The organism is Pseudomonas sp. Gutcm_11s (assembly GCF_028649395.1).
GTDB lineage: Bacteria > Pseudomonadota > Gammaproteobacteria > Pseudomonadales > Pseudomonadaceae > Aquipseudomonas.
The window spans coordinates 118,231-282,751 of record NZ_JAQSUW010000011.1 but is presented as its reverse complement, the minus strand read 5'-3'; the positions used below and the strand labels follow the sequence as shown (position 1 = coordinate 282,751).

The 164,521-nt window shown below is 65.5% G+C and carries 148 protein-coding genes and 2 tRNA genes; 62 read left to right on the top strand and 88 right to left on the bottom strand.

The features are described from left to right. From PTT45_RS08135 to PTT45_RS08115, 5 genes are all read left to right on the top strand, one after another. The coding region (locus PTT45_RS08135; protein WP_273812586.1) for an alpha/beta hydrolase at positions 1-967 on the top strand (967 nt) is incomplete at its 5' end. A gap of 10 nt (positions 968-977) precedes the next feature. Continuing rightward, positions 978-1,541 carry an antibiotic biosynthesis monooxygenase gene (locus PTT45_RS08130; protein WP_273812584.1) on the top strand — a complete coding sequence of 188 codons (564 nt, stop codon included), beginning with the start codon at positions 978-980 and terminating at the stop codon, positions 1,539-1,541. Positions 1,542-1,675: 134 nt separating this feature from the next. After that, positions 1,676-3,514, top strand: coding sequence for an amidohydrolase (locus tag PTT45_RS08125; RefSeq protein ID WP_273812805.1), 1,839 nt, complete (start codon positions 1,676-1,678; stop codon positions 3,512-3,514). A 122-nt stretch (positions 3,515-3,636) separates the two neighbouring features. After that, positions 3,637-4,587 (top strand): GlxA family transcriptional regulator, encoded by a 951-nt coding sequence (locus PTT45_RS08120; protein ID WP_273812583.1) that lies wholly within the window; start codon positions 3,637-3,639, stop codon positions 4,585-4,587. Between the two features lie 145 nt (positions 4,588-4,732). After that, complete coding sequence (locus tag PTT45_RS08115) at positions 4,733-5,152, top strand: helix-turn-helix domain-containing protein (RefSeq protein ID WP_273812582.1); 420 nt, start codon at positions 4,733-4,735, stop codon at positions 5,150-5,152. Between the two features lie 3 nt (positions 5,153-5,155). On the opposite strand, the gene ycaC is transcribed toward PTT45_RS08115, so the two are convergent. After that, positions 5,156-5,779 carry an isochorismate family cysteine hydrolase YcaC gene (gene ycaC, locus PTT45_RS08110; RefSeq protein ID WP_043310293.1) on the bottom strand — a complete coding sequence of 208 codons (624 nt, stop codon included), beginning with the start codon at positions 5,777-5,779 and terminating at the stop codon, positions 5,156-5,158. Between the two features lie 29 nt (positions 5,780-5,808). Beyond that, positions 5,809-7,407, bottom strand: a complete 1,599-nt coding sequence (locus PTT45_RS08105) for an MFS transporter (RefSeq protein WP_443218161.1) — start codon at positions 7,405-7,407, stop codon at positions 5,809-5,811. 240 nt (positions 7,408-7,647) lie between these two features. Between PTT45_RS08105 and PTT45_RS08100 the strand changes: the two genes are divergently transcribed. Continuing rightward, a complete protein-coding gene (locus PTT45_RS08100) occupies positions 7,648-8,079 on the top strand; it encodes a DoxX family protein (RefSeq protein ID WP_273812579.1) in 432 nt (143 codons plus the stop codon). Between the two features lie 78 nt (positions 8,080-8,157). On the opposite strand, the gene PTT45_RS08095 is transcribed toward PTT45_RS08100, so the two are convergent. Continuing rightward, positions 8,158-9,066, bottom strand: a complete 909-nt coding sequence (locus PTT45_RS08095; protein WP_273812578.1) for a LysR family transcriptional regulator — start codon at positions 9,064-9,066, stop codon at positions 8,158-8,160. 187 nt (positions 9,067-9,253) lie between these two features. Here PTT45_RS08095 and PTT45_RS08090 point away from each other — a divergent pair, with 187 nt between their 5' ends. From PTT45_RS08090 to PTT45_RS08075, 4 genes are all read left to right on the top strand, one after another. After that, the gene (locus PTT45_RS08090; protein WP_273812576.1) at positions 9,254-10,234 is read left to right on the top strand and encodes a response regulator; all 981 of its coding nucleotides are present in this window, start codon (positions 9,254-9,256) and stop codon (positions 10,232-10,234) included. A 46-nt stretch (positions 10,235-10,280) separates the two neighbouring features. Continuing rightward, complete coding sequence (locus PTT45_RS08085) at positions 10,281-10,637, top strand: response regulator (protein ID WP_273812574.1); 357 nt, start codon at positions 10,281-10,283, stop codon at positions 10,635-10,637. Beyond that, positions 10,634-16,072, top strand: coding sequence for a trifunctional serine/threonine-protein kinase/ATP-binding protein/sensor histidine kinase (locus PTT45_RS08080; protein ID WP_273812573.1), 5,439 nt, complete (start codon positions 10,634-10,636; stop codon positions 16,070-16,072). Before PTT45_RS08085 ends, PTT45_RS08080 begins: the two co-directional genes overlap by 4 nt. 86 nt (positions 16,073-16,158) lie before the next feature. Continuing rightward, entirely contained in the window at positions 16,159-16,695 is a 537-nt protein-coding gene (locus PTT45_RS08075) for a helix-turn-helix domain-containing protein (protein ID WP_273812571.1), read from the top strand. 34 nt (positions 16,696-16,729) lie between these two features. Here the strand turns inward: PTT45_RS08075 and PTT45_RS08070 are convergent, their stop codons facing one another. Further along, positions 16,730-17,671: a class I SAM-dependent methyltransferase gene (locus tag PTT45_RS08070; RefSeq protein ID WP_273812569.1), complete on the bottom strand. Its 942-nt coding sequence runs from the start codon at positions 17,669-17,671 to the stop codon at positions 16,730-16,732. Between the two features lie 121 nt (positions 17,672-17,792). On the opposite strand from PTT45_RS08070, the gene PTT45_RS08065 reads away from it, so the two are divergent. Next, positions 17,793-19,595 (top strand): monovalent cation:proton antiporter-2 (CPA2) family protein, encoded by a 1,803-nt coding sequence (locus PTT45_RS08065; RefSeq protein WP_273812568.1) that lies wholly within the window; start codon positions 17,793-17,795, stop codon positions 19,593-19,595. 161 nt (positions 19,596-19,756) lie between these two features. Here PTT45_RS08065 and putP read toward each other — a convergent pair whose 3' ends face one another. From putP to PTT45_RS08030, 7 genes are all read right to left on the bottom strand, one after another. After that, positions 19,757-21,250, bottom strand: a complete 1,494-nt coding sequence (gene putP / locus PTT45_RS08060) for a sodium/proline symporter PutP (RefSeq protein WP_273812567.1) — start codon at positions 21,248-21,250, stop codon at positions 19,757-19,759. A 383-nt stretch (positions 21,251-21,633) separates the two neighbouring features. Further along, positions 21,634-23,595, bottom strand: a complete 1,962-nt coding sequence (locus PTT45_RS08055) for a CHASE3 domain-containing protein (RefSeq protein WP_273812566.1) — start codon at positions 23,593-23,595, stop codon at positions 21,634-21,636. A 106-nt stretch (positions 23,596-23,701) separates the two neighbouring features. Then, a complete protein-coding gene (locus tag PTT45_RS08050; protein ID WP_273812564.1) occupies positions 23,702-24,130 on the bottom strand; it encodes a group I truncated hemoglobin in 429 nt (142 codons plus the stop codon). 2 nt (positions 24,131-24,132) lie between these two features. Continuing rightward, on the bottom strand, positions 24,133-24,987 hold the full coding sequence (locus PTT45_RS08045) for a DUF3034 family protein (protein WP_273812563.1): 855 nt from the start codon (positions 24,985-24,987) through the stop codon (positions 24,133-24,135). A 2-nt stretch (positions 24,988-24,989) separates the two neighbouring features. Beyond that, positions 24,990-27,338, bottom strand: a complete 2,349-nt coding sequence (locus tag PTT45_RS08040) for a putative bifunctional diguanylate cyclase/phosphodiesterase (RefSeq protein WP_273812562.1) — start codon at positions 27,336-27,338, stop codon at positions 24,990-24,992. After that, positions 27,322-27,996 (bottom strand): methylamine utilization protein, encoded by a 675-nt coding sequence (locus PTT45_RS08035; protein ID WP_273812561.1) that lies wholly within the window; start codon positions 27,994-27,996, stop codon positions 27,322-27,324. Before PTT45_RS08035 ends, PTT45_RS08040 begins: the two co-directional genes overlap by 17 nt. Positions 27,997-28,081: 85 nt before the next feature. After that, positions 28,082-28,771 (bottom strand): NUDIX hydrolase, encoded by a 690-nt coding sequence (locus PTT45_RS08030; protein WP_273812560.1) that lies wholly within the window; start codon positions 28,769-28,771, stop codon positions 28,082-28,084. Positions 28,772-28,913: 142 nt separating this feature from the next. On the opposite strand from PTT45_RS08030, the gene PTT45_RS08025 reads away from it, so the two are divergent. From PTT45_RS08025 to nadE, 3 genes are read left to right on the top strand one after another with little or no spacing between them, the layout of a single operon-like run. Then, positions 28,914-29,549, top strand: coding sequence for a nicotinamidase (locus PTT45_RS08025; protein ID WP_273812559.1), 636 nt, complete (start codon positions 28,914-28,916; stop codon positions 29,547-29,549). Between the two features lies 1 nt (position 29,550). Further along, positions 29,551-30,744, top strand: coding sequence for a nicotinate phosphoribosyltransferase (gene pncB, locus PTT45_RS08020; RefSeq protein WP_273812558.1), 1,194 nt, complete (start codon positions 29,551-29,553; stop codon positions 30,742-30,744). A gap of 10 nt (positions 30,745-30,754) precedes the next feature. Further along, positions 30,755-31,582 (top strand): ammonia-dependent NAD(+) synthetase, encoded by an 828-nt coding sequence (gene nadE / locus PTT45_RS08015; RefSeq protein WP_273812557.1) that lies wholly within the window; start codon positions 30,755-30,757, stop codon positions 31,580-31,582. Between the two features lie 6 nt (positions 31,583-31,588). On the opposite strand, the gene PTT45_RS08010 is transcribed toward nadE, so the two are convergent. Continuing rightward, entirely contained in the window at positions 31,589-31,762 is a 174-nt protein-coding gene (locus PTT45_RS08010; RefSeq protein ID WP_273812555.1) for a hypothetical protein, read from the bottom strand. A gap of 191 nt (positions 31,763-31,953) precedes the next feature. On the opposite strand from PTT45_RS08010, the gene PTT45_RS08005 reads away from it, so the two are divergent. Continuing rightward, the gene (locus PTT45_RS08005) at positions 31,954-33,066 is read left to right on the top strand and encodes an AI-2E family transporter (RefSeq protein WP_273812554.1); all 1,113 of its coding nucleotides are present in this window, start codon (positions 31,954-31,956) and stop codon (positions 33,064-33,066) included. A gap of 71 nt (positions 33,067-33,137) precedes the next feature. Here PTT45_RS08005 and dcd read toward each other — a convergent pair whose 3' ends face one another. Further along, the gene (dcd, locus tag PTT45_RS08000; RefSeq protein ID WP_043310142.1) at positions 33,138-33,704 is read right to left on the bottom strand and encodes a dCTP deaminase; all 567 of its coding nucleotides are present in this window, start codon (positions 33,702-33,704) and stop codon (positions 33,138-33,140) included. A 146-nt stretch (positions 33,705-33,850) separates the two neighbouring features. On the opposite strand from dcd, the gene PTT45_RS07995 reads away from it, so the two are divergent. Continuing rightward, positions 33,851-34,339 (top strand): rod shape-determining protein, encoded by a 489-nt coding sequence (locus tag PTT45_RS07995; protein ID WP_273812553.1) that lies wholly within the window; start codon positions 33,851-33,853, stop codon positions 34,337-34,339. A gap of 4 nt (positions 34,340-34,343) precedes the next feature. On the opposite strand, the gene apbC is transcribed toward PTT45_RS07995, so the two are convergent. Continuing rightward, entirely contained in the window at positions 34,344-35,438 is a 1,095-nt protein-coding gene (apbC, locus tag PTT45_RS07990; RefSeq protein ID WP_273812552.1) for an iron-sulfur cluster carrier protein ApbC, read from the bottom strand. A gap of 133 nt (positions 35,439-35,571) precedes the next feature. On the opposite strand from apbC, the gene metG reads away from it, so the two are divergent. From metG to PTT45_RS07950, 8 genes are all read left to right on the top strand, one after another. Further along, positions 35,572-37,608 (top strand): methionine--tRNA ligase, encoded by a 2,037-nt coding sequence (gene metG, locus PTT45_RS07985; protein WP_273812551.1) that lies wholly within the window; start codon positions 35,572-35,574, stop codon positions 37,606-37,608. A gap of 54 nt (positions 37,609-37,662) precedes the next feature. Beyond that, on the top strand, positions 37,663-38,211 hold the full coding sequence (locus tag PTT45_RS07980; protein ID WP_273812549.1) for an Rnf-Nqr domain containing protein: 549 nt from the start codon (positions 37,663-37,665) through the stop codon (positions 38,209-38,211). Further along, the gene (locus PTT45_RS07975) at positions 38,208-39,347 is read left to right on the top strand and encodes an RnfABCDGE type electron transport complex subunit B (RefSeq protein ID WP_443218160.1); all 1,140 of its coding nucleotides are present in this window, start codon (positions 38,208-38,210) and stop codon (positions 39,345-39,347) included. Before PTT45_RS07980 ends, PTT45_RS07975 begins: the two co-directional genes overlap by 4 nt. Next, on the top strand, positions 39,328-40,332 hold the full coding sequence (locus PTT45_RS07970; RefSeq protein WP_273812548.1) for an RnfABCDGE type electron transport complex subunit D: 1,005 nt from the start codon (positions 39,328-39,330) through the stop codon (positions 40,330-40,332). Before PTT45_RS07975 ends, PTT45_RS07970 begins: the two co-directional genes overlap by 20 nt. After that, entirely contained in the window at positions 40,329-40,919 is a 591-nt protein-coding gene (locus PTT45_RS07965) for an RnfABCDGE type electron transport complex subunit G (RefSeq protein ID WP_273812546.1), read from the top strand. The genes PTT45_RS07970 and PTT45_RS07965 overlap by 4 nt, the downstream gene beginning before the upstream one ends. Next, entirely contained in the window at positions 40,916-41,470 is a 555-nt protein-coding gene (locus PTT45_RS07960) for an Rnf-Nqr domain containing protein (RefSeq protein ID WP_273812545.1), read from the top strand. Before PTT45_RS07965 ends, PTT45_RS07960 begins: the two co-directional genes overlap by 4 nt. Further along, entirely contained in the window at positions 41,467-42,105 is a 639-nt protein-coding gene (nth, locus tag PTT45_RS07955) for an endonuclease III (RefSeq protein ID WP_273812543.1), read from the top strand. The genes PTT45_RS07960 and nth overlap by 4 nt, the downstream gene beginning before the upstream one ends. A gap of 107 nt (positions 42,106-42,212) precedes the next feature. Continuing rightward, on the top strand, positions 42,213-42,395 hold the full coding sequence (locus PTT45_RS07950) for a PA3496 family putative envelope integrity protein (protein ID WP_273812542.1): 183 nt from the start codon (positions 42,213-42,215) through the stop codon (positions 42,393-42,395). Between the two features lie 41 nt (positions 42,396-42,436). Here the strand turns inward: PTT45_RS07950 and PTT45_RS07945 are convergent, their stop codons facing one another. The 4 genes from PTT45_RS07945 to PTT45_RS07930 form a co-directional block, all read right to left on the bottom strand. After that, complete coding sequence (locus PTT45_RS07945) at positions 42,437-43,513, bottom strand: GGDEF domain-containing protein (protein ID WP_273812541.1); 1,077 nt, start codon at positions 43,511-43,513, stop codon at positions 42,437-42,439. A 69-nt stretch (positions 43,514-43,582) separates the two neighbouring features. Then, positions 43,583-43,975, bottom strand: a complete 393-nt coding sequence (gene gloA, locus PTT45_RS07940; RefSeq protein ID WP_273812540.1) for a lactoylglutathione lyase — start codon at positions 43,973-43,975, stop codon at positions 43,583-43,585. 89 nt (positions 43,976-44,064) lie between these two features. Beyond that, positions 44,065-45,282 carry an argininosuccinate synthase gene (locus PTT45_RS07935; RefSeq protein ID WP_273812539.1) on the bottom strand — a complete coding sequence of 406 codons (1,218 nt, stop codon included), beginning with the start codon at positions 45,280-45,282 and terminating at the stop codon, positions 44,065-44,067. Between the two features lie 118 nt (positions 45,283-45,400). Beyond that, positions 45,401-46,381 carry a flagellar protein MotY gene (locus PTT45_RS07930; protein ID WP_443218159.1) on the bottom strand — a complete coding sequence of 327 codons (981 nt, stop codon included), beginning with the start codon at positions 46,379-46,381 and terminating at the stop codon, positions 45,401-45,403. 172 nt (positions 46,382-46,553) lie between these two features. Between PTT45_RS07930 and pyrC the strand changes: the two genes are divergently transcribed. The 3 genes from pyrC to PTT45_RS07915 all read left to right on the top strand — a co-directional run bounded on the left by pyrC (position 46,554) and on the right by PTT45_RS07915 (position 48,645). Continuing rightward, positions 46,554-47,600, top strand: a complete 1,047-nt coding sequence (pyrC, locus tag PTT45_RS07925; RefSeq protein WP_273812538.1) for a dihydroorotase — start codon at positions 46,554-46,556, stop codon at positions 47,598-47,600. Continuing rightward, positions 47,597-48,271 carry a ribonuclease T gene (gene rnt / locus PTT45_RS07920; RefSeq protein WP_273812537.1) on the top strand — a complete coding sequence of 225 codons (675 nt, stop codon included), beginning with the start codon at positions 47,597-47,599 and terminating at the stop codon, positions 48,269-48,271. The genes pyrC and rnt overlap by 4 nt, the downstream gene beginning before the upstream one ends. 155 nt (positions 48,272-48,426) lie before the next feature. Continuing rightward, positions 48,427-48,645: a bacterioferritin-associated ferredoxin gene (locus PTT45_RS07915; protein WP_273812536.1), complete on the top strand. Its 219-nt coding sequence runs from the start codon at positions 48,427-48,429 to the stop codon at positions 48,643-48,645. Between the two features lie 61 nt (positions 48,646-48,706). On the opposite strand, the gene PTT45_RS07910 is transcribed toward PTT45_RS07915, so the two are convergent. Next, the gene (locus PTT45_RS07910) at positions 48,707-49,315 is read right to left on the bottom strand and encodes a tRNA-(ms[2]io[6]A)-hydroxylase (protein WP_273812535.1); all 609 of its coding nucleotides are present in this window, start codon (positions 49,313-49,315) and stop codon (positions 48,707-48,709) included. 150 nt (positions 49,316-49,465) lie between these two features. Between PTT45_RS07910 and PTT45_RS07905 the strand changes: the two genes are divergently transcribed. Next, positions 49,466-50,329, top strand: coding sequence for a universal stress protein (locus PTT45_RS07905; protein ID WP_273812534.1), 864 nt, complete (start codon positions 49,466-49,468; stop codon positions 50,327-50,329). A gap of 58 nt (positions 50,330-50,387) precedes the next feature. On the opposite strand, the gene PTT45_RS07900 is transcribed toward PTT45_RS07905, so the two are convergent. After that, positions 50,388-50,864, bottom strand: a complete 477-nt coding sequence (locus tag PTT45_RS07900; protein ID WP_273812532.1) for a DUF1289 domain-containing protein — start codon at positions 50,862-50,864, stop codon at positions 50,388-50,390. Positions 50,865-51,321: 457 nt separating this feature from the next. Between PTT45_RS07900 and acnB the strand changes: the two genes are divergently transcribed. From acnB to alaC, 7 genes are all read left to right on the top strand, one after another. Then, positions 51,322-53,931, top strand: a complete 2,610-nt coding sequence (acnB, locus tag PTT45_RS07895; protein WP_273812799.1) for a bifunctional aconitate hydratase 2/2-methylisocitrate dehydratase — start codon at positions 51,322-51,324, stop codon at positions 53,929-53,931. Positions 53,932-54,053: 122 nt separating this feature from the next. Continuing rightward, positions 54,054-54,263: a YgdI/YgdR family lipoprotein gene (locus PTT45_RS07890; protein WP_273812531.1), complete on the top strand. Its 210-nt coding sequence runs from the start codon at positions 54,054-54,056 to the stop codon at positions 54,261-54,263. A 79-nt stretch (positions 54,264-54,342) separates the two neighbouring features. Then, positions 54,343-54,552, top strand: coding sequence for a YgdI/YgdR family lipoprotein (locus PTT45_RS07885; RefSeq protein WP_273812530.1), 210 nt, complete (start codon positions 54,343-54,345; stop codon positions 54,550-54,552). A gap of 156 nt (positions 54,553-54,708) precedes the next feature. Next, complete coding sequence (locus tag PTT45_RS07880; RefSeq protein ID WP_273812529.1) at positions 54,709-55,923, top strand: CmpA/NrtA family ABC transporter substrate-binding protein; 1,215 nt, start codon at positions 54,709-54,711, stop codon at positions 55,921-55,923. Between the two features lie 20 nt (positions 55,924-55,943). After that, positions 55,944-56,522 (top strand): ANTAR domain-containing response regulator, encoded by a 579-nt coding sequence (locus PTT45_RS07875; RefSeq protein WP_273812528.1) that lies wholly within the window; start codon positions 55,944-55,946, stop codon positions 56,520-56,522. 161 nt (positions 56,523-56,683) lie between these two features. Further along, the gene (locus PTT45_RS07870) at positions 56,684-58,033 is read left to right on the top strand and encodes a pyridoxal phosphate-dependent decarboxylase family protein (RefSeq protein ID WP_273812527.1); all 1,350 of its coding nucleotides are present in this window, start codon (positions 56,684-56,686) and stop codon (positions 58,031-58,033) included. Between the two features lie 131 nt (positions 58,034-58,164). Beyond that, on the top strand, positions 58,165-59,421 hold the full coding sequence (gene alaC, locus PTT45_RS07865; protein WP_043310174.1) for an alanine transaminase: 1,257 nt from the start codon (positions 58,165-58,167) through the stop codon (positions 59,419-59,421). Positions 59,422-59,473: 52 nt separating this feature from the next. On the opposite strand, the gene PTT45_RS07860 is transcribed toward alaC, so the two are convergent. After that, positions 59,474-59,863: a hypothetical protein gene (locus tag PTT45_RS07860; RefSeq protein WP_273812526.1), complete on the bottom strand. Its 390-nt coding sequence runs from the start codon at positions 59,861-59,863 to the stop codon at positions 59,474-59,476. A gap of 133 nt (positions 59,864-59,996) precedes the next feature. Here PTT45_RS07860 and PTT45_RS07855 point away from each other — a divergent pair, with 133 nt between their 5' ends. The 5 genes from PTT45_RS07855 to PTT45_RS07835 all read left to right on the top strand — a co-directional run bounded on the left by PTT45_RS07855 (position 59,997) and on the right by PTT45_RS07835 (position 64,099). Further along, positions 59,997-60,308: a transcriptional regulator gene (locus tag PTT45_RS07855; protein ID WP_273812525.1), complete on the top strand. Its 312-nt coding sequence runs from the start codon at positions 59,997-59,999 to the stop codon at positions 60,306-60,308. A gap of 362 nt (positions 60,309-60,670) precedes the next feature. Then, positions 60,671-61,954 carry a CmpA/NrtA family ABC transporter substrate-binding protein gene (locus PTT45_RS07850; RefSeq protein WP_273812524.1) on the top strand — a complete coding sequence of 428 codons (1,284 nt, stop codon included), beginning with the start codon at positions 60,671-60,673 and terminating at the stop codon, positions 61,952-61,954. Positions 61,955-61,967: 13 nt separating this feature from the next. Further along, a complete protein-coding gene (gene ntrB / locus PTT45_RS07845) occupies positions 61,968-62,810 on the top strand; it encodes a nitrate ABC transporter permease (protein ID WP_273812522.1) in 843 nt (280 codons plus the stop codon). Between the two features lie 10 nt (positions 62,811-62,820). Next, entirely contained in the window at positions 62,821-63,612 is a 792-nt protein-coding gene (locus PTT45_RS07840) for an ABC transporter ATP-binding protein (RefSeq protein ID WP_273812521.1), read from the top strand. A gap of 112 nt (positions 63,613-63,724) precedes the next feature. Continuing rightward, the gene (locus PTT45_RS07835) at positions 63,725-64,099 is read left to right on the top strand and encodes an MAPEG family protein (protein WP_273812520.1); all 375 of its coding nucleotides are present in this window, start codon (positions 63,725-63,727) and stop codon (positions 64,097-64,099) included. Here the strand turns inward: PTT45_RS07835 and PTT45_RS07830 are convergent. The 4 genes from PTT45_RS07830 to PTT45_RS07815 all read right to left on the bottom strand — a co-directional run bounded on the left by PTT45_RS07830 (position 64,071) and on the right by PTT45_RS07815 (position 67,596). Further along, positions 64,071-64,934 carry an alpha/beta fold hydrolase gene (locus tag PTT45_RS07830; protein WP_273812519.1) on the bottom strand — a complete coding sequence of 288 codons (864 nt, stop codon included), beginning with the start codon at positions 64,932-64,934 and terminating at the stop codon, positions 64,071-64,073. The genes PTT45_RS07835 and PTT45_RS07830 overlap by 29 nt on opposite strands. Positions 64,935-65,062: 128 nt before the next feature. Then, complete coding sequence (locus tag PTT45_RS07825; protein ID WP_273812518.1) at positions 65,063-65,254, bottom strand: hypothetical protein; 192 nt, start codon at positions 65,252-65,254, stop codon at positions 65,063-65,065. Positions 65,255-65,368: 114 nt separating this feature from the next. Further along, entirely contained in the window at positions 65,369-66,289 is a 921-nt protein-coding gene (locus PTT45_RS07820) for a response regulator (RefSeq protein ID WP_443218158.1), read from the bottom strand. A gap of 2 nt (positions 66,290-66,291) precedes the next feature. After that, positions 66,292-67,596 (bottom strand): ATP-binding protein, encoded by a 1,305-nt coding sequence (locus PTT45_RS07815; RefSeq protein WP_273812515.1) that lies wholly within the window; start codon positions 67,594-67,596, stop codon positions 66,292-66,294. Positions 67,597-67,774: 178 nt separating this feature from the next. Here PTT45_RS07815 and PTT45_RS07810 point away from each other — a divergent pair, with 178 nt between their 5' ends. Both PTT45_RS07810 and PTT45_RS07805 read left to right on the top strand, forming a co-directional pair. Continuing rightward, the gene (locus PTT45_RS07810; RefSeq protein WP_081963249.1) at positions 67,775-67,942 is read left to right on the top strand and encodes a DUF2897 family protein; all 168 of its coding nucleotides are present in this window, start codon (positions 67,775-67,777) and stop codon (positions 67,940-67,942) included. Between the two features lie 46 nt (positions 67,943-67,988). Then, positions 67,989-68,750: a CPBP family intramembrane glutamic endopeptidase gene (locus PTT45_RS07805; RefSeq protein ID WP_273812514.1), complete on the top strand. Its 762-nt coding sequence runs from the start codon at positions 67,989-67,991 to the stop codon at positions 68,748-68,750. Here the strand turns inward: PTT45_RS07805 and PTT45_RS07800 are convergent. The 3 genes from PTT45_RS07800 to PTT45_RS07790 form a co-directional block, all read right to left on the bottom strand. Then, entirely contained in the window at positions 68,701-69,522 is an 822-nt protein-coding gene (locus PTT45_RS07800; RefSeq protein ID WP_273812513.1) for an amino acid ABC transporter substrate-binding protein, read from the bottom strand. The two genes, PTT45_RS07805 and PTT45_RS07800, sit on opposite strands and share 50 nt — an antisense overlap. Before the next feature lie 77 nt (positions 69,523-69,599). Then, a complete protein-coding gene (locus PTT45_RS07795; RefSeq protein WP_337961736.1) occupies positions 69,600-70,403 on the bottom strand; it encodes a substrate-binding periplasmic protein in 804 nt (267 codons plus the stop codon). A 98-nt stretch (positions 70,404-70,501) separates the two neighbouring features. Further along, a complete protein-coding gene (locus tag PTT45_RS07790) occupies positions 70,502-71,125 on the bottom strand; it encodes a TetR/AcrR family transcriptional regulator (protein ID WP_273812796.1) in 624 nt (207 codons plus the stop codon). Positions 71,126-71,301: 176 nt separating this feature from the next. Between PTT45_RS07790 and PTT45_RS07785 the strand changes: the two genes are divergently transcribed. The 7 genes from PTT45_RS07785 (at position 71,302) to PTT45_RS07755 (ending at position 80,481) form a co-directional block, all read left to right on the top strand. Then, positions 71,302-73,089: an acyclic terpene utilization AtuA family protein gene (locus PTT45_RS07785; RefSeq protein WP_273812512.1), complete on the top strand. Its 1,788-nt coding sequence runs from the start codon at positions 71,302-71,304 to the stop codon at positions 73,087-73,089. Between the two features lie 14 nt (positions 73,090-73,103). Next, positions 73,104-73,976, top strand: a complete 873-nt coding sequence (locus tag PTT45_RS07780; RefSeq protein WP_273812511.1) for an SDR family oxidoreductase — start codon at positions 73,104-73,106, stop codon at positions 73,974-73,976. Positions 73,977-73,980: 4 nt separating this feature from the next. Then, positions 73,981-75,597, top strand: coding sequence for a geranyl-CoA carboxylase subunit beta (gene atuC, locus PTT45_RS07775; protein WP_273812509.1), 1,617 nt, complete (start codon positions 73,981-73,983; stop codon positions 75,595-75,597). Positions 75,598-75,617: 20 nt separating this feature from the next. After that, the gene (atuD, locus tag PTT45_RS07770; protein ID WP_273812508.1) at positions 75,618-76,778 is read left to right on the top strand and encodes a citronellyl-CoA dehydrogenase; all 1,161 of its coding nucleotides are present in this window, start codon (positions 75,618-75,620) and stop codon (positions 76,776-76,778) included. 10 nt (positions 76,779-76,788) lie between these two features. Further along, positions 76,789-77,586, top strand: coding sequence for an isohexenylglutaconyl-CoA hydratase (gene atuE, locus PTT45_RS07765; protein WP_273812506.1), 798 nt, complete (start codon positions 76,789-76,791; stop codon positions 77,584-77,586). A gap of 19 nt (positions 77,587-77,605) precedes the next feature. Beyond that, positions 77,606-79,594 carry a geranyl-CoA carboxylase subunit apha gene (gene atuF / locus PTT45_RS07760; RefSeq protein WP_273812505.1) on the top strand — a complete coding sequence of 663 codons (1,989 nt, stop codon included), beginning with the start codon at positions 77,606-77,608 and terminating at the stop codon, positions 79,592-79,594. Between the two features lie 68 nt (positions 79,595-79,662). Next, positions 79,663-80,481 carry an SDR family oxidoreductase gene (locus PTT45_RS07755; protein ID WP_273812504.1) on the top strand — a complete coding sequence of 273 codons (819 nt, stop codon included), beginning with the start codon at positions 79,663-79,665 and terminating at the stop codon, positions 80,479-80,481. A gap of 58 nt (positions 80,482-80,539) precedes the next feature. Here the strand turns inward: PTT45_RS07755 and PTT45_RS07750 are convergent, their stop codons facing one another. After that, complete coding sequence (locus tag PTT45_RS07750; protein ID WP_273812502.1) at positions 80,540-81,217, bottom strand: Fe2+-dependent dioxygenase; 678 nt, start codon at positions 81,215-81,217, stop codon at positions 80,540-80,542. A 270-nt stretch (positions 81,218-81,487) separates the two neighbouring features. Here PTT45_RS07750 and PTT45_RS07745 point away from each other — a divergent pair, with 270 nt between their 5' ends. Continuing rightward, on the top strand, positions 81,488-84,085 hold the full coding sequence (locus tag PTT45_RS07745) for an autotransporter domain-containing protein (RefSeq protein WP_273812501.1): 2,598 nt from the start codon (positions 81,488-81,490) through the stop codon (positions 84,083-84,085). 71 nt (positions 84,086-84,156) lie between these two features. Beyond that, positions 84,157-84,993, top strand: a complete 837-nt coding sequence (locus PTT45_RS07740) for an alpha/beta fold hydrolase (RefSeq protein ID WP_273812500.1) — start codon at positions 84,157-84,159, stop codon at positions 84,991-84,993. Here PTT45_RS07740 and PTT45_RS07735 read toward each other — a convergent pair. The 8 genes from PTT45_RS07735 to PTT45_RS07700 all read right to left on the bottom strand — a co-directional run bounded on the left by PTT45_RS07735 (position 84,990) and on the right by PTT45_RS07700 (position 92,564). Further along, positions 84,990-85,505 (bottom strand): hypothetical protein, encoded by a 516-nt coding sequence (locus PTT45_RS07735; protein WP_273812499.1) that lies wholly within the window; start codon positions 85,503-85,505, stop codon positions 84,990-84,992. The two genes, PTT45_RS07740 and PTT45_RS07735, sit on opposite strands and share 4 nt — an antisense overlap. A 139-nt stretch (positions 85,506-85,644) precedes the next feature. Beyond that, positions 85,645-86,550, bottom strand: a complete 906-nt coding sequence (locus PTT45_RS07730; RefSeq protein WP_273812498.1) for a hypothetical protein — start codon at positions 86,548-86,550, stop codon at positions 85,645-85,647. Beyond that, positions 86,547-87,131, bottom strand: a complete 585-nt coding sequence (locus tag PTT45_RS07725; protein ID WP_273812497.1) for an RNA polymerase sigma factor — start codon at positions 87,129-87,131, stop codon at positions 86,547-86,549. The genes PTT45_RS07730 and PTT45_RS07725 overlap by 4 nt, the downstream gene beginning before the upstream one ends. Continuing rightward, a complete protein-coding gene (locus PTT45_RS07720; protein WP_273812495.1) occupies positions 87,132-88,871 on the bottom strand; it encodes a vWA domain-containing protein in 1,740 nt (579 codons plus the stop codon). 64 nt (positions 88,872-88,935) lie between these two features. After that, positions 88,936-90,372, bottom strand: coding sequence for an aminotransferase-like domain-containing protein (locus tag PTT45_RS07715; RefSeq protein WP_273812494.1), 1,437 nt, complete (start codon positions 90,370-90,372; stop codon positions 88,936-88,938). Positions 90,373-90,568: 196 nt separating this feature from the next. Next, complete coding sequence (locus tag PTT45_RS07710) at positions 90,569-91,366, bottom strand: OmpA family protein (protein ID WP_443218164.1); 798 nt, start codon at positions 91,364-91,366, stop codon at positions 90,569-90,571. An 8-nt stretch (positions 91,367-91,374) separates the two neighbouring features. Beyond that, positions 91,375-91,725 (bottom strand): DUF4398 domain-containing protein, encoded by a 351-nt coding sequence (locus tag PTT45_RS07705; RefSeq protein WP_273812492.1) that lies wholly within the window; start codon positions 91,723-91,725, stop codon positions 91,375-91,377. Next, on the bottom strand, positions 91,722-92,564 hold the full coding sequence (locus tag PTT45_RS07700; protein ID WP_273812491.1) for a substrate-binding periplasmic protein: 843 nt from the start codon (positions 92,562-92,564) through the stop codon (positions 91,722-91,724). The genes PTT45_RS07705 and PTT45_RS07700 overlap by 4 nt, the downstream gene beginning before the upstream one ends. Positions 92,565-92,673: 109 nt before the next feature. Between PTT45_RS07700 and PTT45_RS07695 the strand changes: the two genes are divergently transcribed. After that, positions 92,674-93,597: an alpha/beta fold hydrolase gene (locus PTT45_RS07695; protein WP_273812490.1), complete on the top strand. Its 924-nt coding sequence runs from the start codon at positions 92,674-92,676 to the stop codon at positions 93,595-93,597. Positions 93,598-93,663: 66 nt separating this feature from the next. Here the strand turns inward: PTT45_RS07695 and PTT45_RS07690 are convergent, their stop codons facing one another. Then, positions 93,664-94,593 carry an electron transfer flavoprotein subunit alpha/FixB family protein gene (locus PTT45_RS07690; protein WP_273812488.1) on the bottom strand — a complete coding sequence of 310 codons (930 nt, stop codon included), beginning with the start codon at positions 94,591-94,593 and terminating at the stop codon, positions 93,664-93,666. After that, positions 94,594-95,343, bottom strand: a complete 750-nt coding sequence (locus PTT45_RS07685) for an electron transfer flavoprotein subunit beta/FixA family protein (RefSeq protein WP_043310197.1) — start codon at positions 95,341-95,343, stop codon at positions 94,594-94,596. A gap of 306 nt (positions 95,344-95,649) precedes the next feature. On the opposite strand from PTT45_RS07685, the gene PTT45_RS07680 reads away from it, so the two are divergent. Beyond that, positions 95,650-97,332 carry an electron transfer flavoprotein-ubiquinone oxidoreductase gene (locus PTT45_RS07680; RefSeq protein ID WP_273812487.1) on the top strand — a complete coding sequence of 561 codons (1,683 nt, stop codon included), beginning with the start codon at positions 95,650-95,652 and terminating at the stop codon, positions 97,330-97,332. 48 nt (positions 97,333-97,380) lie between these two features. Here PTT45_RS07680 and PTT45_RS07675 read toward each other — a convergent pair whose 3' ends face one another. The 11 genes from PTT45_RS07675 to PTT45_RS07625 all read right to left on the bottom strand — a co-directional run bounded on the left by PTT45_RS07675 (position 97,381) and on the right by PTT45_RS07625 (position 112,039). Continuing rightward, positions 97,381-97,878: a VOC family protein gene (locus tag PTT45_RS07675; RefSeq protein ID WP_273812485.1), complete on the bottom strand. Its 498-nt coding sequence runs from the start codon at positions 97,876-97,878 to the stop codon at positions 97,381-97,383. Between the two features lie 128 nt (positions 97,879-98,006). Next, positions 98,007-100,394: an efflux RND transporter permease subunit gene (locus tag PTT45_RS07670; protein WP_273812484.1), complete on the bottom strand. Its 2,388-nt coding sequence runs from the start codon at positions 100,392-100,394 to the stop codon at positions 98,007-98,009. Positions 100,395-100,412: 18 nt separating this feature from the next. Then, complete coding sequence (locus PTT45_RS07665) at positions 100,413-101,492, bottom strand: WD40/YVTN/BNR-like repeat-containing protein (RefSeq protein WP_443218157.1); 1,080 nt, start codon at positions 101,490-101,492, stop codon at positions 100,413-100,415. 323 nt (positions 101,493-101,815) lie between these two features. Then, positions 101,816-103,186: a DUF1329 domain-containing protein gene (locus tag PTT45_RS07660; RefSeq protein WP_273812483.1), complete on the bottom strand. Its 1,371-nt coding sequence runs from the start codon at positions 103,184-103,186 to the stop codon at positions 101,816-101,818. A gap of 56 nt (positions 103,187-103,242) precedes the next feature. Beyond that, the gene (locus PTT45_RS07655) at positions 103,243-105,174 is read right to left on the bottom strand and encodes a DUF1302 domain-containing protein (RefSeq protein WP_273812482.1); all 1,932 of its coding nucleotides are present in this window, start codon (positions 105,172-105,174) and stop codon (positions 103,243-103,245) included. Between the two features lie 330 nt (positions 105,175-105,504). Beyond that, the gene (gene pepN / locus PTT45_RS07650; RefSeq protein ID WP_273812480.1) at positions 105,505-108,162 is read right to left on the bottom strand and encodes an aminopeptidase N; all 2,658 of its coding nucleotides are present in this window, start codon (positions 108,160-108,162) and stop codon (positions 105,505-105,507) included. A 13-nt stretch (positions 108,163-108,175) separates the two neighbouring features. Then, complete coding sequence (locus PTT45_RS07645; protein ID WP_273812794.1) at positions 108,176-109,006, bottom strand: DUF2797 domain-containing protein; 831 nt, start codon at positions 109,004-109,006, stop codon at positions 108,176-108,178. Positions 109,007-109,014: 8 nt separating this feature from the next. Further along, entirely contained in the window at positions 109,015-109,278 is a 264-nt protein-coding gene (locus tag PTT45_RS07640) for a YeaC family protein (protein ID WP_273812479.1), read from the bottom strand. 40 nt (positions 109,279-109,318) lie between these two features. Further along, on the bottom strand, positions 109,319-110,179 hold the full coding sequence (locus PTT45_RS07635; RefSeq protein ID WP_273812478.1) for a rhomboid family intramembrane serine protease: 861 nt from the start codon (positions 110,177-110,179) through the stop codon (positions 109,319-109,321). Further along, complete coding sequence (locus PTT45_RS07630) at positions 110,176-111,150, bottom strand: metallophosphoesterase (RefSeq protein WP_273812477.1); 975 nt, start codon at positions 111,148-111,150, stop codon at positions 110,176-110,178. Before PTT45_RS07630 ends, PTT45_RS07635 begins: the two co-directional genes overlap by 4 nt. Position 111,151: 1 nt before the next feature. Further along, complete coding sequence (locus PTT45_RS07625; RefSeq protein ID WP_043310117.1) at positions 111,152-112,039, bottom strand: NAD(+) kinase; 888 nt, start codon at positions 112,037-112,039, stop codon at positions 111,152-111,154. Between the two features lie 84 nt (positions 112,040-112,123). Between PTT45_RS07625 and PTT45_RS07620 the strand changes: the two genes are divergently transcribed. Next, a complete protein-coding gene (locus PTT45_RS07620) occupies positions 112,124-113,050 on the top strand; it encodes a DUF1853 family protein (protein ID WP_273812476.1) in 927 nt (308 codons plus the stop codon). Here PTT45_RS07620 and PTT45_RS07615 read toward each other — a convergent pair. From PTT45_RS07615 to PTT45_RS07595, 5 genes are all read right to left on the bottom strand, one after another. After that, on the bottom strand, positions 113,047-114,156 hold the full coding sequence (locus PTT45_RS07615; protein ID WP_273812475.1) for a cyclic nucleotide-binding domain-containing protein: 1,110 nt from the start codon (positions 114,154-114,156) through the stop codon (positions 113,047-113,049). The two genes, PTT45_RS07620 and PTT45_RS07615, sit on opposite strands and share 4 nt — an antisense overlap. Positions 114,157-114,172: 16 nt before the next feature. Continuing rightward, complete coding sequence (locus PTT45_RS07610) at positions 114,173-115,135, bottom strand: 1-aminocyclopropane-1-carboxylate deaminase/D-cysteine desulfhydrase (protein WP_273812474.1); 963 nt, start codon at positions 115,133-115,135, stop codon at positions 114,173-114,175. Positions 115,136-115,190: 55 nt separating this feature from the next. Then, entirely contained in the window at positions 115,191-116,552 is a 1,362-nt protein-coding gene (locus PTT45_RS07605) for a chromosome partitioning protein ParA (RefSeq protein ID WP_273812473.1), read from the bottom strand. A gap of 209 nt (positions 116,553-116,761) precedes the next feature. Further along, positions 116,762-117,193: a nuclear transport factor 2 family protein gene (locus PTT45_RS07600; RefSeq protein ID WP_273812472.1), complete on the bottom strand. Its 432-nt coding sequence runs from the start codon at positions 117,191-117,193 to the stop codon at positions 116,762-116,764. Positions 117,194-117,257: 64 nt separating this feature from the next. Continuing rightward, positions 117,258-119,291 (bottom strand): oxidoreductase, encoded by a 2,034-nt coding sequence (locus PTT45_RS07595; RefSeq protein ID WP_273812471.1) that lies wholly within the window; start codon positions 119,289-119,291, stop codon positions 117,258-117,260. 202 nt (positions 119,292-119,493) lie between these two features. Between PTT45_RS07595 and PTT45_RS07590 the strand changes: the two genes are divergently transcribed. Beyond that, entirely contained in the window at positions 119,494-120,609 is a 1,116-nt protein-coding gene (locus PTT45_RS07590) for a carbon-nitrogen hydrolase family protein (protein WP_273812469.1), read from the top strand. Position 120,610: 1 nt separating this feature from the next. Then, positions 120,611-121,651, top strand: a complete 1,041-nt coding sequence (locus tag PTT45_RS07585) for an AraC family transcriptional regulator (protein WP_273812467.1) — start codon at positions 120,611-120,613, stop codon at positions 121,649-121,651. A 246-nt stretch (positions 121,652-121,897) separates the two neighbouring features. On the opposite strand, the gene PTT45_RS07580 is transcribed toward PTT45_RS07585, so the two are convergent. The 13 genes from PTT45_RS07580 to PTT45_RS07520 all read right to left on the bottom strand — a co-directional run bounded on the left by PTT45_RS07580 (position 121,898) and on the right by PTT45_RS07520 (position 135,335). Continuing rightward, positions 121,898-121,974, bottom strand: a tRNA-Asp gene (locus PTT45_RS07580). Positions 121,975-121,994: 20 nt separating this feature from the next. Beyond that, positions 121,995-122,070, bottom strand: a tRNA-Val gene (locus PTT45_RS07575). A gap of 147 nt (positions 122,071-122,217) precedes the next feature. Beyond that, positions 122,218-122,730, bottom strand: coding sequence for a type II secretion system protein M (locus PTT45_RS07570; protein ID WP_273812465.1), 513 nt, complete (start codon positions 122,728-122,730; stop codon positions 122,218-122,220). Further along, on the bottom strand, positions 122,727-123,872 hold the full coding sequence (gene gspL / locus PTT45_RS07565; protein WP_273812463.1) for a type II secretion system protein GspL: 1,146 nt from the start codon (positions 123,870-123,872) through the stop codon (positions 122,727-122,729). The genes PTT45_RS07570 and gspL overlap by 4 nt, the downstream gene beginning before the upstream one ends. Further along, the gene (gspK, locus tag PTT45_RS07560; RefSeq protein WP_273812460.1) at positions 123,869-124,822 is read right to left on the bottom strand and encodes a type II secretion system minor pseudopilin GspK; all 954 of its coding nucleotides are present in this window, start codon (positions 124,820-124,822) and stop codon (positions 123,869-123,871) included. Before gspK ends, gspL begins: the two co-directional genes overlap by 4 nt. After that, a complete protein-coding gene (gene gspJ / locus PTT45_RS07555; protein WP_273812459.1) occupies positions 124,819-125,520 on the bottom strand; it encodes a type II secretion system minor pseudopilin GspJ in 702 nt (233 codons plus the stop codon). The genes gspK and gspJ overlap by 4 nt, the downstream gene beginning before the upstream one ends. Further along, complete coding sequence (gene gspI, locus PTT45_RS07550) at positions 125,517-125,906, bottom strand: type II secretion system minor pseudopilin GspI (RefSeq protein ID WP_273812457.1); 390 nt, start codon at positions 125,904-125,906, stop codon at positions 125,517-125,519. Before gspI ends, gspJ begins: the two co-directional genes overlap by 4 nt. Next, complete coding sequence (gene gspH, locus PTT45_RS07545; protein WP_273812455.1) at positions 125,903-126,427, bottom strand: type II secretion system minor pseudopilin GspH; 525 nt, start codon at positions 126,425-126,427, stop codon at positions 125,903-125,905. Before gspH ends, gspI begins: the two co-directional genes overlap by 4 nt. Before the next feature lie 6 nt (positions 126,428-126,433). Further along, positions 126,434-126,859, bottom strand: coding sequence for a type II secretion system major pseudopilin GspG (gene gspG / locus PTT45_RS07540; protein WP_043308286.1), 426 nt, complete (start codon positions 126,857-126,859; stop codon positions 126,434-126,436). 5 nt (positions 126,860-126,864) lie between these two features. After that, positions 126,865-128,082, bottom strand: a complete 1,218-nt coding sequence (gene xcpS, locus PTT45_RS07535; protein ID WP_273812454.1) for a GspF family T2SS innner membrane protein variant XcpS — start codon at positions 128,080-128,082, stop codon at positions 126,865-126,867. Next, positions 128,082-129,593, bottom strand: a complete 1,512-nt coding sequence (gspE, locus tag PTT45_RS07530; protein ID WP_273812453.1) for a type II secretion system ATPase GspE — start codon at positions 129,591-129,593, stop codon at positions 128,082-128,084. Before gspE ends, xcpS begins: the two co-directional genes overlap by 1 nt. 224 nt (positions 129,594-129,817) lie before the next feature. Beyond that, on the bottom strand, positions 129,818-132,559 hold the full coding sequence (locus tag PTT45_RS07525) for a peroxidase family protein (protein WP_273812451.1): 2,742 nt from the start codon (positions 132,557-132,559) through the stop codon (positions 129,818-129,820). Between the two features lie 145 nt (positions 132,560-132,704). Continuing rightward, positions 132,705-135,335, bottom strand: coding sequence for a LuxR C-terminal-related transcriptional regulator (locus tag PTT45_RS07520; protein WP_273812450.1), 2,631 nt, complete (start codon positions 135,333-135,335; stop codon positions 132,705-132,707). A gap of 276 nt (positions 135,336-135,611) precedes the next feature. On the opposite strand from PTT45_RS07520, the gene PTT45_RS07515 reads away from it, so the two are divergent. Together PTT45_RS07515 and gspD are read left to right on the top strand one after the other, a co-directional pair. Further along, positions 135,612-136,271 carry a type II secretion system protein N gene (locus PTT45_RS07515; RefSeq protein ID WP_273812448.1) on the top strand — a complete coding sequence of 220 codons (660 nt, stop codon included), beginning with the start codon at positions 135,612-135,614 and terminating at the stop codon, positions 136,269-136,271. After that, the gene (gene gspD / locus PTT45_RS07510) at positions 136,268-138,226 is read left to right on the top strand and encodes a type II secretion system secretin GspD (protein ID WP_273812445.1); all 1,959 of its coding nucleotides are present in this window, start codon (positions 136,268-136,270) and stop codon (positions 138,224-138,226) included. Before PTT45_RS07515 ends, gspD begins: the two co-directional genes overlap by 4 nt. A 45-nt stretch (positions 138,227-138,271) precedes the next feature. On the opposite strand, the gene PTT45_RS07505 is transcribed toward gspD, so the two are convergent. From PTT45_RS07505 to leuC, 14 genes are all read right to left on the bottom strand, one after another. Next, positions 138,272-139,483: an O-succinylhomoserine sulfhydrylase gene (locus PTT45_RS07505; RefSeq protein ID WP_273812444.1), complete on the bottom strand. Its 1,212-nt coding sequence runs from the start codon at positions 139,481-139,483 to the stop codon at positions 138,272-138,274. Positions 139,484-139,497: 14 nt separating this feature from the next. Then, a complete protein-coding gene (purF, locus tag PTT45_RS07500) occupies positions 139,498-141,003 on the bottom strand; it encodes an amidophosphoribosyltransferase (protein ID WP_273812442.1) in 1,506 nt (501 codons plus the stop codon). 32 nt (positions 141,004-141,035) lie between these two features. Further along, positions 141,036-141,599 (bottom strand): CvpA family protein, encoded by a 564-nt coding sequence (locus tag PTT45_RS07495; RefSeq protein WP_273812439.1) that lies wholly within the window; start codon positions 141,597-141,599, stop codon positions 141,036-141,038. Positions 141,600-141,691: 92 nt separating this feature from the next. Next, the gene (locus tag PTT45_RS07490; RefSeq protein ID WP_273812437.1) at positions 141,692-142,294 is read right to left on the bottom strand and encodes an SPOR domain-containing protein; all 603 of its coding nucleotides are present in this window, start codon (positions 142,292-142,294) and stop codon (positions 141,692-141,694) included. Continuing rightward, positions 142,278-143,576 carry a bifunctional tetrahydrofolate synthase/dihydrofolate synthase gene (gene folC, locus PTT45_RS07485; protein WP_273812435.1) on the bottom strand — a complete coding sequence of 433 codons (1,299 nt, stop codon included), beginning with the start codon at positions 143,574-143,576 and terminating at the stop codon, positions 142,278-142,280. Before folC ends, PTT45_RS07490 begins: the two co-directional genes overlap by 17 nt. Beyond that, entirely contained in the window at positions 143,573-144,448 is an 876-nt protein-coding gene (gene accD, locus PTT45_RS07480) for an acetyl-CoA carboxylase, carboxyltransferase subunit beta (RefSeq protein ID WP_273812433.1), read from the bottom strand. Before accD ends, folC begins: the two co-directional genes overlap by 4 nt. A gap of 128 nt (positions 144,449-144,576) precedes the next feature. Next, positions 144,577-145,197, bottom strand: coding sequence for a phosphoribosylanthranilate isomerase (locus PTT45_RS07475; protein WP_273812431.1), 621 nt, complete (start codon positions 145,195-145,197; stop codon positions 144,577-144,579). Positions 145,198-145,253: 56 nt separating this feature from the next. Next, the gene (gene truA, locus PTT45_RS07470; protein WP_273812429.1) at positions 145,254-146,111 is read right to left on the bottom strand and encodes a tRNA pseudouridine(38-40) synthase TruA; all 858 of its coding nucleotides are present in this window, start codon (positions 146,109-146,111) and stop codon (positions 145,254-145,256) included. A gap of 3 nt (positions 146,112-146,114) precedes the next feature. Beyond that, positions 146,115-148,961, bottom strand: coding sequence for a FimV/HubP family polar landmark protein (locus tag PTT45_RS07465; protein ID WP_273812427.1), 2,847 nt, complete (start codon positions 148,959-148,961; stop codon positions 146,115-146,117). A 153-nt stretch (positions 148,962-149,114) separates the two neighbouring features. Further along, complete coding sequence (locus tag PTT45_RS07460; RefSeq protein WP_273812426.1) at positions 149,115-150,119, bottom strand: aspartate-semialdehyde dehydrogenase; 1,005 nt, start codon at positions 150,117-150,119, stop codon at positions 149,115-149,117. Between the two features lie 104 nt (positions 150,120-150,223). Beyond that, positions 150,224-151,336 carry an aspartate-semialdehyde dehydrogenase gene (gene asd, locus PTT45_RS07455; RefSeq protein ID WP_273812425.1) on the bottom strand — a complete coding sequence of 371 codons (1,113 nt, stop codon included), beginning with the start codon at positions 151,334-151,336 and terminating at the stop codon, positions 150,224-150,226. A gap of 57 nt (positions 151,337-151,393) precedes the next feature. Continuing rightward, on the bottom strand, positions 151,394-152,476 hold the full coding sequence (gene leuB, locus PTT45_RS07450) for a 3-isopropylmalate dehydrogenase (RefSeq protein ID WP_273812423.1): 1,083 nt from the start codon (positions 152,474-152,476) through the stop codon (positions 151,394-151,396). Positions 152,477-152,489: 13 nt separating this feature from the next. After that, positions 152,490-153,137 carry a 3-isopropylmalate dehydratase small subunit gene (leuD, locus tag PTT45_RS07445; protein WP_273812422.1) on the bottom strand — a complete coding sequence of 216 codons (648 nt, stop codon included), beginning with the start codon at positions 153,135-153,137 and terminating at the stop codon, positions 152,490-152,492. Between the two features lie 11 nt (positions 153,138-153,148). Beyond that, the gene (leuC, locus tag PTT45_RS07440) at positions 153,149-154,576 is read right to left on the bottom strand and encodes a 3-isopropylmalate dehydratase large subunit (RefSeq protein WP_273812421.1); all 1,428 of its coding nucleotides are present in this window, start codon (positions 154,574-154,576) and stop codon (positions 153,149-153,151) included. Positions 154,577-154,750: 174 nt separating this feature from the next. On the opposite strand from leuC, the gene PTT45_RS07435 reads away from it, so the two are divergent. Together PTT45_RS07435 and PTT45_RS07430 are read left to right on the top strand one after the other, a co-directional pair. Continuing rightward, positions 154,751-155,647: a LysR family transcriptional regulator gene (locus tag PTT45_RS07435; RefSeq protein WP_273812420.1), complete on the top strand. Its 897-nt coding sequence runs from the start codon at positions 154,751-154,753 to the stop codon at positions 155,645-155,647. A gap of 91 nt (positions 155,648-155,738) precedes the next feature. Beyond that, positions 155,739-158,657, top strand: a complete 2,919-nt coding sequence (locus PTT45_RS07430) for an EAL domain-containing protein (protein WP_443218163.1) — start codon at positions 155,739-155,741, stop codon at positions 158,655-158,657. 55 nt (positions 158,658-158,712) lie between these two features. Here the strand turns inward: PTT45_RS07430 and PTT45_RS07425 are convergent, their stop codons facing one another. Further along, entirely contained in the window at positions 158,713-159,162 is a 450-nt protein-coding gene (locus tag PTT45_RS07425; protein ID WP_273812418.1) for an Hsp20 family protein, read from the bottom strand. Between the two features lie 110 nt (positions 159,163-159,272). Between PTT45_RS07425 and PTT45_RS07420 the strand changes: the two genes are divergently transcribed. After that, positions 159,273-160,019, top strand: a complete 747-nt coding sequence (locus tag PTT45_RS07420; protein WP_273812416.1) for an SDR family oxidoreductase — start codon at positions 159,273-159,275, stop codon at positions 160,017-160,019. Positions 160,020-160,158: 139 nt separating this feature from the next. On the opposite strand, the gene PTT45_RS07415 is transcribed toward PTT45_RS07420, so the two are convergent. Next, positions 160,159-161,127 (bottom strand): tRNA dihydrouridine synthase, encoded by a 969-nt coding sequence (locus PTT45_RS07415; RefSeq protein WP_273812414.1) that lies wholly within the window; start codon positions 161,125-161,127, stop codon positions 160,159-160,161. 93 nt (positions 161,128-161,220) lie between these two features. On the opposite strand from PTT45_RS07415, the gene PTT45_RS07410 reads away from it, so the two are divergent. After that, positions 161,221-161,616, top strand: a complete 396-nt coding sequence (locus PTT45_RS07410) for a hypothetical protein (protein WP_273812413.1) — start codon at positions 161,221-161,223, stop codon at positions 161,614-161,616. On the opposite strand, the gene PTT45_RS07405 is transcribed toward PTT45_RS07410, so the two are convergent. The 4 genes from PTT45_RS07405 to PTT45_RS07390 all read right to left on the bottom strand — a co-directional run bounded on the left by PTT45_RS07405 (position 161,613) and on the right by PTT45_RS07390 (position 164,305). Further along, complete coding sequence (locus tag PTT45_RS07405; protein WP_273812411.1) at positions 161,613-162,062, bottom strand: acyl-CoA thioesterase; 450 nt, start codon at positions 162,060-162,062, stop codon at positions 161,613-161,615. The two genes, PTT45_RS07410 and PTT45_RS07405, sit on opposite strands and share 4 nt — an antisense overlap. Beyond that, on the bottom strand, positions 162,059-162,709 hold the full coding sequence (locus PTT45_RS07400) for a bifunctional 4-hydroxy-2-oxoglutarate aldolase/2-dehydro-3-deoxy-phosphogluconate aldolase (RefSeq protein WP_273812410.1): 651 nt from the start codon (positions 162,707-162,709) through the stop codon (positions 162,059-162,061). Before PTT45_RS07400 ends, PTT45_RS07405 begins: the two co-directional genes overlap by 4 nt. 151 nt (positions 162,710-162,860) lie before the next feature. Beyond that, on the bottom strand, positions 162,861-163,724 hold the full coding sequence (locus tag PTT45_RS07395; RefSeq protein WP_273812408.1) for an alpha/beta fold hydrolase: 864 nt from the start codon (positions 163,722-163,724) through the stop codon (positions 162,861-162,863). A 41-nt stretch (positions 163,725-163,765) separates the two neighbouring features. Continuing rightward, positions 163,766-164,305 (bottom strand): TetR/AcrR family transcriptional regulator, encoded by a 540-nt coding sequence (locus PTT45_RS07390; RefSeq protein WP_273812406.1) that lies wholly within the window; start codon positions 164,303-164,305, stop codon positions 163,766-163,768. Positions 164,306-164,521 lie beyond the last annotated feature (216 nt).

The window sequence follows — 164,521 nt, the reverse complement described above, 5'->3', positions numbered from 1 at the left end:
CCAAGCCTTCGCCGCCGGCAGCCCCGGCGTGGAACACAACACCCAGGCCTTCCTCCAGGCCCTGGAAGCCGGTGGCGGCAAGCCACTGGAAGCCCTCAGCCCGAAAGACGCCCGTGCCGTGCTGGTCGGCGCCCAGGCCTCGGTCAAGGTCGACCTGTCCGGCGTGAGCGTGTCGGAGAAGACCATCCAGGCTGGCGGCCAGTCGATCCCGCTGACCATCGTTCGCCCCGAAGGCGTGAAGGGTGAGCTGCCGGTATTCATGTTCTTCCACGGTGGCGGCTGGGTGCTCGGCGACTACCCGACCCATGCCCGTCTGATCCGCGACCTAGTGGTTAACTCCGGCGCGGTAGCCGTCTACGTCGGCTACACCCCGTCGCCGGAAGCCAAGTACCCGACCGCCATCGACCAGGCCTACGCCGCGACCAAGTGGGTCGGTGAGCATGGCAAGGACATCCAGGTCGACAGCTCGCGTCTGGCCGTGGCCGGCAACAGCGTCGGCGGCAACATGGCCGCAGTCGTTGCACTCAAGGCAAAAGAGGCTGGTGTACCGAAACTGCGCTTCCAGCTGCTGCTGTGGCCGGTGACCGATGCCAACCTGGAAACCGCGTCCTACAACCAGTTCGCCCAGGGCCACTTCCTAACCAAGCCGCTGATGAAGTGGTTCTGGGACAGCTACACCACCGACCCGAAGCAGCGTGCCGAACGCTTCGCCTCGCCACTGCAAGCCACGACCGAGCAGCTGAAAGGCCTGCCACCTACGCTGATCCAGACCGCCGAGTTCGACGTGCTGCGTGACGAGGGCGAGGCCTACGCGCGCAAGCTGGACGCCGCTGGCGTCACCGTCACCGCAGTGCGCTACAACGGCATGATCCACGACTACGGCCTGCTCAACCCGCTGGCCCATGTCCCCGCCGTGCAGGCCGCCATGCGCCAGGCCGGTGGCGAGCTCAAGCAGCACCTCGAATAGGAAGCACGACATGCCAGCGGAAAGCGTCGATGAAGTAGTCACCCTGCTGATCCGCCACCGCGTGCGCAGCGGCCAGCTCGATCCCTACGAGAGCTGGCTGCGGCGCATCGTCCAGGCGGCACAGGGCTACCCCGGACACCTGGGGGTCGACGTGATCCGCGGCAAGGAAGGCGAGCAGGCCCTGTTCACCAGCGTGCTGCGCTTCGCCGGCGCCGAGCGCCTGCAACACTGGCTCGGCTCCGACGAGCGCAAGCGCCTGATCGAGGAGGTCAGCCCGTTGCTGGCCGCCGACGAAGACCTGGCGCTGCACCCGGCCCGCGAGTTCTGGTTCGCCCCGGAACACGCACCGGCCCCACCGCCGCGCTGGAAACAGGCCTGCGTCACCTTCGCCGTGATCCTGCCGCTCAGCCTGCTGGTACCGCTACTGTGGCAACCGCTGTTCGCCGCCCTGCCCTGGCTCGGCGGCCACCTCGCCAGCAATGCGCTGATCACCCTGACCATCGTCCTGCTGGTGGTCTACCTGTTCATGCCCCGAGTCACCCTCTGGCTCGCCCCCTGGCTCAGCAAGCCCTGAATTCGGAGGCTCCCATGCCCAATGATCCAACCAACAACAGCCGACGCCGCTTCCTCGCGGCGTCCTCGGTCCTCGGCGCCGCCGGCGCGCTGTGGCCCGCCCTGCCGATCTTCGGCGCCGACAAAGGAGGCTCCATGCACCCCGACCTGATCCTGTACAACGGCCGCATCCACACCGTGGACCGGGAGAAGCCCAACGCCAGCGCCGTGGCCATCCACCAGGGCCGCTTCGTCGCCGTCGGCAGCGACGCAGAAGTCATGGCCCTGCGCGGCGGCAACAGCCGCGTGATCGACCTGCAGAAGCGCACGGTGATCCCGGGCCTCAACGACTCGCACCTGCACCTGATCCGTGGTGGCCTCAACTACAACCTGGAACTGCGCTGGGAAGGCGTGCCCTCGCTGGCCGATGCCCTGCGCATGCTCAAGGACCAGGCCGACCGTACCCCGACTCCGCAGTGGGTGCGGGTGGTCGGCGGCTGGAACGAATTCCAGTTCGCCGAGAAGCGCCTGCCGACCCTCGACGAGATCAACAAGGCCGCGCCGGACACCCCGGTGTTCCTCCTCCACCTGTACGACCGCGCCCTGCTCAACCGCGCTGCTCTGCGCGTAGTCGGCTACGACAAGAACACGCCCAACCCGCCTGGTGGCGAGATCGTCCGCGATGCCAACGGCGAACCCACCGGCATGCTGATCGCCCGGCCCAACGCGATGATCCTCTACGCCACCCTGGCCAAGGGGCCGAAGCTGCCGCTGGAGTATCAGGTCAACTCCACCCGCCAGTTCATGCGCGAGCTCAACCGCCTGGGAGTGACCAGCGCCATCGACGCCGGCGGCGGCTACCAGAACTACCCGGACGACTACCAGGTGATCGAGCAGCTGGCCAAGGACAAGCAGCTGACCGTGCGCATCGCCTACAACCTGTTCACCCAGAAGCCCAAGGAAGAGCTGGCCGACTTCCAGCACTGGAGCAAGATCGTCAAACCCGGCCAGGGCGACGACTTCCTGCGCCACAACGGCGCCGGCGAGATGCTGGTGTTCTCCGCCGCCGACTTCGAGGACTTCCTCGAACCGCGCCCGGACCTGCCCGGCACCATGGAAGCCGAACTGGAACCGGTGGTGCGCCACCTGGTGGAGCAGCGCTGGCCGTTCCGCCTGCACGCCACCTACGACGAATCCATCTCGCGCATGCTCGACGTGTTCGAGAAGGTCAACCGCGACATCCCGTTCAACGGCCTGCCCTGGTTCTTCGACCACGCCGAAACCATCACGCCGAAGAACATCGAGCGCGTGCGCGCACTGGGCGGCGGCATCGCCATCCAGCACCGCATGGCCTTCCAGGGTGAGTACTTCGTCGACCGCTACGGCGCCAAGGCCGCCGAGGCCACCCCGCCGATCCAGCGCATGCTGGCCGAGGGCGTGCCGGTGGGCGCCGGCACCGATGCCACCCGCGTGGCCAGCTACAACCCCTGGACCTCGCTATACTGGATGGTCAGCGGCAAGACCGTCGGCGGCCTGGAGCTGTATCCCCAGGGCCTGCCGCGTGAGACCGCGCTGCAACTGTTTACCCACGGCAGCGCCTGGTTCTCCAGCGAACAAGGCAAGAAGGGCCAGATCAAGGTCGGCCAGCTGGCGGACCTGACCGCTCTGTCGGCGGACTTCTTCAGCATCGAGGAAGAAGCCATCAAGTGGATCGAGTCGGTGCTGACCGTGGTCGGCGGCGAGGTGGTCTACTCGGCCGCCGAGTTCGACAAGCTCGGCCCGCCGCAACTGCCGGTGCTGCCCGACTGGTCGCCGGTGGCCAAGGTCCCCGGCCACTGGAAACCCGCCGCGCCACTGGTGGCCGCCGTGCACCAGTGCATCGGCAGCTGCGCCGTGCACGCCCACAGCCACGAACGGGCGCGCCAGTCGTCGGTGCCGATCAGCGACTTCCAGGGCTTCTGGGGGGCGTTCGGCTGCTCCTGCTTCGCCTTCTGATGCGCAGCCACCCACGCGCCGGCCACTGAGCCGGCGCGTGGGCTCTATCTCGCGGGTCCCCGGCGTTGGGAAGAATTGCTATTCTGTTCTTCTTCCCTTTCCTGAGCCGATGCGACCGCAGCATGAAGAACGTGGCGATCCTGCTGTTTCCCGAAGTACTGATGTTGGACGTGGCAGGACCTATCGAAGTGTTCTCCCTCGCCAATCGCTACCTGGCTCCCGCCGACCAGTACCGCATCTGCACCATCAGCAGCACCGAGCCCACGGTGCGCGCCTCCAACGGTCTGTGCATGCTGGCCGACCACGTACTGACCGATGCCCCCAGCCAATTCGACCTGCTGCTGATCCCCGGTGGCCCCGGCGCCTATAACGGTGAACACGCAGAACTGCTGCCCTGGCTGCGCGATGCCGTGGCCACCTCACGCCGCTATGGCTCGATCTGCACCGGCGCCTTCCTGCTCGGCGAGGCCGGCCTGCTCGACGGTCGCCAGGTGACCACCCACTGGAACTACACCGAGCGCCTGGCCAAGCGTTTTCCCAATGCCTGCGTCGGCACCGACCAGATCTACATCAGCGATGGCGACCTGATCACCTCGGGCGGCATCACCGCCGGCATCGACATGGCCCTGGCCATCCTCGCCGAGGACCACGGCAAGCAGGTGGCAGTCAGCGTGGCCAAGGTGTTGCTGGTGGCCACCAAGCGCCAGGGCGGGCAGGCCCAGTTCAGCCCAATGCTGGCCGAAGTGGCACGCGAGGAATCGCCGGTCAGCCGCGCCCAGCATTACGCCCTGGAGAATCTGGAAGAGGACCTCAACGTCGAGCGCCTGGCCGGCGTGGCCGGCATGAGTGCGCGAAATTTCACCCGCGTGTTCTCCCGCGAGACCCGTCTCACGCCCATGGAATTCGTGCAGGGCGCGCGCATCGACCGTGCCCGCAACCTGCTGGAGACCAGCGACCTGCCGCTGAAGACCGTGGCCTACCGCGCCGGCTTCCGCAGCGTGCGCTGCATGCGCGTGCGGTTCAATGATCGACTCGGTCTCACCCCCGCGCAGTACCGCCACCAGTTCGGCTGAAGCTGTCCGTTTCCGGCCCCGCGTTGGCGGTTCCGGCCCCCACCCTTCGCTACCCCACTGAGCGCGACGACGCGATGATTTCTCCCATGCTGCGCCAGGCTTCGCCCAGCGCGGCACGATCCTCTGCACCAGGGAGAACGCGCGCATGGGCATCCGCCAGACAGCACCGGAGTTCGGCAGTCCGCAACGCCAGGTAGTGAATATCGACCTGCGCCAACCACAGGGCGAGCGCCTGTCGGCCTGGCAGGAACGCCAGGCCAAGCAGCTGCTCGAAGCCAACCTGAACAGCGGCCTGAGCATCATGGAACTGGCTCGCGAGTGTGGCCTGTCGCGCTGCCATTTCTCCCGCGCCTTCCACGGCAGCACCGGCATGTCGCCACACCAGTGGCTGACCCGGCAGCGCCTGCAGCGTGCCCAGCAATTGCTGCTGGGCACGCGTTCGATTGCCGACATCGCCCAGGACTGCGGCTTCGCCGACCAGGCGCACCTGTCGCGCGTGTTCACCCGCCAGACCGGCATGCCGCCGAGCCTGTGGCGGCTCGAGCGGCTGCGCCGGGCCAGCTGATACTTACTTGCCGATCAGGGTGAAGTAGCTGGTCATCAGGTTGCGGTAGTTGGGGATGTGGTTGGACAGCAGGTTGCCCAGCCCTTCGATGTCGTTGCGCCAGTCGCGGTGCAGCTCGCACGCCACGCTGAACCAGTTCATCAGCTGCACGCCGGCGGCGTTCATGCGCGCCCAGGCAGCCTGCTGCACGGTCTTGTCGAAGGTGCCGGATGCGTCGGTGACGACGAACACGTCGAAGCCCTCGGCAATCGCCGACAGGGCCGGGAAGGCCACGCACACGTCAGTCACCACACCCGCGATGATCAGCTGCTTGCGGCCGGTCTTCTTGATCGCGGCGACGAAGTCCTCGTTGTCCCAGGCGTTGATCTGGCCAGGACGGGCAACGTACGGCGCATCCGGGAACAGTTCCTTGAGTTCCGGCACCAGCGGGCCGTTGGGGCCCTGCTCGAAGCTGGTGGTGAGGATGGTCGGCAGGTTGAAGAACTTGGCCACGGCGCCGAGGGCCAGGACGTTGTTCTTGAAGTCGCTGGGGGTGAAGTCCTGCACCAGGGAAATCAGGCCGGACTGATGGTCGACCAGCAGAACGACGGCGTCGTCCTTGTTCAGGCGCTTGTAGGGAACGGACATGGCTGACACTCCTTGCTTTCGGGTTGAATTCAGTGGCGTGGGGCGGCGAGCAGATGGCGGATGCGCACCGGCTCGCCGGGTTGCTGGTAGCGCCGCGCGGCGGCCTCGATGCGTTGTTCGGCGCGGGTAACGCGGCCGTGGTGGCGCAGGTGCTCGAGCCAGGATTCGTCGAAGAACAGCTCCTGCCACAGGCTGGGGTCCTCGCTGTCCTGCAGCAGCGCCCAGGAGAAGGCGCCGTTGCGCCGGCGCATGCGCCGCACGTCATGCATGGCCAGGCGGAAGGCGGCAGCATCCTCCGCGGCGATGCGGTACTCCACGGTGACCAGCACCGGGCCGCGCTCGCGATCCAGCGCCTCATCCAGGATCGGCGTCGGCCAGTGCAGCGACGGCGCCAGATCGTCGACCTGGGTCGCCGGCAGGCGGAACCACAGGCGCGTCAGCAGCCCCAGCACCAGCAGCGCGCCGCCACCAGCGAAGGCCCAGGCCAGGGAGAAATGGCTGGTCAGTGCGCCCCAGGCGATACCGCCAATAGCGGAGGCGCCGAAGAACACCAGGATGTAGACGGACAGCGCACGCGCTCGTACCCAGGCCGGCACCGAGGTCTGCGCCGCCAGCTGCAGGCTGGACAGCACGGCGATCCACGCCGCGCCGCTGAGCAGCATCAGCGGCGCCAGCCAAGCGAACTCACGCAACCAGGCAAGACCGAACAGCACCGCCGCGTAGGCCAGGCTGGCGGCCAGCACCAGAGCATCACCACCGAAACGCGCGCGCAGGCGCGGTAGCAGCATGGCACCGCCGATAGCGCCGAGGCCGACGCAGCCAAGCAGGATGCCGTAGTCCAGCGCGGTACCGCCCATCTCACGGCGCACCAGTACCGGTAGCAGCGCCATGCCGGCGCTGGCGCCGAGGAAGAACGCCACGGTGCGTACCAGTACCGCCTGTAGCGGCCGCGCGCTGCGGGCATAGCGGGCGCCGGCACGGATCGCGCCGAACAGCCGCTCGGCCGGCAGCACCGTCTCACTCGGCGCGCGCTTCCACAGCAGCAGCGCGCCGATCACCGCGAAGAACGACACGGCGTTCAGGGCGAAGGTCAGCCAGGGCCCGCTCAAGCTGACCAGGATGCCGGCCAGCGCCGGGCCGATGGCCCGCGCGACGTTGACGCCCAGGCTGGAGAGCGCGACCGCCGCCGGCAGCGCATCGCGCTCGACCACCTCGGGTGCAAGCGCCGACCAGGCCGGCATCATCAGCGCCGTGCCGATGCCCATGCCGAAGGTCAGCAGCAGGAGCAGAGTCACGTTCATCTGCCCGCCCAGGGTGAGCAAAGCCAGAGCCAGGGCGATGGCCGCCATCCACAATTGCACCGCCAGCAGATAGCGACGCTTGTCGACAATATCGGCCAGGGCACCCGCCGGCAGCGCCAGCATGAAGATCGGCAATGCGCCTGCCACCTGCACCATGGCCACCGCCAGCGGGCTGGCGGACAGCGAGGTCATCAACCAGCCGGCGCCGACCTCGTGCATCCAGGTGCCGATGTTGGAGGCGATGCTCGCCAGCCACAGCCAGCGAAACACTGTGCTGCGCAGCGGCGCCCAGGCCGACGCGGAGGCATTGTTCAGGGTCTTGTCCATGCGCCTCGCCCGGTGTGCTGGCGCGCGTCGCTGCTGCTCATGACGAACTCTCCAAGGGAATGTCGTCACTATCCGCAACCAGGCGCGTTCGGGCTTGCACCGATGTGCTTCTTTGCGCGTGCGGCTCAGGCTGCGCTGGGCGCCGGGTAGCGCCGGCCAGCCGCTACAGGCAGCACATGAGGCCAAGAAATGCCGCCGGCGGGCACCGATAGTGGCCGCTCATTCCCGCGGAGATTTCTCATGCCCAGCTTCCCACCGAGCCTCGCCCTGCCCGCCTCCCCGCCCTGGGGCCTGCTGCTGTTGCGCGTCGGCGCCGCGTTGCTGCTACTCCTGGTCCATGGCCTGCCCAAGGCGCTGGACTGGTCCGGCGAACTGCAGCGCATCGAGGACCCGTTCGGCCTGGGCGCAGCCCTGACCCTGAGTCTGGCGCTGTTCGCCGAGGTGCTCTGCCCGCTGCTGCTGATCCTCGGCATCTGGGCGCGCCTGGCCTGCCTGCCGGTGATGGCCGTGCTGCTGGTTTCGCTGGCGGTCGTGCACCCGGAATGGAGCCTGGAACAGGGCCAGTTCGCCTGGCTGCTACTGGTGCTGTATGCCGGCCTGGCGCTGAGCGGCCCCGGTCCACTGGTGGTGACTCGCCTGCTGCAGCGCAGCGCCGTGCACCAGGCGAGTTGACCTGGCCAGTCGCCTAGGCGGCGAGAGAAGAAGGGTGATCGGCGCGGGAATGCTTACCGCGCCAACCAATGCCAGGCTTCAGCCGCCGCTCGCCATGTGCTGGCGGATGCGTTCGCGCAACCAGCTCTCGGCCGGGTCGCTGTCGTAGGCGCCGCTCCAGACCATCGACAGCTCAGCGGGCTGCACTTCGAAGGGCGCCTCCTCGGCGCGCAGGCTGCCGTCGTCGGCGAGGGTGCAGGCGGCGTAGTCCGGCACCGTGGCGATCATCTCGGTGCCACGCAACAGCGCGCGCAGGCTGCCGAACTGCGGCACCGCCAGCACCACTCGGCGGCTGCGACCGACACGCGCCAGGTCGGCGTCGATGTTGCCGGACAGGTCGCCGGAGAACGACACCATCACATGAGGGCGCTCGCAGTATTCGTCCAGGGTCAGCGGGCCGGGGCGGTCGTCGCCACGCAGCACGCGCACGCCGATATCGCGCAGCTTGCGGCGCTTGGCGGTGGCCGGCAGGTCGGTGGTGTAGCTGACGCCCACCGATATCTCGCCGGAGGACAGCAGCCCCGGCATCAGCAGGAAGTTGGCGCGACGCACCACCACCACGATGTTCGGCGCCTCCTGCTGCAACGAGTTGAGCAGCGATGGGAACAGGCCGAATTCGGCATCGTCCGACAGCCCCAGGCGGAACACGTTGCAGCTGCTGGCCGGGTCGAAGGCCTTGGCCCGGCTGACCGCGGCGGAGATCACGTCCATCGCCGGACGCACCTCTTCGAAAATGTGCAGCGCCCGCGGCGTCGGCTCCATCTGCCGGCCGTTGCGAATCAGCAGCGGGTCGTCGAACAGGTCACGCAGCCGGCTGAGCGCGGCGCTGACGGTGGACTGGGTGATGAACAGCTTCTCGCCCACGCGGGTCAGGTTGCGCTCGATCATCAGCGCCTCGAACACCACCAGCAGGTTCATGTCGAGGTGACGCAGCTCGTTTCGGTTCATCGACCCTCATCCGGATATGCGGTTACTCCTGCTATTGGAGCACGCAGGCAAGGCACCGACTTGAACATTTGTGCGAATTCTCGCGATGACCAATATAGACTTGAGAAGCCGTTTCGCATCCTCTACGGTGAAACCATCCTGCCGTAAATAAAAAATAAAATTCACTTTGTAATCAAAGAGTAATGACATGATCCAGCTAGGCGAAGCATGGCTCTCGGTCGAGCGTCGGGAGGCCTTTCTACATGGTAGGCCGGTCCGTCTCGGCAGCCGCGCGTTCGCCATCCTGGAAGTGCTGCTTGCCGCGCCCAATCGCCTGGTGACCAAGGACGAGCTGATCACCGCCATCTGGCCCGACAGCGTGGTCGAAGAGAACAACCTGCAGGTGCAGATTTCCACCCTGCGCCGCCTTCTCGAGCTGGACCAGCAGCTGCTGGAAACCGTGCCGCGCCGCGGCTATCGGCTCAATCTCGGAGCCCGCTCCCAGCAGCCGGTTGCTGCCGCTCCCGTCCCGCAACCCGACGCCGACGAGGCCTGGAAGTCCCAGGCCCATGTCCACGTGGTGGACGACGAGCCGGCGGTCTGTGCGGCGCTGGTACGCCTGCTGCGCTCCATGGGCATCGCCGCCAGCGGCCACGACTCGGCGGCCGCGTTCCTCGCCGCCTGCTCCTTCGAACGCCCCGCCTGCCTGCTGCTCGACGTGCGCCTGAGCGACGGCAGCGGCTTCGACCTGCTCGACGAGCTGGCCCGTCGCCAGGCGCCCATGCCCATCGTATTCATGACCGGCTTCGGCACCATCGACATGTCGGTGCGCGCCATGAAGGCCGGCGCGGAAGGCTTCCTGACCAAGCCGGTGGATGAGCAGCAGTTGCTTACCGCCGTGCGCGAGGCGATGCAGCGCGCCCACAGCCGCTACGCCGAGAGCAGCCTGTGCCGCTCGCTGCAGGAGCGCTACCAGGCCCTGACCGAGCGCGAGCGGCAGATCTTCGCGCAGCTGCTGCGCGGGCACCTAAACAAGGAGATCGCCAGCGAGCTGGGCCTGCAGGAAGTGACGGTCAAGGTGCACAAAAAGCACATCATGACAAAACTGCGCACAAAGACACTGGTAGACCTGTTGATGGTAGGACGGGCGCTAGGCATGCTCCCGGAACTCCACGCCGAGCCGGCCTGAGCGATGCTCACCGGCGTCCCGCCCCTCAACTCTCCGCAGGCCGTACATGCAGGTCGTTTGCGTCATCGACGACGAGCTCTCCGTTCGCAAGGGCATCGCCAACCTGTTGCGGTCGGCGGGCTACCAGCCAGTGTGCTTCGAATCGGGGGAGAACTTCCTCGCGTCGCCCTGGCGCGTGCAGGCCGCCTGCGTGCTGCTCGACCTGCAGATGCTCGGACTGCAGGGGCCTGAGGTGCTGCGCGCACTGAATGGTGAGCGGCCGGTGATCAGCATGTCGGCCCATGCCAACGAACAGCAGGTCGCCGAGACGCTGGCCCTCGGCGCAATCCATTTCCTGGCCAAGCCCTTTACCGCCGAACAGCTGCTGCAAGCCATCGCCCTCAGCCTGGCAGAGCAGCCATGAACGCCCCGTCACCACTACTGGCAGGCAACCCGAGCTTCGACGAAGCCTGGCTCGAGATCGTCGAGTGGCGCGGCCTCGACCGTGCCGGCGAGCTGAGCCGCTGGCGCGTGCGCGACGCCCGTGCCGGCCGCCAGTGGCTGGTGGTCCGCGCCAGCCCGCGCGCCTCGCTGTGGGAACTGGCGCGCCTGGACCGCGAATACGCCCTCGGCCCCGGCCTCGCGCAGCCCTGGGCAGTGCCGCCCCTGGCGCGCCTGAGCACGGCCGAGGGGCCGTTGCTGGTACTCGACGAGGACGGCGGCCGCCCGCTCTCCGCCGTGGCCGCCATACCGCTTTCGGTAGAGCGCTTCCTGCAGCTGGCCATAGGCGCCAGCTCGGCGCTGGCGCAGATGCACCGGCACGGCATGCTGCACCGCGATATCCGCCCGGACAACCTGATCCTCGGCCGCGACGGCGTGGTACGCCTGACCGGCTTCGCCTTCACCGCCCGCGCCGATGGCTGCAGCGAGGGCACGCCACCGCTGCCCGATGCCAGCCTGGCCTACCTGCCGCCCGAACAGAGCGTGTCGCCGCGCGGCGATCTCTATGCCCTGGGTGTCAGCTTCTTCGAATTGCTCAGCGGCCGGCTGCCGTTCAGCGCTACCGACCCGGTGCGCTGGCTGCACCAGCACGTGGCCGTGCCGGCGCCCACCCTGAGCCAGCATCGCCCTGGCCTGCCGCCCGCCCTCGACGACCTGCTCGCCTGGCTGATGGCCAAGCAGCCAGGCCAGCGCCCCGACTCGGCCCAGCAACTGGAGGTCGAGCTGCGCCGCTGCCTGGACGAGTGGCGCGAGAACGGCAGCATCAGCCGCGTATCGCCCACAACGCCCGGCAACCGCGCCACCGATCTGGTCGGACGCACCGCGGAACTGGAAACCCTGCGCAGCGCCGTCGCCCGCCTGCGTCAGGGCCTGGGCGGCGCCGTACTGATCAGCGGCGAGGCAGGCATCGGCAAGACCTCGCTGGTGCGCCAGCTACGCCGTGAGCAGGACGCCGAGATGCTGCTGTTCGCCAACGGCAAGTGCGAGCTGTCGCGTCACCGCCTGCCCTATGCCGCCCTCTCCGCCGCCCTGTCCTCGCTGTTCGCCCGCCTGGCCGGCGAAACGCCGGATCAGGTGAGCCACTGGCGCCAGTTGCTGCGCGAGGCCGTCGGCCACAACGGCGACCTGCTGGCACGCCTGATTCCGGAGCTGGAGTGGCTGACCGGCGCGCTGCCCAGCAACCCCAACCCGCCACCGGTGAGCGAGGCCCGCCGCCACCTGCACGGCATGCTGCAGCGCCTGCTGGCGGTGCTGGCTGGGCAGGAACGGCCGCTGCTGCTGTTCCTCGACGACGTGCAGTGGCTCGACGAAGAAAGCGCCACCTTCCTCGTCGAGCTGCCGCCCTCCAGCTTCGATCATCTGCTGCTGATAGCCGCCTACCGCCCCGAGGACTCCCAGGCGCCCGGCAGCCTGACGGCGCTGCTCGAACAGTGCCGCAGCCTCGGCGCGCGCACTCGGGAAATCGCCCTGCAACCGCTGAGCCCGAGCGAAATCGGCGCCCTGTTGCAGGCGGAGCCGGACCTGCGGGACGACGAGCAGGCGCTGCTGGCCGAGCATCTGCAGCAACGCGGCAACGGTAACCCGCTGTACCTCACGCAACTCAGCGCCCTGCTGCGCGAGACCGCCAGTGGCGAGCGCGACAGCCAGTCGCTATCACTGCTGGACGACGTCACGACGCTGCTGCAGATGCGCCTGCAACGCCTGCCGCAGCGCACCCGCGAGGTGCTCGGCGCACTGGCGATACTCGGCAACCAGACGCCGCTGCCCAGCCTGGCGGCGGTCCATGCCTGCTCTCCACAACAGCTGCTGCAGCTGCTGCGCCCGGCGTTCAAGGCCGGCCTGGTGGTGGAGAACCACGAGGGCCTGAGCTTCAGCCACGACATCGTCTGGGAGTCGGCCAGGGCGGCAATCCCCGCGGCCGAGCATGGAACCATGGGCGTGGAATTCGCCAGCGCCCTTCTCGCTCTGCTGCCAGAGGAAGACGCAGAGGCGGAAGCCGTGTTCCGCGTCGCCACGCAGATGCTGCGCATCGGCGATGCGCCGCTGCAGCCCGAACAGCGCCAGGCCTTCATCGCGCTGCTGATGCGCGCCGCGCGCCTGGCCATGGCTGCCGCCGCAGCCGCCACCGCGCTCGACTATCTGCAGCATGCCCAGCACCTGCTGGCCGCGCAGAGCGGAGCCGATCCGGAGCTGGCCCGCGAACTGGCCCTGCTGATCGGCCAGGGGCTGATCCTCAACGCTGACTATGTCATGGCCGACCAGCATGCCAGCGCGCTGCTGGAGTGCACCGAGGCGCCGCTGCAACGCGCCGAGCTGTACCGCTTCAAATGCGAGATTCGCTCGCTGCGCGGCGACTATGCCGGCGCCGTCGCCACCGCCATTGCCGGCCTGAGCGAATTGGGCGTGAGCCTGCCGCTGGAAGCCGGCCAGGGCCATGCCGAACAGGCCTGGCTGGCCCTGCAGATCGCGCTCCACGGTCGCGCGCCGGAGGTCTTCGCCGAGCTGCCCGAGATCGCCAATCCGGATATCCAAGCGGTGATCGAACTGCTCTCCGCAGTGGTCATACCGGGCTCGTTCATCGCCCCCGACCTGATGCTGCTGAGCAGCTGCCGCATCGCCAGCCTGACCCTGCACCACGGCATGTGCACGGCCGCCGTACACGCACTGGCCTGGCTCGGCGTGGCCGCCGCCCACCACCTGGACCAGTACCAGCTCGGCTACCAGTACGCCGCCACGGCGCGGCGCCTGACCGAGCAACCGCGCCACACCGCCAGCCGGGTAGCAGTGCTGGTGGCGCTGGATCAGGTCAGCGTCTGGACCCGCCCGCTGCCCTTCGCCCTGGAGTGCGCCGAGTCGGCCTTCCGCGCCAGCCTGGCACAGGGTTCGCCGAGTTTCGCCTGCTACGCCAACAACCACATCGTTTCCGACCTGCTGGTGCTCGGCGCGCCCATCGAACGCATGCTGCGGCAGATCGACGCCGGCCTGGTGCTGGCCAGGAACCTGGAGTTCATCGACGCCCAGAGCATCCTCCACGCCCAGGCCCGCTACATTCGCCGCCTGGCTGGTGACAGCCCCGGCAGCATCCCGATCCCGCCCTTCGAGGAGCTGGCCGAGCGGGTGGCTCGTAGCAGCATGGGGCCGCTGCACTTCTGGTGGCAGCTGTTCGAGGGCCTGCTGCATTTCCTGGAGGGCGATTTCGAAGGCGCCGCCGCCCATCTCGATCAGGCCTGGACGCTGACCTGGGCGGTACCGGCGCATATCCACCTGATCGACCTGGCGCTGTTCAGCGTGCTCAACCGCGCCGCCCTGCAGACGGCCAGCGGCCGGCCGCAGGAATTCGACCTGCCGATGCAGCACCTGCGCCTGTGGGCCGAGCTCAACCCGCGCTACTTCTCCGACCGTCTGGCCCTGGCCGAGGCCGAGCTGCTGCGCCTGCAGGGCCGCAACCTGGAAGCGCTGCAGGGCTACGAGGAGGCCGTCGCCAAGGCCGAGCAATGCGGTGCCATCCACCTCAAAGGGCTGTCCCACGAGATGGCTGCGCGCGGCTACCAGAGCCTCGGCCTGCAGGTCGGCGCGCAGACCCACCTGCGCCAGGCCCGTGACGCCTGGCGCAGGTGGGGCGCGAAGACCCTGGCCCAGCAGCTGGAAACCGAGCACGCCTTCCTGCGCGAGCAACCGGCGCCGCGGGCCGGCACCCAGGCCCTGCAGGGCAACCAGCAGCTCGACCTGCTGTCGATCACCCGCGCCTGCCAGGCGCTGTCACGCGAAATCGAGCCGGACGCGCTGATCGAAACGCTGCTGGCCAACGCCGCCATGCACGCTGGCGCCACCTACACCGCCCTGCTGCTCAACGACGAAGGCGGCCTGCAGGTAGCCGCCACCGGCCTGGCCGGCAGCCGCGGCATCGACGTACGCCTGCGACCGCCTCCGAGCGCCGTCGCGGCTGCGCCGCTGAGCCTGGTCCGCCACGCCATGCGTCAGCGCGAACCTCTGCTGCTGAGCGGCACCGATGCCTATCGCCGCTTCGGCGAGGATGCCTACCTGGCGCGAGTCGAGAACGGCTCCCTGCTGTGCGTGCCGTTGCTCAAGCAGAACGAGGCGATAGGCGCGCTGTACCTGGAGAACTGCCTGACCCAGGGCGCCTTCGAGCCGGCGCGGGTCGACGTGCTGGAGCTGCTCGCCGCGCAGGCGGCGATTTCCCTGAGCACCGCCCGCCTGTATGGCGACCTGCTGGCGGAGAACCAGCGCCGGCGCGACAGCGAGGGCACCCTGCAGCGCACCCAGGCGCTACTCGCCATCGGCCAGGCGGTGAGCCACTACGGCACCTTCCTCTGGCGCCACCAGAGCGAGCGCTCGTTCTGGTCGCCGCAGCTGGTCGCCGAGCTGGGCCTGCCGGTGCCGGCGGACGATGAGCACCTGCGCGATGCGGCCATCCTGGTACATGCCGATGACCGGCCGCGCTTCGTGCGCACCCTGGACGAAGCGCTGCGCTACCAGCAGGCGTTCCGCCTGGAGTTCCGCACCGTAGCGCTGGACGGCACTTCCCGGCACCTCGAACTGGCGGGCGAGCCGGACGGCAGCGACACCTTCATCGGCGTGGTCTGCGACATCAGCCAGCGGCGCCAGGCGGAAGTCGCCCTGCGCGCCGCGCGTGCCGAGCTGGACCGCACCTCCCAGGCCACTATGCTCGGCGAGCTGGCTGCCTCCATCGCCCACGAGATCAACCAGCCGCTGGCCTCGATCCTGTCCAACGCCGGCGCCAGCCTGCGCTGGCTGGATCGCCCGCAGCCGTCCCTGGAAGACGCCCTGGAAGGCCTGCGCGACATCCTCGACGAGAGCCAGCGCGCCGCCGACATCGTCCGCGCCATGCGCACCCTGGCAAGGCGCAAGCCACTGGCGCGCAAGGCGCTGGACCTGGAGCCGGTGATCCGCCAGGTGCTGGAGATCACCCGCGCCGACCTGGAGGACAAGCACGTCGGCGTGACCCTGCAACTGGCGCCGGCGCTCCCGGTACTCGGCGACACCATCCAGCTGCAGCAGGTACTGCGCAACCTGATCAGCAACGCCGTGGAGGCCATGCTGGCGCTGCCGCCCAGCACCCGGCACCTGAGCATTCAGGCCCGGCTGATCGGCCAGGAAGTGCTGGTCACGGTCGAGGACAGCGGCCCAGGCGTGCCGGCGGAGAAACTCGGCAAGGTGTTCCAGGCCTTCTTCAGTACCAAGGCCACCGGCATGGGCATGGGCCTGGCCATCTGTGCCTCGATCATCTCCGCCCACAGCGGCGTGCTCGGCGCCACCCGCGGGCGCCACGACGAGAACCTGTTCTTCTTCACCCTGCCCGGCCACTCCGGCGGCTGAAAGGTTTCAGAACTTTTCAGGAGCGGCAAAGGACTCGCAGGCGGCCAGCGGCGCACTCTCTTCGCCACTGGAGAAGGAGGAACGCCATGCACGCTCTAGCCATTCCGGCTGCGGCCACCCTGGACACTCAGACCTACAACCTGATCGTCAGCCTGCAGGCCGCGCTGGAAGGCAGCGAACCACGCGAGCGCGACACCGTCTCCGAGGTCGGCCGGCAACTCTGCAGGCATCTGCTGGAACGCTACCAGCAACCGCAGGAGACCAGCCCCGAGCGCCTGTCGCTGGCGCCCTGGCAGGAGCGCAAGGCCAAGGAGATGCTCGCCCGCAGCCTCACGGCACGCCTGTTCATCGCCGACGTCGCCGAGCAGTGCGCCATGTCGCGCAGCCACTTCTCCCGCGCCTTCAAGAAGACCACCGGCATGTCGCCGCAGGAATGGTCGCTGGACCTGCGCGTGCGTCGGGCCAAGGAACTGCTGCGTGACCTGGCCATGCCCATCTCGGTGATCAGCCTGGAGTGCGGCTTCGCCGACCAGTCACACTTCAGCCGCATGTTCGGCAAGCTGGTCGGCACCACGCCCAAGCGCTGGCGCCAGCTCAATACCCGGCTGGCCGAGTCGGCCTGATTATCCCTAGGGATATGTCCCCAGGGGTAACGACCTAGAGCGGTGCGATGAACAGCAGGGTCTTGAGCCCGGCATCCGCATCGATATCGTCAAACTCCGGCGGATTGGCCAGGCGCTCGACGAAACGCAGGCTCGGCGCCTCGCGGGCCATCTCATCGAGCAGGAACGTCGGGGCGATGGATGGATCATTACAACAGGCCAGCACCTTGCCACCCGGCACCAGCAACTCGGGCAGGCGGCGGAGGATCTTGGCGTAGTCGCGCGTCAGCACGAAGCTGCCCTTCTGGAAGCTCGGCGGGTCGACGATGATCAGATCGTACGGCCCCTCGCGGCGCAGCTTGCCCCAGGAATTGAACAGGTCGTGGCCGAGAAAGCTCACCCGCGCCAGGTCATGGTCGTTCAGCCGGTGATTGTCGCGGCCACGGCTCAGGGCCGGGCGCGACATGTCCAGGTTGACCACCCGCTCGGCGCCGCCGGCGATGGCCGCGACGGAGAAACCGCAGGTGTAGGCGAACAGGTTGAGCACCCGCTGCCCTGCCGCCTGCCCGCGCACCCACTGGCGGCCCAGGCGCATGTCGAGGAACAGGCCGTTGTTCTGCTTGCGGCCGAAATCGAGCCGGTAGCGCAGGCCATCCTCCACGATGTCGCCGCCGTCGATGGGCTCGCCCAGCAGATACTCGGTGGAGCTGTCCGGCAGGTAGCGATGTTGCAGCAACAGGTGGCCGGCGCCACTGCTCGCCCAGACGGGTGACTCGGCCAGGGCCAGCAGCATCTGTCTGAGCTCGGCCAGCTCGCTCGCCCCAGGCTCGCGGAACAGCGAGACCAGCAGCACGCCCTGTAACCAGTCAGCGGTAACGTGCTCCAGACCCGGCCACTGCCGGCCGCGCCCATGGAACAGGCGGCGCGCCTCAGGCGGTAGATCGGCGAAGGCGGCGAGCAGTTGCTGCTGCAGGGTGGCGATGGCGGCGCTATTCATGGCGGGCAGAGATAAAAGAAAGGGACGGCATTCTAGGCCATAACACCATGGCTGCGACGCCACGCCCGACGCGAGCCCAGCGGCTAGCTGATAATCTCAGATGATTTGAAGGGAGATTTCCATGCCTAATGACGGCAGCCTGCTGCAGGGCGCAGTCGTATTCCTCTGCGCCGCCGTACTGGCAGTACCCCTGGCCAAGCGCCTGCAGCTGGGCGCCGTGCTCGGCTACCTGCTGGCGGGCGTGCTGATCGGCCCGTCGGTGCTCGGCCTGATCGGCAACCCCGAGAGCGTCAGCCACTTCTCCGAACTGGGCGTGGTCCTGCTGCTGTTCATCATCGGCCTGGAGCTGTCGCCCAAGCGCCTGTGGGTGATGCGCCAGGCGGTGTTCGGCGTGGGCCTGGCCCAGGTGCTGCTGACCGCCTTGGTGATCGGTACGGTGGCGCTGTTCGGCTTCCACCAGCCGCTGCCGGTGGCCATGGTGCTGGGCCTGGGCCTGGCGCTCTCCTCCACCGCCTTCGGCCTGCAGCTGCTGGCCGAACGCAAGGAACTGACCAGCCCGCACGGGCGCATGGCCTTCGCCATCCTGCTGTTCCAGGACATCGCCGCCATCCCGCTGATCGCCCTGGTGCCGATGCTCGGCGACGCCAGCCCGCATCCACTGCCGGGCAACGAGCTGCAGAGCCTGCTGGAGGTATTCGGCAGCATCGCCCTGGTGGTGCTCGGCGGACGCTATCTGCTGCGTCCGGTATTCCGCATCGTGTCCAGGAGTGGCAGCCACGAGGTCTCCACCGCCACTGCCCTGCTGGTGGTGATCGGCACCGCCTGGCTGATGGAACTGGCCGGCATCTCCATGGCCCTGGGCGCCTTCCTCGCCGGCATGCTGCTGGCCGACTCGGAATACCGCCACGAGCTGGAGTCGCAGATCGAGCCGTTCAAGGGCCTGCTGCTCGGGCTGTTCTTCATCAGCGTCGGCATGGCCGCCAACCTCCAGCTGCTGTGGCAGGAACCCTTGCTGGTGCTGGGCCTGACCCTGCTGCTGATCGGCCTCAAACTACCGGTGCTGCTGGCGGTCGGGCGCCTCGCCGGCGGCCTGTCGCGCAGCAGTGCGGTGCGCCTGGCGGTGTTGCTGGCGGCCGGCGGCGAGTTCGCCTTCGTGGTGTTCCGCATGGCGCGCAACGAGCAGCTGCTCGACGCGCATGTCCATGACCTGCTGGTGATCTCCATCACCCTGTCGATGGCCCTCACCCCGCTGCTGGTGATGCTCGCCGCCCACTGGTTCAAGAGTGCGCCGAGTGCACCGCGCGAGGTGCCGCCGGAGTTGGAGACGGTGGACAGCGATACCCCGCGCGTAGTGCTGGCCGGCATGGGCCGCATGGGCCAGGTGGTGGCCCGGGTACTGCGCGCCCAGCACGTGCCCTTCGTCGCCCTCGACAACTCGGTGGACGCGGTGGAGATGTCCCGCAGCCTGGGGCAGATGCCGATCTTCTACGGCAACCCGCTGCGCCCGGAGATCCTGCGCGCCGCCCAGGTAGACAAGGCCGAGTGGTTCATCGTCGCCACCGACGACCCGGAGACCAACATCAAGACCGCCGAACTGGTGCGCAAGCTCTACCCCCACGTGAAGGTCATCGCCCGTGCGCGCAACCGCCAGCACGTACACAAGCTGTGGGACCTCAACGCCATGGCCGTGCGCGAGACCTTCCACTCCAGCCTGGAGATGAGCCGCCAGGTACTGCGCGGCCTGGGCCTGAGCGAGGAACAGGCCGCCGCGCGCCTGCGCCGCTTCCAGCGCCACGACGAAGAGGTGCTGGAGGCGCAGCACAAGGTCTACGACAACCAGGCCGCCGTGCAGCAAACCGCTCGCCAGGCGCGCCTGGAGCTGGAGACCCTGTTCAACAGCGACGACGACCAGCGCGCCAACTGAGGCGCGCGACCTTTTCCGCAGGCATAAAAAAGGCCCACTGTCCGCAGACGTGGGCCAAAAAGCACTATCGGGTCGTAGGTGAACCCCGCAGGCAACCGATGAGGTGGCTACCGGGGGGAAACACGCGGCCGGACGACCAGCCGACCGCGGGTGGGTACTGCTTAGCGGACGTGAGCGTCCTGGTATTCCTTCTCGGCTTCGTCGAAGCGCTGCAGCATGCTGGCGGACGGAGCGTTGCCGATGCGGCTGAAGACCAGGATGGCGATGGTGCCCAGGATGAAGCCCGGGATGATTTCGTACAGACCCATGCCGATCCAGTTCTTCCAGATGATCACGGTAGCTGCACCGACCACCATGCCGGCCAGGGCGCCGTTACGGGTCATGCCTTTCCACATCAGGGACAGGATCACTACCGGACCGAAGGCAGCGCCGAAGCCAGCCCAGGCGTAGGACACCAGGCCCAGAACCTTGCTCTCCGGGTTCTGCGCGATGAGGATGGCGATCACCGAGATCAGCAGCACCATGAAGCGACCGACCCATACCAGCTCCTTCTGCGAAGCGCTCTTACGCAGGAAGGCCTTGTAGAAGTCTTCGGTCAGGGCACTGGAGCAGACCAGCAGCTGGCAGCTCAGGGTACTCATCACCGCCGCCAGGATGGCGGACAGAACCACACCGGCAACCCACGGGTTGAACAGGATCTTGGTCAGTTCGATGAACACGCGCTCGCCGTTCTCATGAACAGGGCCAGCCAGGTCCGGGTTGTTGTTGAAGTAGGCGATACCGAAGAAGCCCACGGCCACGGCGCCGCCGAGGCAGAGGATCATCCAGGCCATGCCGATGCGACGGGCAGCCGGGATCGACTTGACCGAGTCGGCAGCCATGAAGCGCACCAGGATGTGCGGCTGGCCGAAGTAGCCCAGGCCCCAGCCCAGCAGCGAGATGATCGCGATGAAGGACAGGTTGCGGAACATGTCGAAGTTCGCCGGGTTGGCTTGCTCGATGGTGGCCATGGCCGCATCGAAGTCGCCCAGGGCGAGAACCACGAACACCGGGGTGATCAGCAGGGCGAAGATCATCATGGTGGCCTGCACGGTGTCAGTCCAGCTCACGGCCAGGAAGCCACCGACGAACACGTAGGCGATGGTCGCCGCGGCGCCGACCCACAGGGCGGTGTCATAGGACAGACCGAAGGTGCTCTCGAACAGGCGGGCACCGGCCACCACGCCCGAGGCGCAGTAGATGGTGAAGAACACCAGGATCACCAGCGCCGAGAAGACACGCAGGACCTTGCTGTTGTCTTCGAAGCGGTTGGTGAAGAAGTCTGGCAGGGTCAGAGCGTTGCCGTTGTGCTCGGTCTGTACGCGCAGACGGCCAGCAACCAGCAGCCAGTTGAGCCAGGCGCCGATGATCAGGCCGATGGCGATCCAGCTTTCGGAAATGCCGGCGATGAAGATGGCGCCCGGCAGACCCATCAGCAGCCAGCCGCTCATGTCGGAGGCACCGGCGGACAGGGCGGTCACGAAACTACCGAGGCTGCGGCCGCCGAGGATGTAGTCGGAGAAATTCTTAGTAGCCAGGTAGGCAGCAAAGCCGATGGCGACCATCGCGGCGATGTACACCACGAAGGTGATCAGCATGGGGGTGCTAGCTGTCATGGGGGGATACCCTCTCGCTTGTTTTTATGCGCCGCGACGGGTCGTTCGCGGCAGGGTTGGCAAACGCGTCCGCTCGTGGCGGACATCCGGGCGCCCTGGTGGTTTGACCAGGGCACCATAAAGTGGACGCCCGCTGCCGGCGCCACATCACCGTTTCCCTCCCGGAAACGCCAACAGGGCACGCAATGCGCACCCTGTCAGGATGACGACCTCCGACAAGGGACGTGCCCATACCTTCGGTTTAGTCCATCGTTCCGGCGAAACAAGCGCAACGCGCAGGCGGTCGCCAGAACGGGATGCAGGACTCTAGTGACAGGGGCATGACGGGTTCTTGCAAAAAACTCCGGAGTTTTTGCGAAAAACTCCGGAGCACGACAGAAAACTCAGAGCTGGAAGCGGGTCAGCATGTCCTTCATCGTCTGCCCCAACTGGTGCAGCCCCTGGGCTGCCGACTCGGCCTGCTTGGAGCTGGACATGTTCTGTGCACTCGCCTCGCGAATGCTCTCCATGGCCTGCACCAGTTGATCCATGCCGGCCAGTTGCTGCTGGGCGGAAACGGCGATCTCGGCCACCGCCTGGGCACCCTCGTCGATGTTCAGCGACAACAGACGGATGGCCTCGCCGGCCAGCCCGGACTGCTTGACCCCCTCACTGACCGCCCGGCTGCCCTGCTCCGCCGCCAGCACGGTACTGCTGGTGGCGCGCTGGATCTCGCCGAGGATGCCGCGCACCTGCACGGTGGCCTGCTTGGACTGCTCGGCCAGGCTCTTCACCTCCTGCGCCACCACCGAGAAGCCCTTGCCCTGTTCGCCGGCCTTGGCCGCCTCGATGGAAGCATTGACCGCGAGCAGGTTGGACTGCTCGGCCAGATCGTTGACCGTGGCGATGATCTCGCCGATGGTCTGCACCTGCTCGGCCAGGTGGGTGATGTTCTCGCCGACCTGGTCCATTTGCTGGTGGATGCGGCGCATGCCTTCGACCACCTCGTCCACCGCGCGACGCCCGTCCTGGGATACCTGAATCGAACGCTGCGCGGTCTGCGATACCGATAGAGCGCGCTGACTGGAGAGCATCGCGGTCTGCTTGATCTCCTCCACCGTGGTGCTGGTCTCGCTGATGGCGGTGGCGGTTTCGGCCGTGCCGGCGGCGATCTGGTAGGCGCCGGCGGCAATCTCGCTGGCCGAATCGCTGAGCACGCCGATGCCGCCACGAATGTCACCGTTGATCTGGCGCAGGTCGACCAGCATCTGGGCGAAGGCGTTTCCGAGCAGGTCGTTATGCGACTGCGGCCTGACCTCGATGCTCAGGTTGCCGGCCGCGATCTGTCGCGCCGACTCGGCCATCTGCCGCAGAGCGTAGAGCATGCGCGAGAAGGCCTGGCCGAACTGATCGTCAGGCGACTGCGGCTGCACCTCGACGGCCAGGTTGCCGGCAGCGATCTGCCGCGCGGACTCGGCGACATGGCGCAGCGCCTGGATCATCGACGCGAAGGCCTGGCCGAACTGGTCATCCTGCGACTGCGGCTGCACCTCCACGCCCAGGTTGCCGGCGGCGATCTGTCGCGCCGACTCGGCGGTCTGGCGCAGCGACTGCAGCATGCGCACGATGGCCGCCTGCAGGGCGCCGACCTCGTCGGAGCGCGCGGGCAAGTTCAGGTCGACGGCCAGGTTGCCGGCGCTGACCTTGTCGGCCACCTCGCTGACGGCGCGCAGCGGCCGCGCGATGTGCTGGGTGAGGAACAGCGCCGCGGCCACCACGATCAGGGCCGACAGGGCCAGGCCGATCAGGATCGCCCGTTGCGTCTCCGCCGCGCTCTCGGTCGCGGCCTGGTCGCGCGCTGCCTGCAGGCTTTGCTCGTCGGCGACCATCTCGCCCACCAGGCTACGAATCTGGTCCATCAGCTGCTTGCCCTGGTCGGTCAGCACCTGCTGGCGGGCTACTTCCAGGCCCTGCTGGCGGCGCAGGTCGATGGTGCCGGCCAGCGACTGCAGGCGCCGCTCGATCAGCGGCCGCAGCTGCGCCAGGCGCCTTTGTTGTTCGGGATTGTCGATGGTCAGCTGGCGCAGGCTGCCCAGCTCGCCCTCGACGCGCGGCAGGGCCGCGGCATAGGGCTCCAGATACTGATCGCTACCGGTGATCAGGTAGCCGCGCTGGCCCGTTTCGGCATCCTTCACCAGCGACAGCAGGGTATTCAGCTGGGCGACCACCTCGTGGGTGTGCGCTACCCAACGGGCGGTCTCCTGCATGTGCAGGGTGTTGCGGTAGGAAATGCCGCCGATGACAACCAAGACCAGCAGAATCGCGCTGAAGCTGCCCCACAGCTTCGCGCCGATCGATAACCTCATGTCCCTGCCTCCCAGGCTCGTTATGACTCCCCGCCATCAGTGATAGCTCAGATTCGCCGATTTGGCCCAGGCCGAACCTGATGGCACCGCCGCAAACGCAGGTGCGCTAGCGCTCGATGATCTGCCCGCGCATCGGCGCCAGCCGGGCCAGCAGGCGGTTCTGCACCGGTACGGCGACGCCCTCCGCGTCCATCGCATCGATCAGGTCCTCGACCAGCGCATTGAAGTCGCCACGGTCGATGTTCAGCCCCTTGTGGCTCTCCTCCATGCTGTCGCCGGTGTACACGCAAGGCCCGCCCGCCTCGACGCAGATCTGCTCCACCAGCTTGTCGCGCAGGCGCTCGATGTCGATGTCGTCGAAGTGATGGGTGATGCGCGGATTGCGCGCGGCGTTGAGCAGCATGCCCTCGACGATGCGGGTGATGCCGGGTAGCTCACCGAGACCACGGTACAGGCTGTCATCTTTGGGCGGTGGCAGCGGAGCGCTGGCGCAGGCGGTGAGCAACAGGGCCAGCAGCAACGGCAGCAGGCGCATGGTCAGAAACTCCCTTGCAGGGACAGGTAGACGCCGTCCTGGTTGTCGAGGCCGGCGATCTCGCCGAGGCGGGCATAGGCCAGCACCACGGACAGGTGCTTGTTGGGAAAGTAGCCGATGAACAGGTCGGACCAGTCGTTCTCGCCGGCGAAGCTGAGATTGTCCGGTTTCTCGCGGTATTCCACGCCCACCGCCCAGCGGGGGTTGAGCAGCACGGCGACGGAGCCCTCCTTGAGCACCGAGTGCCTGTCGCGGCGGTCGCCGCCAAAGCCCAGCAAGCCCTGCTCGTTGGCCCGGCTGTAGCGCAGGTTGCCGTTGAGCAGCAGGTTGTAGCCGAAGGCGCCGCCGAGGAACAGGCGACTGGCCGCAAGGTAGGCTTCGGTGTCCTCGTCACGCTGCGCGCCGATCAGGCTCGGCACCAGGAAGTCTTTCTGCCGCTTGTATTCGAGGCCCAGGGAGACCTGCGGCAGGCGGTCGTAGATCAGGTCGCCGAACAGGCGCACCTTGAGCCCGACTATGTCCTGGCTGAGGCTTTTGTCCGGCAGGCTCAGGTCGCGGGCCAGGGTGCCCAGGTCGAAGCGCTGGCGGGCGTAGCTCAGCTCCACACGATTACCGTAGGACAGGGCCAGGCCGCCGACATCCAGGCGGTAGTCGCCGGTCTCCACCCGCGTCAGGAAGCTACTGCCGCCCCACTCGCCCTCCTCGCCGTAGCCGGCAATCACCGCCCAGGGCACGATGCCGCCGCCGGCCGCGCCGTCGATACTGGTGGCGCCACCGGTAGCCAGCAGGCGGCCCTGCTCGGCACAGGCGAGAGCGGGCAACAGGCCGCAGAGAAGAATGGTCAGGCGCTTGAGCATGCTCAGAATACCTTTGCCAGAGGAGAACCCTGCCACTGCCGCAGCCACTGCTCGAAAGCGGCGGCGGCCATCGGTTTGCCAATCAGGTAGCCCTGGGCAGTGTCGCAGCCCCAGCGCGCCAGCAACTCGAGCATCGGCGCATGCTCGATGCCCTCGGCCACCACCCGCAGGCCCAGGCTGTGGCTCATCTCGATGGTGGAGCGGACGATCACCGCGTCCTCGCTGTGCTCGTCCAGCTCGCGAATGAACGACTGGTCGATCTTCAATTCCTGCACCGGCATGCGCTTGAGTTGGGCCAGGGAAGAGTAGCCGGTGCCGAAGTCGTCCACCGACAGCTGGATACCCTGCTGACGCAGGCGCTGCAGTACCTCCAGGGCACGCTGCGGGTCCTGCATCATGGCGCTCTCGGTGATCTCGAACACCAGCTGTTCGGCCGCCACATGCCGTTCCCCCAGCTGCTGCCCGACCCGCTCGGCCAGCTGCAGATCGACCAGGTCCTCGGCCGAGATATTCAGCGAGATGTGCATGCGCAGGCCCTGCTCGTTCCATTCATGTAGCTGGCGCACCGCCTCGCCGATCACCCAGCTGGTGAGGAGCTGGATGCTGCCGGTGCGCTCGGCCAGGGGGATGAATTCGCCGGGCGAGACCATGCCGTACTGCGGGTGGCTCCAGCGCAGCAGGGCTTCGGCCTCCTGTACTCGGCGGCTGGCGATGTCCAGCTTGGGTTGGTAGTAGAGCAGCAGCTCGCCCTGTTCGGCGGCGTGGCGCAGATCGCGCACCAGGCTGATCTGCCGCTGGTGCGCGTCGTCACGACCCTGCTGGTAGACCTCCAGGCGCCCGGACTGCTGGGCGGCGTCCTGCATGGCGATGGCCGCGCGGCGCAGCAGGTCGTCGGGATTGTCGCCATGAGCTGGATAGCTGGCGATGCCGATGCTGCAGTCGAGGGCGATGTCCAGGTTGCCGACGCGCATCGGCTTGAGCAGCAACTGCTGCAGGCGGTCCGCGGCGGCGACGGCGCTGTCGCTGTCGCTGTTCTCCAGCATCAGCAGCAACTCGTCCGTCACCACCCGCGCCAGGCTGTCGCCGGGGCGCAGGATGGCCTGCAGGCGCCGGCTGAGCTGCTGCAGAGCCAGGTCGGCGCCGTCGATGCCGCAATTGGTGAGAATGGTGCGGTAGTTGACCACGCCCAGGTGCAGCAGGGCGACCGGTCGTTCCGCGCTGATCGCACTGCCCAGGCGCTCCAGGGCCAGGGTGCGGTTGGGCAGCCCGGTCAATGCGTCGTGCAGGGCGTTGTGGGCCAGCTGGCGTTCGCGCTCGGCAATGTCCTCCTGCATGCTGGTGAAGGCCTGGGCCAGGCTGCCCAGCTCGTCACGACGCTGCAGGATCACCGGCGTGCGGTAGTCGCCCTGGCCGATGCGCCGCGCCGCACGGGCGAGCACCTGGACCGGCTGGGCCAGGCTGCGCGCCAGCAACAGGGCGCCGAGCAGCGAGCCGAAGAAGGCGGCCAGGGCGATCAGCAGGATGTCGTGATCCAGCGGTGCGAAAGCCTTTTCCGCCTGATCCAGTGACTTGTGCAGCAGCGCCAGCACCTGGTAGTCGCCGGTATCGGCCAGGGTGTGCCACTCGCCCAGGTAGCGCAGGCCATCGGCCTCCAGCAGGCGACCACTGCCCTCCGGACTCAGTCGCAGTATTTCCTCGCGCACCCGCTCGTGCAGGCTCGCCGGCAGGGTGCTGATCCAGCCGCTGGTGGTGCCGCGCTCGATGGACACCAGGGTCAGCTCCAGGTGCGTCAGTTCGCGCAGCTCCTGGGCGAAGGCCTCGTCGATATGGAAACCCATCACCACCCGGGCGATCGGCAGCGGCGCACTGACGACGGAATCCACCAGCAGGTACAGCTCGCCATCCAGCGGCAGCAGCAGTACCCGCGCGCCCTGCCCGGCCGGACCTTGCAGGCGGCCAGCCAGGCGCCCGGCGGCAGCAGCGCCGATGCGATCGTCGCTGCTGCCCTGCAGGCTGCCATCCAGGCCGAATAGCAGTACGGCGTCGGCATTGATCCGCGCGCCGTGGTTGCTCAGGGCCGAGCCGATGGTCTCGCGGTCGCCGCTGGCCACGGCGTCCTTGAAGCCGAAATCCGCCGCCAGCACCTGCACAGCGTCGCGCAACTGCCGTCCACGCAGTTCGATGAGCTGCTCCAGCACCCGGCCACCGACCCCCAGTTCTTCGCGCAACTGGCTCTGCACGGCGGCGCCGGTAGCCGCCTTGACCGAGAAGTAGAGGGCACCGACCACCACCAGCAAGAGCAGGATCAAGACCCCGGCGATGCGCGACTGGAAGCTATGGCTGAACTTCACGCGTGGCCTTCCTGAAGGCTTCACCGAAGGCATCCGGCTTAGGTGACGTCGGCTCCGTCGGAGCGGCGCCTGCCACGGCCAGGGGGAAGCGCTGGCTCAGCCCCTTCTCCGGTACCTGCAGGCTGCCTGCGGCCTGCGGCAGCATCTCGGCCAGCTGCGGATGCCAGAGCGAAACCTGGTAGTCCCCCGCCGGCAGGTTGTCGATCACCAGCCGCCCCTGGGCATCGCTGACAGCGAACCAGGGATCATCGGTGACATAGATGTAGCCCACCATCCAGTCGTGGATATTGCAGCCGAGCACCACCACCCCCGGCTTGTCGAACAGCACCGGCTCGCTGGGCGTGCCCTTGTACAGGCGCAGCTCGAAGCGCTTGGCCGGCGAGAAGGAATAGACGTGGTGGCGGATGTTGTCGCTGTTGGGAAACTTCACTGCGGTGCCGCTGCGCACGGCGAGCACGGTGGGCATGAACTGCTTGTCGCGCTGGTCCATTATCGCCGGCTCGTTGTGCGCCGAGGCGCCCACGCCCTTGAGGCTGAGCACGGCGTTGGCCAACGGCTGTCCCTGGCCGTCCACCAGTTCGGCGGCAAGCCCGGAGGCGCCGACCGGCAAAGCGATGCAGCTCAGGAGCAGAGCCAGGGCGGAAAAGTGGCGCTTCATGGCGATGACTTCCACAGCCCGCCGGCGCGGGCGACTGTGCTTCGGGAGTTCTCGCAGCGTAGCCGACAGCCCGGCCAAGTTCACCTCAGGACAATACGCTGCGATCGAAAATAAACCCTCCGGCAGCCTGCGGCCGATGCTCCAGCAGGTTCTGCGGGCGGCCCATGCGCGGCTGGTTCTTCTCGCCGGTGTCCAGGATCCAGCCGTGCTGCTTCATCTTCTCCAGCCGCCCGCGCAGGGTGGTGTGCTGCACCGACTGGCCAAGGCTGGCCTGGAACGCGACCAGCGCCTCGGTGACGGTGAAGCGCGGCGCCAGCAGGTACAGCGGCAGCGAGGTATACACCGCCTTGCCGGCCAGGCGCTCGGTGGCCTGAGCCACCAGTTGCGCGTGGTCGAAGGCCAAGGACTGGTGCCCCGCCAGCACCTCGGCCAGGGCAATGAAGCGCAGATCATCGCCTTGCAGCTCGGTGTCCGGCGCCAGCAGCGCGAGATAGAAGGTCGACAGCGACCAGCCGCGCGGATCACGCAACGCGTTGCCAACCGTGGCCACCTGCTCCAGGTGGACCGGGGCAATCCGTGCTTTGTCCTGCAACGCACGCTCGGCGGCGGCGTCCAGGCTGGCATCGGCGCAGCGGCCGTTGACCAGCACGCCGGGCAGCGCCCATTCGCCGGCGCATGGCGCCTTGTCACGGCGGATCAACAACAGCTCCAGCCCCGCCTCGCCCAGGCGCAGCGCCACGATATCCACCCCGGCCAGCACTTCGGCGGAAGCCATGCCCTCTCCTTCGCAATCTTCAGACTTATTTCATCTTGACGAATAAATCCCGGAGTTTCACCCCGAAGAGAGAAAAATCACTTGCCAACTTATTTCATCAGATGGAATATGTAGCCATCTCCACGGCACGAGGAATGCCAAGATGAAAATCGCCAGCTTCGACGTCGACGCGCAAAAGGGCTTCACCCCCCTGTGCCCGAACGAGCTGCCGGTTCCCGGTGGCGATGCCATAGGCCCTGCCCTCAACCAGCTGGCCGAGCGCGCCAGCCTGCGCCTGGGCAGCAAGGACGCGCACAGCCCGCAGGCCGCCTGGGTGGCGCCGAGCCACGCGGAGATGCTCAAGCCGCTGCCGCTGGCCAATGCCGACCTGTCCTGGGTCAGCCACTGCGTGCCTGGCACGCCGGGCTTCGAGCTGCTCGACGAGCTGCCCGCCCCGCTGGACTACGACTACTTCGTGTGGAAAGGCGTGGAGCCGGACCTGCACCCCTACGGCGCCTGCTACCACGACCTGGCCGAGAGGCGCAGCACGGGCGCCATCGAGTTTCTCCGGCACAATGGTGTGAGTCGCGTACTGGTCGGCGGCCTGGCCCTGGACTACTGCGTGAAAACCACCGCCCTGCAACTGCGCCGCGCCGGCTTCGCCGTCGATGTGCTGCTGCCAGCCTGCCGGGCCATTGCCGAAGACACCGCCAACGCCGCCTGCGCCGAGATGCGCGCCGCCGGCATTGCCCTGCACACCAGCCTCGACGAACTGGATGCAGCGCTGGGAGACAACTGAGATGACCGAGAGCGTATTCGCCGAACGCATCGTGCAGAACCTGCTGGACACCGACTTCTACAAGCTGACGATGATGCAGGCGGTGCTGCACAACTACCCCAACGCCGAGGTGGAGTGGGAATTCCGCTGCCGCAACAGCGAAGACCTGACGCCCTACCTGGCCGAGATCCGCTACCAGATCGAGCGCCTGGCCGAGCTGGAGGCCACTGCTGACCAGCTGGCCTTCCTCGAACGCATCCCGTTCATGAAGGCCGACTTCATCCGCTTCCTCGGCCTGTTCCGCTTCAACCCGCGCCATGTGCAGGCCGGTATCGAAGACGGCCAGCTGTGCATCCGCCTGCGTGGCCCCTGGCTGCACGTGATCCTCTACGAGATTCCGCTGCTGGCGATCATCAGCGAGGTGCGCAACCGCTATCGCTACCGCGAGGTACTGCTGGAGCAAGCCGGCGAGCGTCTGTACGAGAAGTTCGACTGGCTCAAGCGCGAGGCTTCGGCCGATGAGCTGGACGGCTTCCAGGTCGCCGACTTCGGCACCCGCCGGCGCTTCTCCTACCGCGTGCAGGAGCAGATGGTACGGATCATGAAGCGCGACTTCCCCGGCCGTTTCGTCGGCACCAGCAACGTGCACCTGGCCCGTGAGCTGGACCTGCGGCCGCTCGGCACCATGGCCCACGAGTGGCTGATGGCACACCAGCAACTCGGCCCGCGCCTGATCGACAGCCAGAGTGCCGCCCTAGATTGCTGGGTGCGCGAGTACCGCGGCCTGCTCGGCATCGCCCTGACCGACTGCATCACCATGGATGCCTTCCTGCGCGACTTCGATCTGTACTTTGCCAAGCTGTTCGACGGCCTGCGCCACGACTCCGGTGATCCGCTGCAGTGGGCGGAAAAAGCCATCGCCCACTACGAGAAACTCGGCATCGACCCCATGAGCAAGACCCTGGTGTTCTCCGACGGCCTCGACTTCGAGAAGTCGCTGCAGCTCTACCGTGCACTTTCCGGCCGTATCCACGTAAGCTTCGGCGTCGGCACCAAGCTGACCTGCGACATCCCCGGCGTCGAACCGATGAACATCGTGATCAAGATGACCGCCTGCAACGGCCAGCCCGTTGCCAAGATTTCCGACACACCGGGCAAGACCCAGTGCCGCGACGAGAACTTCGTCAGCTACCTGAAACACGTTTTCCGCGTATGAGGACCCAGCCATGAGCAACCGCCAAGCCGAAATCGCCGCCGCCCTCGACGTGGTGCCGCCCTTTGCCGACGAGGCCTCCCTGATCGCCGAGATCGACAAGCGCAAGGCCTTCATCAAGCAGTGCCTGAAGAGCTCCGGCCTGAAAGTCCTGGTGCTGGGCATCAGCGGCGGCGTCGACTCCACCACCGCCGGGCGCCTGGCCCAGCTGTCGGTCGAGGAACTGCGCGCCGAGACCGGTGACGCCGCCTATCGCTTCATCGCCGTGCGCCTGCCGCATGACACCCAGCACGACGAGCACGATGCCCAGGACTCGCTGCGCTTCATCAGCGCCGACGAAAACGACACGGTCAACATCGCCGGCAGCGTGCGCGGCCTGGGTGAGCAGGTCGCTCACCTGCAGAAGCTGCCCGATGCCCGACGCGATTTCGTCAACGGCAACATCAAGGCGCGCATCCGCATGGTCGCCCAGTTCGCCATCGCCAACGCCAACAACGGCCTGGTGATCGGCACCGACCACGCCGCCGAGGCGGTGATGGGCTTCTTCACCAAGTTCGGTGACGGCGCCTGCGACCTGGCCCCGCTCTCCGGCCTGGTGAAGAACCAGGTCCGCGCCATTGCCAAGCATCTGGGTGCGCCGCTGCACCTGGTGCAGAAAACTCCGACCGCGGACCTGGAAGAGCTGCGCCCGGGCAAGCCGGACGAAGAGGCCCACGGCGTGACCTACGCCGAGATCGACGCCTTCCTGCACGGCCAGCAGGTCAGCGACGAGGCCTACGCCACCATCGTGCGCACCTACGACAACACCCGGCACAAGCGCGAACTGCCACTGGTGCCCTGAGGAGCGTCAGGACCCGGCGATGGGATCGGGCGGCGGCTGATCGGGAATGGTCGGCTCGCCCGGCGGCGGTGGCAGGTTCGGCTCATGAGGCAGGTCCGGCGTATCCGGGTCGGGCTGACCGGGAATGCCGCCGCCGTACGCCACAGAGCGCAGCCCTGCGGCAAACATGATTGAGTCCATGGTGAGATCCTCCGTGGCGAGCTCTGAAGGGTAGAGTCCGCCCCGGCGCAAGAATTCACATGATCTGCAAGAGGCAGTGAGCGGGCGCCCCAGCCTCGGCGAAACAGGCGTTGCAGAGGCGTTGCGGCAAACCCAGGCGGGGCGAACTAGGCTGACACGCGCAGCCCTCTGGTTCAGGAAAGGAACCCCTCATGTCCGATCTGCCGCCCATCGATCCACGCATCCCTCGCACCCTGCTCGATACGCTGATCCGCGCGGGACTCATCGCCACCCTGGTGGTGGCCTGCTACGAGATATTCCACCCCTTCCTCAGCCTGATGGCCTGGGCGACGATCCTCGCCGTCACCCTTTACCCGCTGCACGGAATGCTCAAGACCCGCGTCGGTGGCGGCGAAGGCCGCGCCGCCGCGCTGCTGGTAATCATCGCCATCGCCATCCTGCTGGTGCCGGCCTACCTGCTCGGCGCCTCGCTGACGGAGTCGGTGCAAAGCGTCATCGCGGTGGTCAAGGAAGAAGGCGTGCACCTCCCTGCTCCACCCGCCGCCATTGCCGACTGGCCACTGATCGGCAAGCCCTTGTACGCCTTCTGGGCGCAGACCGCCGCCGACCTCAGTAGCGCACTGCAGCAAGCGGCCCCACATATGAAGGGCGCGGCGCTGGGTCTGCTCAGCAAGCTGGCTGGTGCCGGCGTCGGCCTGCTGGTGTTCATCGGTGCGCTGATCATCGCAGGCGTCATCATGGCCTACGGTCAGACCGGCCACGCCAGCGCCCAGCGCATTGCCAATCGTGTGGTCGCCGAGGGCCACGGCCGCAACATGACCGCCCTGTGCACCGCCACCACCCGCGCAGTCGCCCAGGGCGTGATCGGCATCGCCTTCATCCAGATGCTGCTGATCGGTGCCGGCTTCATCGTCAAGGGCGTGCCCGGCGCGGGCCTGCTGGCCCTGGGTGTGCTGATCATCGGCATCATGCAGTTGCCGGCCACGCTGATCACCCTGCCGGTGATCGCCTATGTGTTCTTCGCCGAAGGCGCCAGCGTGACGGTGATCATCTTCGCCATCTACACCTTCGTCGCCGGTATGGCAGACAACGTGCTCAAGCCCATGCTGCTGGGCCGCGGTGTGGACGTGCCGATGCCAGTAGTGCTGATAGGTGCGCTGGGCGGCATGGTGGTGGGTGGCATCATCGGCCTGTTCATCGGCCCGGTGCTGCTGGCCGTCGGCTACAAGCTGTTCTGGCAATGGGTAGACCAGCAACCCGTACCGGTACAGTCCGGCACCGTGGAGGAGCCCGAGCAGCCCTAGTAGTTGCCTTGACAGAAAGCAACCCATACAAAAAAGCCGGGCATTGCCCGGCTTTTCGTTCCCTCAAAGCATCAGGCCTTGGGCAGGGTCACGCCAGTCTGGCCCTGGTACTTGCCACCGCGATCCCGGTACGACACCTCGCAGGCCTCGTCGGACTGCAGGAACAGCATCTGCGCCACGCCTTCGTGGGCGTAGATCTTCGCCGGCAGGTTGGTGGTGTTGGAGAACTCCAGGGTCACGTGGCCTTCCCACTCCGGCTCCAGCGGCGTGACGTTGACGATGATGCCGCAGCGCGCGTAGGTGCTCTTGCCCAGGCAGATGGTCAGCACGTCACGCGGAATGCGGAAGTACTCGACGGTACGGGCCAGGGCGAAGGAGTTCGGCGGGATAATGCAGACGTCGCTGTTGATGTCGACGAAGCTCTTCTCGTCGAAGTTCTTCGGGTCGACCACGGCCGAGTGGATGTTGGTGAACACCTTGAATTCGGCGGCACAGCGCACGTCGTAGCCATAGCTGGAAACGCCGTAGGAGATCACCTTGTTGTCGTCGGCACCACGGATCTGGCGCTCGACGAACGGCTCGATCATCCCGTGTTCCTGGGCCATGCGGCGAATCCACTTGTCCGATTTGATGCTCATGGCGGGCGTCCTGAAGCTGTTGGCTGAAAAATGATCGCGCATCTTACCGGGCGCCACGGCATCCGGCAAAGGGCCCCGGACGGGTCGACGGCAAGGCCCTCGGCCGCTAGGCTGGGCGCCTTTGTCCATCAGGAACGGATACCTGCATGCTCGACCAGTTCATTCCCTTGCTCTACCTCAAGCTCAGCTCGCAGCGCATCTGCGGCCTGCACCTGCCGTCCGGCAAGGTCTTCGACGAACCACCGGTGCTGGCACTGCAGACCATCAAGGGCAAGCGCGAGGCCATTGCCGTTGGCCACGCTGCAGCAAAGCTGCAGGGGCAACCACAGGTGGAGATACTCAACGGTTTCGACCACCCGCGTTCGCTGCTGGCCGATTTCGCCGTCGCCGAGAAGACCCTGCAGCTGCTCGTACGCCAGATTGCAGGGAAAACCTTCCTCAAGCCGGAAGTGGTGCTGCACCCTCTTGAGCACCTGGAGGGCGGGCTGACGCAGATGGAGCGGCGTGGTCTGTATGAGCTTTGCCGCGGCGCGGGCGCCAACAAGATCCATCTCTGGATCGGTCGCGAGCTGACCGCCGAGGAACTACGTTCCCGGCAGTTCCCCAGTGAAGGCGGCTCGCTGCTGACGCCCTGAGGCGTCAGTCGTCGCTGATCTCGATGGTCGGCATCGCCTGCGCACCCAGCCCTGACTGGGCGATGCGCGCGCCGACGCTACGGGCCATTTCTTGGTAGATCATGGCGATCTGGCTCTCGGTGTCGGCCACCACGGTCGGCTTGCCGCCATCAGCCTGCATGCGAATCGCCATGGACAGCGGCAGCGAGGCCAGCAGGTCGACGCCGTACTGGGCCGCCAGCTTCTCGCCGCCACCCTCGCCGAACAGGTGCTCGGCATGGCCGCAGTTGCTGCAGATATGCACGGCCATGTTCTCCACCACGCCCAGCACCGGGATGTTGACCTTGCGGAACATCTCCACGCCCTTTTTGGCATCCAGCAGGGCCAGGTCCTGCGGGGTGGTGACTACCACCGCGCCGGCCACCGGCACCTTCTGCGCCAGTGTCAGCTGGATGTCACCGGTGCCCGGCGGCATGTCGACGACCAGGTAGTCCAGGTCATCCCAGGCGGTCTGGGTCACCAGCTGTAGCAGCGCGCCGGAAACCATCGGCCCGCGCCATACCACTGGAGTGTTGTCGTCGGTGAGGAAGGCCATGGACATCACCTGCACGCCATGGGCCTGCAGCGGCACGAAGAACTTCTGGTCACGCACCTGCGGACGAGTGCCCTCCGGGATGCCGAACATGATGCCCTGGCTGGGCCCGTAGATATCGGCGTCGAGAATGCCGACACGCGCACCCTCGCGGGCCAGCGCCAACGCCAGGTTGGCCGCGGTAGTGGACTTGCCCACGCCGCCCTTGCCGGACGCCACGGCGATGATGTTCTTCACCCCGGCCAGTGCCGGAACCTGCTCCTGAGCCTTGTGCGCGGCGATGGCCACATCCACCTTTACCTGCGCGGACTCCACTCCATCCAGGCCTTCCAGTGCCATCTGCAGCATCTGCGCCCAGCCGTTCTTGAACAGGCCGGCGGGGTAACCCAGCTCCAGGCGCACGGCGACCTTGCCGCCCTGGATGTCGACTTCACGCAGGCAGCCGGCGCTGACCGGGTCCTGGTTCAGATGGGGGTCGGTGAACTGACGCAGGCGGGCTTCGACCGCTTCGCGGGTGACGGCGCTCATGGGGCAACTCCGAAAGGCAGAGCAAAACAGGCGGGCATATTACCCCAGGGTCGCGCCCCGCACGGATGAAAAAAAACCGCCGCGCCTATATAGTGGCCGACTTCCCTCGATTCACCTGTACGGCCTGCTCACCATGTCCGAAGCCCGCAAGATTCTCGTTACCAGCGCCCTGCCCTACGCCAACGGCTCGATCCACCTCGGCCACATGCTCGAGTATCTGCAGACCGACATGTGGGTGCGCTTCCAGAAACTGCGCGGCAACCAGGCCATCTACGTCTGCGCCGACGACGCCCACGGCTCGGCCATCATGCTGCGCGCCGAGAAGGAAGGCATCACGCCGGAACAGCTGATCGACAACGTCCGCGCCGAACACATGGCCGACTTCGCCGACTTCGGCGTGGACTTCGACAACTACCACTCGACCCACTCGGAAGAGAACCGCGAGCTGTCCGCCGCCATCTACCTGGCCCTGCGCGACAACGGCCACATCGCCACTCGCTCGGTGACCCAGTACTTCGACCCCGAGAAGGGCATGTTCCTCGCCGACCGCTTCATCAAGGGCACCTGCCCGAAATGCGCGGCCGAGGACCAGTACGGCGACAACTGCGAGAAATGCGGTGCCACCTACGAGCCGACCGAGCTGAAGAACCCGCGCTCGGCCATTTCTGGCGCCGTGCCGGTGCTCAAGGACTCCAAACACTTCTTCTTCAAGCTGCCCGACTTCGAGGCCATGCTAAAGACCTGGACCCGCAGCGGCACCCTGCAGGACGCCGTGGCCAACAAGATCGCCGAATGGCTCGATGGCGGCCTGCAGGAGTGGGACATCTCCCGCGACGCGCCGTACTTCGGCTTCGAGATTCCCGACGAGCCGGGCAAGTACTTCTACGTCTGGCTGGATGCGCCGATCGGCTACATGGCCAGCTTCAAGAACCTGTGCAGCAAGCGCCCGGAGCTGGACTTCGACGCCTTCTGGAACAAGGACTCGACCGCCGAGCTGTACCACTTCATCGGCAAGGACATCGTCAATTTCCACGCCCTGTTCTGGCCGGCGATGCTGGAAGGCGCCGGCTACCGCAAGCCGACCGGCGTCAACGTGCACGGCTACCTGACCGTCAACGGCCAGAAGATGTCCAAGTCGCGCGGCACCTTTATCAAGGCGCGCACTTACCTGGACCACCTGAACCCGGAATACCTGCGCTACTACTACGCCTCCAAGCTCAGCCGCGGCGTGGACGACCTCGACCTGAACCTCGAGGACTTCGTGCAGAAGGTCAACTCCGACCTGGTCGGCAAGGTGGTCAACATTGCCAGCCGCTGCGCCGGCTTCATCCACAAGGGCAACGCCGGCGTGCTGGTCAACGCCAACCCCGAGCCCGAGCTGTGGGCCGCCTTCCAGGCCGCCGCGCCGAGCATCGCCGAAGCCTACGAGGCCCGTGACTTCTCCCGCGCCATGCGCGAGATCATGGCCCTGGCCGACCGCGCCAACGCCTGGATCGCCGACAAGGCGCCGTGGGCACTGAACAAGGTCGAAGGCAAGCAGGCCGAGGTCCAGGACATCTGCGCCCTGGGCGTCAACCTGTTCCGCCAGCTGGTGATCCTGCTCAAGCCGGTGCTGCCGAAGCTGGCGGCCGACGCCGAGGCCTTCCTCAACGTCGCCCCGCTGACCTGGGACGACCTGGCCACTCCGCTGGCCGACCACCAGCTGAACCCGTTCAACCCGCTGCTGACCCGTATCGAACCCGCGAAGATCGAAGCCATGACCGAAGCCTCCAAGGAAGACCTCGCCGCCGAAGCCACCAAGCCTGCCGGCAATGGCGAGCTGACCAAGGACCCGCTGGCTGCCGAGATCAACTTCGACGCCTTCGCCGCTGTGGACCTGCGCATCGCCCTGATCGAGAAGTGCGAGTTCGTCGAGGGCGCCGACAAGCTGCTGCGCCTGTCGCTGGATATCGGCGACGAGAAGCGCAACGTGTTCTCCGGCATCAAGTCCGCCTACCCGGACCCGAGCAAGCTGGAAGGCCGCCTGACCCTGTACGTGGCCAACCTGGCCCCGCGCAAGATGAAGTTCGGCATCAGCGAAGGCATGGTTCTGGCCGCCGGCCCAGGTGGCGAGGAAATCTACCTGCTCAGCCCGGACAGCGGCGCCAAGCCAGGCCAGCGCGTCAAGTAAGGCTAGCCTTGTAACAGGCCCGCCACGCCAGTCGCGGGCCTGGAGCAGATACGCATGAGCGACTTCCTCTTCGCCCTGATCGGCGCCGCGCTGGTCAGCAACCTGATCCTCGGCCTGCCGCTGGCCGCCGACGCCCTGCGTAGCGCCCGCGTACAGGCGCTGGGGCCGGCCGGCGCATTACTGATCCTGCTCGCTGCGCCCAGCGCCTGGTTGCTGCAACAGGCTCTGCAGGCTGTCGACCTGACTTATCTCTCCCTGCTCGTCAGCCTGCCGCTGCTGGCAGCCCTGAGCTGGCTCAGTCTGGCTCTGCTGGCACGTCTGCGTCCCGCCCTGCCCCTGGACGGCTTGTGGGCCCTGCTGCTCGGCAATGGCCTCGGCGCCATGTTGCTGGCGCGCACGCTGGAGAACTTCTCCACTGCGCTGGCCCTCGGCATCGGCGGTGGCCTGGGCTTCTGGCTGGTACTGCAACTGATGAGCGACCTGCTCGAACGCATCGAGCAGTGCGATGTACCCGCAGCCTTCCGCGGCACGCCGATCCTGCTGATCGCCGCCGGCCTGATGAGCCTGGCCTTCCTCGGCTTCAGCGGCATGGGGGCAGCATGAGCAGCGCGCTGCGACGCATTGAGGCCATCGACGCCCTGCTGCCGCAGACCCAGTGCGGCAAGTGCGGCCATCCTGGCTGCAAGCCCTACGCCGCGGGCATCGCTAATGGTGAGGCGATCAACAAGTGTCCGCCGGGCGGCACCGCCACCATCCACGCCCTGGCGCGCCTGCTGGAAGTGCCGGAGCTGCCGCTGGAGCTGCCCGCCGTACCGCCGCAGATCGCGCTGATCCGCGAGGCCGAGTGCATCGGCTGCACCAAATGCATCCAGGCCTGCCCGGTGGACGCCATCGTCGGCGCGGCCAAGCTGATGCACACGGTGATCACCGCAGAATGCACCGGCTGCGAGCTGTGTGTGGCGCCCTGCCCGGTCGACTGCATCGACATCCTGCCGCTGGCAGGCAGAGAGGCCGATCAGCAGCGCGAGCGCGCCGACCAGTTCCGCAGCCGTCATGAGGCGCATCTCGCCCGCCTGGCGCGTGACGAAGCCAGGCGCAAGGCCGAGCGCGCCGCCCGTGCGCCTGCGGTGAGTGCGGCCACGCCGACAGCGCAACCGGCCGCGAGCAACGACGACAGCTACAAGCGCCTGAAGATCGAGGCGGCCATGGCCAAGGTGGTGCTGAGCAAGGCCGAGAAGCAGCTGGCCCAGCGCGGCAACCCTGAACTGCAGCGCCAGGTGGACGAATTGCGCCAGGCCGCCGAGCAGGCCCAGCGCGCGCTGGAAGCAGCCACGCCGCCGGCGCCAGCCGCTGCCACGCCCGGCATCGCCGCGCTCAAGCAGGCCAAGATCCAGTTCGCCCTGCGCCGCGCCGAGCTGGACAAGGCCACGCGCCAAGGCGCCGACGACAGCACACTACAGGCGTTGCGCGCCAATCTGGAGGCCGCCGCCCAGGCCCTGCATGCCGCCGAAGAAGCCAGCGGCAAGCCGCTGCCCGATCTGGTACGCACCGACAAGCACCAGGTCGACCCGCAGCTGCGCGAGCTGAAGACCGAGCATGCCTATGCCCGCGCCGAGCTGCTGCGCCTGGAGCGACGCCTGGCCGCCAATGCCGCTGCGGTGGATACCGACACCCTGCAGCAGGCCCGCCAGCGCCTGGCGCATGCCGAGCGACAGCTGCATGACTACCAGCAGCCCTGAGATCGCCTTCGACCCACGCCCGAGCATGCAGCGGGTGCTGCTCGCCTGCCTGCCCGGCGCCCTGGCCCTGCTCTGGTTCAACGGCTGGGGCCTGCTGATCCAGTTGCTGCTAGCCATCGCCACCTGCTGCGCCTGCGAGCTGCTGACCCGCCGCCTGCGCGGCCAGCCACTCACGCCGCAGCAGCACAGCCTGTTCGAGCAGCCGCTGCTGGCCGAAGGCAGCGGCCTGGTCAGCGCCCTGCTGCTAGCCCTGGCCCTGCCCGGCTACGCGCCTTGGTGGCTAACAGTGGCCAGCGCCGCCTTCGCCAGCCTGTTCGGCAAATCGTTGTTCGGCGGTTTCGGCAGCAACCCGTTCAACCCGGCCATGCTCGGCTACGCCTTTGCCCTGGTCGCCTTCCCGGCGCAGATGGTGCATTGGCCGGCACCTGGCGGCGGCCACGACCTGCTCGCCGGGCTGCAGCAGATCTTTGGCTTCGGCCCCGGCCTGCCGGATGGCTGGAGCCAGGCCACGGTGCTGGACAGCTTGCGCCACAACGACCGCCTGACCGTCGACGAGCTATTCGCCAGCCACCCGGCCTTCGGCGGTGTCGGCGGGCGTGGCGTGGAATGGGTCAACCTGACCTTCCTCGCCGGCGGCCTGTTCCTCCTGCAGCAGAAGGTGATCCGCTGGCAGGCGCCGGTCGGCATGCTCGGCGCCCTGTTCGTCGCCAGCCTGCTGTGCTGGAGCGGCTCGGGCTCCGACTCCAACGGCTCGCCGCTGCTGCACCTGTTCAGCGGTGCCACCATGCTCGGCGCCTTCTTCATCATCACCGAGCCGGTCAGCGGCCCGGATAGTCCGCGCGGGCGCCTGTACTTCGGTATCGGCGTCGGCCTGCTGACCTATGTCATCCGCACCTGGGGCGGCTACCCGGACGGCCTAGCCTTTGCCGTGCTGCTGATGAACCTCTGCGTCACCCGCCTGGATCGCCTGGGAGCACCGCGATGAAGCGCGCCGCCCCGCTCCTGCTGCTGATCGCCCTGCTCGGCGCCGGCCTGCTCGTCGTCTTCCAGCATTTCGCCGCGCCGCGCATCGAGCAACGGCGCGAGGCCGCCGCCGAACGCACCCTGCTCGACCTGCTGCCCGCCGGCAGCTACGACAATCGCCCGCTACGCAGCCCCATCGCGCTGCCCGCCGGCGGCCTGCTGGGCAATACCAACGCCGAACCGGGCTACCTGGCCAGCCTGAACGGCCGACCCAGCGCCGTGCTGCTGCCGGTCAGCGCCCGCGGCTACGAGGGACCGATCCGCCTGCTGGTGGCGATCAGCGCGGATGGCCACCTGCTCGCCAGCAAGGTGCTGCAACAGCAGGAGACGCCGGGCCTGGCCGATCTGCTGGCGCCGGAGCGGGCCCACTGGCTGGGCGGTTTCGCCGACAAGACGCTGGAGGCAAAATGGACGCTACGCGCAGATGGCGGCCAGGTCGACCAGATCGCCGGCGCTACCGTCACCTCGCGCGCAGTCACCGATGCCCTGCAGCGCGCCCTGCGCTTCTTCGATGCCAACCGCGAGCGACTACTGGAGGCGCAGCCATGAAGCGCTCTGTGCAGCTGCTCACCCTCGCGCCTTTACTGGGCTGCACCGATCTGCTGATCAAGGCTTTCGGCATCGGCCTGTGCGGCCTGCTGGTTCTGCTGTTCTGTGGCCTGCTGCTGCCCCCTCTGCGCGCGCGGCTGCAAGGCAATGGCCTGGTGCTGGCCGCTCTGCTGATTGGCGGCATCCTCGCCAGTGCCGCGGCGCTTGCGCTGCAGTTGCTCAGCGCCGAGCTGGCCGGCGCCCTGGAGCTGTTCCTGCCGCTGCTGATCCTGCCCTGCCTGGCGCTCGCCCTAGACGACCAGCACACGGCACTGGCCGGCCTCAGGCCCGGACTGAACTTCGCGCTGCTCGCCACGCTGCTCGGCGGCCTGCGCGAGCTGCTCGGCAATGGCAGCCTGTTCGCCCATGCCAACTGGCTACTGGGGTCCGCCGCCAGCGGCTGGCACTGGTCGAGCGGCATGTCGCTGCTGACGCACGCCGCCGGCGCCTTTATCCTGCTCGGCCTGTTGCTCGCCCTGCTCCGCCACTTCAACCAAGACGACGCCCGATGAACGCCGCCAAGCGCTTTGAGATCTTCCGCCGCCTGCACGAAGACAACCCCGAACCCAAGACCGAACTGGCCTACACCACGCCCTTCGAGCTGCTGATCGCGGTGATCCTCTCCGCCCAGGCCACCGACGTGGGCGTGAACAAGGCCACGGCCAAGCTGTACCCGGTGGCCAACACCCCGGAGGCCATCCATGCGCTGGGCGTCGAGGGTCTGAGCGAGTACATCAAGACCATCGGCCTGTACAACAGCAAGGCCAAGAACGTCATCGAGACCTGCCGCATCCTCGTCGAGAAACATGGCAGCCAGGTGCCGGACAACCGTGAAGACTTGGAAGCGCTGCCGGGCGTCGGCCGCAAGACCGCCAACGTGGTGCTCAACACCGCCTTCCGCCAGCCGGCCATGGCGGTGGACACGCATATCTTCCGCGTCAGCAACCGCACCGGCATCGCCCCGGGTAAGAACGTGCTGGAAGTGGAGAAGAAGCTGGTCAAGTTCGTGCCCAAGGAATTCCTCCTGGACGCGCACCACTGGCTGATCCTGCACGGCCGCTACGTCTGCCAGGCGCGCAAGCCGCGCTGCGGCGCCTGCCGCATCGAGGACCTGTGCGAGTACAAGGCCAAGACTTCCGACGATTGATTGGCCAATGAATCAGGCATGGACCTGATTGAAAAAATCTTTTTTACCAGCCCCGGACTTTGTCGCTATAAGGTGCGCCATCAGCCTCCGAACTCTGGAGTTGGCCCATGAGCACTGACAAAGAAGAACTCGAAGTCGAAGACGACTTCGCCGCCGAAGACAGCGACGACGCCGGCGAGCGCACGGTAGAGGTCGCCAAGACCAACCTGACCAAGCGCCGCATCATCGACAACATGCTCGCCGAGCGCCGCCTGCAGAAGCAGTTGAACGACTACGACTACGACTTCTGAAGGCCGGATAGAAGAAAGCCCCGCATCGCGGGGCTTTTTCGTTACTGATTGACTACCTGTTGGCGCTCGTGCCGCGTGCACTTGTTGGCATACATGGCGCTGTCTGCCTGTTGCAGCAGGGTATCCAGGCCGCTACCGCCACGCAGCCCCGACTCGGCGAGGCCGACACTCAGCGACAGCGGCCGGCCGGTGGTGCGGCGGAAGGTATCCAGCGCCCGATGCAGGCGCAGCAGTACCTCTTCACTGCTGGTGTAGTCGCTGGCCAGCACGACGAACTCGTCACCGCCCAGGCGCGCTACCACATCGGTGCTGCGGAACAATGAGCGCAGCAGCTGTGCGGCATCGATCAGCATGGCGTCGCCGGCAGCATGGCCGAAGCGGTCATTGGCCTGTTTCAGGTAATCCAGGTCGGCGTACAGCAGCAGGCAGCGCCCACCGCGCCGCCGTGCCGACTCCAGTTCGCGCTCGGCCAGCAGCAGGAAGCCACGCCGATTGCTCAGGCCGGTGAGTTCGTCGGTCAGCGACAGCTGGCGCACCTCCGCGGCCATACGCTCACGCTCGCGCATTTCGGCCTGCAGGCGCTGATTGACCTCGACCAGCTGCAGGGTGCGATCCGCCACCCGGCGCTCCAGCTCGGCATAGACCTGCACATTCTCCATGGCAATGGACGTGGAGTCGGCCAGTGCCTGCAGCAACATGACCTGCTGCTCACTGGCCTCGTGCGGGGTGGCCCAGTAGGTGCCAATCGCGCCGATCGGCTCCAGGGTGCGGATGGGCACCATGACCAGGCTCTTGACGAAGGTCGGCCGGTAGGCCGCGTGGGGAATGCGCGAGTCCGCGTAGATATCGGGAATCACGGTGGAACGGCGATTGAGCATGGCCCAGCCGCTGATGCAGGCGCTCAAAGGAAAGCGCTGCCCCTTCCACAAGGGCGAAATGGCGTCCTCGTCGCGATAGAAACATTGCTGCCCGTCGCGCAGAACGAAGGTGGCGCCATCGGCACCGGTCAGCTCGCGGGCCGCGCTGCGGACAATCTCCGCAACACGGTCCACATCCTTCGCCATCGACAGCTCCTGAACCACCCGAATCAGACGCAGCGCCTGCGGATCAGCCGTCATGGGACACCTCGATGGCCAGGCAAATGGCCATTAGCCCTGTAAGCATTCACCTACAAAGCACAACGGCTGTCAATCCTTTCGCGACGGCGACAGCAGCTCGATCTTGTAGCCGTCCGGATCCTCGACGAAGGCCAGGATGCTGGTGCCGTGCTTCATCGGGCCCGGCTCGCGGGTGATCTTGCCGCCACGGGAGCGGATGTCCTCGCAGGCCTTGTAGACGTCTTCCACTTCCAGGGCGATGTGACCGTAGGCGGTACCCAGCTCGTACTTGTCGACGCCCCAGTTGTAGGTCAGCTCGATCACGCTGTTCTCGGCCTCGTTGCCGTAGCCGACGAAGGCAAGGGTGAACTGACCGTCCGGGTATTCCTTGCGACGCAGCAGGGTCATGCCCAGCACTTCGGTGTAGAAGGCGATGGATTTATCCATGTCGCCGACGCGCAGCATGGTATGCAGCAGTCTCATCGGGGTTTCCTCATCGGTGCCCTTTTGCGGGCTTATAAAAACAGAACCCCGGCTCGTGGCCGGGGTTCGTCTGGCTCGGCGCTAGCTTATCAGAACAGCTTGCGGCCCTTGCCGGCGGCGATGCGCATGCGCAGGGCGTTGAGCTTGATGAAGCCCGCCGCGTCGGCCTGGTTGTAGGCGCCGCCGTCTTCCTCGAAGGTCGCGATGTTGGCGTCGAACAGCGAGTCGTCGGACTTGCGGCCAACCACGATGACGTTGCCCTTGTACAGCTTCAGGCGTACCACACCGTTCACGTTGGTCTGCGAGGCGTCGATCATCTGCTGCAGCATCAGACGCTCCGGGCTCCACCAGTAGCCGGTGTAGATCAGGCTGGCGTACTTGGGCATCAGCTCGTCTTTCAGGTGGGCCACTTCGCGGTCCAGGGTGATCGACTCGATGGCGCGGTGGGCGCGCAGCATGATGGTGCCACCGGGGGTCTCGTAGCAGCCACGGGACTTCATGCCGACGTAGCGGTTCTCGACGATGTCGAGGCGACCGATACCGTTGGCGCCGCCGATGCGATTCAGCTCGGCCAGCACCTGGGCCGGGGTCAGGTCCTTGCCGTCGATGGCAACGATGTCGCCCTTGCGGAAGGTCAGCTCGATGTAGGTCGGGACATCGGGAGCAGTCTCCGGGGAGACGGTCCACTTCCACATGTCTTCTTCGTGCTCGGTCCAGGTGTCTTCCAGCACGCCACCTTCATAGGAGATGTGCAGCAGGTTGGCGTCCATGGAGTACGGCGACTTCTTCTTGCCGTGGCGCTCGATAGGGATGGCGTGCTTCTCGGCGTAGTCCATCAGCTTCTCGCGGGACAGCAGGTCCCACTCACGCCAGGGAGCGATCACTTTCACGCCCGGCTTGAGGGCGTAGGCACCCAGCTCGAAACGCACCTGATCGTTGCCCTTGCCGGTGGCGCCGTGGGAGATGGCGTCGGCGCCGGTCTCGTTGGCGATCTCGATCAGGCGCTTGGCGATCAGCGGGCGGGCGATGGAGGTACCCAGCAGGTACTCGCCTTCGTAGATGGTGTTGGCGCGGAACATCGGGTAGACGAAGTCGCGAACGAATTCTTCGCGCAGGTCATCGATGTAGATTTCCTTGACGCCCATGGCCTGAGCCTTGGCGCGAGCCGGCTCGACTTCTTCGCCCTGGCCGAGGTCGGCGGTGAAGGTCACCACTTCGCAGTTATAGGTGTCTTGCAGCCACTTGAGGATCACCGAGGTATCCAGGCCACCGGAATAGGCCAGAACTACCTTCTTAACGTCCGCCATGCCAATCAACTCCACGGGTTGTACGGAAAACCGGGGATTCTACCGGCCGTGTGGAATGATTTACAGGGGCGCGACAGACTCTAGCGACAAAGCGACAGATTTATTGACCGTCAGGTCTTCAGGATTGCGCAGCGGGAGTGGCCGGAGCTTCGGCAGCAGGAGCCGGCTGGCTGGGCGCCGGCACCGCGCTTGGCGCGGGGTTGGCCGGGGCCTGCGGCTCGGGTTCCGCCTCTACCACCGGCTCACGGGACAGCGTCATGGTCACCCGGCGATTCTTCGCCCGGTTGGCCGCGTTGCTGTTCTTCACCAGCGGGTAGCGCTCGCCGTGGAAGCGCACCACGATCTGCTCGGCCGGAATGCCACGCGACTTGAGGTACTCCTCCACCGCCATGGCGCGGCGCCGCGACTGGTCGCGGTTGGTCAGGCGATTGCCGCCGTTGTCCGAATGGCCGTCGAGCTGGATGCGGTTGATGCTGGGGTCGGCCTTCATGAAGTCGAGGATGATGTCGATCTTGGCCTGGGCCAGCGGCTCCAGCGTGGTGCCGCCGGGGAAATCGAGCTGGGTCTGGCGGATCTGGTCGAAGTTGACCGGCAGCAGGCCAGCCGTGCACTTGAGGTAGTCGTTGTAGGCCTGGTTGAACTTCACCGGCAGCAGGCGCACTTCCAGGCTGTCACCGCCCTGCAGAGTGCGGTGGCGAACCAGCGGGCTGCGCCCTTCCATCAATCCAGTGAGCAGGCGCCCGGCCTGCTCCTGGTTGCTGTTGAACGGCACCTGGCCGCTACCAACCGCCAGCGCTCCCAGGTTGATGTCGCCACGCCCCGGCTGCCAGGGGGCTGCGGCCGCCAGGAGGATTGCCGACCCCGAGCCCAGCCAGCGCTCGCGCACCTTGAGACGGAAAGTCGCCTGCTCACCGGCGCGGCGCACGAACTCGCCACTGCCAAAGTCGGCAATCGGCTGACTCAGACGGCACTCGAACTGGTCTCCCTCGACCTTCCACTCCACTTTCTCCATGCGCGTCTGGAAAGTGATGGCCGCAGCCGGCATGCACCAGGGCACGCAGGCGAGCAGGCTAAGTAGAAGGTGGCGGGGCTGGCGCAAGATCGGCTCCAGTAGGAGATACGGCTTTCAATGCCCGTATCGGCAGTATCGACGGAAACTTGATAGGCCAGAAGGGAGTGCTCTCGTAACGCTCGCGATCACGGACGAAACGGAAACAGCCCCGGAGCAAAACTGGTAGCATTTGCGCACGTTTTACCTGCCGGGAATCCCCATGTCCGACCGTATCACCCTGCTGCGCCCAGACGACTGGCACATCCACCTGCGTGATGGCGCCGTCCTGCAGCACACCGTCCGCGATGTCGCACGGACCTTCGCCCGCGCCATCATCATGCCCAACCTGGTACCGCCGGTGCGCAATGCCGACGAAGCCAGCGCCTACCGCGAGCGCATCCTGGCCGCCCGCCCGGCCGGCAGCCGCTTCGAACCGCTGATGGTGCTGTACCTCACCGACAAGACCAGCGCAGACGACGTGCGCGCCGCCAAGGCCAGCGGCTTCGTGCATGCCGCCAAGCTGTACCCGGCAGGCGCCACTACCAACTCCGATTCCGGCGTGACCAGCATCGACAACATCTTCCACGTCCTGCAAGCCATGGCCGAAGTCGGCCTGCCGCTGCTGGTGCATGGCGAAGTGACCCGCGCCGAAGTCGACGTGTTCGACCGCGAGAAGCGCTTCATCGACGAGCACCTGGTACGCGTGGTCGAGCGTTTCCCGACCCTGAAAGTGGTGTTCGAGCACATCACCACTGGCGATGCCGTGCAGTTCGTCAACGCCGCCCCGGCCAACGTGGGCGCGACGATCACCGCCCATCACCTGCTGTACAACCGAAACCACATGCTGGTTGGCGGCATTCGCCCGCACTTCTATTGCCTGCCGATCCTCAAGCGCAACACCCACCAGGAAGCCCTGCTGGATGCGGCCACCAGCGGCAGCCCGAAGTTCTTCCTCGGCACCGACTCGGCGCCGCATGCCAAGCATGCCAAGGAAGCCGCCTGCGGCTGCGCTGGCTGCTACACCGCGCATGCCGCCATCGAGCTGTACGCCGAGGCCTTCGAGCAGCGTAACGCGCTGGACAAGCTGGAGGGCTTCGCCAGCCTGAACGGCCCTGATTTCTATGGCCTGCCGCGCAACACCGATCGCATCACCCTGGTACGCGAGGAGTGGACCGGCCCGAGCGAGCTGCCGCTGGGCGACAACCTGGTGATTCCGCTGCGCGCTGGCGAGAAACTGCAATGGCGCCTGCTGGAGGATCAAGCGTGAGCGAAGACAACTTCGACGACGAACTCGACGGCAGCCTGCCTTCCGGCCCACGCCACCCGATGGCCGCGCGCTTCCGCGGCTACCTGCCGGTGGTGGTGGACGTGGAGACCGGCGGTTTCAACAGCGCCACCGACGCCCTGCTGGAAATTGCCGCAACCACCATCGCCATGGACGAGGACGGCTTCCTCTACCCGGATCACACCCACTTCTTCCGTATCGAGCCCTTCGAGGGCGCCAATATCGAGGCGGCGGCACTGGAGTTCACCGGCATCAAGCTCGACCACCCGCTGCGCATGGCGGTGAGCGAGGAGCATGCGCTGACCGAAATCTTCAAAGGCCTGCGCAAGTCGATCAAGGCCAATGGCTGCAAACGCGCCATCCTGGTCGGCCACAACAGCAGCTTCGACCTCGGCTTCCTCAACGCCGCCGTGGCCCGTTGCGACCTCAAGCGCAACCCGTTCCACCCCTTCTCCAGCTTCGACACCGCCACCCTGGCCGGTCTCGCTTACGGCCAGACCGTGCTGGCCAAGGCCTGCCAGGCCGCTGGCATCGACTTCGACGGCAAGGAAGCGCACTCCGCGCGCTACGACACCGAGAAGACCGCCGAGCTGTTCTGCGGCATTGTCAATCGCTGGAAGGAAATGGGCGGCTGGGACGACTTCGACCGGTAAGCGCCACGCAGACCAAGAACCCGGCCCCGGCCGGGTTTTTTATTGCAATGCGAAACCGAGCATGCGGGAAAAACTGTCGCCAAGTTTTGACAAGCATTCTCATTAACATTAGTATCCGAGCCCAAGAGCAACTCCACACCACTTCGAGCCTGCCCATGTACGTTTGCCTCTGCCAGGGTGTTACCGACGGTCAAATCCGCGAAGCCATCTACGAAGGCTGCTGCAGCTATCGTGACGTGCGCGAGAGCCTCGGCGTGGGCACCCAGTGCGGCAAGTGCGCCTGCCTGGCCAAGCAGGTGGTACGCGAGACCCTGAGTGACGTGCAGAGCAGCCAGGCCGCCCTCGCCTGCAACGCCAGCTTCGTCGCCGCCTGATAGTCCCGAATACGAAAAAGCCGGACCTTGAGTCCGGCTTTTTTATGCCCGCAAGAAACACTCAGGCCTGCGGCACGCCGCTGTGGAAACGGAACTCCTGGTCTGGCGACTCGATCAGCTCGCGCTCGGTCTCACGCACTCGCTCGATGGTGCGCTCGACGTCACTCGCTTCACCGTACTGATAGGCCAGCTTGAGATAGCCCTGGTAATGGCGCGACTCGGACTTGAGCAGGCCGCCGTAGAACTTGCCCAGCTCCTCGTCCAGGTGCGGCACCAGCGCCTCGAAACGCTCGCAGCTGCGCGCCTCGATGAAAGCCCCCACCACCAGGGTATCGACCAGCTTCTGTGGCTCGTGGTTACGCACCTGCTTGCGCAGCCCGGAGGCATAGCGCGAGGCCGATACCGGACGCAGCTCGATGCGCCGCTTGCGCATGATGCGCAGCACCTGCTCGTGGTGCACCAGCTCCTCGCGGGCCAAGCGCGACATGAAGTTAACCAGGTCCAGCGCCTGGTTGTACTTGGCGATAAGCGCCATCGCCGTGGATGCTGCCTTGTACTCGTTGTTCTTGTGATCGATCAGCAGGGTTTCCTGATCGGCCAGAGCCGCCTCGACCCAGGCGGCGGGCGTCGGGCAGGCGAGAAAGTCATGGATATCTTGGGCGTTATTCACGGCGCGAATGCTGGCGGGCTGTAACTGGGCGGGCCATTATACGGATGAAGGCGTGCGGGGCCAGCGATGCCGTGATGCAGGTCAAGACCGCCACCAGCGGCCGCCTCTATAGTGGCTGCACTCAAGCACTCCAAGCACAGGGAAACGCTCATGCAAGCCATACGCAGTATTCTGGTAGTGATGGACCCGCAGCAATCCGAAGGGCTGGCGCTCAAACGCGCCAAGCTGATCGCCGGCGTCACCCAGTCGCATCTGCACCTGCTGGTCTGCGACAAGAAGGGCGACCACAGCGCCTACCTCGCCGATCAGCAGTCGGACCTGCTGCATGAGGGTTTCCAGGTCACCACCCAGCAGGCGTGGAATGAGGGCCTTTACCAGACCATCATCGCCGTGCAGCAAGCCGAGGGCTGCGGCCTGGTGATCAAGCAGCACGTGCCGGACAACCCGCTGAAGAAGGCCCTGCTCACTCCCGAGGACTGGAAACTGCTGCGCTACTGCCCAAGCCCGGTGCTGATGGTGAAGACCAGCACGCCCTGGACCGGCGGCATCATTCTCGCCGCCGTCGACGTCGGCAATGGCGACTCCGAGCACCGCACCCTGCACTCCGGCATCGTCAGCCACGGCTACGATATCGCCCGCCTGGCCAACGGCACCCTGCACGTGATCAGCGCCCACCCCTCGCCCATGCTCTCCGCCGCCGACCCGACCTTCCAGCTCAAGGAAACCATCGAGGCGCGCTATCGCGAGCAGTGCAAGGCATTCCAGGCCGAGTACGACGTCAGCGACGAGCGCCTGCACGTGGAAGAAGGCCCGGCCGACGTGCTGATCCCCTACACCGCGCAGAAGCTCGCCGCGGTGGTCACGGTGATCGGCACCGTGGCCCGCACCGGCCTGTCCGGCGCACTGATCGGCAATACCGCTGAGGTGGTACTGGACGCCTTGGAGAGCGATGTACTGGTGCTCAAGCCGGACGCCATCATCGCCCACCTCGAGGAGCTGGTCGCCCAGCGCTGAAGCAGCCCGGAAACGAAAAAGCCGCCCTCGGGCGGCTTTTTTCATGGCTCGACGCACATCAGACGCGGCTTTCCACGCCCTCGCGCAGGAAGCGCGGCGCTATGTAGCGCTCATAGTGCGCCTCGGACAGCAGGAAAAACTCGCGGTCGATGGCCTCACGCAGGGCCGGCAGCTCCCAGTCGCGAAACTCCGGCAACAGGGCCATGCCATAGGCGTCCAGACGGCTGATCAGGCGCGAGGCGCGGGCAATCAGCTGGTAGGCCCAGCAATATTCCGACTGCTCCGGCACGAAACGCACCTGGCGCTGCTCCAGCTGCGTGCGCAGGAGCGCGGGATCGAAGACTTCCACCTTGCCCTGCATCACCTGCACCAGCAGCACCTCCAGGCGTTTCCAGACGGCGCGCTTCTCGTCGTCGCTGTAGGCGTTCCAGTTCACCACCTCGTGGTGGAAGCGCTTGCAGCCGCGGCACACGTGGTCGCCATAGACGGTGGAGCAGAGACCGACGCAGGGAGTCTTGATGCGCTGATTGGACATAAGGAAGGCTAAAATAGGGCGCTGTGAAACAGGCGGCCCATGATAGCGGCTCGCCCCGGCAGGGTCACCATGACCCATCAGACCTTTGTCGACTTGCCGGGCAAGCGACGGGCAGTAGCCTAAGAGCCCGTTCGGATCAGGGTTTGCGCTTAACTTTGCCGTCCTGTTCCAGTAGAATCGGACCGCCTTTTTAGGCGCCGATGTCCGTCAGAAGCTGTTTTCAAAGCGTCACGAGCACAGTTGATCCGCCAGGAGCGTTGTTGGCGCCGGGCCCTCAGAGCCCAGCGCCAGCCCTCATCCCCTCTCGCTTCCTGCGGCGTAAAACTTTGAAAGCAGCTTCTAGTATGAGGCTGTCGACCCGCCGGCCAGTGCGCCCACAAAGCGCAGCGGCGCGACGTGCGACGGTTTTATGGATGAGCGTTGCGGGCTACCGCGACCACTGATGAGGGTAATGACTGTGCTTGAAGCCTATCGCAAACACGTAGAAGAGCGTGCCGCCCTGGGGATCGTGCCCCAGCCGCTGAACGCCGAGCAAACCGCAGGCCTGGTCGAGCTGCTGAAAAACCCGCCGGCCGGCGAAGAAGCCTTCCTCGTTGATCTAATCACCAACCGTGTTCCGCCAGGCGTGGACGAAGCTGCCTACGTCAAGGCCGGTTTCCTCTCCGCTGTCGCCAAGGGCGAAGCCACCTCCCCGCTGATCGACAAGAAGCGTGCCGTCGAACTGCTGGGCACCATGCAGGGCGGCTACAACATCGCCACCATGGTTGAGCTGCTGGACAGCGCCGAGCTGGCCGAAGTTGCCGCCGAGCAACTCAAGCACACCCTGCTGATGTTCGACGCCTTCCACGACGTCGCCGAGCGCGCCAAGAAGGGCAACGCCAACGCCAAGGCTGTCATGCAGTCCTGGGCCGATGGCGAGTGGTTCACCAAGCGCCCAGCCGTACCGGAAAAAGTTTCCCTGACCGTGTTCAAGGTCACCGGCGAAACCAACACCGACGACCTGTCGCCGGCTCCTGATGCCTGGTCCCGCCCGGACATCCCGCTGCACGCCCTGGCCATGCTGAAAATGGCCCGCGACGGCATCAACCCGGATCAACCGGGCTCCGTCGGCCCCATCAAGCAGATGGAAGAGCTGAAAGCCAAAGGCTTCCCGGTTGCCTATGTCGGTGACGTGGTCGGTACCGGTTCCTCGCGTAAGTCCGCCACCAACTCGGTGCTGTGGTTCTTCGGCGACGACATCCCGAACGTGCCGAACAAGCGCGCCGGTGGTTTCTGCTTCGGCACCAAGATCGCCCCGATCTTCTACAACACCATGGAAGACGCCGGTGCCCTGCCGATCGAGTTCGACTGCACCGACCTGGCCATGGGCGACGTCATCGACGTATACCCGATCAAAGGTGAAGTGCGCCGCAACGGCAGCGACGAGCTGGTCACCAGCTTCAGCCTGAAAACCGACGTGCTGCTGGACGAAGTCCGCGCCGGCGGCCGTATCCCGCTGATCGTCGGCCGTGGCCTGACCGAGAAGGCACGCGCCGAGCTGGGCCTGACTCCGTCCACCCTGTTCAAGAAGCCGGTTGCTCCGGCCGACAGCGGCAAGGGCTTCACCCTGGCCCAGAAGATGGTCGGTCGCGCCTGCGGCCTGCAGGAAGGCCAAGGCGTACGCCCGGGCACCTACTGCGAGCCGAAGATGACCACCGTCGGTTCCCAGGACACCACCGGCCCGATGACCCGCGACGAGCTGAAAGACCTGGCTTGCCTGGGCTTCTCCGCCGATCTGGTGATGCAGTCCTTCTGCCACACCGCGGCCTATCCGAAGCCGATCGACGTCAACACCCACCACACCCTGCCGGACTTCATCATGACCCGCGGCGGTGTGTCCCTGCGTCCGGGCGACGGCATCATCCACAGCTGGCTGAACCGCATGCTGCTGCCGGACACTGTCGGTACCGGTGGTGACTCGCACACCCGCTTCCCGCTGGGCATCTCCTTCCCGGCCGGTTCCGGCCTGGTGGCCTTCGCCGCTGCCACCGGCGTAATGCCGCTGGACATGCCGGAATCCGTACTGGTGCGCTTCAAGGGCAAGCTGCAACCGGGCATCACCCTGCGTGACCTGGTCCATGCCATCCCTTACTACGCCATCCAGGCTGGCCTGCTGACCGTCGAGAAGAAGGGCAAGAAGAACATCTTCTCCGGCCGCATCCTCGAGATCGAAGGTCTGAACGAGCTGACCGTCGAGCAAGCCTTCGAGCTGTCCGACGCCTCCGCCGAGCGTTCCGCTGCTGGTTGCACCATCAAGCTGCCGGAAAGCGCCATCTCCGAGTACCTGAAGTCGAACATCACCATGCTGCGCTGGATGATCGGCGAAGGCTACGGCGATGCCCGCACCATGGAGCGTCGCGCCCAAGCGATGGAAGCCTGGCTGGCCAACCCGCAACTGCTGGAAGCCGACAAGGACGCCGAGTACGCCGCCGTGATCGAGATCGATCTGGCCGACGTCAAGGAGCCGGTCCTGTGCGCCCCGAACGATCCGGACGACGCCCGCCTGCTGTCCAGCGTGCAAGGCCGCAAGATCGACGAAGTGTTCATCGGTTCCTGCATGACCAACATCGGTCACTTCCGCGCTGCCGGTAAGCTGCTGGACAAGGTCAAGGGCGGCATTCCGACCCGTCTGTGGCTGGCTCCGCCGACCAAGATGGACCAGCACCAGCTGACCGAGGAAGGCTACTACGGCATCTACGGCAAGGCCGGCGCCCGCATGGAAATGCCGGGCTGCTCGCTGTGCATGGGTAACCAGGCACGCGTGCAGACCGGTGCCACCGTGGTCTCCACCTCCACCCGTAACTTCCCGAACCGCCTGGGCGACGCCACTGACGTCTTCCTGGCCTCGGCTGAGCTGGCCGCCGTTTCCTCGATCATCGGCAAGCTGCCGACCGTCGAGGAGTACATGGCCTACGCGAAAGACATCGACAGCATGGCTGCCGACATCTACCGCTACCTGTCCTTCGACCAGATCGCCGAGTACCGCGACGCCGCGGCCAACGCGAAGATCCCGGTCGTTCAGGCCTAAGCTGCACAGCTGTAGAAAAAGCCCCGCCTAGTGCGGGGCTTTTTTTATGGAGCGAAACCGGACAAGCCGTGGTCCGAACTTCTGAAGCCCCTCGTGGGCAGCCCTTTCATAAGGAGTTCACCATGAAACCCTGGATTCTTGCCCTGCTCTGTGTATTCGGCCTCGCCGGCTGCGCCACCGACTATATCATCGCCACCACCGACGGCCAGATGCTCAGCGCCGAGGACAAGCCGGAGATCGACGATGAGACCGGCCTGATCACCTACGAGGATGCCGAAGGCAACGAACAGCAGATCCCGCAGAGCTCGGTGAAACAGATCATCGAGCGCTGATACGACTGCGATCCCACGCCGCCTTGCCAAGCGCGGCGGCGTGCGGATACTTGAGGTGACCCCACACAAGGAGCGCCTCATGAAGTACTGGATTCCCCTCCTGCTTTGCCTGACCGCCCTCTCCGGCTGCGCCAGCGAGCACCTGATCCTCACCACCGACGGCCAACTGCTCACCAGCGAAGATGAACCCGAGCTGGACGAGGACACCGGCATGTTCGAGTTCGAAGACAGCGAAGGGCGCAAGCAGCAGATCCCGCAAACCCAGGTCAAACAGATCATGGAGCGCTGAAAGCGCTGTCCGCCGTGCTGGCATATGCCTTGCTTAGGCCTATGTAGCAGAACTCTCTCCAACGGCGGAGTCAGTTCATAGACAATGGCGTCGTTTCTGGCCACCGCTCTACGGCGGCCTGGAGCGGCGCCTTTTTGTTCATTGGCGGAACAAGATATGACCGACAGCAGCAATCCCCGCAGCGACGCCCTGGCCTGGGTCGCCGGCAGCGACGCCCCGGAAAAGAGCGCACTGAATCTGGGCTTCATGGCCCTCACCGACTCCGCCTCGCTGATCGTGGCTGCCACCCAGGGCTTCGCCCAACCCTACGGACTGACGCTCAATCTGCAACGCCAGGCCTCCTGGGCCGGCCTGCGTGATCGCCTGCTGTGCGGCGAGCTGGATGCCGCGCAGATGCTCTACGGTCAGGTCTACGGCGTGCACCTCGGCCTCGGTGGTCCGCCCACCGAAATGGCCATCCTGATGGGGCTCAACCAGAACGGCCAGGCCATCAACCTGTCGCAACCGCTCAAGCAAGCGGGCGTGACCAGCGCCGATGCACTCGCTGCACGCGCGCGCCAGAATGGTGCAAAGCTCACCTTCGCCCAGACCTTTCCCACCGGCACCCATGCCATGTGGCTGTACTACTGGCTGGCCGCCCAGGGCATCCATCCGCTGGAAGACGTCAATACCGTGGTGGTGCCGCCCTCGCAGATGGTCGCCCACCTGCGCGCCGCACGCATCGACGGTTTCTGCGCCGGCGGCCCCTGGGGCGCCCTGGCGGTCGACGAGGATCAGGGCTTCACCCTGGCCACCAGCCAGAACATCTGGGCCGACCACCCGGAGAAGGTGCTGGGAGTGACCCGTGAATTCGTCGAGCAGTACCCCAACACCGCGCGCGCCCTGACCATGGCCGTGCTGGAGGCCAGCCGCTTCATCGACGAGAGCGAAGAAAATCGCCGCAGCACCGCCCAGCTGATCAGCAGCAGCGAATACGTCGACGCCCCGCTCTCCTCGATCCAGCCGCGGTTCCTCGGCCAGTACGAGGATGGCCTCGGCCACGCCTGGCTGGATGCCCACCCGCTGCGCTTCTTTGCCGGCGGCGAGGTGAACATGCCCTGGCTGTCCGACGGCATCTGGTTCCTTACCCAGTTCCGCCGCTGGGGCCTGCTCAAGGACGACCCGGACTACCTCGGCCTCGCCCGGCGCATCCATCAGCTGGATATCTACCGCAGCGCCGCCGAGGCCCTGGGCATCCACGTCCCCACAGAAGAAATGCGCCGCTCCACCCTGCTCGACGGCAGCACCTGGGACGGCAGCGATCCGAGCGGCTATGCCCGCTCCTTCGCCATCCACGCGCTCACCACCAGCTCCACCGCCATCGCCCTGTAACGGACCGAGACACAAGCACGATGCTACGCATACTCCTGATCAACGATACGCCGAAGAAGGTTGGCCGCCTGAAGAGCGCGCTGGTAGAGGCCGGCTTCGAGGTGGTCGACGAATCCGGCCTGACCATCGACCTGCCCGAACGGGTCGAGGCTGTGCGCCCGGATGTCGTGCTGATCGACACCGAGTCTCCCGGCCGCGACGTGATGGAGCAGGTGGTGCTGGTGACCCGCGACCAGCCGCGGCCGATCGTCATGTTCACCGACGAACACGACCCGCAGGTGATGCGCCAGGCCATCCAGTCCGGGGTCAGCGCCTACATAGTCGAGGGCATCCAGACCGATCGCCTGCAGCCGATCCTCGACGTGGCCATGGCCCGTTTCGAAAGCGACCAGGCCCTGCGCGCTCAGCTGCAGGCCCGCGACGAGCAGCTGGCCGAGCGCAAGCGCATCGAACTGGCCAAGGGCCTGCTGATGAAGATGAAGAGCTGCAACGAGGAAGACGCCTACACGCTGATGCGTCGCCAGGCCATGAGCCGCCAGCAGAAGCTGATCCAGGTGGCCGAGCAGATCATCGCGATGCACGACATGCTGGGTAACTGAAAGCCGGGCGGTACGACTGTACCGCCCGCCAGCGCAACTGTATCGGTCACTTCACAGACCTAACCATCACTGTTCCGCTCAACTCGGCGGGCGCCTGTATCTGCCGGAGCCTCGCGCCTCTCGGCTAGGGTAGAAAGCATCTTCCCTGTCGAGCACCGGTCATGAACGAACGCAACCTGCTGGCCGAGGCCGACCGCCGCGCCCTCGCCTATTTCGACGGCACGCCCGAGCGCCGGGTGTACCCGGACGCCGCCGCCATCGCCGCCCTCGCGGAATTTGATCGCCCCCTGCCGGAGAACGGCCGGGCAGCCGAGCAGGTACTGCAGCAACTCGACGACATCGGCTCGCCAGCCACGGTGGCGAGCAATGGCCCGCGCTACTTCGGCTTCGTCATCGGCGCCACTCTGCCGGCTGCTGCCGCGGCGGAACGCCTGGTCCTGGCCTGGGACCAGTGCGCCTCCTCCTTCGACAACTCGCCGGTCGCCGACCGCCTGGAGAAGGTTGCCGGGCGCTGGGTGTGCCAGGCCCTGGGCCTGCCGAGCGAGAGCGCCGTGGGCTTCGGCACCAGCGCTACCGCCTGTACCTTGGCCTGCCTGTCTGCTGCCCGACGCACACTGCTGGCCCGCCTGGGTTGGGACTTCGACGCCGACGGCCTGATGGGCGCCCCGGAAATCCGCGTGGTGCTCTCCGAGACCGCGCATATCACGGTGAAGAAGGCCCTGCGCGTGCTCGGCTTCGGCATGAACCGCCTGCACTATGCGCCGGTGGACCAGCACGGGCGCATCGACCCGGCACGCCTGCCGGCGCTGGACGAGCGCACCCTGCTGATCCTGCAGGCCGGCGAGGTCAATACCGGCGAATTCGACCGCTTCGCCGAGCTGATCCCCAGGGCCCGCGAAGCCGACGCCTGGGTTCATGTGGACGGCGCCTTCGGCCTGTGGGCCCGGGCCTCCTCCTCGGCGCAGCTGGCCGAGGGCGTGGAGCAGGCCGATAGCTGGACCACCGATGGCCACAAGTGGCTTAACACGCCCTACGACAGCGCCATGGCCATCTGCCGCGACGCCGATGCCCTGGCCGCCGCGATGAACAGTGACGCCGCCTACGCCACCGCAAGCCGCGATGCACAGAAAAACCTGACCCTGGAGTTCTCCCGGCGCGCCCGTGGCGTGGCGATCTGGGCGGCCCTGGCCAGCCTCGGCCGCGACGGTCTGCGCGAGCTGATCGACCGCCACATCCGCCAGGCCGGCGAGCTGGCCGAAACGCTGCGCGGTGGTGGCTACCAGGTGCTCAACCGCATGGTGCTCAACCAGGTGCTGGTACGCGGTGACACGGATGAGCAGACCGTGGCCATACGCGAGGCCGCCCAGGCCTCGGGCGAAGTCTGGTTCGGCCCCACCCTGTGGCAGGGTCGCCCGGCCTTCCGCCTGAGCCTGTCGTCCTGGCGCACCGGCGACGCCGAAGTGCGCCTGCTGGCCGACCTGCTGCTAAGACTGAAACGCCAACTGGGCTGACTGCACCGCTCATTTGCCCACGAACTGCTCTGGACAGCGGCGGGCCCAGCCCCTTATCTTCGCGCCAGGCCACACGCATGTGGCCTGCGTCGCTCGGACGGTTCCGGGCGCTTACGTACTCCGAGGAAAGCATGGCTGACAATGCCAAGCGCCGTTTTGCGCGCATCGATCGTCTCCCCCCCTACGTTTTCAATATCACTGCCGAACTGAAGATGGCCGCCCGCCGCCGTGGCGAGGACATCATCGACTTCAGCATGGGTAATCCGGACGGCGCCACTCCGCCGCACATCGTCGAGAAGCTGGTGCAGGTCGCCCAGCGCGAAGACACCCACGGCTACTCCACCTCCCGCGGTATTCCACGTCTGCGCCGCGCCATCTCGCGCTGGTACAAGGACCGCTATGACGTGGAGATCGACCCGGAAAGCGAGGCCATCGTCACCATCGGCTCCAAGGAAGGCCTGGCGCACCTGATGCTGGCCACCCTGGACCATGGCGACACCGTACTGGTGCCCAACCCCAGCTACCCGATCCACATCTACGGCGCGGTGATCGCCGGCGCCCAGGTGCGCTCGGTGCCGCTGGTGCCCGGCGTGGACTTCTTCGCCGAACTGGAGCGGGCCATCCGCGAGGCCATCCCGAAGCCGAAGATGATGATCCTCGGCTTCCCCTCCAACCCCACCGCGCAGTGCGTGGAGCTGGACTTCTTCGAACGCGTGGTGGCCCTGGCCAAGCAGTACGACGTACTGGTGGTCCACGACCTGGCCTATGCCGACATCGTCTACGACGGCTGGAAAGCCCCGTCGATCATGCAGGTGGAAGGCGCCAAGGACATCGCGGTGGAGTTCTTCACCCTGTCCAAGAGCTACAACATGGCCGGCTGGCGCATCGGCTTCATGGTCGGCAACCCGGAGCTGGTCGCCGCCCTGGCGCGGATCAAGAGCTACCACGACTACGGCACCTTCACCCCGCTGCAGGTGGCGGCCATCGCCGCTCTGGAAGGCGACCAGCAGTGCGTGCGCGATATCGCCGAGCAGTACCGCGAGCGCCGCAACATGCTGGTCAAGGGTCTGCACGAGGCAGGCTGGATGGTGGAGAAGCCCAAGGCCTCCATGTACATCTGGGCCAAGATCCCCGAGCCCTATGCCCACTTGGGTTCGCTGGAGTTCGCCAAGAAGCTGCTGCTGGAAGCCAAGGTCTGCGTCTCGCCGGGCCTGGGCTTCGGTGACTACGGCGACGACCACGTGCGCTTCGCCCTGATCGAGAACCAGGACCGTACCCGCCAGGCCATCCGTGGCATCAAGGCGATGTTCCGCGCAGACGGCCTGATCGAGGCGCCAGCGGCCAAGCCGAAGCGGGCAACCGGCAAGGCCAAGCCCGAATCGGCCTGAAAACGAAAGGCCCCGACACGAGTCGGGGCCTTTTCATATCAGCCTGTTCACCTCAGCCGGAGTAATCCAGCGCCGTCCAAGCCTGCGACAGGTCGCTGGCAATGCTGCAGTCAGGGCGCTCGCCCACCACTTCATCGGCATGCGCCAGGCGCGTCACCTCACCTTCGCCACCACGCTCGGTCAGCCACTGCAGGCGCCCGCAATTAGGCGTGTCGATCACATAGCTGGCAGAGATGCTGGAGTTCTGCCCCGGCAGCTTGACCACATCGAGCACCCTGCCGACCTCTTCCTCCACTCGCTTGCCGTCACGCACCAGCACGGCCCAGGCCTTGGCACCCTCGATCACCAGATAGGCACCCTTCGCCCTGGGTTGCTCCACCTGCGGCTGGGCGCAGCCCGCCAGCATGGCCAACAGCAGAATTGTCATCAGCTTGTGGTGCATATAGGCAGCTCCTGTTCCGACTTCGGTCTCGATGATCTCGACGGCACTTGAGCTGTACTATTATCCAGTAGTGTTTATTTGTACAGTGCTTTTCGCTGACTCTTTCGTGGCCATAGAACCCAAGGAGCCGATCATGCTGGACGTACTGCAGCTGAAGAACAAAGTGAACCAGATGCCACTGGAGCACATCCGCGCCACGATCGACGAGCTACGCTTGGAAGGCCTGGTCACCGGCAACCGGACGCCGTTCAAGCGCGTGCACTTCAATACCTGTTTCGCCGAGATCGAGGCACTGCTGCAACGCGGCGGCTACCACCGGCCGGTCGATGTGGTCGGCTACCAGGGCCAGGTCTACGCGCTGTTCGACCCCAGCCGCTGGGAGGCGGTAGAGGTGCTGCGCTGGCTCAAGGAATATGCCGAGGAGGCGCAGCGCCAGCGCGTGTGATCCGCCTGGGGACCGAACCAAAAGCGCTCACGGGTGCGCCGCAACGGCCACCCCACGGTGCAGCACCCCGCTCAGCCGGTACGCTCCAGCGACCGCTACCGGCATCTTTAATAACGATATAACACACTGATTTAAAACAAATATTTCCTCTAAATTACCCGTCGTATCAGCCAGCCTCCATCGCCAATCGAATCACTCGCAGAAAACTGGCAAGCCCCTTGCAATCGTCACCGTAGATTCCAGCGCAGCACACCAACGGCGGTGAGCCGCGGATCACGGACAACGGCGTCCGTCGGAGCTCCCTCCCCCATCGGGAGCTTCGACGTACGCCGTTTTTTATTGCCCATGACAAGGAACATTCCATGAGTGAGCGTGATTCGAAAAAAACGGTCGATAGCAGCCGCCGCAACTTCCTCAAGCAGTCCATCGCCATAGCCGGCACCGTGGGTGGCATCGCCGCCCTTGGCCTGTCCGCCCCGGGCTTCCTGCGCAGCGCGGCCTACGCCGCCGGCTCCGATGCCCCGGAGAAAGCCGCACTGAAGATCGGCTTCATCCCGCTGACCGACTGCGCCTCGGTGGTGGTCGCCGCCACCCAAGGCTTCGCCGCCAAGTACGGCCTGACCATCACCCCGAGCAAGGAAGCCTCCTGGGCTGGCGTGCGCGACAAGCTCAATACCGGCGAGCTGGATGCCTCCCACGTGCTGTACGGCATGATGTACAGCTCGCAGCTCGGCCTGGCCGGCCCGCAGAAGGACATGGCCGTGCTCATGGGCCTGAACCAGAACGGCCAGGCCATCACCCTCTCCAAGCAGCTCAAGGAAGCCGGCGTCACCACCGGCGAGCAACTGGCCGCGCACATCAAGAAGGGCGGCACGCCGCTGACCTTCGCCCAGACCTTCCCCACCGGCACCCACGCCATGTGGCTGTACTACTGGCTAGCCAGCCACGGCATCAACCCCTTCACCGACGTCAAGACCATCACCGTGCCGCCGCCGCAGATGGTGGCCAACATGCGCGTCGGCAACATGGACGGTTTCTGCGTCGGCGAGCCCTGGGGCGCGCGGGCGATCTTCGACAAGATCGGCTTCACCGCCACCACTACCCAACAGATCTGGGCCGACCACCCGGAGAAGGTGCTCGGCTGCTCCCGCGAATTCGTCGAGCAAAATCCCAATACCGCCCGCGCGCTGGTCATGGCCATCCTCGACGCCAGCCGCTTCATCGAGGCCAGCGCCGAGAACAAGAAGGCCACCGCCAAGCTGATTTCCGGCAAGGCCTACGTCAACGCGCCGGCCGAAGTGATCGAGCAGCGCTTCCTCGGCCACTACGAGGACGGCCTCGGCAACAGCTGGGAGGACCAGCACGCCATGGCCTTCTGCAAGGACGGCAGCGTCAACTTCCCCTACCACTCCGACGGCATGTGGTTCCTCACCCAGTTCAAGCGCTGGGGCCTGATCAAGGACGACCCGGACTACGCCGCCGTGGCCGCCGCGGTGAACCAGACCAAGCTCTACGCCGAGGCCGCCAGCGCCCTGGGCATAGCCGTGCCGAGCAGCCCGCTGCGCAGCAGCACGCTGATCGACGGCAAGGTCTGGGACGGCTCCAACCCGGCCGCCTACGCTGCCTCGTTCGCGATCAAAGCCTGAGTCGGAGGCCACCATGAACGCGCCCCTGAAAACTCCGCTGCAAACCGCTCCCGTCGCCTCGTCACGCCACCTGATAACGGCGCAGACGCTGGCCAACCTGGTCAAGGCGATCACCCCGCCACTGCTCGGCATCGCCCTGTTCATCGGCGTGTGGGCGCTGATCGCCGCACGCAGCGAGGGCCTGCCGGGCCCGCTGTCGACCTGGTACTCGGCGCTGGAGCTGTTCGCCGACCCGTTCTACGACAACGGCCCCAACGACATGGGCATCGGCTGGAACATCCTGCACTCGCTCGGCCGGGTCGGTGTCGGCTTCGGCCTGGCGGCGCTGATCGGCATTCCGCTGGGCTTCGCCATCGGCCGCTTCGCCTTCCTCGCCGGCATGCTCTCGCCGATCATCAGCCTGCTGCGCCCGGTATCACCGCTGGCCTGGCTGCCGATCGGCCTGCTGGTGTTCGAGGCTGCCGGCCCGGCCTCTATCTGGGTGATCTTCATCAGTTCGATCTGGCCGATCATCCTCAACACCGCCGCCGGCGTGGCCAGCGTGCCGCAGGACTATCTCAACGTCGCCCGCGTGCTCAAGCTGTCGGAGTTCAAGGTGCTGACCCGAATCCTGTTCCCCGCCGTGCTACCGCACCTGATGACCGGCATCCGACTGGCCATCGGCGTAGCCTGGCTGGTGATAGTCGCCGCGGAGATGCTCACCGGCGGCACCGGCCTGGGCTTCTGGGTGTGGGACGAGTGGAACAACCTCAACGTCGAACACATCCTCATCGCCATCATCATCGTTGGCCTGGTCGGCCTGGCCCTGGAGCAGGCGCTGCTCCTGCTGGCCAAGCGCTTCGACTACGCGAGCTAAGGAGACCGCCATGGACAAGTTCGTCGAGCTGACCAGCGTCAGCAAACACTTCGATACCAAGAAGGGCCGCTTCCAGGCCTTGGCCGACGTCAACCTGAGCATAGCCAAGGGCGAGTTCGTCTCGCTGATCGGCCACTCCGGCTGCGGCAAATCCACCGTGCTCAACCTGATCGCCGGCCTGCTGGAGGCCAGCGAGGGCGGGCTGATCTGCAACGGCCGTGAGATCGACGGCCCCGGCCCGGAGCGCGCCGTGGTGTTCCAGAACCACAGCCTGCTGCCCTGGATGACCTGCTTCGGCAACGTCCACCTGGCCGTGGAACGAGTGTTCGGTGGCAAGGAGAGCAAGGCCCTGCTCAAGGAGCGCACCAGCGCGGCGCTGGCCATGGTCGGCCTCGACCATGCCACGCACAAGCACCCCAACGAGATCTCCGGGGGCATGAAGCAGCGTGTCGGCATCGCCCGCGCGCTAGCCATGGAGCCCAAGGTGCTGCTGATGGACGAGCCGTTCGGCGCGCTGGACGCCCTGACCCGCGCCCACCTGCAGGACGAGCTGCTGCGCATCGTCGGCCAGACCCACAGCACCGTGGTGATGGTCACCCACGACGTGGATGAGGCGGTGCTGCTGTCCGATCGCATCGTGATGATGACCAACGGCCCGGCGGCGACCATCGGCGATATCGTGCGGGTCGAGCTGGATCGCCCACGCGACCGCCTGGCCCTGGCCAACGACAGTCGCTACCACGAGTACCGCACGGCGGTGCTGGAATTCCTCTACCAGCGCCAGCAACGCCCAGCCGCCTGAGCCCGGCAACCCGACGAGCCCGGCCACGTGCCGGGCTTTGTCGTTTCCACCCCTTCTCCGGGAGCGCGGCAGGGCCTAGGCTGGCGGCACAACGACAACAAGAGGAACCACCATGCTCTACAGCGTGTATATCGCCGCCATCCTGGCGCTGCTGCTGATCGCCCTGTCACTCAACATCTCGCGCCTGCGCATGCGCCACCAGGTGGCCTTCGGCGACGACGGCAAGCCGGACCTGATCAAAGCCGTGCGCGCCCATGGCAACAGCCTGGAACAGTCGGTGCTGTTCATCGTCCTGCTCTACCTGGGCGAGGCGACCGGCCAGATCGGCGGGCCGCTGACCGCCGCTCTCGGCTTCGCCTTCATCATGCTGCGCCTGCTCTACTGCACCGGCCTGTTCGCCCGCATCCTGCTGCTGCGCCAGGCCAGCCACGCGCTGACCATGCTGGTACTGCTGGCGGTCACGCTGCTCCTGCTGATCCCGCACTGAGGTCGGCATCGCGCCGCAGCCAGCCGTCGATACACTCGACCACGCTCTGCGGCGCACGCAACCAGGCGCTGTGCGGGTTCTCCTGCGGCGGTCGCGGTGAGGCCAGTTCCTGAAGCTGCGGTTCGACCTGGATCAGCGCCGCCAGGCCGCGAGTGGAAGCCGGCGGCGCGAAATGATCGCCCTCCATCTGCACGAACAGTGACTGCACCCGATTGCGCGCCACCGGCGCCAGGGCGAGCCCCAGGTGCAGGTAGCGGCCGCTGAAGGCCACACGCCCCCAATCGCGCATCAGCGTGCGCGCCTCCTGCCCGCCAAAGCCCAGCCGCCGTCCCGGGAGGTAGCCGAGCAGCGAGGCGATCGCCCCGAAAAGCAGCGCGACGCTTGGCGTCAGCAGGCGGCCCATGCCCTGCCAGTTGCGATAGTGGATGTTGCCGCAGGCCACCCCCACCACCGGCACCGGGCTGTCCGGATTGGCCGCCGCATACAGGGTGGCGATATGTCCGCCCAGGCTATGGCCGAGCAGCACCGGAGCGGCCTGGGGGAAATGCCGCCGGGCCAGCACCAGCAGCTTGGGCAGGAACTCCTCGACCAGCTGGCGATAGCCGTAATTGAAGCGCCAGCCGGGCCTTGGCTGGCTCTCGCCCTGCCCAGGCCAGTCGGCTACCAGCACGTTGTGCCCGGCCGCCACCAGGCGCTGGGCCAGGCCCTCGTACTTGCGTGCCGTAACGCCCAGCGCCGGCAGCACGATCAGGGTATGGGCGGCACCGGGCGCGGCGGAGTAGAAGGTGACGGGGCAGTGAAACTTGCCATCGGCGAACTGCACGGCATCGACCATGGCGCTTTCTCCTGGAGGTGTTGCGGCGAATCTAGAGCAAATACTCTATGAACACCATCCCGCCACGCAGGCAAAAAAAAGCCGCGAAAAATCGCGGCAGGAGAGGTTGTGTGGAGCAGCACCTGAATCTAGAGGCAATGATCTACCTCTCGTATGACAGGTGTATGACTCAATTCTGGCAGTTGATGAGGTGCCTCGAGCCGGCGCTGCAGGCGCTCGACGAACTGCTCGGCATCGGCATGGCGGCGAAAGGGAATGTCACAGCCGCCCAGCTTGACCAGCCAACCTTTGTTGCCGCTTTCAGTCACGGTGATTTCCATGCGTCTCCCTCCTTCAGAAAGTGAAACAGTCCGGCGAGCGTAGGCCACCCGGGTGTCACGACAAAGTCCGATTGCTTCTATGCAACCGCCATTCGGTTATGCCGGCCGCACCCTTCAGGCGCTGAGCCGCTCCCGCAGCCGGCCGAGCATGCCGAGCAGGCTGCCGACCTTCTCGCGCTCAGGCTGCGAGCGCGGCACATCGGCCATGCGCGTCACCACCTGCTCGGGTTGCGCGCGATACAGCAGCGCCTGCTCGGCAGCGGCGCGCAGGCCCTTGTCGAACATGCCCTTGCGCAGCGGCTTGGGCAGGTAGCGGAAGATCTGCGCCTCGTTGATCAATGCCAGCAGCGCCTGGGTATCGCGGAACGGCGTGACAACCAGGCTGAGCAGCCGTGGATGGGCCTGCGCCAGGGACTTGAGCAAGGGCGCGGTATCGGCGCCGCCCAGCTGCAGGTCGCTGACCAGCAGGTCGACGCGCTCCTCGTTGAGCTGGTGCAACGCCTCAGCCAGGGTCGCGGCCCGCAGCAACCGGTGCCCGCCCTCACTGCAGAAGGCACCGACGCACTCCAGGGTCAGCGGGTCCTGGTCGAGCAGCAGCAGGTTGAGCGCTTGCCCCGCGCTCGGGCGTGGTGCCGCTAGCGGAGCGGCCTGACGCTGGCGCAACGCGGCGATCTCGCCGGCCTGGCGCAGCGTCGCGGCCATTTCCTGCGGCTCCCAGGGCTTGGTCAGGTAGCGGAAGATGCCACCGCTGTTCAGTGCCTCGATGGCCGCGTCCAGGTCGGAATAGCCGGTGAGGAGGATGCGCACAGCATTGGGCTGCAGCTCCGCGGCCTGGGCCAGCAGCTCGGCGCCGCTCATGTGCGGCATGCGCTGGTCACTCACCACCACGTGCACCGGCTCGCTCCTAAGGCGCTCCACGGCGCGGCGCGGATCGCTCTCCACCAGCACCTCGTACTCGCGGCGGAACTGCATGGCAAGGCTGCGCAGGATGCGCTCCTCGTCGTCGACGAACATCACGCGGATCGGCTGGCTCATGCTCATGCACTCCTTTTCAGGTCGGTAGCCCGGCTGCACGGCAGGCTGATGAGGAAGCGCGTACCGCGCCCCGGCTCGGAGACCACGCGGATGTTGCCGCCGTGGTCCTGGATGATCTTGAAGCTGATGGACAGGCCCAGCCCGGTGCCCTGGCCCACCGGCTTGGTGGTGTAGAACGGGTCGAAGATGCGCTCGAGCACCGCCGGTGGCATGCCGCAGCCGTTGTCCTGTACCGAAATCAGCACCTGGTCGTTCTCGCTCCAGCTCTTCACCTGGATACGGCCGAAACCGTCCATGGCCTGGGCGGCGTTGGTCAGCAGGTTGAGCAGCACCTGGTTGATCTGCGAGGGCGCGCAGGCGATGCGTGGCAGTTCGCCAAGCTGCTGCTGTACCTCGGCCTTGTCCTTGATGCTGTTGCGGGCGATCACCAGCGCGCTGCGGATGCAGTCATTGAGGTCGACCTCCTCGCTCATCGCCCGGTCCAGGCGGGCGAAGTCCTTGAGCCCGATCACCAGCTCGCCGATCTGCTGCAGCCCGTAACCGGTGTCGGCGAACAGCTGCTCGAGGTCGTCGGCCAGCAGCTCTGGCGCCGCCTGTTCACGCAGCCGCGCGGCGTCCTGCAGGGCCTGCGCCAGGTCGTCCTCGGCGCAGGCCGGGTCCGCCAGGCAGTCGCCCAGCGCGGCCTGGGCGTCGGCCAGCTCCAGTAGCGGCCGGGTCAGCTCGCGCAGCAGCTGCACGTTGTTCTTCACGTAGCCCAGCGGGGTGTTCAGCTCGTGGGCAACGCCGGCGACCATCTGCCCGAGCGAAGCCATCTTCTCCGACTGCACCAACTGCGCCTGGGACTCCTTGAGGTCCACCAACGCCTTGCGCAGCACGCGATTGCGCTGTGCCACCCGGTGTTCCATGGCCTTGAGCAGGTCGAGCACGGTGCCCAGGCCCTGATAGCGTCCCTGCGCATCCACCAGGATGAAATCGTCACGGATCGGCGATTGCAGCTGCGCGGTGATCTGCCGCGCAGCCTCCTCCAGGCTGGTCTCCAGGCTCACCACCAGCGGCGCCGGGTTCATCACCTCGCCAACCGGCTTACGCCCCCAGAGATCGCGGCCGAAGCGCTGCATGAAGATGTCCTGCAGGGTCGAGCGGCTGACCAGCCCCAGCGGGCGATTCTCGGCGTCCACCACCGGCAGCGAGAGAACGGCCTTGTGCTCCGGGCGCAGCAGGCGATCGGCGACATCGCTGATGCTCACCTGTGCCTGCAGTGGCTCAACCCGCCGTAGCAGTTGGTCGAGTGCGGGAACGACTTCCATTGAACAACTCCCGAGCGATCGAATGGGCGGCATTCAAACAGTCCCAGGTTGCTGGCGTGTGACAGCGATCACCCGTCGTAGAGCGGCCGCCACAGGAACTGCAACATTTCGCCGCGTTTGAACTGACAGCTCCCGTCCGGGTCGCTATGGTGAAGGCCTGACAACAATGGAGAACGCCATGCCCTGGTATGCCTGGCTGATCATCGCCCTGGCCCTCGGCTCCATCGTCGGCAGCCTGATGCTGCTGCGCGACAGCGCCCGCAAGCTGCCGCTGACCGAGGAGCAACTCAAACGCATCCACGAGCGCAACGCCGAAGCGGATGCCAAGGACGCCGAAGACCGCTGAACCCCGCGCCGACGCCCACGCGCGGCTACCGCCACAAGGATGTTGCATGCCGCCGCTGCACCTGCGTCTACTCCTGCCCACGCTCGCTCTCGGCCTGGGCGTGGCCTTCGGCTACGTCGACTGGCTCGGGCTGACGCTGACCGCCCTCTACCTGGCCTGGGTGCTATTTACCGAAGACCATCTGCCGCGCTGGCTATGGTGGGGCGGCGGGCTGCTGGGCGGCATTGCCCTGGCCGCTCACCTGATGCCGGGCTTCCAGCCGACACCGCTATGGCCAGCGCGGCAGCTGAGCCCCGGCGCGACGCCCTACGCGCTGCGCCTGTCCTGGGACAAGCTGCTCCTGGGGCTGATCCTACTGGCCTGGTGGCTCGGTCGCCTGCCACTACCAGCCCGCCGCCCTGGCGCTGCCCTCCTCGTAGGCGTGGCCACGCTTGTAGCCGTGCCGTTGCTGGCGTTGAGCCTCGGCCTGGTCGGCTGGCAGCCGAAATGGCCGCAGCAGCTGTGGTTGTGGCTGGCAGTGAATCTGGGCGTGGCGGTGCTGGCCGAGGAATTGCTGTTCCGCGCCTGGTTGCAGGAGGCGCTGGTGGTGAGGCTGGGCGCCGCGGGAGGAATAGTGCTGACCGCCCTGCTGTTCGGCGCCGCGCATATCCCGTTCAGCCCGCTGTTTGCCGTGGTGGCCACGGTAGCGGGCCTGGGTTATGGCCTGGTGTTCCACCTCAGCGGCCGGCTGTGGCCGGCGCTGTTGCTGCACGGCGCGGTCAATGCCCTACACGTGCTGCTACTGAGCTACCCGCTACGTTCGGCCTGACGTCGATGCCATAAGGCATGAAGATGCGCTGCAACTCGCCGTTGTCGCGCAGCTGCTGCATGGCCTTGCGGAAATCCTCGGCGCTGATCGGCGCCTGCGGACTGAGGATGGCGTAGTGCCGATAGCGCTGGTCTTCCCAGTCCGAGATCAGCAACTGCTGACGCAGCTGCGGCTGCTCACGCATACGCGCGCCCAGCCAGGAGCGGGTGATCGGCGCCACGTCGGCACGCCCGCGCAGCACCAGCTTGAGGTTGCTCTCGTGGGAATAGGTGAGCACCGCGTTGAAGTTGTCTTCGAGCCACTTGGGATCGTTGTTGAACCCGGCGAAGCCGTAGTGGTAACCGTTGAACAGCGCCAGGCGCTTGTTCATCAGGTTGTCGAAATAGTGCTGGTCACGCCCGGCCTCGGCGCGGGCCACCAGTACCTCGGCGTCCTCCAGGCCCATGTCGACACGCGCACCGGCTATGCCCTGCCAGTTCCAGTCGGGGTTCTCGAAGACGGCGACATGAATGCGCGCCTGGCGGAAGTCGTCGAAGCGGCGGTTGAGCGAAGTGGCGCGCAGGCCAAAGCGGTGCTGACTCTGCACCTTGTTCAGCGCGTCCACCAGTTCGCCGAGCAGGCCGCGTCGCGGATCCTCCTCCGGCTTGATCACGTAAGGTGGAAAATGCACCGCAGCGATCAGAACCTCATCTGCCGCGTGCGCCCCCGAGCCAAACAACATGGCGAGCATCAGCAGTGGTGCGCCAAGCAATCCTTGTCGACGCCGATACATTATTGACCTCATGGACAACTGAGCTGAGCGAAGACTAGCCCAGTGCCATGATCGCGTAAATGCATAACGCCACGCTCTCAGCGCGGCATGGGATTGGCGCTCTCGGTGTCGGCTGCACTCGCCGCCAGCAGCTGATAACGCTGGACCAGCTCGGCCAGGCGCCCGCTGCGCTGCAGCCCTTGCAGCAGCCCGGCAAGCTGCCGGGCATCCAGCGGCCCGCGCGGCCTCAGCAGCGCGTGGTGGTGGTAGACCTGATCGGTACGCTCCGAGATCAGCAGCTGCAGTCCTTCCTGCGGGTTGTCGCGCTGGTAGATACGCAGGTAGGAACGCGTCACCACGCTGATATCGACGCGATCGTGCAGCAGCATCAACAGGTTGCTGTCGTGGGAATAGGTGAGCACCGCGTTGAAGTTGCGAGTGAGGTAATCCTGGTCGGCGTTGAAGCCGGCGAAGCCATAGTGGTAGCCGCTGTACAGCGCCATGCGCTTATTGCCGAGGCGATCGAAGAAACGCTGGTCACGGCCACTCTGCTGGCGCGCGACATACACCTCGGCGTCGGCGATGCCCAGGTCGAGCTTGTCCAGAGGAATGTCCTGCCAGCCCCAGTCCGGCGACTCAAACAGGATCAGGTCGTAGCGCGCCTGGTTGAAGTCGCGATAACGCCGGGTCACCGAGGTCGGCACCAGCTCGAAGTGGTAGTCGCCCTGGGCCGCATTGAACGCCGCCAGCAGATCGGGCAACAGACCCTCGGGAGCCGCGCTCTCCGGTTTCATGACATAGGGTGGGAAATGGTAGGCGCCGACACGCACCAGCTGCGCGGCATTGGCGACGCAGGTGCAGAGCAGTAGAGCGATTGGCAACAGGCACTGATGCAGGCGCAAATCGCGGTTACCTCGTATAGGACAGCCAAATTGACCGGCTCATCCCTGTAGCCGCGACTGGCCGGTGGCCAGTGCTGATAGCAGCTTAGCCTAGCCGATCAGACGTCCTTGAACACCAGGGCCAGCGCCTCTTCGGCCAGCTCGTCGATAGTCATCTTGCCGCCTGGGCGGAACCAGGTGGTGGTCCAGCTCAGCGCACCGGTGAGGAAACGGCGCAACACGAAGGGATCGGCCTTGAACTGCCCTGCGGCGCGCGCCTCGCTAAGTACGTCGAGCCAGAGCTGCTCGTAGGTATCGCGCAGGCTGAGGATGTGCGCCTGGCTCTCCTCGGACAGCGAGCGCCATTCGTAGACCAGCACGCCCATGGCCTCGCCGGTGCCACCGACGATCGACTGCAGCTCACAGCGGATCAGCGCCAACATGCGCTCGCGAGGCGAAACCGATTGCGCCAGGGCAGAACGCATCAGGGCTGTGTTGTAGAGGATGGTCTCCTCCATCACCGCCTTGAGGATCTCGTCCTTGCTCTTGAAGTGGTGAAAGATGCTGCCGGACTGGATGCCCACGGCGCTGGCCAGGTCGCGAACCGTGGTGCGCTCGTAACCCTTGCTGCGGAACAGGTGAGCAGCGGTCTGCAGCAACTTGCCGCGGGCGCTGTCCGGGTCGGTCAGTTCGCCACTGGCAACCAGCTTCTGCATCACTTTTCTGGCTTTCTGTTCGTCCAGGCTCATCGCTCCCCCACATGGAATGCCGCTTGCGCCGCGCATTGTACGCAAGCTGGCGAATTTAGGGCCTTGCAGGCAACCAAGCAAGCGCTCGGGTTAAATTTGCCAAAAGACTTTTCAACCAAGCGCTTGCTTGGTAGTGTTCGCTCATCTTCATCGATGCACGAGCCTTCGTCATGAGCAAAACCGTACGCATTGGCTGCGCCTCCGCCTTCTGGGGCGACACCTCTACTGCTGCTGCCCAGCTGGTACGTGGTACCGAACTGGACTATCTGGTGTTCGACTACCTGGCCGAGATCACCATGTCGATCATGGCCGGCGCCAAGATGAAGAAGCCGGACGAAGGCTTCGCCACCGACTTCGTCGAGGTCCTCGCTCCGCTGCTGCAGGACATCGCCGCCAAGAACATCCGCGTCATCAGCAACGCCGGCGGGGTCAACCCGCAGGCCTGTGCCAACGCCCTGGCCGCCGCCTGCGCCAAGGCCGGCGTCGACCTGAAGATCGCCGTGCTGCACGGCGACAACCTGCAACCCAAGCTCGGCGAACTAGCCAAGGCCGGCACCGTGGAGATGTTCAGCGGCGCCCCGCTGCCGCCCATGTGCGTATCGGTCAACGCCTACCTCGGCGCGCCGGGGATCGTCGATGCGCTGAAGCTCGGCGCCGATATCGTCATCACCGGTCGCGTGGTCGACAGCGCGGTGGTCAGCGCCGCCCTGGTGCATGAATTCGGTTGGAGCTGGAGCGACTACGACAAGCTGGCCCAGGCCGCCCTGGCCGGCCACATCATCGAATGCGGCGCGCAGTGCACCGGTGGCAACTTCACCGACTGGTGCGACGTACCGGACTACGAACACATCGGCTTCCCGGTAGTGGAAGTCAGCGCCGACTCGAGCTTCATCGTTGCCAAGCCGGCCGGCAGCGGCGGCCTGATCACGCCCTTCACCGTCGGCGAGCAGATGCTCTACGAGATCGGCGACCCGCGCGCCTACTACCTGCCCGACGTGATCTGCGATTTCACCCGGGTCAGCCTGAGCCAGGCCGGGCAGAATCAGGTTCGTGTGCAGGGCGCCCGCGGTCTGCCGCCGACCGCTCAGTACAAGGTCAGCGCCACCTACCCGGAAGGTTTCCGCTGCACCGCCAGCTGTCTGATCGCCGGCATCGACGCCGTGGCCAAGGCCGAGCGGGTCAGCCAGGCAATCATCGCCAAGACCGAGGAAATCTTCGCCGAGCGCGGCTGGGGCCCGTACCGCGAGGTGCACATCGAACTGCTCGGCAGCGAGGCCACTTATGGTCCGCACGGCCAGCGGAAGGACACCCGTGAAGTGGTGATCAAGCTGGCCGTGCGCCATGCGAAGAAGGAAGCACTGATCCTGTTCTCCCGCGAGATCGCCCAGGCCGCCACCGGCATGGCGCCGGGCCTGACCGGCATCGTCGGCGGGCGCCCCACCGTGTACCCGGTGATCCGCCTGTTCAGTTTCCTCACCGACAAGGGCAACTGCAGCCTGGATGTCAGCCTCGGCGAGCAGCGCCACGCCGTCGCCCTGCCCCAGCTGGAGGCCTTCGACCCGCAGCAGCTGGCGGTCGACATCGAACCGCCGCACCCCGAAGGTGAAGCCGACGCCAGCGTGCCGCTGATCAAACTGGCCGTGGCGCGCTCCGGCGACAAGGGCAACCACAGCAACATCGGCGTGATGGCGCGCAAACCCGAGTACCTGCCGTGGATCGCCGAGGCGCTGGGTAAGGAAGCGGTGGTGGACTGGATGAGCCATGTGCTCGACCCGCAGCTCGGCCGCGTCGAACGCTGGTACCTGCCCGGCAGCCACAGCCTCAACTTCCTGCTGGAGAACGCCCTGGGTGGCGGCGGCGTAGCCAGCCTGCGCATCGACCCGCAGGGCAAGGCCTTCGCCCAGCAGTTGCTGGAATTCCCGATTCCGGTGCCGCGCGCACTGGCTGACAGCCTGTAACAAGGACAATAACAATGGCATACGACTCAGTCTTCAAACCCGGCCTGTTCGCCGGCCAGACCATCCTGGTCACCGGCGGCGGCAGCGGCATCGGCCGCTGCGTGGCCCACGAGCTGGCGCACCTGGGCGCCCATGTGGTGCTGGTCGGGCGCAGGCTGGAGAAGCTGGAAGCCACCTGCGGCGAGATCGCCGAGGACGGCGGCAGCGCCAGCTTTGCCGTCTGCGACATCCGTGAGGAAGAAGCGGTCAAGGCCATGGTCAAGGCGGTGATCGCCGAGCGCGGGCCGATCCACCATCTGGTCAACAACGCCGGCGGCCAGTTCCCCGCGCCGCTGGTGTCGATCAACCAGAAAGGCTTCGAAACGGTGGTGCGCACCAACCTGGTCGGCGGTTTCCTGATCGCCCGCGAAGTGTTCAGCCAGAGCATGAGCAAGACCGGAGGCAGCATCGTCAACATGCTCGCCGACATGTGGGGCGGCATGCCCGGCATGGGCCACTCCGGTGCCGCCCGCGCCGGCATGGAGAACTTCACCAAGACCGCGGCCTACGAGTGGGGCCACGCCGGTGTGCGGGTCAACGCCGTGGCGCCGGGCTGGATCGCTTCCAGCGGCATGGACACCTACCCCGAGTCGATGAAGAACATGATCCGCTCGCTCAAGGACCACGTGCCGCTGCAGCGCATCGGCACCGAGTCGGAAGTGGCCGCGGCCATCGTCTTCCTGCTCTCCCCCGGCGCCAACTTCATCAGCGGCAACACCATCCGCATCGACGGCGCCGCCAGCCAAGGCACCCGCGCCTGGACGCTGGGCAAGGCGAAAAACAGCGAGTCCTACAACGGCTTCCATCGCGCCTACGTGCCCGATGTACTGAAAGACCAGGGAGAGTGATGCGATGCCGGTGATCCAATCCGAAATCGATGTCCACGGCGACAGCTTCGCGCAGAACCGCCAGGCCATGCTGGCCGCCATCGGCGCCTTCCGCGATGTCGAGCAGAAGGTGCTGGACAAGGCCGCCGAGGCCAAGCCCAAATTCGTCAAGCGCGGCCAGTTGCTGCCGCGCGAACGCATCAACCTGCTGCTCGACCCTGGCGCGCCGTTCCTCGAACTGTCCTCGCTGGCCGGCTACAAGCTGCACGACGACAAGGATGGCACCCAGGCCGGCGGCGGCATCATCGCCGGCATCGGCTACGTGGCCGGCGTGCGCAGCCTGGTGATCGCCAACAACAGCGCGATCAAGGGCGGCACCATCTCGCCCACCGGCCTGAAGAAATCCCTGCGCCTGCAACAGATCGCCGTGGAGAACAAACTGCCGGTGATCACCCTGGCCGAGAGCGGCGGCGCCAACCTCAACTACGCCGCCGACATCTTCGTCGAAGGCGCGCGTGGCTTCGCCAACCAGGCGCGCATGTCCGCCATGGGCCTGCCGCAGATCACCGTGGTGCACGGCTCCAGCACCGCGGGCGGGGCTTACCAGCCGGGCCTGTCGGACTACGTGGTGGTGGTGCGCGGCAAGGCCAAGATGTTCCTCGCCGGCCCGCCCCTGCTCAAAGCCGCCACCGGTGAAGTGGCCACCGACGAGGAACTCGGCGGCGCCGAGATGCACGCCCAGGTCGCCGGCACCGCCGAATACCTGGCCGAGAACGACGCCGACGGCGTGCGCCTGGCCCGCGAGATCACCAGCCTGCTGCCGTGGAACGCGCAACTGCCGGCGCGCCCGCAGAAGACCTGGCGCGAGCCGCTGTACCCGAGCGAGGAGCTGCTCGGCATTGTCCCCGCCGACGCCAAGAAGCCCTATGACGTGCGCGAGATCATCGCGCGCATCGCCGACGGCTCGACCTTCCTCGACTTCAAGAACGAGTTCGACAGCCAGACCGTCTGCGGTCACCTGGCCATCGAAGGCCAGCCCTGCGGCTTCATCGGCAACAACGGGCCGATCACCCCGCGCGGCGCGGCCAAGGCGGCGCAGTTCATCCAGCTGTGCGAGCAGAGCAACACGCCGATCCTGTTCTTCCACAACACCACTGGTTTCATGGTCGGCACCGAGTCCGAGCAGAACGGCGTGATCAAGCACGGCTCCAAGCTGATCCAGGCCGTGGCCAACGCCACCGTGCCAAAGCTGACCATCGTCGTCGGCGGCTCCTACGGCGCCGGCAACTACGCCATGTGCGGTAGAGGTCTTGATCCACGCTTCATCTTCGCCTGGCCCAACAGCAAGACCGCCGTGATGGGCGGCGCCCAGGCCGGCAAGGTGCTGCGCATCGTCACCGAGGACAAGCACCGCAAGGAAGGCAAGGAGGCCGACCCGAAGATGCTCGACATGCTGGAAATGGCCACCGCGCAGAAGCTCGACAGCCAGTCCACCGCGCTCTACGGCACCGCCAGCCTGTGGGACGACGGCCTGATCGACCCGCGTGATACGCGCAAGCTGCTCGGCTTCCTGCTCGACATCTGCGCCGAGGCCAATGTCCGCCCCCTCAAATCCAACTCGTTCGGCGTCGCCCGCCTGTAACCCTTCGGAGAACAATAAAAATGATCTTTACCCAGGAACACGACGAACTCCGCCGCACCGTCCGCAACTTCGTCGACAAGGAAATCAACCCGCACGTCGACGAGTGGGAAAAGGCCGGCAAATTCCCCATGCACGAGATCTTCAAGAAGGCCGGCGACCTTGGCCTGCTGGGCATCTCCAAGCCGGAAAAATTCGGCGGCATGGGCCTGGACTACAGCTACTCGGTGGTCGCCGCCGAAGAGTTCGGCACCATCCACTGCGGCGGCATCCCGATGGCCATCGGCGTGCAGACCGACATGTGCACCCCGGCCCTGGCGCGCTTCGGCTCCGATGAGCTGCGCGAGGAATTCCTGCGCCCCGCCATCGCCGGCGACATGGTCGGCTGCATCGGCGTCTCCGAGGTCGGCGCCGGCTCCGACGTGGCCGGGCTGAAGACCACCGCACGCAAGGACGGTGACGACTACGTGATCAACGGCAGCAAGATGTGGATCACCAACTCGCCGTCTGCCGACTTCATCTGCCTGCTGGCCAACACCAGCGACGACAAGCCCCACGTCAACAAGTCGCTGATCGTGGTGCCGATGAACACCCCGGGCATCACCCTCAGCCCGCACCTGGACAAGCTCGGCATGCGCAGCTCGGAGACCGCCCAGGTGTTCTTCGACAACGTGCGCGTGCCGCAGCGCAACCGCATCGGCCACGAAGGCGCCGGCTTCATGATGCAGATGCTGCAGTTCCAGGAAGAGCGCATGTTCGGCGCGGCCAACATGATCAAGGGCCTGGAGTACTGCGTGGACAGCACCATCGAGTACTGCAAGCAGCGCCACACCTTCGGCCAGCCGCTGATCGACAACCAGGTCATCCACTTCCGCATGGCCGAACTGCAGAGCGAGATCGAAGCCCTGCGCGCCCTCGTCTATCACGCCACCGAGCTGTACGTGAAAGGCAAGGACGTCACCAAGCTGGCCTCCATGGCCAAGCTCAAGGCCGGCCGCCTGGGCCGCGAAGTCACCGACAGCTGCCTGCAGTACTGGGGCGGCATGGGCTTCATGTGGGACAACCCGGTATCGCGCGCCTACCGCGACGTGCGCCTGGTCTCCATTGGCGGCGGCGCCGACGAAATCATGCTCGGCATCATCTGCAAGCTGATGGGCATTCTGCCCGGCAAGAAGAAAGGCTGAGGACGCGACCATGGCCGAACTGCCGAACTGCCAAACCCTGCTGCTGGAACAGGTCGAGGGCGTGCTCTACGTCACCCTCAACCGCCCGGAAAGCCGCAACGCCATGAGCCTGGCGATGGTCGAGGAACTGCGCGCCGTACTGCGCGCGGTGCGTGGCGACCAGGGCGTGCGCGCCCTGGTGCTGCGCGGTGCCGACGGCCACTTCTGCGCCGGCGGCGACATCAAGGACATGGCCGGTGCGCGGGCCAAGGGTGGCAACGCCTACCGTGAGCTGAACCGCGCCTTCGGCAGCCTGCTGGAGGAAGCCCAGTGTGCGCCGCAGGTGCTGGTCGCCGTGCTGGAAGGCGCGGTGCTCGGCGGCGGTTTCGGCCTGGCCTGCGTGTCCGATATCGCCATCGCCCACCAGGGCGCCAAGTTCGGCCTGCCGGAAACCAGCCTGGGCATTCTGCCGGCCCAGATCGCCCCGTTCGTGGTCAAGCGCATCGGCCTGACCCAGGCCCGTCGCCTGGCCCTGACCGCCGCCCGCTTCGACGGTGCCGAAGCCCTGCGCCTGGGTCTGGTGCACTTCTGCGAGGCCGACGACCAGGCCGTGGTCGACCGCCTCGCCGAATGCCTGCAGCAGATCCGCCAGTGCGCCCCCGGCGCCAATGCGGCGACCAAGGCGCTGCTGCTGGCCACCGAGACGGAACACCTCGGCAGCCTGCTCGACCACGCCGCCGGCCAGTTCGCCGAAGCGGTGCTGGGCAGCGAAGGCGCGGAAGGCACCATGGCCTTCGTGCAGAAGCGCAAGCCCTCCTGGGCTCAATAACAACAGCAGGAGCACGACGATGCCCGCCTTCAACAAGATTCTGATCGCCAACCGCGGCGAGATCGCCTGCCGGGTGATGCGCACCGCCCAGGACCTCGGCTACCGCACCGTGGCGGTATTCTCCGAGGCCGACGCCGGCGCCCGCCATGTGCAACTGGCCGACGAAGCCGTGTGCATCGGCCCGGCGCAGGTCAACCAGTCCTACCTGGTGATCGACAACATCATCGCCGCCGCGCAGAAAACCGGCGCCGACGCGATCCACCCCGGCTATGGCTTCCTCTCCGAGAACGCCGACTTCGCCCGCGCCTGCGAGGCGGCCGGAATCGTCTTCATCGGCCCGACCGTGGAAGCCATCCACCTGATGGGCAGCAAGCGCCTGTCGAAGATCGCCATGCTCGAAGCCGGCGTGCCGTGCATCCCCGGCTACGAAGGCGCGGCCCAGGATGACGAGACCCTGGCCCGCGAAGCCGAGCGCATCGGCTACCCGCTGATGATCAAGGCCAGCGCCGGCGGCGGTGGCCGCGGCATGCGCCTGGTGCATGAGTCATCCGAACTGGCTGCGCAGATCCGCACCGCCCGCTCCGAAGCGCAGAACGCCTTCGGCTCCGGCGAGCTGATTCTCGAGCGCGCGGTGATTCAGCCGCGTCACGTGGAAATCCAGGTATTCGGCGACCAGCACGGCAACATCGTCTACCTCGGCGAGCGCGACTGCTCGGTGCAGCGCCGCCACCAGAAAGTGGTCGAGGAAGCGCCCTGCCCGGTGATGACGCCCGAGCTGCGCCAGGCCATGGGCGAGGCGGCAGTGAAGGCCGCTGCGTCGGTCAACTACGTCGGCGCCGGCACCGTGGAATTCCTGCTGGATAGCAGCGGCGCCTTCTACTTCCTGGAAATGAACACCCGCCTGCAGGTCGAGCACCCGGTCACCGAGCTGATCACCGGCCAGGATCTGGTCGCCTGGCAGATCCGCGCAGCCGAGGGCCAGCCGCTGCCGCTCAAGCAGGAAGAAATCCGCCTCACCGGCCATGCCATGGAAGTGCGCTTGTACGCCGAAGATGCGGCGCACAACTTCCTGCCGCAGACCGGCCAGGTGCTGCGCTGGGAACCGGCACTGCGCGACGGCGTACGCATCGACCACGGCCTGGTCGAAGGCCAGGCCGTGACCCCGTTCTACGACCCGATGCTGGCCAAGGTCATCGCCTACGGCGCCACCCGCGACGAGGCCCGGCGCAAGCTGGTACGCGCCGTGGAGGACTGCGTGCTACTGGGCGTCAACGGTAACCAGCGCTTCCTCGCCAACCTGCTGGCGCACCCCGAATTTGCCGCCGGCAATGCCACCACCGCGTTCATCGGCGAGCACTTCGCCAATGACCCGAGCCTGACGCCACAAGCGCCGGCTGCAGCCGAGTTGGCTACCGCCGCCGCCCTGCTCTACCAGGCCTCGGCCGGCGCCAATGCGCACCAGTCCGGCCTGGCCGGCTGGCGTAACAGCAGCGGCGCGCCGTGGAGCTTCGTGCTCAAGCAGGGCGAGCAGAAACACGCGGTCGAGCTGCAGGTGGTGGAATCCGGCGAACAGCCGCTGCTGCGCGCGCAGATCGGTGAGCAAAGCGTCGAGCTGCGCCTGCTGGCCAGCGACGGCCGCTGGGCCACCCTGGAGCTGGACGGCATCCGCCAGCGCCGCGCCTATCACCTGGCCGGCGAGCAGCTGTGGCTGTATGGCCATAACGGCAACCTGGAACTCACCGACGTCACTCACGAACCAGCCGGCGGGCAGAACGCCGCCAGCTCCGGCACGGTCAAGGCGCCGATGGATGGTGCGATCGTCGAAGTGCTGGTGGCCGAAGGCGAGCAGGTCAGCAAGGGCCAGCTGCTGGTGGTGCTGGAAGCGATGAAGATGGAACACCCGCTCAAGGCCGGCATCGACGGCGTGATCCGCCGCGTGCAGGTCAGCCAAGGCGACCAGGTGAAGAATCGCCAGCTGCTGGTGGAAGTCGAAGCCGCCGAAGCCTGACATTCCGGGGGCGCCATGCCCCCCGTGATCCGCCGATCAACAAGAACAACGAGCTACGGAGCACCCGCATGTCTCTGCAAGGCAAAACCCTGTTCATCACCGGTGCCAGCCGCGGCATCGGCCGCGAAATCGCCCTCAAGGCCGCCGCCCAGGGCGCCAATATCGTCATCGCCGCCAAGAGCGCCGAGGCCCACGCCAAGCTGCCGGGCACCATTTACTCGGTGGCTGCCGAGGTCGAAGCCGCTGGCGGCAAGGCCCTGGCCCTGCAACTGGACGTGCGTGACGAAGAAGCAGTGAAGGCCGCCATGGCCCAGGCCGCCGCCCACTTCGGCGGCATCGACGCGCTGATCAACAACGCCGGCGCCATCCGCCTCAAGGGCGTCGAGCACCTGGAGCCCAAGCGCTTCGACCTGATGTACCAGATCAACAGCCGCGCGGTGATGGTCTGCAGCCAGGCCGTGCTGCCCTATCTGAAGCAGAGCAAGGGGCACATCCTCAGCCTGTCGCCACCGATCAACCTCGACCCCAAGTGGTTCGCCAGCTACGGCCCCTACACCACCACCAAATACGGCATGAGCATGCTGACCCTGGGCATGCACGAGGAATTCAGGAAGTACGGCATCAGCGTCAACTCGCTGTGGCCGAAGACGGTGATCGCCACCGCCGCCATCGAATTCGAAGCCGGCGGCCCGGCAGTGATGAAGGCCGCGCGCCTGCCAGCAATCATGGCCGACGCCGCCTGCGCCATCCTCGCCAGCAGCGAACGCACGATCAGCGGCCGCCTGCTGATCGACGAGGAAATCCTCCGCGAACAGGGCCAAAGCGACTTCGAGCAATACCGCTACGACCCTGCTGGCAAGCTGATGACCGACCTGTTCGTCGACTGAAACCCTGCGTTACCGCGCGCCAGTCATCCTCCCCTTGGACTGGCGCGCTTTTCCTTCATCAAACCTCGGCCCAGCGCCGCAGCAAGTTGTGGTAGACCCCGGTCAGCTGAGCACAACTGGCATGCCCGTTACCCAGCTCGCGATTGAGTTGCTGCACGCTGTTGTCCAGTTGGAACAGCAGGCTGCGTTCAGCATCGTCACGCACCATGCTCTGGATCCAGAAGAAGGCACTGATCCGTGCACCACGCGTCACCGGGTTGACCCGATGCAGGCTGGTGGAGGGATAGAGGATCATGTCGCCAGCGGCCAGCTTGACGCTGTGTGCGCCATAGGTATCGTCCACCAGCAACTCGCCACCGTCGTACTCCTGCGGCTCGGTGAGGAACAGCGTGGCCGACAAGTCCGTGCGCATGCGCTGGCCCTGATTCGCGATGATGGCGTTGTCGACATGCGCGCCGTAGGCCTGCCCGCCCTGGTAGCAGTTGAAACGCGGCGGCAGGATGCTCTGCGGCAAGGCCGCCGAGATGAACAGTGGATTGCGCTCCAGTGCCTGAAGAATCACCTGCCCAACCGCCTTGGCCTCGCCCGAGTCATCCGGCAGCTGCAGGTTGTCCTTGACCGTGATGGCCTGGTGGCCTGCCGTGCCTTTGCCATCAACCCAATGCGCCTGCAGCAGAAGCTGGCGGCACTCGGCCACTTGCTGCGGACCCAGCACCCGCGGGATATGCACCATCATCGCCAATCAACTCCAGAGGCCGGTATCGGCGGGTATGAAAACAGGGCATCGGCCGGCTGTATAGCGCTGGTCACAACAAAACCTCGCCCTCGTTGGCCGTAAACGGCACCCACGTACCAATATATTCAGGCAAAATGCCATCAATCTGCCATCCACTGGCGGCCACACAAGGAACGCGCCGACAAGAGCGCGACTCCTGCTAAACAACACGTCAAAAACCGCTTTCGCATCGTTTGCCGAGCTTCCTTGCTCGGCTTCCCAGGGGAAATCATGAACAAAGCTTTTCGTATTGTCTGGAGCCATGTCCGCAATGCCTTCGTCGTAGTCGACGAGCACACCAGCGCACGCGGCAAACTCAGTGGCGGTACCCTGCTGTTGGCGGGGGCTGGGCTTAGCCTGATAGCCAGTGGGGCACAGGCATCCGCCTTCTGTGGTGGCTCCGGTATCACCACCACTATCAGCAATGCCGAAACCTACACCTGCTACCTCTACAGCGGCAGCAGCGCCACTGTCACCAATACCGGCAGCCTCACCGTAGCAACAGACCCTGCCGTTCTGGTTTACAGCGGTACCTTCGGCACCATCAGCAACGCCGGCAGCATTGTCTCGGCCGACATCAGTAGCATGGGCGATCCTAGCGCTGCGATCCTGCTGGAAGCCGGAGAAGGTGTGCTCACCGGTACCAGTATCAGCAACCTGGCCGGAGCCACTATCCAGGGCGCAGAAATCGGTATTTACGCAGATGGGCAGCAGTACGACATAACCCTTGGCCATATCGACAATGCCGGCACTATTCTCGGCACCAACGTCGCCGGGGTTGTCCTGATCGGCACAAGCGTGACCAATGGCATCACCAATAGCGGCCTGATCAGCGGGGGCGGATACGGCATGCTGCTGGGCGATGCCAGCACCAGTCTGATCAACAACAGCGGTACCATCACAGGTGGCTGGTACGGCCTTGGCGTGATGCAAAGCATTGTCGAACAGATCGATAACAGCGGCACCATCAGCAGCGATGGCGCTGGCTTGGTTGCAGACTCTGGCTCCGCGATTAGTCATGTCAACAACAGCGGCACCATCAGTGGTGAAGACTTCGCTATTCAGTTGCTGTTCGACTCGCATATCGACCGCCTCACCAACAGTGGCACCATCAGCAGCCCCTACCTGGCCATCGCTGTAGCCGAAGATGGCTCCAGCATCGACAACATCGACATTACCGGCACCAAAGCCCGCGTGATTGGCGATGTGTTCTCGACTAGCAGCACCTTCACCCTCAAGTCTGGCGCCACCTTCAGCAACGAAAACGCTTATGCAGTGGATCGTTTCGTCATCGAGAACGGTGCCACCCTGAGGATGGGCACAGGCACCAGCAGCAGCGGTGAGCTCGACGCCGGCATCACTACCCTCAGCGGCTTCAGCAACGCCGGTACCCTGAGCCTGGCGGCCGGTGTTACCGGCACCATCCACGGCAACTACTCCCAGGCCTCCAGCGGCACCCTGAAAATCGGTGTGGCCAGCGATAGCAGCTACGGCAAGCTGGTCGTCGACGGTACTGCCAAGCTGGCCAGCAATGCCAAGATCGTGGTCGACGTGAGCAACCCGAACTACGCCTTCAGCGCCAAGAGCCTGCAGGATGTGCTCAGCGCTACCACTCTGCAGAGCGATGGCACCTTCGCCGTCAGCGACAACTCGCAGCTGTTCAACTTCAGCGCGGTCAAGGACGGCAACACCGTCGATCTGACCCTGGCCAAGGCCGCCAGCGTGCTGGATAGCGTGCAGAGCACCGGCAACAACCCGGCCGAAGGCGCCGCCAACGTGCTGGACGAAGCCATCGAAAACGATCCGAATGGTGAGCTGGCCGCCAACTTCGTCGGCCTGACCAGCGAGCAGGAAGTTTCTGACGCCGTCACCCAGACCCTGCCCACCGTTGCCGGCAACACCAGCAACGCCACCGGCCGCACCCTGGCTGGCATCAACCGCATCATCCAGTCGCGCCAAGGTGAGAACAGCGGCCTGTCCTCCGGCGACGCTCCGCTGTCCGAGCAGAACCTGTGGATCAAGACCTTCGGCTCCTGGGCCGATCAGGACGAGCGTAGTGGCATCTCTGGCTACGACGCCGACACCAAGGGCCTGGCCATCGGTGCCGACGCCGCAGTCTCCGAAACCACTCGCCTGGGCCTGGCGTTCGCCTACGCAGAGACCAATGTCGACAGCGATTCCAGCATCGCCCCGCAGGATGCGCAGATCGATACCTTCCAGCTGATCGGCTACGGCAGCTATGCCCTGGCTCCCGACACCGAGCTGAACTTCCAGCTCGATGCTGGCCAGAACCGCAACGAAAGCACGCGTCACATGCCGTTCGCCGGCACCACCGCCAAGGCCGACTACGACGGTTACAACGTGCATGCCGGCATCGGCATCGGCCATAGCCTGCGCCTGTCCGAGCAGCTGACCTTCGTGCCGTCGGTACGCGCCGACTACACCTGGATCGAGTCCGAGTCGTATCACGAGAAAGGTGCCGGCGCCCTCAATCTGGATGTCGACAGCAACGATGCCGAAGAGCTGCTGCTCAGCGTCGATGGCAAGGTCGACTACAGCCTGAGCGAAGCCACCGTGCTCAGTGCCAACCTGGGTGCAGGCTATGACGTGATCGACGAGGACAGCTCCATCACCTCCACCTACGCCGGCGCCGCGGGTGCCGCGTTCAAGACTCCGGGGATGGATATGGAGCCCTGGCTGGCACGCGCCGGCCTGGGCCTGACCCACACCCTGGAAGGCGGTACCGAAGTCAGCCTGCGTTACGACGCCGAAGCCCGCAGCGACTTCACCCAACAGGGTGCATCGCTCAAGGCACGCTGGGCCTTCTGAGGCCGGCGCCGCCAGTGGCTGTATTACAGCTGCGGGCGGCGTATCCTCGGCTCTTGCCTGCAGGAGCCATCATGCCCCGCCTTTTCGCAACGCTGCTCTGCACTCTACTGCTGAGCAGCGGCTGCACCTCCCCACCCCCCCCCGAACAACGCAGCCAACTGGCCACCCAGCTGGCGCAAAGTCGCGACTGGCAGAACCTGCAACTGCACGCTGGCATATTCGACCTGCAGAGCTATGCGGCGAAAGCACAACCAGCGGCCAGTGATGAGCTGACGATTTATCTCGAAGGCGACGGTTTGGCCTGGCTCAGCTCCCGCCAACCCTCTGCCGATCCGACGCCCCTCAATCCACTCGCACTGCGTCTGGCACTAGCCCAACCCAGCGGCCCCGTGGCCTATCTGGGGCGTCCCTGTCAGTACCTGGGTGCGGAGCGACCTCCGTGCAATCGGCGCTATTGGACCGGTGCACGCTTCGCCGAGGAAATAGTCGACAGCCTGGACTCGGCCGCAGACCAGCTGAAGGCCCGCGCAGGCGCCCGCAGCCTGGTATTGGTCGGCTACTCCGGCGGAGGTGCCTTGGCGCTCCTGCTGGCTGCCAGGCGTGATGATGTACGCAGAGTCGTCACCGTGGCCGGCAATCTCGACCATGCCGCCTGGACCCAGTACCACCGTGTTTCCCCACTGAGCGATTCGCTCAACCCGGCAGACCTGCGCACACGGCTTGGCAGCGTGGAGCAGCTGCATCTGCTTGGCGGGCAAGATCGCGTGATCCCCCCGGTGTTGGTCGAGGCATTTGTCGCCGGCTATCCGCCGGGCCATCGCGCCAAGGTGCGCGTAGTACCTGAATATGACCACAACTGCTGCTGGGCCGAGCAATGGCCACAGCTCTGGCAGATGAAAACGGATTAGTTGCGGAACTCGATCTGCAGCTCCGCGCCCTCCACAGACTCCCAGTAGTCATTGACCTTGTCGTTGGTGATCAACCGGCCATTGAGCTGGTAGGGACCAGGTTCGGTCGGCTTTTCCACGAACAGCTGCGGTAGCAGGGGCGGCTGCTCCGGCAGTTTATCCAGTGGCTCGCCGGGCTCCAGCTGCTGCACCAGCTCGTCCGGCAGGCGCAGATCGAGCTTCACTGGCGGCAGGGGTTCAGGCTTGGCCTTGACCAGCGGCTTGGCCGCTGGGGTCACGGTCAGCGCTGGAGCCTTCTTCGGCGCTACCTCAGCCGGCTCTTTCTTCTTCACCGGCTCTGCAGCTGGCGGCTTCACCGCAGCGCTCTGCGGCGCCGGCTTGGTGGCAGCCGGTGGTGGAGTGATTTCGGCCGACGGAGCCGTCTTGGCCGGCGCGGGCGGCTTGGGCGAGTCGTCGCAGGCGGCCAGCAGGCCGAGAGCCAGAGTCAGCGCTATTACACGGAAAGCTGTCATGGTGGGCAGGTTGGCAAGAGAACTGCCCTAATGCTCGCGCCTACCCTGCCATCTGGCAAGCCAGACGCTTTACCCCATGTTGCACCCTGCCCTCCTGCCAGCTTGAACAGCAGGCAGGAGGCGCGCCGCTCCAAGGCCATTAGCGCGAACTCCCCGCCCCCTCCGACTCCGCCTGTAGGCGCTTGAGCTCGGCGTCCAGGTCCACCTGCGGATACTCCCGCTTGAGCATTGCCAGCAGGCGATCGGCGTCGGCGTGCTGCCCAGCCTGGCGCATGCGCAGCACATTGTGCAGTTGCAGCTCCAATGGCGGCGCCTCATTCACATCCGAATGGCCCAGGGTCTCGGCCAGCTGATCCTCGCCCAGCTCCTCATGCAGCGCATTGCCTGCCGGAGCCTGGGCCCGCGCCTCGGCGGCGGCTTTGGCCTTGGCAGATGCCTGAACCTGGGCCTTTGCACGAGCCTCGTCACGCGCCGCACCCAACTCGGCAGACGCCGCTGCGGAATCTGCCATGGCCTCCAGCGGTGCCGGCTGTGGTTTGGCCGGGGCCATTGGTCGCGGCGCAGCGGCAGCCGCCGGCGATACCGAGAAGGAAGCATTCGGCTCCATGGCTCCGGCTATGGATTGGCGTGCGGCTGCCTTCTTCTCCACCGCCTCGGCTTTGCGCTGCTCGAACTCGGCGGAACCCGGCTGGGCCTCACCAGCCACCTGTGGCGCCATCTCACGCAACGCTGGAGATTGCGCGGCGGCGGGCGCTGGTCGGTCGTAGCTGTCGGGCAGCTGCTCGCGGGTATGCAAGGTCAGGTTGAGGCCAATACCGAACACTGCCAGGCCGGCCACGGCCATGGACCAACGGGTGCGGCTACCGGCGCCAAACAGCCAGGCATGCAGGCGCTGCGACCAGCTCAGCCGCGGCTGTGCTACTGCCTCACGGGCGGCGGCGAGGATCATCGCGTCCAGCGCGGCAGACGGTTCGCCCCGGCTGTGCTCGCGGAAGTGCTCCAGCAGTTGCTGTTCCTGCTGCAGATCTTGATCGTGTTGGCTCATGCGGATACCTCCTCGGCCGAAGCCGGATCGGCCAGCAGCCGACGTAACTTGTTCAGCGCATAACGCAGGCGGCTCTTCACGGTTTCAGCCGGAGTACGGGTGAGTTCGGCGATCTGGTGTAGTTCAAGGTCGCCGTGGGCGCGCAGCAGGAACACCTCGCGCTGCTCCTCGGGCAGATCGGCCAGCGCCGCCTGCAGGCGCTCATGATCGCGGCTGAGCAGCAGCTGCTGCTCGGGACCAGGGCCCGGGTCGGCGCTGGCGTGCTGCGCCTCGTCGTACTCATCGAGCTTTCCCTGGTGGCGCCCGCTCTTGCGCCAGTGGTCGATCAGGCGATTACGCGCGATCTGGTACAGCCAAGTCTTGAACAGCACCGCCTCGCGCTGTTCGCTGGCGCTGCGGATCAGGCTCATCCAGGTTTCCTGGAACACCTCCTCGGCCAGTGCGTGATCGCCGCACAGGCCCAGCAGGAAACGAAACAGACCGAGGCGGTGGCGTTCATAGAGTTGCGTGAACGCCGCCGCCTCGCCATTGCGATAACGCCGCAGCAAGGCGGCGTCATCGTCTCTCAAGGGTTGGTTCAATTAGTCGGCCCTGACTTGAACGTTTTGCGGAGTTTGCAGGCTTTGCGCGAGCTCGACCAGTTGGACGAACTCGCCGCGCAGGCCGAACGGATCCTCGCCCTTGGCCCCACGCGCCAGCTTGGCGCTGTCGGCCAGGCCGAAGCTGCCGGTGTACTTGGCATCCTTGAGCTGCTGGGCGAAGGCCGCCACGGCGGCAGCGAAGCGCAGGTCGTCGCTGGCGCTGGCAATCGGCGTCACCTCGCCCTTGGCGATCGGGCGCTCGACCAGCTTGCTGGCACCACCTTCCGGCGCCTTGTAGCGCAGACGCAGCCAGGCGATCTCGCCGGCCTTGCCCTGCTCTTTGGCCTGGGCATAGCGCAGCGGCTCCAGCCAGCCCTTGGCACCCCCCGGCACCACTTCGTACAGGGCGGTGACGGTATGTCCGGCGCCGATCTCGCCTGCGTCGACCTTGTCGTTGCTGAAATCCTCGCGCTTCAGGGCGCGGTTCTCGTAGCCCAGCAGGCGGTATTCGCTGACCTCGGCCGGGTTGAACTCGACCTGGATCTTCACATCCTTGGCCACCACCGCCAGGGTCGAGCTGAGCTGGTCGACCAGCACCTTGCGCGCCTCGCGCAGGTTGTCGATGTAGGCGTAGTTGCCGTCACCGGCATCGGCCAGCTGCTCCATCAGCTGCTCGTTGTAGTTGTCGGTGCCGAAGCCCAGGGTGGTCAGCGACACGCCAGTCTTGCGCTTGTCGGCGGCCAGTTGCTTGAGCGTCTCGAAGTCGCTGATGCCGACGTTGAAGTCGCCATCGGTAGCCAGCAGGATGCGGTTGATGCCGTCCTTGAGCATGCCCTTCTGCGCTTCCTGATAGGCCAGCTGGATACCCGACTCGCCGGCGGTGGAGCCGCCCGCGGTGAGCTGGTCGATGGCGGTACGAATCTTGGCCTTCTCACTACCGGCGGTGGACTCCAGCACCACGCTGGCATTGCCGGCATAAGTGACCAGAGCCACGCGATCCTGCGGGCGCAGTTGATCGACCAGCAACTTGAGCGTGCTCTGCACCATCGGCAGTCCCTCGCGGCGATCCATAGAGCCGGACACGTCGACCAGGAACACCAGGTTGGCCGGTGGCAGCTCGGCGGCGCTCAGGTCTGCGGCCTTGATCGCCACGCGCAGCAGGCGGGTCTCGGGGTTCCACGGCGTGGTTGCCAGTTCGGTGGCGACGCTGAACGGCACGTCGCCCTCAGGCTTGGGATAGGCATAGGGGAAGTAGTTGACCAGTTCCTCCAGGCGTACCGCGTCCTTGGGCGGCAGGCTGCCATCGTTGAGGAAGCGTCGTACGTTGGCGTAGGCACCGGTGTCGACGTCGATGCTGAAGGTCGATACCGGCTGCTGGGCCACGGCCTGCACCGGGCTGCTCTCGATCTTCTGGTACTGCTCGCGGTAAGCATCCTGGTAGCCGAAGGCGGCGCTGTCGGCCATCGGTGCCGCCGGGGCGATCATCGGCATGCTCTGCGGCATGGCCTTGCGCACCTCCAGGGCGCCGGCCACGGCCGCCGGCTGCGCCGCATAGGAGGCGTTGGCATCGACCTCCTCGTGCAGCACTTCCTGCTTGGCCTTGGGCTCGGCCAGCTGGGGCGTCACGGCACGGCTGGCCGGTTCATCGTTGGAAGCGCTGCAGGCGGCCAGGCCCAGCACCAAGGTGGCGCCGAAGCCGGCGAGCAGGGGTTGGCGAATCAGAACGGCGATGCTGGACATGGCGGGGTCTCCTCGGGCGAAAAGTCCATTCGCCTGAGTAGACGCAGCCACCGTCCGCTTCGGGTTAAGCGTTGTTGTTTTCCTGGCAGAGCTGCTTGACCAGCGCACCGAGCGTCATGATGGCCCGCTCGGACTCCCGATTCCACGGCACGCCGCAGGTCAGACGCAGGCAGTTGTTGAATTGCTCGGTGTTACTGAAGATCAGCCCCGGCGCGATGCTGATGCCCTGCTGCAGCGCCCGCACATGCAGCTCCTGGGCGCGGACCTTGCCCGGCAGGCTGACCCAGAGGATGAAGCCACCGTGGGGCCGGGTCATCTGCGTTCCCTCGGGGAAATGCTGCTGTACCGCCAGCTGGTAGGCGGTCATGTTCTTGCGGTATTCCTGGCGGATGTGGCGCAGGTGGCGGTCGTAGCCGCCATTCTCCAGGTATGCCGCGACGCCCATCTGCGTCACGCTGCAAGCCGAGTGGGTGCTGAAGGTCTGCAACCGCTCCACCTCATCCTGATAGCGGCCGGCAATGATCCAGCCGATACGCACGCCGGGCGACAGGGTCTTGGAGAAGCTCGAGCAATACACCACCTGATCGTCACGGTCATAGGCCTTGAGCGCCTTACTGCGCCCCGGCTCGAACAGCAGCTCGCCGTAGATGTCATCCTCGATCACCTGGATGCCGTGGTCGGCGGTCAGGCGCAGCAACTGCTTCTGGCGCTCCTCGGGAATGCTCCCGCCCAGCGGATTGGACAGCCGTGCAGTGAGCACCAGGGCCTTGATCGGCCATTGGTTGGCGGCCAGCTGAAGGGCCTCCAGGCTGAGGCCGGTGGTCGGGTCGCTGGGAATCTCGATGACCTTGAGGCCGAGTACTTCGGCCAGTTGCAGCAGGCCGTAATAGGTCGGCGACTCGGCGGCGATCAGGTCGCCGGGCTGGGTCAGTACGCGCAGGGCCATGTGGATGGCGTCCACGCAGCCGTGGGTGATCACTACCTCTGACGGATCGACCACCACGCCAGCATCGCGCATGCGGATCGCCACTTGGCGGCGCAGCGGCTCGTAGCCGGGGCTGAACATGTAGCTGAACGCGCGCGGGCTCTGGAAGCGGGTGACCTTGGCCAGCTGCTGGTGCAGCGAGCGCACCGGCAGGTAGTCCACGTGCGGCACGGCGGCGCCCAGGGGAAACACGCCGTCCTGGCGCGAATCGTTGAGCACCTGGCTGATGATGCTGCTACGGGTGACCATGGACGGCCGCTCGACGCGCGCGATGTCAGGGGTCGACGCAGTCAGGCCAGCGGTCTGGTGCACGTAGAAGCCGGATTGCGGACGGGCACGGATCAGGCCCATGTCCTCCAGATTGGCGTAGGCCTGCAGCACGGTGGCGTGGCTGACGCTGAGCTGGGAACTCATCTTGCGTACCGAGGGCACGCGCTCTCCCGGCTGGTAGACGCCACGGCGAATATCCTCGGCCAACTGCTGAGCGATGCGCTGGTAAAGCAACAAATTGGTCATGAGATATCCCCTTGCGCGACTGGACCGTAACAGTAGCCAAATACAGATTTAGCGTAGCGGTACAGTCCTACTTTATGCCAACAGTACAGTTTCAGCTGTTGCAGCGTAGCCGTGTATCTGAATGTGCGTTATCGCGGGCGGCACAAACAAAAAACCCCGGGGGATTCCCGGGGTTTTCGTGAGCAAAGGGTAGCTGTCAGCGATAGTCGCCGAGCTTGCCGCTCTCGTCGGAAATGAGGATCTCCACCCGACGATTCTGCGCGCGACCCTTGGCCGAGGCGTTCTCCGCCAGCGGATGAGCCTCGCCATAGCCCTTCACTTCCATGCGCTTGGCGTCGATGCCGAGGTCAACCAATACGTCGGCCACGGCCTGGGCCCGGGCGCGCGACAGCTCGAGGTTCTCAGCGGAGACACCACGGTTGTCGGTGTAGCCCTCGATGCGAATACTGCGGCGCGGGTTGATCTGCAGGAACTGCACCAGCCGCAGAATGGTGCGGTTGGCCGAAGCCTTGAGCTCGGTGCGGCCGGCGTCGAACAGTACATCACCCAGGGTCATCACTAGGCCGCGGTCGGTCTCGCTGGCCGCCAGATTGACCACCTGCTCCTCCATCCACTGCCCTTGCTGCTGGGCACTCAGCAGTTTGGCCTCGCGCAGGGCCAGCTGCAGGCGTTCGCGCTCCAGCTCCAGCTTGACCAGGCGCTCCTGATTTAGATTGAGGTCAGTGTGCTGACGGGCGATCTGGCTGTAGCGCTGGCTGAGGTAGGCGTAGTGCTCGACGTCATCGGCACTACCCCAGTAATTGGACAGGCGATCGGCGCGGGCCAGCGACTCACCCGCCCGGATTACGTCCTTGGGCGAGCTCCGCAGCACATCGGGGTCTTCCTTCACCTGCTGGAAGCTCGCCTCGGCCTCGCTCAGCACCTGCTGACTGTGCTGGCTGGCGCAACCGCCGAGCACCATCAGGGACAGCAGCAGGCCGCTGCTCAGAATCATCTTCGACATTACGGCAGTTCTCCCAGCTGCTTGCGCAAACGGGTGATGCGCGCGTTCAGCTCGTCGAGCTGCTTCTGACTCTTCTGATTGAGCACCTTGGCTTCAGCCAGGCGGGCATCAAGCTCGGCCTGCTCGGCGAAGACGCGGGCGCGCTTGTAGTCTTCCTCGCCCATGTTCTTCTCGGCACGGGCCAGCTTCTGCTCGGCCATGTGCATTTCCTCGATCTGCTGGTCGGCACCGACGGCGCGGGCCTGCTCGACGGCCTGGGTGCTCAGGCGCATCTGTTCGCCAGGCGCCGGGTCGTTGGCACAGCCGGCCAGGACCAGCACTGCCAGGCCAAGGGTTAGGAGTCGATTCACTGAGACTTTTCCTGCTCTTGCGGGGGGACGTCGGCGGCTTGCATCTGCTGAGTCTTCCAGCGCTCCAGATTGCGCTGCAGGAAGGTTTCCGGCAGGCCGGCGGCGGTCAATTCTGTCATCTTTTTCGCCAGCTGTCCGCGCAGCCAGGGGTCATTGCATGCGGAATCGTGCGACAGGGTCAGGTACAGGCCTTCGCTGGATACCGGGGGCTCCAGTGTCTCCAGACTCTCTAGCATGCCCTGGGTGTTGGCCAGCGCCACGCCCGGATAGCGCTCGTACACGACATAGTCGGTACGCCCCAGCAGCAGCTTCTGGAAGGCCTGGATCAGACTGGGCACCTCTTCGAGGCTGAGATTAGCCTTGGCGAAGGCATCGAACTGCTGGCCGAAGCTGTTGTGCACCAGGGTGCCACCAACACGGCCACGCAGATCGTCCCAACCGGTGTAAGGGAAGCCCTGCCCCTTGCGCACCCAGACCACGCTCGGCGTGTTGAAGAATGCAGGGTGAACGTAATCCATGTGCTCCAGGCGTGGCAACGTGAGGAATGCGCCAGCCAGCAGGTCGACTCGGCCGGTGCGCACCTCGTCCTGAGCGCGCGACCACGGGCCAGTGTAGATGATCTCGATCTTCACGCCGAGCTGTTCGCCGATCAGCGTCAACAGGTCGGCATTGGCGCCGATCAGGTGCTGCGGGCTCTGCGGATCGCGCCACAGGTACGGCGGATACTCGGGGTTGCCGGTAGCCACCAGACGCTCGCACTTGCCGGCAGCCTGCACCGCACTCGAAAGCAGGGCTGCGAGCAGCGAGCAGAGTGTTGTCAACGACAGGAGTTTTTGCATCTGTGGCCCCGACTCGATCTAGGTAGCTGGCGGCGGACAACACCGGCCCTGCCTGCTTCATGCTAGCGTAACAGGCACATCTAATAATAATTAGCGATAAGGATTCGCCATGAAAAAACTTGCGATCGGAATAACACTGCTGCTGGCCTGTGCGGCCGGTACTCTCTATTTCTCGCCTACGGCGCTGCTCACCAGCGTGCAGTTCATCGAGCGCCAGCGCGCCGGCCTGTCCTCGCATGAGGTCAAGGTAGACGGGCTGACCATACATTACTACGAAGGCGGCCCCCGCGACGGCGAAACCCTGCTGATGATCCACGGCTTCGGCGCCAATCGTGACAACTGGCTGCGCTTCGCTCGTCACTTCAGCCAGCAATACCGGGTGATCGCCCTGGATCTGCCGGGCTTTGGTGAAAGTGACAAGCCTGACGTCAATTACGATGTAGCCAGCCAGACCGAGCGCCTGCATGCCTTCGTCCAGGCCCTGGGAATCAGCAAGCCGCACCTGATCGGCAACTCCATGGGCGGCCACATCGCCGCACTCTACGCGGCACGCTATCCCGAGCAGGTGACGAGCGTTGCGCTGCTGAACAACTCCGGCATCCTCTCGCCACGCAAGAGCGAGATGTTCGCCATGCTCGAGAACGGCAAGCCGAACCCTCTGGTGGTGCGCAAGGCAGAAGACTTCGACGCGCTGATGCGCTTCGTCTTCGTCAACCCGCCTCCGCTGCCGGAGTCGCTAAAACGCCACTTCGCCGAACAGTCGATGGCCAACCAGCAACAGTACGATCGCATCTTCGTCCAGCTGCGCGAACGCTATGTGCCGCTGGAGCCCGAACTACCGAAGATCCAGGTCCCCACACTGGTGCTGTGGGGCGACCAGGACCGGGTGCTGGATGTTTCCAGCATCGGAGTCATGAAGCCGCTGCTGAAGAAACCCACCATCGTGGTGATGAAGGACTGCGGCCACGCGCCGATGCTCGAGCGCCCAGAGGAAACGGCCCAGCATTACCAGGCTTTCCTCGACAGCCTGTAAGCGTCGAAGGCACAAACAAAAAACCCGCTCGATGAGCGGGTTTTTTGTGAGAGCGAAGAAGCTGGATCAGACCAGTTTCTCGAGCTCCGGTACGGCTTCGAACAGGTCAGCCACCAGGCCGTAGTCAGCCACCTGGAAGATCGGGGCTTCTTCGTCCTTGTTGATAGCGACGATGACCTTGGAGTCCTTCATGCCTGCCAGGTGCTGGATGGCACCGGAGATGCCGACCGCGATGTACAGCTGCGGAGCGACGATCTTGCCGGTCTGGCCGACCTGCATGTCGTTCGGCACGAAACCGGCGTCGACGGCAGCGCGGGAAGCACCAACGGCAGCGCCCAGCTTGTCGGCCAGGGAGTACAGGTGCTTGAAGTTGTCACCGTTGCCCATGCCACGGCCGCCGGAAACAACGATCTTGGCAGCAGTCAGTTCCGGACGGTCGGACTTGGCCAGCTCTTCGCCGACGAAGGACGACTTGCCAGCATCAGCCGAGCCGCTCACCGCTTCAATGGCAGCAGAGCCACCTTCGGCGGCAACCGGGTCGAAACCGGTGGAGCGTACGGTAATGACCTTCACGGCAGCGCTGGACTGCACGGTAGCAATGGCGTTACCGGCATAGATCGGGCGTTTGAAGGTGTCGGCGCTCTCAACGGCGATGATCTCGGAGATCTGGTCGACGTCCAGTTGAGCGGCAACGCGCGGCAGGATGTTCTTACCGTTGCTGGTAGCAGCAGCCAGGATGTGGCTGTAGCCCTTGCCCAGTTCGGCAACCAGCGGCGCGACGTTTTCCGGCAGCTGGTTGGCGTAGGCGGCGTTGTCAGCAACCAGAACCTTGGCTACGCCAGCGATCTTGGCAGCAGCTTCGGCAGCGGCACCGGCGTTGGAGCCAGCAACCAGAACGTGGATGTCGCCACCGATCTTGGCGGCAGCAGCCACGGTGTTCAGGGTAGCGGCAGCCAGGGCGGCGTTGGTGTGTTCAGCGATAACCAGGATAGTCATTTAGATTACCTTCGCCTCGTTCTTCAGTTTCTCGACCAGTTCAGCCACGGACTTGACCTTGATACCGGCGCTGCGAGCAGCAGGCGCTTCGACTTTCAGGGTCTTGACGGTGGAGGCGGTGGAAACGCCCAGGGCGTCCGGAGTCACCACGTCGAGCGGCTTCTTCTTGGCCTTCATGATGTTCGGCAGAGACGCGTAGCGCGGCTCGTTCAGACGCAGGTCGGTGGTGACGATTGCCGGCAGAGCCAGGGCAACGGTCTGCAGACCGCCATCGATTTCACGGGTGACGTTGACCTTGTCACCAGCCAGCTCGACCTTGGAAGCGAAGGTACCCTGGGCGAAGCCAGTCAGGGCGCCCAGCATCTGGCCGGTCTGGTTGTTGTCGCTGTCGATGGCCTGCTTGCCGAGAATGACCAGCTGCGGCTGCTCCTTGTCGACTACAGCCTTCAGCAGCTTGGCGACGGCCAGGGAGTTCAGCTCTTCATTGGTTTCGACCAGGATCGAACGGTCAGCACCCAGAGCCAGTGCGGTACGCAGTTGCTCCTGAGCAGTGTTCGGGCCGATGGTGACGACGACGATCTCGCTGGCGACGCCCTTTTCCTTCAGGCGTACGGCCTCTTCCACGGCGATTTCGCAGAAGGGGTTCATCGACATCTTGACGTTGGCGAGGTCGACGCCGGAGTTGTCCGCCTTGACGCGAACCTTGACGTTGTAGTCGACCACTCGTTTGACAGCTACAAGAACCTTCATGGATTCCTCGTTACTCTCCGGTGAATAAGAATGTCGCCAAGGCAAGCCTGGCCAGTGATGCAGGTCGGCCGGAACCGACGGTCAGCCCATACGGCGAACGCAAAACCGACCGTATCTTGACCGGAACGCCTTTTTCGGTCAACACGAATAAACCCCATTTATCGCCCGCCAGCCCTTGCGCTATATGGCTTTGACAAAATTCAAACAAACGTTTGTATTGGACGTGCAAGGGCCTGTATATATAATGCCCAGCGCGCAGGCCACAGAAAGCCTAGCCATAGCCAAATCAATAACACCGAAGAAGCCTTGAGTAGGAGATTCTCTGTGGAACGCGAATTTATGGAATTCGACGTCGTCATCGTCGGCGCCGGCCCTTCGGGCCTCTCCGCCGCTTGCCGACTGAAGCAGAAGGCCGCCGAAGCCGGCAAAGAAATCAGCGTCTGCGTGGTCGAGAAGGGTTCCGAAGTCGGCGCTCACATCCTCTCTGGTGCGGTCTTCGAGCCGCGCGCCCTGAACGAACTGTTCCCCAACTGGAAGGAACTGGGCGCGCCGCTGAATACCGAAGTCAAGCGTGACGACATCTATATGTTGAAGAACGCCGACAGCGCCATCAAGGTCCCGGGCCTGTTCGTGCCCAAGACCATGCACAACGAAGGCAACTACATCATCTCCCTGGGCAACCTGTGCCGCTGGCTGGCCCAGCAGGCCGAAGCCCTGGGCGTCGAGATCTACCCGGGCTTCGCCGCCCAGGAAGCGCTGATCGACGAGAACGGCGTAGTGCGCGGCATCGTCACCGGCGACCTAGGTGTCGACCGTGAAGGCCACCCGAAAGAGGGTTACTACACCCCGGGCATGGAGCTGCGCGCCAAGTACACCCTGTTCGCCGAAGGCTGCCGCGGTCACATCGGCAAGCAGCTGATCAAGAAATACAACCTGGACAGCGAAGCCGACACCCAGCACTACGGCATCGGCATCAAGGAAATCTGGGACATCGACCCGGCCAAGCACGAGCAAGGCCTAGTGGTACACACCGCCGGCTGGCCGCTGGACGTAGTCGGCACCGAGAACACCGGTGGCTCCTTCCTCTATCACCTGGAAAACAACCAGGTAGTAGTCGGCCTGATCGTCGACCTGTCCTACGGCAACGCCTTCCTGTCGCCGTTCGACGAGTTCCAGCGCTACAAGCACCACCCGGTGATCAAGCAGTACCTGGAAGGCGGCAAGCGCGTCGCCTACGGTGCTCGCGCGATCTGCAAAGGCGGTCTGAACTCGCTGCCGAAGATGGTCTTCCCGGGCGGCGCCCTGATCGGTTGCGACCTCGGCACCCTGAACTTCGCCAAGATCAAGGGCAGCCACACCGCAATGAAATCCGGCATGCTGGCCGCCGACGCGGCAGCCGAAGTGCTGCTGGCCGACGGCCAGGGCGGCGATCTGCTCAATGGCTATGTCGATGGCTTCAAGGCCAGCTGGCTGTTTGATGAGCTGTTCCGCAGCCGTAACTTCGGCCCGGCGCTGCACAAGTTCGGCCCGGTCTTCGGTGGCGGCCTGAACTGGCTGGACCAGAACGTCTTCGGTGGCAAGATCCCCTTCACCCTGCACGACACCAAGCCGGACTACGCCTGCCTGAAGCCCGCAGCAGAATCGAAGCGCATCGACTATCCGAAGCCGGACGGCAAGCTGAGCTTCGACAAACTCTCCTCGGTGTTCCTCTCCAACACCAACCACGAGGAAGAGCAGCCCTGCCACCTGAAGCTGACCGATGCCAGCATCCCGCTCAGTGTCAACCTGCCCAAATACGACGAACCGGCGCAGCGCTACTGCCCGGCCGGCGTGTACGAGGTGGTGACCAAGGAAGACGGCGAGAAGAAGTTCCAGATCAACGCGCAGAACTGCGTGCACTGCAAGACCTGCGACATCAAGGACCCGGCCCAGAACATCACCTGGATCGCTCCGGAAGGCACCGGCGGCCCGAACTACCCCAACATGTAATTCGAGCCGTACTGAAAAAGCCGCCGCAAGGCGGCTTTTTCATGCCTGTCATTCGCCGGCGAAGGCCTGCTGTAGCTCTGCGATGTCCAGCCTCTTCATCCGCAGCATGGCCTCGGTCGCCCGCTGCACGGCAGCCTGATCTGGCGCCGCTAGCAATTCCAGCAGCAACTCTGGCACCACCTGCCAGGACAGGCCGAAGCGATCCTTCAGCCAGCCGCATTGCTGCGCCTCCGGCGCCCCGCCCTCGCCCAATCGCGTCCAGTAGTGATCGACCTCAGCCTGAGTCGCGCACATGATCTGCAGCGAAATGGCCTCATTGAAGCGAAATACCGGTCCGCCGTTGAGCGCAGTGAATGGCTGCCCATCCAGCTCGAAGGCCACCGTCATCGCCGTGCCCGGCGCCTTGCCGTGAAACTCGAAACCCGCTTCGCCATAGCGGGTCACCTGGGTGACGCGCGAATCGGCGAAGATGCCGACGTAGAAAGCCGCAGCCTCCTCCGCCTGCTCGTCGAACCACAGGCATGGAACAATCTTCTGCAAGCGCATGACGTCTCTCCTCTGTCGAATGGCGGCGACAACCACCTTCCCCTCTTGGTCGTTCGGGCCACGACAAAATAGACAGCACAATGAAAAAGGGCTCCCGAAGGAGCCCTTTTTGTCTAGCGCAACACCGATCAGTGAGCGAACAGCGAACCGCCGTGCTTGCCGGCCAGTTTCTCCGGCTTGATCAGGAAGCGAGCCAGGGCTGGCAGCAGCCACAGTGCACCGAACATGTTCCACAGCAGCATGAAGGTCAGCATCAGACCCATGTCGGCCTGGAACTTGATCGCCGAGAAGATCCAGGTGACCACGCCGATGGCCAGGCACAGGCCGGTGAACAGTACAGCCTTACCGGTGGAACGCAGGGTCTGGTAGTAGGCCTCTTGCAGCGGCATGCCGGCCCGCAGGAAGCTTTCCAGGCGGCTGTAGATATAGATGCCGTAGTCGACACCGATACCCACACCCAGCGCGATCACCGGCAGGGTCGCCACCTTCACGCCGATACCCAGCCAGGCCATCAGGGCGTTACCCAGGATGGAGGTGAGGATCAGCGGCAGGATGATGCACAGCATGGCGCCGAAGGAGCGGAAGGTGATCAGGCACATTACTGCCACGCAGATGTACACCAGGATCAGGATCTTCAGCTCGGAGGTCGCGATCACCTCGTTGGTGGCCGCCTCGATACCGGCGTTACCGGCGGCGAGGAGGAACTGCAGGTCATCCTTGTTGTTCTCCTTGGAGAACTCTTCCACTACGCCTACGGCGCGCTTGAGGGTCGCGGCCTTGTGGTCGTTGAGGAACACCAGCACCGGCGCCAGCGAGCAGTCTGCGTTGTACAGGCCGTCGGCACGGGCGATGGAGTTGTTGAGGATGTCCGGGTTGCGCGACAGGGTCTCCCATTTCAGGCTGCCCTCGTTCATGCCCTTGATCACCTGCTTGGACACGCTGACCATCGAGATAGCCGACTGCACGCCCTCGGTGTTTTCCAGACGCCACATCAGCTCGTCTATCGGCGCCAGGGTCTGGTGCGTGGAGCAGCCTTCGTTCGGAGTCTTGACCATCACCACCAGCACGTCGGAACTGGTCGAGTAGTTGCTGATGATGAAGTCGTTGTCCTTGTTGTATCGCGAGTCCGGACGCAGCTCCGGCGCACCCTGGTCGAGGTCACCGACCTGCAGGTTGGCCTTCTGGTACCAGAAACCGGCGACACCGGCCGACAGGGCGATGACCACGGAGATCGGCGCCACTACCGGATGAGCGAAGTTGGACAGCAGACGCCAGAACGGCTGATCGCGGTTGGCTTCGCGCTTGCTGCGTTCGACGGCCTTCTTGCTGATGCCGATGTAGGAAATCGCAACCGGCAGCAGGATCAGGTTGGTGAACACGATCACGCCCACACCGATGGAAGCACCGATGGCCAGTTCGCGAATCACGCCGATGTCGATGATCAGCAGGGTGATGAAGCCGACGGCGTCCACCAGGATGGCGATCATGCCCGGCAGGAACAGCTGACGGAAGGTACGGCGCGCCGCGGTCAGGGCGTTGTCGGCATCGCTCGACTGCAAGGCGATACCGTTGATCTTCTGCACGCCGTGGGAAATACCGATGGCGAAGATCAGGAACGGCACCAGCATCGAGTAAGGATCGAGACCGAAGCCGACCAGGTGCATCAGGCCGAGCTGCCAGACCACCGCGATCAGCGTGGTGGACAGTACCGAGACGGTGGAGCGGATGCACCAGCTGAACCAGTACAGCAGCACCAAGGTGATCACGAAGGCGACGCCGAAGAACATCACCACCATGATCAGGCCATCGATCAGGTCGCCGACCTTCTTGGCGAAGCCGACGATGTGCACCTGCACATTGGCGTTCTGCAGTTGGTACTTGTCGCGGATCTTCTCTTCCAGTTCATGGGAGAACTTGCGGTAGTCCAGCTTGAGCAGCTTGCTCTGGTCGTTCGGGTCCGGGTACTGCTCGAGCAGCGGCACATCGATGATGCTGGAGCGGAAGTTGTTGGCCACCAGACGGCCAACCTGACCCGATTTCAGCACGTTGCCGCGCAGCTCAGTGAGGCTCTGCGAGGAGCCGTCGTAGGTCTGCGGGATCACTTCGCCGCCGTCGAAGCCCTCTTCGGTCACTTCGGTCCAGCGCACGCTCGGGCTCCACAGCGACTTCAGACCGGAACGGTCGACGCCGGGGATGTAGAACACCTCGTCGTGGATCTGGCGCAGGGTCTCCATGTAGTCCTTGGTGAAGATGTCGCCATCTTTCGCCTCGACGGAGATACGTACGGTGTTGCCCAGGTTGGCCAGGTCGTTACGGTGCTCGAGCATCTTCTCGATGAAGGGGTGCTCCAGCGGGATCATCTTCTCGAAGCTGGTCGAGGGACGAATCATCGACGCCTGCCACAGCAGCAGCAGGGTGACCACTGCGCAGATCGCGATGACCACGGGCCGGTTGTTGAAGATCAGGCGCTCGAGGAAGGTCGCCTTATCCTGGTGATGGCTGCTCATGGAACTCATATGCTCATTCGCCCCGGCTTATTGTTTTTTGTCTGGCACGGCGCCAGTCGGAGTAGCGGAATGTACGCCGCCCTGCCCTACCAGGATCAGGTTGCCCGCCGCGTCATCGGTGACACCGGCCAGCGAGGCGCGGTCGGAGCGATTGATCACGGAGAAGGTACGCCCGGCGTCCTTGCTGGTCAGCACGCTGCCACCATGGCCGACGATGACCACGGCGCCGTCCTTGAGCAGGGTGCCATTGGCCAGACCGAACTCCAGCGGACCGCTCTCGGAGAGCAACTTGACCTGCGCCCAGCTGTTGCCGAAATCGGTGGAGCGGAACAGGTTGCCGCGCAGACCATAGGCCAGCAGAGTGTTGGCGCTGGCGGTGCCGACCGCACCGAACAGGGTGCCCTCGTACGGACCCTTGATCTTCTCCCAGGTCTGACCCCAGTCGGCGGAGCGGAACATGCTGCCCGCCTCGCCCACCACGAACAGGCCGGCATCCTTGACTGCGGTGATGCCGTTCAGGTGGTAGCCATCTTCGTTGTCGAGACGATCACTGACATCGTTCCAGGTCTTGCCACCATCGTTGGTTTCCAGCAGTGCGCCGTAGGCGCCCACGGCATAACCGGTGCTGGTGTCGCGGAACCAGACGTCGAGCAGCGGCGCTTCGCGCTGCAGGTCTTCGAACTGCAGCTCCCAGTTGGCGCCACCGTCGTCGGTAGCGAGGATCTGCGAGTCGTGACCGACCGCCCAGCCGTGCTTGTCATCGACAAAGTACACGGCGGTCAGTAGCTGGCGGCTCGGCACGCGGGCCTGTACCCAGTTGCGACCGGCGTCCTCGGAGAACAGGATGTGGCCACGATCACCGACTGCGACCAGGCGCTTGCCAGCATGGGCGATATCCAGCAACAGGCTGGTCACGGCACGGGGCGATTCGATGGAAGTGACGGTGGCTGCTTGCGCCGCCTGCAGCGGCAGGGGAGCAACCATGGCGAGGACGGAACATACGCTGAGCAGAGACAGCGCTTTCGCCAGCGGCGATTGGTGACGGGCCGGAACCATAACGGAAGTCAGGTTGCCGGAGCGGGTGCGCCGCATGACGGGCTCACGCATATATTTCCCCCTTTATTCTTATAGGTGGGTTCATTGGCCTTTATTCAGGCCGGGCCATGCTATACGGCTTTTGAAAAACCTGACAATCGGCATGACGTTATGTTTTGTTAAGCGTCGGTTACGCTTCTGTTCTGCATGGTTAAAGACCGTCAAAAGCCCTACCTAGAGGCCCTGCGCCTTCATACACCAATAATCCATCCAGGAGAGGTTTGGAAGGTCTGAAACGAGGCACTACCCCAGAAAAACATCGACCCGGCGCCAGGCCGGGTCGAAAAGGCCGCTCAAACGAGCGGCAGGAGTAGCAGGTTTAGGCACTCGCGACCTCAGCGGGTACCGCGACGGCGCAGTGCCGAAGGCGTGAACTCGCTGTCCGCGGGAACCGGCTTGGCGAAGTCGGCGGTACCCGCCTCCTCGCTGTCCAGGTTCTGCACGTAGTAGCGACGGCTTTGCAGGTCGTGGAAGGCTTCCATGGCCGACCAGGTGGTGGGCAGGTCGTAGTAGTTCTTCAGGTAGGCAACCGAGACGCGCCACAGCTCGCCACGGGTGTCGTACTGGTCGACGATCGCGGCTTGCCAGCTGTCCTCGTCGAGGAACAGGGTGCGCTTGCCATAGACGTGGCGCGCACTCGACTTGAGCGTACCCTCGACCACCCATACGCGGTGCAGCTCGTTACGCGTCAGCGCCGGGTTGACGTGGCCGACCTGCAGCACGTCTTTGTACTTCACCCCGTCGGCGGCGATCTTGTAGTTGTTGTAGGGGATGTACATCTCCTTCTTGCCCAGCAGCTTCCAGTCGTAGCGATCCGGCGCACCGTTGTACATGTCGGTGTCGTCGGCGGTACGCAGGCCTTCGGAGGCGGAAATCGGCGTGTCGTAGGCCAGGTTCGGCGCACGACGCACACGGCGCTGGCCGGCGGCATAGGCCCAGGCCTGACGCGGCTCCTTCACCTGATCCAGGGTCTCGTGTACCAGCGCGGCACCACCGGCCAGGCGCGCCGGGCTCTTGGTGAAGTTCAGGTAGTAGAACAGGATGTTGTTGAGGTCGGCGTAGCTGCCTTTCGGGTTGTAGTAGCGGAACAGCGCCTCGACCTCGGAGACCACCGGCGAGAACGCGCCATTGCGCTGCACCGCTGCCTCTACCGAACGGCGAGTGATGTAGGTACCGCGATAACGCACGATGTGGTTCCACAGCGCCTCGAGGCCGTTCTGCGGAATGGCGAACGGGACGCCGCCGTAGGCATCGACGAAACCGTTGCCACCTTCGATCAGCTTGGCGGTGGTGGCGTTCTTGATGCTGTTGTCATACACCCATTGCGGCGCCGAGCCAGAGCGGCGGCTCTGGTACACCGGCATCTGGTAGGTTTCCGGATAGGAGTTGAACAGGGCGATCTGCCCCGCGCTCAGCTTGTCCTTGTACTGGTCCAGATTGGCCTTGGTGATGGTGAACAGTGGCTTGTCATCCGGGAACGGATCGACATGGTGTGAACCACTGCCCTTGTAGCCGGCCGGAGCCTGGGTGATGCCACCAGTCCAGGCCGGGATGCTGCCATCGGCATTACCAGCCTTCTCGGCACCAAAGGGAGTCAGCGTGGTGCCCAGCTTGGCCGCTTCGGGCGCGGAAACGGCAGCCAGCGCGCTACCGGCGGAAAGCGCGAGGGCAACTGCAGCGCCCATCAGCGTGTGTTTCATCAGCATGGTGATTCTCCATCAAACGGGCCGAGCGAAAATCGCGCTCGACCCGGGGTTCCAGATCAGAAGGAATACTTGACGTTGATTCCGAGGTTGTCGCGGTCACGGCCCGAGTTGTTCTGCCCGGCGCCGTAGAATTCGGTGTACTGCACCTCAGCCTCCAGACTGTTCAGGTAGCTTGCCTTCAGGCCCACGGTGTAGGCCATGCGGCCCTCAATGAAGTTGCCGGTCTGGTGCGAGTTACCCTGGAAGTCATGCTTGAACACGCCGAACGGCGACAGGTTAACCCCTGCATACACGTCGTTCCAGGTACCGGAGAGCGCCAGAGTGTAGCCGTAGGCATCCGGATCGAGCTGATCTTCGGAGCCATAGCCGGAGACATAGGCACCGTTGGCACGGCCGGAGAAACCGCGCTTGGAACCGTCATAGGCGGTGTAGCTCAGGCTGCTGGCACGGACATGCTCAGAGGCCAGCTCGGCGACACCGAACAGCGAGTCGAAGCTCAGGCTCGGACCGAAGTTGTAGATGGTGCCGAGCGACAGGTTGTAGGCCTCGACGCGCTCGTAGTTGTGGAAGATATCCGCGCGGCACAGTTGCTTGCCGGAGATATCGGCACAGGCCTGGGCGTCCGGCACGTTGGAGTCGTAGATGTTGGTGCCGTTGAAGAAGCCCTGCCCCAGCAGGTCACCCAGCAGATCATTGGTCGAGCTGAGGCCGACCGGCAGGTTCGGCCGGTAGGACAGCTCACCAAATACCGAGGCCTCGCCGATGGTGGTGTTGAAGCTCAGGCCGTAGACGCGGATATCCTCCACGTATTCACGGCGCGCAACGGCGTTGCTGGCCGCATCCAGCGTGGCCACGGCAGGAGCCAGCGCCGGCCCTTGTGCAGCCTGGAGCGCCGTCATGTCTACGCCGTCGTATGCCTGCAGATCCACGGCGATCTGCGGCTCCTTGGCGTGATAGTTCATGAAGTAGAAGCCGAACTCGGTGAGATTCAGCTCCTCGGCCACGTAACGAAACGCCAGACCGTACTGGCCGTCGTTCTTGGCATTGATGTCCTTGCCGACGTTAGCCACCTTGAACACGTTGTAGTTCGGGTCCAGGTAGGCATTCGGTCCGAACGGACCATTGCCGACCAGGCCAGCGGCAGCGGCGGACTGATAGCCCGACATCACGACCGGCAGCAGCGGATTGTCATAGCGGGTGTAGGCGGTACTGCCACCATCGGCAAACAGATCGGTCTCGGAGAAGAAAGTGCCGACCGGGTCGATGGCAGTCTCCTTCCAGTTCCACTGGTAATAGGCTTCCATCGACAGATTGTCGGTAAGGCCGACGTTGAAGTTGAAAGCCTCGACCGGTACCAGCACCTCTTTCAGCTCGGCGCCCGGCAGGCGGAACTTGCCTGCATCCACCGGGTTGGAGGTGTTGATCCCACCACGGTAGAAGATGCCCTCACCCCAGTTGAACACCTGGCGCCCGACCTTGACGGTCAGCGGCATCTCGGCGACATCCCAGTTGCCATAGACATAGGCATCGAGGATCTCGGCGCTGCGACCGGCCGTGTGGCGGGTCTCGTAGGTGAAGCGATCGTTATTCGGATAGCTCTGGCTCGGGCGAAAGTCATCGTTGTCATTGCGCTTGTCCATGATCTGCGTGTCATAGAAAGCGGTGCCGCGCACGAACAGGCCGTAGTTCTGGTAGTTGGCCTCCAGGTCGGAGGTGACCTTGTAGACCTCGGAAACCAGGCCGGTATCGAAGTTGCGATTACCGTCGTTGCCGTTGGTGTCGTCGTTGGTCTTGTCCTGGCCCTGCACGCGATACAGCTGGCCGTAGGACAGGGTGGTATCGAGCGAGCCGGTCACCTGATCATCGATCAAGCTGAACTCGACGGCACCTGCCGGCACCGCAAGCATGAGCGGAATAAGCCCTGCGAGGGCGAAACCCGCTTTGGCGGGGGCGAAACACAGGGACGACTTGCGCAAGGGGATGACCATTGGCGGCTCCATGGATCGATTGTTCTTGTTATGCCCGTTCTGCCGGACTACGCCGGCTCGGCCGAGCACGGGTAATTCAAGATCGATACCAACACGCCACTATCACGCGCATTTCCGCACGAAAGTCCCAGAAATGGCCGATGTCGCCCTTATCTGTCCCAATTTGTCGCCTGGGTGGCGCTATTTAACCTTGAGAAATGCGCCCTCTCGGAACGAGAAACGCGTCTGGCACGGGCCTTTCAGAGATGATCGAAAGCTGGCCAGGTAGAAAGGAAACACCAGGTAACAGATGGCGTTACCAAGCAAGCGCTCGGTAACGCCATTTTCGCATCAGGCCAGGCTCTTGCTGACCACTTCGAACACGTCGCTAGACAGCTCGCCACTGGCCAGGATGCGCTCCAGTTCACCACGCATCAGCGCCTGACGCGCCGAGTCGTACTTGCGCCAGCGGGTCAGCGGACCGAGCAGGCGCGAGGCGATCTGCGGATTGAGTGCGTTGAGGGTGATCACCTGATCGGCCAGGAAGCGGTAACCGCTGCCATCAGCGGCGTGGAAGTTGACCAGATTCTGCCCGGCAAAGGCGCCGATCAGCGCGCGCACCTTGTTCGGATTCTTCATGGTGAAGGCCGGGTGCTGCATCAGCGCCTGCACGCGAGCCAGACCGCTCGGCAGGGTGCTGGCAGCCTGCACGCTGAACCACTGATCCATGACCAAGGCATTGTCCTTGAAGTGCTCGGCGAAGGCCTTGAGCGCCTCGCCCTTCTCCACTTCGAACACGGATCCGACCAGCACTGCCAGGGCGGTCAGGCGTTCGGTCATGTTGTCGCAGGCGTCGTACTGTTCCAGGGTCGCGGCCAGCACTTCCGGCTTGCCGGTGAGCATCAGATACGACAGCGCGATGTTCTGCAGGCTGCGGCGGGCGAAGTGGGTGGACTCGGCCACGTACGGCGTGCTGCGCGAGACCTCGCGGTTGGCCTGGTAGCGCTTCCAAAGCGGCTCGAACAATGCCTCGGCCAGCTGCGCGCGAGCGAACTCGCGGGCGGCGTGGATGGCGTCGACATCGACTACTTCGCTGATCTCGGTGAGGTAGCCCTCGCCCGGCAGCGAGAGCATCTCGGCGACCATGGCCTGGTCCAGCGACTCATCCGCCAGCAGCGTACGGAAGGCCTCGACCAGGCGCTGATCCAGCACCAGCTGTTCGCCACGCTGATGTTGGCCGATCAGCTCCTGCAGCACCTGCACGGAGAGCTGTTGGCCGGCCTCCCAACGATTGAAACCGTCGGAATCGTGCTGCATGAGGAACATCAGTTGGTCGCGGCTGTAGGGGAAGCTCAGCTTTACCGGCGCGCTGAAGCCACGCAGCAGCGAAGGTAGCGGCTTGGCCTCGAGATTGACGAAGGTGAATGCCTGCTCGGCCTGGGTCACCTGCAGCACGCGCGAACGGCCGACCGGCTTGTCCTCGCCGACCAGCTGCAGCGGCAGCTCGCGGCCCTGGGCGTCGAGCAGGGCCAGCTCCAGCGGGATAACGAAGGGCAGCTTCTCGACCTGGCCCGGGGTGGCCGGGCAGCTCTGGCGCAGTTGCAGGCGGTAGGTGTTGGCCGCTGCGTCGTAGCTCTCGCTGACGTCCAGGCGCGGCGTACCGGCCTGGCTGTACCAGCGCTTGAACTGCGACAGATCCTGGCCGCTGGCATCCTCCATGGCCTTGACGAAATCGTCGCAGGTCACGGCCTGGCCGTCGTGGCGGGAGAAGTACAGGTCCGAGCCCTTGCGGAACAGCTGCGGCCCGAGCAGGGTGTGGATCATGCGGAGCACTTCCGAGCCCTTCTCGTAGACGGTCAGGGTGTAGAAGTTGGAGATTTCCATGAAGGCGTCCGGGCGTACCGGGTGGGCCATCGGGCCGGCATCTTCGGCGAACTGGTGGGTACGCAGGTAGGCCACGTCCTCGATGCGCTTGACCGTGCGCGAGTTCATGTCGGCCGAGAACTCGGCGTCGCGGAACACGGTGAAACCCTCTTTCAGCGACAGCTGGAACCAGTCGCGGCAGGTCACGCGGTTGCCCGACCAGTTGTGGAAGTACTCGTGGGCCACCACTGCCTCGACGCGCTGGTGGGCGGCGTCAGTGGCAGTCTCGGCGCGGGCCAGCACGCAGCTGGAGTTGAAGATGTTGAGCCCCTTGTTCTCCATGGCGCCCATGTTGAAGTCGTTGACCGCGACGATCATGAAGATGTCCAGGTCGTATTCGCGCCCGTACACCTCCTCATCCCACTTCATCGACTTCTTCAGACTGGTCATGGCGTGCTGCACCTTGTCGATGTTCTCCGGCTCGACGTAGATGCGCAGGGTGACTTCGCGGGCGCTCATGGTGGTGAAGGTGTCTTCCACGCACCAGAGGTCGCCGGCGACCAGGGCGAACAGGTAGGCCGGCTTCTTGAACGGGTCCTCCCAGGTCGCCCAGTGGCGGCCGCCCTCCTCGCTGCCGCTGGCGATCGGGTTGCCGTTGGAGAGCAGTACCGGATAGCTGTGCTGCTCGGCGCTGAGCGTGGTGGTGAACTTGCTCATCACGTCCGGGCGGTCGAGGTAGTAGGTGATCTTGCGGAAGCCCTCGGCCTCGCACTGGGTGCAGAACATGCCGCTGGACTTGTACAGACCCTCCAGCGCGGTGTTGCTCTCCGGATGGATGCGCACGCTGCTGTCGATGACGAAACTCGCCTGGGTGGGCTGCAGGGTCAGGTGGCTGTCGTCCAGTTGGTAGTCGGCCGCACTCAGCTCGCGATCGTCCAGGGCCACGCTGATCAGCTCCAGCTGCTGGCCATCCAGCACCAGCGGCGGCAGACCGGCGCCAGCCTCGGGATTGCGGCGCATCACCAGTTGGGCATGCACCAGGGTGTGGTCCTCGAACAGCTCGAAGGTCAGGTGAGTCTCGTCGATCAGGTAGTCGGGGGCCTGATAGTCCTTGAGGTAGATCATCTTCGGCTGTTCGGTACGCATGGCTTGTGGCCTCTTATTCGGTGAGTACGGCGACCTGGTAGGCCGTGTATTTGCGCAGGTTGATCACGCCAGTGTCGAGGATCAGGTACTGGCCCTTGATGCCCTTGAGGATACCCTCCACCACCGGGGTTTTCTCCAGGTCATGACTGGCGACCTTGGTCGGATAGGCATCCACCGGATAGCGGATTTCCAGCACCTCGGCATCGCTGACCGGCTGGATCGCCTGCAGGCCGAAGCGCTGCTGCAACGCGGCAATGCCTTCGGCACAGCTGCTCATCAGCTGCTCGCGTACCCCGGCGAGGTCGACGGGCTCGGCATCGCCCTTGAGCAAGGCGCGCCAGTTGGTCTTGTCCGCCACCTGGGTACGCAGCAGGTCCTCGACGAAGCCGGACTGCTGGCGGGTAGCGACGCGGAAGATCGGCAGCGCCTGGCTGGCGCCCTGGTCGAGCCAGCGGGTCGGCAACTGGGTGGCGCGAGTGATACCGACCTTGATCCCGGAGGAGTTGGCCAGGTACACCACATGATCGGTCATGCAGAACTGCTCACCCCAGCCCGGCTCGCGGCAGGTGCCTTGCTCGTGATGGCACTTCTCCGGGCTCATGATGCAGCTGTCGCACTGCGCCAGCTTGGTGAAGCAGGGATAGCAGTAGCCCTGGGCGAAGCTCTTCTTGGTCCTGCGTCCGCAGTGGGTGCAATGGATGGCGCCGAGGAACTCCAGGCGAATGCGTTTGCCCAGCAGCGGGTTGACCGGCACTTCCTGCTCGTCCAGGCGGAAGGCGTACTGCGCCGTCTCGCCCAGGCGGATCGTCATCTTGCTCAGCGCACCGCGGCCCAGCTCGTTCATCGAAGTCATCAGTGCAGGGTGTCGTTGGACTTGAACAGCAGGTTCGGGATCAGCTCGGCGTGGGACTGGCATTCCTGCGGACCCATGTAACCGGTGCGCTCTTCCTCGGGCAGGTTCTGCAGCTCCCAGGCGATCATGGCCTGCAGCGACAGCTCCTTCTGCTCCTGGGTGAGCTTGCGGCCGTCCGGCCACTTGCCGATCTCCACGGCCAACTTGAGGCTCTGGTAGATCTCGGGGGTGATGTTCTCGATCATTTCGGCAAAGGACGACATCGCGGACTCCGACAGCGGAAAGCTAAACAGGGCGGCAAGTTTACCGGCGCAGGCGAGCCAGTGCACCGCCGACGAGACCCGCGGCGCAACCGGCAGCCAACCCGCCGACGTGAGCGGCGTTGGCGATGGAGCCGAAGCCCAGGGTATCGATCACCCCGGACAGGCAGACCAGCAGCCAGATCAGCATCATCACCAGCACGCCACGCGGCAGCTGGTAGGCCGGGGTTGGCGCCAGCAGCTGGAAGATCCAGCAGTAGCCGAGCAGGCCGTAGAGCACGCCGGACAGGCCGCCGAACAGCGAGGGCCCGCCAAACCAGAACTGCGCCAGGTTGGACAGCAGGCCGAACAGCAGGCTCAGCCCCAGCAGGGCGAAGCCGCCCTGGCGGAATTCGATGCGCCGGCCCAGCTCCCAGTACCACATGGCGTTCATGGCCAGGTGCAGCACACCGAAGTGGATGAACATCGGCGACAGCAGGCGCCACCACTGCCCCGCCTCGAGGCTGGTGAGCCAGGGCTGGAAGTAGATGTACTCGCCCTGGATGTGGAAATCCTGGAAGGTCAGCCAGCGCAAAGTGGTGAAGTTGTCGCCGAGCAGAGTGACTGCAGCCACCAGCAGGGTCAGCAGCAGCACCGCACTGGTCATCCAGCTGGCCCGCAGCTGCGCCATCAGGCCAGGCCGCGACGGCCGCACCGGTGTGGGTACATCCTCCTCCGCGGCGCCGTGTGGATAGCGCAGGTAAAGCTCGCGCACCTGGGCAACCAGCGGCTCGACCGGCACCCACAGTACCTGCGCGTCACGCTCCTCGCTGACCCGGTGTGGCACCTGCAACCGGCGCAACAGGCTGACGAAGCCGCTGAGGTCTTCCTGCAACGGCCGGCGCAGCGCCTCTACCCGGCTCATTGCGGCGCCTCCGGACGTTCCACCTCGACCCAGACGAACTTGCCCGGGTCGATCTGCGTCTCGTCGTCCAGGCGGTAGGCCACCAGCTTGCCGTACATCACCGCGCTGTAATCCAGGCAGGCCAGGTTAGGGCGGATCGGTGCCGGGCGGCCGCGGCGCCAGTAGTGGCCGACGAACAGCATGGGCTCGTCCGCGCCGTACTGCAGCAGGCGCCCCTTGTCGGTGGCGGTCAGCGGCAGGCTGGCCACGTCGTCGGGCAATGCGTCGGGCTGGAACACGACATCTCCATAGGTCTGCGGGTCGCTTTCCCAGAACTTGGTGCGGAAGTAGGCACGCGTGAAGCCCTCTTCGCTGGTCAGCGTCAGGCCCTGTGGCAGGCGCATATCGGTGCCGCGCAGCAGGCGCTCGAACACCCGGTTGGCGAAGCTGCCGGGCACCGCCGAGGCGGTAACGAAATCGCGGTCGACGCGGCCGTCGGCGAAGCGCTGGCGCAGCGGCGTGATCAGCTCGCTGTCCCAGCAGGCATGCACCAGGCGGAAGCGTCCGGCGTCGACGAACAGCGGCAGCTGCTGGAACCAGTCGAGGAAGTCGTGCCAGTCGGCCGGGTGTTCCTCGAACTGGCGGAAGGTTTGCTGCAGCAGGCGCTCGTGGCGCGGCGTGTGTTCACGCACATGACGCCGCTCGCTATTGGGCGGCGCCTCGGTGTACCAGCCAAGGGCGTTGTATTCATGGTTGCCCATGATGCACAGCGCCTGGCCGGCCTCGACCATGTCGTGCACCAGGTGCAGGGACTCGCGGATACGCGGGCCGCGGTCGATGATATCGCCAAGGAACAGCACCATGCGCCGTGGATGGCGCCAGACGCCACCCTCGCGGCGGTAGCCCATCTGCTCGAGCAGGCGTGCCAGGCTGCGCCCGCAGCCGTGCACGTCGCCGATCAGATCGTAGCCGCGCGCCGGGTCGAGGAGCATCTCAGTCGTGGCTCCACTGGCGGCCGCCCCAGCCGAGTTTGGTACGGCAGGCCTCGTAGTAGTTGTGATCGAGCGGGTGGATCAGGCGCAGCTTGTGCGGCTTCTTGGCCACCGTGATGGTGTCGCCGGGCGCGCAGGTGAAGTGGTTCTGCCCGTCACAGGACACCAGCGGGTAGATCGGCAGATCGTCCGCTACCACGATCTTCAGTTCGCTGTTGCCGTCCACCACGATCGGGCGGCTGGACAGGGTGTGCGGGTACATCGGCACGATGACGATGGCGTCCAGCTTGGGATGCATGATCGGCCCGCCGGCGGACAGCGAGTAAGCCGTGGAGCCGGTCGGTGTAGCGATGATCAGGCCGTCGGCCTTCTGGCTGCAGACGAAATGGCCGTCGATGAACAGCTCGAACTCGATCATCTTGGTCGACTTGCCCGGGTGCAGCACCACATCGTTGAGTGCATCGCCCTGGCCGATGGCCTCGCCATGGCGGCGCACCTCGGCCTCGAGGAGGAAGCGGCTCTCCTCGAGGAAACGCCCTTCGAGCACCTCGGCGACCTTGACCTCCAGCTCGTCCGGCTTGATGTCGGTGAGGAAACCCAGGTTGCCACGGTTGATGCCGAGCACCGGAATCTTGTGTCGCGCCAGGGCGCGGGCGGCGCCGAGAATGCTGCCATCGCCGCCGACGACGATGACCAGGTCACAGACCTCGCCGAGGATCTTGCGCGAGCAGGTCTGCAGGCCGTGGCCGGGCAGCACCTCGGCGATGGTGTCCTCGAGGATCACATGCAGGTGGCGCTCGAGCAGGAAGTTCTTCAGGCGGCGAATGGTGTCGAGCACCTGGGCACTGCCCAGACGACCGATGACGCCGATATTGCGGAATTGCTCCATGGGGCGCTCTGCAACGGGGAGAATTGCCCGAATTATGGGCGAAAGGCGCTAACCGCAGCAAACCGCGTCGGCTATGCTCGGCCGATGCGAACGCCTCTCGACGAGCTGCTGGCGCACCTGCGCCACCCGCAGGTCCGCGACCTGGCCTGGACTCTGCTCTCCCCCGGCATCCTCACGGGTGGCGAGCTACCGCTGCGCCACCCGCTCGCCGCCAGCCGCTGGCTGCACGATACGCAGCGACTGAGCGACTGGCTGCTGCAACAGGAAGCCGAACCCGCTGCGCTGCACACCCACCTGGGCAATGGCTCCAGCCGCCTGGGCCACTATTACGAGCGACTGTGGCAGTTCGCCCTGGCCGCCGCCCCGGATGTCCAGTTGCTGGCGGCCAACCTGCCGATACGCCGGGCCGGTCATACCCTGGGCGAGCTGGATCTGCTGCTGCGCGACGACGAGGGCGTGCATCACCTGGAGCTGGCGGTAAAGCTCTATCTGGGCCCCGAACGGGAGGATGGAGAAGATGCGGGCAACTGGCTGGGCCCCTCCAGCGAGGATCGTCTCGGCATCAAGCTGGAGCACCTGCGCCAACACCAGCTGCCACTCGCCACCAGCCCGGCCGGGCAGCAAGCCCTGGCGGAGCTGACCGGCAAGGCACCCCGCTCCGCCGCATGGCTGGGCGGCTATCTGTTCTTTCCCTGGCAGCAGGCCTGCGCCGCCCCGCTCGGCAGCGCTGCCGACCACCTGCGCGGGCGCTGGCTGCATCGACGCGACTGGTCGCAACTGGCTAACGGACAAGCGCATTGGCAACCCTTGCAGCGCCGTGCCTGGCTGGCACCGACGCGTGTGCCCGACGAGCAATGCTGGCAAGGCGAGCAACTGAGTGCATGGCTGGCCGGGCTGGCTGAGCAGGCACCTGCCCAGCTGCTGGTGCGCCTGGAACAGGACGGCGCCGGCGACTGGCACGAACAGGAGCGGCTGTTCCTGGTCGGTGACACCTGGCCCGAACCGGCCTAGTGGCTGCGCTCGGTACGGCCGCCGGAGCGAGCCAGGTAACCAGGGCCGCTCTCGCACAACAGAGCGCCACGCTGCACCGCCGGTAGCGCATCCAGGCCATCACGCAGGGCATAGGTGCTGAAGCCCAGCTGCGAGAGCAGGAACACCGCACTGGCGCTGCGCTTGCCGCTGTCGCAGTAGCACAGGTAGGTCTTGCTCTTGTCCAGCAGGCGCACCTTGAGGCGCAGCAGATGCAGCGGCATGTTCAGCGCCTGCTGGGCATGGGCCTGCTCGTACTCGGCCAGCAGGCGCACATCCAGCCACTGCGCGCCGGCCGACAACAGCCGCGCCGCCTCGCCGAAGGACACCTCGTCTACCACCGGCGCCTTGAGCAGCGCGAAGAAATCCTGACGATCGAGACGCAGCACCACACCAGGCTCGATCAGGGTGACCGTGGCGTTGCGCGGCTGGTCGGAGAGCAGCGCCTCCTCGCCGAAGCAGGCGCCGACCTCCAGCTCAGCTAGCACCTGGCGACCGCTGTCGTCGCCACGGAACACCTCGGCCCGACCACTCTTGAGGAAGTAGCAGCAGTCGCCCGCCTCACCCTCGATCAGCACGCGGCTGCCCGCCGGCAGGTCGATCGGCCGCAGGCGGTCGAGCATGGCTCGAACGTTGGCCGGCGGTACCTTGGCAAACAGCGGGTTCTCCAGTAGGCGTTCCAGCCACTCGATATCGTCACCCGCGCTACCCAGATCGAGCAGCAGGTCCTGATAGGCCAGGCGCCAGGTGAGCAGGCGACTGAGGTTGGCGGAGTCCAGAGCCAGCACGCTGACGTCGCTCAGCGCGCGCACCTCGTGCTGGCGCGGCAGGCTCGGCGACAGGGGGTGGCAGCTGGCTTCGCTACCGGCCTGCAGGCGCTCCTCGCGCCCTTCACCGTCGCGCAGCAGCAGCTCGCCGGACAGCAGGTAGTAGGTGGTACGAGCCTGGTCACCCTGGCGGAACAGCAACTGCCCGGCCAGCAACGGCTGCGGCACCAGCTGGCTGCGCAACTCACGCCATTGCTGCTCGGAGAGCACGTTGAGTGGGGTGAAACTGCGCAGCTGGTCGGGATTCAGCGGCTCGCTCATCGACACCAGTCCTTCCTTAATCTGGGTGTGCTGCGCAGGTCGCAGCCAGTTCGTCCAGGCGCTGGGCCATGGCCCGACGCCCCTGCAGGCCACCGGTATGCAGCATCAGCAGGCGCGTACCCGGAGCAAAGTAACCGGCCTCCACCTCGCCGCGCAATGCCAGCATCGCCTTGCCCGTGTAAAGAGGTTCCAGCGGCAGCTCGGCCTGCAATTCGCAGTCGCGGATACAGCCTGCCAGCGCCGCGTCCAAGCGACCGAAACCACCGCGACTGGCATCCAGCAGGCGATATCCGGCATCCCCCTGCCCCGCCTCGGCGAGGATGGCCGGCAGTTGCTGTTCCACCCCATGCCCAGACGGCACGGCCATAGCCACATGCACCATGCGCTCGCCGCGCTCGGCCAGCACCAGGCCGGCGGCCGTGGTCCCGGTACCGGCGGCCAGCCACCAGCCGTGGTAATCGCGCCAGCCCAGCATCGACAGCTGCGCCTGGGCCATCTCGACGATTTCCGCGCAGGCCCGGGCAGCCAGCAGGCCACCGCCACCTTCGTTCACCGGCAGCAGAGCGGGATAGCGCGCCAACCAGTCATCCCAGAAGTCCGCACGATGGCGCTGGCGATAGCCGCCGTAGCCGAGCCAGTGCAGGTGCATGCCGAAGTCCTGCAGGTCACGCACCGTCGGGGTGTCCTGCGCCTCGCCGCGCAGCAGTCCGACGGTCACGAAGCCGAAACGGTGGCCGGCCGCCGCCAATGCGTGCAAATGATTGGAGTGCGCCCCGCCCAGGCTGATCAAGCCATGTGCGCCAGCCGCAGCAGCCGTCGCGATATGCGGCTTGAGCTTGAACCACTTATTGCCGGAGATCAGCGGGTCGAGCAGGTCGAGGCGCAGCACCGCCACCTCGACACCGGCACGCGCGAGCCAGTCGAGCCTGAGCGGCTGCAAAGGGGCAGATGGCTGCCAGTGTGGAAGGGCAATGGGCATGGATAAGCGAACCGGCTGCGCGCCCTTAGCGGGCGCCAGCCGTGATGTTAACCGCTCAGCTCACGGTGCGCAGGCGCGCGCCAGCCTTGTGCCGGGCGCAGCAATTGGATTCGCCAACCACGAAGCGGCTAGGCGTCTCCACCCGGTCGATCGGCATGGCGCAGCGCTCACCGGAAGGCAGGCTGGCCTCGCAGGTCGGCTGCTGATAGTGCGCCAACCACTGACGGTACTGTTCCTCGGACACGAAGCACTTGGCTGCGGCGTAGCTCATCGGGTTGTTCTGGTAGCGGGCGATGTCCTGCAGCGGGATGGTCAGGTGTCCGGCACCCGGGTGATAGACGACGAACACCACGCCGAGCTTGGCCAGGCGCTCCAGGATCTGCTCGCCGCCCTGACTGGCCAGTTCGTCGCGTTCGCGCTTGAGGAGTGCCAGTTCTTGCTGCAACTGCGACTCCTGCTCGCTCCGGTATGCCAGCTCGACATCGCGAATGGCCACCTGCTCGCGGGACTCGGCCAGCGCGGCGGCAACACGCGCCTGCAACTCGGAGTCGAATTGCGCACGCAGGATGTCCGCCTCGGTGCGACCGTGGCGCTCCAGGTCGCGCAGCTGCCGGGACAGCTCCTCGCGGGTCTGCTGCATGCTGTCGGCCTGGGCGCCGAGTTGCGCCTTCAGGCTGTTGTTCAGATCCTCCTGCTGGCGCAGGGCCTGGTGCAGGTTGTGGATTTCGGTCTGCAACGCGCGCTGCTGCTCGTCGCCGGCCAGCTTCAGGCGGGCCAACTCCTCTTCGTACTGCTTGCCCAGGGTGCTGATGCGCAGGCGCTGCTGCTTGATCAGCTGGGCGGTCTTCAGGCGGTGCTCCTGCTCGTTGCGCTCGGCCTGCTTCTCGATCTCCTGGCGCGCAGGATCGGGGGCCTGCCACTTGTCTTCGGCAGCCACCTGCAGGCGTTCGGCCAACACCACAGGGGCGTCCTCCTCCACCAGCAGCCCGATGGCGTTGCGCTTGACCGCATCGCGCACCAGCACCAGATCGTTCTTGCCAGGAGCCAGGCTCGGGTCCCACAGGTGCATCTGGTGCCAGGACACCGGGCATTGGCTGCGGCAGGCCAGGCGGATGGGGCCAGCGCCCAGGTCAGGGCCGCGGCCGGCGTTGTCGGCCAGATGGCGTAGCGGCAGGTTCCAGCCCTTGTCGGCGCCGCCCCGCTCATCGAAGTCCAGGTAGAAGAACACCACGGCGCGCACCAGCAGGCGTGGGTTGATCAGCACGTAGGCCATGCGCATCTGCTGATCGGCGAACTCGGGCATGTTCACCACGTTGTCGAGCAGGGCCTCGAACTCGGGGAACAACATCTCCTTGCAGATACCGCGCTCATTGAAGAACAGCACGGCTTCGACCATCTGCGCTTTCTGCATGCTCATGGTTTTCCCTCAAGGCCAACTGGGATCACGATCGACGTACTACGAGCTTGAGCGTGCACGTGCATAACCTGCGAGGCAGGCGCAATCCCTTGTTTCGGGCAAGTCTAGGGGAAAACGGAACGCGGGCAATGTGACTGGGTTGGCAGCCGCCCGGCCGCCGGCCGGTATACGGCGCGACGACAGGGCGAAAGTGTGACGGGCTGGGCGAATCAGGCCTTGGCTGCGGCCAGGAAGGGAGCCAGGCGACGCCCCATCTCCTCGCCGAGGGCGGCCAGACCGCTCATCGGGCGGACCATCACCTCGAACTCGACGATCTTGCCGTTCTCGTCGAAGCGGATCATGTCGATGCCCTTGAGCTCGCGCCCGCCCACCTTGGCACTGAACTCCAACACCACGTTGAGGCCGTCGGCCGTCGCCAGCTCGCGGTGGTAGGCGAAGTCCTGGAACACCTGCAGCACGGTATTGAGGATCAGGTTGACCGCCTGCGCGCCCGGATAGGCGTTGTGCGCCATGGGCGAGCGGAATACCGCCTGCGGGTGCAGCAGCTCTGGCAGCTGGCTCAGGTCCTGGGCGGCGATGAATTGGTGCCAGCGCTGCAGGCTGGCGGCGGCTGCGGGTTGCAACTGGTTGTCGAGAGACATGGGCTTCTCCTTGTTATTGTCGGCCACAAAGAAAACGCCCCGCACTGGGCGGGGCGTCGACTGCTTACAGCTCGGCGGCGAGGCGCGAGCCCTGGTTGATCGCCCGCTTGGCGTCCAGCTCGGCCGCCACGTCGGCGCCACCGATCAGGTGCACGTTCTGGCCGGCGGCAACCAGGCCGTCCTGCAGCTCGCGCAGCGGATCCTGGCCGGCGCAAACGATCACGGTGTCGACCGGCAGCACCTGCGGCTCGCCCTCGCCGATGCGGATGTGCAGGCCGGCGTCGTCGACCTTGAGGTACTCGACCGAGTTGAGCATCTGCACGTTCTTGTTCTTCAGGCCGGTACGGTGGATCCAGCCGGTGGTCTTGCCCAGGCCGTCGCCGACCTTGGTCTTCTTGCGCTGCAGCAGGAACACTTCACGGGCAGCCGGATGCACCTCGGCCTTGATCCCGGCGATGCCGCCACGGGCGTCCAGCGCGGTGTCGATGCCCCACTCCTTCCAGAACGCATCACGGCTCAGGCTGGTGGTCTCGCCGGCGTGGGTGATGAACTCGGAGACGTCGAAGCCGATGCCGCCGGCGCCGATCACCGCGACCTTCTGACCAACCGGTTTGCGCTGCAGGATGGCGTCCAGGTAGCTGATCACCTTGGCGTTGTCGATGCCTTCGATGGCCGGGGTACGCGGGGCGATACCGGTGGCCAGGATGATCTCGTCGAAGCCGCCCTTGGCCAGGTCATCGACGCTGACGCGGGTGTTCAGGCGCAGGTCGACGCCGGTGGTTTCTAGCTTCTTCTTGAAGTAGCGCAGGGTCTCGTAGAACTCTTCCTTGCCTGGCACGCGCTTGGCCACGTTGAACTGGCCGCCGATCTCGCCGGCCGCGTCGAACAGGGTCACGCTGTGGCCGCGCTCTGCCGCCACGGTGGCGGCGGACAGGCCGGCAGGGCCGGCACCGACCACGGCGATCTTCTTCACGGTGGCGGTGGGGATGTAGTTCAGCTCGGTCTCGTGGCAGGCACGCGGGTTGACCAGGCAACTGGTCAGCTTGCCGCCGAAGGTGTGGTCCAGGCAGGCCTGGTTGCAGCCGATGCAGGTGTTGATCTCATCAGCGCGGCCTTCGGCGGCCTTGTTGACGAAGTCCGGGTCGGCGAGGAACGGACGGGCCATGGACACCATGTCGGCATCACCCTCGGCCAGCACCTGGTCGGCCACTTCCGGGGTGTTGATGCGGTTGGTGGTGCACAGCGGAATGCTCACCTCGCCCTTGAGCTTGGCGGTGACCTTGGTGAAGGCCGCGCGCGGCACCTTGGTGGCGATGGTCGGGATACGCGCTTCGTGCCAGCCGATACCGGTGTTGATGATGGTGGCGCCGGCCTTCTCGATGGCCTTGGCCAGTAGGACGATCTCGTCCCAGGTGCTGCCGCCCTCGACCAGGTCGAGCATCGACAGGCGATAGATGATGATGAAGTTCGGGCCTACGGCCTCGCGCACGCGGCGGACGATTTCCACCGGCAGGCGCATGCGGTTCTCGTAGCTGCCGCCCCAGCGGTCGGTGCGGTGGTTGGTGTGGGCAGCGAGGAACTGGTTGATGAAGTAACCCTCGGAACCCATGATCTCGACGCCGTCGTACTCGGCCTGCTGGGCCAGCACGGAACAGGTGACGAAGTCCTGGATCTGCTTCTCGATGCCTTCCTCGTCCAGCTCACGCGGCTTGAACGGGTTGATCGGCGCCTGGATGGCGCTCGGCGCTACCGATTTCGGGCTGTAGGCATAGCGACCGGCATGCAGGATCTGCATGCAGATCTTGCCGTCCGCCTCGTGCACGGCGCGGGTGACGATCTTGTGCTTCTCGGCTTCCTCGACGGTGGTCAGCTTGGCCGCTCCGGAGTACACGCCGCCTTCCTCGTTCGGGCCAATGCCGCCGGTGACCATCAGGCCGACGCCGCCACGGGCACGCTCGGCGAAGTAGGCCGCCATGCGCTCGAAGCCACCCGGCTTCTCTTCCAGGCCGGTGTGCATGGAGCCCATCAGGGTACGGTTCTTCAGGGTGGTGAAACCCAGGTCCAGAGGGGCCAGCAGGTTCGGGTAGGCGTTGCTCATGATCATCTCCACGGCATCGGGCTTGTCACGGAAGTCGCCGCACCTCGTCCGGGTGCAGTCGTTGCTGCGGCAGACGATAAAGAGCGAGCGTCGCCCACTCAATGATCGAAAAGCACAAGTTATTGATCATAAGTTACAGCTAGACTAGGCAAGGGCCATTCCTTGCCCTAGGCTGGCAGCTTCATTCCAGCCAGGTTTCACCATGCTCACCCTGCTCCGTCGCAGTCTCTACCTGCTGCTCGTCGCCCTGCTCGCCGCCTACGCCGCCTGGACCCAGTGGCGCCCCACCAGCTATTTCCTCAGCGACCTGCGCAGCTCGCTGGCCTTCAGCCAGGGCAGCGACAGCGGCCGCGGCAACCTGCTGGGCATCCAGCCCGACCTGCATGCCGCCGACTACCGCAGCGCCCTGCACCTGCACCGCAAGCTGGCGGCCTACCTGGAAAAGGCCCGTGGCGAAGGGCTGCTCAATCCGAAGACGGTGGTGGTACTACCCGAGCACATCGGTACCTGGCTGGTGGCCGCCGGCGAGAAACGCGAGGCATTCGCCGCCCGCGACCTGGCCGAGGCACGCATCTGGCTGGGCCTCAGCCATCCGCTGCCGCTGATTCGCGCCGCCCTGCTCAGCGAGGGCAAGGCCCCACTCAGCGACGCCCTACTGCGCATGAAGGCCGAGCAGATGGCCGACGACTACCAGAGTCTGTTCGGCGGCCTGGCCGAGACCTACGGAGTGACCATAGTCGCCGGCTCCATCGTACTGCCGGAGCCCAGCGTGGTGGATGGCGTGCTGCAGGTTGGCGAAGGCCCGCTGTACAACGTCAGCCTGGTGTTCGGCAGCGACGGCCTGCCGCTCGGCCAGCCGCAGCGCAAGGTGCTGCCGCACCGCGAGGAAGACAGTTTCACCGCCGGCGCAACCGACCAGGAGCTGCACGTGGTGACCACCCCGGCCGGCCGCCTGGGCGTACTGATCGGCACCGACAGCTGGCGTCCGGAGAGCTACGCCGCAATGGCCAAGCAGCAGGTCGAACTGCTCGCCGTACCCGCCTTCCTGCCCGGCAACGGCCAGTGGGACTCGGTCTGGCCCGGCACACCCAGCGACCTGCGCAGCCGCGCCAGCCAGCTGGTCGAGAGCGAGGCCTGGCTGCTGCACTCGCTGCCGGCACAACTGGCGAACACGCCGGCGCGCGCCGGCATGCTGGTGTTCCTGCGTGGGCAGCTGTGGAGCCTGGGCAGCGACGGCCACAGCATGGCGGTGACGCGCTCCGGCGCGCAGCTGGCGGACGAGGCGACCGGCGCACGCCTGCTCAACCTGTGGCTGTGACATGAAAGCGACCCGCGTGCGCCTCGGCGACCTGTCCGTCGCCTTCGTCCATGGCCTGGTGGCCGCCCTGGCGGAAAAGGGCATCGCCGCCGACGACCTGCTGCGCCAGTTCCGTCTCGACGCCACGCGCCTGGCCCTACCCCGCGAACGCCTGTCGATCCCGCGCTACATGCGCCTGGGCCATAGCGCCATCGCCCTGTGCGGCGACCCGGCACTGGGCCTGGAGATGGGCAAACACAGCCGCATCGGCCATGCCGGGCTGGCCGGCGTCACCGCTGCCCAGGCGCCGAATCTGCGCGAGGCAGCGCGCACCCTGATTCGCTTCGAGCCGCTCTACGCCCACAACTACCGCGGGCAATCGAGTTTTCTCGAGGACGCCGGCGGCGCCTGGCTGAGCTTCTACTCGATCAGCCCCTATAACGCCTTCAACCGCTTCGTGGTGGACTCGGTGCTCTCCAGTTGGCACCACCAGCTCGGCGCACTGCTGAACGAGGCGCTCGCCATCGAGCGGGTCGAGATCGAGTTCCCCGCCCCCGAATACGCCGAGCGCTACGAGCGCTGCTTCGGCTGCCCGGTCGAGTTCGGCGCGGAGCACAATCGCCTGTACCTGAGCAACGCCAGCCTGGACCAGCCACTCGACCAGCACTGCCCGAGCACCTGGCACCAGCTGCTGGAGCTGGCCGAACGCGAACTGGAACAGCTGACCCGCACGCGCAGCCTGCACGAGCGCATCACCCACCTGCTGGGCCCCATGCTGCATGGCCGCGAACCGGAGCTGGACGAGGTTGCACGCAAACTGCAGCTACCGAGCTGGACGCTCAGGCGCAAGCTGGCCGAGGAAGGCACGCAGTTCCGCACCCTGCTCAACGAGACACGAAGGGATTTGGCGATGGCCTACATCCGCGATACCGAGCTGGCCTTCGGCGAAATTGCCTACCTGCTCGGTTTCGCCTCGGCGGAGGCCTTTCAGAGAGCCTTCAAGCGCTGGAGCGGCCAGACTCCCGGGGAGTTTCGGCGCAGCCAGCGTCTACAGACGAATTGAGAACGAGCCTTACAGCTCGGTGGCATCTTCGGCCGGCTCGGCCGGGTCATGCTCGATGGCGTGGAATTCCAGCAGCTCTTCTACATAGTCATCCATAGGGTCTTCCTCCTAGCGTTAGGTCTTGATTGAAACAAGGACCGTGCCAACAGGCTGAAGATTCTCGATGACAACCGAGTGACAGCGGATAATTTTTCCGCCATATGCGAAAAACCCCCAGCTCTTGCGAGCTGAGGGCTTCTCTTTATATGGCGCAGCGGACGGGACTCGAACCCGCGACCCCCGGCGTGACAGGCCGGTATTCTAACCGACTGAACTACCGCTGCGCGTAACCTCTTGAGCGAGATGGTGGGTGATGACGGGATCGAACCGCCGACCCTCTGCTTGTAAGGCAGATGCTCTCCCGGCTGAGCTAATCACCCGAGTAGCCTTGCGAGGTGGCGAAATTTACGCACCCCCCTTACCTAAGTCAACACCCTGCTTGAATTTTTTTCTTCGCGGCCATTTTTGCGGAGTTTTCCGAGCTGCCCGATTTGGGTGCCGACGGCGCCAAACCAGTGCGCAATCGGTCAGCCCGCGCGCAGCAGCAGACGAGTGCTCACCAGCCCCTTCTCCGCTCGCTCGAGTCCTGCTTCCTCGACACGCACGCCCTGTTCCTCCAGGTTGATCAGCCAGCGCAGCAGGCGGGCGAAGTCGGTCGGCTGCAGGCTCACCTGCAGACCACCGTCACCCTGGTTGTCGAGACGATCGATGTTGAGTCCCTGGCTCGCCGCGCTGGCGGTCACCAGGCCCTGCATCGCCGTCGGGTCGACGCTGACCTGCGGCTTGCCCTGCTGCGCCCGTACCTGCGGCGCATGCTCCTGCAGGTAGGCGTGCAGAGCGCGCTGCTGCTGCAGGTAGCTGCGCGCCTGTTCGAGGTTCTGGCTGACCGGCCGCCACAGCAGCAGGTAGAGCAGCACCAGCAGCAGGAAGCCACCCAGCAGCGCGAGGGCCAGGCGGTCGCGCGGCGGCATGCCGTGCCAACGGACAGCCAGGGGATTGTTGGCGATCTGCCCGCGCAGTTGCGAAGCCAGCGTACTCATCCATTACCTCCGATCACCAGGCGTGCGCTGACGCCACTGTCTTCCCGGCTTGCCGAGCCCATGTCCACCGCCAGCCCCGCTTCCTGCAGGCGCGTGCGCAGGCTCTCCAACGCGGAAAAGTCGCTGGCCTGCAGATTCAGGGCGAGGTCACCGCGCTGGGCATTGAAGTCCAGTTGCTGCACCTGCACCCGCGCACCCTCCTCGCCAATCGCTGCGGCGGCCTGGTCGAGCAGTTGCAACAGCTGCTGCTGACCACCGCCTTCGGCCTCGGCCAGGTGCTGGTCGAACTGCGCACGCAGGTTGATCAACTTGTTGTCGTCGGGGAACAGCTCGCGGTACAGGGTCGCGCTGGCCTCGGCATAGCGCTCGCCCTCGCGCTGCAAGTGCCAGCCCTGGGCCAGGTTGAAGCCCCACTGCAGCACCAGCCACAGGCCGACCAGCGCCGCCAGCGGCCGCCAGCGCAGCCACTGCCCGGATGATTCACGGCGGGCAAACGGCCCCTGAGCCAGGTTGCATTCGGCGTATTGCCGCGCCAGCCACGCCAGCGGCGAGGCCAGCTCGTGACTGTGCTCGACGCCGTCCGGCGCGGCCTGGCCAGCCGCGACATAGGCCACCCTCGGCAGAGGGCAGAGTTCGACCAGCTGCGGCCAATCCTCGCCACGCAATGCCAGGCGCGCCTCACCGCTGCCGCCGAGCAACCAGCGATCCCCCAGGCAGAGCAACTGGCTGCCCTCCTCGCGCAGCAGATCGGCATCCACCTCGATGCGTTGCGGCGGATTGTTCTCGCACAACGCCAGCCAACCGGCCAGCCAGCTGCGGCGCACCGCATAGACGCGATGGCGACCATCGGCCAGCTGCCCGCCCACGCTCAGGTGGAACTGCTCGACATCCTCGGCCAGCAGCTCCTCCACGGCGAACGGCAGCGCCTTCTGCAGCCAGCGCGCCTTGGTGGTCGGCAACTGCACCAGGCAGACGGTGACCGCCTCGATCGGCAACACAAGGCGCCAGGCCGCCCCCGCGGCAGGTAGTGCCTCGGCAAACGGACGCTGGCTGCAGATGTCGCCGTCGACCTGCCAGACCGGCAGCTCGGCGGCCGCCTGATGGCAGGCCTGCGGCGGAAGAAACAGCGTGGGCAGACTCATTTCTTGGACTCCTCGACGGGCGGGGGCGCCAGGCCCTCCTGCCCCAGATCGCGCGCCATCAGACGGACGCGCCCATCATTACCACGTTGCAGATAACTGACCAGCACCTGGCGCCGGTCGCCCAGCAGCACTTCGGTGGTGACCTGGAAATATTGACTGGTGGTGGTGAGCCCCTGCGCCCCCACTGCATAGGCACTGAGCTGCTGGGTGAAGGTACCAAGGTCGCGGTAGCCGGTACGCCCACGCCCCTCGATGACCGCCTTCAGCGCCGCATCGGGAATGCCATCGCCCAGACAGGCCAGCACCGCGGCGCTGGCGGTGTTGACGTTGAGCTCCACATCCTTCGGCAGCGCGCTGACAAAGGGCACCAGGCGGCGATAGTCGACCTCGCTCATGCCCAGCAGCAGGCGGAGCTCGGAGACATCGACGATGCGCCCTGGCCCGGTGCGATAGGGCGGCTTGAGCAACAGGTACTGATCGTCCTCGGCACCGGCCATGCCGCCAGGGTCCTGGTCGGTATCCAGCCAATCCTGCAGGCGGTCGGCGTAGGCCGGGCTCAACTGCAGGCGCTGTAGCAGGCGGCGCAGGCGCAGCAGGGCCTGCTCGCCGACCTCGCCGCCGACGGACAGGCTATTGAGATTGAAGCGCCCCGCCAGATCTTCGATGCGCAACCGCAGCTCGCCCCCCTCATCCAACGGAAAGCGCAGCGCGGGGTTGGCCCAGGCTTCGGCCAGGTGGTCGACCTGCTCGCCGCTCAGGTCGCGCCGCAGCAGGGCCTTGGCCACCAGCTCGCCGCCCTCTGCGTAGTACTGAGCCTGGCGCACCAGCAACTGGTTGCCGGTACTGCGGATGGCCAGTTGCTGACGCGTCAGCAGCGCGGCGCAGACCACGGTCACCAGGGCGACCACCAGCAGCACGGTGATCAGCGCTACACCGCGCTCACGCCTCACGGTGCGGACTCCGCGCCAGGATCGGGAGAAGGCTCTTCCGGCAGCAACTCGCCATCTTCGCCGCCGTCTGGCGGCGTTACCTGCTCCTGCTGCGGCATCTCCGGCATGCGCCAGATGCGGCGCAGCTCGCCATAGCGCCGGTGCTCGATGACCAGCTCGACGGCCTTGGGCAACTGGGTCAGCGCCTCATCAGCCGTGCTGTTGGCCGGGGGCCAGCTCTGCAACCAGCGACCCTCAAGATCGAGGAAGCGCAATTCGAAACGAGTGACGCCTTCCAGCGCCTGCTGCACCCGCGGCTGGCTGTCCTGGGCCTGATCCAGCACCGGCCAGTAGGCCCGTTGCCAACGCTCGCCCTCCAGCTGCCAACGCACCCGCTGCAGGGTGGCTCGCTGCTGGCCCAGCGGGTTGCGCCAGCCGCTGCGGGTGAATTCCAGCTGGGTGTTGCGGCCACTGTCGCCACGCAGCGACGCCAGCGGATCACCCAGCGGGTCACGCACGGGACGCGTGCGCACCTGCAGCAGATCACGCTCGAAGGCAGCCATCGCGCGGGTCAGCTCACGCAGGCGCTGCTCCTGCTCGCGCTGGCCACGATCGGTCTGCAGCACGCTGTCGAGCATGCGGTAGGTGGCCATGGCCAGCAGGGCGAAGATGGCGATGGCGATCAGCACTTCCAGCAGAGTGAAGCCGCGCTGCCTCATGGTTCGACCCCGACGAAGCCGCTCAGGGTGACCAGGGCGTTGTCTTCGATCTTGCCACGCAGGCCACGCTCGGGGCGCAGTGCCACACGCACGGTGGCGCGCAGCATCTCCGGCTCGCTGGTGGTCTGCACTTCGGTCTGCCACAGCCAGCGCCGACCGGCGTAAGTCTCCTCGCCCTGCTCGCGCCCCTCGGAGGGTGGTGCGTCGGCCAGCTGCAGCTCCTGCAGGCGGTTGTCCGCCAGCCAGGTGGCGAAGGTCTTGTCTTCCAGCCGCGCAGCGGTCTTCAGGGTGCGGGCACTGGCGCTGAGCACGCTGGCGGCGACCACGGCAAAGATGGCCAGGGCCACCAGCACTTCGAGCAGGGTGAAGCCGCGACCGCGCCTCACCGCCCCTTCTCCTGCTTCAGCTCCGGTGCGGCGAAACCATCACTGACCAGCGACAGCGCCGGCGCGCCACGCTCACGGCCGCCGGCCAGGTGCAGGGTAAAGGGCGTCAGTTCGCCGCTGGAGAGAATCAGCAACTGCGGAGGCTTCGGTGCGGACTTGTCCTTGTCGCCTTTCGGGCTCGGCAGGCCGACGCTCTGGTCTTCCACCTCGATGCTCAGCTGGACCCACTCCGGTAGCTCATGGACCTTGTTGTCCAATGGCTCCCAGCGCGACTTCAGCGGCTCATAGCGCAGTACCTGATAGCTGTGCGTCTCGAAGCGCACGCCGTACTCGCGGTTATCCAGAACGGCCTCGTCGAGCAGCACCCGCAGCAGACCGTTGAGCCGCTCCGCCTCATCGTTGAGCTTGCGCGCGGGACTGCTAGCCAGGCCACTGCCGATCACGGCGAGACCAGTCAGCACACCGAGCAGGACCAGTACCACCAGCAACTCGATGAGGGTAAAGCCCCGCGCAGCTCGCATTGCGAATCAGAGGTCCCAGTTACCGATATCGGCGTTGGTGCCGTCGCCGCCTTCCTGGCCATCGGCACCCAGCGAGTAGAGGTCGATCTTGCCGCGGGTGCCCGGCGACAGGAACAGGTACTGATTGCCCCACGGATCGATCGGCAGCTTCTTCAGGTAGCCCTCGGCGTTCCAGTTCTTCGCCGGCGGGTTACCGGTGGGCTTCTTCACCAGGGCTTCCAGGCCCTGCTGGGTGCTCGGGTAGTTCTGGTTGTCCAGCTTGTACATGTCCAGCGCGGCGCCGATGGCGCGGATGTCGTTCTGCGCCGCAGTGACCTTGGCCTGGTCCGGGCGTCCCATCACCTGCGGCACCACCAGCGCGGCGAGGATGCCGAGGATGACCACCACCACCATGATCTCGATCAGGGTGAAACCACGTTGTTGCTTGTTCATCACTATCAGCCCACCAGTTGGTTCAGAGAAAGAATCGGCAGGAGGATGGCCAGCACGATCACCAGCACCACCGCTCCCATGAACACCAGCATGAACGGCTCGAACAGCCCCACCAGCAGGCCGATGGTGGCCGCCAGGTCGTTCTCCTGGTTGCGCGCCGTGCGCGACAGCATCTGATCCAGCTCGCCCGAGCGCTCACCGCTGGCGATCATGTGCAGCATCATCGGCGGGAACTGCCGGCTGGCCTCCAGCGCCCGCGACAGGCTGCCGCCCTCGCGCACGCGCTGGGTGGCGTTGGCCACGTCGGTGCGAATGATGCGGTTGCTCACCACCTCGGCGCCGATGCCCAGCGCCTCCACCAGCGGCACGCCGCTGCGCACCAGGATGGCCAGGGTCGAGGCGAAGCGTGCGGTCTCGGTAGCGGCGATCAGCCCGCCCACCAGCGGCACGCGCAGCAGGAAGGCGTGCCAGCGTCGGCGCAGGTCTTCGTTGCGCAGGGCGCGGCGGAAGGCGATCACGCCGAGCACCGCCAGGATGATGGCCAGCACGCCCCAGGCCTTGACCAGCTCGCTGAGGAAGATCAGCCCGCGGGTCAGTGCCGGCAGGGTCTGCCCGGAGTCGACAAATACCCGCACCACGTCCGGCACCACATAGCCGAGCAGGAAGCCGACGATGCCCAGCGAGGCGAGCATCAGGATCACCGGGTAGAGCAGCGCCATCTGCACCTTCTGCCGCGACTGCTGGCGCTGCTCGGTGTAGTCGGCCAACTGCTCAAGTACCGGACCGAGATGGCCGGCGTGTTCGCCAGCCGCCACCGTGGCGCGGTACAGCTCGGGGAAGGCCGCCGGATAGGTAGCCAGGGCCTTGGCCAGGCTATGACCTTCGAGCACCTTGCCGCGTACCGCCAGCAACATCGACTGGATACGCGGCTGGCGCGACTGGGCGGCGGCGGCGCGCAATGCCTCCTCGATGGGCAGCGCGGCGCTGATCAGGGTCGCCAGCTGGCGAGTGACCAGGGCCAGGTCGCGCGCCGACAGGCCGCGGCGCAGGCTGAAGCCGCCAGCGCCTTCGGCCTGCTCCTTGCGGTGCACCGGCTCGACCTGCAGCGGCGACAGTTGCTTGTCGCGCAGCAGCTGGCGCACCTGGCGGGCGCTGTCGCCCTCCAGCACACCTTTCTGCTGGCGGCCCTTGCCATCGAGGGCGATGTATTCGAAGGCAGCCATCAGTCTTCCCGGGTCACGCGCAGGACTTCTTCCAGGGTGGTCACCCCTTCCAGCACCTTGCGCCGACCGTCATCACGGATGCTCGGGCCGAGGCTGCGGGCATGGCGCAGCAGCTCCTGTTCGCCGACACCGTTGTGCACCAGGGTGCGCATCTTGTCGTCGAAGATCACCAGTTCGTAGATGCCGGTCCGGCCGCGGTAGCCCTGCTGGTGGCACTCCGGGCAGCCCCTGGCGTGATGGAGCATCGGCTGGCTCTGCGGATCGACACCGAGCAGGTCGCATTCGGCTTCGTCGGCCGGGCGCGCCTCGCGGCAATGCGGACAAAGCACGCGTACCAGACGCTGGGCCAGTACGCCGAGCAAGGACGAAGACAACAGGAAGGGCTCGACGCCCATGTCGACCAGGCGGGTAACTGCACCAACGGCGCTGTTGGTGTGCAGGGTGGAGAGCACCAGGTGGCCGGTCAGCGAGGCCTGCACGGCGATGTCGGCGGTCTCCTGGTCGCGGATCTCGCCGACCATCACCACGTCCGGATCCTGGCGCAGGATGGCACGCAGGCCGCGGGCGAAGGTCATGTCCACCCGCGGGTTGACCTGGGTCTGGCCGATGCCTTCGAGGTAATACTCGATCGGATCTTCCACCGTGAGGATGTTGCGCGAGCGGTCGTTGAGGGTGACCAGGCCCGCGTACAGGGTGGTGGTCTTGCCCGAGCCGGTGGGGCCGGTGACCAGGATGATGCCGTGGGGCTTGCGCAGGTTGTCGTCGAGCAGGCGGCGGTCGCGCTCGCTCATGCCCAGGTGCTGCAGCGACAGGCGCCCGGCCTGTTTGTCGAGCAGACGCAGCACCACCCGTTCGCCGTTGGCGGACGGCAGTGTGGATACACGGATATCGACTTCGCGGCCGCCGACCTTGAGCGAGATGCGGCCGTCCTGCGGCACGCGCTTCTCGGCGATATCCAGACGCGCCATGACCTTGACCCGCGACACCAGCAGCGCAGCCAACTCGCGGCGCGGCTCGATCACTTCACGCAGGATGCCGTCGACGCGGAAGCGCACGACCAGGCGTTTCTCGAAGGTTTCCAGGTGGATGTCGGAAGCACCGGCCTTGATCGCCTCGCTGAGGATGGCGTTGATCAGGCGGATGATCGGTGCGTCGTCTTCCTGCTCCAGCAGGTCACCGGATTCGGGGGTGAGTTCGGCCAGGCTGGCCAGGTCGAGTTCGGCGCCGAGACCCTCGGCCATCTGCCGCACTTCGGACGAGTCGCGCTGGTAGGCCAGGGCAAGTTCCTGCTCGAAGGCTTCCGGCTCCAGCCAGTGCAGCGGCAGCACGCGGCCGGCGAAGCGCTGGGCCTCCTGTACGGCGGTGAGGCTGGCACCGCGACGTACCTGTAACTGGGGCTCGCCGAAGGACTCGCGCAGCAGCACACCGTGGCGTTTGGCGAAGGCGAATGGCAAAGAGCGCAGCGGCGGCTCTGCCGGGACCGCTAGCGCGGCATGGGTATCGATGGACATGTGCGGGCCCGTTCCTGAAACAGAAGATCCATCTAGCTGTTGTCTTATTGTTGTTCTATGGCACGACTGCGGAGCCAAATTAACGGATTTCCACGGAATCTGCAGTGCTGATTTCGCAGCTCCAACATTCGAGCGACAACACTGGATGAAATTCATCGCGACCGAACGTCGGGACGAAAAAAAGAACCCCGGCGCAGGCCGGGGTTCTTTCTAACAGGCTTGTGTTACTTGTCTTCGCTGCGCTGGTGCTTGAAGAACACCCCACTGTCGCCGAAGGTCGATGCGATGAACGGCGAGGTCAGCTCCATCTCGCCGATCTTCACCGCACTGCTGCGGCGTTGCTGGGCGTAGGTGCGACTGATCGACGGGATGATCGAGGTCTTGACCTCCATCGAGGTGGCGTAGACGTCGTACAGCTTGGTGCCGGCATTGAGCGTCACCAGGTCGCTGCGGAAGTCGTGCGCGGCCGCAGAGAACAGGTTGCGCACTTCAGCCTTAGGCACGAAGTAGATCTGCGTCGGCGCCTTGACCGCGGTCACGGCCTGGCCGGTCTGGGTGACCTCGGCCATGTCGTCGACCCGCAGCTGGGTCGGTTTCAACGTCACTGCGGCGAACAGCACCTGCAGACCGAAGTTGTCGGTGCCTTCCGGCAGGACGATCTGCGACATCTCGTTGGCGAAGAAGTTGTAGTTCTGCCCCTGGCCGCTCCAGCTGGCCAGCGCCGAGACGTTGCGCGACGGCTTGCCATCGACGAAGGCCTTCCAGGCCATGCCCGGCTGAACGCTGCCACCGGACGGATCGGCAGCCAGCGACAGGCGCAGCAGGCCGTTATCCGAACCCTGGAACAGGCCGGTGTAGGGGTTGCCGGCCACGGGGTTGAACTTGACCTTGGCCATCACGCCACGCTGGTGCATGCCCTTCTCGTAATCGGCCGGCACCACGTCGCTCTCTTCACGCACCTTCTTCCACAGGGTGTTGGCCAGCAGGGCCGAGGTGTTGATGCCCTCCAGCGGCGGCACCTGGCCTTCGGCGTACTGGGTACGCATGGCGCCGTTGACCCACAGGTTGTCCTGCTTGGCCTTGGCCGGCCAGGTCTGGTAGTCGGCCGGGATGTTCAGGCCCCAGGGTTTGAAGGCGTTCTGCACGCCCACCAGGCTGCTGTCGAGTTGCGGGTTGTGACGCTTGATCACGTCGACCATGGTGGTGTTCTCGACCCAGGCCAGACCTTCCGCGGTGTAGATCTCTGGGCGGTAGTCCTTGGTGAAGAAGCGGTCGGTCATCAGGCGGCGCGAGGCGTTCATGATGAAGATCTGGAAGGCGGTCTCGCCGAAGGCGAAGCCGTCCGGACGGGTGGTTTCGGCCAGCATGCCGACCAGGGTGTCGATCTTCTCGATGTCGTTGCCGTAGATGCGCTTGAGGTTGGCCAGCAGGGTCGGTTCCTTGGTCAGGTCCTCGAACTTGGTGATCGGATTGAGGCCGATCTCACGGCGGAACTCGTTGTAGCGCGGCACGCCACGCTCACGGTCACGCAGCACGTCGATGGTCGCCAGGTCGATGTTGCCGACCAGCGGAATCGACAGGTTGCGCAGGAAGTTCGGATAGTTGTTGAGGGTCAGCGAGCCCGGGTTGGTGATACCGAAGGAGTACCACAGGCGGTCCGGGTGTTCGCCGTTGAGCAGGTTCTCGGCATCCCGATCGCGGGTGTTCTGCAGCGCTACCGAGCGCGCGATGCTGTTCGAGCCGATGTCGTAGACGTCGACCTTGTCGCGCATCAGCGGGTGCATGCGGTACACCGCGACGAACTCCTCGGTCAGCGTGTAGGGCACGCCGTAGTTGTTCGGGTTGGTCGAACCGACGATGCCGCTCAGCGCATGGGAGATGGTCGAGCTGCCGACGTTGGTCGGATCGACACCCAGGATGCGCAGGACGAAGGAGTTGGAGCCGGCCAGGTCCTCTTGCAGCATGCGTGCTTCGGACTGGTACTTGTCACGATTCGGACCGGAGCCGAGCAGGCCCCACCAGTTGGCGTACATAGCACGCTCGGTGACCGGGTTGGCGATCACCGCCGGGGTCCACTCCACGGTGTGGATCTTGGCCATCAGCGCGGCGTTGACCAGGCGCGCATGGTCGTACAGCCACTGGTCATCCTTGCCCGGGTACTTCTGCTTGAGCATGGTGGCGATCGCGTTGTGTTCCTTGGTGAACAGCTGGTGCAGCATGCTCAGGCCGACCCACCAGTTCTCGTTGAAGCCGGTGACCGGCTTGCCGCTGATGAACTCGGTCGGCAGGGTGCCATCCGGATTGATCTTCAGCTTGCCGTCGACGAAGGAACGCACCTTGTCGTTGGTTTCCTTGCTGCTTCCGTACAGCTGCGAACCATCCCACCAGTGGGTGTTGTGGTTACGGTAGGTGGCCGGTTTGCCGGCTTCGGCGGCGGTACGGGTCGGGTCGGCCTGGGTGCGGCGCACGGACATGGTGCCGGAGCCGAGCACGTCGCCAGCCGGCAGCGGAACCTGGATCGGGTTGGCTTCGGCGTTGGGGCCGTGCTCCACCCAGTCGTGCACCATGAACTGGATCCACGAGGCGGCGATGAAGTTGAGGCTGGGCGCAGGCTTGAACTCACCACGCGCCATCAGCACGTTACTCACTTCCCGCGGGTTGGGGCTGAGCAGGGTGTCGGATTCGGTCTCGCCATGGGTCACGGCGGGGTTCACGTTGCGGCCGAAGCGGCGGTAGACGGAGCCTTCGGCAGGGTTCGCGAGGATGTTGCAGGTACCATCCTCGGTACGCGCCACCTGGCTGCGCGCATCACAGGTGATCTTGGCGTTGGCGGCAGGCAGGTTGTCGACGTCGAACAGGTTTTCCTTGAACAGCACGTCGCGCTCCAGCGCGAGTGAGATCAGGGCGGCGTAGATGCCCAGAGTGCCGAACTTGACCAAGCTCGGCCATGTGACCCAAACAGACATGGCGTTATCTCCCGATTCTTCTTGTACTAATACGGTTGGGCGCCGGTTTTCCGGCTGGCGGGGAGATTAGGGATTTGCGCGCCCCCCTCCCCCCTCCCCCGGGAGGGGGGAACGGGAATCGGGGCTACCGTCGGTCAGGGAGGTGTCAGGCGCCGCGCTGCTGCATGGCGAGGATGGCCTCGGTGCGGCCGGAGAGATTGAGCTTCGAGTAGATGTTCTTCAGGTGCCACTTGGTGGTGGACAGGGCGATGCCCGTACTGGCGCTGATCTCGGAGTTGGACAGTCCCTTGAGCAGGCAGGCGAAGATCTCCGCCTCCTTGTCGGTCAGCAGGCTGACCGGGTCGGCCGGCACTGCCGGGGTGAGGCTCTCGGCCAGGAGGAACTCCGCGTAGGCCTCGCTGTAGGCCTCCGGGACCTGCAGGCGACCCGAGCGCAGCAAGCCGAACACTGCCTCGGCAAAGCCGGGCGCCTCGTCGAACACCGAGCGGTTGATGTTGACGATGCCGAAGCGCTCGACCAGCTGCAGCAGCGCACCGATCTGCTCCTCCTCGCTCAGCTGCGGCGCGCTCAACACCAGCAGGTTGGCTTCCACCACCAGGGCTCGCGCCTTCATCTCGCTCTTCTGCAGCGACTGCGCCAGCACCTTGAGGATGCGACAGGCACGCGGCTGCGCGCCGCGCATCACCAGCCAGTACACGGCGGCCAGGCCGCAACGCTCCCAGCACTCGTCATAGTCGCGCACCCTCTCCCACTCACCAGCGGCCAGGCGCTCGTCGATGCCCAGGCGCTGGGCCAGGGCATCCAGCGCCGCCGGACGGCCATCGAGATAGGCCTGGCGCATGCTTTCCTGCGTCACCTGGCTGGCGAAGCGCGCGTAGTTGCCCAGCTGCAGGATGCGCGACAGCTGCTCCAGCAGGCGCCCGGCTCGGCCCTGGGATTGGCGCCGGTAGAGCAGGCGCGACAGGGTTATGTGCACCGTGGCGATGGTCTCGGTGGCCGAGGACGAGGTAACCATCGCCATCAGGTCCTCGCACAGCTGCTGCGCCGCGGCCAGCTGGTTCTGCTCGTACAGCGCCACCACCATGGCCGTGGCTCGGTTCAGCCAGGCCGGCGAGGAGCGCTCGGTGCGCTGGTAGTCCAGGCAGACGTCCTTGCGCGCGCTGGTGGCGCGGCCGGCGTTACGGTTGCACAGGGCGATGATCAGGTCGGCGTAGCTCTCCAGGAACAGCTGCCCGGTACGCGCCAGCAATGCCTTGGCCTCCAGCGCAAGCTGGATCGACTGCTCCAGGCGGCCGTGCATCAGGTGGTGATAGGCCAGGATGGTCAGCGCCAGGGCGCGCACGTCCGACGAAATGCCGGGCGCCAGCAGGCCCTGCCAGCGCTGCCCCGGATCGAAGGCCAGGTCGTGCTGGAACAGCTCCAGGTTGAGCGCCAGCAGCTGGCGGGTCGGTTCGTCCAGCCCCGGCCGGCCCACGCAGCGGGCAGCCAGGTCGTCGACGCAATAGCGCGCCTGATGGAAGCGTCGCGACAGGGTCAGCGCCAGGGTCATCGGCACCAGCAGGCGGGGCTGCTCGCACAGCTCATCCTCGCCGAGCGGCTCCAGCCACTTCAGTACCTCGGCGAAGTGGCCACGGCGCACCCACTGCTCGCCAGCCTCCTCCAGCAGGCAGTGGAACAGCGCCTGATCGCCGCTGCGCTGGGCATGCTGCAGCGCCTGCTCGAAGTCGCCGCGCGCATGGAAGAACATCGCCGCACGACGCTGCAGCGACGGCACCTCCTGGGGCTTGTGCAACGCCAGGCGCTTGGCCAGGAAATCGTGCAGTAGCGCGTGATAGCGATAGCTGCCGGGCTGCTCGCCGACTGGCAGCAGAAACAGCTCGCGCACCGCCAGCTCCTCCAGCAACAGGGCAGACCCCGTACGCTCCAGCACCTGGTCGCAGAGCTCGCCGTCGAAGCGCTCGAACAGGGCGCAGCTGAGCAGGAAGTCATGCATCTGCGGCGACAGGCGCTTGAGCACTACATGGCCGAAGTAGTCGACGATCTCCGGCTGGCTGCCGTTGAAGCGCTCCAGCGCCACGGTGCCGAAGCGCGCGTAGGCCAGCAGCGCTACTTTGACCCCGGCCATCCAGCCCTCGGTCATGGCCATCAGGCTGTCGATATAGGCCGGGCTGAGGTCGGCGCCGCCCAGGTGGGCGTTGAGTTGCTGGATATGCGCCGCAGACAGGCGCATGTCGTGCTGATCGATGCACAGCAGCTTGTTCTCCAGCTTCAAGCGGCTGAGCGAGAAGCCCGGATGGTTGCGACTGGAGATGATTACCCGCGTGGCGCCGGCCAGACGCTCAAGCATGGCCGAGAGCACTTCGAGGATGGTCGGCTGGCTGATGAACTGGAAATCGTCGAGAACGATGCAGAGGTCGCCATCGATGCGATTGAGCGCATCGGCCAGGTAGTCACCGACCACCTCCGGCGCCTGGTACATCTCGGCAGCGAACGGATTGAACCAGGACACGTCGAAGTCTTCGACCCGCGTGCGGATGCCCTCGGCGAGGTGGCGAAAGAAACGCACCGGCTCGTTGTCACGTGCCTGCAGTGGGCAATGCACCACACTGCGCGCGGGGTCGCTCGCCTGCCATTGGGCCAACAGGGTGGATTTACCGGAGCCTGCGGGCGCCAGCAGCACGGTCAGGGGAAAGTGCTCGCAATGATCGAGCAGTTCCAGCAACTCCTCACGGACAAAACCCGCGGGAGCCGGGGCAAGCGGCTTGCGATCTTCCATTGCAGTGATCCGTCAGGCTTATTTTTATTGTTGAACGGGAAGCACATGGCGGCCGATGATAACGAGTCAGATGGAAGAAGTTTCGAAACGTTTCACGCTTTCGGCCGCGACGCGATATACGGCAAAAGTGCACCAGCGCGCAGATGGATCACGCGAAAGAGCGACAGCCAGAGTACTTGCGTTAAGGTTGGCAGCGCCCGCAGAGTATGGGCCGGACCGATGCGCGCCATGCAGAGCGCGCACGCAGAATAAGAAGAACACCGGGGGATATATGTCTTGAGCGCCATCAGCATTCGCCTTCCCGCCTGGCTGCAACGCCACGGTGTGACCGGCCTCTGCCTGCTCGTGGTGCTGCTGATCACCCTCAGCCTGACCAAACAGAGCGTCGATCTGCTGCGCCTGCTACGTAGCGAAGCCCCCAGCGAACCCGCAACCAGTGCCGCCACCGAGCACCAGCCGGTCTCGCTGCAGCGCCTGCAGTACCTGTTCGGCACCCCGGCACTGCCGCCGGGCAGCGCGCAGAATGCGCCGCCGACCAAGCAGCAGATGACCCTGCTGGCCAGCTTCGTCAATCCGGACGCCCAGCGCTCCACCGCCATCATCCAGATCGCCGGAGACAAGCCCAAGCGCGTTGGCGTGGGCGGCGAGGTCAATTCCAGCACCCGCCTGCACTCGGTACACAAGGACCATGTGGTCCTCGACCGCGGCGGCAACGAGGAAAGCCTGCGCTTCCCGGCCATTCGCCAGTCTTCGCTGACACCCCATTTCGCCCCGTCGGACAACTCGCCGATGGAGCCTACCGCCGAACAGCTGGAACAACTGCAGGACGAGGACGTACGGGCTCTGCAGGAGCGCATCCAGAACCTTCAACAACGCATGGAAGGCGAAGGCGACATGCCGCAGCCGGACGCACCGGAAGTCGAAGAAAGCCCATGACCGATCGCAAGCCCTTCTCGCCCAAACGCCTGCCCCTCGCCCTGCTGCTGGCTGCCAGCTGCCTGGGCGCGCCGCTCCCCGTGGCCTTTGCCGCGGAACCTGCGAAGGTCACCCAGGGTGCCGAAACCTGGACCATCAACATGAAGGACGCCGACATCCGCGACTTCATCGACCAGGTGGCGGAGATTTCCGGCGAAACCTTCGTCGTCGACCCCCGGGTCAAAGGCCAGGTCACGGTGATTTCCAAGGCCCCGCTGGGTCTGGAAGAGGTCTACCAGCTGTTCCTCTCGGTCATGAGCACCCACGGCTTCAGCGTGCTGGCCCAGGGCGACCAGGCGCGCATCGTGCCGGTGACCGAGGCACGCAGCGGCGCCAACAGCAGCCATAGCGCACCGGACGACATCCAGACCGAGCTGATCCAGGTGCAGCACACCTCGGTCAACGAGCTGATTCCGCTGATCCGCCCACTGGTGCCGCAGAACGGCCACCTGGCCGCTGTGGCCGCCTCCAACGCGCTGATCATCAGCGATCGCCGGGCCAACATCGAACGCATCCGCCAGCTGATCAACGATCTCGACGCCCAGGGCGGCGGCGACTACAACGTGATCAACCTGCAGTACGCCTGGGTGCTGGACGCCGCCGAGGCGCTGAACAACGCGGTGATGCGCAACGAGCGCAAGGACGGTGCCGGCACCCGGGTTATCGCCGACTCACGCACCAACCGCCTGATCATTCTCGGCCCGCCCGCCGCGCGCCAGCGCCTGGCCAACCTGGCCCGCTCGCTGGACACCCCCAGCACCCGCTCAGCCAACGCCCGAGTGATTCGCCTGCGCCACAGCGATGCCAAGAGCCTGGCCGAGACCCTCGGCGACATTTCCGAAGGCCTGAAGGCGCCCGAGGGCGGCGGCGAAGCCACCAGCAGCAAACCGCAGAACATCCTGATCCGCGCCGACGAGAGCCTCAACGCCCTGGTGCTGCTGGCCGAGCCGGACACCGTGGCGACCCTCGAGGAAATCGTGCGCAACCTCGACGTGCCGCGTGCCCAGGTGATGGTCGAAGCTGCCATCGTCGAGATTTCCGGTGATATCAGCGACGCCCTCGGCGTGCAGTGGGCGGTGGACGCCCGCGGAGGCACCGGCGGCGTGGGCGGGGTCAACTTCGGTAACACCGGCCTGTCGGTAGGCACCGTGTTGCGCGCCATCCAGGAAGACGAGATCCCCGATGACCTGACCCTGCCGGACGGCGCGATCATCGGCATCGGCACCGAGAACTTCGGCGCGCTGATCACCGCCCTCTCCGCCAACAGCAAGAGCAACCTGCTGTCCACGCCGAGCCTGCTGACCCTGGACAACCAGGAAGCGGAGATTCTGGTGGGCCAGAACGTGCCGTTCCAGACCGGCTCCTACACCACTGACGCCTCCGGCTCGAGCAACCCCTTCACCACCATCGAGCGCGAAGATATCGGCGTAACCCTCAAGGTCACCCCGCATATCAACGACGGCGCGACCATGCGCCTGGAGGTGGAGCAGGAAATCTCCTCCATCGCCCCCAGCACCGGGGTCAACTCGCAGGCAGTGGACCTGGTGACCAACAAGCGCTCGATCAAGAGCGTGATCCTGGCCGACGATGGCCAGGTGATCGTGCTCGGCGGCCTGATCCAGGACGACGTCACCAGCACCGATTCGAAAGTGCCGCTGCTCGGCGACATCCCCTTCCTCGGCCGGCTGTTCCGCTCGACCAAGGACACCCACATCAAGCGCAACCTGATGGTGTTCCTGCGCCCGACCATCGTCCGCGACCGCGCCGGCATGGCCACGCTGTCGGGCAAGAAATACAACGACATCAGCGTGCTGGGCGCCGACGAAGACGGCAACAGCCAGCTGCCGGGCGATGCCGTGCGCCTGTTCGACAAGCCAGGGGCTGCCGCCATCGACCTGCGCGACAAGACGCAATGATGCGAGGGGAATGAAAAACGCCGCTCATCGAGCGGCGTTTTCGTTTCAGAGCGCGGCCAACCCGCGGGCCAGATCGGCCTTGAGGTCGGCGATGTCCTCCAGCCCCACCGCAACCCGGATCAGGTTGTCGCGGATGCCGGCATTGGCCCGCTCCTGCGGCGACAGACGGCCATGGGAAGTGGTCGCCGGGTGGGCGATGGTGGTCTTGGTATCGCCCAGGTTGGTGGTGATGGAAATGACCCGAGTGGCGTCGATAAAACGCCAGGCCGCCTCCTTGCCACCCTCGACCTCGAAGCTCAGCACCGCGCCAAAGGCACTCTGTTGGCGCTTGGCCAGCTCATGCTGCGGGTGACTAGCCAGGCCGGAGTAGTAGACCTTGTCGATCCCCGCCTGCCCTTCCAGCCACTGGGCCAGCTGCATGGCGCTGGCGCTCTGCGCCTGCATGCGCACACGCAGGGTCTCCAGGCCCTTGAGGAACATCCAGGCGTTGAACGGGCTGAGGGTCGGGCCCGCAGTACGCAGGAAACCGACCACCAGCTCCATCTGCGCCTTGCGCCCGGCGACCACGCCGCCCAGGCCACGGCCCTGGCCGTCGATGTACTTGGTCGCCGAGTGCATGACGATATCGGCACCCATTTTCAGCGGTTGCTGCAGAGCCGGAGTACAGAAGCAGTTGTCCACCGCCAGCAGCGCGCCATGGGCGTGAGCGATCTCGGCCAGCGCGGCGATGTCCACCAGCTCGGCCAGCGGATTGGACGGCGACTCGACGAACAGCAGCTTGGTATTGGGCTTGAAGGCCGCTTCCCAGGCGCTCAGATCCGACAGCGGCGGATAGTCCACCTCGATGCCGAAACGCTTGAGGTACTTCTCGAACAGGCTGATGGTCGAGCCGAACACGCTGCGCGACACCAGCACGTGGTCGCCGGAACTGCACAGGCTCATGACGATGGCCAGAATGGCAGCCATGCCGGAGGCGGTCGCCACTGCCTGCTCGGCGCCTTCCAGAGCGGCGATGCGCTCCTCGAAGGCACGCACGGTCGGGTTGGTGTAGCGCGAGTAGACGTTGCCCGGCTGCTCGCCGGCGAAACGCGCGGCGGCGTCGGCGGCGCTGCGGAACACATAGCTGGAGGTGAGGAACATGGCCTCGCCATGCTCGCCCTCAGGCCCACGACGCTGGCCGGCACGCACCGCCAGGGTGTCGAAGCCAACGCCCTCGAGGTCGCTATCCAGCCTGCCGGCTTCCCAATCCTGACTCATGGCAGCTCCCCTGCTCAGTCGTTGTGCAGATCGATGATGGCGCTGACAGTCGGGCTGCCCGCCTTGGCCGCATCGTTGCGGGCCTGTTCGATCTTGTTCAGGTAGTGCTCGTTGACGTCACCGGTCACGTACTGGCCGTCGAACACTGCGCAATCGAAGTGCTCGATCTTGATCTTGCCACCACCGACCGCCTCTTTCAGGTCTTCCAGGTCCTGGTAGATCAGCCAATCGGCGCCGATCAGCTCGGCCACTTCCTCGGTGCTGCGGCCATGGGCGATCAGCTCGTGGGCGCTCGGCATGTCGATGCCGTACACGTTCGGGTAGCGCACAGCCGGGGCCGCCGAGCAGAAGTAGACATTCTTGGCGCCGGCTTCGCGGGCCATCTGGATGATCTGCTTGCAGGTGGTGCCGCGCACGATGGAGTCGTCGACCAGCATCACGTTCTTGCCGCGGAACTCCAGGTCGATGGCGTTGAGCTTCTGGCGCACCGATTTCTTGCGTGCGGCCTGGCCGGGCATGATGAAGGTACGACCGATGTAGCGGTTCTTGACGAAGCCCTCACGGAACTTCACGCCCAGCTGGTTGGCCAGCTCCAGGGCGGAAGTACGGCTGGTATCCGGAATCGGGATGACCACATCGATGTCGTGATCCGGGCGCTCGCGCTGGATTTTCTCGGCCAGCTTCTCGCCCATGCGCAGGCGCGCCTTGTACACCGAGACGCCGTCCATGATCGAGTCAGGGCGGGCCAGGTAAACGTGCTCGAAGATGCACGGCTTGAGCTGCGGATTCTGCGCGCATTGGCGGGTGTGCAGCTTGCCGTCTTCGGTGATGTACACCGCTTCGCCCGGGGCCAGGTCGCGGATCAGGCTGAAGCCGAGCACGTCGAGGGAAACGCTCTCGGAGGCGATCATGTACTCCACGCCCTCGTCGGTGTGACGCTGGCCGAAGACGATCGGGCGGATCGCATGCGGGTCGCGGAAACCGACCACGCCGTAACCGGTGATCATCGCCACCACGGCGTAGCCGCCACGGCAACGGGCGTGCACACCGGCGACGGCAGCGAACACGTCTTCCTCGGTGGGCTGCAGCTTGTTGCGCACCGCCAGCTCGTGGGCGAACACGTTGAGCAGCACTTCCGAATCGGAATTGGTGTTCACGTGGCGCAGATCGGATTCGTAGATCTCGCGCGACAGCTGCTCGACGTTGGTCAGGTTGCCGTTGTGCGCCAGGGTGATGCCGTACGGCGAGTTGACGTAGAACGGCTGCGCCTCAGCGGAGCTGGAGCTGCCGGCAGTGGGATAGCGCACGTGACCGATGCCGACGTTGCCGACCAGGCGTTGCATGTGGCGCTGCTGGAAGACATCGCGCACCAGGCCGTTGTCCTTGCGCAGGAACAGACGACCGCCGTGGCTGGTAACGATGCCGGCAGCGTCCTGGCCGCGATGTTGGAGCACGGTAAGGGCGTCATACAGGGACTGATTGACGTTGGACTTACCGACGATACCGACGATGCCGCACATGTGACGCAACCTCTGTGATGTGAATCGGGAAACTACAGGCTCTCAGGCAGTTTAGGCTGCGAGAGAACCTCCTTGAACGGCAATCCGGGTGTATCCGTGATGCCGCTGGCAAGCCATTGGCTGGTCAGGCTCAGAATCAGGTTCTTGGACCAGTCCGCCACCATCAGAAAATGCGGCAGCAGGGTCGACTGCTGCCACCACTGATCCTGCTGTACCGGCGCCAGGCTCACCAGCCCTACCAGCACTACCACCAGCAAAGCCCCGCGCGCCGCGCCGAAGACCATGCCGAGAAAACGATCGGTGCCCGACAGGCCGGTTACCCGGATCAGCTCACCGATGAGGAAATTGATCAGTGCCCCGACCAGCAGGGTCACGACGAAGAGAATGGCGCAGGCCGCGATAACACGCATCGACGGCGTATCGATGAAGTCCGTCAGGTGCTGCGAGAGGGCGCCACCGAACATCCAGGCGACTACACCGGCGATGATCCAGGTCAGCAGCGACAGGGCCTCCTTGAAGAAGCCGCGGCGCAGGCTGATCAAGCTGGAGATGGCGATGACGGCGATGATCGCCCAATCGACCCAAGTGAATGCCACGTTGCTGCCTACAGACGGGAAAGGCGGCGAATTCTAACAGAGCGGACCCGGCCGGGTAAGCCGGGGGCGCTATATGGCCGTGATAGAGGGAATCAGCCGTTTTCCGGCTGGAAGCGCACCACGAAACCCTTGAGATTCTGCTGACGGTTGAGCAGGTCACGCAGGCGATCGGCCTCGGCGCGTTCGATCACCGGGCCGACGAAGACCCGGTTCATACCATCGAAACTGCGGATATAGGCGTTGTAGCCACTGCTGCGCAGAGTCTGCTGCAGCTTCTCGGCACCGGCGCGACTGGACAGGCTGGCCAACTGCACCGACCAACTGATCGGCAGGTTGTTGGCGTCCAGACCACTGACCGGCTTCTGCTCGGCGGCGGCCGCCGCAGGCTTCGGTGCCTCGACCTGAACCTGGGCCGGCTGTACTGGCTGGCTCGGCGTGGCAATCGGCTCGCTGGGAGTCTGCGGTACCGGCTCGACCGGCGGCACCTCGTCCTCGGCCACCGGCTCCGGCACGACTACCGGGTCCAATGCCACCTCGGGCATGCTCGGCTTGTCCGGCATGGCCGGAGCGTCGACGACTACCTGGCGCAGCTCGTCCTCGCGGGAAAACAGCATGGGCAGGAAGATCACCGCCAGCGCCACCAGCACCAGTGCGCCGACGATCCGCTGCTTGAGCCCCTTATCCAGCACTGCCATTACCTGCCTCCGCCTGTTGGCCAAGCCACTCCAGGGCCTCGGCCACGCAATAGAAAGATCCGAACACGAGAATCTCGTCATCCTCGCTCGCCAGACCGCACTGTACCAGCAATGCCTCCCCGACGCTGGAGCAGGCGCGCACATCGGCGCCGAGATTGTGCAACGCTGCCTCTAGTTCGCCAGCCGGACGCGCACGCGGGCTATCCAGCGGCGCCACGGCCCAGCTCTGAATATCCAGTTGCAGCGGCGCCAGCACCCCTGGCAGGTCCTTATCCGCCAGCAGCCCGAAGACCGCCAGCCGGCGCCCCTCAAGCGGCCGAGCAGCCAGGCGCGCCGCGAGGTACTCGGCGGCATGCGGGTTGTGCCCAACATCGAGAAGAAGGTTCAGCGCCCTGCCCTGCCAGTTCAACTGGCGGCGATCCAGGCGCCCGGTGACAGCAGTAGCGCGCAGCGCCTGGGCCAGACGCTCGGGCTGCCAGGGCAAGTCCAGCACCGCGTATGCCTGCAGGGCGAGGGCCGCGTTTTCCATCGGCAGATCCAGAAGCGGCAGATCATGCAGCTCCAGCAACCGCCCCTCGGCAGTCAGACCGCGCCAGTGCCAACCACCCTCGCCCACCGTCAGGTCGTAATCGCGACCGCGCAGGAACAGCGGGCAGTCCAGCTCCGCAACTTTCTGCAGCAGCGGCAGCGGAGGCTCCAGATCGCCGCACAGGGCCGGCTTGCCCTGACGCAGAATGCCGGCCTTCTCGAAGGCCACGGACTCGCGGGTATCACCCAGCCAGTCGGCGTGATCCAGGCCGATGCTGGTGACAAGTGCCAGGTCGGCGTCGACCAGGTTGACCGCATCGAGACGGCCACCCAGGCCGACTTCCAGAACCACGGCATCCAGCCCGGCCCTCTCGAACAGCCAGAACGCTGCCAGGGTGCCCATCTCGAAATAGGTCAGGGATATTTCGCCGCGCCCAGCCTCAACGGCCTCGAAGGCTGCGCAAAGCTCCTCGTCGGAAGCGTCGCGCCCCTGCAGCTGAACCCGCTCGTTGTAACGCAGCAGATGCGGCGAGCTGTAGACGCCGACCTTGAGCCCCTGCTCACGTAGCAGGGACGCCAGGAAAGCGCAGGTAGAACCCTTGCCATTGGTACCGGTGACGGTGACCACCAGCGGTGCCGGCTTACCCAAGCCAAGCCGGCGAGCAACCTCGCGCGAACGCTCCAGGCCCATATCGATGGCACTGGGGTGCAGCTGCTCCAGATAACTCAGCCAGTCGGCAAGGGATCGACTCATGCAGTGGCCGCTGGGGTGGGCAGGTGCTGCAGTTGTGCCAGCAGGCGTGCCAGGCGCGGACGCAGATCCTTGCGGTGGATGATCATGTCGATGGCGCCGTGCTCCAGCAGGAATTCACTGCGCTGGAAGCCTTCCGGCAGTTTCTCGCGCACGGTCTGCTCGATTACCCGCGGGCCGGCGAAGCCGATCAGGGCGCGCGGTTCGGCGACGATGACGTCACCGAGCATGGCCAGGCTGGCGGAAACGCCACCATAGACAGGGTCGGTCAGCACGGAGATAAACGGAATACCCTCCTCGCGCAGGCGGGCCAGAACGGCGCTGGTCTTAGCCATCTGCATCAGCGAGATCAGTGCCTCCTGCATGCGCGCGCCACCAGAGGCGGCGAAGCACACCAGCGGGCAGCGTTTTTCCAGGGCCACGTTGGCGGCACGTACGAAGCGCTCACCGACCACGGCGCCCATGGAGCCGCCCATGAAGCTGAATTCGAACGCACAGGCGACCACAGGCATGCCCTGCAGCTTGCCGCTCATGGAGATCAGCGCGTCTTTCTCGCCAGTCTCTTTCTGCGCGCTGGTGAGGCGATCCTTGTACTTCTTGCTGTCGCGGAATTTCAGGCGATCCACCGGCTCCAGCTCGGCGCCCAGCTCCTCACGACCGTCCTCGTCGAGGAACAGGTCCAGGCGAGCGCGCGCATCGATGCGCATGTGGTGGTTGCACTTGGGGCAGACGTCCAGGGTCTTTTCCAGCTCTGGACGATAGAGCACGGCGTCGCAGGACGGGCACTTGTGCCAGAGCCCTTCCGGGACCGAACTCTTCTTGACCTCGGAACGCATGATCGAGGGGATCAGTTTTTCTCTCAGCCAGTTGCTCATGCTTATCTCCGTAGCTGTTGCAGGGCCCTCAAGGGCCCAAGCGAATCTGATTCAGGCCAGGCGCAGCTATCGCCACCCTCCGGCCGGGGCAATGGCTTATGGACGGCAGGCATCCGCTCGTCGTCACATCAAACGCCACGCGCCGCGCGAATGAACGCGCCAATCTTTTCCGCATCCTTGATGCCTTTGCTCGCCTCGACCCCACCACTGACATCCACCGCATAGGGACGCACCTGGGCCACCGCCCCGGCGACGTTGTCCGGACGCAGGCCACCCGCCAGAATCACGGGCTTGCTCAATGTCCGTGGCACCAGAGACCAGTCGAAAGCCTCTCCGGTTCCGCCAGGAACGCCCTCGACATAGGTATCCAGCAGAATGCCCTGGGCACTTGGATACGCATCCACCTGAGCAGCGACATCGTCGCCAGCCTTGACTCGCAGAGCCTTGATGTAGGGCCGATTGAAACCCTCACACTCCTGCACAGACTCGTCGCCATGGAACTGCAGGAGGTCCAGCGGTACACGGGCCAGAATGCGTTCCAGCTCGGCACGCTGCACATCGACGAACAATCCCACCGTGGTCACGAACGGCGGCAGCGCGGCAAGAATGGTGCTCGCCTGCTCGACATCGACCGCCCTGGGACTCTTGGCGTAGAACACCAGGCCAATGGCGTCGGCGCCAGCCGCAACGGCAGCCAGGGCATCCTCAACCCGAGTGATTCCGCAGATTTTGACGCGAACGGCTGTCAACGTGCAGGCACCTTCTGGAAACTAAAAATCGATGGTAGCAAAGCCGCGATGCAGTTTCAGCCGAAGCTTTGCGGCAATGCAGAAAGGAAATGCGGACCCAAGTAGCGCTGCGGCAACTCGAACTCCTGCGGATACTCCACCTGTATCAGGTACAGACCGTAAGGGTGTGCGGTCACGCCCCCCGCACGCCGATCACGAGCCTCGAGCACTTCGCTTATCCAGCCCGGCTCGCGCTCACCTGCACCGATGGTCATCAGCACGCCAGCAAAATTGCGCACCATGTGATGCAGGAAGGCATTGGCGCGCACGTCGATGACGATGAAGCGACCATGCTCGATCACCTCCAGGTGATGCACGGTCTTCACCGGCGACTTGGCCTGGCATTGCACGGCGCGGAACGAGGTGAAGTCATGGGTGCCGACCAGATAGGCAGCAGCCTCGCGCATGCGCGCCACATCCAGCGGCCGGTGATTCCAGGTAACCTCTTCGGCCATGTGTGCCGGGCGAATCTGGTCGTTGTAGATCACATAGCGGTAGCGCCTGGCGAAAGCCTTGAAGCGGGCATGGAAGTCCGCCGACATGACCTTGGCCCAGGTTACGCTGATATCCGGAGGCAGATTCGCATTACCCCCCATGATCCAGGCCTTGAGGGGGCGCTCGACGCGGGTATCGAAATGCACGACCTGGCCACTGGCGTGCACGCCAGCGTCGGTGCGCCCGGCGCACATCAGGTTGACAGGCTCAGCCGCGACCTGCGACAGCGCCTTTTCCAGAGCGGCTTGTACCGTCGGCACCCCGCTATCCTGGCGCTGCCAGCCACGATAACGCGCGCCCTTGTACTCGATACCGAGGGCTATTCTGAAAACGCCAGGGGCGGCCACTTCGGCCGCCCCTGGTGATACTGCATCAATCATGAATCAACTCAGTTTGCCGATCAGCTCGCGCGCTTCCTGCTGCTGACCTTCGCTGCCCTCGGCGATCACTTCGTCGAGGATATCGCGGGCGCCTTCACTGTCGCCCATATCGATGTAGGCACGAGCCAAGTCCAGCTTGGTGGCGGTTTCGTCGGTACCCGAAAGGAAGTCGAAGTCGTCATCCATGTCCAGACCTGCGGCGGAAGAAGTCGCTTCCGGCTGAGCAGCCGGCAGCTCGTCGGCCAAACCGTTGCTCAGCTGATCCAGCTCTGCAGACACCTCATCCAGTTGAGCAGCGAAGCTGTCTTCAGCCGGAACCGCAGGAGCCTCATCGGCCAGCGACAGATCGAAGTCGGCCGGCATATCCAGATCAACCTCGGCACTCGGAGCTGGCGCGGCCGGAGTGATCGGCTCGTCATCCAGGCTCAGCATGAAGTCATCTTCAGCGGCGATCTCGGACGGCTTGCTCTCAGTCTCCAGATCCAGGCTGAAGTCTGCCAGATCGTCGCCGAGGGACAGGCTGTCACTGGCGCTATCAGCACCCAGCTCCAGATCGAAGTCCAGATCAGCGGCAGCGCTGGTCGGCGCAGCCGGAGTATCGAAGTCCAGACCTGCGTCCAGCTCCAGATCGTCCAGAGTCGCTTCCGCAGCAGCCGGGGCCACCGGCTCGTCGAGGCTTACATCCAGGTCGTCCAGGCTCAGGTCGAAGGAGTCGTCCAGATCGGCGGCAGCCGCTGCTGGCTGGGCCGCAGCAGGCTCGTCCAGTGTCAGATCATCGAGGCTGAAACTGTCCAGATCATCGGCAGCTGCAAGCGCGCCACCAGCAGCCAGGGCAGTCGCAGCCATGGCCGGGTATTTGGCCTTCAGCTGGTCTACCGCGCCGGAAGCACCACCGATCTCACGCAGCTCCTGCTCTTGACGAGCGAAGCCATCACGATCACCCAGCTCGGCATACACCTCCATCAGCTTCAGACGCAGATCGCTGCGCTGCGGCTCATCGTTGATGGCGTTCTGCAGCAGCTCGGCAGCCTGAGTGAACTTGCCGTAGGCGATGTAGATATCGGCCTCGCCCAGCGCGTCGGCAGTCTGCGGAGCAACACGCTCCTCGGACTCGCGCACCAGAGTCTCGTCAGCAGCGTCGTCGAGACCTGCGAAACTGTCGTCCTGCAGATCCATGTCGCTGGCGAAGGCATTGTCCGACGAGTCACCATTCAGACTGCTCTGCAGCTCGGCTTCCTTCATCGCATTACGACGCGACAGCACCATCAGACCAACCAGCAGCAGCAACAGCGCACCACCACCTACCGCACCGAGCAGCATGGGGTTGGCCAGGACCTGATCGAGCAGGCCTTGCGGCTCCGGCTCTTTGGCTGGAGCGACTGGCTTGGCAGGCTTAGCCGGCTTGGCGGCTTCTGCGGGTTTGGCAGGCTGAGGAACTACAGGCTTGGCCGGCTGAACGGCAGGAGCCTCGACAGCTGGCTTGGTAGGCTCGGTCTTGGCCGCACCTTCTTCGTAATTGAAGTCAGTGGTTGCCGGCTTCTCGACGGGCTTCGCCTCGGCCGGCTTGGCATCAGCCACCGGAGCAGCAGGCTTGGCAGCTTCCGACTGGGCAGGAGTCGTCGGTGCCACAGGCGCCACAGGTGCAGCGGGCTGGGCAGCAGTAACAGCGGCCTTGTCCTGCTGCGCCAGATCGGCCTGCAGCTTGGCCAGCTGACTGTCTTTCAGGTCAACCAGGCGCTGGGCCTTGTCCAACTGGCTTTGCAGATCGGCCAGGCGCCCTTTCAGCTCCTCGCTCTCGCGACGGCTGGAGTCCAGGCTTTCCTTGGTCACGGCCAGCTGGTCGCTGAGTGCCTTGCTGTCACCCTTGCCCTTGTCGCTGCCGGCAGTGGACTTGCCACTGTCCGCCGACACCAGCTTCAGGCTGTCCTTGGCATCGGCCTTGGCCGGCGCAGCGCCAGCGCTGTCGCGCTTGGTCGCATCCAGCTGACGCGAAGTGCTGGCGGCAAGGCTACGGCCTTCACGCCAGGCATTGTTCTGCTCGGTGACCTGAGCCAGAGCCTCGCTCTGGCTGCGGTTCTTGACCTGGGCATCGGTTGGCAGGCGCAGCACCTGACCGCTCTTCAGGCGGTTGATGTTGCCGTCGAGGAATGCACCCGGGTTGAGATCCTGAATGGCCAGCATGGCCTGGTGCACGGAGCCACCCTGACGGCTGCGCTGGGCAATTTCCCACAAGGTGTCATTGGACGTGGTCTTGTACTGATCGCCATCGATCTTGCTGGCAGCTGCGGGAGCGGCTGCCGGAGTCGGTGCGACCGGAGCAGCCGGACGGGCCGGAGCGCTGGCGGACGGAGTCACCGGGCGCGGAGTCGGTGCAACAGTCTGCGGGCGCGGCGCCGGTGCAGTGGCGACCGGCAGGCGCGGAGCGGCGCTGACCACCGGCGTCGGTGCATACATGGGCGGATCGAGCAGCAGGGTGTACTCGCGCAGCAGGCGGCCGTTCGGCCACAGCACTTCGACGAGGAAGTTGACGTAGGGCTCGCGCACCGGCTTGGTCGAGGTGATGCGAATCACGCTCCTGCCGTTGGCCTTGATGACCGGGGTGAACTTGAGATCGGTCAGGAAATACTGACGATCGACACCTGCCTTGTTGAACTCTTCCGGCGAGGCGAGCGCGGGGATTACTTCGTTGGGCGCCAGATCGCGCACTTCGAGCAGCTCGATTTCCGCCACCAGCGGCTGGCTCAGCGAGGACTGCAGGTCGATTTCCCCTAGTCCCAGTGCATGTGCCGTACCCGAGGTCAGCGCGGAAGCAGCCGCAATTGCCAGCACCAGTTTGCGAACCCGAACCATAGCGTAATCCCTTGTTTTATCTTTTTTTCTCGTTGAACGAGAGGATTTGAAGCGCGCTGCCTGCACCCACCCGAAAGCGGCTCCCCGTCAGCGAACTACCAAAACAGTATTGCCAAGCTAGAATAATTCTTCAAATTTGGGGCTAAGTATCTTTTACAGATAGTGTTTTATCAACAACTCACCAATTTGCACAGCATTGAGCGAAGAGCCTTTTCGCACATTATCTGACGCAATGCACAAATTGAGCTCCGCCGGGTCATCCATGCCGATGCGTAGCCGCCCAACATACAGCTCGTCCTGCCCCACCGCGTCACCAACCACGGTCGGATAATCGCCCTGCTCCACCAGCTCGATACCACTCTGCTGCTCCAGCAGGCGGGTGATTTCCGGCAGATCCACCGGCGCATCCAGTTCCAGGGAAACTGCCAGGCTGTCACCGAAGAACACCGGCGCCACGGCGCAGCTAACCGAGACCTTCAGCCCGTCGACCGCCAGCACCCGCTTGAGATCGCGGGCGATCTGCAACTCCACCTTGGCGTGACCACCCTCGCCCAGCGCGCCAGCCTGAGCCAATACATTGAATGCCACCTGGCGATCGAACTGCTGAGGCTCCAGCGGGCGCATGTTGAGCAGCTCGGTAGTCTGGCGAGCCAACTCGGTTACCCCGGCACGCCCCAGGCTGGAGACCGAGAGCACGGCATTCAGCGTGATCCGGCGCAGACCAAGACTGGTACGCAGCGGCGCCAGCACGGCGGCCAGAGCGGTGGCGACCGGAGCCGGGCTTACTAATAGGAAGGGAGCCGTCGCCCCACCGAGCAATTCGCCGTTGGCCTCGGGCACGATGGGCAGGCCGTGCTCCAGAGCCCCGCTCAGATCGATCACCGAGCAGCCGGCGCCATGGGCCTGCAGCGCGCACTGTCGGCTGACCTCCTCACCAGCGGCGAAGAACGCCAGCTGCACCTGGGCGAAATCGAAGCCAGCCAACTCCCGCACCCGCAGATTCTTGCCACGGAACGGCACGGCCTGACCGGCAGAATCGCCACCGGCCAGCAAATGCAGGCTACCGACTGGGAACTCGCGCTCCTCCAGGAGCTGCACCAGGGCTTCGCCGACGGTACCGGTGGCGCCGATCACGGCGATATCGAGGGTCTTGGACATCGGAAAACCTCAAGGCAATAGCGGATTGGCCGGCACTCTACTCGCCCGGACCGGAAAATAAAAAGGGCCGGTCAATGACCGGCCCTCTGGCACTACGCTGGCGCTCAACGCTCCAGCAGGATACGCAGCATGCGGCGCAGCGGCTCGGCCGCGCCCCACAGCAGCTGGTCGCCGACGGTGAAGGCGCCAAGGTACTGGGTGCCCATGTTGAGCTTGCGCAGGCGACCGACCGGTACGCTCAGGGTGCCGGTGACGGCAGTCGGACCGAGGTCGCGAATGCTCGCTTCGCGGGTATTCGGCACCAGCTTGACCCAGGGATTGTGCTGGCTGATCAGGCCTTCGATGTCAGCCATCGGCACGTCCTTGTTCAGCTTGATGGTCAGCGCCTGGCTGTGGCAACGCATGGCGCCGATGCGCACGCACAGGCCGTCCACCGGGATCGGGCTCTTGAAGCGACCGAGGATCTTGTTGGTCTCGGCCTGGCCCTTCCACTCTTCACGGCTCTGACCGTTGGGCAGTTCCTTGTCGATGTAGGGGATCAGGCTGCCGGCCAGCGGCACGCCGAAGTTGTCGACCGGGAACGACTCACCGCGCATAGCCTCAGCGACCTTGCGGTCGATGTCGAGAATGGCGCTAGCCGGGTCGGCCAGCTCATCGGCCACGGACGCGTTGATCGCGCCCATCTGCTTGATCAGCTCGCGCATGTTCTGCGCGCCGGCGCCGGAGGCCGCCTGGTAGGTCATGGCGCTCATCCACTCGACCAGACCGGCTTCGTACAGACCGCCCAGGGCCATCAGCATCAGGCTGACGGTGCAGTTGCCGCCGATGTAGTTCTTGGTGCCAGCGTCCAGCGACTGGTCGATGACCTTGCGGTTGACCGGGTCCAGCACGATCACCGAGTCATCGGCCATGCGCAGGCTGGAGGCCGCGTCGATCCAGTAGCCGTTCCAGCCGGCTTCGCGCAGCTTGGGGAAGACTTCGCTGGTGTAGTCGCCGCCCTGGCAGGTCAGGATCACGTCGAGGGTCTTCAGCTCGTCGATGCTGTAGGCATCCTTCAGCGGGGCGACGTCCTTGCCAATCGCCGGGCCTTGGCCGCCGACGTTGGAAGTGGTGAAGAACACCGGCTCGATCAGGTCGAAGTCACGCTCTTCCAGCATGCGCTGCATGAGCACGGAACCGACCATACCGCGCCAACCGATCAGACCTACACGTTTCATAACGACTCACACCTCTATAAGCGGCTCCGTCCTGATAGCTGGACGGGGCCGGAAAGATTACAGACTACGCAGCGCCTCGACTACCGCATCACCCATGGCGGCGGTACCGACCTTGGTCTTGCCTTCCGACCAGATGTCGCCGGTACGCAGGCCCTGATCCAGCACCAGGCTCACGGCCTGCTCGATGGCATCGGCTGCAGCAACCTGGCCAAAGCTGTAACGCAGCATCATGGACACCGAGAGGATGGTCGCCAGCGGGTTGGCGATGCCCTTGCCGGCGATGTCCGGGGCGGAGCCGTGGCACGGCTCGTACATGCCCTTGTTGTTGGCATCCAACGAGGCCGACGGCAGCATGCCGATCGAGCCGGTGAGCATGGAGGCCTCGTCCGAGAGGATGTCGCCAAACATGTTGTCGGTGACCATCACGTCGAACTGCTTGGGCGCACGCACCAGCTGCATGGCAGCGTTGTCGACGTACATGTGCGACAGCTCGACGTCCGGGTAGTCCTTGGCCACTTCCTCGACCACGGCGCGCCACAGCTGGCTGGAAGCCAGCACGTTGGCCTTGTCCACCGAGCACAGCTTCTTGTTGCGCACGCGGGCCATGTCGAAGCCGACCTTGGCGATGCGGCGAATCTCGCTCTCGCTGTACGGCAGGGTGTCGTAGGCCATGCGCTCGCCGTTCTCCAGCACCTTGCTCTCGCGCGGCTGGCCGAAGTAGATGCCACCGGTCAGCTCACGGACGATGAGGATGTCCAGGCCGGCGACCACTTCCGGCTTGAGGCTGGAAGCCTCGGCCAGTTGCGGATAGAGGATGGCCGGGCGCAGGTTGCCGAACAGGCCCAGCTGCGAACGAATCTTCAGCAGGCCGCGCTCCGGGCGGATGGCCGGATCGATAGTGTCCCACTTCGGACCGCCAACGGCGCCGAGCAGCACGGCATCGGCAGCGCGCGCGCGATCCAGGGTCTCGTCGGCCAGCGGCACGCCGTAGCGGTCGATGGCGGCGCCACCCAGGTCATCGAAGGACAGCTCGAAGCCCAGCACGTACTTGTCGTTGGCCAGGTTCAGCACCTTGACCGCCTCGGCCATGATCTCCGGGCCGATACCGTCGCCAGGGAGAACCAGAATCTGCTTGCTCATGGATGTTCCTTGATTACTTGATGGCGCCGAACAGCCACGGGCTGCTCTGCTGATGTTTGCCTTCGAAGGCCTTGATCGCCTCAGCGTCCTGCAGGGTCAGGCCGATATCGTCGAAACCGTTGAGCAGGCAGTGCTTGCGGAAGGCATCGACCTCGAAGTGGTACTGCACGCCGTCCGGACGGGTCACGGTCTGCGCCGCCAGGTCCACGGTCAGCTGATAGCCCTCGGTGGCCTCGGCCTGCTGGAACAGCTCGTCCATCTCCTCGTCCTTGAGGACGATCGGCAACAGGCCGTTCTTGAAGCTGTTGTTGAAGAAGATGTCGGCGAAGCTCGGCGCGATCACGGTACGGAAGCCGTACTCGTCCAGCGCCCATGGCGCGTGCTCGCGGGAGGAGCCGCAGCCGAAGTTCTCGCGGGCCAGCAGCACGCTGGCGCCCTGGTAGCGCGGGAAGTTCAGCACGAACTCTTTATTGATCGGACGGCCGGAGCAGTCCTGGTTGGGCTGACCGACGTCCAGGTAGCGCCACTCGTCGAACAGGTTGGGGCCGAAACCACTGCGCTTGATCGACTTGAGGAACTGCTTGGGAATGATCTGATCGGTGTCGACGTTGGCGCGATCGAGCGGCGCGACTAGACCGGTGTGCTGGGTAAAGGCTTTCATGTTCGGTCTCCTCAGGCCTGGATCAGTTCACGCACGTCGATGAAACGGCCGGTCACCGCGGCGGCGGCGGCCATGGCCGGGCTGACCAGGTGGGTACGACCACCGGCACCCTGACGGCCTTCGAAGTTGCGGTTGGAGGTCGAGGCGCAATGCTCGCCACTGCCCAGCTTGTCCGGGTTCATCGCCAGGCACATGGAGCAGCCCGGTTCACGCCACTCGAAACCGGCCTCGATGAAGATCTTGTCCAAACCTTCCTGCTCGGCCTGCGCCTTGACCAGGCCGGAGCCGGGTACGACCAGCGCCTGCTTGACGGTCGCAGCGACCTTGCGACCCTTGGCCACCTCGGCAGCAGCACGCAGGTCTTCGATGCGCGAGTTGGTGCAGGAGCCGATGAACACGCGATCCAGCTGGATATCGGTGATCGCCTGGTTGGCGGTCAGGCCCATGTACTTCAGGGCACGGGTGATCGAATCCTTCTTCACCGGGTCAGCCTCAACGGCCGGGTCCGGCACGTTCTGGTCGACGGCCAGGACCATTTCCGGCGAGGTGCCCCAGCTGACCTGCGGCTTGATGTCTTCGGCCTTGAGCTCGACCACGGTGTCGAACACCGCGTCCTCATCGGAGACCAGACCGCGCCACTGGGCCACTGCCTTGTCCCAGTCGCCACCCTTGGGTGCGAACGGGCGGCCTTCGACGTAGGCGATGGTCTTCTCGTCCACCGCTACCAGGCCGACGCGGGCACCGGCCTCGATGGACATGTTGCAGATGGTCATGCGGCCTTCCAGCGACAGGTCGCGAATCGCGCTGCCGGCGAACTCCAGCGCATGGCCATTGCCACCGGCGGTGCCGATCTTGCCGATCACCGCGAGGACGATGTCCTTGGCAGTCACGCCGAAGGGCAACTGGCCCTCCACGCGCACCTGCATGTTCTTCATCTTCTTGGCCACCAGGCACTGGGTGGCGAGCACGTGCTCGACCTCGGAGGTGCCGATGCCGTGAGCCAGGGCGCCAAAGGCACCGTGGGTGGAAGTGTGCGAGTCGCCGCAGACCACGGTCATGCCCGGCAGGGTGGCGCCCTGCTCCGGACCGACCACGTGGACGATGCCCTGGCGGCTGTCGTTCATCTTGAACTCGAGGATGCCGAAGTCATCGCAGTTCTCGTCGAGAGTCTGCACCTGGATGCGAGAGACTTCGTCGACGATGGCTTCCAGGCCACCCTGGCGCTCGGCCTTGGTGGTCGGCACGTTATGGTCCGGGGTGGCGATGTTGGCGTCGATGCGCCACGGCTTGCGCCCGGCCAGACGCAGGCCCTCGAAAGCCTGGGGCGAGGTCACTTCGTGGAGGATCTGCCGGTCGATGTAGATCAGCGACGAACCGTCGTCGCGGCGCTTCACCTCGTGCATTTCCCAGAGCTTGTCGTAGAGCGTCTTGCCGGCCATCTGCTATGTCCTCGATCAGGTCATGTGCTTGCTGAGGGCTTATAACCCTTCTGCTGATGTGGCGATCCTAGGGATTCGGATCAAATAACTCCAATTCATATTTTTTATTCAAAACATTCCTGACGGGAATGCGATGCGATATAAGACCGGCAACTACACGCCGAGCACCGACACATGGATCTGGCCAACCTCAACGCCTTCATCGCCATCGCCGAGGCCGGCAGCTTCTCCGAGGCCGCCGAGCGCCTGCACCTGACCCAGCCGGCCGTGAGCAAGCGCATCGCCGGCCTGGAGCAGCAGCTCGACACCCGCCTGTTCGACCGCCTGGGCCGCGAGGTGAGCCTGACCGAGGCCGGCCGCGCCCTGCTGCCACGCGCCTACCAGATCCTCAATGTACTGGACGACACCCGCCGCGCCTTGACCAACCTCAATGGTGAGGTGTCCGGCCGCCTGACCCTGGCCACCAGCCACCACATCGGCCTGCATCGCCTGCCGCCACTGCTGCGCGCCTTCACCCGGGCGCATCCGCAGGTGGCGCTGGACATCCAGTTCCTCGATTCCGAAGTGGCCTACGAGGAGATCCTCCACGGCCGCGCCGAGCTGGCGGTGATCACCCTGGCCCCCGAGACCCGCGAGCCGGTGCATGCGGTGCCGGTGTGGGACGACCCGCTGGACTTCGTCGCCGCACCCGAGCACCCGCTGGCGCGCAACGGCGCGGTGAGCCTGGCTGACGTGGCGCTGCACCCGGCGGTATTCCCCGGCGGCAACACCTTTACCCACCACATCGTCCAGGGCCTGTTCCAGGCTCAAGGACTGATCCCCAACATCGCCATGAGCACCAACTACCTGGAGACCATCAAGATGATGGTCTCCATCGGCCTGGCCTGGAGCGTGCTGCCGCGCACCATGCTCGACGACCAGGTGGTACGCCTGCCACTGCCCGGCATCCAGCTGCAGCGCCGCCTCGGCTACATCCTGCACAGGGAACGGACCCTCTCCAACGCGGCCAAAGCCTTCATGGCACTGCTCGACGAACAACGTCACTTGCCTTGTGAGCCGATCAGCGGCTAACGTGGCGGCATAACGATAAGAAAGACGCTTGCATGCCTCTACCATGCGCCTTGCAACCAGGCGGCCATGTCGTGCCAAGCACCGGACGAGAATCGCAATGTCCAAACCTAAGCTGCCGCCCTTTCCCTATATCCCAGCCCTGGATCCCGCCGAGTTCGAGAAGACCTGGCAGGACGCCCCGCGCCTGCTCGCAGCGCTGACCGGCGCGCACCTCGGCGCCTGGTACTGGGACATCGAGAGCGGCAGGGTCAACTGGTCGCGCGGCGCCCAGGCACTGTTCGGCCTGGACCCACGACACCCGCTGGAACATCAGGTCGACTACATCGAGCTGATCCCCGAAGAAGACCGCAGCATGGTCCAGCGCCTGTTCCAGCAGGTGCTCGACGGCAAGACCATTCCCGACGCGATGCACCATCGCATCCGCTGGCCGGACGGCAGCCTGCACTGGCTGGAAATCAGCGGGCGCGCGCAACTGGACGCCAACGGTCGCAAACAGGTCTTCGGGGTGATCCGCGAGATCACCGACCAACAGGAACAGGAACAGGCCCTGCGCGACAGCCAGGAGCGCCTGACCCTGGCCCTGGACTCGGCCAACCTGGGCACCTGGGACTGGCACATCCCCAGCAGCATGCTTTACGGCTCGGCGCGCGCCGCCACCCTGCACGGCCTTAGCGCCGAGCCCTTCCACGGCGAATTCAGCGGCTTCTTCCAGCATGTCCCCGAGGAAGACCGCGCGATCATGCGCAAGGCCTACCGCGATGCCGTGGACGGCGTACAGCGTGACTACCAGGTAACCTACCGCACGCGCCTGGAAAACGGCGAGATGCGCTACCTGGAGAGCACTGCCAAGCTTTACCGCGACAGCCAGGGCGCGCCCCTGCGCATGGCCGGCATCCTCATGGACATCACCGAGCGCGTGCAGCGCGAACAGCGCCTGGCCGCCTCCGAGGAAAAATTCGTCACCCTGTTCCAGGCCAGCCCGGACCCGATCTGCGTGACGCGCATCCGTGACGGCATGTTCATCGAGGTCAACCCGAGCTTCTGCCAGACCTTCGGCTGGCAGCCCCAGGAGATCGTCGGCCACAGCTCGGCCGAGCTGAGCTTCTGGGCCGACACCCAGCAGCGCGAGCAACTGTTCAACAAGCTGACCGAGCAACAGGGCCTGAGCAATGAAGAGGCGCGCTACCGCACCAAGGATGGCCACGAGCTGACCTGCGTGGTGTCCAGCCGCTTCATCCGCGTCGATCGCCAGCTGTGCATCACCACCACTTTCCGCGACATCACCGCGCGCCAGTCGGCCGAAGCCGCCTTGAAGGCCAGCCAGGAGAAGTTCGCCAAGGCGTTCCACTCCAGCCCGGACGCCATCACCATCACCGAGCGCGACAGCGGTCGCTACATCGAGGTCAACGAGGGCTTCTGCCGCCTCACCGGCTATCGCCCCGACGAAGTCATCGGCCGCAGCGCCCAGGAGCTCAACGTCTGGGCCCACCCCGAAGAGCGCGCGCGCATGGTGGAACTGGTGCGCAGCGAGGGTCGCGCCCACCACCTGGAGATGCATGGCCAGCACCGCGACGGCAGCATCAAGCTGGTCGAGGTCTCCGTCGAGCCCATCGAGCTGAACAACACCCCCTGCCTGCTGCTCAATGCCCGCGACATCAGCGAGCTGAAGGCCGCACAGGCCCAGGTCCAGCACCTGGCCTACCACGACCCGCTGACCAACCTGCCCAACCGCGCCCTGCTGATGGATCGCCTGACCCAGCAGATCGCCCTGCTCAAGCGTCACGCCCTGCACGGCGCGCTGCTGTTCCTCGACCTGGACCACTTCAAGCACATCAACGACTCGCTCGGCCATCCGGTCGGCGACGCCGTACTGAAGATGGTCACCGCGCGCCTGGAAGCCAGCGTCCGCCTGGAAGACACGGTGGCGCGCCTGGGCGGCGACGAGTTCGTGGTGCTGCTCTCCGGCCTGGAAGGCAGCCGCACCGAGATCAACCGCCAGGTCCGCCAGGTGGCGGAGAAGCTGCGCCGCCTGCTCGCCGAGCCGATGCTGCTGGACGGCCACCGCCTGCAAGTGACGCCGAGCATCGGCATCGCCCTGATTCCCGATCACGGCGACAACCCCACCGACCTGCTCAAGCGCGCCGACATCGCCCTGTACCGGGCCAAGGACTCCGGGCGCAACACCATCCAGATTTTCCGCAAGGCCATGCAGGACGCCGCCAGCGAACGCCTGCGCCTGGAGAGCGACCTGCGCCTGGCCCTGGCCCGCGGCGAGTTCGAGCTGTACTTCCAGCCCCAGGTGGACGCCCGCGACGGCAGCGTGATCGGCTGCGAGGCCCTGCTGCGCTGGCACCATCCGACCCTGGGTCCGCAGTCTCCGGCGCTGTTCATCCAGGTCCTGGAAGAGAGCGGCCTGATCCTCGAGGTCGGCGCCTGGGTCATCAGCGAGGCCTGCCATGCCACTTCCCGCCTGCTGCGCGACGGCATGATCAGCCGCGACAGCTTCCAGCTGTGCGTCAACATCAGCCCGAGGCAGTTCCGCCAGAACGACTTCGTCGAGCGCGTGGAACGCAGCCTGCAGCAGAGCCAGCTACCGGCACGCATGCTCAAGCTGGAGATCACCGAGGGCATCGTCATCCAGAACCTCGACGACACCATCGCCAAGATGCACCGCCTGAAGAAGCTCGGCCTGAGCTTCGCCATGGACGACTTCGGCACCGGCTACAGCTCGCTGACCTACCTCAAGCGCCTGCCGGTGGACGTACTGAAGATCGACCAATCGTTCGTCCGCGACGCCACCACCGACCCCAACGACGCCGAGATCATCCGCGCCATCGTCGCCATGGCGCGCAGCCTCAACCTGCAGATGATCGCCGAGGGCGTCGAGCAGCCGGAACAGCTGGAGTTCCTCCTGCAGCAGGGCTGCCACCAGTACCAGGGCTACCTGTTCAGCAAGCCGGTGCCGCTGCTGGAGTTCCACGACCTGCTGCTGGCCAGCCGGCGCGCCTGACGCCTGAAACGAAGAAGGGCACCCCTGGGTGCCCTTCTCTATTCGCCGCGAACGATCAGCCTTGCAGCACCGGCTTCTCGCCGCCGATGGGGATGCGCTTGGGCTTGGCCTCTTCCGGCACGATGCGCACCAGCTCGATGTTCAGCAGGCCATGGGCCAGCCCGGCGGACTTGACCTCGATATGGTCGGCCAGGCGGAACGACAGCTTGAAGCCACGCTGGGCGATGCCCTGATGCAGGAAGGTGACGCCCTCGCCGGCGCGCTCGCGCTTACCGCCGCTGACGGTGAGCACGCCACGCTCGACCTGCAGTTCGAGGTCTTCTTCACGGAAGCCGGCGGCCGCGACTACGATGCGGTACTGGTCGTCGCCATGCTTCTCGACGTTGTAGGGCGGATAGGAACTGCCGCTCTCGCTGCTGCGCAGCGCCGACTCGAACAGATCGTTGAAACGGTCGAAGCCCACGGAATGGCGGAACAGCGGGGCCAGGGAAAGGACGTTGCTCATGGTGCATCTCCTGAATAATCAGCAAGTATTGGGTCGCGGGACCCGACTTCGGCATCCCGCCTGAAATAGATGGGAGCCCCGCTGCGGATTTCAAGGGAGGGAGGAATCAGATGAACAAAGTGATGCTGATCACCGGCGCCAGCCGCGGCATCGGCGCCGCCACCGCCCGCCTGGCGGCTCGCCAGGGCTACGACCTGCTGCTGAGCTATCGCCAGCAGGCCCAGGCGGCCCAAGCGCTGGTCGCCGAGATAACCGCCAGCGGCGGCAGGGCCCACGCCGTGCAAGCGGATGTCGACAACGAAGATGATGTGCTGCGTCTGTTCGCCGAGCTGGATGCGCACTACGGCCGCCTCGACGCCCTGGTGAACAACGCCGGCATGCTGGAGAAGCAGATGCGCCTGGAACAGATGGATGCGGCGCGCTGGCAGCGGGTGCTGAGCACCAACGTGATCGGCACCTTCCTCTGCTGCCGCGAGGCGATCCGGCGCATGTCCAGCCGCCAGGGCGGCGCCGGCGGAGCAATCGTCAACGTCTCGTCCATGGCCGCCCGCCTCGGCTCACCCGGCGAGTACATCGACTATGCCGCGGCCAAGGGCGCGGTGGACAGCCTGACCATCGGCCTGGCCCGCGAGCTGGCGGGCGATGGCATCCGCGTCAACGCCGTGCGCCCGGGCCTGATCGACACCGACATCCACGCCGCCGGCGGCGAACCGGGGCGCATCGAGCGACTCAAGGGCAGCGTGCCGCTGCAGCGCGGTGGCACGCCGGAGGAAGTGGCGGAGGCGATCCTGTGGCTGGCCTCGGCGCAGTCGTCCTACTGCACCGGTACCTTCATCGATGTCAGCGGCGGCCGCTAGGCTCCGGACGATAAGTGTCTGCGCTCGGTGATGCTGCGTTAAAAACAGGCTCAGAATGCTCATTTACGACTTGTAAACTGCGCTTCTTCGCCTGTTTTTGCCTTGCCTGACCTTCGCTCGACGACTTCTCGCCCAGACCCTAGGCACTCTCGGCCAGGGCTGCCTCGGGCGCACCGAGCAGCTGGTCGATGCGCTGGCAGTCATTCTCCCGGCGCACCTCGGCGAACAGCGCCACCGCCTCCGGGTAGCTGCGGGTGAGCATCGCCAGCCACTGCTTGAGACGCCCCGGCGCGTAGCGCGGCGCCAGCTTGCGTCGGGCCTGCAGCCAGAAGTCCTGCAGCAGTGGCAGCAGCTCGTCCCAGCTCATCGGCACGACCTCCTGGCCAGCGCGGGCGGCGGCGATCTGCCGGGCCAGGTCAGGGCGCGAGACCAGGCCGCGGCCGAGCATGATGTCCTCGGCGCCACTGACCTCGCGGCAGCGCCGCCAGTCGTCCACGGTCCAGATCTCGCCATTGGCGTACACCGGCACCTTGACCACCTCCTGCACCCGCGCCACCCACTCCCAGTGCGCCGGCGGCTTGTAGCCATCGACCTTGGTTCGTGCGTGCACCACCAACTGGTCGGCGCCACCCTCGACCAGGGCCCGCGCGCAGTCCAGCGCGCAGTCCGGGCTGTCGAAGCCCAGGCGCATCTTGGCAGTCACAGGAATCTGCGCCGGCACGGCGCGGCGCACCTCTCGCAGGATGGCGTGCAGCAGCTCCGGCTCCTTGAGCAGCACGGCGCCACCACGCGACTTGTTCACCGTCTTGGCCGGGCAGCCGAAGTTGAGGTCGATCACCGGTGCGCCCAGGGTGCAGGCGAAGGCGGCATTGTCCGCCAGGCAGACCGGGTCGGAGCCGAGCAGCTGGACACGCATCGGCGTACCCGCCTGGGTGCGCGCCCCCACGGCCAGCTCGGGCGCCAGCTTGTGGTAGGCCGTCTCAGGCAGCAGACGGTCGCAGACACGAATGAATTCGGTGACGCACCAGTCGATGCCGCCGACACGGGTCAGCACATCGCGCAGGATTTCGTCGACCAGCCCCTCCATGGGGGCCAGGGCGATTTGCATGGAATGGTCCGCAGAAATAGGGCGCACAGTTTAAGGTGCCACTCGCGCGACGCAAGATGGTCCACACTGCAGGAGACCAAAGGGAGATTCACCATGCCGCGCTATTCGCTACTCGCTCTGTGCCTGCTCGCCAGCCTGACCCAGGCTGAGGAAACCCTGCCCCGCGGCGTTCTGGTGCAGCCACCGCAGCCGGTGGCAGGCGAGCCCGGACGACTGATCTTCAGCCGCGACAACAACGCACCGAACGCCTGCGACGTGGAGCTGTACGTCAATCGCGAGGTGGCAGCGACACTCGGCCCTGGCGAACGCAAGGCCCTGGACCTGCCCAGCGGCACCCTCAGTGTCGCAGTAGCCATCTCCTCCGCCGGCTATTGCGGCGGCCAGGGCCCCGGCCCCACGCAATCGGTGCTGCTGGGGCCGGGCGAGACGCGGCAGTTCGCGATCATGGTCAAGCCGGGGCAGGTATTCCTCGCCCCGCTGCTCAACTAGAGCTCTAGCGGATAGGGTTCCAGCAGCGCCTGGCCGTAGCCCTCGACGAACTCCACCGGCATGCGCTTGGGCTTGCCGCTGGACAGCTCGATGCAGACGAAGGTGGTCTGCGCGCGCAACAGGGTGCAGGCATCCGCCGGACGCCAGAGCTGGAAGCGCCGGGTCATCTTCAGCTTGTGGTCGGATTCGACGATCCAAGTGGCCATCTGCAGCTCCTCGCCCTCGTAGGCCGCCGCCAGATAGTCGATCTCGTGCCGCAACACCGCCATGGCTCGGTCCAGACGACGGTACTCGGTCAGGTCCAGCCCCAGGTGCTGCGAGTGGCGCCAGGCGCAGCGCTCCAGCCAGCTGACATAGACCGCGTTGTTGGCATGGCCCAGGCCGTCGATATCGTCGGCCACTACCTGCAGATCGATGACGAAGGGCTGCGGCAGATCCCAGCTCACGGCTTGGCCTCCAGGCTCGCCGCCAGGGCGCAGGCCTCGCTGGTCAGCTGGGTGATCTGGTCCCAGGCCCGCGCGCGGATCAGGTTGTCAGGCGCAATCCAGGTGCCGCCAACGCAGGCCACGTTGGGCAGGCGCAGGAAGCTCGACAGGTTGTCCGCAGTAATGCCACCGGTCGGGCAGAAGCGAATGCCGGTGAAGGGCCCCTTGAAGCTCTTCAGCATCTTCACGCTGGTATTGCCATTGGCCGGGAACAGCTTGAGCGAGCGGTAGCCGTACTCCAGCGCCAGCAGCACTTCAGAGGGCGTCATCACCGCCGGCAGGTAAGGCATACCGGAATCGTCCGCCGCCGCCGCGAGGCGCTCGGTGCAGCCAGGGCTGACAGTGAACTGCGCACCCGCATCACGGGCCTCCTGGAACTGCTCGGCATGGATCACCGTGCCCGCGCCCACCAGCAGATCCGGCAGCGCCTTGCGGATGGCCGCCAGGGCGTCCAGCGCCCGTGGCGTGCGCAACGTCACTTCCAGCACGCTGATGCCACCGGCATGCAGCGCCCGCGCCAGATCGACGGCCAGATCGCAGTCTTCGATCACCAAAACCGGCAACACCGGGCGGGCCCGCTGCAGCACCGCTTCCATGGTCAGGCTCATGTCATTTCCCCCTCATCGAGATTCCAGCCCCGGACGGCATTGTCTGCTGTGACGGCACCGGAGCGGGTCGGAGCACAACTCCGGCCCGCCGAATACATGGGGGGAGTGTAACGTTTTAGAGCAGCCCGCAGCGCGTTGCGTTCAAGCGTAATCAGGATGCCAGAGCCGTTGCGCTGACCACATGGCGCTCCGCCGCTGCATGCAAACCGGCATTGCCGAGCAGCTCCAGCACCGCCTCGATCACCCGCGGGTCTGCCAGCGATCGGCTGTGCCCGCCCGCATCCAGCGCCAACAGGCGACTCTCGCTCCAGGCCTGGTGAATGCTCTGCGCCTCAGTGAACGGCACCATGGGATCGTCCTTGGCGTGGATCACCAGGCCAGGGAAATCCAGCTGGTAGCGCTCCACATCCAACTGCGCTGCGGGCATGCCGGCGCTCTCCTCGACCATCCGCACGAAGCGCGCCCGCGCCTGCCGAGGCAGGCCGACAAAATGGGCGAAGCGGCGCAGCGCCCCGAGAATGCGCGCAGGAGCGGCGATAGTGACCAGCGCTTCAGTGCGCAAGCCTAGTTGCGTAGCCAGCAACGCGCCGGCACCACCCAGCGAGTGGCCGATCACCGCCTTCAGCGGCGGCAACTCGCTGGCGGCCTCCAGCAGAGCGCGGGCGAATAGCACCACGTTGGCCTCATGCCCCGGCGAATGGCCGTGGGCCGGGCCATCCAGGGCCACCACACCGTAGCCAGCGCGAACCAGGGCGCGAATCAGCTCGGCGAACTGGGTCGGCCGCCCTTCCCAGCCATGCAGCAGGAGCACCGCCGGCCCCTGCCCCCAGCGCAATGCGGACAGGCCGAAACGCAGCGTGATGCGCTCGGCATCGGCCAGCAATGGCAGCTCCCAGTCGCGCGGCGGCTGCCCATGCGGCGTAAGGAAGGCCCGGTGCATCTTGCTGGCTGCCACATCCGGGGCCAGGCGACCAATGGTGGCGTTGAAGCCACGAATCCAGCTCAGGCTACTCATCTCGCTTCTCCTTCCACAAAAGCCCGTCGCGCGGGCGCACCTCAGAGCACCGCCGACTTGGCGGCACGCAGAACTCGATCAGAGAGCTCTCCCTCGCCCAGCGCACGCGCCAGGCTCAGGCCACCGACCATCAGCGCCAGGTCCGCCAGGGCCTTGTCGGCGTCCTCCGGACTGCCGGCCAGCTCGGCCACCATCAACTCGACATGTTCGATCAGCACCGCCCGGAACGGCTCCGGCAGGCGATTGACCTCGCCCAGCGTGCTCGGCAGCGGGCAGGCATCACCGCCGGCGTCACGATGCCAGCGCGACAGATAGAAGGCTGCGGCCAGTGCACGCCGCTCTTCGGCGTTCAGGCTGTCGTCCAGGCGGCTGAGCATCTGGCGGCGGCGCTCGAGCAACTGGCGAAACGCCTCCAGCATCAGCGAGTCCTTGCTCGCGAAGTGGCCATAGAAGCCGCCTACCGTGAGACCCGCCGCACTCATCACCTCGCCCAGGACAGGCTCCAAGGGACCGCGCTGGATCAACGCCGCAGTGGCGGCATCGAGGATGCGCTCGCGGGTCTTCGCCTTCTTGTCGCTCATGACTGCCTCCATCAGATTATGGATTTAATATTATTGCCATAATAAAAACAGACAAGTGTTCTGCGCGACCATTCATCGGCAAAAATCAGATGCTAGAAAAACAAAAGGGCCATTCCGAAGAATGACCCTTGAAGTCCGCAAAACGCGGAAAGAAAGTGGCGTCCCCTAGGGGACTCGAACCCCTGTTACCGCCGTGAAAGGGCGGTGTCCTAGGCC

What these genes read in the sequence shown, in the direction of transcription:
- PTT45_RS07630 (WP_273812477.1), bottom strand. Translation starts at nt 111,150, where the DNA reads ATGCTCCTCGACCCGGCGCGCGGCTACGATCTGATCGGCGACGTGCAC.
- PTT45_RS08105 (WP_443218161.1), bottom strand. Translation starts at nt 7,407, where the DNA reads ATGGACAAGACCCTGAACAATGCCTCCGCGTCGGCCTGGGCGCCGCTG.
- PTT45_RS07645 (WP_273812794.1), bottom strand. Translation starts at nt 109,006, where the DNA reads ATGAACGAGCTGGGCCGCGGTGCGCTGAGCAAGATGACGATCCGCCTG.
- PTT45_RS07395 (WP_273812408.1), bottom strand. Translation starts at nt 163,724, where the DNA reads ATGAGTAGCCTGAGCTGGATTCGTGGCTTCAACGCCACCATTGGTCGC.
- PTT45_RS07815 (WP_273812515.1), bottom strand. Translation starts at nt 67,596, where the DNA reads ATGGAAGTCGTTCCCGCACTCGACCAACTGCTACGGCGGGTTGAGCCA.
- PTT45_RS07435 (WP_273812420.1), top strand. Translation starts at nt 154,751, where the DNA reads ATGGATCTGGCCAACCTCAACGCCTTCATCGCCATCGCCGAGGCCGGC.
- PTT45_RS07400 (WP_273812410.1), bottom strand. Translation starts at nt 162,709, where the DNA reads ATGAGCCTGACCATGGAAGCGGTGCTGCAGCGGGCCCGCCCGGTGTTG.
- PTT45_RS08080 (WP_273812573.1), top strand. Translation starts at nt 10,634, where the DNA reads ATGAACGCCCCGTCACCACTACTGGCAGGCAACCCGAGCTTCGACGAA.
- PTT45_RS08070 (WP_273812569.1), bottom strand. Translation starts at nt 17,671, where the DNA reads ATGAATAGCGCCGCCATCGCCACCCTGCAGCAGCAACTGCTCGCCGCC.
- PTT45_RS07995 (WP_273812553.1), top strand. Translation starts at nt 33,851, where the DNA reads ATGCTCGACCAGTTCATTCCCTTGCTCTACCTCAAGCTCAGCTCGCAG.
- PTT45_RS07785 (WP_273812512.1), top strand. Translation starts at nt 71,302, where the DNA reads ATGAGCAAAACCGTACGCATTGGCTGCGCCTCCGCCTTCTGGGGCGAC.
- PTT45_RS08075 (WP_273812571.1), top strand. Translation starts at nt 16,159, where the DNA reads ATGCACGCTCTAGCCATTCCGGCTGCGGCCACCCTGGACACTCAGACC.
- PTT45_RS07665 (WP_443218157.1), bottom strand. Translation starts at nt 101,492, where the DNA reads ATGCGTGAGCCCGTCATGCGGCGCACCCGCTCCGGCAACCTGACTTCC.
- PTT45_RS07750 (WP_273812502.1), bottom strand. Translation starts at nt 81,217, where the DNA reads ATGATGGTGCATATCCCGCGGGTGCTGGGTCCGCAGCAAGTGGCCGAG.
- leuD (WP_273812422.1), bottom strand. Translation starts at nt 153,137, where the DNA reads ATGAAAGCCTTTACCCAGCACACCGGTCTAGTCGCGCCGCTCGATCGC.
- PTT45_RS07820 (WP_443218158.1), bottom strand. Translation starts at nt 66,289, where the DNA reads ATGAGCCAGCCGATCCGCGTGATGTTCGTCGACGACGAGGAGCGCATC.
- PTT45_RS07635 (WP_273812478.1), bottom strand. Translation starts at nt 110,179, where the DNA reads ATGAGCCGGGTAGAGGCGCTGCGCCGGCCGTTGCAGGAAGACCTCAGC.
- PTT45_RS08085 (WP_273812574.1), top strand. Translation starts at nt 10,281, where the DNA reads ATGCAGGTCGTTTGCGTCATCGACGACGAGCTCTCCGTTCGCAAGGGC.
- PTT45_RS07625 (WP_043310117.1), bottom strand. Translation starts at nt 112,039, where the DNA reads ATGGAGCAATTCCGCAATATCGGCGTCATCGGTCGTCTGGGCAGTGCC.
- gspL (WP_273812463.1), bottom strand. Translation starts at nt 123,872, where the DNA reads ATGAGTCTGCCCACGCTGTTTCTTCCGCCGCAGGCCTGCCATCAGGCG.
- PTT45_RS08025 (WP_273812559.1), top strand. Translation starts at nt 28,914, where the DNA reads ATGAAAATCGCCAGCTTCGACGTCGACGCGCAAAAGGGCTTCACCCCC.
- PTT45_RS07755 (WP_273812504.1), top strand. Translation starts at nt 79,663, where the DNA reads ATGTCTCTGCAAGGCAAAACCCTGTTCATCACCGGTGCCAGCCGCGGC.
- PTT45_RS07605 (WP_273812473.1), bottom strand. Translation starts at nt 116,552, where the DNA reads ATGAGCATGCAGAAAGCGCAGATGGTCGAAGCCGTGCTGTTCTTCAAT.
- PTT45_RS07420 (WP_273812416.1), top strand. Translation starts at nt 159,273, where the DNA reads ATGAACAAAGTGATGCTGATCACCGGCGCCAGCCGCGGCATCGGCGCC.
- truA (WP_273812429.1), bottom strand. Translation starts at nt 146,111, where the DNA reads ATGATTGATGCAGTATCACCAGGGGCGGCCGAAGTGGCCGCCCCTGGC.
- PTT45_RS07525 (WP_273812451.1), bottom strand. Translation starts at nt 132,559, where the DNA reads ATGTCTGTTTGGGTCACATGGCCGAGCTTGGTCAAGTTCGGCACTCTG.
- ntrB (WP_273812522.1), top strand. Translation starts at nt 61,968, where the DNA reads ATGAACGCGCCCCTGAAAACTCCGCTGCAAACCGCTCCCGTCGCCTCG.
- PTT45_RS07860 (WP_273812526.1), bottom strand. Translation starts at nt 59,863, where the DNA reads ATGCACCACAAGCTGATGACAATTCTGCTGTTGGCCATGCTGGCGGGC.
- gspD (WP_273812445.1), top strand. Translation starts at nt 136,268, where the DNA reads ATGACCGATCGCAAGCCCTTCTCGCCCAAACGCCTGCCCCTCGCCCTG.
- atuE (WP_273812506.1), top strand. Translation starts at nt 76,789, where the DNA reads ATGGCCGAACTGCCGAACTGCCAAACCCTGCTGCTGGAACAGGTCGAG.
- PTT45_RS07810 (WP_081963249.1), top strand. Translation starts at nt 67,775, where the DNA reads ATGCCCTGGTATGCCTGGCTGATCATCGCCCTGGCCCTCGGCTCCATC.
- PTT45_RS08065 (WP_273812568.1), top strand. Translation starts at nt 17,793, where the DNA reads ATGCCTAATGACGGCAGCCTGCTGCAGGGCGCAGTCGTATTCCTCTGC.
- PTT45_RS08100 (WP_273812579.1), top strand. Translation starts at nt 7,648, where the DNA reads ATGCCCAGCTTCCCACCGAGCCTCGCCCTGCCCGCCTCCCCGCCCTGG.
- PTT45_RS08120 (WP_273812583.1), top strand. Translation starts at nt 3,637, where the DNA reads ATGAAGAACGTGGCGATCCTGCTGTTTCCCGAAGTACTGATGTTGGAC.
- PTT45_RS07615 (WP_273812475.1), bottom strand. Translation starts at nt 114,156, where the DNA reads ATGAGCGAGCCGCTGAATCCCGACCAGCTGCGCAGTTTCACCCCACTC.
- PTT45_RS07505 (WP_273812444.1), bottom strand. Translation starts at nt 139,483, where the DNA reads ATGAGTCAGGATTGGGAAGCCGGCAGGCTGGATAGCGACCTCGAGGGC.
- PTT45_RS07415 (WP_273812414.1), bottom strand. Translation starts at nt 161,127, where the DNA reads ATGCAAATCGCCCTGGCCCCCATGGAGGGGCTGGTCGACGAAATCCTG.
- PTT45_RS08130 (WP_273812584.1), top strand. Translation starts at nt 978, where the DNA reads ATGCCAGCGGAAAGCGTCGATGAAGTAGTCACCCTGCTGATCCGCCAC.
- PTT45_RS07745 (WP_273812501.1), top strand. Translation starts at nt 81,488, where the DNA reads ATGAACAAAGCTTTTCGTATTGTCTGGAGCCATGTCCGCAATGCCTTC.
- PTT45_RS07715 (WP_273812494.1), bottom strand. Translation starts at nt 90,372, where the DNA reads ATGACCAATTTGTTGCTTTACCAGCGCATCGCTCAGCAGTTGGCCGAG.
- PTT45_RS08125 (WP_273812805.1), top strand. Translation starts at nt 1,676, where the DNA reads ATGCACCCCGACCTGATCCTGTACAACGGCCGCATCCACACCGTGGAC.
- gloA (WP_273812540.1), bottom strand. Translation starts at nt 43,975, where the DNA reads ATGAGACTGCTGCATACCATGCTGCGCGTCGGCGACATGGATAAATCC.
- folC (WP_273812435.1), bottom strand. Translation starts at nt 143,576, where the DNA reads ATGAGTCGATCCCTTGCCGACTGGCTGAGTTATCTGGAGCAGCTGCAC.
- PTT45_RS07695 (WP_273812490.1), top strand. Translation starts at nt 92,674, where the DNA reads ATGAAAAAACTTGCGATCGGAATAACACTGCTGCTGGCCTGTGCGGCC.
- PTT45_RS08115 (WP_273812582.1), top strand. Translation starts at nt 4,733, where the DNA reads ATGGGCATCCGCCAGACAGCACCGGAGTTCGGCAGTCCGCAACGCCAG.
- PTT45_RS07490 (WP_273812437.1), bottom strand. Translation starts at nt 142,294, where the DNA reads ATGGCAGTGCTGGATAAGGGGCTCAAGCAGCGGATCGTCGGCGCACTG.
- PTT45_RS07690 (WP_273812488.1), bottom strand. Translation starts at nt 94,593, where the DNA reads ATGACTATCCTGGTTATCGCTGAACACACCAACGCCGCCCTGGCTGCC.
- PTT45_RS07585 (WP_273812467.1), top strand. Translation starts at nt 120,611, where the DNA reads ATGAAAGCGACCCGCGTGCGCCTCGGCGACCTGTCCGTCGCCTTCGTC.
- PTT45_RS07425 (WP_273812418.1), bottom strand. Translation starts at nt 159,162, where the DNA reads ATGAGCAACGTCCTTTCCCTGGCCCCGCTGTTCCGCCATTCCGTGGGC.
- PTT45_RS07945 (WP_273812541.1), bottom strand. Translation starts at nt 43,513, where the DNA reads ATGACGGCTGATCCGCAGGCGCTGCGTCTGATTCGGGTGGTTCAGGAG.
- PTT45_RS07850 (WP_273812524.1), top strand. Translation starts at nt 60,671, where the DNA reads ATGAGTGAGCGTGATTCGAAAAAAACGGTCGATAGCAGCCGCCGCAAC.
- PTT45_RS07640 (WP_273812479.1), bottom strand. Translation starts at nt 109,278, where the DNA reads ATGTCGTCCTTTGCCGAAATGATCGAGAACATCACCCCCGAGATCTAC.
- PTT45_RS07655 (WP_273812482.1), bottom strand. Translation starts at nt 105,174, where the DNA reads ATGGTCATCCCCTTGCGCAAGTCGTCCCTGTGTTTCGCCCCCGCCAAA.
- PTT45_RS07935 (WP_273812539.1), bottom strand. Translation starts at nt 45,282, where the DNA reads ATGGCGGACGTTAAGAAGGTAGTTCTGGCCTATTCCGGTGGCCTGGAT.
- pyrC (WP_273812538.1), top strand. Translation starts at nt 46,554, where the DNA reads ATGTCCGACCGTATCACCCTGCTGCGCCCAGACGACTGGCACATCCAC.
- PTT45_RS07800 (WP_273812513.1), bottom strand. Translation starts at nt 69,522, where the DNA reads ATGTATCGGCGTCGACAAGGATTGCTTGGCGCACCACTGCTGATGCTC.
- PTT45_RS07730 (WP_273812498.1), bottom strand. Translation starts at nt 86,550, where the DNA reads ATGAGCCAACACGATCAAGATCTGCAGCAGGAACAGCAACTGCTGGAG.
- PTT45_RS07830 (WP_273812519.1), bottom strand. Translation starts at nt 64,934, where the DNA reads ATGGTCGATGCCGTGCAGTTCGCCGATGGCAAGTTTCACTGCCCCGTC.
- PTT45_RS07915 (WP_273812536.1), top strand. Translation starts at nt 48,427, where the DNA reads ATGTACGTTTGCCTCTGCCAGGGTGTTACCGACGGTCAAATCCGCGAA.
- PTT45_RS07610 (WP_273812474.1), bottom strand. Translation starts at nt 115,135, where the DNA reads ATGCCCATTGCCCTTCCACACTGGCAGCCATCTGCCCCTTTGCAGCCG.
- PTT45_RS07870 (WP_273812527.1), top strand. Translation starts at nt 56,684, where the DNA reads ATGAACGAACGCAACCTGCTGGCCGAGGCCGACCGCCGCGCCCTCGCC.
- ycaC (WP_043310293.1), bottom strand. Translation starts at nt 5,779, where the DNA reads ATGTCCGTTCCCTACAAGCGCCTGAACAAGGACGACGCCGTCGTTCTG.
- atuF (WP_273812505.1), top strand. Translation starts at nt 77,606, where the DNA reads ATGCCCGCCTTCAACAAGATTCTGATCGCCAACCGCGGCGAGATCGCC.
- PTT45_RS07410 (WP_273812413.1), top strand. Translation starts at nt 161,221, where the DNA reads ATGCCGCGCTATTCGCTACTCGCTCTGTGCCTGCTCGCCAGCCTGACC.
- PTT45_RS07685 (WP_043310197.1), bottom strand. Translation starts at nt 95,343, where the DNA reads ATGAAGGTTCTTGTAGCTGTCAAACGAGTGGTCGACTACAACGTCAAG.
- accD (WP_273812433.1), bottom strand. Translation starts at nt 144,448, where the DNA reads ATGAGCAACTGGCTGAGAGAAAAACTGATCCCCTCGATCATGCGTTCC.
- leuB (WP_273812423.1), bottom strand. Translation starts at nt 152,476, where the DNA reads ATGAGCAAGCAGATTCTGGTTCTCCCTGGCGACGGTATCGGCCCGGAG.
- PTT45_RS07735 (WP_273812499.1), bottom strand. Translation starts at nt 85,505, where the DNA reads ATGACAGCTTTCCGTGTAATAGCGCTGACTCTGGCTCTCGGCCTGCTG.
- PTT45_RS08050 (WP_273812564.1), bottom strand. Translation starts at nt 24,130, where the DNA reads ATGCGCCTGCTGCCGTTGCTGCTGGCCCTGTTGCTCACCGCCTGCGCC.
- nadE (WP_273812557.1), top strand. Translation starts at nt 30,755, where the DNA reads ATGAGCAACCGCCAAGCCGAAATCGCCGCCGCCCTCGACGTGGTGCCG.
- PTT45_RS07805 (WP_273812514.1), top strand. Translation starts at nt 67,989, where the DNA reads ATGCCGCCGCTGCACCTGCGTCTACTCCTGCCCACGCTCGCTCTCGGC.
- PTT45_RS07900 (WP_273812532.1), bottom strand. Translation starts at nt 50,864, where the DNA reads ATGTCCAATCAGCGCATCAAGACTCCCTGCGTCGGTCTCTGCTCCACC.
- PTT45_RS07835 (WP_273812520.1), top strand. Translation starts at nt 63,725, where the DNA reads ATGCTCTACAGCGTGTATATCGCCGCCATCCTGGCGCTGCTGCTGATC.
- apbC (WP_273812552.1), bottom strand. Translation starts at nt 35,438, where the DNA reads ATGAGCGCCGTCACCCGCGAAGCGGTCGAAGCCCGCCTGCGTCAGTTC.
- dcd (WP_043310142.1), bottom strand. Translation starts at nt 33,704, where the DNA reads ATGAGCATCAAATCGGACAAGTGGATTCGCCGCATGGCCCAGGAACAC.
- PTT45_RS07890 (WP_273812531.1), top strand. Translation starts at nt 54,054, where the DNA reads ATGAAACCCTGGATTCTTGCCCTGCTCTGTGTATTCGGCCTCGCCGGC.
- xcpS (WP_273812454.1), bottom strand. Translation starts at nt 128,082, where the DNA reads ATGGCTGCCTTCGAATACATCGCCCTCGATGGCAAGGGCCGCCAGCAG.
- PTT45_RS07825 (WP_273812518.1), bottom strand. Translation starts at nt 65,254, where the DNA reads ATGGAAATCACCGTGACTGAAAGCGGCAACAAAGGTTGGCTGGTCAAG.
- PTT45_RS07460 (WP_273812426.1), bottom strand. Translation starts at nt 150,119, where the DNA reads ATGTCCAAGACCCTCGATATCGCCGTGATCGGCGCCACCGGTACCGTC.
- PTT45_RS07980 (WP_273812549.1), top strand. Translation starts at nt 37,663, where the DNA reads ATGAGCGACTTCCTCTTCGCCCTGATCGGCGCCGCGCTGGTCAGCAAC.
- pepN (WP_273812480.1), bottom strand. Translation starts at nt 108,162, where the DNA reads ATGCGTACCGAACAGCCGAAGATGATCTACCTCAAGGACTATCAGGCC.
- purF (WP_273812442.1), bottom strand. Translation starts at nt 141,003, where the DNA reads ATGTGCGGCATCGTCGGTATCGTCGGTAAGTCCAACGTCAATCAGTCC.
- PTT45_RS07720 (WP_273812495.1), bottom strand. Translation starts at nt 88,871, where the DNA reads ATGTCCAGCATCGCCGTTCTGATTCGCCAACCCCTGCTCGCCGGCTTC.
- PTT45_RS07710 (WP_443218164.1), bottom strand. Translation starts at nt 91,366, where the DNA reads ATGATTCTGAGCAGCGGCCTGCTGCTGTCCCTGATGGTGCTCGGCGGT.
- PTT45_RS07975 (WP_443218160.1), top strand. Translation starts at nt 38,208, where the DNA reads ATGAGCAGCGCGCTGCGACGCATTGAGGCCATCGACGCCCTGCTGCCG.
- gspH (WP_273812455.1), bottom strand. Translation starts at nt 126,427, where the DNA reads ATGCGAGCTGCGCGGGGCTTTACCCTCATCGAGTTGCTGGTGGTACTG.
- PTT45_RS07600 (WP_273812472.1), bottom strand. Translation starts at nt 117,193, where the DNA reads ATGTCTCTCGACAACCAGTTGCAACCCGCAGCCGCCGCCAGCCTGCAG.
- PTT45_RS07700 (WP_273812491.1), bottom strand. Translation starts at nt 92,564, where the DNA reads ATGCAAAAACTCCTGTCGTTGACAACACTCTGCTCGCTGCTCGCAGCC.
- gspG (WP_043308286.1), bottom strand. Translation starts at nt 126,859, where the DNA reads ATGAACAAGCAACAACGTGGTTTCACCCTGATCGAGATCATGGTGGTG.
- PTT45_RS07620 (WP_273812476.1), top strand. Translation starts at nt 112,124, where the DNA reads ATGCGAACGCCTCTCGACGAGCTGCTGGCGCACCTGCGCCACCCGCAG.
- PTT45_RS07950 (WP_273812542.1), top strand. Translation starts at nt 42,213, where the DNA reads ATGAGCACTGACAAAGAAGAACTCGAAGTCGAAGACGACTTCGCCGCC.
- alaC (WP_043310174.1), top strand. Translation starts at nt 58,165, where the DNA reads ATGGCTGACAATGCCAAGCGCCGTTTTGCGCGCATCGATCGTCTCCCC.
- PTT45_RS07960 (WP_273812545.1), top strand. Translation starts at nt 40,916, where the DNA reads ATGAAGCGCTCTGTGCAGCTGCTCACCCTCGCGCCTTTACTGGGCTGC.
- PTT45_RS07590 (WP_273812469.1), top strand. Translation starts at nt 119,494, where the DNA reads ATGCTCACCCTGCTCCGTCGCAGTCTCTACCTGCTGCTCGTCGCCCTG.
- PTT45_RS07595 (WP_273812471.1), bottom strand. Translation starts at nt 119,291, where the DNA reads ATGAGCAACGCCTACCCGAACCTGCTGGCCCCTCTGGACCTGGGTTTC.
- PTT45_RS07970 (WP_273812548.1), top strand. Translation starts at nt 39,328, where the DNA reads ATGACTACCAGCAGCCCTGAGATCGCCTTCGACCCACGCCCGAGCATG.
- PTT45_RS08055 (WP_273812566.1), bottom strand. Translation starts at nt 23,595, where the DNA reads ATGAGGTTATCGATCGGCGCGAAGCTGTGGGGCAGCTTCAGCGCGATT.
- PTT45_RS08090 (WP_273812576.1), top strand. Translation starts at nt 9,254, where the DNA reads ATGATCCAGCTAGGCGAAGCATGGCTCTCGGTCGAGCGTCGGGAGGCC.
- PTT45_RS07390 (WP_273812406.1), bottom strand. Translation starts at nt 164,305, where the DNA reads ATGAGCGACAAGAAGGCGAAGACCCGCGAGCGCATCCTCGATGCCGCC.
- nth (WP_273812543.1), top strand. Translation starts at nt 41,467, where the DNA reads ATGAACGCCGCCAAGCGCTTTGAGATCTTCCGCCGCCTGCACGAAGAC.
- atuD (WP_273812508.1), top strand. Translation starts at nt 75,618, where the DNA reads ATGATCTTTACCCAGGAACACGACGAACTCCGCCGCACCGTCCGCAAC.
- atuC (WP_273812509.1), top strand. Translation starts at nt 73,981, where the DNA reads ATGCCGGTGATCCAATCCGAAATCGATGTCCACGGCGACAGCTTCGCG.
- putP (WP_273812567.1), bottom strand. Translation starts at nt 21,250, where the DNA reads ATGACAGCTAGCACCCCCATGCTGATCACCTTCGTGGTGTACATCGCC.
- pncB (WP_273812558.1), top strand. Translation starts at nt 29,551, where the DNA reads ATGACCGAGAGCGTATTCGCCGAACGCATCGTGCAGAACCTGCTGGAC.
- PTT45_RS07965 (WP_273812546.1), top strand. Translation starts at nt 40,329, where the DNA reads ATGAAGCGCGCCGCCCCGCTCCTGCTGCTGATCGCCCTGCTCGGCGCC.
- PTT45_RS07520 (WP_273812450.1), bottom strand. Translation starts at nt 135,335, where the DNA reads ATGGAAGATCGCAAGCCGCTTGCCCCGGCTCCCGCGGGTTTTGTCCGT.
- PTT45_RS07740 (WP_273812500.1), top strand. Translation starts at nt 84,157, where the DNA reads ATGCCCCGCCTTTTCGCAACGCTGCTCTGCACTCTACTGCTGAGCAGC.
- PTT45_RS07905 (WP_273812534.1), top strand. Translation starts at nt 49,466, where the DNA reads ATGCAAGCCATACGCAGTATTCTGGTAGTGATGGACCCGCAGCAATCC.
- gspE (WP_273812453.1), bottom strand. Translation starts at nt 129,593, where the DNA reads ATGTCCATCGATACCCATGCCGCGCTAGCGGTCCCGGCAGAGCCGCCG.
- metG (WP_273812551.1), top strand. Translation starts at nt 35,572, where the DNA reads ATGTCCGAAGCCCGCAAGATTCTCGTTACCAGCGCCCTGCCCTACGCC.
- PTT45_RS07855 (WP_273812525.1), top strand. Translation starts at nt 59,997, where the DNA reads ATGCTGGACGTACTGCAGCTGAAGAACAAAGTGAACCAGATGCCACTG.
- asd (WP_273812425.1), bottom strand. Translation starts at nt 151,336, where the DNA reads ATGAAACGTGTAGGTCTGATCGGTTGGCGCGGTATGGTCGGTTCCGTG.
- PTT45_RS08030 (WP_273812560.1), bottom strand. Translation starts at nt 28,771, where the DNA reads ATGGCTTCCGCCGAAGTGCTGGCCGGGGTGGATATCGTGGCGCTGCGC.
- PTT45_RS07875 (WP_273812528.1), top strand. Translation starts at nt 55,944, where the DNA reads ATGCTACGCATACTCCTGATCAACGATACGCCGAAGAAGGTTGGCCGC.
- leuC (WP_273812421.1), bottom strand. Translation starts at nt 154,576, where the DNA reads ATGGCCGGCAAGACGCTCTACGACAAGCTCTGGGAAATGCACGAGGTG.
- PTT45_RS07675 (WP_273812485.1), bottom strand. Translation starts at nt 97,878, where the DNA reads ATGCGCTTGCAGAAGATTGTTCCATGCCTGTGGTTCGACGAGCAGGCG.
- PTT45_RS07880 (WP_273812529.1), top strand. Translation starts at nt 54,709, where the DNA reads ATGACCGACAGCAGCAATCCCCGCAGCGACGCCCTGGCCTGGGTCGCC.
- PTT45_RS07570 (WP_273812465.1), bottom strand. Translation starts at nt 122,730, where the DNA reads ATGAGTACGCTGGCTTCGCAACTGCGCGGGCAGATCGCCAACAATCCC.
- PTT45_RS07465 (WP_273812427.1), bottom strand. Translation starts at nt 148,961, where the DNA reads ATGGTTCGGGTTCGCAAACTGGTGCTGGCAATTGCGGCTGCTTCCGCG.
- PTT45_RS07660 (WP_273812483.1), bottom strand. Translation starts at nt 103,186, where the DNA reads ATGCTGATGAAACACACGCTGATGGGCGCTGCAGTTGCCCTCGCGCTT.
- PTT45_RS07885 (WP_273812530.1), top strand. Translation starts at nt 54,343, where the DNA reads ATGAAGTACTGGATTCCCCTCCTGCTTTGCCTGACCGCCCTCTCCGGC.
- PTT45_RS08005 (WP_273812554.1), top strand. Translation starts at nt 31,954, where the DNA reads ATGTCCGATCTGCCGCCCATCGATCCACGCATCCCTCGCACCCTGCTC.
- PTT45_RS07670 (WP_273812484.1), bottom strand. Translation starts at nt 100,394, where the DNA reads ATGAGTTCCATGAGCAGCCATCACCAGGATAAGGCGACCTTCCTCGAG.
- PTT45_RS07780 (WP_273812511.1), top strand. Translation starts at nt 73,104, where the DNA reads ATGGCATACGACTCAGTCTTCAAACCCGGCCTGTTCGCCGGCCAGACC.
- PTT45_RS08010 (WP_273812555.1), bottom strand. Translation starts at nt 31,762, where the DNA reads ATGGACTCAATCATGTTTGCCGCAGGGCTGCGCTCTGTGGCGTACGGC.
- PTT45_RS08035 (WP_273812561.1), bottom strand. Translation starts at nt 27,996, where the DNA reads ATGAAGCGCCACTTTTCCGCCCTGGCTCTGCTCCTGAGCTGCATCGCT.
- PTT45_RS07840 (WP_273812521.1), top strand. Translation starts at nt 62,821, where the DNA reads ATGGACAAGTTCGTCGAGCTGACCAGCGTCAGCAAACACTTCGATACC.
- PTT45_RS08045 (WP_273812563.1), bottom strand. Translation starts at nt 24,987, where the DNA reads ATGCTCAAGCGCCTGACCATTCTTCTCTGCGGCCTGTTGCCCGCTCTC.
- gspJ (WP_273812459.1), bottom strand. Translation starts at nt 125,520, where the DNA reads ATGAGGCAGCGCGGCTTCACTCTGCTGGAAGTGCTGATCGCCATCGCC.
- PTT45_RS08095 (WP_273812578.1), bottom strand. Translation starts at nt 9,066, where the DNA reads ATGAACCGAAACGAGCTGCGTCACCTCGACATGAACCTGCTGGTGGTG.